Source organism: Bradyrhizobium sp. USDA 3315, assembly GCF_054056795.1.
In genome coordinates this window covers 3631797-3862482 of sequence record NZ_JBSRYP010000001.1, presented here as the reverse complement: position 1 = coordinate 3862482, position 230686 = coordinate 3631797, and the positions used below count along the sequence as shown (strand labels likewise).

General features: G+C 65.4%; 205 protein-coding genes and 3 pseudogenes (2 of these 208 only partly in view). 97 read left to right on the top strand and 111 right to left on the bottom strand.

Going from position 1 to position 230686, the window contains the following annotated elements:
* The 6 genes from ACVIYL_RS17740 to ACVIYL_RS17715 form a co-directional block, all read right to left on the bottom strand.
* Nucleotides 1-1461: the 5' portion of a GMC family oxidoreductase gene (locus ACVIYL_RS17740; RefSeq protein WP_253607150.1), read on the bottom strand. 183 nt of this gene lie to the left of the window's left edge; the window shows 1461 of its 1644 coding nt (coding positions 1-1461); it begins with the start codon at nt 1459-1461; the stop codon falls past the left edge of the window.
* 28 nt (nt 1462-1489) lie between these two features.
* The gene (locus ACVIYL_RS17735) at nt 1490-2083 is read right to left on the bottom strand and encodes a GNAT family N-acetyltransferase (protein ID WP_456779299.1); all 594 of its coding nucleotides are present in this window, start codon (nt 2081-2083) and stop codon (nt 1490-1492) included.
* A 123-nt stretch (nt 2084-2206) separates the two neighbouring features.
* Nucleotides 2207-3133: an SMP-30/gluconolactonase/LRE family protein gene (locus ACVIYL_RS17730; RefSeq protein WP_038386070.1), complete on the bottom strand. Its 927-nt coding sequence runs from the start codon at nt 3131-3133 to the stop codon at nt 2207-2209.
* A 441-nt stretch (nt 3134-3574) separates the two neighbouring features.
* Entirely contained in the window at nt 3575-4462 is an 888-nt protein-coding gene (locus ACVIYL_RS17725) for a 4-(cytidine 5'-diphospho)-2-C-methyl-D-erythritol kinase (protein ID WP_456779298.1), read from the bottom strand.
* 321 nt (nt 4463-4783) lie between these two features.
* Nucleotides 4784-6568 (bottom strand): tetratricopeptide repeat protein, encoded by a 1785-nt coding sequence (locus ACVIYL_RS17720; RefSeq protein ID WP_225160009.1) that lies wholly within the window; start codon nt 6566-6568, stop codon nt 4784-4786.
* 434 nt (nt 6569-7002) lie between these two features.
* Nucleotides 7003-8661, bottom strand: coding sequence for an electron transfer flavoprotein-ubiquinone oxidoreductase (locus ACVIYL_RS17715; protein ID WP_253607147.1), 1659 nt, complete (start codon nt 8659-8661; stop codon nt 7003-7005).
* Between the two features lie 185 nt (nt 8662-8846).
* Between ACVIYL_RS17715 and ACVIYL_RS17710 the strand changes: the two genes are divergently transcribed.
* Nucleotides 8847-9683: a uracil-DNA glycosylase gene (locus ACVIYL_RS17710; protein WP_456779297.1), complete on the top strand. Its 837-nt coding sequence runs from the start codon at nt 8847-8849 to the stop codon at nt 9681-9683.
* A 141-nt stretch (nt 9684-9824) separates the two neighbouring features.
* Here ACVIYL_RS17710 and ACVIYL_RS17705 read toward each other — a convergent pair whose 3' ends face one another.
* From ACVIYL_RS17705 to ACVIYL_RS17690, 4 genes are all read right to left on the bottom strand, one after another.
* A complete protein-coding gene (locus tag ACVIYL_RS17705; RefSeq protein WP_456779296.1) occupies nt 9825-11333 on the bottom strand; it encodes a glycosyltransferase family 39 protein in 1509 nt (502 codons plus the stop codon).
* A 321-nt stretch (nt 11334-11654) separates the two neighbouring features.
* Entirely contained in the window at nt 11655-12431 is a 777-nt protein-coding gene (locus ACVIYL_RS17700; protein ID WP_456779295.1) for a ribonuclease HII, read from the bottom strand.
* A 93-nt stretch (nt 12432-12524) separates the two neighbouring features.
* Nucleotides 12525-12971: a VOC family protein gene (locus ACVIYL_RS17695; protein ID WP_456779294.1), complete on the bottom strand. Its 447-nt coding sequence runs from the start codon at nt 12969-12971 to the stop codon at nt 12525-12527.
* Nucleotides 12972-13092: 121 nt separating this feature from the next.
* A complete protein-coding gene (locus ACVIYL_RS17690; RefSeq protein WP_456779293.1) occupies nt 13093-14259 on the bottom strand; it encodes a PA0069 family radical SAM protein in 1167 nt (388 codons plus the stop codon).
* Nucleotides 14260-14423: 164 nt separating this feature from the next.
* Here ACVIYL_RS17690 and ACVIYL_RS17685 point away from each other — a divergent pair, with 164 nt between their 5' ends.
* Nucleotides 14424-14993, top strand: a complete 570-nt coding sequence (locus ACVIYL_RS17685; RefSeq protein ID WP_092087357.1) for a glycosyltransferase — start codon at nt 14424-14426, stop codon at nt 14991-14993.
* A gap of 45 nt (nt 14994-15038) precedes the next feature.
* Complete coding sequence (locus ACVIYL_RS17680; RefSeq protein WP_456779292.1) at nt 15039-15980, top strand: bifunctional helix-turn-helix transcriptional regulator/GNAT family N-acetyltransferase; 942 nt, start codon at nt 15039-15041, stop codon at nt 15978-15980.
* 200 nt (nt 15981-16180) lie between these two features.
* On the opposite strand, the gene moaB is transcribed toward ACVIYL_RS17680, so the two are convergent.
* Both moaB and ypfJ read right to left on the bottom strand, forming a co-directional pair.
* Nucleotides 16181-16744: a molybdenum cofactor biosynthesis protein B gene (gene moaB, locus ACVIYL_RS17675; RefSeq protein ID WP_028342967.1), complete on the bottom strand. Its 564-nt coding sequence runs from the start codon at nt 16742-16744 to the stop codon at nt 16181-16183.
* Between the two features lie 173 nt (nt 16745-16917).
* Nucleotides 16918-17856 carry a KPN_02809 family neutral zinc metallopeptidase gene (ypfJ, locus tag ACVIYL_RS17670; RefSeq protein WP_028334795.1) on the bottom strand — a complete coding sequence of 313 codons (939 nt, stop codon included), beginning with the start codon at nt 17854-17856 and terminating at the stop codon, nt 16918-16920.
* A 382-nt stretch (nt 17857-18238) separates the two neighbouring features.
* Here ypfJ and ACVIYL_RS17665 point away from each other — a divergent pair, with 382 nt between their 5' ends.
* The 3 genes from ACVIYL_RS17665 (at nt 18239) to ACVIYL_RS17655 (ending at nt 20709) form a co-directional block, all read left to right on the top strand.
* Nucleotides 18239-19372 carry a site-specific DNA-methyltransferase gene (locus ACVIYL_RS17665; protein WP_057016998.1) on the top strand — a complete coding sequence of 378 codons (1134 nt, stop codon included), beginning with the start codon at nt 18239-18241 and terminating at the stop codon, nt 19370-19372.
* 187 nt (nt 19373-19559) lie between these two features.
* The gene (locus ACVIYL_RS17660; protein ID WP_253607140.1) at nt 19560-19886 is read left to right on the top strand and encodes a hypothetical protein; all 327 of its coding nucleotides are present in this window, start codon (nt 19560-19562) and stop codon (nt 19884-19886) included.
* A gap of 136 nt (nt 19887-20022) precedes the next feature.
* The gene (locus ACVIYL_RS17655; RefSeq protein WP_028334792.1) at nt 20023-20709 is read left to right on the top strand and encodes a glutathione S-transferase family protein; all 687 of its coding nucleotides are present in this window, start codon (nt 20023-20025) and stop codon (nt 20707-20709) included.
* Between the two features lie 78 nt (nt 20710-20787).
* On the opposite strand, the gene ACVIYL_RS17650 is transcribed toward ACVIYL_RS17655, so the two are convergent.
* Nucleotides 20788-21210 (bottom strand): nuclear transport factor 2 family protein, encoded by a 423-nt coding sequence (locus ACVIYL_RS17650; RefSeq protein WP_057016996.1) that lies wholly within the window; start codon nt 21208-21210, stop codon nt 20788-20790.
* Nucleotides 21211-21361: 151 nt separating this feature from the next.
* Between ACVIYL_RS17650 and ACVIYL_RS17645 the strand changes: the two genes are divergently transcribed.
* Complete coding sequence (locus tag ACVIYL_RS17645; RefSeq protein WP_253607137.1) at nt 21362-22276, top strand: LysR family transcriptional regulator; 915 nt, start codon at nt 21362-21364, stop codon at nt 22274-22276.
* Nucleotides 22277-22441: 165 nt separating this feature from the next.
* Here the strand turns inward: ACVIYL_RS17645 and ACVIYL_RS17640 are convergent, their stop codons facing one another.
* Complete coding sequence (locus tag ACVIYL_RS17640; protein WP_456779291.1) at nt 22442-23059, bottom strand: glutathione S-transferase family protein; 618 nt, start codon at nt 23057-23059, stop codon at nt 22442-22444.
* A gap of 170 nt (nt 23060-23229) precedes the next feature.
* Between ACVIYL_RS17640 and ACVIYL_RS17635 the strand changes: the two genes are divergently transcribed.
* Nucleotides 23230-24495 (top strand): flavin-dependent oxidoreductase, encoded by a 1266-nt coding sequence (locus tag ACVIYL_RS17635; RefSeq protein ID WP_456779290.1) that lies wholly within the window; start codon nt 23230-23232, stop codon nt 24493-24495.
* Between the two features lie 150 nt (nt 24496-24645).
* Here ACVIYL_RS17635 and ACVIYL_RS17630 read toward each other — a convergent pair whose 3' ends face one another.
* Both ACVIYL_RS17630 and mutY read right to left on the bottom strand, forming a co-directional pair.
* Nucleotides 24646-25065 carry a PaaI family thioesterase gene (locus ACVIYL_RS17630; RefSeq protein ID WP_456779289.1) on the bottom strand — a complete coding sequence of 140 codons (420 nt, stop codon included), beginning with the start codon at nt 25063-25065 and terminating at the stop codon, nt 24646-24648.
* A 147-nt stretch (nt 25066-25212) separates the two neighbouring features.
* Nucleotides 25213-26304: an A/G-specific adenine glycosylase gene (gene mutY, locus ACVIYL_RS17625; RefSeq protein ID WP_310882501.1), complete on the bottom strand. Its 1092-nt coding sequence runs from the start codon at nt 26302-26304 to the stop codon at nt 25213-25215.
* 142 nt (nt 26305-26446) lie between these two features.
* Here mutY and ACVIYL_RS17620 point away from each other — a divergent pair, with 142 nt between their 5' ends.
* The 4 genes from ACVIYL_RS17620 (at nt 26447) to ACVIYL_RS17605 (ending at nt 32622) form a co-directional block, all read left to right on the top strand.
* Nucleotides 26447-26926, top strand: a complete 480-nt coding sequence (locus ACVIYL_RS17620; protein WP_028334785.1) for a DUF721 domain-containing protein — start codon at nt 26447-26449, stop codon at nt 26924-26926.
* A 122-nt stretch (nt 26927-27048) separates the two neighbouring features.
* Entirely contained in the window at nt 27049-27705 is a 657-nt protein-coding gene (locus ACVIYL_RS17615) for a DsbA family protein (RefSeq protein ID WP_028338651.1), read from the top strand.
* Nucleotides 27706-28039: 334 nt separating this feature from the next.
* Complete coding sequence (smc, locus tag ACVIYL_RS17610) at nt 28040-31504, top strand: chromosome segregation protein SMC (protein ID WP_456779288.1); 3465 nt, start codon at nt 28040-28042, stop codon at nt 31502-31504.
* A gap of 152 nt (nt 31505-31656) precedes the next feature.
* Entirely contained in the window at nt 31657-32622 is a 966-nt protein-coding gene (locus ACVIYL_RS17605; protein ID WP_456779287.1) for a small ribosomal subunit Rsm22 family protein, read from the top strand.
* Here the strand turns inward: ACVIYL_RS17605 and ACVIYL_RS17600 are convergent.
* Nucleotides 32619-33635, bottom strand: a pseudogene (locus ACVIYL_RS17600) (IS30 family transposase). The gene ACVIYL_RS17605 and the pseudogene ACVIYL_RS17600 sit on opposite strands and share 4 nt — an antisense overlap.
* 265 nt (nt 33636-33900) lie before the next feature.
* On the opposite strand from ACVIYL_RS17600, the gene ACVIYL_RS17595 reads away from it, so the two are divergent.
* From ACVIYL_RS17595 to ACVIYL_RS17580, 4 genes are all read left to right on the top strand, one after another.
* Nucleotides 33901-34461, top strand: coding sequence for a LemA family protein (locus ACVIYL_RS17595; protein WP_016839704.1), 561 nt, complete (start codon nt 33901-33903; stop codon nt 34459-34461).
* A 167-nt stretch (nt 34462-34628) separates the two neighbouring features.
* Complete coding sequence (locus ACVIYL_RS17590; RefSeq protein WP_456779286.1) at nt 34629-35855, top strand: M48 family metalloprotease; 1227 nt, start codon at nt 34629-34631, stop codon at nt 35853-35855.
* Nucleotides 35856-36080: 225 nt separating this feature from the next.
* Nucleotides 36081-36824: a P-loop NTPase family protein gene (locus ACVIYL_RS17585; protein ID WP_016839706.1), complete on the top strand. Its 744-nt coding sequence runs from the start codon at nt 36081-36083 to the stop codon at nt 36822-36824.
* A 60-nt stretch (nt 36825-36884) separates the two neighbouring features.
* Entirely contained in the window at nt 36885-37553 is a 669-nt protein-coding gene (locus tag ACVIYL_RS17580; protein ID WP_076830282.1) for a P-loop NTPase family protein, read from the top strand.
* Nucleotides 37554-37710: 157 nt separating this feature from the next.
* Here the strand turns inward: ACVIYL_RS17580 and ACVIYL_RS17575 are convergent, their stop codons facing one another.
* Both ACVIYL_RS17575 and ACVIYL_RS17570 read right to left on the bottom strand, forming a co-directional pair.
* Complete coding sequence (locus tag ACVIYL_RS17575; RefSeq protein ID WP_018273383.1) at nt 37711-38250, bottom strand: adenine phosphoribosyltransferase; 540 nt, start codon at nt 38248-38250, stop codon at nt 37711-37713.
* Between the two features lie 115 nt (nt 38251-38365).
* Nucleotides 38366-40531 carry an anthranilate synthase component I gene (locus tag ACVIYL_RS17570; RefSeq protein ID WP_456779285.1) on the bottom strand — a complete coding sequence of 722 codons (2166 nt, stop codon included), beginning with the start codon at nt 40529-40531 and terminating at the stop codon, nt 38366-38368.
* 356 nt (nt 40532-40887) lie between these two features.
* Between ACVIYL_RS17570 and ACVIYL_RS17565 the strand changes: the two genes are divergently transcribed.
* On the top strand, nt 40888-41883 hold the full coding sequence (locus ACVIYL_RS17565) for a VOC family protein (RefSeq protein WP_456779284.1): 996 nt from the start codon (nt 40888-40890) through the stop codon (nt 41881-41883).
* 167 nt (nt 41884-42050) lie between these two features.
* On the opposite strand, the gene ACVIYL_RS17560 is transcribed toward ACVIYL_RS17565, so the two are convergent.
* From ACVIYL_RS17560 to petA, 3 genes are all read right to left on the bottom strand, one after another.
* The gene (locus ACVIYL_RS17560) at nt 42051-42725 is read right to left on the bottom strand and encodes a dienelactone hydrolase family protein (protein WP_057017022.1); all 675 of its coding nucleotides are present in this window, start codon (nt 42723-42725) and stop codon (nt 42051-42053) included.
* Between the two features lie 184 nt (nt 42726-42909).
* Nucleotides 42910-44982: a cytochrome c1 gene (locus ACVIYL_RS17555; protein WP_026193258.1), complete on the bottom strand. Its 2073-nt coding sequence runs from the start codon at nt 44980-44982 to the stop codon at nt 42910-42912.
* 72 nt (nt 44983-45054) lie between these two features.
* Nucleotides 45055-45585 (bottom strand): ubiquinol-cytochrome c reductase iron-sulfur subunit, encoded by a 531-nt coding sequence (gene petA / locus ACVIYL_RS17550; protein WP_016839713.1) that lies wholly within the window; start codon nt 45583-45585, stop codon nt 45055-45057.
* A 277-nt stretch (nt 45586-45862) separates the two neighbouring features.
* Between petA and ACVIYL_RS17545 the strand changes: the two genes are divergently transcribed.
* From ACVIYL_RS17545 to ACVIYL_RS17520, 6 genes are all read left to right on the top strand, one after another.
* Nucleotides 45863-46348 carry a tRNA (cytidine(34)-2'-O)-methyltransferase gene (locus tag ACVIYL_RS17545; RefSeq protein WP_456779283.1) on the top strand — a complete coding sequence of 162 codons (486 nt, stop codon included), beginning with the start codon at nt 45863-45865 and terminating at the stop codon, nt 46346-46348.
* Nucleotides 46349-46358: 10 nt separating this feature from the next.
* Nucleotides 46359-46991, top strand: a complete 633-nt coding sequence (gene queE / locus ACVIYL_RS17540) for a 7-carboxy-7-deazaguanine synthase (protein WP_456779282.1) — start codon at nt 46359-46361, stop codon at nt 46989-46991.
* Nucleotides 46992-47018: 27 nt separating this feature from the next.
* Nucleotides 47019-47384: a 6-pyruvoyl trahydropterin synthase family protein gene (locus ACVIYL_RS17535; protein ID WP_092126881.1), complete on the top strand. Its 366-nt coding sequence runs from the start codon at nt 47019-47021 to the stop codon at nt 47382-47384.
* 2 nt (nt 47385-47386) lie between these two features.
* Nucleotides 47387-48283, top strand: a complete 897-nt coding sequence (hemF, locus tag ACVIYL_RS17530) for an oxygen-dependent coproporphyrinogen oxidase (protein ID WP_176937031.1) — start codon at nt 47387-47389, stop codon at nt 48281-48283.
* Nucleotides 48274-49014: an HAD family hydrolase gene (locus tag ACVIYL_RS17525; RefSeq protein WP_456779281.1), complete on the top strand. Its 741-nt coding sequence runs from the start codon at nt 48274-48276 to the stop codon at nt 49012-49014. The genes hemF and ACVIYL_RS17525 overlap by 10 nt, the downstream gene beginning before the upstream one ends.
* Nucleotides 49015-49155: 141 nt before the next feature.
* Entirely contained in the window at nt 49156-49404 is a 249-nt protein-coding gene (locus ACVIYL_RS17520) for a DUF2158 domain-containing protein (RefSeq protein WP_456779280.1), read from the top strand.
* A gap of 155 nt (nt 49405-49559) precedes the next feature.
* Here the strand turns inward: ACVIYL_RS17520 and ACVIYL_RS17515 are convergent, their stop codons facing one another.
* Genes ACVIYL_RS17515 through ACVIYL_RS17500 form a run of 4 tightly spaced genes read right to left on the bottom strand, consistent with a single transcriptional unit; the run spans nt 49560 to nt 52382 of the window.
* On the bottom strand, nt 49560-50816 hold the full coding sequence (locus ACVIYL_RS17515) for a CCA tRNA nucleotidyltransferase (RefSeq protein ID WP_456779279.1): 1257 nt from the start codon (nt 50814-50816) through the stop codon (nt 49560-49562).
* Entirely contained in the window at nt 50813-51076 is a 264-nt protein-coding gene (locus ACVIYL_RS17510) for a DUF6111 family protein (RefSeq protein WP_028333189.1), read from the bottom strand. The genes ACVIYL_RS17515 and ACVIYL_RS17510 overlap by 4 nt, the downstream gene beginning before the upstream one ends.
* Nucleotides 51073-51708 (bottom strand): CoA pyrophosphatase, encoded by a 636-nt coding sequence (locus ACVIYL_RS17505; RefSeq protein ID WP_456781848.1) that lies wholly within the window; start codon nt 51706-51708, stop codon nt 51073-51075. Before ACVIYL_RS17505 ends, ACVIYL_RS17510 begins: the two co-directional genes overlap by 4 nt.
* Nucleotides 51709-51740: 32 nt before the next feature.
* Nucleotides 51741-52382, bottom strand: a complete 642-nt coding sequence (locus ACVIYL_RS17500; RefSeq protein ID WP_092085829.1) for a DUF1285 domain-containing protein — start codon at nt 52380-52382, stop codon at nt 51741-51743.
* A 241-nt stretch (nt 52383-52623) separates the two neighbouring features.
* Between ACVIYL_RS17500 and ACVIYL_RS17495 the strand changes: the two genes are divergently transcribed.
* From ACVIYL_RS17495 to ACVIYL_RS17470, 6 genes are all read left to right on the top strand, one after another.
* The gene (locus ACVIYL_RS17495) at nt 52624-53628 is read left to right on the top strand and encodes an AAA family ATPase (protein WP_038386028.1); all 1005 of its coding nucleotides are present in this window, start codon (nt 52624-52626) and stop codon (nt 53626-53628) included.
* Nucleotides 53628-54569 (top strand): DUF58 domain-containing protein, encoded by a 942-nt coding sequence (locus tag ACVIYL_RS17490; protein ID WP_456779278.1) that lies wholly within the window; start codon nt 53628-53630, stop codon nt 54567-54569. Before ACVIYL_RS17495 ends, ACVIYL_RS17490 begins: the two co-directional genes overlap by 1 nt.
* Entirely contained in the window at nt 54569-57379 is a 2811-nt protein-coding gene (locus ACVIYL_RS17485) for a DUF4159 domain-containing protein (protein WP_456781847.1), read from the top strand. Before ACVIYL_RS17490 ends, ACVIYL_RS17485 begins: the two co-directional genes overlap by 1 nt.
* A gap of 120 nt (nt 57380-57499) precedes the next feature.
* Complete coding sequence (locus ACVIYL_RS17480) at nt 57500-59563, top strand: hypothetical protein (RefSeq protein ID WP_456779277.1); 2064 nt, start codon at nt 57500-57502, stop codon at nt 59561-59563.
* A gap of 164 nt (nt 59564-59727) precedes the next feature.
* Entirely contained in the window at nt 59728-60150 is a 423-nt protein-coding gene (locus ACVIYL_RS17475; protein WP_456779276.1) for a DUF2946 family protein, read from the top strand.
* A gap of 111 nt (nt 60151-60261) precedes the next feature.
* Nucleotides 60262-62628, top strand: a complete 2367-nt coding sequence (locus ACVIYL_RS17470; protein WP_456779275.1) for a TonB-dependent receptor — start codon at nt 60262-60264, stop codon at nt 62626-62628.
* Nucleotides 62629-62686: 58 nt separating this feature from the next.
* On the opposite strand, the gene ACVIYL_RS17465 is transcribed toward ACVIYL_RS17470, so the two are convergent.
* The 3 genes from ACVIYL_RS17465 to ACVIYL_RS17455 form a co-directional block, all read right to left on the bottom strand.
* Nucleotides 62687-63004, bottom strand: a complete 318-nt coding sequence (locus ACVIYL_RS17465; protein ID WP_225158578.1) for an EthD family reductase — start codon at nt 63002-63004, stop codon at nt 62687-62689.
* Nucleotides 63005-63116: 112 nt separating this feature from the next.
* The gene (locus tag ACVIYL_RS17460) at nt 63117-63629 is read right to left on the bottom strand and encodes a GNAT family N-acetyltransferase (protein ID WP_038386020.1); all 513 of its coding nucleotides are present in this window, start codon (nt 63627-63629) and stop codon (nt 63117-63119) included.
* Nucleotides 63630-63668: 39 nt separating this feature from the next.
* Nucleotides 63669-64157, bottom strand: coding sequence for an NUDIX domain-containing protein (locus ACVIYL_RS17455; RefSeq protein WP_456779274.1), 489 nt, complete (start codon nt 64155-64157; stop codon nt 63669-63671).
* Between the two features lie 147 nt (nt 64158-64304).
* Between ACVIYL_RS17455 and ACVIYL_RS17450 the strand changes: the two genes are divergently transcribed.
* Nucleotides 64305-65192 (top strand): metallophosphoesterase family protein, encoded by an 888-nt coding sequence (locus tag ACVIYL_RS17450; protein ID WP_076830260.1) that lies wholly within the window; start codon nt 64305-64307, stop codon nt 65190-65192.
* Here the strand turns inward: ACVIYL_RS17450 and ACVIYL_RS17445 are convergent.
* The 3 genes from ACVIYL_RS17445 to ACVIYL_RS17435 form a co-directional block, all read right to left on the bottom strand.
* Nucleotides 65189-65935: a glycine-rich domain-containing protein gene (locus ACVIYL_RS17445; protein WP_253607121.1), complete on the bottom strand. Its 747-nt coding sequence runs from the start codon at nt 65933-65935 to the stop codon at nt 65189-65191. The genes ACVIYL_RS17450 and ACVIYL_RS17445 overlap by 4 nt on opposite strands.
* A gap of 21 nt (nt 65936-65956) precedes the next feature.
* Entirely contained in the window at nt 65957-66529 is a 573-nt protein-coding gene (locus tag ACVIYL_RS17440) for a hypothetical protein (RefSeq protein ID WP_456779273.1), read from the bottom strand.
* Nucleotides 66530-66839: 310 nt separating this feature from the next.
* Nucleotides 66840-67049: a DUF4170 domain-containing protein gene (locus tag ACVIYL_RS17435; protein ID WP_016839740.1), complete on the bottom strand. Its 210-nt coding sequence runs from the start codon at nt 67047-67049 to the stop codon at nt 66840-66842.
* Between the two features lie 423 nt (nt 67050-67472).
* Between ACVIYL_RS17435 and ACVIYL_RS17430 the strand changes: the two genes are divergently transcribed.
* Nucleotides 67473-68915 carry a helix-turn-helix domain-containing protein gene (locus ACVIYL_RS17430; RefSeq protein WP_028333203.1) on the top strand — a complete coding sequence of 481 codons (1443 nt, stop codon included), beginning with the start codon at nt 67473-67475 and terminating at the stop codon, nt 68913-68915.
* Between the two features lie 18 nt (nt 68916-68933).
* On the opposite strand, the gene ACVIYL_RS17425 is transcribed toward ACVIYL_RS17430, so the two are convergent.
* Nucleotides 68934-69086, bottom strand: coding sequence for a hypothetical protein (locus ACVIYL_RS17425; RefSeq protein WP_283068693.1), 153 nt, complete (start codon nt 69084-69086; stop codon nt 68934-68936).
* 273 nt (nt 69087-69359) lie between these two features.
* Here ACVIYL_RS17425 and ACVIYL_RS17420 point away from each other — a divergent pair, with 273 nt between their 5' ends.
* Together ACVIYL_RS17420 and ACVIYL_RS17415 are read left to right on the top strand one after the other, a co-directional pair.
* On the top strand, nt 69360-70184 hold the full coding sequence (locus tag ACVIYL_RS17420) for a Spy/CpxP family protein refolding chaperone (protein ID WP_456779272.1): 825 nt from the start codon (nt 69360-69362) through the stop codon (nt 70182-70184).
* Between the two features lie 77 nt (nt 70185-70261).
* Nucleotides 70262-70636: a Spy/CpxP family protein refolding chaperone gene (locus ACVIYL_RS17415; RefSeq protein ID WP_456779271.1), complete on the top strand. Its 375-nt coding sequence runs from the start codon at nt 70262-70264 to the stop codon at nt 70634-70636.
* A 314-nt stretch (nt 70637-70950) separates the two neighbouring features.
* Here ACVIYL_RS17415 and ACVIYL_RS17410 read toward each other — a convergent pair whose 3' ends face one another.
* Complete coding sequence (locus ACVIYL_RS17410) at nt 70951-72318, bottom strand: IS1182 family transposase (RefSeq protein WP_310883540.1); 1368 nt, start codon at nt 72316-72318, stop codon at nt 70951-70953.
* 440 nt (nt 72319-72758) lie between these two features.
* On the bottom strand, nt 72759-73094 hold the full coding sequence (locus ACVIYL_RS17405) for a GYD domain-containing protein (RefSeq protein WP_028333204.1): 336 nt from the start codon (nt 73092-73094) through the stop codon (nt 72759-72761).
* 395 nt (nt 73095-73489) lie between these two features.
* Here ACVIYL_RS17405 and ACVIYL_RS17400 point away from each other — a divergent pair, with 395 nt between their 5' ends.
* The gene (locus ACVIYL_RS17400; protein ID WP_456779270.1) at nt 73490-74440 is read left to right on the top strand and encodes an aldo/keto reductase; all 951 of its coding nucleotides are present in this window, start codon (nt 73490-73492) and stop codon (nt 74438-74440) included.
* A gap of 195 nt (nt 74441-74635) precedes the next feature.
* On the opposite strand, the gene htpX is transcribed toward ACVIYL_RS17400, so the two are convergent.
* Nucleotides 74636-75565, bottom strand: a complete 930-nt coding sequence (gene htpX / locus ACVIYL_RS17395; protein WP_028333206.1) for a zinc metalloprotease HtpX — start codon at nt 75563-75565, stop codon at nt 74636-74638.
* A gap of 216 nt (nt 75566-75781) precedes the next feature.
* Entirely contained in the window at nt 75782-77434 is a 1653-nt protein-coding gene (locus ACVIYL_RS17390) for an ATP-binding protein (protein WP_456779269.1), read from the bottom strand.
* Between the two features lie 185 nt (nt 77435-77619).
* Here ACVIYL_RS17390 and ACVIYL_RS17385 point away from each other — a divergent pair, with 185 nt between their 5' ends.
* From ACVIYL_RS17385 to ACVIYL_RS17370, 4 genes are all read left to right on the top strand, one after another.
* Nucleotides 77620-78966: a lytic murein transglycosylase gene (locus ACVIYL_RS17385; RefSeq protein ID WP_229189531.1), complete on the top strand. Its 1347-nt coding sequence runs from the start codon at nt 77620-77622 to the stop codon at nt 78964-78966.
* Nucleotides 78967-79314: 348 nt separating this feature from the next.
* Nucleotides 79315-79818, top strand: a complete 504-nt coding sequence (locus ACVIYL_RS17380; protein ID WP_092085859.1) for a DUF1993 domain-containing protein — start codon at nt 79315-79317, stop codon at nt 79816-79818.
* 100 nt (nt 79819-79918) lie between these two features.
* Nucleotides 79919-80779: an SDR family NAD(P)-dependent oxidoreductase gene (locus ACVIYL_RS17375; protein ID WP_456779268.1), complete on the top strand. Its 861-nt coding sequence runs from the start codon at nt 79919-79921 to the stop codon at nt 80777-80779.
* 85 nt (nt 80780-80864) lie between these two features.
* Nucleotides 80865-81968: an alkene reductase gene (locus ACVIYL_RS17370; RefSeq protein ID WP_456779267.1), complete on the top strand. Its 1104-nt coding sequence runs from the start codon at nt 80865-80867 to the stop codon at nt 81966-81968.
* A gap of 209 nt (nt 81969-82177) precedes the next feature.
* Here the strand turns inward: ACVIYL_RS17370 and ACVIYL_RS17365 are convergent, their stop codons facing one another.
* The 9 genes from ACVIYL_RS17365 to ACVIYL_RS17325 form a co-directional block, all read right to left on the bottom strand.
* Complete coding sequence (locus ACVIYL_RS17365) at nt 82178-83920, bottom strand: ABC transporter substrate-binding protein (protein ID WP_016846243.1); 1743 nt, start codon at nt 83918-83920, stop codon at nt 82178-82180.
* A gap of 115 nt (nt 83921-84035) precedes the next feature.
* On the bottom strand, nt 84036-84362 hold the full coding sequence (locus ACVIYL_RS17360) for a DUF2160 domain-containing protein (RefSeq protein WP_304496918.1): 327 nt from the start codon (nt 84360-84362) through the stop codon (nt 84036-84038).
* Between the two features lie 9 nt (nt 84363-84371).
* On the bottom strand, nt 84372-85178 hold the full coding sequence (locus ACVIYL_RS17355; protein WP_028333212.1) for a carbohydrate ABC transporter permease: 807 nt from the start codon (nt 85176-85178) through the stop codon (nt 84372-84374).
* Complete coding sequence (locus ACVIYL_RS17350; protein ID WP_028338609.1) at nt 85178-86080, bottom strand: carbohydrate ABC transporter permease; 903 nt, start codon at nt 86078-86080, stop codon at nt 85178-85180. The genes ACVIYL_RS17355 and ACVIYL_RS17350 overlap by 1 nt, the downstream gene beginning before the upstream one ends.
* Nucleotides 86080-87165 (bottom strand): ABC transporter ATP-binding protein, encoded by a 1086-nt coding sequence (locus ACVIYL_RS17345; RefSeq protein ID WP_456779266.1) that lies wholly within the window; start codon nt 87163-87165, stop codon nt 86080-86082. The genes ACVIYL_RS17350 and ACVIYL_RS17345 overlap by 1 nt, the downstream gene beginning before the upstream one ends.
* A gap of 12 nt (nt 87166-87177) precedes the next feature.
* Entirely contained in the window at nt 87178-88317 is a 1140-nt protein-coding gene (locus ACVIYL_RS17340; protein ID WP_456779265.1) for an ABC transporter ATP-binding protein, read from the bottom strand.
* Complete coding sequence (gene glpD, locus ACVIYL_RS17335) at nt 88314-89858, bottom strand: glycerol-3-phosphate dehydrogenase (protein WP_456779264.1); 1545 nt, start codon at nt 89856-89858, stop codon at nt 88314-88316. The genes ACVIYL_RS17340 and glpD overlap by 4 nt, the downstream gene beginning before the upstream one ends.
* Nucleotides 89859-90324: 466 nt before the next feature.
* Entirely contained in the window at nt 90325-91122 is a 798-nt protein-coding gene (locus ACVIYL_RS17330) for a hypothetical protein (RefSeq protein WP_456779263.1), read from the bottom strand.
* A 75-nt stretch (nt 91123-91197) separates the two neighbouring features.
* Nucleotides 91198-92037, bottom strand: a complete 840-nt coding sequence (locus ACVIYL_RS17325) for a DeoR/GlpR family DNA-binding transcription regulator (protein WP_057016956.1) — start codon at nt 92035-92037, stop codon at nt 91198-91200.
* Nucleotides 92038-92066: 29 nt separating this feature from the next.
* On the opposite strand from ACVIYL_RS17325, the gene ACVIYL_RS17320 reads away from it, so the two are divergent.
* Nucleotides 92067-92198 (top strand): hypothetical protein, encoded by a 132-nt coding sequence (locus tag ACVIYL_RS17320; RefSeq protein ID WP_256521284.1) that lies wholly within the window; start codon nt 92067-92069, stop codon nt 92196-92198.
* On the opposite strand, the gene ACVIYL_RS17315 is transcribed toward ACVIYL_RS17320, so the two are convergent.
* The 13 genes and pseudogenes from ACVIYL_RS17315 to ACVIYL_RS17255 form a co-directional block, all read right to left on the bottom strand.
* Nucleotides 92174-92368, bottom strand: coding sequence for a hypothetical protein (locus tag ACVIYL_RS17315; RefSeq protein WP_456779262.1), 195 nt, complete (start codon nt 92366-92368; stop codon nt 92174-92176). The genes ACVIYL_RS17320 and ACVIYL_RS17315 overlap by 25 nt on opposite strands.
* A 176-nt stretch (nt 92369-92544) precedes the next feature.
* A pseudogene (locus ACVIYL_RS17310) lies at nt 92545-92977 on the bottom strand (acyl-CoA thioesterase).
* Between the two features lie 26 nt (nt 92978-93003).
* Entirely contained in the window at nt 93004-95100 is a 2097-nt protein-coding gene (locus tag ACVIYL_RS17305) for a 3-hydroxyacyl-CoA dehydrogenase NAD-binding domain-containing protein (RefSeq protein WP_456779261.1), read from the bottom strand.
* A gap of 2 nt (nt 95101-95102) precedes the next feature.
* Nucleotides 95103-96386: an acetyl-CoA C-acetyltransferase gene (locus ACVIYL_RS17300; RefSeq protein ID WP_057016952.1), complete on the bottom strand. Its 1284-nt coding sequence runs from the start codon at nt 96384-96386 to the stop codon at nt 95103-95105.
* Nucleotides 96386-98653: an acyl-CoA dehydrogenase gene (locus ACVIYL_RS17295; RefSeq protein WP_456779260.1), complete on the bottom strand. Its 2268-nt coding sequence runs from the start codon at nt 98651-98653 to the stop codon at nt 96386-96388. Before ACVIYL_RS17295 ends, ACVIYL_RS17300 begins: the two co-directional genes overlap by 1 nt.
* A gap of 210 nt (nt 98654-98863) precedes the next feature.
* Nucleotides 98864-100105, bottom strand: a complete 1242-nt coding sequence (locus ACVIYL_RS17290; protein WP_456779259.1) for an SMP-30/gluconolactonase/LRE family protein — start codon at nt 100103-100105, stop codon at nt 98864-98866.
* A 354-nt stretch (nt 100106-100459) separates the two neighbouring features.
* Nucleotides 100460-101083, bottom strand: a complete 624-nt coding sequence (locus ACVIYL_RS17285; protein ID WP_456779258.1) for a flavin reductase family protein — start codon at nt 101081-101083, stop codon at nt 100460-100462.
* A 151-nt stretch (nt 101084-101234) separates the two neighbouring features.
* Nucleotides 101235-101843: a TetR/AcrR family transcriptional regulator gene (locus tag ACVIYL_RS17280; RefSeq protein WP_253625559.1), complete on the bottom strand. Its 609-nt coding sequence runs from the start codon at nt 101841-101843 to the stop codon at nt 101235-101237.
* Between the two features lie 21 nt (nt 101844-101864).
* On the bottom strand, nt 101865-105002 hold the full coding sequence (locus ACVIYL_RS17275; protein WP_456779257.1) for an efflux RND transporter permease subunit: 3138 nt from the start codon (nt 105000-105002) through the stop codon (nt 101865-101867).
* 55 nt (nt 105003-105057) lie between these two features.
* The gene (locus tag ACVIYL_RS17270; RefSeq protein ID WP_456779256.1) at nt 105058-106164 is read right to left on the bottom strand and encodes an efflux RND transporter periplasmic adaptor subunit; all 1107 of its coding nucleotides are present in this window, start codon (nt 106162-106164) and stop codon (nt 105058-105060) included.
* 233 nt (nt 106165-106397) lie between these two features.
* Entirely contained in the window at nt 106398-107723 is a 1326-nt protein-coding gene (locus tag ACVIYL_RS17265; RefSeq protein WP_028333230.1) for an MFS transporter, read from the bottom strand.
* Between the two features lie 358 nt (nt 107724-108081).
* Nucleotides 108082-109245 (bottom strand): winged helix-turn-helix domain-containing protein, encoded by a 1164-nt coding sequence (locus ACVIYL_RS17260; protein ID WP_456779255.1) that lies wholly within the window; start codon nt 109243-109245, stop codon nt 108082-108084.
* A 78-nt stretch (nt 109246-109323) separates the two neighbouring features.
* Entirely contained in the window at nt 109324-109566 is a 243-nt protein-coding gene (locus tag ACVIYL_RS17255) for a hypothetical protein (protein WP_456779254.1), read from the bottom strand.
* A 157-nt stretch (nt 109567-109723) separates the two neighbouring features.
* On the opposite strand from ACVIYL_RS17255, the gene ACVIYL_RS17250 reads away from it, so the two are divergent.
* Nucleotides 109724-110356, top strand: coding sequence for an OmpA family protein (locus ACVIYL_RS17250; RefSeq protein WP_456779253.1), 633 nt, complete (start codon nt 109724-109726; stop codon nt 110354-110356).
* 62 nt (nt 110357-110418) lie between these two features.
* Here ACVIYL_RS17250 and ACVIYL_RS17245 read toward each other — a convergent pair.
* The 4 genes and pseudogenes from ACVIYL_RS17245 to ACVIYL_RS17230 form a co-directional block, all read right to left on the bottom strand.
* A pseudogene (locus tag ACVIYL_RS17245) lies at nt 110419-111724 on the bottom strand (phospholipid carrier-dependent glycosyltransferase).
* A gap of 287 nt (nt 111725-112011) precedes the next feature.
* On the bottom strand, nt 112012-112500 hold the full coding sequence (locus ACVIYL_RS17240; protein WP_057016943.1) for a VOC family protein: 489 nt from the start codon (nt 112498-112500) through the stop codon (nt 112012-112014).
* Between the two features lie 29 nt (nt 112501-112529).
* Complete coding sequence (locus tag ACVIYL_RS17235; RefSeq protein WP_225158606.1) at nt 112530-112967, bottom strand: VOC family protein; 438 nt, start codon at nt 112965-112967, stop codon at nt 112530-112532.
* A gap of 105 nt (nt 112968-113072) precedes the next feature.
* Nucleotides 113073-114089, bottom strand: a complete 1017-nt coding sequence (locus tag ACVIYL_RS17230) for an alpha/beta hydrolase (protein ID WP_456779252.1) — start codon at nt 114087-114089, stop codon at nt 113073-113075.
* Nucleotides 114090-114305: 216 nt separating this feature from the next.
* Here ACVIYL_RS17230 and ACVIYL_RS17225 point away from each other — a divergent pair, with 216 nt between their 5' ends.
* On the top strand, nt 114306-115832 hold the full coding sequence (locus ACVIYL_RS17225; RefSeq protein ID WP_456779251.1) for an amidohydrolase family protein: 1527 nt from the start codon (nt 114306-114308) through the stop codon (nt 115830-115832).
* A gap of 137 nt (nt 115833-115969) precedes the next feature.
* Here the strand turns inward: ACVIYL_RS17225 and ACVIYL_RS17220 are convergent, their stop codons facing one another.
* Together ACVIYL_RS17220 and ACVIYL_RS17215 are read right to left on the bottom strand one after the other, a co-directional pair.
* Entirely contained in the window at nt 115970-116707 is a 738-nt protein-coding gene (locus ACVIYL_RS17220) for an enoyl-CoA hydratase/isomerase family protein (protein WP_253589281.1), read from the bottom strand.
* Between the two features lie 150 nt (nt 116708-116857).
* Entirely contained in the window at nt 116858-117376 is a 519-nt protein-coding gene (locus ACVIYL_RS17215; protein ID WP_028338582.1) for a cupin domain-containing protein, read from the bottom strand.
* A gap of 146 nt (nt 117377-117522) precedes the next feature.
* On the opposite strand from ACVIYL_RS17215, the gene ACVIYL_RS17210 reads away from it, so the two are divergent.
* The gene (locus ACVIYL_RS17210) at nt 117523-117726 is read left to right on the top strand and encodes a CsbD family protein (protein ID WP_456779250.1); all 204 of its coding nucleotides are present in this window, start codon (nt 117523-117525) and stop codon (nt 117724-117726) included.
* A gap of 57 nt (nt 117727-117783) precedes the next feature.
* Here the strand turns inward: ACVIYL_RS17210 and ACVIYL_RS17205 are convergent, their stop codons facing one another.
* The 3 genes from ACVIYL_RS17205 to ggt form a co-directional block, all read right to left on the bottom strand.
* On the bottom strand, nt 117784-118773 hold the full coding sequence (locus ACVIYL_RS17205) for a D-2-hydroxyacid dehydrogenase family protein (RefSeq protein ID WP_456779249.1): 990 nt from the start codon (nt 118771-118773) through the stop codon (nt 117784-117786).
* A gap of 46 nt (nt 118774-118819) precedes the next feature.
* Nucleotides 118820-119278: an FKBP-type peptidyl-prolyl cis-trans isomerase gene (locus ACVIYL_RS17200; RefSeq protein WP_092085911.1), complete on the bottom strand. Its 459-nt coding sequence runs from the start codon at nt 119276-119278 to the stop codon at nt 118820-118822.
* Nucleotides 119279-119541: 263 nt separating this feature from the next.
* Nucleotides 119542-121128, bottom strand: coding sequence for a gamma-glutamyltransferase (gene ggt, locus ACVIYL_RS17195; RefSeq protein ID WP_076826098.1), 1587 nt, complete (start codon nt 121126-121128; stop codon nt 119542-119544).
* Nucleotides 121129-121309: 181 nt separating this feature from the next.
* Between ggt and trhO the strand changes: the two genes are divergently transcribed.
* The gene (gene trhO / locus ACVIYL_RS17190; RefSeq protein ID WP_456779248.1) at nt 121310-122101 is read left to right on the top strand and encodes an oxygen-dependent tRNA uridine(34) hydroxylase TrhO; all 792 of its coding nucleotides are present in this window, start codon (nt 121310-121312) and stop codon (nt 122099-122101) included.
* On the top strand, nt 122094-122309 hold the full coding sequence (locus tag ACVIYL_RS17185) for a SlyX family protein (protein WP_076826095.1): 216 nt from the start codon (nt 122094-122096) through the stop codon (nt 122307-122309). The genes trhO and ACVIYL_RS17185 overlap by 8 nt, the downstream gene beginning before the upstream one ends.
* A gap of 29 nt (nt 122310-122338) precedes the next feature.
* Here the strand turns inward: ACVIYL_RS17185 and ACVIYL_RS17180 are convergent, their stop codons facing one another.
* Nucleotides 122339-123226: a LysR family transcriptional regulator gene (locus tag ACVIYL_RS17180; RefSeq protein ID WP_229189553.1), complete on the bottom strand. Its 888-nt coding sequence runs from the start codon at nt 123224-123226 to the stop codon at nt 122339-122341.
* 381 nt (nt 123227-123607) lie between these two features.
* Between ACVIYL_RS17180 and ACVIYL_RS17175 the strand changes: the two genes are divergently transcribed.
* The 3 genes from ACVIYL_RS17175 to ACVIYL_RS17165 all read left to right on the top strand — a co-directional run bounded on the left by ACVIYL_RS17175 (nt 123608) and on the right by ACVIYL_RS17165 (nt 126133).
* Nucleotides 123608-124021 (top strand): TadE/TadG family type IV pilus assembly protein, encoded by a 414-nt coding sequence (locus tag ACVIYL_RS17175; RefSeq protein WP_057016934.1) that lies wholly within the window; start codon nt 123608-123610, stop codon nt 124019-124021.
* A 1-nt stretch (nt 124022) separates the two neighbouring features.
* Nucleotides 124023-125693 carry a pilus assembly protein TadG-related protein gene (locus ACVIYL_RS17170; RefSeq protein WP_456779247.1) on the top strand — a complete coding sequence of 557 codons (1671 nt, stop codon included), beginning with the start codon at nt 124023-124025 and terminating at the stop codon, nt 125691-125693.
* 152 nt (nt 125694-125845) lie between these two features.
* On the top strand, nt 125846-126133 hold the full coding sequence (locus tag ACVIYL_RS17165; RefSeq protein WP_456779246.1) for a PilZ domain-containing protein: 288 nt from the start codon (nt 125846-125848) through the stop codon (nt 126131-126133).
* Nucleotides 126134-126257: 124 nt separating this feature from the next.
* Here ACVIYL_RS17165 and ACVIYL_RS17160 read toward each other — a convergent pair whose 3' ends face one another.
* Nucleotides 126258-126443: a hypothetical protein gene (locus tag ACVIYL_RS17160; protein WP_028333252.1), complete on the bottom strand. Its 186-nt coding sequence runs from the start codon at nt 126441-126443 to the stop codon at nt 126258-126260.
* 121 nt (nt 126444-126564) lie between these two features.
* On the opposite strand from ACVIYL_RS17160, the gene hemE reads away from it, so the two are divergent.
* On the top strand, nt 126565-127611 hold the full coding sequence (hemE, locus tag ACVIYL_RS17155; protein WP_456779245.1) for a uroporphyrinogen decarboxylase: 1047 nt from the start codon (nt 126565-126567) through the stop codon (nt 127609-127611).
* A gap of 153 nt (nt 127612-127764) precedes the next feature.
* Here the strand turns inward: hemE and ACVIYL_RS17150 are convergent, their stop codons facing one another.
* From ACVIYL_RS17150 to ACVIYL_RS17140, 3 genes are read right to left on the bottom strand one after another with little or no spacing between them, the layout of a single operon-like run.
* On the bottom strand, nt 127765-129378 hold the full coding sequence (locus ACVIYL_RS17150) for a GMC family oxidoreductase (protein ID WP_456779244.1): 1614 nt from the start codon (nt 129376-129378) through the stop codon (nt 127765-127767).
* 59 nt (nt 129379-129437) lie between these two features.
* The gene (mhpA, locus tag ACVIYL_RS17145; protein ID WP_456779243.1) at nt 129438-131027 is read right to left on the bottom strand and encodes a bifunctional 3-(3-hydroxy-phenyl)propionate/3-hydroxycinnamic acid hydroxylase MhpA; all 1590 of its coding nucleotides are present in this window, start codon (nt 131025-131027) and stop codon (nt 129438-129440) included.
* 1 nt (nt 131028) lies between these two features.
* Nucleotides 131029-132024 carry a VOC family protein gene (locus ACVIYL_RS17140; RefSeq protein ID WP_456779242.1) on the bottom strand — a complete coding sequence of 332 codons (996 nt, stop codon included), beginning with the start codon at nt 132022-132024 and terminating at the stop codon, nt 131029-131031.
* A gap of 266 nt (nt 132025-132290) precedes the next feature.
* Between ACVIYL_RS17140 and ACVIYL_RS17135 the strand changes: the two genes are divergently transcribed.
* Entirely contained in the window at nt 132291-134252 is a 1962-nt protein-coding gene (locus tag ACVIYL_RS17135) for a putative bifunctional diguanylate cyclase/phosphodiesterase (RefSeq protein WP_456779241.1), read from the top strand.
* A gap of 15 nt (nt 134253-134267) precedes the next feature.
* On the opposite strand, the gene ACVIYL_RS17130 is transcribed toward ACVIYL_RS17135, so the two are convergent.
* The 7 genes from ACVIYL_RS17130 to ACVIYL_RS17100 form a co-directional block, all read right to left on the bottom strand.
* Nucleotides 134268-135260 (bottom strand): PDR/VanB family oxidoreductase, encoded by a 993-nt coding sequence (locus ACVIYL_RS17130; RefSeq protein WP_456779240.1) that lies wholly within the window; start codon nt 135258-135260, stop codon nt 134268-134270.
* Between the two features lie 12 nt (nt 135261-135272).
* Nucleotides 135273-136025 (bottom strand): GntR family transcriptional regulator, encoded by a 753-nt coding sequence (locus tag ACVIYL_RS17125; RefSeq protein ID WP_253589268.1) that lies wholly within the window; start codon nt 136023-136025, stop codon nt 135273-135275.
* Between the two features lie 15 nt (nt 136026-136040).
* Nucleotides 136041-137090 (bottom strand): aromatic ring-hydroxylating dioxygenase subunit alpha, encoded by a 1050-nt coding sequence (locus ACVIYL_RS17120; protein WP_456779239.1) that lies wholly within the window; start codon nt 137088-137090, stop codon nt 136041-136043.
* A gap of 285 nt (nt 137091-137375) precedes the next feature.
* Nucleotides 137376-138365 (bottom strand): DUF2778 domain-containing protein, encoded by a 990-nt coding sequence (locus ACVIYL_RS17115; protein WP_225158626.1) that lies wholly within the window; start codon nt 138363-138365, stop codon nt 137376-137378.
* A gap of 261 nt (nt 138366-138626) precedes the next feature.
* On the bottom strand, nt 138627-140993 hold the full coding sequence (locus tag ACVIYL_RS17110) for a putative bifunctional diguanylate cyclase/phosphodiesterase (RefSeq protein WP_456779238.1): 2367 nt from the start codon (nt 140991-140993) through the stop codon (nt 138627-138629).
* 146 nt (nt 140994-141139) lie between these two features.
* A complete protein-coding gene (locus ACVIYL_RS17105; protein WP_456779237.1) occupies nt 141140-141550 on the bottom strand; it encodes a DOPA 4,5-dioxygenase family protein in 411 nt (136 codons plus the stop codon).
* A gap of 23 nt (nt 141551-141573) precedes the next feature.
* Nucleotides 141574-142194, bottom strand: a complete 621-nt coding sequence (locus ACVIYL_RS17100; RefSeq protein WP_456779236.1) for a class I SAM-dependent methyltransferase — start codon at nt 142192-142194, stop codon at nt 141574-141576.
* Between the two features lie 183 nt (nt 142195-142377).
* Between ACVIYL_RS17100 and ACVIYL_RS17095 the strand changes: the two genes are divergently transcribed.
* Nucleotides 142378-143082, top strand: a complete 705-nt coding sequence (locus tag ACVIYL_RS17095; RefSeq protein WP_456779235.1) for a hypothetical protein — start codon at nt 142378-142380, stop codon at nt 143080-143082.
* A 21-nt stretch (nt 143083-143103) separates the two neighbouring features.
* Here the strand turns inward: ACVIYL_RS17095 and ACVIYL_RS17090 are convergent, their stop codons facing one another.
* Nucleotides 143104-143754 (bottom strand): PilZ domain-containing protein, encoded by a 651-nt coding sequence (locus ACVIYL_RS17090; RefSeq protein WP_456779234.1) that lies wholly within the window; start codon nt 143752-143754, stop codon nt 143104-143106.
* A gap of 379 nt (nt 143755-144133) precedes the next feature.
* Here ACVIYL_RS17090 and ACVIYL_RS17085 point away from each other — a divergent pair, with 379 nt between their 5' ends.
* Complete coding sequence (locus ACVIYL_RS17085) at nt 144134-144946, top strand: enoyl-CoA hydratase (protein ID WP_456779233.1); 813 nt, start codon at nt 144134-144136, stop codon at nt 144944-144946.
* 284 nt (nt 144947-145230) lie between these two features.
* On the opposite strand, the gene ACVIYL_RS17080 is transcribed toward ACVIYL_RS17085, so the two are convergent.
* The 8 genes from ACVIYL_RS17080 to ACVIYL_RS17045 form a co-directional block, all read right to left on the bottom strand.
* The gene (locus tag ACVIYL_RS17080) at nt 145231-146013 is read right to left on the bottom strand and encodes an SDR family NAD(P)-dependent oxidoreductase (RefSeq protein WP_028333266.1); all 783 of its coding nucleotides are present in this window, start codon (nt 146011-146013) and stop codon (nt 145231-145233) included.
* Between the two features lie 85 nt (nt 146014-146098).
* Nucleotides 146099-147016, bottom strand: a complete 918-nt coding sequence (locus ACVIYL_RS17075; RefSeq protein ID WP_456781846.1) for a DUF1932 domain-containing protein — start codon at nt 147014-147016, stop codon at nt 146099-146101.
* Nucleotides 147017-147021: 5 nt separating this feature from the next.
* Nucleotides 147022-147891, bottom strand: a complete 870-nt coding sequence (locus ACVIYL_RS17070; RefSeq protein WP_456779232.1) for a hypothetical protein — start codon at nt 147889-147891, stop codon at nt 147022-147024.
* 19 nt (nt 147892-147910) lie between these two features.
* Nucleotides 147911-148639: a TetR/AcrR family transcriptional regulator gene (locus tag ACVIYL_RS17065; RefSeq protein ID WP_456779231.1), complete on the bottom strand. Its 729-nt coding sequence runs from the start codon at nt 148637-148639 to the stop codon at nt 147911-147913.
* Nucleotides 148640-148698: 59 nt separating this feature from the next.
* Nucleotides 148699-149577 carry an SMP-30/gluconolactonase/LRE family protein gene (locus ACVIYL_RS17060; RefSeq protein ID WP_229193362.1) on the bottom strand — a complete coding sequence of 293 codons (879 nt, stop codon included), beginning with the start codon at nt 149575-149577 and terminating at the stop codon, nt 148699-148701.
* 35 nt (nt 149578-149612) lie between these two features.
* Nucleotides 149613-150683 carry an aldose epimerase family protein gene (locus ACVIYL_RS17055; RefSeq protein WP_456779230.1) on the bottom strand — a complete coding sequence of 357 codons (1071 nt, stop codon included), beginning with the start codon at nt 150681-150683 and terminating at the stop codon, nt 149613-149615.
* Nucleotides 150684-150685: 2 nt separating this feature from the next.
* Complete coding sequence (locus tag ACVIYL_RS17050) at nt 150686-151615, bottom strand: Gfo/Idh/MocA family protein (RefSeq protein ID WP_456779229.1); 930 nt, start codon at nt 151613-151615, stop codon at nt 150686-150688.
* A gap of 237 nt (nt 151616-151852) precedes the next feature.
* Nucleotides 151853-152878: a histone deacetylase family protein gene (locus ACVIYL_RS17045; protein ID WP_456779228.1), complete on the bottom strand. Its 1026-nt coding sequence runs from the start codon at nt 152876-152878 to the stop codon at nt 151853-151855.
* A 178-nt stretch (nt 152879-153056) separates the two neighbouring features.
* Here ACVIYL_RS17045 and ACVIYL_RS17040 point away from each other — a divergent pair, with 178 nt between their 5' ends.
* Nucleotides 153057-153668 carry a TetR/AcrR family transcriptional regulator gene (locus ACVIYL_RS17040; RefSeq protein ID WP_253607069.1) on the top strand — a complete coding sequence of 204 codons (612 nt, stop codon included), beginning with the start codon at nt 153057-153059 and terminating at the stop codon, nt 153666-153668.
* A 3-nt stretch (nt 153669-153671) separates the two neighbouring features.
* Here ACVIYL_RS17040 and ACVIYL_RS17035 read toward each other — a convergent pair whose 3' ends face one another.
* Together ACVIYL_RS17035 and ACVIYL_RS17030 are read right to left on the bottom strand one after the other, a co-directional pair.
* Nucleotides 153672-154622, bottom strand: a complete 951-nt coding sequence (locus ACVIYL_RS17035) for a fatty acid desaturase (RefSeq protein WP_310882721.1) — start codon at nt 154620-154622, stop codon at nt 153672-153674.
* Between the two features lie 14 nt (nt 154623-154636).
* Nucleotides 154637-155668, bottom strand: coding sequence for an alpha/beta fold hydrolase (locus tag ACVIYL_RS17030; protein ID WP_456781845.1), 1032 nt, complete (start codon nt 155666-155668; stop codon nt 154637-154639).
* 214 nt (nt 155669-155882) lie between these two features.
* Here ACVIYL_RS17030 and ACVIYL_RS17025 point away from each other — a divergent pair, with 214 nt between their 5' ends.
* The 8 genes from ACVIYL_RS17025 to ACVIYL_RS16990 all read left to right on the top strand — a co-directional run bounded on the left by ACVIYL_RS17025 (nt 155883) and on the right by ACVIYL_RS16990 (nt 165675).
* Nucleotides 155883-157220: an MFS transporter gene (locus ACVIYL_RS17025; protein ID WP_456779227.1), complete on the top strand. Its 1338-nt coding sequence runs from the start codon at nt 155883-155885 to the stop codon at nt 157218-157220.
* 332 nt (nt 157221-157552) lie between these two features.
* Nucleotides 157553-158458 (top strand): LysR substrate-binding domain-containing protein, encoded by a 906-nt coding sequence (locus ACVIYL_RS17020; protein WP_456781844.1) that lies wholly within the window; start codon nt 157553-157555, stop codon nt 158456-158458.
* Nucleotides 158459-158584: 126 nt separating this feature from the next.
* Nucleotides 158585-159526 carry a 5-dehydro-4-deoxyglucarate dehydratase gene (kdgD, locus tag ACVIYL_RS17015; RefSeq protein ID WP_456779226.1) on the top strand — a complete coding sequence of 314 codons (942 nt, stop codon included), beginning with the start codon at nt 158585-158587 and terminating at the stop codon, nt 159524-159526.
* Between the two features lie 43 nt (nt 159527-159569).
* Nucleotides 159570-160925: a glucarate dehydratase gene (gene gudD, locus ACVIYL_RS17010; protein ID WP_456779225.1), complete on the top strand. Its 1356-nt coding sequence runs from the start codon at nt 159570-159572 to the stop codon at nt 160923-160925.
* A 17-nt stretch (nt 160926-160942) separates the two neighbouring features.
* On the top strand, nt 160943-162391 hold the full coding sequence (locus ACVIYL_RS17005; protein ID WP_229192817.1) for an aldehyde dehydrogenase family protein: 1449 nt from the start codon (nt 160943-160945) through the stop codon (nt 162389-162391).
* A 250-nt stretch (nt 162392-162641) separates the two neighbouring features.
* Complete coding sequence (locus ACVIYL_RS17000; protein ID WP_057015126.1) at nt 162642-163805, top strand: IS4 family transposase; 1164 nt, start codon at nt 162642-162644, stop codon at nt 163803-163805.
* 61 nt (nt 163806-163866) lie between these two features.
* Nucleotides 163867-165408 (top strand): galactarate dehydratase, encoded by a 1542-nt coding sequence (gene garD, locus ACVIYL_RS16995; RefSeq protein WP_456779224.1) that lies wholly within the window; start codon nt 163867-163869, stop codon nt 165406-165408.
* Between the two features lie 93 nt (nt 165409-165501).
* Nucleotides 165502-165675, top strand: coding sequence for a hypothetical protein (locus ACVIYL_RS16990; RefSeq protein ID WP_456779223.1), 174 nt, complete (start codon nt 165502-165504; stop codon nt 165673-165675).
* Nucleotides 165676-165686: 11 nt separating this feature from the next.
* Here the strand turns inward: ACVIYL_RS16990 and ACVIYL_RS16985 are convergent, their stop codons facing one another.
* Nucleotides 165687-167192 carry a CYTH and CHAD domain-containing protein gene (locus ACVIYL_RS16985; RefSeq protein ID WP_456779222.1) on the bottom strand — a complete coding sequence of 502 codons (1506 nt, stop codon included), beginning with the start codon at nt 167190-167192 and terminating at the stop codon, nt 165687-165689.
* 92 nt (nt 167193-167284) lie between these two features.
* On the bottom strand, nt 167285-167542 hold the full coding sequence (locus ACVIYL_RS16980) for a hypothetical protein (protein ID WP_057016905.1): 258 nt from the start codon (nt 167540-167542) through the stop codon (nt 167285-167287).
* Nucleotides 167543-167760: 218 nt separating this feature from the next.
* Here ACVIYL_RS16980 and ACVIYL_RS16975 point away from each other — a divergent pair, with 218 nt between their 5' ends.
* A complete protein-coding gene (locus tag ACVIYL_RS16975) occupies nt 167761-167937 on the top strand; it encodes a hypothetical protein (protein WP_168857282.1) in 177 nt (58 codons plus the stop codon).
* Between the two features lie 48 nt (nt 167938-167985).
* On the opposite strand, the gene ACVIYL_RS16970 is transcribed toward ACVIYL_RS16975, so the two are convergent.
* Genes ACVIYL_RS16970 through leuC form a run of 6 tightly spaced genes read right to left on the bottom strand, consistent with a single transcriptional unit; the run spans nt 167986 to nt 173933 of the window.
* The gene (locus ACVIYL_RS16970) at nt 167986-168858 is read right to left on the bottom strand and encodes an ABC transporter permease (RefSeq protein WP_057016904.1); all 873 of its coding nucleotides are present in this window, start codon (nt 168856-168858) and stop codon (nt 167986-167988) included.
* Complete coding sequence (locus tag ACVIYL_RS16965; protein ID WP_456779221.1) at nt 168855-169688, bottom strand: ABC transporter ATP-binding protein; 834 nt, start codon at nt 169686-169688, stop codon at nt 168855-168857. The genes ACVIYL_RS16970 and ACVIYL_RS16965 overlap by 4 nt, the downstream gene beginning before the upstream one ends.
* On the bottom strand, nt 169685-170746 hold the full coding sequence (locus tag ACVIYL_RS16960; RefSeq protein WP_057016902.1) for an ABC transporter substrate-binding protein: 1062 nt from the start codon (nt 170744-170746) through the stop codon (nt 169685-169687). Before ACVIYL_RS16960 ends, ACVIYL_RS16965 begins: the two co-directional genes overlap by 4 nt.
* Nucleotides 170746-171879: a 3-isopropylmalate dehydrogenase gene (gene leuB, locus ACVIYL_RS16955; protein ID WP_456781843.1), complete on the bottom strand. Its 1134-nt coding sequence runs from the start codon at nt 171877-171879 to the stop codon at nt 170746-170748. Before leuB ends, ACVIYL_RS16960 begins: the two co-directional genes overlap by 1 nt.
* The gene (gene leuD, locus ACVIYL_RS16950; protein ID WP_057016901.1) at nt 171876-172526 is read right to left on the bottom strand and encodes a 3-isopropylmalate dehydratase small subunit; all 651 of its coding nucleotides are present in this window, start codon (nt 172524-172526) and stop codon (nt 171876-171878) included. Before leuD ends, leuB begins: the two co-directional genes overlap by 4 nt.
* A 3-nt stretch (nt 172527-172529) precedes the next feature.
* A complete protein-coding gene (gene leuC / locus ACVIYL_RS16945; protein ID WP_456779220.1) occupies nt 172530-173933 on the bottom strand; it encodes a 3-isopropylmalate dehydratase large subunit in 1404 nt (467 codons plus the stop codon).
* A gap of 145 nt (nt 173934-174078) precedes the next feature.
* Here leuC and ACVIYL_RS16940 point away from each other — a divergent pair, with 145 nt between their 5' ends.
* Nucleotides 174079-174867: an IclR family transcriptional regulator gene (locus ACVIYL_RS16940; RefSeq protein ID WP_456779219.1), complete on the top strand. Its 789-nt coding sequence runs from the start codon at nt 174079-174081 to the stop codon at nt 174865-174867.
* Between the two features lie 200 nt (nt 174868-175067).
* Entirely contained in the window at nt 175068-176231 is a 1164-nt protein-coding gene (locus ACVIYL_RS16935) for an IS4 family transposase (protein ID WP_456777639.1), read from the top strand.
* Nucleotides 176232-176404: 173 nt separating this feature from the next.
* On the opposite strand, the gene ald is transcribed toward ACVIYL_RS16935, so the two are convergent.
* Nucleotides 176405-177520: an alanine dehydrogenase gene (gene ald, locus ACVIYL_RS16930; RefSeq protein WP_456779218.1), complete on the bottom strand. Its 1116-nt coding sequence runs from the start codon at nt 177518-177520 to the stop codon at nt 176405-176407.
* 126 nt (nt 177521-177646) lie between these two features.
* Between ald and ACVIYL_RS16925 the strand changes: the two genes are divergently transcribed.
* From ACVIYL_RS16925 to ACVIYL_RS16910, 4 genes are all read left to right on the top strand, one after another.
* On the top strand, nt 177647-178135 hold the full coding sequence (locus ACVIYL_RS16925) for an Lrp/AsnC family transcriptional regulator (RefSeq protein WP_057017008.1): 489 nt from the start codon (nt 177647-177649) through the stop codon (nt 178133-178135).
* A 193-nt stretch (nt 178136-178328) separates the two neighbouring features.
* Nucleotides 178329-179267 (top strand): hypothetical protein, encoded by a 939-nt coding sequence (locus tag ACVIYL_RS16920; RefSeq protein WP_456781842.1) that lies wholly within the window; start codon nt 178329-178331, stop codon nt 179265-179267.
* An 86-nt stretch (nt 179268-179353) separates the two neighbouring features.
* Complete coding sequence (locus ACVIYL_RS16915) at nt 179354-180064, top strand: type 1 glutamine amidotransferase (RefSeq protein WP_456779217.1); 711 nt, start codon at nt 179354-179356, stop codon at nt 180062-180064.
* A gap of 271 nt (nt 180065-180335) precedes the next feature.
* Nucleotides 180336-181499, top strand: a complete 1164-nt coding sequence (locus tag ACVIYL_RS16910) for an IS4 family transposase (protein WP_456777639.1) — start codon at nt 180336-180338, stop codon at nt 181497-181499.
* 77 nt (nt 181500-181576) lie between these two features.
* Here the strand turns inward: ACVIYL_RS16910 and ACVIYL_RS16905 are convergent, their stop codons facing one another.
* Complete coding sequence (locus tag ACVIYL_RS16905) at nt 181577-182455, bottom strand: NmrA/HSCARG family protein (RefSeq protein ID WP_456779216.1); 879 nt, start codon at nt 182453-182455, stop codon at nt 181577-181579.
* A gap of 117 nt (nt 182456-182572) precedes the next feature.
* Between ACVIYL_RS16905 and ACVIYL_RS16900 the strand changes: the two genes are divergently transcribed.
* Entirely contained in the window at nt 182573-183469 is an 897-nt protein-coding gene (locus tag ACVIYL_RS16900) for a LysR family transcriptional regulator (RefSeq protein WP_456779215.1), read from the top strand.
* A gap of 22 nt (nt 183470-183491) precedes the next feature.
* On the opposite strand, the gene ACVIYL_RS16895 is transcribed toward ACVIYL_RS16900, so the two are convergent.
* Together ACVIYL_RS16895 and ACVIYL_RS16890 are read right to left on the bottom strand one after the other, a co-directional pair.
* A complete protein-coding gene (locus ACVIYL_RS16895; RefSeq protein WP_310882750.1) occupies nt 183492-183842 on the bottom strand; it encodes a hypothetical protein in 351 nt (116 codons plus the stop codon).
* Between the two features lie 189 nt (nt 183843-184031).
* Nucleotides 184032-184967: a LysR substrate-binding domain-containing protein gene (locus ACVIYL_RS16890; RefSeq protein WP_456779214.1), complete on the bottom strand. Its 936-nt coding sequence runs from the start codon at nt 184965-184967 to the stop codon at nt 184032-184034.
* A 186-nt stretch (nt 184968-185153) separates the two neighbouring features.
* On the opposite strand from ACVIYL_RS16890, the gene ACVIYL_RS16885 reads away from it, so the two are divergent.
* The 6 genes from ACVIYL_RS16885 to ACVIYL_RS16860 all read left to right on the top strand — a co-directional run bounded on the left by ACVIYL_RS16885 (nt 185154) and on the right by ACVIYL_RS16860 (nt 193608).
* Nucleotides 185154-186140 (top strand): NAD(P)-dependent oxidoreductase, encoded by a 987-nt coding sequence (locus ACVIYL_RS16885; protein ID WP_456779213.1) that lies wholly within the window; start codon nt 185154-185156, stop codon nt 186138-186140.
* A gap of 51 nt (nt 186141-186191) precedes the next feature.
* Nucleotides 186192-187523: an MFS transporter gene (locus tag ACVIYL_RS16880; protein ID WP_456779212.1), complete on the top strand. Its 1332-nt coding sequence runs from the start codon at nt 186192-186194 to the stop codon at nt 187521-187523.
* A gap of 29 nt (nt 187524-187552) precedes the next feature.
* Nucleotides 187553-188881 (top strand): MFS transporter, encoded by a 1329-nt coding sequence (locus ACVIYL_RS16875; RefSeq protein WP_456779211.1) that lies wholly within the window; start codon nt 187553-187555, stop codon nt 188879-188881.
* A 22-nt stretch (nt 188882-188903) separates the two neighbouring features.
* Nucleotides 188904-189929, top strand: a complete 1026-nt coding sequence (locus ACVIYL_RS16870; protein WP_016847664.1) for an amidohydrolase family protein — start codon at nt 188904-188906, stop codon at nt 189927-189929.
* A 191-nt stretch (nt 189930-190120) separates the two neighbouring features.
* Nucleotides 190121-190795, top strand: a complete 675-nt coding sequence (locus ACVIYL_RS16865; RefSeq protein ID WP_456779210.1) for an RraA family protein — start codon at nt 190121-190123, stop codon at nt 190793-190795.
* A gap of 254 nt (nt 190796-191049) precedes the next feature.
* Nucleotides 191050-193608, top strand: coding sequence for a TonB-dependent receptor (locus ACVIYL_RS16860; RefSeq protein WP_456779209.1), 2559 nt, complete (start codon nt 191050-191052; stop codon nt 193606-193608).
* Nucleotides 193609-193727: 119 nt separating this feature from the next.
* On the opposite strand, the gene ACVIYL_RS16855 is transcribed toward ACVIYL_RS16860, so the two are convergent.
* From ACVIYL_RS16855 to ACVIYL_RS16845, 3 genes are all read right to left on the bottom strand, one after another.
* Entirely contained in the window at nt 193728-194501 is a 774-nt protein-coding gene (locus ACVIYL_RS16855; protein ID WP_253607047.1) for an SDR family NAD(P)-dependent oxidoreductase, read from the bottom strand.
* Between the two features lie 197 nt (nt 194502-194698).
* Nucleotides 194699-195322, bottom strand: a complete 624-nt coding sequence (locus ACVIYL_RS16850) for a hypothetical protein (protein WP_456779208.1) — start codon at nt 195320-195322, stop codon at nt 194699-194701.
* Nucleotides 195323-195385: 63 nt separating this feature from the next.
* Nucleotides 195386-196294 (bottom strand): LysR family transcriptional regulator, encoded by a 909-nt coding sequence (locus tag ACVIYL_RS16845; RefSeq protein ID WP_456779207.1) that lies wholly within the window; start codon nt 196292-196294, stop codon nt 195386-195388.
* Nucleotides 196295-196429: 135 nt separating this feature from the next.
* On the opposite strand from ACVIYL_RS16845, the gene ACVIYL_RS16840 reads away from it, so the two are divergent.
* Nucleotides 196430-197203, top strand: coding sequence for an SDR family oxidoreductase (locus ACVIYL_RS16840; protein WP_456779206.1), 774 nt, complete (start codon nt 196430-196432; stop codon nt 197201-197203).
* A gap of 19 nt (nt 197204-197222) precedes the next feature.
* Here the strand turns inward: ACVIYL_RS16840 and ACVIYL_RS16835 are convergent, their stop codons facing one another.
* Together ACVIYL_RS16835 and ACVIYL_RS16830 are read right to left on the bottom strand one after the other, a co-directional pair.
* The gene (locus ACVIYL_RS16835) at nt 197223-201572 is read right to left on the bottom strand and encodes a translocation/assembly module TamB domain-containing protein (RefSeq protein ID WP_456779205.1); all 4350 of its coding nucleotides are present in this window, start codon (nt 201570-201572) and stop codon (nt 197223-197225) included.
* Nucleotides 201572-203593, bottom strand: a complete 2022-nt coding sequence (locus ACVIYL_RS16830; protein ID WP_456779204.1) for an autotransporter assembly complex protein TamA — start codon at nt 203591-203593, stop codon at nt 201572-201574. The genes ACVIYL_RS16835 and ACVIYL_RS16830 overlap by 1 nt, the downstream gene beginning before the upstream one ends.
* Before the next feature lie 770 nt (nt 203594-204363).
* Here ACVIYL_RS16830 and ACVIYL_RS16825 point away from each other — a divergent pair.
* The 21 genes from ACVIYL_RS16825 to ACVIYL_RS16725 all read left to right on the top strand — a co-directional run bounded on the left by ACVIYL_RS16825 (nt 204364) and on the right by ACVIYL_RS16725 (nt 226693).
* The gene (locus tag ACVIYL_RS16825; protein ID WP_456779203.1) at nt 204364-204552 is read left to right on the top strand and encodes a hypothetical protein; all 189 of its coding nucleotides are present in this window, start codon (nt 204364-204366) and stop codon (nt 204550-204552) included.
* A 124-nt stretch (nt 204553-204676) separates the two neighbouring features.
* Nucleotides 204677-205927, top strand: a complete 1251-nt coding sequence (locus ACVIYL_RS16820) for an ABC transporter substrate-binding protein (RefSeq protein WP_092081339.1) — start codon at nt 204677-204679, stop codon at nt 205925-205927.
* 136 nt (nt 205928-206063) lie between these two features.
* The gene (locus tag ACVIYL_RS16815) at nt 206064-206882 is read left to right on the top strand and encodes a helix-turn-helix transcriptional regulator (protein WP_016847806.1); all 819 of its coding nucleotides are present in this window, start codon (nt 206064-206066) and stop codon (nt 206880-206882) included.
* Nucleotides 206883-207002: 120 nt separating this feature from the next.
* Nucleotides 207003-208013, top strand: coding sequence for a branched-chain amino acid ABC transporter permease (locus tag ACVIYL_RS16810; RefSeq protein WP_050387450.1), 1011 nt, complete (start codon nt 207003-207005; stop codon nt 208011-208013).
* 3 nt (nt 208014-208016) lie between these two features.
* The gene (locus tag ACVIYL_RS16805) at nt 208017-209102 is read left to right on the top strand and encodes a branched-chain amino acid ABC transporter permease (protein ID WP_456779202.1); all 1086 of its coding nucleotides are present in this window, start codon (nt 208017-208019) and stop codon (nt 209100-209102) included.
* Nucleotides 209095-209877: an ABC transporter ATP-binding protein gene (locus ACVIYL_RS16800; RefSeq protein ID WP_016847809.1), complete on the top strand. Its 783-nt coding sequence runs from the start codon at nt 209095-209097 to the stop codon at nt 209875-209877. The genes ACVIYL_RS16805 and ACVIYL_RS16800 overlap by 8 nt, the downstream gene beginning before the upstream one ends.
* On the top strand, nt 209870-212080 hold the full coding sequence (locus ACVIYL_RS16795; RefSeq protein WP_456779201.1) for a Tm-1-like ATP-binding domain-containing protein: 2211 nt from the start codon (nt 209870-209872) through the stop codon (nt 212078-212080). Before ACVIYL_RS16800 ends, ACVIYL_RS16795 begins: the two co-directional genes overlap by 8 nt.
* A gap of 3 nt (nt 212081-212083) precedes the next feature.
* Complete coding sequence (locus tag ACVIYL_RS16790; protein WP_141343038.1) at nt 212084-212917, top strand: phosphoenolpyruvate hydrolase family protein; 834 nt, start codon at nt 212084-212086, stop codon at nt 212915-212917.
* Between the two features lie 24 nt (nt 212918-212941).
* Entirely contained in the window at nt 212942-215836 is a 2895-nt protein-coding gene (locus ACVIYL_RS16785) for a flotillin family protein (protein ID WP_225158678.1), read from the top strand.
* Between the two features lie 9 nt (nt 215837-215845).
* Nucleotides 215846-216283 (top strand): SRPBCC family protein, encoded by a 438-nt coding sequence (locus ACVIYL_RS16780; protein WP_016847814.1) that lies wholly within the window; start codon nt 215846-215848, stop codon nt 216281-216283.
* Between the two features lie 3 nt (nt 216284-216286).
* Nucleotides 216287-216730 (top strand): SRPBCC family protein, encoded by a 444-nt coding sequence (locus ACVIYL_RS16775; RefSeq protein WP_050387585.1) that lies wholly within the window; start codon nt 216287-216289, stop codon nt 216728-216730.
* A gap of 15 nt (nt 216731-216745) precedes the next feature.
* Nucleotides 216746-217564, top strand: a complete 819-nt coding sequence (locus ACVIYL_RS16770; protein ID WP_456779200.1) for an FAD binding domain-containing protein — start codon at nt 216746-216748, stop codon at nt 217562-217564.
* A gap of 6 nt (nt 217565-217570) precedes the next feature.
* Nucleotides 217571-218050 carry a (2Fe-2S)-binding protein gene (locus ACVIYL_RS16765; protein WP_028333320.1) on the top strand — a complete coding sequence of 160 codons (480 nt, stop codon included), beginning with the start codon at nt 217571-217573 and terminating at the stop codon, nt 218048-218050.
* 12 nt (nt 218051-218062) lie between these two features.
* Nucleotides 218063-219655, top strand: coding sequence for a xanthine dehydrogenase family protein molybdopterin-binding subunit (locus ACVIYL_RS16760; protein ID WP_456779199.1), 1593 nt, complete (start codon nt 218063-218065; stop codon nt 219653-219655).
* Between the two features lie 2 nt (nt 219656-219657).
* Nucleotides 219658-220680, top strand: coding sequence for a xanthine dehydrogenase family protein molybdopterin-binding subunit (locus tag ACVIYL_RS16755; protein WP_028333322.1), 1023 nt, complete (start codon nt 219658-219660; stop codon nt 220678-220680).
* Nucleotides 220681-220689: 9 nt separating this feature from the next.
* Entirely contained in the window at nt 220690-221571 is an 882-nt protein-coding gene (locus tag ACVIYL_RS16750; RefSeq protein WP_028338483.1) for an AAA family ATPase, read from the top strand.
* Nucleotides 221568-222686: a vWA domain-containing protein gene (locus ACVIYL_RS16745; RefSeq protein WP_253607024.1), complete on the top strand. Its 1119-nt coding sequence runs from the start codon at nt 221568-221570 to the stop codon at nt 222684-222686. Before ACVIYL_RS16750 ends, ACVIYL_RS16745 begins: the two co-directional genes overlap by 4 nt.
* Nucleotides 222683-223573: an amidohydrolase family protein gene (locus ACVIYL_RS16740; RefSeq protein WP_456779198.1), complete on the top strand. Its 891-nt coding sequence runs from the start codon at nt 222683-222685 to the stop codon at nt 223571-223573. The genes ACVIYL_RS16745 and ACVIYL_RS16740 overlap by 4 nt, the downstream gene beginning before the upstream one ends.
* A 51-nt stretch (nt 223574-223624) precedes the next feature.
* Nucleotides 223625-224473 (top strand): MBL fold metallo-hydrolase, encoded by an 849-nt coding sequence (locus ACVIYL_RS16735; RefSeq protein WP_026193286.1) that lies wholly within the window; start codon nt 223625-223627, stop codon nt 224471-224473.
* Between the two features lie 12 nt (nt 224474-224485).
* A complete protein-coding gene (locus ACVIYL_RS16730) occupies nt 224486-226057 on the top strand; it encodes an isochorismatase family protein (protein ID WP_456779197.1) in 1572 nt (523 codons plus the stop codon).
* Between the two features lie 9 nt (nt 226058-226066).
* A complete protein-coding gene (locus tag ACVIYL_RS16725; RefSeq protein WP_456779196.1) occupies nt 226067-226693 on the top strand; it encodes an FMN-dependent NADH-azoreductase in 627 nt (208 codons plus the stop codon).
* 122 nt (nt 226694-226815) lie between these two features.
* Here the strand turns inward: ACVIYL_RS16725 and ACVIYL_RS16720 are convergent, their stop codons facing one another.
* The 3 genes from ACVIYL_RS16720 to ACVIYL_RS16710 all read right to left on the bottom strand — a co-directional run bounded on the left by ACVIYL_RS16720 (nt 226816) and on the right by ACVIYL_RS16710 (nt 229531).
* The gene (locus tag ACVIYL_RS16720) at nt 226816-228189 is read right to left on the bottom strand and encodes a sensor histidine kinase (protein ID WP_253607021.1); all 1374 of its coding nucleotides are present in this window, start codon (nt 228187-228189) and stop codon (nt 226816-226818) included.
* The gene (locus ACVIYL_RS16715) at nt 228176-228868 is read right to left on the bottom strand and encodes a response regulator transcription factor (protein ID WP_028333329.1); all 693 of its coding nucleotides are present in this window, start codon (nt 228866-228868) and stop codon (nt 228176-228178) included. The genes ACVIYL_RS16720 and ACVIYL_RS16715 overlap by 14 nt, the downstream gene beginning before the upstream one ends.
* 150 nt (nt 228869-229018) lie before the next feature.
* On the bottom strand, nt 229019-229531 hold the full coding sequence (locus ACVIYL_RS16710) for a hypothetical protein (protein WP_283068511.1): 513 nt from the start codon (nt 229529-229531) through the stop codon (nt 229019-229021).
* Between the two features lie 433 nt (nt 229532-229964).
* On the opposite strand from ACVIYL_RS16710, the gene ACVIYL_RS16705 reads away from it, so the two are divergent.
* A protein-coding gene (locus ACVIYL_RS16705) for a catalase (protein WP_456779195.1) crosses the window boundary here: on the top strand, nt 229965-230686 show its start. It continues 742 nt past the right edge of the window; the window shows 722 of its 1464 coding nt (coding positions 1-722); it begins with the start codon at nt 229965-229967; its stop codon lies beyond the right edge, outside the window.

The window sequence follows — 230686 nt, the reverse complement described above, 5'->3', positions numbered from 1 at the left end:
CGCCCACGGCGCGTCCGCCGGTCCCATCCGGCAGGTGCAGCCGGGATGGAAGGTGGTGGTGCCGCGCTGGGTCGCGGCCGCGAGCAGCTCGTCGTCGCTCGTGACCTTCGGGCCCGGAAAGTCCTCATAGGCGTAATACGGACTGAGCGGCTCGGAGGCGAGCAGCCGGCGCGCCAGCTTCATGCCGGCAACGACGACGCGGCGGTCGATCTCCTCGGCGAGGTAGTTGGTCTGGATGATCGGCGGCGCGAACGGATCGGCGGAGCGGATCCGGACATAGCCGCGGCTCTCCGGCCGCTGCTGCCATGACGCCACCGTCATGCCGGGCTCGTCCTCGAGCTGGCCCTGCACGCCTTCCTTGTAGCTCGCCGGCGTGAAGGTGAGCTGCAGATCGGAGCTCTCGGTGGTCTCGCCGGAATGCCAGAAGCAGTAGACCATGGTCGGCGACAGCGACAGCAGGCCGCGCCGCGTCGTCGCCCATTTGATCGCCTCGCCCCACAGGCTGAAGCCGCGGCGAAGCTCGTTGATGGTCCTGATGTTCTTGACCCGCGCCACCGAGCGCGGCGCGTAGTGATCTTGCAGGCCTTCACCGACGCCGGGGAGCGCGTGGCGCACCTCGATGCCGTGCGCCTGCAGCAGCTCGGGCGCGCCGACGCCGGAGAGCTGCAACAGCTGCGGCGAGTTGTAGGCGCCGCCGGAGAGGATGATCTCCTTGGTGGCGCGGATCTCCAGGGGATCGCCGTGCTTGCCGCCGCGGTTGTAGCGCACGCCGACCGCGCGCTTGCCCTCGAAGATGATGCCGGTGACATGCGCATGCGTGCGCACATCGACATTGGGCCGCCGCCGCGCCGGATGCAGGAACGCGGTCGCGGCGCTGACCCGGCGGCCGTTTAGGATGGTGCGCTGGCAGTACGACACGCCCTCCTGGATCTGGCCGTTGTAATCGGGATTGCGCGGAATGCCGAGGCTGACCGCGCCCGCCATGAAGGCCTCGCAGAGTGGATCCTGCCAGTCCATGGTGGTGACGGTGAGGTTGCCGTCGCGGCCGCGATAGGTGTCGTCGCCCTCGCCGATCCGCCTCTCCATGCGCCGGAAATAGGGCAGCACGTCAGGATAGCCCCAGCCGCGATTGCCGAGCTGCGCCCAGGTGTCGAAATCCTGGCGCTGGCCGCGATTATAAATGTGGCCGTTGATCGAGGACGAGCCGCCGAGCGTCTTGCCGCGCGGCGCATAGATGCTGCGCCCGCCGGTGTAGGGACCCACCTCCTGCTGATAGGCCCAGTTCACGCTCTTCATATGGAAGGTCTTGATGAAGCCGGCCGGCAGATGGATGTAGGGATGCCAGTCGCTCGGCCCCGCCTCGAGCACGCACACCTTGGTACCTGCGTCTTCACTCAAGCGGTTGGTCAGCACGCTCCCGGCGGAGCCTGCGCCGATGATCACATAATCGAACGTTTCCATCGTCTCGTTTCTGGCGCCGACTATCGTGTCAGCGCGGCTTTTCGTTGAGTTGATAGGTCAGATGCGCCTTCACCGTCGGCCATTCGCTGGCGATGATGCTGTAAACCACGGTGTCGCGCAACGTGCCGTTGGGCGCGATCTGATGGCTGCGCAGAATGCCGTCCTGCTTCGCACCCAGACGCTCGATGCCACGCCGGCTCTGGTGATTGAAGAAATGCGTGCGGAACTCGACCGCGATGCAATCAAGCTTCTCGAAGGCATGGGTCAGCAGTAGCAGTTTGCACTGCGTATTGACCGCGCTGCGCTGCACACGCTTGGCGTACCAGGTCGAGCCGATCTCAACGCGACGGTTCGACGTGTCGACGTTCATGTAGGTCGTCATGCCGGAAATCTTGCCGTCGGCGTCGAACACCGTGAACGGCAGCATCGATCCGGCCTTTTGCAGGCCGAGCCGGCGGTCGATCTCCTTGACCATGTTCTCCGGCTGCGGGATGGCGGTGTACCAGAGCTTTGACAGCTCGCCGTCCTTCACCGCCTCGACCAGCCCGTCGCGATGATCGTATGACAACGGCTCCAGCCGCGCATGCGCACCGCGAAGGGTGACCGGTTCAAGCCAGGGCATTCGAGATCTCTCCATCTTTGTCATTCCGGGGCGATGCGCAGCATCGAACCGGAATCTCGAGATTCCGGGTCTGGTGCTTCGCACCATCCCGGAATGACGATTGCGCTTCGCGAACCGCAATCGTCATCTATTCAGAAAATTCAGCGGCAATCCCGGCCGCGGCCAGTCCATCGCGATCAGCTCGCCCTTGCCCGACAGCGTGATGTAAGCGGTCTTCAGCTCGGGGCCGCCGAAGGCGATGTTGGTGGTGACGCGGTCGCCGGTCGGCACCTGCTCGACCACGGTGCCGTCGGGCGCGATCACCGAGATGCAGCCCGAGACCAGCGTCGCGACGCAGACATTGCCGTTCGCTTCCACGGCGAGCGAGTCGAACATCTGGTAGCCGCCGAGGCCGGCGATCGGCTTGCCGCGCTCGCCGCGATAGATCACGTCGCGCGGCTTGACGGTGCCGGGCTCTGAAACTTCATACGCCCACAGCCGCGCGGTCGGCGTCTCCGCGATGTAGACGGTCTTCTCGTCCGGCGACAGGCCGATGCCGTTGGCCGGCAGGATGCCGTGCACCGCCTCGACGATCTCGTTCATGCCGGGCTTCAGATAGTAGAACGCGCCGACATCCATGTCGCGGGCACGGCGCTTGCCGAGGTCCGAGAACCACAGGCCGCCTTGCCTGTCGAACACCAGATCGTTCGGCCCGCGCAGTTCGTGCTCGCCGCATTTCGTCACCACGGTCTCGACCTTGCCGGATTGCAGATCGACGCGCTGGATCGAGCCGCCGAGATAATCCTCCGGCTGCGGCCCCGGCATGATCATGTTGCGGGTCGGAATCCAGGAGAAGCCACCATTGTTGCAGATGTACATCTTGCCGTCCGGGCCGAGCGCCGCGCCGTTCGGGCCGCCCGGCACCTTGGCGACGATCTCCTTGCGCCCGTCGGGATAGACCCGCGTCAGCCGCTGGCCGCGGATTTCGACCAGCACGACCGAACCGTCGGGCATGACGACCGGACCTTCGGGAAACTCCAGATCGGTGGCGAGAACTCGGATATTGGCCATGGCATCCTCCCGGCTCTTTGGCTGCAGGCGGATTCCGAACGGCCCCGCACGCGCAACGTTGTTGTTTCATCCTGTTATGGCAAACGGGGTTTGGCTTGCCAAGCAATGGCCCCGCAAGGCTGCCCGGCGTTGGGGTGGGATGGGCGCGCCGCGAATGCCCCTGTCGTCCCTGCCTAGTGCGCAATTGCGCACTAGGCAGGGACGACACCGAGTAGGTGGCACGGTCAGTGAGTCAAACTTCCGCGTTCTCGCTACACTGTCCGAGCTTCGCGCTTCGGATAAAGCGAATTATTTCGCGCGCGAGGATTGACAGGTTTTGCTGAGTTGCCCGTCGGGTTGTTTTGTCGCACCCCTCTCCGTCGTCATTCCCCGGTGCGCAATTGCGCACCTGAGGGCGCGCCTCTCGGCGCGAGCCTCGGAATCACGGAGAATGGGCGCGCGCTAGCTCAGCGTGCCCGCATGCACCCACCAGCCGGGATGCCTGGCGCGGAGCCGTTCGCCGGCGGCATAGGCATCGGCGTCGGTTCCGAACACGGCAAAGCAGGTCGCGCCCGAGCCCGACATGCGCACCAGACGAACGTCCCGGGTCTCACGCAGCGCGGACAGCACGTCGCTGATGACGGGCTCAATACGCGCCGCGGGGGCTTCGAGATCGTTGGTGCCGCGCTCCAGCGCCGCGATCCAATCGTCGATCACGCGGCCGGCTTCCGGCCATGACGGCGCCTGCATCACGACGTCGGTGGCGCCGATCAGGAGCTCGCCGTTGCGCAGACCGAGCGCATTGAAGACGTCCCTGGTCGCAACCGGCACGCGCGGATTGACCAGCACGCACGGCATTTTCGGCAGGTCGAGCGGCAGCAGGCCTTCGCCGACGCCGGTCATGTCGCAGGCGCGCGAGGCGACGCACACCGGCACGTCGGCACCGGTCTGCAGCGCGACCTCCATGATCCTGCTATCGTCGAGCGAGAGCTCGTTGAGCCGCGCCAACAGCCGCAGCGCCGCCGCGGCGTCCGCCGAGCCGCCGCCGATGCCGGCCGCAACCGGCAGCACCTTCTCTAGCGTGAAGTGGCCGACCTCGAGGTCCGCGACGCGCTCGCCGAGCAGCCGCGCGGCCTTCAGCACCAGATTGTCAGAGGTGTCGCCGCAGGCATCGGCCAGCGGCCCCGCCATCGAAAGCGACAGCTCGGGTCCCGGCTCGAGCATCAGGCGATCGGCGCAATCGGCAAACGCGACGACGCTCTCCAAGTCGTGAAACCCGTCGACGCGCCGCCCGACAACCTTCAGCGTCAGGTTGACCTTGGCACGCCCTTCTTCAATCAGCGCCGGCACGGCGATAAACCCCTAAAAAACAAACATCGTGATGCGATTAGCGTAAATCGCCGTACGATCCTATCCCTTTGTTTGGATGGAAATTCCGCCATGACTCGTCATGCCCGGGCATAGCCGTCTGAAGGACGGCGTCGCTTCCGCTCGCCTATGACCCGGGCATCTATCAACCAAGAACGAATTTCTCGAAGGGATGGATGGCCGGGTCAAGCCCGGCCATGACGGGCAAACGTCAATGCCCGGGACATCTTGCGCGAAGACGCGCTTCGCGCTTTTGCCCGGGCATCACGGTACTTTATGAAGATGCAGCGCGACGACCGCCGCTCAACCACCCTTGCCGTCGTCGTCCTTCTTCTTCTCCGCGGCGGCGGCGTTGGAGGTGTCGTCCGGCAGGCCGTTGTCGATCTTGGCCTGGATCTTCGGCAGCTCTTCCGGCTCGGGCTTGAGGTCGCGGGCATGGGCCCACTGGAACTTGGCTTCCAGGGTGCGGCCGACGCGCCAGTAGGCGTCGCCGAGATGGTCGTTGATGGTCGGATCTTCCGGCTTCAGATCGATCGCCCGCTCGAGGTTCTTCACCGCCTCCTCGTAATTGCCGATCCGGTAATAGGCCCAGCCGAGCGAGTCGACGATGTAGCCGTCGTCAGGGCGCTGATCGACGGCACGCTTGATCATCTTCATGCCTTCGTCGAGGTTGATGCCCTGGTCGATCCAGGAATAACCGAGATAGTTCAGCACATGCGGCTGCTCGGGCTGCAGCTCGAGCGCCTTGCGCATGTCGGCCTCGGCCTTGTTCCACTGCTTGGAGCGCTCCTCGCAGATGCCGCGATAGTAATAGGTGACCCAGGCGTTCTTGTCGCCGCCGGCGGGCAGTGCGTCGATCGCCTGCGAATAGGTGGTGGCGCAGTCGGCGAACTTCTTGCGGCCGCGCTCGATATTGCCGAGCGCCAGGATCGCCTCGATGTCCTTCGGCTGATCCGATGTGACTTCCTTGAGGATCTTGATCGCCTCGTCGCTGCGGTCGGCGGCGTCGAGATTGGTCGCGAGCTGGATCTGCGCGTTGCGCTTCAGCGGCGAGGACGCCGGCATCCGCTCATAGACCTTGATCGCCATCTGCGGCTTCTTCACCGATTCATAGAGATCGGCGAGCGACAGCAGCGCCAGCGGATGGTTGGGCTGCAGATAGAGCGCGAGTTGCAGATAGACCAGCGCGAGGTCCTCGCCGCCGCGGCGGGTCAGCGTCGCGCCGATGCCGTACAGCGCCTCGGCCGCGCCGGCCTGCGGTGACTCGACCAGCGGCGGCAGCTTCTTGCCGGCCTTGGTCTCCTTGATGCCTTCCAGCACCAGCGGGTGACGCGGCAGCTTCTTGTCGAAGGCTTCGTACATCGCGGTCGCGGCGGCCGCATCCTTGTTGCGCGAGGTCCAGCGCGCATATTCGTCGACCGTGCGCAGCATCGAATCGTCGAGCTTGTAGACGCGCTCGAAGCGGGCGCCGGCGTCCTTCTCCTTGCCGGACAGCTCGTAGATCATGCCGGCATGGAGGTCCTTGAAGATCGGGTACCACTCGGGGCCGGTCAGCTTGTCGATCGAGGCGACCGCGGCCTTGCTGTCGCCGGCGCCATAGGCGGCCCAGGCCGACAGCAGCGTCGCGACGAGATCGGTGATCGGGCCGCGCACCGACTGGTTGATGTTGGACTGCGCGGCGGCATATTTCTTCAGCTTGAGATCGCGCACGCCGACGACCAGGCGCGCAACGCGGTTGGCCTTGTCCTGGGTGAGGATGCGGTCGGCGAGCTTGACCGCCTCCTCGATATCGCCGTCGGCGAGCGAGGAGATGAAGGCGCGGTCGAGCAGCTCGGAATTCTTCGGGTCGGTGCGCAGCGCCGAGCGGTAGAACGTCGCGGCCGAGGTCGCATCGCGCTCGACGCTGGCGTGGCGGGCGGCGAGATAGCTGCCGGCGGTGGTCAGCGACTTCAGGTCGTTCTTGGACGGGAATTGCGCGGTATTGTCGGTCGGATGGTCCGGCGTTTGCGCTGCAAGCTGCGCAGGCACGGCAAGCGCCGCGGCAGCGAGAACGGCAATCGTCAGGCGGTGGAATCGGGTGGACAGCATCACGGTCGCCTTGCTCCAGGGATTTACGCCAAGATGGATTTTATGGCCAAGATCTTGCGATCAGTCTCAAAATGCAAACCCAAGCGGCGGCATCACGGCGGGGGACAATGCCGCTTTTGGCGCTCATCCGCAAGGATCGCCCAAAGGCAACCCATGACGAATCAATTGGCAGATTAGGCCTTTAGGCCCGCCGATCCAGCCAGCCCCCGCAAGACGCTTCCACTATGGCGGTATCGTGACCGGGCCGGGCATATTCGCGCGCGGACGCAAAAAGGCGCGAGATAAGGGCGCCACGGCACCCCTTTTCGCGCCTTCTGTTGTAACCGGGGGTGCAATCCGGCCGCTCCACGCGCGGAGAGGCCAAGCGGAGGTTGCGGCAACTCGCGCAGCCGCCTCACGCAAATGTGGTCGGCCGCCTTGAGCTCACCCTGGCCTTACATCGCCTCGTAGTTCGGACCGCCGCCGCCCTCCGGCGGAACCCAGGTGATGTTGCCGTTGGGGTCCTTCACGTCGCAGGTTTTGCAGTGGACGCAGTTCTGGGCGTTGATCTGAAAGCGCGGACCCGTCGATTCCTCGACCCATTCATAAACGCCGGCCGGGCAATAGCGGTTGGAAGGACCGGCGAACACGTCGTGTTCCGAGGTCTTCTGCAGATTGAGATCGGCGACCTTGAGATGGACCGGCTGGTCCTCCTCATGGTTGGTGTTGGACAGGAACACCGACGACAGCTTGTCGAACGAGATCTTGCCGTCCGGCTTCGGATAGGCGATCGGCTGGTGCTGCTTGGACGGATCGAGCGTCTTGCGGTCCGGCTTGGCGTGCGACTGGGTGCCGAACAGCGAGAAGCCGAGCGTGTTGCACCACATGTCGAAGCCGGAGAGCGCCATGCCGAGCAGGTTGCCGAACTTCGACAGCAACGGCTTGGCATTGCGGACTTTGAACAGGTCCTTGCCGATCGCCGACGAGCGCCAGGCGTTCTCGTATTCGACGAGCTCGTCATTGGCGCGGCCGGCGCCGAGCGCGGCCGCGACATGCTCGGCGGCGAGCATGCCGGAGCCCATCGCATTGTGGACGCCCTTGATGCGCGGCACGTTGACGAAGCCCGCCGCGCAGCCGATCAGCGCGCCGCCCGGGAACGAGAGCCGCGGCACCGACTGGTAGCCGCCCTCGGTGATGGCGCGCGCGCCATAGGCGAGCCGCTTGCCGCCCTCGAACAGCTCGCGGACATCGGGATGGGTCTTGAAGCGCTGGAATTCGTCGAACGGCGACAAATACGGATCGTTGTAGTTCAGATGCACCACGAAGCCGACCGCGACGCGGTTGTCGTCGTAGTGATAGAGGAACGAGCCGCCGCCGGTCTTGTCGTTCAGCGGCCAGCCGAGCGTGTGCTGAACCCGACCCTTCTTGTGCTTCGCCGGGTCGATCTGCCAGACCTCCTTGAGGCCGATGCCGAACTTCGGCGGCTCGGAGTTGGCATCGAGATTGAACTTCGCGATCAGCTGCTTGGACAGCGAGCCGCGTGCGCCTTCGGCGAACAGCGTGTACTTGCCGAGCAGCTCCATGCCGCGGGTGTAGGAATCCTTGTGGCTACCGTCCCTGGCGATGCCCATGTCGCCGGTGGCGATGCCGCGCACCGCGCCCTTGTCGTCATAAAGCACTTCGGCCGCGGCAAAGCCCGGATAGATCTCGACGCCGAGCGCTTCCGCCTTCGGTGCCAGCCAGCGGCAGACATTGCCGAGCGAGCCGATGTAGCAGTGATGATTGTTCATCAGCGGCGGCATGATGAAGTTCGGCAGGCGGAACCAGCCTTGCGACGTCGTCCAGTAGAAGCGGTCGTCCTTGACCTGCGTCTTCAGAGGACAGTCGGCATCCTCGCGCCAGTCGGGCACGAGCTTGTCGAGCCCGGCCGGATCGATCACCGCACCCGAGAGGATGTGCGCGCCGACCTCGGAGCCCTTCTCCACCACGACGATCGAGAGCTCCGGATTGAGCTGCTTCAGCCGGATCGCTGCCGACAGGCCCGACGGGCCGGCGCCGACGATGACGACGTCGAATTCCATAGACTCGCGCGGAGGAAGGTCTTCAGCACTCATGATCTTTGATCTCAGCCCATTGAGAACGCTTCTAAGCTTTTCACGGGTCGTTGTTTCCGATTTTTGGCGGAAGGACAACCATGGAATTGCGCTTCCATGGGTTTGCACGGCCCGGGTACCGCAAGAGAATGATCTTTTCCGAAAACCGCCCTCCACTTTTCTGGTCGATGCTCTAGATTGCGCCGATGATGGTCCTGCCGCCCGAGCCCACCCCTACACTGCAGCAATTGCTGGCCTTTTACCTCGAGGCCGGGGTCGATTGCGCGCTCGGCGATGCGCCGATCAACCGGCTCGAGGAGCCGGAGCCGGAGCCAGTTCCCGCCCCAGCCGCACCGCGTCCATCAGTTGCGCTCAATCCGCTGCGTCCGCCGCCGATGCTGTCAGTTCCGCGCAGCGAAATCACCGTGGCGCCGGATGCCGCGATCGCCTCCGCGCGCGAGGCTGCGCGGACTGCGCCGACGCTTGAAGCCCTGCGCACGCTGATGGAGAATTTCGACGGCTGCGCGCTCAAGCACACCGCGACCAGGCTGGTGTTCGCCGACGGTAACCCGCAGGCGCGCGTGATGTTCGTCGGCGAGGCACCGGGCCGCGACGAGGACATCGAGGGCCTGCCGTTCGTCGGCCGCTCCGGCAAGCTGCTCGACCGCATGATCGCGGCGATCGGGCTCGACCGCAGCAAAGCCTATATCGCCAACGTGATCCCGTGGCGGCCGCCCGGCAACCGCACGCCGACGCCGCAGGAGACGCAGGTGTGCCTGCCCTTCATTCAGCGCCATATCGAACTCGTGAATCCCGACGTGCTGGTGACGCTCGGCAATCCCTCGACGCAGGCGCTGCTCAGCACCCGCGAGGGCATCATGCGCACGCGCGGCAAATGGATCGACTACGACACCGGCACCCGCACGATCCGCGCCGTCGCCACCTTCCATCCGGCCTATCTGCTGCGCTCGCCGTCGTACAAGCGGCTGTCGTGGCAGGATCTGCGCGCGATCGCGAAGGTGCTGCAGGTGGCGAGCGCGTAGCTTCGTAGCCCGGATGGAGCCAACGGGTCGCGCGGACGCGCGCCCGATGACAGGCTCCGCGCAATCCGGGTGGATCAGGTAGCGTGAAAGAGCGGCCCCGGATTTCGCTCCACTTCATCCGGGCTACGGCTCCACGTCAAATCACGTCCCCTTCGGCCGCACGATCGCCCAGCCGATCCGCAGCACCGGCTGCCGTCCGTTGACCAGCCGGTCGAACGAACGCGGCACTTCCGGCACGAGGCCGGGGAAGCGCTGCGCGATGTCGGGCGGCGGCGTGCCGGCGGTGTCCTGTGCGCGCCACACCACGACGCCGCCGGTCTCGTTGAATTTTGCGACCGACAGCCACGGCGTCCGCTGCGGCGTGGCGTCGAGCAAAAGATGCGGGCGGCGGCGGTTCATCGCGATCAGGCTGGCAAGTTCGGGATCGCCGGCCACCGCGCGCAGGCGCTGGTTGGTGCGGCGCTCATAGCTGTCATCGAAGAAGCGGCCCATCGCGGCTGCCGGCAACGAGGTAGACGCCTCCGTGGTGCTGGTCCAGGGCAGGAACAGGGCCGCCGCCAGCGCCAGCGCGGCCGGCGCCGCGACCGCCAGGGCCCAGACCGAACGCAGCAGCCGCTGCCGCCTGAGCGGGATCAGGCCGCCGGTCGCGACCACGACGGCGAGCCCGGACATCAGCAGCACCACGCCGGCGCCGCCGAAGGCGCGATCGAGATTGAACAGCCCGGAGACGAAGCTGCTGGCGATCGCCGGCGCGAACGCGAAGAAATACACGAATTGCCGCGCCAGCTGACTGACGGGCGGACGATAGATAATCGGAGCATCCTCCGTATCGCGGGCGAACCAGCGCGAATTGAGGATCGCCAGCAGCGCGATCGCGGCGGTCGCCACGATCAGCCCGCCGAGCACCACGCCCCAGCGCAGCGCGTGCGCCCTGAGATCGGCGAATGCCGGCAGGACCGGCAGCGCCAGCACGTTGGCGCGGAGCAGCCAGATCAGGTAGGGCAGCGCCAGCACGATGATGACCAGCAGCGCGTAGATCGGATCGACCGACTTGAGCATGCGCCGCCCGCGCTCGGTTGCGAGCGCAAAGCCTGTCACGAGCAGGATCATGCCGATCGCCGCCGGCGTCGTCAGCAGCAGGAGCCCGCAATCGATCGACCAGGCGAACCAGGCGTTGCGCCGGTTCTGCCCGATCAGTTGCCAGGAATGCAGCAGCAGCAGCGCCCAGAGCGGGCGCGCCAGGATCAGCGGGCCGAACTCGACGCTTGGCGAGGAGAACACCACCACCGTCATCGACAGCAGCACCGCCAGCACGCCCTGCGGGCCGCCGACGATGGCGCGCGCCAGGACGTAGAAGGCGATGAAGGTGACGATTTCGCAGACCTGCGCCAGGAGATAGACGCCGAACACGTGATTGCCGACGGCGCGGAAGGCGATGTCGGCGAGCCAGAACGCGAGCGGCGGCCCCATGTCGGTGCCGACCTGATATTCGCGGCCGAAGGCGAGGATGGTGGCGAGGTTGCCGGGCGGACTGCCGTAGAAGATGGCCGGCAGGAACAGCCAGATCGCGGCCTGCGCCAGCACCACGATCCAGACCACGAGGCGCGGCCGGGCGCGGATCAGTTCGACAACCAGGGAGGTAAACCGCATGAAACGCCTGAAATGCCCCAGCCACCCGTATCAAGCGGCGCCATCTGATCCCGAGCGTTTTTGATAAACGGCGGCGGCGGTGGAGGCAACCGGGCTGGATGTGTCCACGGTGCAAAGTCAAACATCGCTGTCATGCCCCGCGAAGGCGGGCATCCAGTACGCCGCGGCGGCCAAGCTTGAGCACAACGGTCTCTGGAATACTGGATCGCCCGGTCCCGTCTTCGCCAAGGCTTCGACGAGGCCACGGCCCCCTGGCGCGCCGAAGCTTTCGCGGAGGCGGCGAGCCGGGCGATGACACCGAGAGTGCGGCGCCGCCGCGCTTTACGCCGCTTCGGATGCCGCGGCTTCGCTTTCGGCGTCCACCGTGAACAGGTCGGGCTCCGCCGGGACCGGGAAATGCTTCAGCCGCGCCGCGACGACGGGAGCGAAGAAGCTGCGGTGATGGCTGCTGGGGCCGAGCCGATCGAGCGCCTCGAGGTGCTCGGGGACGGCATAGCCCTTGTGCTGCTCGAAGCCGTAGCCGGGGCAATCCAGCGCCAGCGCGCACATCAGGCGGTCGCGCGTCACCTTGGCGATGATCGAGGCCGCCGCGATCGAGGCCACGATGCCGTCGCCGCCGATCACGGCGTCGCAGTCGCAGGGCGTGGCGAGCTTGTCGCGGCCGTCGACGAAGACATGCTTCGGCATTTCCGGCAGCGCATGCACGGCGCGCGCCAGCGCCCACAGCGAGGCGCGCAGGATGTTGTCGCGGTCGATCCGCGACCGTGACGCCACCGCGACCGAGAACGCTGCTGTCGCGCAGATTTCCTCGAACAGTTCCTCGCGGCGCTCGACGGTCAGCCGCTTCGAATCATCGAGGCCCTTGGGTATCCGATTTGGGTCCAGCACCACGGCGGCGGCGACCACCGGACCCGCCAGCGGCCCGCGCCCGGCCTCGTCGCAGCCGGCGACCGGCCAGACGCCGCGCTTGATCAGCGCGCGCTCGCGCCGAAAGCTCGGCCGCGTCACCACGATGACGCGCTTGTCCGGCTTGGCCGGCTCGCCCGGCTTCTTCTTCGACGCGGTCTTTGACGTGCTATTGGACTTGTCCCGAATCATGCGGGGATCGTGATCAAGCCCGGCCCGCGGCGCAACCGGGAACCTGGCGCCCTTCCCCGTTATTCAATCCGCCACCTCATCGGGATCGGCGCTCTAATCGGGAATTGACACCCGGCGGTCGTCGCGAACCTCAAAGCCCGGCGCGCGCACCACTTCCCAGGCGTGGCCGTCGGGATCGCCGAAATAGCCGCAATAGCCGCCATAGCTGGTGGGCTGCGCGGGCTTCAGCAGCCTGGCGCCTTTCGACAGCGCGAACGCCATCACACGATCGACCTCGGCGTCGTCGTTGCAGTTCCAGGCGATCGCGACGCCGCGGAACGCTGACGGCCGTGGCTGATCCGGCAGCCCGGCATCGGCGGCGAGCAGATGCCATGGGAACAGGCCGAGCACGGTGCCGCCGGTCTCGAAGAATGCGACCTCCTCGCCGGTCGCGCGCATCTTCCTGGTGAACCCAAGCGATTCATAAAAGCCGATGCTGGCGCGCATGTCGCTCACGCCCAACGTGAGGACGGTGAAGCGTGCGGTCGGGGCGTTACTCATGTTTGCACTCACTGTTTGACGTCTTCGTAGCCCGGATGGAGCGAAGCGCAATCCGGGAAAGCTTCAGCCGCTAACACGGGACCCCGGATTTCGCTGGGCTCCATCCGGGCTACGCCCTCGCCTAGAATAGACTGAGTTGCTGCCCGTTGCGCTTCGGCTTGGCGAAGTGATCGGTGGTCAGCTTGGTCCGCCTCTTGTTGAGGCCGAGCTTTTCGCAGGCGATCTCGAAGCGGCGGCCGATCATCCAGGCCATCGGGCCGGTGCCCTTCATCCTGGTGCCCCATTGCGAGTCGTAGTCGCGGCCGCCGCGCATGTCGCGGATCAGCGTGAAGACGTGACGGTAGCGGTCGGGATAGTTCGCCATCAACCATTCGCGGAACAGATCGCGCACCTCGAGCGGCAGGCGCAGCAGCACGTAGCTCGCCTCCCTGGCGCCGGCATGTGCGGCGGCATCGAGGATGCGCTCGATCTCGGAGTCGTTCAGCGCCGGGATCACGGGCGCGACCATCACCGTGGTCGGGATGCCGGCGTCGGCGAGCCGCTTGATCGCCTCGAGCCGCTTCGGCGGGGTCGAGGCGCGCGGCTCCATGGTGCGGGCAAGCTTCGGGTCGAGCGTCGTCACCGAGAGCGCGACCTTGGCGAGATTGCGCTTGGCCATCCGCGCCAGGATGTCGATGTCGCGGGTGACCAGTGCCGACTTGGTGACGATACCGACCGGATGGCCGGCGCGCTCCAGCACCTCGAGGATGGCGCGCATGATCTTCCGGTCGCGCTCGATCGGCTGATAAGGATCGGTGTTGGTGCCGATCGCGATCATCCGCGCCTCGTAGTCCGGCGCCGCCAGCTCCTTCTCGAGCAGCGCGGGTGCGTCCGGCTTGGCGAACAGCTTCGATTCGAAGTCCAGCCCCGGCGACAGGCCGAGATAGGCGTGGGTCGGCCGCGCGAAGCAATAGACGCAGCCATGCTCACAGCCGCGATACGGATTGATCGAACGGTCGAAGCCGATGTCGGGCGAGTCGTTGCGGGTGATCACCTTGCGCGAGGTATCGAGCGCCACGCTGGTCGCAAATGGCGGCAGGTCCTCAAGGCTCTGCCAGCCGTCGTCGAAGGCAACCCGCGCCTCGGCCTCGTAGCGGCCGCTGGCGTTGGACTGCGCGCCGCGACCGCGCCGCCGCTCGCGCTCGATTGCGACCGCAAGCTCGGGAAAAGGGGAAGGTGCACCCGCCGGGTTATCGGAGGGCGCCGTTACCGGCGGGTGCTTGAGGGCATGAGAGGATGCTCGGCTCATGCTTTGAAGCTAACACAGCACGAGAACAAATCAAGAACATGAACGGAGAAATTCCACAAAACCTTGCTACAAAATTCTGCAGGCGAACAGGCTGCTTTGAATATGACAAGGTGATAACACGGCCGGAGTTTCTCCACCGTTTGAGCCATCGAAGCCTCAAAATCATGCTGAGCGTGATCATTCCAACCGACGGCGTCGAGCGCACCGCGGTCGCAACATTGGCGGCGCTGGTGCCGGGCGCGGCCGCCGGCGTCATCCGCGAAGTGCTGCTGGTCGACCGCGGCAACAGCGATGTGATGGAGCGCGTCGCCGACGTCGCCGGCTGCCGCTTCCTGCGCTTCGAGGGCACGCGCGCCGCCGCGCTTGCGGCAGGCGCGCGGCAGGCGCGGTCGCCCTGGCTGATGTTCCTGCATCCGGGCGCGGTGCTCGATGCCGGCTGGATCGAGGAAACCACCCAGTTCATCCAGATGGTGGCGGCGAGCGGCAAGGACCGCGCCGGCATCTTCCGCTACGCCCGCGCACCCTACACCGATCCGGGCCTGCGCGACGGCCTCAAATTCGTTGCCCGGATGATCACCGGGCCCTCGGCCGAACAAGGCCTTTTGATCGCGCGCGAGCATTACGAGCGGATCGGCGGCTACCGGCCCGACGCCCGCCGCTCCGAGGCGCGCCTGCTGCGCCGGCTCGGCCGTTCCTCCCGCACCATGCTGCGGAGCCGGATCATGGTGGCCTGAACAAAGCGCTTGCGGATTATTTGATTCCGTCAAATAATATATTTGATGAAATCAAATTCCTATGACACCACGCTCGAGAACCAGGTCGCCGCGGTCCGCGGCTTCAGCCGGTTCTATACCCGCAAGCTCGGCATCATCGAGCCGAAGCTGCTGCACTCGACATTCACGCTGCAGGAAGCGCGGATCATCTACGAGCTCGCGCACCGCGAAAATTGCACCGCAACCGACCTGGTGCGCGATCTCGACCTCGATGCCGGCTTCGTCAGCCGCACGCTGGCGGCGCTGCAGCGCCGCCAGATCGTGACGCGGAAGCCATCGAAGGCCGACAAACGCGTCAACGAGGTGGCCCTCACCGCCAAGGGCCGTACCGCAGCCGCCGATCTCGACCGCCGCTCGCGTAGCGAGGTCGGGGCACTATTGAAGCAGATGGACAGCGACCGTCGCGCCGCGGTGGTGCGCGCCATGGGCACGATCGAGCAATCGCTGGAGCCGCCGGCCGAGAAACCGGTCGGCTTCCTGCTGCGCAGCCATCGCGTCGGCGACATGGGCTGGATCGTCTCGCGGCAAGGACAAGCCTATGCGGAGGAATATGGCTGGGACATCAGCTACGAGGCGTTGGTGGCCGATATCTGCGCGCAGTTTTTGCGATCGTTCGATCCGGCCCGCGAGCATTGCTGGATCGCGGAGGTCGACGGCGAGCCGGTCGGCTCGGTCTTCCTGGTCGACGGCGGCGACGGGGTCGCCAAGCTGCGCCTGCTGCTTGTGGAAGAAAAGGCGCGCGGGCTCGGCGTCGGCCGCGCCCTGGTGGAGCAATGCATCCGCGCCGCGCGCGAGAAGGGCTACACGAAGATGACGCTGTGGACCCAGAGCATCCTGTTCGCCGCGCGCGGCATCTACGCCCGCGCCGGCTTCCAGCGGGTCAAGGAAGAGAAGCATCACAGTTTTGGCGTCGACCTGGTCGGCGAGACCTGGGAGCTGGAGTTGTGAAGCCGCAGCGCCGAGACGTCTGGACTGCGTAGCCCGGATAGAGCGAAGCGCAATCCGGGAGCGGTGCTGCCGCGGAAGAGACTGCCCCGGATTTCGCTTCGCTCCATCCGGGCCACGGAAGCTCACCCTTGAGATTCGGGTTCGTGGTTCACACGCCCTCAGATGCGCAATTGCGCGTCGGGATGACAAAAAAGCAGCGGCTAAGCGCTCGCGCCTTTCGCCTTTGGCCGGCGCAGATGTTCATCCAGCCGCGGCATGATCTCGACGAAATTGCAGGGGCGCGTGCGGTAGTCGAGCTGCGCGGCCAAAATGCCGTCCCAGCCATCGCGGCAGGCGCCGGGCGAGCCCGGCAGGCAGAAGATGAAGGTCGCGCCCGCAACGCCGGCGGTGGCGCGGCTCTGGATCGTCGACGCCCCGATCTTGGCGTGGCTCAGCATGTGGAAGGCGATCGAAAAGCCGTCCATCCGCTTCTCGAACAACGGCTCGACCGCCTCCGGCGTCACGTCGCGGCCGGTAAAGCCGGTGCCGCCGGTGGTGATGACGGCATCGACGGCAGGATCGGCGATCCAGCGCCGGATCACGGCTCTGATCGCCTCGACATCGTCGGTGACGATCTCGCGCGCCGCGAGCTTGTGGCCGGCCGCGGTGAGACGATCGGCGAGCGTGGTGCCCGACTTGTCATCCGCCAGCGAGCGGGTGTCGGAAATCGTCAGCACCGCAATGTTGAGCGGGATGAATGATTTGGATTCGTCGAGTGAGGACATTTACACCTCTTTCCATCCCGCTGACGTGCTCGCCTTACGGTGCACTTGCACCGGTGAGCGAGCCTCGAAGGATGGGCCACGGGCTCCGCAATCCTTCGAGGCCCGCCAAGAGGCGAACATATCCCGAGTGAGCGCATTCGCGCTCATCCGGGGATGACGCTACCGGCACACGGCTACAAGCTACCGCCGAACGTGTTGCAGGCCTGCACTGTGCCCTGCTGGTAGCCCCTCATGAACCACTCCTTGCGCTGCGCCGCGGAGCCGTGGGTGAATGAATCAGGCACCACCCTGCCCGTCGCCTGCCGCTGCAGCGTGTCGTCGCCGATCGCGTTCGCGGTGGTCAGCGCGGCATCGATGTCGCCGGCCTCGAGGAAGCCCGGCCGCTTCTTCTCCTCGCGGTTGACCCAGACGCCGGAAAGGCAATCGGCCTGCAGCTCGACCTTGACCTGCAGCGCGTTGGCCTCGGCCTTGCTGCCGGCCTGCTGCTGCAGCCGGTTCACGCGCGGAATGATGCCGAGCAGGTTCTGGATGTGATGGCCAGCCTCATGCGCGATGATATAGGCCGCGGTGAACTTGCAGGCGTTGCCAGAGCAGCCGCGGAAGCGCGTCTCGACCTCGCGGAAGAAGCCGGTGTCGAGGAAGATGGTCTTGTCCGGCGGACAGTAGAACGGTCCCATCGCCGACTGCGCCATGCCGCAGCGGCCGCCATTGGTGGCATTGCGGAACAGCACGATCTTCGGACCGGTGTAGGTCTGCCCGCTGGCCTTGAAGATCTCGCTCCAGCGATCGTCGATCTCGCCCAGGATGCCGGCGATCATGCTGCCCATCTCGTCGGTCGGCGCGCCGCGCTTGGCCTGCCCGCCCGACGACTGCCGGTCGGTCTGGTAGGTCGGCGCCTGGCCGCCGCCGGTGAGAATCTCGGCGCCGCCGATCAGGATGCGCGGGTCGATGCCGAAGGCGTAGCCGAGGAGGCCGAGGACGATGATGGTGCCGATGCCGAGGCCGCCACCACCCATCGGAATGCCGAAGCCGCCACCGCCCCCTCCGCCCATCCCGCCTTCATCGCGACGGTCTTCGATGTCGTCGCTGCGGCGGAAATCATCATAGCGCATGGTGGTTTCCCTTCATTCCAGTCGGCGACCCAACGCGGGACACTCCAACTTAAAATTTCCATTCTGTTAATCAATATCCTGCCCGGCAATAATTGCCTAGTCCGGAAGAGGCGCATCCCTTGCGGTGCAAACGGCTGAGAATGAGGGCGAATCTACCGCGCGAATCGTGCCGGTTTGATGATCCGCAAATTTTTCTGCCGAACGCGCTGATGTTGCAGCACAACGCCGACGGCACTGCGCCATGCCGCGCAAAAGATGCTGCAATCTTTTGCATGAAGATTTCCAATTAAGTCGATTTTTACTTTGCCGGGTCAATGTGACGCCAGTCGGTTGTTTAGTCCCGCGTCGCCGACAGCGTCGCCTGAGTCAGAGTTCTTGAGTCATGGTAGTGTCGCGTCGCGGGGCGTCTGCAAGGGCGCCCCGCACTAAATTTGAGAGTGCCCCATCGAGCCACATCGTCATTGGCGATTGCGTGGCCGAATTGTCGAAGCTTCAGGCCGGCTCGGTCGACCTGGTCTTCGCGGATCCTCCCTACAATCTGCAGCTCAAGGGCGACCTCAAGCGCCCCGATGAGTCGCATGTCGATGCCGTCAACGACGACTGGGACAAGTTCTCGTCGTTCGCTGCCTATGACGATTTCACTCGCGCCTGGCTGCTGGCCTGCCGCCGCGTGATGAAGCCGTCGGCAACGCTGTGGGTGATCGGCTCCTATCACAACATCTTCCGCGTCGGCGCGATCATGCAGGACCTCGGCTTCTGGCTCCTGAACGACATCGTGTGGCGCAAGTCCAATCCGATGCCGAACTTCCGCGGCCGCCGCTTCACCAATGCGCACGAGACCATGATCTGGGCCGCGCGCGACGAGAAGGCCAAGGGCTACACCTTCAATTACGAAGCGCTGAAGGCGTCCAATGAGGACGTGCAGGCACGCTCCGACTGGCTGATCCCGCTGTGCACCGGCGAGGAGCGCCTCAAGGACGGCGACGGCAAGAAGGTGCATCCGACGCAGAAGCCCGAGCAGCTGCTCGCCCGCGTGTTGCTGTCGTCCTCGAAGCCCGGCGATCTCGTGATCGATCCGTTCAACGGCACCGGCACCACCGGCGCCGTCGCCAAGCGCCTCGGCCGCAGCTATATCGGCTTCGAGCGCGACAAGGCCTATGCCGCCGCCGCCGAGGCGCGCATCGCCGCGATCGAGCCGCTGCCGGAAGCAACGCTGGCGCCGTTCATGACCGCGCGCGAGGCACCGCGGGTGGCGTTCTCCGAACTGATCGAACGCGGCATGATCGTGCCGGGCGCCAGGCTGGTCGACGCCAAGAAGCGCCACGGCGCCCTGGTGCGCGCCGACGGCGCCATCATGCTCGGCGACAAGGTCGGCTCGATCCACCGCATCGGCGCGGTCGCGCAGGGCTCCGGCGCCTGCAACGGCTGGACCTTCTGGCACGTCGAGACCAAGAGCGGCCTGCGGCTGATCGACGAGCTGCGCGCCGAGATCCGCTCCGAGATGGCGGCGGGCTGAGGCAAGCCGACTAATCTTCCTCGTCATTCCGGGCTCGCCGCTTCCCGGCGCCCTCAGATGCGCAATTGCGCACCGGGGAATGACACGTTGGGAAAGATGACGCCGTCTTGAATGCGGCCCGCCTTGTTGCGCCGCGACGGCGGGACTAGATTCGGTCTCACCACTTGCCGCTTCGACTGGTCGCCCGATGCGCAGACAATCCGAGACCTTGCTGCTGGTGCCGCTGCTGCCGGTCTTCCTGCTCGGCATGTTTCCAATGCTGCTGATCGGCCTGCTGGGATTCTTCGGCCTGATCATCTTCGGCATCCTGCTCGTCTGCGTCGGGCTGACGCTCGCCCTCGAGGCGCATGGCGAGTTCAATGAAGAGATCATCGTCCATGGCTACGCGCGGGGATCGGAACGCGCGACGCAGGTCTCCCATTTGCGTGCTGCGACCCGCTCCGCCGCCGCGCTGGACGTCGCGGGCATCGCGCTGGTCGTCGCGGGTATCCTGGGCTTCTTCTGGGCCGGCTGACCAGCGCGCCACGCGACCCTGATTCACAAACTCGTCGCTTGCGCAGCGCAGCGAAATTTGCGCATGAGGGGATCGTCTGCGGCCTTCCCCGCCGCGTCGCGATCTCGCCGGCTACAAGAACCAAGGGAGTCCCTTCATGATCAAATTCTATTTCAATGGTGCGCCGAACCCGAACAAGGTCGCGCTGTTCCTGGAAGAGTCCGGCCTGCCGTTCGAGGCGATCCCGGTCGATACCCGCAAGGGCGAGCAGTTCGCGCCGGAATTCCTCAAGGTCAACCCGAACGGCAAGGTGCCGGCGATCGACGATGACGGCGTGCTGGTGTTCGATTCGAACGCGATCCTGCTCTACCTCGCCGAGGAGCACGGCAAGTTCCTGCCCGCCAATACGCCGGCCAATCGCGCCGCGACGCTGTCCTGGCTGATGTTCATCGCGACCGGCCTCGGCCCCTATTCCGGCCAGGCCGTGCACTTCAAGCACTTCGCGCCGAAGGATCTCGACTACGCCAACAACCGCTACCAGTACGAGGCGCACCGCCATTACAAGATCCTCGACGATCACCTGGCGAAACAACGCTACATGGTCGGCGACAGCTACACGATCGTCGACATGGCGTTCTGGGGCTGGGCGCGGATGGCGGCGTTCATCCTCGGCGAGGAAGGCTACGCCAAATATCCGAACGTCAAGCGGCTGGTCGACGAGATCTCGGCGCGGCCGGCGGCGGCGCGCGCGATCGCGCTGAAGGACAAGCACACCTTCAAGGCCGAGATGGACGACGCGGCGCGCGACATCATGTTCGGCCACCTCAAGTCCAAGGTGGCGTAAGCCAATCCACACGACGGCAAGACGACGGCGCCCGGATGGGCGCCGTCTTCGTTTGTGCCGTCCGTTAGCGGCGGACCGCTACGCCGGAAACGCGCCGAGCGCCTTCTCGGTCAGGACCGAGTCGCAATATTCCCGCACCTCCTTGATCCGACCACCGTCGAAACGGAACACCAGGCAATAGTCGTTGTCGTAGCGCTGACCTTGCTTGGTGAGGTTGTCGCCCTTGGCCTCGATCACGACGATGTCGCCGTCGGCGATGATGCGATGGGCGACGGTGCGGCCGCGCTCGACCAGTTTCGAGCGGACATGGCCGTGCAGATCGTTGATGATCGACTGCTTGCCGGTGAAGGTACGCGACCAGGAATATTGCCCGGTCACGGTCCAGATCGCGTCGTCGGCAAGCGTTGCCATGAACAGCGAGTTCTCGCGCACCGCAGGATCGGGACTGCCTGCGATCACGAACATCTCCTGCACCAGTTTCTTGTTGTCGGCTGCGCTCATGGCGCGTCTCCTTGCGATTGATAGACCCTGATTTCAGGCGTTTCCTCACGCGATGCGGTCTTCGGCTCTCGTGAAAAACGCCTTGCCCGCAATCCTGCGGCGCCTGCGCGCATTCTTCCAATCGATAGGTAGTATGATATATATTCACTCGATGAATTTGAATTCGCTTGACCTCAATCTGCTGGTCGCGCTCGACGCCCTGCTGCGCGAAGCCAATGTCAGCCGCGCGGCGATGCGGCTCAATCTGTCGCAACCGGCGACCAGCCACGCGCTGCAGCGGCTGCGCGACCTGATCGGCGATCCGCTTTTGGTGCGCACCGGCGCGCGGATGGAGCTGACGCCGCGGGCGCAGGCGTTGCGCTCGCCGCTGGCCCATGCGCTCGACCAGGTGCGCGCGCTGTTCGTCTCCGACGATTTCGACGCCGCGCGCAGCGACCGGCACTTTCGCCTGATGATGCCCGACCTCGCGGTCGAGCTCCTGATGCCGCCGCTGATGGAGAAGGTGACGCAGATCGCGCCGAACGTCACCATCGACGTGGTGCCGTGGCGGGGACCTGCGATCTTCACGCCCGAATTCGCCCGCACCATCGATCTCGTGATCTCGATCGGCGACTCCTTCAAGGGCTTTCACCGCCAGCGGCTCTACACCGACAGCGATGCACTCGCGGTGCGGCGCGGCCACCTCGCCGGCGCGAAGCTCAAGAAGCGCGAGGCGTTCCTCGCCGCCCGCCATGTCGCCGTGATCATCCGCGGCCAGAACGAGGACCTGATCGACACCTGGCTGCGCGCCAAGGGCATCGAGCGGCGGATCGCGCTGGTGGTGCCGGGTTATATCGAGGCGCTGCACGTCACCGCGCGCACCGACCTCGTCGCGTTCGTGCCGCGCCGGCTGATCTCGGCGCTGTCGAGGCAATTGTCGCTGATGACGGTGACGCCGCCGCTCGATCCAGGGATCGACGAGCAGCACATGTTCTATCCGACACGGGCGCAGATGGATCCGGGCTCGCTCTGGCTGCGCAAGCTGATGCTGGAGACCGGACGCGAGTTGGAGACGGGGAAGGTGTAGCCCAGCTCTCTCCACACGTCGTCCCGGCGAAGGCCGGGACCCATAACCACAGGGTTGCGTTGTGAGAGTGAGCTGCGGCCCCGGCGTCGCGTAACAACGATCGTTGGTGGTTATGGGTCCCGGGTCGCGCTGCGCTTGCCCGGGACGACACCGAATTTTTGGGCCTTACGCCCTCTGCTCCGCCAGCACCTTCTGCACCGCCGGGCGGCCCTCCATCGCCGCGCGATGCGCCTTCACCTTGGGCAGCGTTGCGATGTCGACGCCGTCGCCGTCGAGCCACAGGGTCAGCGTGTAGAGATAGGCATCGCCGACGGTGTAGTTCTCGCCCATCACCCACGGGCCCTTCAGCATGTCGCGCTCGATCAGGTTGAAGCAGGCGCCCATGGTCTTCGGCACCATCGCCTTCATGTCGGCGAACGACGTCTCCTGCGTCGCCCAGCGCGGACCGCGCATCTTGTGGGCGTGGCAGATATGCACCGTCGAGCACAGATAGGAGTTGAAGGCCTGCAGCCTGGCGAATTCGAAGACGTCGTCGGGCGCGAGCTTCGCCTGCGGAAAGCTCTGCGCGATATAGGCCAGCATCGCCGGCGTCTCGGTCAGCACGCCGCGATCGGTCACCAAAGTGGGCACGCGGCCTTTCGGATTGATCTTCAGGTATTCCGGGCTGTTCTGCTGGTTGGTCTTGAAGTCGATCTTCTCGGTCGTGTAGGGCGCGCCGGCCTCGGCCAGCGCGATGTGGGACGCGAGCGCGCAGGTGCCGGGGGCAAAATAGAGCTTGAGCATGTTGCTGTCCTCTCCGAGCCTTGTCGGTTCGTTGCGAACGCGGCTCTGGTTCTTGTTCTGACGGCGCGGAGGTTAGCGGCAGCCCCCTTGGCCGTCCACCCCGCGCGCCGCAGACCTTGCCCGCGGCGGTGCCGTCGTGCGATGACCATGGCCAATTGAGGGGATTTTTTATGACTGTGCTCATTGCAGGTGGCGGAATTGGCGGGCTGACGCTGGCGCTCAGCCTGCACCAGATCGGCGTGCCGGCCCGCGTCTTCGAGAGCGTGCCCGAGCTGCGGCCGCTCGGCGTCGGCATCAACGTGCTGCCGCATGCGGTGCGCGAACTGATCGAGCTCGGCCTGCACGATGTGCTCGACGCTTCTGCGGTGCGCACCCGCGAGCTCGCCTATTTCTCAAAGCACGGCAAGCCGATCTGGAGCGAGCCGCGCGGGCTCGAGGCCGGCTATAAATGGCCACAATTCTCGATCCATCGCGGCCGGCTGCAACAGCTGCTGCTCGATGCCGCGACCGAACGGCTGGGGGCTGCGAACATTCTCACCAGCCATCACCTCACCGGCTGGATCGAGACCGCCGACGGCGTCCGCGCCGATTTCATCGATCGCGCCACCGGCAAGCCCGCCGGCAGCTATGACGGCGTGGTGCTGATCGCCGCCGACGGCATCCATTCGGCGGTGCGCGAGAAGCTCTATCCGCAGGAGGGGCCGCCAATCTGGAACGGCCGCATCCTGTGGCGCGGCATCACCCGCGGCGATGCCTTCCTGACCGGCCGCACCATGATCATGGCCGGCCACGAGATCCTGAAATTCGTCTGCTACCCGATCTCGAAGGAGGCCGGCCCCGACGGCAAGTTCGACATCAACTGGGTCGCCGAGCGACACATGCCGCCGACCTATCAATGGCGCCGCGAGGACTACAACCGGACCGCCAAGCTCGACGAGTTCCTGCCTTGGTTCGAGAGCTGGAATTTCGACTGGCTCGATGTCCCCGGCCTGATCCGGAACTGCCCGCATGCCTACGAATATCCACTGGTCGATCGCGATCCGATCCCGCAATGGACCTTCGGCCGCGTCACGCTGATGGGCGACGCCGCGCATCCGATGTATCCGATCGGCTCCAACGGCGCCTCGCAGGCGATCCTGGATGCGCGCGTGCTGACGCGCGAGATTTTGGCGCATGGCCCGACGCAGGCGGCGCTCGCGGCCTATGAGGCCGAGCGGCGGCCCGCGACCACGGACCTCGTGATGCTGAACCGCCGCAACGGCCCGGAGCAGGTGATGCAGCTGGTCGAGGAGCGCGCGCCTGACGGCTTCAAGGTCGTCACCGACGTGCTGTCGCAGCAGGAGCTGGAAGACATCGCCGCCAACTACAAGCGCGTCGCCGGTTTCCAGGTCGAGGGACTGAACGCCAAGCCGCCGATCGTGCAGCGGACGGGTTGAGTTGTAGCGCGGCGCACAATCTATCACCGTCACCCTGAGGAGCCGCGAAGCGGCGTCTCGAAGGGTGCACGACCCCGGCCGGCCGTGCATGCTTCGAGGCTCGCTCCGCTCGCACCTCAGCATGACGGATTTGCCAATGCGGGCGCGGCTTCACCGCAGCGCGCGCGCCGCCTCCACCAGGCGGATACTGCTGCTCGCGGTCGCGAGCAGTGTGCCGTCGGCGGCGCTCAGCTTTCCCTCGACGAAGGCGATGGTCTTACCGAGTTGCGTCACCGTCGCCTCGCCGGTGATCGGTCCGGGCTTTGCCGGCGCCAGGAAATTCACGGTCATCGTGATGGTCGTGGTGAAGAGCCGCCCCTCGGTCATCACGAACACCGCCGGCCCCATCGTGTCGTCGAGCATCGCCGAGAGCATGCCGCCCTGGATGAAGCCGGCCGGATTGCAAAACTCCTGCTTGCCGTCGAACACGATCCTGATCCAGCCCTCCTGCGGACGGGCGTCGACCACGCGCCACCCCAGTAGCTTTGCGACGGGCGGCATCGTAATGCGGTCGAGTGCGGTTGCGATCATGGCGGCCTCCGGTTTCCGGAGGTGATAGCGAAGCCCTGCTGCCAGCATGGTGTCAGCAGGTCAGAGCATGATCCGGAAAACTGAGAACCGGTTTTCCGAAACGATCATGCTCAAAAAAATGTGCCGATGATGTGATTCATCGCATCGTCAGAGATCGAGCCCATGCGCGACAACCTTGCGCATCACGTTCGGAAGCGCCTCGCCGTCCAGTGTCGCCACCGGCACCCAGCGCATGCCATCCGGCGCGCGGCTCCGCGGCGGAACGCTGGCGGTGTAGACGACGAGCTCGAGCGGAAAATGCGTGAACACGTGGCTGACGACGCCCGCCTTGCGGTGCCAGCGCGTGACGCCCTTGAGGTCCGGCGCCTGCGCCAGTGCCGCCGCGTCCTCCTGCCCGGCCAGCCATTGCGACCCCGGCACCTCGGTCATGCCGCCGAGCAGGCCTTTTTCCGGGCGCGAGCGCACCAGGAGCTCGCCGCCGCGTGTCACCACGAAGGCCGCGCCGCGGCGCAAGATGCCGCTCTTCTTCGGTGCCTTGCGCGGGAACGTTTCCTGGTCGCCGCGCGTGCGCGCCGCGCAGTCGTCATTCAGCGGACACAATGCGCAGGCCGGCTTCTTCGGCGTGCAGATCGTCGCGCCCAAATCCATCAGCGCCTGAGCACTGTCGCCGGCGCGGGACGGGCCGAGCAATGTCGCCGCCATCTCCTTGATCAGCGGCTTGGCCTGCGGCAGCGCCTCCTCGATGGCGTAGAGCCGACTGACCACGCGCTCGATGTTGCCGTCCACCGGCATGGTGCGGCGGTCGAAGGCGATGGCGGCGATCGCGGCCGCGGTGTACGGCCCGATGCCGGGCAGCGCGCGCAGGCCCTCCTCGGTGTCCGGAAACACCCCGCCGTGGTCGCCCATCACCGCGACCGCGCAGGCGTGCAAATTGCGCGCCCGCGAATAATAGCCGAGCCCGGCCCACATCCTCAGGACGTCGTCGAGCGAGGCACGCCCAAGCGCGGTCACGTCGGGCCAGCGCGACACGAATTTCTCGAAATAGGGCCCGACCGCCCGTACCGTGGTCTGCTGCAGCATGATCTCCGACAGCCAGACGCGATACGGATCGGCCCGCTCCCCCGCCACCGCGCGCCACGGCAGCGTCCGGCGATGCCGGTCATACCAGGCGAGCAGACGCGCCGGGCGGTCGGCCTGCTGATCGGTCGATTTGATTTTGGCGGCAGCGCGAGAACTCATGAACGCATCTTAAGCCACATCTCGCCATGTCATGCCCGGGCTTGACCCGGGCATCCACGTCTTTCTTCGCCCGGCACGGAAAACGCCGCCACAATGATGAACACGGTTTCAGCCACATCACCACCACTGCTATAACCCTCCCATGTCCAGACCCGGCCCGATCAGCGCCAAGCCCCTGTCGATCCTGCTCAGCGACGTCTTCACCGACGCCTATGCCAAGCAGGGCTTTGCCGCGCGCGAATTGGTGACGCGCTGGACCGAGATCGCGGGCGAGCGAATTGCCGCCTATTGCGAGCCGCTGAAGATGCAGTGGCCGCGGCCGGTGGAGGGACAGCCGCAGGAGCCGGCGACGCTGGTGCTGCGGGTCGAAGGGCCGATGGCGCTGGAGATCCAGCACTCCTCCGACGTCATCCTGGAACGGGTGAACCGCTTCTTCGGCTGGCATGCGGTCGGCCGCCTGACCATCCGACAGGCGCCGCTCTCGCGCCGCAGCCGCCCGGTACGGCCGCGCCCGCCGGACGCCAAAACCGTGGCCCGGGAGGCGGCCAACCTTGCGGCCGTCGAGGACGACGATCTGCGCGCGGCGCTGGCCCGTTTGGGTGCCTCGATCAAGCGAAATTGACGCTTTTCGGCAGGCCCGCCGCAAGACCGCGGCATTGCCACAATGGCCGTTTCAAGCTAGCGAAGGCTTCTTTTTCGGGACCCCTTCATTGTGGCGTGAATGCGCCAATCCGGGAGCTGACCTTGATCATCACGCGCCGCGCCTTCACCACCGCTCTCTCGCTGACCGGGCTTGCCGCCCTCGCCGGCCTGTCGCCGCTGCGCCTGATCACCGACGCGTTCGCGCAGACCGCCGCCGAGGTCGCCAAGCCGCAGTCGCTGCCGGACATGGGGCTCGGCCCGCAGGACGCCAAGGTGACGATCGTCGAATACGCCTCGATGACCTGCCCGCACTGCGCCAATTTCAACGAGACCGTGTTCCCGAAGATCAAGTCGACCTACATCGACCCCGGCAAGGTCCGCTACGTGTTCCGCGAATTCCCGCTCGACATCAAGGCCGCCGCCGGCTCGATGCTGGCGCGCTGTATCGCCAAGGACGACGCGCCGAAGTATTTTGCCGTGATCGACCTGTTGTTCCGCCAGCAGAACGACTGGGTGGTGAAGAACACCACCGAGACACTGACCCGGATCGGCAAGCAGGCCGGCCTCACCCAGCAGCAGGTCGAGGACTGCCTGAAGGATCAGAAGCTGCTCGACAAGATCGCGGCCGACCAGAAATACGCCAACGAGGTGCTGAAGGTGAACTCGACGCCGACCTTCTTCGTCAACGGCGAGATGCTGAAGGGCGAGACCTCGTTCGAGGAATTCAGCAAGCACATCGATCCGCTGCTGAAGAGCTGATCGGGAGCCCGCGAACCTGACGTCTTCGTGCCTCGCTTTCGAGTCGAGGCACGATAATTGTGGATGATTTGCGATCACGGCACGCGCCCGTCGCATCATTTGGTTGTTGAAAACCTGATTCGCGCGATGCGAATCATCGAGGACATGCAAGGGCCATAAAACCCTGCAAATCCCTTGGGAAAAGCTTGCTCAAGCGGTTGCCCTGACGCGCTCGCATCGCCATTGTCGCCGCTCATGAGAGCTGCACGCAGCAACTCACCCACACACCGACATTGCCTTCCATGGTATTGTCACGGCAGGGAGATTCGCGCCCGGCCAAACGAGATTTGTGTACATGAAGCTCACGCGCCTCCGCCTGCACGGTTTCAAGTCGTTCGTTGAACCCACCGATTTCATGATCGAGCCGGGCCTGACCGGCGTCGTCGGACCGAATGGCTGCGGCAAATCCAATCTCGTCGAAGCGCTGCGCTGGGCGATGGGCGAGACCTCGCACAAGTCGCTGCGCGCCGCCGACATGGACGCGGTGATCTTCGCCGGTTCCGGCAACCGTCCGGCACGCAATCACGCCGAAGTCGTGATGACGATCGACAATTCCGATCGCTCGGCGCCGGCCGCGGTGAACGACAGCCAGCTCTTGGAAATCTCCCGCCGCATCGAGCGCGAAGCCGGCTCAGTCTACCGCATCAACGGCCGCGATGTCCGTGCAAGAGATGTGCAGATCCTGTTCGCCGACGCCGCCACCGGCGCGCGGTCGCCGGCGCTGGTCCACCAGGGCAAGATCGGCGAGATCATCCAGGCCAAGCCCGAGCAGCGCCGCCGCGTGCTGGAAGACGCCGCCGGCGTGGCCGGCCTGCATGCCCGCCGCCACGAGGCGGAACTGCGGCTGAAGGCGGCCGAAACCAACCTCACCCGCGTCGAGGACGTGATCGGCCAGCTCACAGGCCAGATGGAAGGCCTGAAGAAGCAGGCGCGCCAGGCGATCCGCTACCGTGAGGTCGCGGCCAAGGTGCGCAAGTCCGAAGCCATGCTGTTCCATCTGCGCTGGATCGAGGCCAATGCCGACGTCAACGACGCCGCGCAGACCCATGATATCTCCGTGCGCGAGATGGCCGAGCGCACCCGCGAGCAGGCCGAATCCGCCCGCATCCAGGCGATCCGCGCCGCCGAATTGCCGGCGCTGCGCGATGCCGAAGCGCGCGCCGCCGCCGGCCTGCAGCGCCTGACCAACACGCGCGAGATGCTCGACCGCGAGGAGCAGCGCGCCAAGGAGCGCGTCGGCGAGCTCGATCGCCGTCTCACCCAATTCGCCCAGGACATCGCGCGCGAGCAGCAGCAGACCTCCGATGCCGACATCGCGCTGCAGCGGCTCGACACCGAAGACGCAGAGCTGAAGGAAGAGATCAAGTCGCGCGTCGAGAAGCGCTCCGGCGTCGACGAGCGCGTCGCTGAGGCCGAGGAGATCCTGGCCGCGACCGAGCGCCAGTTCTCCGAGCTGACCACGCAGCTCGCCGATCTCACCGCCAAGCGCAATCAGCTCGAAGCCGGCGTGCGTACGCATCGCGAGCGGCTGGCCCGGCTCGATCAGGAGATCGCCAACGTCCAGGCCGAGGAAACCAAGCTCGCGCAGGAGACCGGCAATCTCGGCGACATCGACGCGCTCGCCGCCGCCATGGAGATGGCGCAGCAGACGCTTGCCGAGTCCGAGGCCGCCGTGCAGACCAGCGAGGCGCATCACGCCGCCGCGCGGCAGACGCTGGAAGCCTCGCGCAATCCGCTCACCGAAGCCGAGAAGCGCGTGCAGCGGCTCGAGACCGAAGCCCGCACCATCTCCAAGCTCGTCACCAGCGAGACCAAGAATCTGTGGCCGCCGATCATCGACGGCATCACCGTCGCCAAGGGCTATGAGAAGGCAATCGGCGCGGTGCTCGGCGACGACCTCGATGCGCCGGTGGATTCGTCGGCGCCGATGCGCTGGACCAATATCGGCGTGGCCGGCGAAGATCCGGCGCTGCCTGATGGCGTCGAGCGGCTGGCCGACCATGTCCAGGCGCCGCCGGAACTGGCGCGCCGCCTGGCCCAGATCGGCGTCGTGGCCAAGGAACGCGGCGCGGCGCTGGTGTCGCAGCTGAAGACCGGCCAGCGGCTGGTGTCGCTCGAAGGCGACGTCTGGCGCTGGGACGGCTTCGTCGCCGACGCGCATGCCCCGACCGGCGCCGCCCGCCGTCTTGCCGAGCGCGCCCGTCTTGTCGACATCGAGCACGAGCTGGAACAGGCCCGCATCGATGCCGCCACCAAGCGCCAGGCGCTGGAGACGGCTGAAGAGGAACTGCGCTCGGCGTCCGCCGCCGAGGGTGCCTCGCGCGAAGCCGTCCGCGCCGCCCGCCGCGAGGCCGACGCCGCGCGCGAACGTCATGCCGCCACCGAGCGCGAGATCAACCGCCACGCCGCGCGCAAATCGGCGCTGACCGAGGCGCATAGCCGCGTCGCCGCCGACCGCGCCGAGGCCGAAGCCGCGCATGAGAGCGCGGCTGCCGCGCTCGCCGAACTGCCGCCGGGTGTCGAGACCGAGGCCCAGCTCGCCGCGGTTCGCGCCGAGATCGACAACCAGCGCCGGGCCGCGGCGCAAGTCCGCGCCGAGGCGCAGGCGCTAGCCCGCGAGGCCGAGCTCGCCGACCGCCGCGTGCAGGCGATCGTTGCCGAGCGCAATGAGTGGCAGAACCGCAAGACCAGCGCCGCCTCGCAGGTCGAGACCGTCGAGGCGCGCATCGCCGAGGTGTCGGCCGAGCGCGAGGAACTCGCCAATGCGCCCGAAGTTTTCGCCGAGAAGCGCAGCGCGCTGATCACGGAGATCGAGCACGCCGAAGGCGATCGCCGCATCGCCGCCGACGCGCTGGCGACCGCGGAAGCCGCGATGGCGGAAACCGATCGCCTCGCCAAGGCCTCGCTCGAAGCGCTGTCCTCATCCCGCGAAGCTACCGCGCGCGCCGAGGAGCGTATGGAAGGCACCCGCCGCCGCCTCGCCGACATCGAGCGCGAGATCCACGACATGCTCGAGGTCGAGCCCAGCGCGGTCGTCGGCATGGCCGAGATCGAACCCGGCCAGGAGCTGCCGCCGGTCACGCAGGTCGAGGAAGAGCTCGAAAAGCTGCGCCGCGACCGCGAGCGGCTCGGCGCCGTCAATTTGCGTGCCGAGGAAGAGCTCAAGGAAGTCGAGACCCAGCACACCGCGCTGACCACCGAACGCGACGATCTGGTCGAAGCGATCAAGCGGCTGCGCCAGGGCATCCAGAGCCTCAACCGCGAGGCGCGCGAGCGCCTGCTGACCTCGTTCGAGACCGTTAACAACCACTTCAAGCGGCTGTTCACCGAGCTGTTCGGCGGCGGCGAAGCCGCGCTGCATCTGATCGAGAGCGACGATCCGCTCGAGGCCGGCCTCGAGATCATCGCCAAGCCGCCCGGCAAGAAGCCGCAGACGCTCTCGCTGCTCTCGGGCGGTGAGCAGGCGCTGACGGCGCTCGCGCTGATCTTCGCGGTGTTTCTGACCAACCCGTCGCCGATCTGCGTGCTGGACGAGGTCGACGCGCCGCTCGACGACCACAACGTCGAACGGTTCTGCACCCTGCTGAACGAGATGACCGGCTCGACCGAGACACGCTTCATCATCATCACGCACAATCCGATCACGATGGCGCGGATGAACCGGCTGTTCGGTGTCACCATGGCCGAGCGCGGCGTGTCGCAGCTGGTGTCGGTCGACCTGCAGGGCGCGGTGGACATCCTCGACCAGAACGTGGCTTAGGCGTAGCACCTGCGCGTCGACGTCATTTTCGTGATACCCGCGCCTCCGCATCGTCATTGCGAGGAGCGATAGCGACGAAGCAATCCATACCTCAGCACGCGGCGCTATGGATTGCTTCGCTCCGCTCGCAATGACGTGGGATAGTCCGTCACATGACCTCACCCGATCTCCCCGCCGAACTGCGCGCCGCCCTTAACGCCCGCCTCGAAGGCCTGTCGCGCAGCGACGCCGCCGGCCGCGCGGCGGTGATCTCGCAGACCTATCGCGAGGGCGGCGGCTCCTCGACGATCAGGACCGAGACCGATGCGCTGGCCTATGCGCTGGCGCGGATGCCGGCGACCTATGCCGCCGTCGCAGCGAGCCTCAACGCCCTGACGGAGATCAGGCCGGACTTCGCGCCGGCGCGCCTGCTCGATGTCGGTGCCGGTCCGGGGACCGCGACCTGGGCCGCCGCGGAAGCGTTCACGTCGCTGCGGGACTTCACCCTACTTGATGCCAACGGCGCGTTGCGGACGCTCGCCGAGGAGCTGTTTCACGGCAGCATTCGCCTGCACGACGCCAGCTATCAACTCGGCGAGGCGCGCGCCCTGCTCGACAAGGCCGAGCCCGCCGACCTCGTCGTCGCCAGCTACATGATCGGCGAACTCGGCGATGCCGAGCGCGGGGCGCTGGCCGATGCGCTGTGGTCGAAAACCAGCGACACGCTGCTGGTCGTCGAGCCCGGTACGCCCGCCGGCTATGCGCGGATCATCGCATTGCGCGCACGCCTGATCGCCGCCGGCGCTCACGTCGTGGCACCCTGCCCGCATGACGGTGGCTGTCCGCTGGTCGCGCCCGACTGGTGCCACTTCTCGCAGCGCCTGCAACGCTCGCGCGCGCACAAGCAGGTCAAGGGCGCGGAGCTACCCTTCGAGGACGAGCGCTTCGCCTATGTCGCGCTGAGCCGCGCGCGCGTTGAGAACAGGCCATCGCGCGTGCTGGCGCAGCCGGACGTCGGCAAGGTCGAGATCGCGGCGAAACTGTGCACGCCCGAGGGCGTATCGGTTGCGCGGATCCCGCGCCGTGCCAAAACCGATTACGCCCGCGCCCGGCGCTGGCGCTGGGGCGATGCGGTCTAGTTACGTCGTCCCGGCGAAAGCCGGGAGGTGGATTCACATTCGAAGTGCAACACTTGAGCAAAGGACTCGGCAGGCGTGCGGTAGTCAAGGCATTTGCGCGGGGTGTTGTTGTAGGCGGCGATGAACTGGCGGAATCTGGCGGTCGAGAGGGTTAGAGGATCCGTCTTGCGGGGAATAAAGCGGCGCATCCTGCCGATGGCGTTCTCGATGCCACCCTTCTGCCAGGGGGCATGGGGATCGCAGAAGAAGGTCGCGATCGAGAGGCGGTGCAGCGCCAGGTGACCGGCGAACTCGGTGCCGTTGTCGAAGGTAACGCTCTGGCGCAGCTCTTGTGGAAGGGGCGCGAAGAAGCCCACGAGATGGCGGGCGACACCGCGCGCGACCTTGCTGGCAAGGCGGATGCCGAGCAGCAGCCGCGAGGTGCGCTCGTGCACGGTCAGCACGGCCTGACCGTATTTCGAGAACATCATCAGGTCGGCCTCCCAGTGTCCGGGCACGCTGCGGTCGGCCACTTCGAGCGGCCGATTTGCCAAGGATACACGGCCTTCGATGAAGCTTGCGGGGCTGCCGCCCCGCTTGCCGCGGCAGCCGCGCTTGCTCTTGGCGCGCGGCAGATAGCGCCGCCAGTTGAAGTCCGTGGTGCGCCTGAGTTGGCCATAGATGAAGCGCTAGATGGTCTCGTGGGAGATCACCTTGCGCCCGTGCTCGCGGGCCAGCCGGCCAGCGACCTGCTCGGGCGACCAGCCGCGGCGAAGGCGTTGCAACACCGCGCGGCGCAGGCCGGGCTCCCGTTCGAGGCGTCCGCCCGTCCAGCGCCGCGCTCGCATCTGGTGCTGGGCATAGCTCGGCTTGTAGCCGACCTGGCTCCCCCGATTGCGCCTCAGTTCCCGAGAGATCGTTGATGGCGAGCGATCCAGAGCTGCCGCGATTTGCCGGACCGAGCTGCCATTGGCCGATAGGCAGGCAATCTCGCATCGGTCGTCCAGAGAGAGCTGCTTGTAAGTCCGCCCCATGGCAACACCTCCTCAAGGAAGTGTTGCACTTCGTTTGTGAACTCAGGGGACCCATAACCACCGAGGTTTGTTGCGAGTGAAGCCGTCGCCGCTTACGCCCCTTCCGCGGGCCGCGGCGTATGGGTCCCGGCCTTCGCCGGGACGATATTGAACTAATTTGCGGCCATCACCGACTAACGCTTGCCCACCTTTCCGCGGCGGGCTGCCCTGCGCCCCGATCTTGGGCTACGGTGCCGCCGTCTCGTCCATCAGGAGCTGCCCCGTCATGTCGACCAGCTGGATCGTTATCGGCGTCATCGTGCTTCTCGTGCTGTTTGCATTCGGCGCCTACAACCGCCTCGTGGCGCTCAGCCAGCGGGTCGGACAGGCCTTTGCCGACATCGACGTGCAGCTCAAGCAGCGTCACGACCTGATCCCAAACCTGGTCGAGACCGTGAAGGGCTATGCTGCGCATGAGCGCGGCACGCTCGACGACGTCATCAAGGCGCGCAATTCGGCGATGTCGGCGCAGGGTCCGGCCCAGGTCTCGGCGGCGGAAAACCAGCTCTCCGGCGCGCTCGGCCGGCTGATCGCGCTGTCGGAGGCCTATCCGGACCTCAAGGCCAACGCCAATTTCCAGCAGCTCGCCTCCGAGCTCTCCGATCTCGAGAACAAGATCGCCGCCAGCCGCCGCTTCTTCAACAATGCGGTCCAGGAATACAACACCGGCATCCAGCAGATGCCGGCCGCGCTGTTCGCCGGCATGTTCGGCTTCACCCGCAAGGATTTCTTCGACCTCGGCGCCAGCCGCACGGAAGTCGAGGCGGCGCCCAGCGTGAAGTTCTGATTACTTCCTTCGAGATGACGCCCCTTCGGTCATTCCGGGGCGATGCAACGCATCGAACCCGGAATCTCATCTCACTCACTAATCTCGAGATTCCACAAAGCGCAATTGCGCATTGGGGTTCGCGCGTGCCGCGCGCCCCGGAATGACGGTGAGAGCGGACGCGCACCATGGCCGCCTATGGTCTCTACACGCATGTCGCATCGAACAAGTTTCGTTCGATGCTGCTGCTTGCCGGCCTGTTCCTGCTGATCTACGTGCTGGTCTATGCCGGCGCGCTGGTCGCGGAGGTGATGATCGATAGCGGCCGCACCGTCGACTATTACCTGACGCGGGCCTTGCGCGACCTGGTCTCGGCCTTGCCGTGGGCGACGATCGCGGCAGCGGCCTGGATCGTGATCGCCTATTTCTTCCACCAGAAGATGATCGATGCCGTCACCGGCGGCGAGAGCGTGACGCGGCAGCAAGAGCCGCGGCTCTACAATCTCTTGGAAAATCTCTGCATCTCGCGCGGCATCCCGATGCCGAGGCTGAAGGTGATAGACAGCCCGGCGCTGAATGCGTTCGCGACCGGACTGAACCGGAGCCAATACGCCATCACCGTCACCACCGGCCTGTTGAAGGCGCTGAACGATAAGGAGATCGAGGCCGTGCTCGGCCACGAGCTCACCCATATCAAGAACGGCGACGTGCAGCTGATGGTGATCGCCGTGATCATCGCCGGCGTGGTCGGCTTCTTCGGCGAGCTGTTCTTCCGCCTGTTCACGAACCTGTCGTGGAACTCGAGCGGCGGCGGTGGCGGCTGGTCGTCATCCTCACGATCGTCGTCATCCTCCTCGGACCGCGACAGCAAGGGCTCCGGTGGCGGCGCGATCATCGTGATCATCATCGCGGTCGCGCTGATCGTGCTGGCCTGGCTGCTGTCGCAAGTGGTCAAGCTCGCGCTGTCGCGCTCGCGCGAATTCCTCGCCGATGCCGGATCGGTGGAGCTGACCAAGAACCCCGACGCGATGATCTCTGCACTGCGCAAGATCGAGAACCGCGGCGAGCTGCCGGACGCCACCTCGGCGGTGATGGAACTCTGCGTCGACAATCCGCGCGAGGGGTTTGCCGACCTGTTTGCCACCCATCCCTCGGTCAAGTCCCGGGTCGATGCCCTGGTGAAATACGCCGGCGGCCACGATCCCGGACCGCTGGCGCTGCCGGACGAGACGGAGCCGCAGGATGAGCCGTCCGCGGCGGGCGACCAGCCTCCGCCGGCGACCCATGGCCCATGGGGCGATACGCCGACGGCACAGCCGGACAATCCGCCGCCGCTGCCGGACACAACTCCGAGGCAGGGACCGTTTGGTCCGCTTCAAGGTCCGCTCCAGGGCCCTTGGGGCCCGCGCCGCTGACCGCTGTAGCGGTTTGATTTGACCATGATTGTCTCGGAAAACCGCTGCGCATTTTTCCGGATCATGGCCCTAGCTTACTCAGTCCATTAAGGAAATTCCCACCAAACCGATCGTGGACGCCTTAAGGAATTGAATTCTCCCTCGTTTCTGCCATGTTCGCGCCCAAAGCAGTGTGGGGACTTGCCGATCGCCATCGCGATCGGGAGCGCGCTTTAAGGGACTTCCATGGCAAAGCCGGTTGTGATCGTGGTGGGCGCCGACAAGGGCGGGGTCGGCAAGACCACCGTCTCGCGGACGCTCCTGGACTATTTCAGTGCCAATAACGTGCAGACCCGGGCGTTCGACACCGAATCGCCGCGCGGCACGCTGAAGCGCTTCCATCCTGACATCACCGAGATCGTCGACATGACGACGACCGCGGACCAGATGAAGATCTTCGACACGCTGAACTCGGGGCCCTCGGTTACCGTGATCGACGTCCGCGCCGGCCTGTTGTCGCCCGCGCTGGCCTCGCTGCGCGATATCGGCTTCCTCGACGCGGCGCGTTCCGGCCAGATCACCTTCGCCGTGTTCCATATCCTCGGCCCGTCGATCGCTTCGCTGGACGAGATCGCCGAAACCGCCAACTTCATGAGCGGCGCGAAATATTTCCTGGTGAAGAACTTCATCAACGACACCCAGTTCTTCCAGTGGGACCAGGCGACCTACAATTCCTACTTCCACCGCATCAAGGATGCCGTGGACCTGACCATCCCGAAGCTCAACGAAATGGCCTATGAGCAGGTCGAGGTCTCCTCGGTTCCGTTCCTGAAATTCGTCGCCAACAAGGGCATCAACGACGACGCCGCCAACTACTCCTTCGTGCTGCGCGGCTATGTCCGGCACTGGCTCGCCAATGTCTGGAGCGAGTACGACCGGATCAAGCTGACCGACCTGGTCGGCGCCAAGTCGGCCAAAGGCGAAAAATAGTCGGACCTTCGATCTTGATGGGGCTGGATTAGGCGAAAATTTGGCCTGATATAGCGGGCGATGTCATCGACGCCCGTTTACATCATCTGCTCGCCCCGCCCGCAGGTCGGCAAGACGCTGATCGCGCGGCTGCTCGGCGAATTCCTGCTGCTCAAGAACGGCGACGTGGTCTGCTACGACATCAATCTGAAGGAGCCGTCGCTGCTCGACTACCTGCCGCGGATCACCGAAACGGCAGATGTGATCGACACCTACGGCAAGATGCAGCTGATGGACCGCGTCATCGTCAATGACGGCATCGGCAAGGTGATCGACCTCGGCTACCACGCCTTCGACGAATTCTTCAAAATGTGCGACGAGATCGGGCTGATGAAGGAGGCGCTGCGCCGCCGCGTCTCACCCGTGATCCTGTACGTCGCCGATACCGACCGCGCCTCGGTGCGCGGCTACCAGACGCTGCTCGGCACGATCCCGCCGAATGCGCTGATCGTCATCGACAACGAGTTCGTGGTGCGCGGCGAGCTGCCGCCGGTCATGACCGCCAGCCGGGTGCTGCGCTTCCGCGCGCTGCCGGTGTTCCTGAAGACCTATATCGACCGGCTGAACTTCTCCTTCACCGGCTATCTGCGCCAGGAAAGGGATTCATCGACCGAGCTGCATCAATGGATCCGGCGGAATTACACGACGTTCCGCGATCTCGAATTGAGCATGCTGCTGCAGCGGGGATGACTCTGCTCCCTCGCCCCGCTCTTGCGGGGAGAGGGTCGGGGTGAGGGGCTGGTTCCGCAAATTCGACCGAGATTGGAGTGCGCGGAGAGTCCCCTCACCCGGATCGCATCTTCGATGCGATCCGGCCTCTCCCCGCACGCGGGGCGAGGCTAAGAGATCAATGCCCCTCGAACGCCATCAGCGTGCGCACCGGAACGTCCATCGCGCGCAGCTTGGCCGCGCCGCCGAGGTCAGGCAGGTCGACGATGAAGCAGGCGGCGACCACATTGGCGCCGATCTGGCGCAGCAGCTTCACCGCGCCCTCCGCGGTGCCGCCGGTCGCGATCAGATCGTCGACCAGGATCACGCGCTCGCCGGGCTGCACGGCGTCGGCATGCATCTCCATCTCGTCGATGCCGTATTCAAGCGAATAGGCAATCCGCACCGTGGTGTGCGGCAGCTTGCCCTTCTTGCGGATCGGCACGAAGCCGGCGGAGAGCTGATGCGCCACCGCGCCGCCGAGGATGAAGCCGCGGGCCTCGATGCCGGCGACCTTGTCGACCTTCGCCCCCGCCCAGGGATGCACCAGCTCATCGACCGCGCGGCGGAAGGCGCGAGCATCCGCCAGCAGCGTCGTGATGTCGCGAAACAGGATGCCCTTCTTCGGGTAGTCCGGGATGGTGCGAACGGTCGCCTTGATGTCGTGGTCGAAGGTCATTGGTCTCGCTCTGAGGGTCATTCCGGGGCGATGCGAAGCATCGAACCTGGAATCTCGAGATTCCGGGTCTGGTGCTAACGCACCATCCCGGAATGACGATGGTTAAACTTAGCCTTCACTTGCTACTCACATTAAGCCGGAATGCATTCTCGACAATGCGCAGGCCGACCTCGTTGCTGAGCGACATCAGCGATTCCGGATGGAATTGCACGCCGCCGACCGGCAGGGTCTTGTGCTCGATCACCATCGCGACACCGTCTTCGGTGGTCGCGGTCACCGCCAGCACCTCGGGCACGCTGTCGCGCTCGACATAGAGCGAGTGGTAGCGGCCGATCACGATCTCATTGGGCAGGTTCTGCATCAGCCGGCCACCACGCACCTGGACGCGCGAGGGACGGCCATGCGCGGGCTGGCCGAGCTGGCCAAGCTGGCCGCCGAAATACTCGCCGATCGCCTGCACGCCGAGGCAGACGCCGAAGATCGGCAGATGCTTCTCCAGCGCGGTGTCGATGGTCTTCGCGATGCCGAAATCCTCCGGGCGCCCCGGCCCGGGCGACAGCACCAGGAGGTCCCAGCCCTTCTTCTTGAGCATGTCCTGGGCATGGATATGCCTGACCACGGTGACGTTGGCACCGACCTGGCGGAAGTAATCGGCCAGCATGTGCACGAAGCTGTCGTCGTGATCGATCAAGAGCACGTTCTTGCCGGAGCCGGTGGCGTCGGGCGCGAAATCCGACAGTGGCTTCGGCGGATCGCCGCGCAGCGCCTGGAACAGCGCCGCCGCCTTGACCTGGCACTCACGATCCTCGGCGGCGGGATCTGAATCGAACAGGCAGGTCGCGCCGACGCGCACCTCGGCGAGACCGTCCTTCATGCGGATGGTGCGGATGGTGAGCCCGGTGTTGATGCTGCCGTCGAAATTGACGCAGCCGATCGCGCCGGCATACCAGCGCCGCGGCGACCGCTCGTGATCCTCGACGAACTGCATCGCCCACAGTTTCGGCGCGCCGGTCACGGTCACGGCCCAGGCGTGGGTCAGGAAGGCGTCGAGCGAATCGAAGCCCGGCCGCAGCATGCCTTCGACGTGGTCGACGGTGTGGAACAGCTTTGAGTAGGTCTCGATCTGACGCCGCGCCAGCACCTTGATGGTGCCGGGCACGCAGACGCGCGCCTTGTCGTTGCGGTCGACGTCGGTGCACATGTTGAGCTCGAACTCGTCCTTCTCCGAGTTCAACAGCTTTCGGATCTGCTCGGCATCGCCGATCGAATCCGAACCTCGCGCGATGGTGCCCGAGATCGGGCAGGTCTCGACCCGGCGGCCATCGGAACGGACGAACATCTCCGGCGACGCCGAGACCAGGAATTCGCCGGCGCCGAGATTCATCAGCGCGCCGTAGGGCGACGGGTTGATGCGGCAGAGCCGCTGGAACACTTCCGCCGGCGAGCGCTCGCAGGGCTCGGCAAACAGCTGCCCGGGCACCGCCTCGAACAGATCGCCGCGGGCAAACGCCGCGCGCGCGACCTCGACGGTCGCCTGGTACTCGCCCGGGGCGTGATCGGCAAAGCCCTGCCGGCCGTTCCTGGCGTAGAGGCTCGGCGCGGTCTCCTGCGACAGGCCGGCGGTGGATTTGCCCTTCCACGCGAACTCGTAAGTGAGCGCCACGCCGCGGCCGGTGGCGCGGTCATAGGCCAAGAGGCGGTCCGGCACGTAGAGCACGATGTCGCGCTGGTCGGCCTCGCGGGCGCGCTTCTGCACGAGGTCCTCGATCTGGAACACGAGGTCGTAGGCGAAGGCGCCGAACAGGCCGAGCAGCGGATCGGCATTGGAGGTGAACGCCGCCACCATGTCGCGCACCAGCGACATCACGCTGGCGCGGCGGGTGCGCTGGTCTTCCTCGACCGGCGCGGCGCCGCGGATGATGTGGCCGGCGAGCCGCGTTGCGCTCCGCTCTGAGATCACGACGCAGGGCTCGCGCAGCACGTCGCCGAGGAAGGCGATCAGGACCTCACCGCGCGGGTTCAGCGCCTGCAACGAGAAGTTCGTACCTGACGTCTCCAGCACCAGCGGCGGATCGGCAAAGCCGAGGTCAAAGCTCTCGTAGCGGCCCGGTACCGTCGTGCCCGAGGACAGCACCACGCCGCGGCGGCGGTCCAGTAGCGCGATCAAATCGTCGAGGCGGTTGGCGCCGCCGGTGAACTGCTCGACCACGCGCGCGACCGCAAGGCCGCCATTGGTCAGATATTCGCTTCGAGCCGGCAGGGAGAAGACTGTCCTGTTCATGTGATCCTCTTACGAGACTTGCCGAGAGAGCGCCACACAGGACAAACGAAGGGCAAATAAACTAACCATCGGTCGCACTGCGATGGCGACCTTCGACGTTTGTGAAAAAAGAAAACGCACCGGCCACCTATGAGAAGGTGGGCCACCAACGACGGGATGGGCTGGCAACGGTGCTCATGCCCGTTACTCACCACCCGGCGCGGGCCGTGTCAAGGGATGGCCCGGCAGCCCTGCCCCAAGGCGGGACGCCCCCTGGACGGCATTTTCGGGGTTTGAAGGGGCAAGAAACCGCGTAGCATTTGCCGAAATGGCGGCCGGCCGGCCGCCCAAAAAACAGACAGATAGCGGAGGCGCAGATGGCGATTTTGGGTCTCGGATATGCCGGCTTCGGCTCCGACGCGCTTGACGACTGGCGGCAGTTCGGCACTGGCCTCGTCGGGCTGCAGGCGGTCGAGCGCGGCAACTCGTTGCTCGCGTTCCGGATGGACGACCGCAAGCAGCGCATCGTGATCGACCGCGCCCAGGGCGAAGGCACCCGGTTCTTCGGCTGGGAGGTGGCTGACCGTGCGGCCCTCGACGCGCTGGCGGCACGGCTGGAGCGCGCCGGCGTCGCGGTGACATCAGAGCCGCAGGCGCTCGTAGATAGCAGGCGGGTGCGCGGTTTGATCTCGTTTCGGGATCCCGCCGGCAACCGCCTCGAGGCGTTTCATGGCGCCGAGATTGACGACACGCCGTTCAGGCCGGGCCGCTCGATCTCCGGCTTCCGCACCGGGCCGCTCGGCCTCGGCCACGCCGTGCTGACCGTCGAGAACATCGCCCCGGTGATGAGCTTCTATGTCGACGTGCTCGGCTTCGGCCTCAGCGACTACATCGAAAAACCGTTCCGCGCCTATTTCTTCCACGTCAATGCCCGCCACCACTCGCTGGCGCTGATCGAGACCGGCACGAACGGCATGCATCATCTGATGGTCGAGCTGTTCTCGCTCGACGATGTCGGCCAAGCCTATGACGTCGCGCAGCAGGAAGACCGCGTCAACGTCACGCTCGGCCGCCACACCAACGACCTGATGACGTCGTTCTACGCGAGGTCGCCGTCCGCCTTCATGGTCGAGTGCGGCTGGGGCGGCCGCGAGATCGATCCGGCGAACTGGACGCCGTTCGAGATGCATGACGGCCCGAGCCTGTGGGGCCACGAGCGGGTCTGGCTGTCGCCGGGGGACCGCGCCGTCGCGCGCGAGATGCGGATGCGCGCCGCCGCCGAGGGCAAGCGCGCACCGGTGCAGGTGATGGAAGGCAATTTCAGGCTGATGTCGGGGACCTGCCCGTGGTGGGACGGGGTGAAGGAAAGTTAAGTCTCGCCGTCGTCCCTGCCTAGTGCGCAATTGCGCACGGGAGCAGGGACCCATAACCACAGGGCGTAGTTATTTGGCGAGATGACTGCCAGCGTGCCCATTGCAAAAGCCACGGCGTATGGGTCCCGGCCTTCGCCGGGACGACGCCGGTGGTTTTGGCAATCGCCTTACCCCAGGTGCTTCTTGAAGAAGTCCGTGGCGCGGCCCCAGGCGAGTTCGGCGGCCTCGCGGTCGTGCACCGACTGGCGCTGCTCGTTGACGAAGGCGTGCTCGGCGTCATAGCGGAACAGCTCGAGCGATTTGCCGGCGGCCTTCATCGCCTTCTCGAAATTGCTGACGAGCTCCGGCGTGCACCAATCGTCCTTGTTGGCGAAATGCGCCTGCAGCGGAATCCTGACATCGGCGGGCTTGGCGGCCTGCTCCGGCGGGATGCCGTAGAACACGACGCCCGCGGTCAATTCCGGCACGTGCACCGAGCCGATGATGGTCACCGCGCCGCCAAGGCAGAAGCCGGTCAGGCCGACCTTGGCGCCGTTCTTGGCGAGATACTGCGCAGCACCACGCACCGTCTGCGTGGTGGCGTCCATGAAGTCGAGCGAGTTCATCTCTTTGCCCGCGGCATCGGTGTCGTGATACGGCACCACCTTGCCCTTGTAGAGATCGGGCGCCAGCGCATCGAAGCCAGCCACCGCGAAGCGGTCGCACAGGCCCTTGATCTGGTCCGACAGGCCCCACCATTCCTGGATCACGACGACGCCGGGTGCGTTGCCGCGCGCCGCATTGGCGAGATAGCCCGACGCATCCTTGCCGTCCGGACGCTTGAAGCTGATGCTGGTACCCATGAGTTCCTCCGCAATGTTTGCCGGCTGATTGGCCGGCATCTTGTCCGCACTCGGCGGCCGACGCAATTGACGACACTGTCATTCCGGGTTCGATGCTACCGCGTCACCCCGGAATGACGGAGAGATTGCAAACAAAAAAGCCCCCGAAGGGGGCTTTCTCAAACTCGCTATACCGTACCCGAGATCAGTGGGCGTTGGCCCAGACCTTGCGCTTGGTGAAGTACATCAGGAAGGCGAAGACGACCAGGAAGAAGAACACCTGCATGCCGATCCGCTTGCGCTCCTCCATGTGCGGCTCGGCCGCCCACATCAGGAACGTGGTGACGTCATGCGCGTACTGCTTGACCGTCGCCGGCGAACCGTCGTCGAAGGTCACCTGACCATCGGACAGCGGCTTCGGCATCTTGATGGCGTGGCCGGGGAAGTACTTGTTGTAGTACGAGCCCTCCGGGATCGTGACGCCCGCCGGAGCCTTGTCCTCGAAGCCCTGCAGGATGGCGTCGACGTAGTCGGGTCCCTGCTCCTGGTACTGGGTGAAGAAGTCGATCGCGAACTGCGGGAAGCCGCGCTTGTAGGACCGCGCCTTGGTGATCAGCGAGAGGTCGGGCGGCGCCGCGCCGCCATTGGCCGCGCGCGCGGCCTGCTCGTTCGGGAACGGCGACGGGAAGTAATCCGCCGGGCGGCCCGGACGCTCGAACATCTCGCCCTGGTCGTTCGGACCGTCCTTGATCTTGTACTCGGACGCGAAGGCCGCCGCCTGCGCCGGCGAATAGCCGGGACCGCCGGGATCGGCGAGGTTGCGGAACGCGACATAGGACAGGCCGTGACAGGCGGCACAGACTTCCTTGTAGACCTTCAAGCCGCGCTGCAGCGAGCCACGGTCATAGGTGCCGAAAGGACCGGAGAACGACCACTTCTGGGCCGGCGGCGCGTTGCCACCCTCCTCGGCCTTGGCGTTCTGGGTGCCGCCGACGAGCAGGCTGCCGGCCACGACCATCGCGAGCATCACAGAGGCCGCGGTCGCGGCCCTGCCCTTGCTCTTCGCCAGCACGTCGTCGGCGATCGAGTTCGGCACCGGACGCGGCGTCTCGATGCGGGCGAGCAGCGGCAGCACAATCAGGAAGTAGGCGAAGTAGCAGACCGTCAGGATGCGGCCGGCGATCACATAGATGCCTTCCGGCGGCTGCGAGCCGAGGTAACCGAGCAGGATGCAGACCACCACGAAGATCCAGAAGAACTGCTTGGCCAGCGGGCGATACTTCGACGAACGGGTCCGTGCGCTGTCGAGCCAGGGCAGGAAGCACAGGATGATGATCGCCGAGAACATCGCCACGACGCCGGCGAGCTTGTTCGGGATCGAACGCAGGATCGCATAGAACGGCAGGTAGTACCATTCAGGCACGATGTGCGCCGGCGTCACGCCCGGGTTCGCCGGGATGTAGTTGTCGGCGTCGCCGAGATAGTTCGGCATGTAGAAGATGAACCAGGCGAAGAAGATTAGGAAGCAGGACACGCCGAACATGTCCTTGATCGTCGCATACGGCGTGAACGCAACGGTGTCCTTCTCGGTCTTGGCCTCGACGCCGGCCGGGTTGTTCTGACCCGCGACGTGCAGCGCCCAGACGTGCAGCACGACCACGCCGGCGATCACGAACGGGAGCAGATAGTGCAGCGAGAAGAAGCGGTTCAGTGTCGGGTTGCCGACCGAATAGCCGCCCCACAGCAGGGTCACGATGCTCTCGCCGAAATAGGGCACGGCCGAGAACAGATTGGTGATGACGGTGGCGCCCCAGAAGCTCATCTGGCCCCACGGCAGCACGTATCCCATGAAGCCCGTCGCCATCATCAGGAGGTAGATGATGACGCCGAGGATCCACAGCACCTCGCGCGGCTCCTTGTACGACCCGTAATAGAGGCCGCGGAACATATGGATGTAGACGGCGAAGAAGAACATCGACGCGCCGCAGGCATGCATGTTGCGCAGCAGCCAGCCGTAATTGACGTCGCGGACGATCAGCTCGACCGACTTGAAGGCGAGGTCGGCGTGCGGCGTGTAGTGCATCGCCAGGATCACGCCGGTCAGGATCTGCAGGGCCAGCATCATCGAAAGGATGGCGCCGAAGGTCCACCAGTAGTTCAGGTTGCGCGGCGTCGGATAGGCCACGAACGAGGAGTGGATCAGGCCGAAGATCGGAAGGCGCCGTTCGATCCACTTCAAGGCGGGGTTGCTCGGTTGGAAATCAGATGGTCCGCTCATTGATGCGATCCTGAAGAAGAAAAACGACGCGATGGGTCCAAGTGGAAGCTGAAATCCCGGAGGGGCCGGGACTTAGCCGATCTGGATTTTGGTGTCGGAAAGGAAGGCGTAAGGCGGCACCGCCAGGTTGGCGGGCGCCGGCCCCTGGCGGATACGACCGGAGGAGTCGTACTGCGAGCCGTGGCAGGGGCAGAAGAAGCCGTCGTAATTGCCTTCATGTGCGATCGGGATGCAGCCGAGATGGGTGCAGATGCCGATCACAACCAGCCACTGGTCGTGGCCGGCCTTGACGCGGGCCGAGTCGGGCTGCGGGTCGGGCAGGCTCGAGAGCGCCACGCTCTGGGCCTCCTGGATCTGCTTCTTGGTGCGATGGCTGATGTAGATCGGCTTGCCGCGCCAGAAGACCTTGATGTCCTGGCCCTCGGCGATCGGCGTCAGATCGACCTCGATCGGCGCGCCGGCCGCGATCGTCGCGGCATCCGGGTTCATCTGCGCAACAAGCGGCCAGACGGTGGCGGCTGCGCCGACCGCGGCGGCAGCTCCGGTTGCAACAAAGAGAAAATCACGGCGTGTCGGATGGTCCGCCGAAGACGCTGTCGTCACGATTCCTAGCCCTTTCTTTTCTGCAGCCGGTGGAACCGCCCTGGAGACGCAGGACGCGCCCCAAGAAAGGCTGCCGGCGCCCGCGGCCCCCGCGGCGGCAGAAAACCGCTATTCCCCACCCCAAATGGCGGAACAGCAGTCCAGAATCGTTCTATTGGCACCCTTGCCGGACGAGCGCAAGCCCGCTATCGGCTCGCACACGTGCAATGCACGAAATCCGCGCCGAGCGATGTTTTATTGAGACAATTTCATCCGGATTTCACAGGCCGCCCGCACCATGCAGATCGCGCTGTTCCAGCCCGACATTCCCCAGAATACAGGGACGATTCTGCGCCTCTGCGCCTGCCTGGACGTGGCAGCCCATATCATCGAACCGGCGGGCTTCGACACCTCGGACCGGAATTTCCGCCGGGCGGGTATGGACTATCTCGACCATGTGCGGTTGAAGCGTCACGACTCATGGTCGAAATTCGAGGAATGGCGGGCCGAGGCCGGATGCCGGCTGGTGCTGTTCACGACAAGGGCGGCGAAATCCTATCTTGATTTCGCCTATACGGCCTCCGATGTCCTGCTGTTCGGGCGCGAGACGGCAGGGGTGACCGATGCGGTGGTGGCCGCCGCAGATGCGCGGCTGGTGATTCCGATCCGGCCGACCATGCGTTCGCTCAATGTGGCCGTCACGGCGGCCATGGCCGTCGGCGAGGCGCTGCGGCAGACCGGTTCAGGAAGCGCCGGTTCGGGAATTGCCGGTTCGGCAACTTAAGGGATTTTTGGTGAGCTACGCGGTCAAGGAGATCTTTCTCACCCTGCAGGGCGAAGGCGCCCATGCGGGCCGCGCTTCCGTGTTCTGCCGCTTCGCCGGCTGCAACCTCTGGAGCGGCCGCGAGCAGGACCGCGCCGGCGCTGTCTGCAAGTTCTGCGACACCGATTTCGTCGGCACCGACGGCACGCTGGGCGGCCGTTATGCGACCGCGGAAGAGCTTGGCGGCACCATTGCCGCGCAATGGACAGGAGGCGAGGCCGACCGCTACGTCGTCCTGACTGGGGGCGAACCGCTGCTGCAGGTCGACGCGGCCTTGATCGATGCCCTGCACGGCCACGGCTTTGCGATCGCGATCGAGACCAACGGCACCATCGTCCCGCCCGACGGGCTCGACTGGATCTGCGTCAGTCCCAAGGCTGCAGCCGAGCTCGTGGTGCGCAAGGGGCACGAGCTCAAACTGGTCTATCCGCAGGTGGAGAACACACCGGAGGATTTCGCAGGCCTCGCCTTCGAGCGCTTCTCGCTGCAGCCGATGGACGGCCCCGACGTGATCGAGAATACCGAGCGGGCGATCGCCTATTGCCTGAAGCACCCGCAATGGCGCCTTAGCGTGCAGACGCACAAGACGCTCGGGATTAGATGAACTAACAGAATCGGATTGTTGAACGAGATGTGGGAATTGACGAAAGCGTTTCGGTTCGAGGCTGCGCACGCGCTGTCCGGAACGACCTTTGGCACCGCCAGCGAGGAGATTCACGGCCACTCCTTTCGCGCCGAAGTCACCGTGCGCGGCACGCCCGATCCGAAAACCGGGATGGTAGTCGATCTCGGCCTGCTCGAACGCGCCATGGCCGAGGTGCAGAAGACGCTCGACCACAAGTTCCTGAACAAGATCGAGGCGATCGGCGTGCCGACGCTGGAGAATCTGTCGCGCTTCATCTGGGAGCGGTTGCAACACGCAGGCAAGCTGACCCGCGTCAGCGTCCATCGCGACAGCTGCAACGAGAGCTGCACATACTTCGGCCCGCAAGGTTAGTCATGCTGCCAACAGACCCCGCCATCATCGAGGACCGCAAGGCGCGTGCGCGCGGCTGGTTCGAGGCGCTGCGCAACGACATCTGCGCGGCCTTCGAGAAGCTCGAGGACGACGCCCCGTCCACGCTTTATCCCGGCGCCGCCGGCCGGTTCGCGCGGACCCCCTGGGACCGCACCGACCACACCGGCAAGCCGGGCGGCGGCGGCGTGATGTCGATCATGAAGGGCCGGCTGTTCGAGAAGGTCGGCGTGCACTGCTCGACCGTGCACGGCGAGTTCGCCCCCGAATTCCGCGCGCAGATTCCAGGTGCCGCCGACGATCCACGATTTTGGGCGTCGGGCATTTCGCTGATCGCGCATCTGCGCAATCCGAATGTGCCCGCCGTGCACATGAACACCCGCTTCGTCGTCACCACCAAGGCGTGGTTCGGCGGCGGCGCCGACCTGACGCCGGTGCTGAACCGCCGACGCACCCAGGAGGACCCCGATACGGTCGCCTTCCATGCCGCGATGAAAGAAGCGTGCAGCGGGCCGAACGGCGTTGCCGACTACGACAAGTACAAGAAATGGTGCGACGAGTATTTCTATCTGCCGCACCGCAAGGAAGCCCGCGGCATCGGCGGCATCTTCTATGACTGGCACGACAGCGGCGACTGGGAAGCCGATCTCGCCTTCACCCAGGACGTCGGGCGCAGCTTCCTGAAGATCTATCCCGACCTGGTGCGGCGCAATTTCGCGGCCGCCTGGAGCGCGGAGGATCGTGACGAGCAGTTGGTCCGCCGCGGACGCTATGTCGAGTTCAACCTGCTCTATGACCGCGGCACGATCTTCGGCCTGAAGACCGGCGGCAATGTGGATTCGATCCTGTCGTCGCTGCCGCCGGAGGTGAAATGGCCGTGATGAACCTGCCGCGCGCGATGCTGATCGACATGGATGACACCATCCTGTCGGCCTATGGACGCCCCGAGATCGCCTGGAACACGATCACCACGGAGTTCGCCGCGGAGCTGGCGCCCCTGCCCCCGGATCAGGTCGCGACGGCGCTGTTGGCGTACGCGAGGCAATTCTGGTCGACCGCCGAGCCGATCTGGCGGATCAAGCTCGGCGAGGCGCGGCGGCTCACCGTGAAGGGCGGCTTCGCGGCGCTTGCGGCGGCCGGTCACCGCGCGCTGCCCGACGTTCTCGCCGACCGCATCGCCGATCGCTTCACTGCCTACCGCGAGGAGGAGATGTTCGTCTTCCCCGGCGCGCATGAAGCGATCGATGCGTTGAAGGCGCTTGGCATCAAGCTCGCGCTGGTCACCAACGGCGCCGCCGACATGCAGCGCGCCAAGGTCGAGCGCTTCGCGCTCGGCCATCGTTTCGATCACATCCAGATCGAGGGCGAGCACGGCTTCGGCAAGCCGGAGGAGCGCGCCTACCTGCACGCGATGGAAGCGCTCGGCGTCACCGCACTGGACACCTGGATGATCGGCGACAATCTCGAGTGGGAAGTCGTGGCGCCGCAGCGGCTTGGCATCTATGCGATCTGGATGGACGTGCACGGTGTCGGGCTGCCGCCGGGATCGACCATCAAGCCCGACCGCATCATCCGCTCGCTGAGCGAACTGGTTCCTGCCGCGCGCAAATAGCGCATCGCGGCCGTTTTCCACGTCAATTCCATTGAAGCTGGCGCCGGCCGTGATTTGGCTGTCATCACCGGTCGCTAGCCTGCCGCCCGCGTCATCCAGCGCGGAGGGAAAATCATGGAACTGAAACCAGGCGATGTTGTCATGCTGAAGTCCGGCGGCCATCCGATCACGGTCGTCGAAATCGACGAGGACAAGGTCGCGTGCCTGTGGATGGGTACGGACGGCGATCTGTTTCGCAAAACCTTGCCGCTTGTCGCACTCGAATCGACCGAGCTCGATCCGGAGGACGATGAAGAGGAAGACGACGAAGACGAGGACGACGCGGAAGAAGAGGACGACGAGGACGAAGACGACGACGGCGACCGCAAGAAGAAGCGCAAGGCGGCGTGAGATCCGTTGGCGCGATGCTGACTGGCAGATGCCGGCAGCATCGCCTCCATGCGACGTTCGACCGATCGTCGTTCAGCCGATCGTCACCGTGCCGCCGCTGATCACGGCGGCATCGAGACGTCGGCGAGAAAACTCAGAGAAAACTCAAAGAGAATTCAAAGCCGATGGTCGCGGGTGAAACGGGCCGCGGTCTGGTCGGCGATATCGGACAGTATCTTCGGCTCCAGCGGAAAGTCCGCGGCCAACCAGGCATCCTCCGCGAGGGTCAGGACATGTCCGAGCGCCGGTCCCTCGGCAATGCCGCGCGCGATGAAATCCGATGCCCGCAACGGAAAGTGCGGCGCGCGCCAGCGCTCTGGCAGCGTGGCGAGCTCGCGCCACTGATCGACATCGCGGCCCGCGCCGGTTCGCGCCCAGGCCAATAGCACCCGGTCGCGATACGGCTCCTCGTCGAGCCGGTACAGCCTGCGCCTGGCATGCGCCTCGTCCATGCCGGGCAGGCGCCACCAGCGATGGCCCATCGAATCGAGCGCCTTGGCCTCGGCGTTGGAGAGCCGCAGCCGGCTGGCGATACGCCGCGCGTCCTCGGTCACGGCGACCGTCAGCGCGGCGAGCCTTCGCATCGCGCTCGGCGCGAGCTTCATCAGCCGCTCGATCTCGATCATCGCCGCAAGCGGGCCGGTATAGGCGACGCCGCCGAACAGCGGCTGCAGCAAGCCACCGTCACCCATCGCGACCACTGCACTTGCGGCGCCGTTCGCGACCACGAGCTTGAGCATCTCCATGCGGATCCGCTCGGCCGACAGGCCGGCCAATCCGGCGCGCCCGCCGATGCAGGCGAGATAGCCGGCGCGATCGACCTCGCCCGCGCCATAGGCGGCATGGAAACGGAAGAAGCGCAGGATGCGCAGATAGTCCTCGGCAATCCGCTGCGCGGGATCGCCGATGAAGCGCACGCGCCTCGCCTCGATGTCGGCGAGGCCGCCGACGTGATCGTGCACGACGCCCGAAGCGTCGACCGACAGGCCGTTGATGGTGAAGTCGCGCCGCTCGGCGTCACGCACCCAGTCGCGCCCGAACGCCACCCTGGCCTTGCGGCCATAGGTCTCGGTATCCTCGCGCAGCGTCGTCACCTCGAAGGGCTGGCTGTCGACGACCAGGGTCACCGTGCCGTGCTCGATACCGGTCGGCACGCTCTTGATGCCCGCCCGCTTGGCGCGGCGGATCACCTCCTCAGGCAGCGCCGTGGTGGCAATGTCGATGTCGGCGAGCGGAATCCGCATCAAGGCGTTGCGCACGGCCCCACCGATCACTCGGGCTTCCTCGCCGTCGGCGTTGAGCAGGCCGAGCACGCGCGCCGCAGGCCCGGAAGCGAGCCATGGCGCGTCGGACAACAGGCGCACCTCGCTCATTTCTCAACTCCCGGCACCAGCTTGCCGTTTTCGATATGGGCTGGAACGTAGGTCGAATTCGGCGGCGCGCCAGTCAACTCGGCCAACAGCACGAAGCTCACGATGACCATCACCAGCGCCACCAGCGTCAGCTTTGCGATCATGTCGAGCGGCCATGACGCCGGCAGCGTCACGCCGGACCGCGTCGCGATGAGGAAGATGGCATAGACCGCGAACGGGACCAGAAAGATTCCGATCTCGGTCAATACCGTGCGGATCATGACAGATAGATCCGCTCATACAGCACGCGCAGAATGCCCGCGGTCGCGCCCCAGATGTAGCGCTCGGCGAACGGCATCGCGTAATAGGACCGGTCCATGCCGCGGAATTCCTTGGTGTGGATCTGATGATTCTCGGGATTCATCAGGAAGGCGAGCGGCACCTCGAACGCATCGACCACCTCCGCCTCGTTGATCGCAAGCGTGAATCCCGGCTTCACCTTCGCGACCGTCGGCAGAATGCGGAAGCCGAACGCGGTGCCATAAAGGTCGAGATAGCCGACCGGGTCGATGAATTCCCGCTTCAGCCCGACTTCCTCGCAGGCCTCGCGCAGCGCGGCATCGAGCGGCGAAGCGTCGGTGGCGTCGATCTTGCCGCCGGGAAACGAGATCTGGCCGGCATGGCTCGACAGATTGGGCGAGCGCTGCGTCAACAGCACGGTCGGCTCGGAATGATCGACCACCGGGATCAGCACCGCGGCCGGCCGCACCGGCTGCTCCTGCGCCACGATCTCGAGCATGCGGTCGTTGCCGGAATCTCCGGTGCGCGGAATGATATGCGGATCGACCAGGCCCGGCGGCACATCGAAAGTGAGCCGCGTGCGGGCCCGCGCGAAGAATTCCGTCGAGCTGATCGTCGCCGGCTCCACCTTCAGCAACGGCTCGTTCAAAGTGCGTCCCTCACCTGACTGGCATCGGCCATCGCGAAGAACTCGCCGCCGGACTCGATGCCGAACATCTCCTGACCATCGACCATCCGCTGCTCGCCCATGTCAACCAGATCGTAATAGAGCGCGCGGGTGACCTTGGCCCACAAATCGGCGCGGACGTGCAGATAGGGCGTCAATCCGCCGTCCTCGGCCGCCTCGAATCTGAGGCCGTGGCCTTTCTCGCAATCGACCCAATCGTCGACATTGGTGCGGAACCTGAGCAGGCGGCCGCGCGCGTCTTCCCCGGCCTGCATTTCCACGGCAAGGAACGGCGCGTCATCGACGCGGATGCCGACCTTCTCCACCGGTGTCACGAGAAAGTGCTTGCCGTCCTCGCGCTTCAGGATCGTGGAGAACAGCCGCACCAGCGCGGGGCGGCCGATCGGCGTTCCCATGTAGAACCAGGTGCCGTCAGGCGCGATTCGCATGTCGAGATCGCCGCAGAATGGCGGATTCCACAGGTGAACCGGCGGCAGGCCCTTGCGTCCGGCCGGACCCGATGTCGCAGCTTGATTGGCGGCCGTGGTGAGCCCTTCGAGACCCTTGCTCCCGAGGCCCGTAGTTTCCCTGCCGGAATCGCTCTGCCCTTGCTTCGCCATTGTTTGCCTTAAGGTTTCCTACCTTCAATCTGGCACGTTTGGTGCACATATCCTGAGATGTGATCGGGATGTCATTCTCGCCACATCGTGATGCCGTTCATACCCTGAAACACCGATAAGGTGGGGATAGTTTAATTCAACGAATACATGGCCTTCGCTCAGGTTTAGCATGAGGGCCGAGATGACGACAGATGATGACGACGCGCCGATGTGCGCGCATCGTCAAAAAGGAGCGGATCGAATGGCTGGTGCAGACAGCGTCGAGAAACTGGAGGATGTGATCGTCCGTTCGGCCGAGCAGGTCGCGGGCCAGATCAAGGCCGCCAAGGAAGCGGTCTCCACCGTCATCTTCGGCCAGGAGCAGGTGATCGAAAACACCCTGGTGACGATTCTGTCGGGCGGCCACGCGCTGTTGATCGGCGTGCCCGGCCTCGCCAAGACCAAGCTGGTCGAGACCCTCGGCGTCACGCTCGGCCTCGATGCCAAGCGCATTCAGTTCACCCCCGACCTGATGCCGTCGGACATTCTCGGCGCCGAAGTGCTCGACGAGAGCTCGGCGGGCAAGCGTTCGTTCCGCTTCATCGCAGGTCCCGTGTTCGCGCAGTTGCTGATGGCCGACGAGATCAACCGCGCCAGCCCGCGCACCCAGTCGGCGCTGCTGCAAGCCATGCAGGAGCAGCACATCACCATTGCCGGCGCGCGGCATGATTTGCCAAAGCCGTTCCACGTGCTCGCGACGCAGAACCCGCTCGAGCAGGAAGGCACCTATCCGCTGCCCGAGGCGCAGCTCGACCGCTTCCTGATGGAAATCGACGTCGACTATCCCGATCGCGACGCCGAGCGGCGCATCCTGTTCGAAACCACCGGCGCCGAAGAGGCCGCGGCCAAGCCGTCGATGGACGCGGAGACGCTGCTCACCGCGCAACGCCTGGTGCGCCGCCTGCCGGTCGGTGATTCCGTGGTCGAGGCGATCCTGACGCTGGTCCGCGCCGCGCGTCCCGGCACCGAGGGCGGCGAGGCCGGCAAGCTGATCGCATGGGGCCCGGGTCCGCGCGCCAGCCAGGCCTTGATGCTCGCGGTGCGTGCCCGTGCATTGCTCGACGGGAGACTCGCGCCGTCGATCGACGATGTGCTCGATCTCGCAGAGCCCGTGCTCAAGCACCGCATGGCGCTGACGTTCTCGGCGCGCGCCGAGGGCCGCACCATTCCCGACGTGATCAAGCAACTGAAGACCCGGATCGGTTGATGGCCGCAGACAACAGGCACCAGAACGAGGAGATCCTTGCGGTTCGACGTGCCGATGGCGAAAGCCGAACGCTCGCCGCATCGCTGCCGCGTCTGGTGCTTGAGGCCCGCCGTGTCGCTGCCAACGTCATCCATGGCCTGCACGGCCGCCGCCGCGCCGGCTCGGGCGAGAATTTCTGGCAATACCGCCGCTTCGTCTCCGGCGAGCCGTCGCAGCGCGTCGATTGGCGCCGCTCGGCGCGCGACGACCATCTCTATGTCCGCGAGCAGGAGTGGGAAGCCGCGCACACGGTGTGGATCTGGCCCGACCGCTCGCCGTCGATGGCCTTTGCCTCGCGCGAGGCGCGCGACAGCAAGCTGGAGCGCGGACTGATCGTAGCCTTCGCGCTCGCCGAGCTGCTCGTTGCGGGCGGAGAACGCGTCGGCATTCCCGGCCTGCTGAACCCGACCGCAAGCCTCAACGTGATCGACAAGATGGCGGAAGCGATGTTGCACGACGAGACGACGCGCGCGAGCCTGCCGCCGTCCTTCGTGCCATCGTCGCTGGCCGAAGTCGTCGTGTTGTCGGATTTCTGGTCGCCGATCACGGAGATCACGGCGATGCTGGCCGGGCTTTCCTCCTCCGGCGCGCACGGCACCCTGATCCAGGTCGTCGATCCCGCCGAAGAGACCTTCCCCTATTCCGGCCGGGTCGAATTCGTCGAGCCGGAGATCGGCAGCGTCATCACCGCGGGCCGCGCCGAGAGCTGGGCGAGCGATTATGTCGCCCGGGTCGCGCTGCATCGCGACCAGATCCGCGGCGAGACCAATCGGCTCGACTGGCTGTTCTCGACCCACACCACCAGCCGCTCCGAGGCCGAGCTGCTGCTGTTCCTGCATGCCGGCATGATGGTGAGCAAGGGCGGTGGCCGCTCAATAGTCAAGGCGGGACGCAGCGCATGATCGCAGGCCTCCCCCTCTCCTTCGCCGAACCGCTGCTGCTGCTGGGGCTGGTCAGCCTGCCGGCGCTGTGGTGGCTGTTGCGCGTGATGCCGCCGCGGCCGCGCCGGATCGAATTCCCGCCGACGCGGCTGTTGTTCGACATCGCGCCCAAGGAGGAGACGCCGTCGCGCACGCCGTGGTGGCTGACGCTGCTGCGGCTCGCCGCCGCCGCGCTCGTCATCTTCGCCGCTGCCGGCCCGATCTGGAATCCGCAGACCGGCGTTGCCGCCGGTAAATTGCCGCTGGTGATCCTGCTCGACGACGGCTGGAGCGCGGCCTCGAGCTGGGACGCGCGGATCAGGGCCGCCGACGAACTGATCGCCAACGCCGACAGCGACCGCCGTGGCGTCGCGCTGGTGCCGCTGTCCGAGCCCGCGCGCGACATCACGCTGATGCCGGCCGGCGCCGCGCGCGTCGCGCTGCGCCAGCTCGCGCCGAAGCCCTACTCGGTCGATCGGGTTGAAACTCTCGGCGCGCTTGGACGTTTCCTCAAGTCGACCGGCGACTGCGACATCGCCTGGCTGTCCGACGGCGTCGACACCGGACGCGGCAGCGAATTCACCGAGGGGCTCGGCAAGGTGATCGAAAGCCGCAATCTGACGATCTATGCGGGCGGAGCGCAGTCGGCGCAGGCGCTGGTCGCGGCCGAGAACGCCGCCGCCAAGATGACGGTGAAGGTGCTGCGCACCGAGAGCGGCATCGCGGCGGGAACGGTGCGCGCGGTCGACGCCAAGGGCTCGCCGATCGGCGAGGCGCGCTACACATTCGGACCGCAGGATCGCGAGACCGAAGCCGCCTTCGATCTTCCGGTCGAGTTGCGCAACGACATCGCACGGCTCGAAATTTCCGGCGAGCATTCGGCCGGCGCCGTGCAGCTGCTCGACCGGCGCTGGCGCCGCCGCGCCATCGGCGTGGTCTCGGGTGCGAGTAACGACACCGCGCAGCCGCTGTTGGCGTCGACCTTCTATCTCTCCCGCGCGCTATCGCCATTTGCCGATGTCAGGCTCGGCGATCGCGGCGCGCCACAGCAGGTGATCGGGCAATTCCTCGACCAGCGGTTGCCGATGATCGTGATGGCCGACGTCGGCACGCTGTCGCCGGAGATCCGCGACCGGCTCAATGCCTGGATCGAGCAAGGCGGCGTGCTGGTGCGCTTCGCAGGTCCGCGCCTCGCCCAGGCCGATGACGACCTCGTTCCCGTCAAGCTCCGCCGCGGCGGACGCACGCTCGGCGGCAGCCTGACCTGGGAGAAGCCGCAGCACATGGCCTCGTTCGCCGCCGATGGCCCGTTCTCGGGCCTCACCGTGCCGAAGGACATCACCGTCAACCGCCAGGTGCTGGCCGAGCCCGACGCCGTGCTCTCGACCAAGAGCTGGGCCTCGCTGGAGGACGGCACGCCGCTGGTCACCGGCGAGCGTCGCGGCAAGGGCGTGGTCAGCCTGTTCCATGTCGGCGCCGACATGCGCTGGTCGGATCTGCCGATGTCCGGCACCTTCGTCGAGATGCTGCGCCGGCTGATCGACATGTCCGGCTATACCTCGAAGCCCGGCCCGGGCGTCGCCAGCGATCCCAATGCCGAGACGGTTGCGCCGCTGCGCACGCTCGACGGCTTCGGCGTCTTCGGCCCGCCGCCCTCGAGCGCCAAGCCGATGTCGGCGGACTATCGCGATCGCGGCACGGCCGACCATCCGCCCGGCTTCTACGGCACTGCCGAGAGCCCGATCGCGGTCAACACGCTCGCCTCCGCCGATCGCATCGCGCCGCTCGACACCTCGGCCCTGCGCGCGACGCGTGCGAGCTACACCAACGCCGAGCCGCGCGATTTGAGAGGCATCATGCTGTCGACGGCGCTGGCGCTGTTCCTGCTCGATGCGATCGTGGTGGCCATGCTCGGCGGCGGCCTTGCCGCGCTGATCCGGCGGCGCGCGGCACCGGCCGCGCTCGCGTTGGCCTTCATCCTTGCGACCACGATGGTGCCCTCGCCGAGCCGCGCGCAGAACGCCAGCAGCGACGACTTCGCCATCAAGGCGGTGTCGCAGACGCGGCTGGCCTACGTCGTGACCGGCAATGCCGATGTCGATTCCATCGTCAAGGCGGGGATGTCCGGACTGACGCTGTTCCTCGGACAGCGCACCGCGCTGGAAGCCGGCGATCCCGTCGGCATCGATCCCGCGCGCGACGAGCTGGCTTTCTTCCCCCTGATCTACTGGCCGATCGTGCCGGGCGCGCCGAAGCCGCCGCAGGACGCCATCAACAAGATCGACGCCTACATGAAGCAGGGCGGCACCGTCATCTTCGATACCCGTGACGCCGTCGAAGCGCCGCCGGGGGACAACGGCTCATCGCAAACGCCCGGCATGCAGACGCTGCGCGAATTGCTGTCGACCCTCGACGTACCCGAGCTCGAACCGGTGCCGCGCGAGCACGTGCTGACCAAGACGTTCTATCTGCTGCGCGACTTCCCCGGCCGCTTCAACTCCGGCCAGACCTGGGTCGAGGCGCTGCCGCGCGAGGACGACGACGAGGCTGCGCAGCGCCCGGCGCGCGGCGGCGACGGCGTCTCGCCGATCATCATCACGTCGAACGACCTCGCCGGCGCCTGGGCGATCCGCCCCGACGGCCAGCCGATGCTGCCGCTAACGCCGGGCGAGCCGCGCCAGCGCGAATTCGCCTTCCGCGCCGGCGTCAACATCGTGATGTACACGCTGACCGGCAACTACAAGGCCGACCAGGTGCACGCGCCTGCCTTGATCGAGCGGCTGGGACAATAGAGATGCAAGTGCTTCAGCTGCCAACACCGTCATTCCGGGATGGTCCGAAGGACCAGACCCGGAATCTCGAGATTCCGGGTTCGATGCTTTCGCATCGCCCCGGAATGACGGAGTGACGTCATGAACTACGGTATCGCGTTCACACCGCTGGTTCCTTCGCTCGTGCTGTGGCTTGCGCTCGGCGCGATCGTCGTCATTGCCGTATTGCTGCTGGTGTCGCGCGCGCGGGGCGCCGCGGTACGGGTCGCGGCGCTGGCGCTGATCCTGCTGGCACTGGCCAATCCCTCCTTCACCCGCGAGGACCGCGAGCCGCTGTCCTCGGTCGCTGCCGTCGTGGTCGACAAGAGCCCGAGCCAGAATTTCGGCACGCGCAACCAGGAGACCGACAAGGCGCGGCAGGCGCTGGTCGACAGCCTGAAGCAGATCAAGGGCCTCGAGGTCCGCGTCGTCGAGGCCGGTCAGGCCGATGGCGAGACCGATGGCACAAAACTGTTCGGCGCGCTGACGTCGGCGCTGTCGGACGTTCCGGTCGAGCGCGTCGCCGGCGCCTTCATGATCACCGATGGCCGCGTGCACGACATTCCCGCCAACGCCCAGGCGCTCGGCTTCCAGGCGCCGGTGCATGCGCTGATCACCGGCCGCAAGGACGAGCGCGACCGCCGCATCGCGATCACCGCCGCGCCGCGCTTCGGCATCGTCGGCCAGACCCAGACCATCACCTTTCGGCTCGACGACCAGGGCGTCACCGGCGAGCGCGCCAAGGTCACGATCCGCCGCGACGGCGAAGTGATCAACGAGCGCACGCTGACCAGCGGCCAGACCTCGAGCGTCGACATCGACATCAAGCACGCCGGGCCCAACATCGTCGAGATCGAGGCCTCGCCGCTCGAGAACGAGCTGACGCCGGTCAACAACCGCGCCGTGGTCGCGATCGACGGCGTGCGCGACAAGCTGCGCGTGCTGCTGGTGTCCGGCGAGCCGCATTCCGGCGAACGCACCTGGCGCAACCTCCTGAAGTCCGACCCCAGCGTCGATCTCGTTCACTTCACCATTCTGCGTCCGCCGGAGAAGCAGGACGGCACGCCGATCAACGAGCTGTCGCTGATCGCATTTCCGACCCGCGAGCTGTTCCAGCAGAAGATCAACGAATTCCAGCTGATCATCTTCGACCGCTACGCCCGCCAGGGCGTGCTGCCGATCGCCTATTTCGACAACATCGCGCGCTATGTCCGCGCCGGCGGCGCGGTGCTGGTCTCCGCCGGCCCCGACTACGCCTCGACCACCAGCATCTGGCGCACGCCGCTGGACTCCGTGCTGCCGGCCGAACCGGTCGGCGTGACCGAGAAGCCGTTCTACGCGCATCTGAGCGATGCCGGTAAGCGCCATCCGGTGACGCGCGGGCTGGAAGGCTCGAATGCCGAGCCGCCGCATTGGAGCCGGTTCTTCCGCACCGTCGATACCCGCAACGCGATCAATCCGCCGGTCATGACCGGAGCCGACGGCAAGCCGCTGCTGCTGCTGTCGCGCTTCGGCGAAGGCCGCGTCGCGCTGCTGCTCTCGGACCACATCTGGCTGTGGGCGCGCGGCTACGAGGGCGGCGGCCCGCATCTCGATTTGTTGCGGCGGGTGTCGCACTGGCTGATGAAGCAGCCCGACCTCGACGAAGAGGCGCTGCGCATGCAGGTGCAGGGCAAGGATCTCATGGTGGTGCGCCAGACCATGGCCGACACCGTCTCGCCGGTCACCGTGACGTCGCCGAGCGGCACCACGCATGAACTGACGCTCACCGCCGGCGATCCCGGCGAGTGGCGCGCGACGCTGCCCGCCAACGAGCTCGGCCTGTGGCAGGCCACCGACGGCACGCTGAAGGCGCTGATCAATGTCGGCCCGACCAACCCGAAGGAATTCTCGGAGGTCACCTCGACCACCGACATGCTGAAGCCGCTGGCGCAGGCGACCGGCGGCGATGCACGGCGCATCGTCGACGGTTCGAGCCTCGATATGCCGCGCGTCGTGCCGGTGCGCTCCTCCTCGATCTTCCGCGGCGACGGCTGGCTCGGCGTCAAGATGCGCGACGCCAGCGTCGTCAAGGGTGTCGGCGTGCTGCCGATGTTCGGCGGCCTGGTCGGCCTGCTGCTGTTGCTCGGCGCATTCGCGGCAACATGGCTGCGCGAGGGACGCTGAGCCCGGCCGGGCTCACGTCTGCGTTGCATCAAGCACACACAGGCAATGCATCGACACGGTTTGTCTGAACGCCGGTTGACATCGCGGACGCCATCCGATGTTATAATGTAACATCGGGGCGCTGGGGTGTTGACGCGCTCCCGATTGGGCGGGCGTCATCAGACATGCAGTGGTTCCGGCGACACATCAAGACTGGCTCGCGGCTGGCGCTGTTCGCGCTCGCCGTCCAGTTCATGCTGTCGTTCGGGCATTTCCATCCGATCGCGGCTGCGCAAGCGGCGCCCGCAGTCCAGACCGGGCTGTCGCTGGTCGATCTCGCCTATATCGGGACCTCGGCGACGCCGGACCTCGCGGTCCAGGTGACCGGGACGACCCAGCCCGCCAATCACGACAACGAGCGGCATCCGGCCGACAATTGCGCGATCTGCGCCGTCATCTCGCTCGCGAGCAGCATGCTGTTCACGGCGCCGCCGGTGCTTTTGCTGCCGGAAGCCATCGAGCTTCTGTTCCGCACTACCAATGCCGAATTCGCCCATCTGAAATCGGCGCCGGCGGCCTTCCACTCCCGCGCACCTCCCCTGTCCTGACATCGACTGATTGCTGCACGCCCTGAGCGGACGGCCGCGCCACATTCGCGACCTGCGCCGATGGGGCAAATCGGAATCGATCCGTCATTTCGACGGGCCTGGATCGGGACAATGACACTTCAGAAGAAACGAGCACTCCACATCGGGAGCGTGAGCTGGCTATTGCTGGGCGCGATGAGCCACAATGCCCTGGCCGACGACACGCCGACGCAACTCCCTGACATCACCGTGACGGCACCGAGCCCGATCCAACGGCACCGGACGGCGCCAACGCGCACGCCGAGCCATATTGTCCGGGCCGCGCCGGGCCGCAATCGCGAACGCGCCGCGGCCGCGCAACCGGCGCCTGCGGCGCCCGCACCGGCACCGCAGCAAGGCGTGCTGCCCGTGGTGACCGATCAGTTCGCCACCGTCACCGTGATACCCAACGAGGAACTGCGGCGCTCCGGCAGCGCCACGCTTGGCGACCTCCTGTTTTCCAAACCCGGCATCACCGGTTCGAGCTTCGCGCCCGGCGCGTCGAGCCGGCCGATCATCCGCGGCCTCGACGTCAATCGCGTCGGTATCGTCGAAAACGGTCTCGGCGGCGGCGGCGTGTCGGATCTCGGCGAGGATCATTTCGTCCCGATCGATCCACTCTCGACCAACCAGATCGAAGTGGTGCGCGGCCCGGCCGCGCTGCGCTACGGCTCGACCTCGATCGGCGGCGTCGTCAGCGCCACCAACAACCGGATTCCCGATGCGATGCCGACCTGCGCGGCGGCGCCGTTCCAGAGCTACGGATTGCCGGTAAAGGCGCCGCTGGCCGACGCTGGCGCGCCGGGTTGCCTCAATGTCGAGACCCGCACCTCGGTGAGCTCGGTCAACCGCGGCGTCGAGGGCGGCATGCTGCTGGACGCCGGCGGCAACAATGTCGCCGTGCATGCCGACGTCTATGGCCGCACCACCAGCGACTACAGCATCCCGAGCTATCCCTATTTATTTGTGCCCGGCCAGCCATTCAACGGCCGCCAGCCGAACTCCGCGACGCAGTCGGACGGCGCGTCGGTCGGCGCCTCCTATTTCTTCCAGGGCGGCTATATCGGCGCGGCGATCACCCAGAACGACTCGCTCTACCACATCCCCGGCACCGACGGCGCCGATCACCAGACCCGGATCGACGCGCACCAGACCAAGATCGCCGTCAAGGGCGAGTATCGGCCCGATACTGCTGCGATCGACGCGGTGCGGTTCTGGGTCGGCGCGACCGACTATCGCCACAACGAGCTCGGCCTCGCCGATCCGACCGACCCGTTCAGCGACGGCGTGCGGCAGACCTTCACCAACAAGGAGCAGGAAGCCCGCGTCGAGGTCCAGATGATGCCGTTCAACGCGCGCTTCGCCACGGTGACGACGGCGTTCGGCGTGCAGGCCGGGCATCAGGAGCTGACCGCGCCGAGCCCGGACGATCCGGGCTCGCTGTTCAACGGGCTGTGGAGTCCGAACAACAACAACCGCGTCGCGGGTTACGTGTTCAACGAATTCAAATTCACGGATTCGACCAAGGCGCAAATCGCCGGCCGCATCGAGCATGTCGACCTGCACGGATCGATGCCGAATTTCCCGGCGGACTATCTGCCTGACGGCGTACCGCAGAGCTCGATCGCACGCAATCCGTCCTACACGCCGGTCAGCGGCAGCATCGGGCTGCTGCAGAACCTGCCCGGCGATCTCGTCGGCAGCATCACCGCGCAATATGTCGAACGCGCGCCGAAGCCTGCGGAGCTGTTCTCGCGCGGCGCGCATGATGCGACCGCGACATTCGACATCGGCAATCCGAACCTGACCATCGAGACCGCGAAATCGGTCGAGATCGGCCTGCGCAAGGCGACCGGACCGTTCCGCTTCGAGGCCACCGCCTATTACACCCGCTTCAGCAACTTCATCTATCGCCGCCTGACCGGGGTGATGTGCGGCGACGATTTCGACTCCTGCGGCAATGGCGATCCCAACAATGAGGCGCGGCAGGCGGTTTATTCGCAGCGCGACGCGATCTTCCGCGGCGCCGAATTCCAGAGCCAGTTCGACATCGGCCCGCTCAACGGCGGCATCTGGGGCATCGAGAACCAGTTCGACGTGGTGCGCGCCACCTTCACCGACGGCAGCAACGTGCCGCGGATTCCACCGGTGCGGCTTGGCGGCGGCTTCTATTGGCGCGACAGCAACTGGCTGACCCGCATCAATCTGGTGCACGCCTTCGCGCAGAACGACATCGCTGTCATCGGAGAGACCCCGACCGCGGGCTACAATCTCCTCAACGCGGAGATCACCTACAACACCAAGCTGAATTCGTCATGGATCGGCGCGCGCGAGATGACGCTTGGTCTGGCCGGCAACAACCTGCTCAACCAGAACATCCGCAACTCCGTTTCCTATACCAAGGACGAGGTGCTTATGCCGGGCCTCGGCGTGCGGGCGTTCGCCAATCTGAAGTTCTGAGCCAAGCGTATCCCTCTGCCGCCAGCGGCAGAGGGATCAAACTCTAACGCTTGTGTCGTCAGTGGCCGACGACGACTTCGCTGATCTGGATCACCGGCTGCTGGTCGGTGTAATTCGGGATGTCGCCCATGATCTCCTGGGCGTGCTTGCCCATGCCGGCCGCGAAGGCCTCAACCGAGTCGCAGAAGATGTGGCACATTCCGACATAGGTTGCAGGTTGCCCCGGCGCGCCCCCGGCGAGACCCTTGTCGACGGTGTAGTATTTGCACGCGTCGCCGAGGCGCGCCTTCACCAGCGGCATGTGCTTGTCGCGATAATAGTCGTGATCAAAGCGTGCGCCTGGATTGTTCGGATACATCACACTGACTTTGATCATGGCGCGCACTCTCCCTGTTGATATGACATGCGCCGGTCTTGTCCCGGCGCTTGCCTCAACTGTGCTTCAGTTTCCGATGGTGCGCAACCGTTCCGGCACCGCTCGCGCGGAGTCAGATCGCCTTGCTCCAGTCCGGCTGGATCGGCCCGGACACGCCCTCGGCCGCGCCGTCGACCAGTTCCATGACAAGCAGGCGACTGTAATCGACCGGGCCGGGCATGGTCATTCGTCCCTTCGGGACCGGCTTGAAGCCGACCCGTGCGTAGTATGGCTCGTCGCCGACCAGCACGATCAGCCGATGGCCCTTGGCGCGGGCGTCGTTGATCGCACGCTCGAGCAGCGCACGGCCGACGCCGCGGCTGCGGAACGGCGGCTCGACCGTCAACGGCCCAAGCATCAGGGCCGGCGTATCGCCGATCGTGACCGGCAGCTGGCGCACCGAGCCGACCAGCAGCGTGCCGATCCGCGCCGTGAAGGAGACATCGAGCAAATGATCGACATGCTCGCGCAGCCGGTAGGCGCTGAGCACGAAGCGGCCGGGCCCGAAGGTGCGCTCGTGCAGACGCTCGATCGCCTGGGCGTCTTTCGGGGTCTCGGGCAGGATGGTCAGGGACAATTCGGTCATTGTGGGGCGCGGGATAGCATCTGGCGCGGGCGCGGTCCATCACCGCCATGTCGCCGTCGGCGGCTGGCCCTCGAGCACCTCCGCGATCCGCAGCCGCGTGCCCGGGGTGGTCTCGTCGGGCAGATCAGCCGGATCGAAGAAGCCGCAGGCCACGATCTCGCGATTCGGCTCCGGCAGGCGGTCCTGCCGGTAGTTCCTGACGACGTAGACCGCGACATGATCGCGCGGCGAGACGTGGCTGTTGTGGAAGATGCCGTGCAGCACCGGCTCGCCCTTGAGCTCGATCCGCCCCTCCTCCTCCAATTCGCGCCGCAGCGACTCGATAAAACTTTCGCCGACCTCGACCCCGCCGCCGGGCAGATACCAGCCATGGACGTAGCTGTGCTTGACCAGGAACACCCTGTTGTCGGCATCGAGCACGACGGCACGGACCCCGAGCGTCATGCTGCGGACCAGCCGCCAGTAGAAATGAAACACCCATCTGATCTGCGGCTCGTAGCGCTTGCGTAAATCGAGCAGGACCGTCACTGAACCCTCGACATCATGGTGTTTGATCCGTGCTTTGATCCTTGCGCGCCTGCGCGGCTCTTGCCAATACAGGGCAGGACGTTCGGGATAGCACGACATGACCGGCTGCCGGCCACTTTTCGCGGACAATCCGAAGGGAATCGCATGATGGCGGCGTTCCGCCTCGCGCATCTGTCGGACCCGCATCTGCCGCCGCTGCCGGCGGCGCGGCTGCGCGATCTCGCCGGCAAGCGCGCCTTCGGCTATCTGAACTGGACGCGCAACCGTCACAAATATCACCGCCGCGACGTGCTCGACGCGCTGGTGTCGGACATGCAGGCGCAGCAGCCGGACCACATTGCCGTGACCGGCGACCTGGTCAATCTGGCACTGGATGCCGAGTTCAATCCGGCCCGGCAATGGCTGGAGGGGGTAGGTTCGCCTGCCGACGTCACCGTGGTCCCCGGCAACCACGACGCCTATGTGCGCGCGACCCGGCATCGCTTCGTCAGTCACTTCGGCGACTATCTGCGCGGCGACGCCGACGGCGCGGCAACGCATTTTCCGTTCGTGCGCCGCCGCGGGCCGCTGGCGCTGATCGGCGTCTCCTCGGCGGTGCCGACCCCGCCGCTGATGGCGACCGGCTGGCTCGGCCATCCCCAGCTCGATGCGCTCGATGCGATTCTCGCGCAGCTGTCGCGGGAGGACGCCTTCCGCGTCCTCCTGGTGCATCACCCGCTGCACTCCGACGGCCGCGCCAAGCGGCTGACCGATTCGCATCAGCTGCTGGCGCTGCTCAGGCGCCACGGCGTCGAGCTGGTGCTGCATGGCCACGACCACATCCATTCGACGATGTGGTTCGACGGCCCGGAGCGGAAGATCCCGGCGATCGGCGTGCCGTCGGCATCGGCGCTGGCGCGCAAGCACTATCCGGCGGCGGCCTACAATTTGTTCACGATCGAGCGTGACGGCAATGCGTGGCGCTGCGAGCAGACCGTGCGCGGGCTCGGCGAGCACGCCGGCATTCGCGAATTGAAGCAAGCACGACTTTCCTAATCGCCGCCCCCGCCGCCGCCACACCCACCGCCGCAGCCGCCTCCGCTGTCGCCGCCGCCACCACCGCCGTCACCGCCATCGCCGCCGCCACTCCCGTCGCTGCCGGCATCGCCGAAGCCGGCTGACGATCCGTCGATCGAGGAGTCGGAGAAATCGCCGCCGCAATAGGGACTGCTGCCGCCGATGCCGCTGCGGCGCAGCGCCTCGCAGTCGGTGTGATAGATGAAACCGTTCGCGATGCTCAGCTTGGCGTCGAGCGCGAACAGCAGCGGCAGCCGAGTCGGCCTGACCGGATCGATGTTCTCGTATTTGCAGCAGTACCACCAGACCCGCCGCAGCCCCTCATTGCTCCTGCGCCGTTCCTTCACCAGGACGACCGCGGGGGTGTGATGCAGGAAGCTGCCGAAGGCGCGGCGGCAGAACGCGTCGTATTCGCGGGTGTAGAGAATGAATTCGTGCCAGAGGTCGTCGGCCGCCTGCGACGGCATCGAGACGTAGCGCTTGCCGCTCATCAGATAGGCGAGGAAGAACTGCCGCAGGCCGCGCGAGACCAGCGCACTGTCCTTGCGGGTGAAGCCGGGGTGACGCTTCTCGAGCCGCGCCAACAGGCCCGCCGGCCAGTGAAAGGTGCGGATGTATTCGGCGCGCCGCAATGTCTGCCACTTGCCGAACAGCACCGCGCTGCCGACCACCGCGGCTGCCGCCAGGACGCCGAAAAATGCCGAGGCGGGTGTTATGACCACGATGCCCCGCCCCTTGAGCGGCTAGAAGTTTTGCAAGCTCGCATACAGCGCGAGACCGAACAGCGCGAGCGCGCCCATGACGAAGCCGAACACGAACATGCCGATCCCGCCGCGGCGCCTCGGCGCCACCGGCACGGGGGGCGGCGCCGGCGTCTCGGCAACCGGAAGCGGCGTTGCCACCATCGCATGCTCGCGCTCGATCAGGCGGCGCGCGACATAATCGGTGACGGCATCGACGATCGCGGCCACGTCGTGCGATTCGGCGAGCACGATGCGGCCGAACCTCGTGTCCTGCACGAAGCGGTAGATCCGCTTGTCGCGCCCCATCAGCACATGCGCGACGACGTCGATCCACAGCCGCGGCGTCTCGCCCTGGCTGATGCCGCGGTCGAACAGATCGACCTTGTCCGGCACCTGCGCGAACAGCGGATCGAGCGCATCGTTGAGGATTTCGAGCCGCGCGACCTCGGCATCGCGCAACTCGACGACGACGCCGGTGCGATCGGCCGCCTCGATCCGCGCCCGCCGCAGCGCCTCTCGCAACGTCGGCCGCATCTCGCGCGCCTCGCTGCCGGTGTTCTGCGGATCGGACATGCCTTACGGTCTCGTGGTGACGGGTTTCCTGTGCATTAACCTATCAGCAACCAAGATGTCCGCAAAGGGCGTTGGTTCCCAAGCACTTAGGCCGCCACTTATCCCCAGATCAACGGCCTGACGCTGTCCCAAAAGCGGTCGACCCCACCCGGATGAACCGGATGGGGCCGCCGTCCTTGGACGTTTTCTTAGCTGCGTTGGGATGCAACTGCGTATCGCGATGTCATCTCTTGTTGAGCATGATCTCCGCGCAAACGCTTGCGTTTGTTGCGAGGGAAAACCGGTTCCCACTTTTCCGGATCATGCTCGCTCAGGCCGAAACCCGCGACGGCTCCTCGACGATGGAGAAGCGCACGCCGGCCTTGTGGCGGCTCTCTTCCGAGACTTCCTTCCAGCACTCTTCGGCTTCCTTGCGGGTCTTGAACGGACCGCGGACCTGGGCCGAGCCTTCGACGAGCTTGTGGAAGTTCATCGACCCGAACTCGCCGCCGATCACCCAGAAATTGCTGCCCTTGCTCATCGTCAGTCTCCTTCAAAAAATCGGGCTGCCTTTGCCCAGCCGCCTGCACCTTGATCCCCGCAACCTGCTCGCATCGACATTCTTGACAGAGCATTGCGAACTGCGTGTCAGGAGATAAACGCGAAAACACGAAGTTCGTACAGATGCCTTGTTTTTTATTGGTGATGTCATGTAACATCTGAACTTGTAATAAATGTCGATTTGTAAATTTTGTCACGAAATAGGTCAGGAAGCCTGCCATGCCCGGTTTTTCTTCTCCCTCTCCCCGTCCTTACGGGGAGAGGGTTGGGGTGAGGGGCTGTTTCCGCAGCGAGACTCGCGGAGAGTCCCCCTCACCCGGATCGCATCTGGCGATGCGATCCGGCCTTTCCGCGCGCGCGGGGCGAGGCGGTCAGAATTTGCTGCGGCAATCGAGACCAACCCGTGCCCGGTGAATCCGGAAAGAAGCTGTTCGTCGGTCCGCGCTTCCGGCGGATCCGCCAGCAATTGGGGCTGTCGCAGACCCAGATCGCCGAGGGGCTCGGCATCTCGCCCTCCTACATCAACCTGATCGAGCGCAACCAGCGCCCGGTGACGGCGCAGATCCTGCTGCGGCTGGCCGAGACCTACGACCTCGACTTGCGCGACCTCGCCACCGCCGACGAGGATCGCTTCTTCGCGGAACTCAACGAGATCTTCTCCGATCCCCTGTTCCGGCAGATCGACCTGCCGAAGCAGGAACTGCGCGACCTCGCCGAACTCTGCCCCGGCGTGACGCATGCGCTGCAGCGGCTCTACGCCGCCTACACCGAAGCGCGCCGCGGCGAGACGCTGGTGGCGGCGCAGATGGCCGACCGCGAAGGCTCGCAATTCGACGCCAATCCGATCGAGCGGGTGCGTGACCTGATCGAGGCCAACCGCAACTATTTTCCGGAGCTCGAGACCGCCGCGGAGAATTTGCGCGACGAGCTCAACGTGCCGACCGAAGGCCTGTTCACGGCGCTGACCACGCGCCTCCGCGAAAAACATTCGATTCTGACCCGCGTGATGCCGGTCGACGTGATGCGCGAGACGCTGCGCCGTTTCGATCGGCATCGCCGGCAGCTCTTGATCTCCGAACTCGTCGACAGCTCCGGCCGCAGCTTCCAGCTTGCGCTGCAGATCGGCTTTGTCGAGTGCGGCGCCGCGATCGACGCCATCGTCAGCCGCGCCGGTCCGCTCGACGATACCGCGCGCCGGCTCTACCGCATCACGCTCGCCAATTACTTCGCAGCCGCCGCGATGATGCCCTATCAGGCGTTTCATTCCGCCGCCGAAGCCTTGAGCTACGACGTCCACGTGCTGGCGCAGCGCTTCAACGCCGGCTTCGAGCAGGTCTGCCACCGCCTCACCACGCTGCAGCGGCCGAACGCGCGCGGCGTGCCGTTCTTCCTGCTCCGCGTCGACAATGCCGGCAACGTGTCGAAGCGGTTTTCCTCGGGCACCTTCCCGTTCTCCAAGTTCGGCGGCACCTGCCCGCTCTGGAACGTGCACTCGACCTTCGACATGCCGGATCGCCTGCTCAGCCAGGTGATCGAATTGCCGGACGGCACGCGCTACTTCTCGATCGCGCAGATGGTGCGCCGGCCGGTGGCGCCCTACCCGCAGCCGCAGCCGCGCTTTGCGATCGGGCTCGGCTGCGAGATCCGTCATGCGGCAAAACTCGTCTATGCCACCGGCATGGATCTGGAAAAGGTCGAGGGCACCCCGATTGGCGTCAACTGCCGGCTTTGCGAGCGCGAGAATTGCAGCCAGCGCGCCGAGCCGCCGATCACGCGCACCCTGATCCTGGACGAGACGACGCGGCGCGTGTCCTCGTTCGCGTTCTCGAATGCGCGGGAGTTGTGAGAAGGATCAATCCACCGATCAATCCACCGCGGCAAAGGCCTTGCACCAGCCGTCCTTGCTGATCGCACCTTCGACCACCTTGCAGCCATCGGGTGCGACGAACAGCGTGCACATCTCCTGCACGAGGCGCTGGTCCGGCGCGGCGCCTGGCCGCCGAAAACGGAGGAGCATTCGACCGAGGACGACGTGCGCTAAAGCATGATCCGGAAAAGTGCGAAGCGGCTTTCCCTCGCGACAACGCGTTTGCGCGAATCACACACCAAACTAAAGCGCGATGACGATTCGACCCAGCGCGTGTACTCGACGCGACTAATCCGTTGACGTCGTGACCTGACCGCAGGTTCACCCAATGAAAACGGCGGGAGGAACTTTCGGTTCCGCTGCGAGTCATATTTGTGACGCGATGTGGCCTGGACCGCCAAGGGAGAGACCGAGGGAGAGATCATGTCAAAGTCCCGCCTTGGAATGGCTGCGGCCGGCGTTGCAATTGGCGTTCTGGGAGCGCTGCCGAGCGCGGCCGAGGCGGGTTTCCGCCTGCGCGTTGGCGGCCCCGTGAGTGTCGCGCGCTTCGCGATGGCCGGCGTGCTGTCGGTCGCGGGTCTCCGCCACGCACGCATGGCGGCGCGCCACAGCCGCGTCCGCATGGCTGCTCTAAGACCGCAAGATCTTCGCCCCGCCGCCGAGTCGATCGGCCCGAGTGAGCGCGCGCAGCTCACTGCCGTCGCCGCGCTGGCCGGCTGGCAGGGCGGCCGAGCTGCGCAAGGCTGGTGGCAGCACTCCGACGGTTCATACGGCTGGGTCGGTCCGCTCTTCTGGCCGTTTGCCTATAGCGATCTCTATGACTACGCGCTTCTCAATGATGGCAGCGGCTTCTGGGCCTATGGCTACGGCGATCTCTACGCCGCGATCTTCTCGCCTTACGCTGCGAGCGATCTCTCAGCGTTTGCGGCCGAGCGCCCCGCCGGGAGGCGGCATCGCAAAGCGCCCTCGGTGCAGGAATTCTGTAGCGGCGACACCGCCGAGACGACCGGCCTTCCCCTCGAGCGGATCGGCCTGGCGGTCGCGGCGAACGAGGCGCAGCGCGCAGCCTTCGACGAGCTCGCGAGCGCCTGGATTTCCGCCGGCAACACCATCCGCGCTTCCTGTCCAGCACAGACCGCAACCACCGCGCTGGAGCGATTCGCGGCCATGCAGAGCCGCGTCAACGCGATGCTGAGCGCAGTTGCGACCGTTATGCCGCCATTTCAAAAATCTTCTACGATCTCCTAAGCGATGAACAGAAGGCCCAGCTCAACTCGCCCGAACGCGACCGCCGCGCTAACGCTGCGGCCGCGAAGCTGAAGGAGATGCAGGACGCCGCCTGCCAGGCGAGCCGTGAACCGCAAGACGAGCAACAGGCCGAAAAGCAATACCGCCAGCTCGTCGCCCAGCAATGGCCCCTCGACGACATCGTCGCCAGCCTGAAACTGAACGATACGCAACGCGCAGCGCTCGAAGTGGTGCAGGATACCACGATGGGCACCATGGAAGCCTTAAACCCATGCCCGCCAAAGGACGCGCTCACCCCGCCGGCCCGCCTTAAGGCCGCAAAGGCGCGGTTGGAAGCGATGAGAGAGGCGATCATCAGCGTGAACGACGCGGTCGACGATTTCCGTTGGAACCTGAGTGACGAGCAGAAGACGCAGTTCGAGGGGCTCGGTCTGAAGAAGCGGGGGGTGTGATTTTTCCATCCCCAAGCGGCGCTGGTCGGCCAAGGCGATACTTCGCATCCCCTGTCGCATTTGCTAGTCGTCCGCTAAGAAGGGCTGGACATGCGAGCATGCGTTATAGGGGCGGGCTCTAAGTAGTTCGGTCGCGCGACCGAGACGCCGTTCAACATGAACTTTGAGGCCCGCACGTAGTCAACTGAACTTCTTTGGATGTTGTTTATTGGCCGATTTTGTTGCAAAAGTCGGCTGCTCGCGATGGATTGTTCGGCCATCTCGCCAAGGACGACCGGCTTTGGTTTGCCGGCCCTGACGCTCTCTACGCAACTCTACGCGGTGTACACCGTGTGTGCCGGTGGCGGCCGCGCGACCAGGCTCGCGAGCCGCCGTAGGTTCTGAGCGATGGCGGCCAGAACAAACTCATCCTGGGCGCCTCGTGGGCCACGCAGTCGCAGTCGGCCGAGCCTCAGGATGCGCTTCAGGTGTGCGAACCGCATCTCAATCTTCTTTCGCTCACGTCGCGACTGTTCAAAGGCCTCGGTGCCAGCGAAGGAGCGTGCAACGTCTCGGGCGCGCTCATGGACGTCGCGCGGGATCTTGCGTGAGGGCTCCTTTGGGCAGCACTGCGGTTTGAGCGGGCAAACATCGCAGTCGAGCTTGCTTGCGCGGTACAAGAGCGTCTTGCCCTCGTGTGCTGTGCCGCTTGTCCCGAGCCGCTTTCCGCCTGGGCAGTGGTAGACGTCGCCGGCCGGATCATATCGAAAGTCGTTGCGCGAGAAGGTGCCATCCTCGCGCTTTGACTTGTCGATGACCGGAATGTGTGGCGCGATGTCCTTCTCTACCAGCCAGTTCAGCATCGGCGCCGATCCATAAGCGGTATCGGCCGCGAGCCGCTCCGGCTTGAGGCCAAAACGTTCCTCTGTTCGTTCGATCATTGTCTTTGCGGTACCGACTTCGGCTTGCCGAATGGCACGAGACGCCTCGACGTCCAAGATGACGCCGAACTTCATGTCGATGAGATAGTTGTCAGAGTAGGCGAAGAATGCCGCCCCTTTGTGTGCGCCGGTCCACTGCGCCGCGGGATCGGATGGCGAGACGAACTTCGGCACAACCTCCGTAGCGGCACCCCATGCCGTGTCTTCGAGAGTCGCCAGATACTCCTTCACGGCGCGGCTGGACCTCGCCGGATCGCGATCCCTGCGCCAATCCTGACCCGCGATCGAGCGCCGCTTGTTGGCGTCGGCCGCAATCAGGCTCGCATCAACTGCAAAGCCTTCACCACCAACCAGACCGGCCGCAATACACGCCTCGACGACCCGCTCAAACACATGGCGAAAAACATCTCCCTCGCGGAAACGCTCGTTGCGGGCACGCGAGAACGCTGAATGGTCGGGAATAGCATCTTCGATGCCAAGCCTGCAGAACCAGCGATAGGCGAGGTTCACCTGTACTTCGCGGCAGATCAATCGCTCCGAGCGGATCGCAAAGACATACCCCACCACCAGCATCCGGATCATCAGTTCAGGGTCGATCGACGGACGACCCATGGACGCATAATGGGACGCAAGCTCGCCGCGAAGCCACGACAGATCGAGAGCAGCATCGATCGTCCGCACCAAATGATCTTCGGGGACCGCATCGCCAAGACGAAACTCGTAGAACAGTTGACCTTGGTCACTCTTCAGACGGCCCATCATGGATCGACCTCGCCGAGAATCGCGTCAACACAACGGAATCATCGTTCGAGGCCTCACTCAACCGACTTTTGCAACAAAATCGGCCCAAGGCCGACATACGGCGATGTCGGCCTCAACGTCAGCTTCCGAGATCAAAGCGGACGCGAAGAATTCATGAGTACACGCCCTGATCTCATCGCGCCTTAGCGCGTACTGCGCTCGTCTTGCTGAAGCGGAGGCCGAGCGAGGCGGCGGACGTCATGCGACGGCACAACCGGCCGGGGCTGTGGCCGGCATGCACGTAGCCAGGACATCCGCCTGAGCTGGTGCCCATCCGTTGACGCCCCGGATCAGCGGCGCGCAACGGCCCTCGCCTCCGCGCGGGACGCCAGCAAGCGCCGCCGCGCGAGAGTGACACCGGCCATCAGATCAATCTGCGCCGTTTTGGATCGCTCGGTCTGCTAGCCACCGGGCGGCGTGTAAGCGGTCTTGAGCTTGGTCGCGTGCTGACGCACCACCTTGATCTCGTCCTGGGTAAAGAGCCGGACCAGCCGCACGTTCTGCATGGCGCCGGCCGCAACTACCACGCCGCTGATCGCGGGCGCGAAGCTCGGATCCGGCACGTCGAAGATCACCATCACGCCGGGGCCATCGGTCGCCGTGCTGTACATCGAAATCAGTTTCCCGCCGGCGGCCTCGATCAACTTCTTCGCGGCCTCGTATCGATTGGTCGTCGGGTTTTCCATGATGTTGTTCAGGGAACGCGGGGTGTATTCACCAGAGAAGCAGAAATGCATGGCAATCGCTCCGTTTGGTTGAAATGAAAAAAACATTCACCCAGGCGCGCGGCCCGGGCAGAGCATTTCGTACTGAAAAATGAGAAGAAATGGCCTGCCGATGGCCAGTCGCGCTGCCGCTCATTCTCCGGATTTCGGCGCAACCGGTGGCAGCTCGCCGCGCAATCTACATCAGACCCGCGGCAAATAAAATCGCGTTTCTGCTCTGCGACAGAATCTCTTCACTTAGTCGATGCAGCGTCGAGGGGCAGCGTGCCTGACCTGACCGACGAGCGGTCCCGATCCATCCGCGTCCGCCAACGCCTGCCAGGCGGTTGCGGCACAACGCCTTGCAAACAAGGGCGATCTGCCTCAGTGTCCGGCGCCCGCTATCAAGAACAAGCGAAAGAAAACTCATGAAGCATCGCGCGCTCGGCCGCTGCGGCCCCACTGTCCCTCCCCTGTGCTTCGGCTGCAATGTATTCGGCTGGACCGTGGACGAGACGTCGTCGTTTCGCCTGCTCGACACCGTGATCGATCAGGGGCTGACATTCCTGGATACGGCGGATGTCTATTCGCGCTGGGTGCCGGGCCACAGCGGCGGCGAATCCGAGACGATCATCGGCAAATGGATGAAGGCGCGCGGCAACCGCAACCGCGTCATTCTCGCCACCAAGGTCGGCATGGACATGGGAGGCGGCAATGTCGGGCTGAAGCCGGACTACATCGCGCGCGCCGTCGAGGATTCGCTGCGGCGGCTACAGACCGATTTCATCGATCTCTACCAGTCCCACAAGGACGATGAGACGACACCGCAGGAAGAGACGCTCGCGGCCTACGACAAGCTGATCAAGGCCGGCAAGGTCAGGGCCATCGGCGCCTCGAACTTCTCGGCGGAGCGGCTCCAGAGTGCGCTCGACATTGCCAAGGCGAACGGGTTGCCGCGCTATGAGAGCATGCAGCCCGAATACAGCCTCGCCGAGCGCTCGAGCTACGAAGGCGCGCTGCAACGCGTCTGCGAGGCGAACGACGTCGGCGTGATCACGTTCTTCTCGCTCGCCGCAGGATTTTTGACCGGCAAATATCGCTCGGAGAGCGACTTCGCCAAGAGCCCCCGCGGTGCACGCAGCATTCCAAAATACATGAACCCGCGCGGCATGCGCATCCTGGCCGGTCTTGACGAGGTCGCCGCGGAAACCCGCGCCGAGCCGGCCGCGGTCGCGCTCGCCTGGCTGATGGCAAAACCCTCCGTCACCGCGCCGATTGCCAGCGCTACCAGGCCCGAGCAGGTCGCAACGCTGGTCGCGGCGACCGAACTTGAGCTGAGCAAGGATCAGGTCGAACGGCTGGACGCCGCGAGCGCGTAGCAGCTGCCTTCACTTCACCTCGCCCCGCGTGCGGGGAGAGGTCGGAACGCATCGCTAGATGCGTTCCGGGTGAGGGGGAGCTTCCGCGAATGCAGCTATCGCCGTATTGCGGAGACAGCCCCTCACCCCAACCCTCTCCCCGTAAGAACGGGGCGAGGGAGCACACCGCCTTCGCGGCTATGGCTTGGTCTCACCCTATCCCCACGGGCCACGCTGGCCGGATCCGCCCCACGGGCTGCGCGGCGGATAGCTTCCACCGGCCGGACGCGGCGCGGTCTGGGTGCCGAGCTCGGCGGCGAGCTGCTGCAGCGCGGCGATGCGGTTCGCGGTCGAAGGGTGGGTCGCGAACAGGTTGTCGACGCCGTGGCCCGACAGCGGGTTGATGATGAACATGTGCGCGGTGGCCGGATTGCGCTCGGCCTCCATGTTCGGCACTTGATGCGCGGCGTTCTCGATCTTCGCGAGCGCGGAGGCAAGCCACATCGGCTGACCGACGATGCGCGCGCCATAATTATCGGCGGCGTATTCGCGGGTGCGGCTGATCGCCATCTGCACCAGCATGGCGCCGAGCGGCGCCAGGACCATCATCGCGATCGAGCCGACAATGCCGGGGCCGTTGTTGTTGCGGTTGCCGCCGAAGAACATACCGAACTGCGCCAGCATCGAGATCGCGCCGGCGATCGTCGCCGTGATCGTCATGGTGAGCGTGTCGTGATGCTTGATATGCGCAAGCTCATGCGCGATCACGCCGGCAAGCTCCTCGCGGCTGAGTTGCTGCATCAGGCCCGTGGTGACGGCGACCGCCGCGTTCTCCGGGTTGCGGCCGGTCGCGAACGCATTGGGCTGCGCCTCGTCCATCAGGAATACGCGCGGCATCGGGAGAGCGGCGCGCTGTGCGAGCTCGGCGACGAGATTGTAGAGTTCGGGCGCCGAGCCCGCATCGACCTGATGGGCGCCGTACATCGACAGCACCATGCGATCGGAATTCCAGTAGGTGAACAGATTTGTCGCAGCCGCGACCATCAGCGCGATCACGGCGCCGGTGCCGCCGCCGATCAGATAGCCGACTCCCATGAACAGGGCGGTGAGGCCGGCAAGCAGGAGCGCGGTGCGGAAATAATTCATCGTTGTTCCCTCACGGCGAGCGGAATGCTGCCACAACTGACGTCGCTGAGGTAGGGATTTTGCCGCTGAAGCCGCAAGGGGAACCAGTGCGTCGCAGCGACGCGGGTTAACAATCGGTTATCTGCCGCGGCGATCGGTAGCCCGCATGAGCGAAGCGATATGCGGGGTAAGACCGGTCCCGCATGTCGCTTCGCTCATGCGGGCTACGATCTCTCGCTACGCCGCCGGCTCTTGCGCGATCACCGCCCCCTCCTCGCGCAGCGCGACGCGCAACATGCGGGCGAGCTCGGCGCGGCTGTAGGGCTTTGCCAGGAACAGGATGCCCTGCTCGAGTTTGCCGTCCTGGTCGATGGCGTCATCGGTATAGCCCGACGTAAAGAGGACGCGCAGGCCCGGGCGGCGCTTCCGCGCCTCGGTGGCGAGGTCGCGTCCGTTCATCGCGCCCGGCATGATGACGTCGGTGAACAACAGATCGATCGGCGCGCCGCTTTCGAGCACGGCAAGGGCTTCGCGGCCATTGTTGGCCGACAGCGTGGTGTAGCCGGGGCTCTCGATCTGGGTCAGCACATAGGAGCGCACCAGCCTGTCGTCCTCGACGACGAGCACGATTTCCTGGGCGCCGCGCGCGTCCGGCTGCCGCCGCTCGGGCACCGCTGCCGCTGACACCGCCGCCGCGCGCGGCAGACAGAGCATCACCCTGATGCCGCTATCGACCTCGCTGTCGAGCACGACGTGGCCGTTGGATTGCTTGACGAAGCCGTAGACCATGCTGAGGCCGAGCCCGGTGCCCTTGCCGACGTCCTTGGTGGTGAAGAACGGCCCGAACACCTTGGCCAGATCGGCTTCCGCAATGCCCCGGCCGTTGTCGGTCAGCGCGATCGCGACATAGTCGCCGGCGGCAAGCCCGTCATGGCCATTCACGTCCGCTGGCTTGAGCTCGGCTGTGCGGGTCTCGATCGTCAGCCGGCCGCCCTTCGGCATCGCGTCGCGCGCGTTGAGCGCGAGGTTGATGATCGCCGTGACGAGCTGGTTGCCATCGACCAGTGCGCGCGGCAGATCGGGTGCGGAGCGAAAATCGATGTCGACATGGTCGCCGATGGTCGGCCGCAGCAGCTCGATGGTGTCGACCATCAACGCGTTGACGTCGACGTCGCTCGGCTGCAGCGGCTGCTTGCGCGCGAAGGCGAGCAGATGCCGCGTCAGCGATGCGCCGCGCTCGGCGGCGTCGCGGATCAGCGCGGTGATCTCCGTGAGCTGGCGGTTGTGAGTGACCGCCTCGGCCAGGATGTCGATCGTGCCGGTGATGACGGTGAGGATGTTGTTGAAGTCGTGCGCGATGCCGCCGGTGAGCTGGCCGACCGCTTCCATCTTCTGCGCCTGACGGATCTTGCTCTCATTGGCCTCGGCCTGGCGAAAGCGCTCGAGCAGGAATTCCGATCGCTGGCGCTGCCGTCCCTCCTCGGCGAGCGCGACATGGGCCTCGCGCAACTGCTCTTCGGTCGGGATCGCGAGGATCCGCGGGATCAGCGGCCAGAGCAGCACTGCGGTGAAGATCGAGGCGACAGCGGTCAGCGCCTTGAGCAGGCCCTCGAGACCGTAGATCGGCACCCACAGCGTGTAGATCGAGAACACATGGGTGAGGCCGCAGGCGAGGATGAACGTGGCGAACGGCCAGGCCATCCAGCCGAACTGGAAATCGCGCCGCTTGGAGACGAGGATCGCCAGCGCGAACGGGATCGAGAAATACGAAGCGGCAATGATCGCGTCTGAAATCACGTGGAGCCAGATCAGCTCCGGTTCCCACAACAGGCAGATGCCGTGCGGCGAAAACGTCGACGAATCCAAGAGACGCTCGAGAAAACTCCACATGGGTCCCTCCGGGCGTGATCGATCCGCCGACACCCCTGCCCGCGAATCACCGGCCGATCATAGCGGTGGCGGCTCAACCTACCTCAGCCCAATTGGTCTAACGGCGCTACCCCCGTTGTTGCCCGGTGTCGCCCTGGTGTATGCAGATTGGGCTTCAATTCCCCTTTTTCCAGCCGGTGACATCGATGCCAGCCTCTCCCCTCCGCGCCCCGATCATGATCGCAGCGATCGCGGGGGCGCTGGCGCTCTCCACCCTCGCCTCGGCGCAGCAGCCGTTGCCCAGCCCCTTAAATCCCGCGCCGGTCAGGCCGCGCCCGGCCGCCGTCGCCTCGCCGCGGGCTGCGTCCTGCCACAACGGGCAAAACTTCGATCGCTTCCTCGCCGAGCTGAAGCAGAAGGCGGTCGCCGCCGGCGTCTCGCAGCGCACGATCGCGGAGGCCGCGCCCTACCTGATCTACGACCAGGGTATCGTCAACCGCGACCGCGGCCAGCGCGTGTTCGGGCAGATCTTCACCCAGTTCGCCGGCCGCATGGCCGCGAACTATCGCATGCAGCAGGGCCAACAATACATCCGGACCTATGCCGCCGCGTTCGCGCGCGCCGAGAAGGAGTATGGCGTGCCGCCGGCGGTGATCGCCGCGTTCTGGGGACTGGAGAGCGATTTCGGCGTCCAGATGGGCAATTTGCCGACGCTGAAATCGCTGGTGTCGCTGGCCTATGATTGCCGCCGCTCCGAGATGTTCCAGGGCGAGACCATCGCCGCGCTGAAGATCATCGAGCGCGGCGACCTGACGCCCGACGAGATGATCGGCTCATGGGCCGGCGAGCTCGGTCAGACGCAATTCTTGCCGACGCATTATTTCAACTACGCGGTCGACTATGACGGCGACGGCCATCGCAATCTCCTGCAAAGCGGCCCCGACGTGATCGGCTCGACCGCGAACTACATCGCCACCGGATTGAAATGGCGGCGCGGCGAGCCGTGGCTGCAGGAGGTGCGCGTGCCGCAGGCGGCAAATTTCCCGTGGGACCAGGCCGACCTCACCATCAAGCTGCCGCGATCGAAATGGGTATCGCTTGGCGTCAGCTTGACCGACGGCAAGGCATTGCCGAATGACGAGATGCCGGCCTCGCTGCTGCTGCCGATGGGCCGGATGGGTCCGGCGTTCCTCGCCTATGCGAACTTCGCCGCCTACACCGAGTGGAACAACTCGCTGATCTATTCGACCACCGCCGGCTATCTCGCCGGCCGCATCGCGGGCGCACCGCCGATGCAGCGGCCGCACGGTCCGGTCGCGCAATTGCCGTTCAATGAGATCAAGGAGCTGCAGGGACTGCTCGCGCGCGCCGGCTACGACGTCGGCAAGATCGACGGCGTGCTCGGACAGGCAAGCCGCAGCGCGGTGAAGGCGATGCAGATGAAATACGGCCTGCCGGCGGATTCCTGGCCGACCGCGGAGCTCCTGGCGCGGATGCGCGGCGGGCCCCGCACCCAGCCGGCCGCCGATGCCGCGGCACCGGGGACGCGGTAGAGCAAACGCCCATTTTCCGTAGCCCGGATGCAGCGCAGCGAAATCCGGGACAAGCCCCGATGCGCCTCCCCGGATTGCGCTGCGCTCCATCCGGGCTACGCAGACTCTGGCGATCCGTCATCCTGAGCGAGCGGAGAGAGCCTCGAAGGATGAATCGGCCACACTGGGGCCGTGCATCCTTCGAGACGCGCTTCGCGCTCCTCAGGATGACGGGATCAAGAATGCCGCCCGCGGGAAATATTTGACCAAGTGTTACAGCTCCCCGCAGTTGTATTCTTCCCCTTGCCGCCCCACTTGCAGCATCGCCGTTCGGTAACATCCGGATTTCATCAGAACAGGGAGCATCACATGTCCTTTCATGACGCCGTCGTCCCCGCCTACCTGCAGATCCTCAACAGCCTCACCGGCGAGCTGACCAAGGCCGAGGCGCATTGCGAGGCCAAGAAGATCGCGCCCGAGGTGCTGCTGGGATCGCGGCTCTATCCCGACATGCTGCCGCTGACCAAGCAGGTGCAGCTGGTCTGCGATCACGCCGCACGCGGCTGTGCGCGGTTGACCCATAGCGAGGTGCCGTCGACGCCCGACACCGAGAAGAGCATCGGTGAACTGAAGCAGCGGCTCGCCAAGACCATCGACTATGTGAAGTCGTTCAAGCCGGAGCAGTTCAACGGCGCCGACGCCAGGGACGTCACCTTCCCGATCGGCCCCGATCGCACGATGACCCTGAAGGGTCAGCAATTCCTCAGCGCGTTCTCGTTCCCGAACTTCTATTTCCACGCCGTGACCGCGCACGACATCCTGCGCCACAACGGCGTCGAGATCGGCAAGCGCGATTTCCTCGGCGTCAGCTGACGCGCTTCGGCGATCCATATTCCCCGCGACGGGATTTTCGCTTCACGCCCTCGCCCGTGCTACTGCTCCCTGACAACAACAAGACGTCAGGGAGCACGCCATGTCGACCACAACCCACGCACCGAAAGCCATCGATCCGTCCGCTTCGCTGCATGCCGAAGCGCTCGGACTGGCGAAGAACCACGGCCGCCTCGCCGGGCGGCGCGTCATCGTGGTCGGCGCGGGACAGCGCACAACCGTGGATGAAGCCCCGCCGATCGGCAACGGCCGCGCCATGAGCGTGCTGTTCGCGCGCGAGGGCGCGTCGGTCGCCTGCCTCGACGTCAACAAGGACGCCGCCGACGACACCGTCGCGCAGATCACAGGCGAAGGCGGCAAGGCCTTCACCGACGTGGTCGATGTCGCCGACGTCGCGGCGATCGCGCCCGCGGTCGAACGCTGCGCGCAGCGGCTCGGCGGGCTCGACGGGCTGGCGCTCAATGTCGGCATCTCCTCCGGCCTGTCGCTGCTCAAGATGACGGCCGAAGCCTGGGACCGCGACTATGCCGTCAATGTGCGCAGCCACATGCTGTTCGCGCAGAAGGCGCTGGAGGTGATGGCGCCGGGCGGCGCGATCATCCTGATCTCCTCAATGGCGAGCCAGCGCGCCGGCGGCCGCAACCCGGCCTATGAATCCTCCAAGGCGGCGCAGATCGCGCTGGGGCGGGCGATCGCGCGGGCCGGCGAGGACAAGGGCATTCGCTGCAATGTGATCGCGCCCGGCTTCATGGACACGCCGATGGGGCGCGACGCCAGCCGCAGGCGATCGGACCGCGCCGTGACAGTGCCTTTCGGCCGCCAGGGCACCGGCTGGGAGGTCGCCTATACTGCGCTGTTCCTGATTTCGAATGAATCCTCCTACGTCAACGCGCACACCTTGTTCCTCGATGCCGGCCACATGGGCGGAATTGTGCGCGGCTAGTCTGCGGAGCGCGAATGCCTCGGGCATTGCGCTCGTCGCGGCGATGCACAATTGTCCTTCATCAGTCATTCTCTGGAACATTTACATGAGCCAATCGACCAAACTTCTCGAGCCCTACAAGCTCGGCGCGCTGACGCTGCCGAACCGCCTGGTGATGGCGCCACTGACGCGCAACCGCGCGGTGCCGCCCGGCATGGTGCCGAGCCCGCTCGCGGTGGACTATTACGGCCAGCGCGCCTCCGCCGGCCTTCTGATCACCGAGGCGAGCCAGGTCTCGCAGCAGGGCCAGGGCTATCAGGACACGCCCGGCATCTATTCGAAGGAACAGGTCGAGGGCTGGCGCAAGGTCACCGATCGCGTGCATGAGCGCGGCGGCCGCATCTTCATCCAGCTCTGGCATGTCGGCCGCATCTCGCATGTCGCACTGCAGCCGAACGGCGGCGCACCGGTGGCGCCGAGCGCGATCAAAGCCAAGACCAAGACCTTCGTGAACGGCACGTTTGCCGACGTGTCCGAGCCACGCGCGCTCGAATTGTCGGAAATTCCCGGGATCATCGAGGACTTCAAGCGAGGCACGGCGAATGCGCTGGCGGCCGGCTTCGACGGCGTCGAGATCCATGGCGCCAACGGCTATCTGCTCGACCAGTTCGCCCGCGACGGCACCAACAAGCGCACCGACGCTTATGGCGGCGGAATCGAGAACCGCGCCCAACTGATGCTGGACGTGTCCAAGGCGGTCGTCATCGAGGCCGGCGCCGATCGCACCGGCATCCGGATCTCGCCGGTGACGCCGGCCAACGACATCACCGACTCCAATCCGCAAGCGCTGTTCGACTACATCGTCGACCAGCTCAGTGCGCTGAAGCTGACCTATCTCCACGTCGTCGAGGGCGCGACCGGCGGCCCGCGCGATATCGCGCCGTTCGACTACGCCTCGCTGCGCAAGCGCTTCAAGCAGGCCTATGTCGCCAACAACGGCTACGACTTCGCGCTGGCGGAGAAGGTGCTGGAAGCCGGCGCGGCTGACCTGATCGCGTTCGGCAAGCCGTTCATCTCCAACCCCGATCTGGTCGAGCGGCTCAAGACCGGCGCGCCGCTCAACGAGTGGGACAAGGCGACCTTCTACGGCGGCGGCGCCAAGGGCTACACCGATTATCCGACGCTGAAGGCGACCGAGGCGGCGGAGTAGGGAGCGCTCCTCTCTCCACATCGTCATTCCGGGGCGATGCGAAGCATCGAACCCGGAATCTCGAGATTCCCCGGTGCGCAGTTGCGCACCTGAGGTCTGGTGCTTGCGCACCATCCCGGAATGACCTGGCAATCAGCAAAAAGGCCGGGATCGCTCCCGGCCTTTCGTCGTCTTCGGATGGCGTGGGCTGGTACGCCTTTGCTTGCGCCTTACTTCGCTTCGGCGCGCTTCGGCGGGTTGGCCGGCCACGACTTGATCAGCGTGTCGTAGTCGATCGTCTCGCCCTTCGGCTTCTCGTTCGCGAGCTTGCGCTGCGGAGCGATGGTGCCGTCCTTCTCGGCCTTCTTGTACCAGAACTCGGCGGATTCCTTCTTGTTCAGCTTCGGTCCGCAGGCACCCTGCACACCGGACTTCTCAAGACGCTCCATCACCGAGTCCTGGGCCGCGGCCAGCGCGTCCATCGCCTGCTGCGGCGTCTTGGTACCGGACGACGCATCGCCGATGTTCTGCCACCACAGCTGCGCGAGCTTCGGATAATCGGGCACGTTGTTGCCGGTCGGAGTCCACTGCACGCGCGCGGGCGAGCGGTAGAACTCGATCAGGCCGCCGAGCTTCGGCGCACGCTCGGTGAACGACTTGTCCCAGATATCGGACTCACGGATGAAGGTGAGACCGACATGGCTCTTCTTCAGCGACACCGACTTCGAGATGATGAACTGCAGATAGAGCCAGGCTGCCTTGCGGCGATCCGGCGGGGTCGACTTCAGGAGCGTCACGGAGCCGGCGTCCTGGTAGCCGAGCTTCATGCCTTCCTTCCAGTAAGCGCCGTGCGGTGACGGAGCCATACGCCACTTCGGCGTACCGTCCGCGTTCATCACGGCGATGCCCGGCTTCACCATATCGGCGGTGAAGGCGGTGTACCAGAACATCTGCTGGGCGATGTTGCCCTGCGCCGGCACCGGCCCTGCTTCCGAGAAGGTCATGCCCTGGGCCTGCGGCGGGGCATACTTCTTCAGCCAGTCGAGATATTTGGTGATCGAGTAGACCGCGGCCGGGCCGTTGGTGTCGCCACCACGCTCGACCGACGAGCCGACCGGGCGGCAGCCTTCCATGCGGATACCCCACTCGTCGACCGGCAGGCCGTTCGGGATACCCTTGTCGCCGTTGCCGGCCATCGACAGCCAGGCGTCGGTGAACCGCCAGCCGAGCGAGGGATCCTTCTTGCCATAGTCCATATGGCCGTAGATCTTGACGCCGTTGATCTCCTTGATGTCGTTGGTGAAGAACTCGGCGATGTCTTCATAGGCCGACCAGTTCACGGGCACGCCGAGCTCGTAGCCATACTTGGCCTTGAACTTGGCCTTGTACTCGGGGTTGGTGAACCAGTCGTAGCGGAACCAGTAGAGGTTCGCGAACTGCTGGTCGGGCAGCTGATACAGCTTGCCGTCCGGCGCCGTGGTGAACGACTTGCCGATGAAGTCGTCGACGTCGAGCATCGGGTCGGTGACATCCTTGCCCTCACCCTTCATGTAGTCCGACAGGATGATGGTCTGACCGTAACGGAAGTGGGTGCCGATCAGGTCGGAGTCGTTGATCCAGCCGTCATAGACGTTCTTGCCCGACTGCATCTGGGTCTGCAGCTTCTCGACGACGTCACCTTCCTGGATGATGTCGTGCTTGAGCTTGATGCCGGTCAGTTCGGAGAACGCCTTGGCCAGCGTCTGTGATTCATACTCGTGCGTCGTGATCGTTTCCGAGACGACGTTGATCTCCATGCCCTTGAAGGGTTCGGCGGCCTTGGCGAACCACTCAAGCTCCTTCTTCTGGTCTTCCTTCGACAGCGTCGAGGGCTGGAATTCCGCGATCCACTTCTGGATCACGGCATCGTCGGCGGCGCGGGCCGGCGTGGCGACCGCGAGCGAGGCCGCGATCAGCGCGGCGGCGCTGGTCATAGTCAAAAGACTATCCTTTGTCGTTCTCAAATGTCGCATTATGATTCCTCCGGTTGCAGCGACAAACAAAACCCCAGGCCCGGGTAGACCCCGGATCTGCTCTTCTTCGCTTTCGTCAGACGGTGCGAAAGATCGCCACGGCTGAAAGAAGCGAAATCAGCGTTGCGAGCCACAGGCTCGAAATTTCCACGCCCTCGCCGATCGGCAGGGTGAGGATCGGATCGGTGCCGACGAGGCCGATCCACACCAGGTGGATCACCGCCGCCAGTACCAGCGAAATGAACAAACGATCGCCGCGCGTGGTCGGGATACGCAGCACGCCGACCCGCTCGGCCTCGGGATAAACCGCCGCGAGCAAGGTCATCACGCCGAGCGTCGAGGCCAGCAGCACGAAGAAGATCGCGGTCGGCAGCGTCCAGGCCATCCATGCGATGGATTCCATGATCGCCTCCTAGACCCGGCCGAGCGCGAAGCCGCGCGCGATGTAGTTGCGGACGAACCAGATCACCAGCGCGCCCGGAATGATGGTGAGCACGCCGGCGGCGGCGAGCAGGCCCCAGTCCATGCCGGCCGCCGAGACCGTGCGCGTCATGATCGCCGCGATCGGCTTGGCCTGCACCGAGGTCAGCGTGCGCGCCAGCAGCAGCTCGACCCAGGAGAACATGAAGCAGAAGAAGGCGGCGACGCCGATGCCGCTCGCGATCAGCGGCACCAGGATCTTGATGAAGAAGCGCGGGAACGAATAGCCGTCGAGGAAGGCGGTCTCGTCGATCTCGCGCGGCACGCCGGAGACGAAGCCTTCGAGGATCCACACCGCCAGCGGCACGTTGAAGATGCAGTGCGCGAGCGCGACCGCCCACGGCGTATCGAACAGGCCGATCGCCGAATAGAGGTTGAAGAACGGCAGCGCGTAGACCGCCGCCGGCGCCATGCGGTTCGACAGCAGCCAGAAGAACAGATGCTTGTCGCCGAGGAAGCGGTAGCGCGAGAACGCGTAGGCCGCCGGCAACGCCACCGCGATCGAGATGATGGTGTTGAGCACGACGTATTCGAGCGAATTGATGTAGCCCGAATACCAGCTCTCGTCGGTGAAGATGCGCTTGTAGTGCTGCAGCGTCGGCGTGTGCGGCCACAGCGTCATCGTCGAGACGATCTCGGCGTTGGTCTTGAAGCTCATGTTGACGAGCCAGTAGATCGGCAACAGCAGGAAGATCAAAAACAGCGCCATGATCAGGCGGCGGCCGGGGATCGAATGCATCACGCCGCTCCTTCCTTGGCCGGACGCTCGGAGCCGGCATTGACCATCACGGTGTAGAATACCCAGCACACGATCAGGATGATCAGATTGTAGACCAGCGACAGCGCCGCGGCCTTGCCGAGGTCGAACTGGCCGAGCGCAATCTTGACGAGCTCGATCGAGACGAAGGTCGTCGAATTGCCGGGGCCGCCGCCGGTGACCACGAACGGCTCGGTGTAGATCATGAAACTGTCCATGAAGCGCAGCAGCACCGCGATCAGCAGCACGCGATTCATCTTCGGCAGCTGGATCGCCTTGAACACCGCCCAGCGCGAGGCACCGTCGATCTGCGCCGCCTGGTAATAGGCGTCGGGGATCGACTTCAGCCCGGCGTAGCAGAGCAGCGCGACGAGGCTGGTCCAGTGCCAGACGTCCATCACGATGACCGTGACCCAGGCGTCGACCTCATTGGACACGTAATTGTAGTTGAGGCCGAGGTGGTTCAGCACATAGCCGAGCAGGCCGATATCGGGCCGGCCGAAGATCTGCCAGATGGTGCCGACCACGTTCCACGGAATCAGCAGCGGCAAGGCGAGGATGACGAGGCAGGCCGCGACGCTCCAGCCTTCGCGCGGCATCGACAGCGCGACGATGATGCCGAGCGGCACCTCGATCGCGAGGATCACCGCAGAGAAGAACAGGTTGCGGCCGAGCGAGGCCAGGAAGCGCCCGCCGAGATCGGTCGATGGATCGAGCAGCTCCTTGAACCAGCCGACCCCGTTCCAGAAGAACTGGTTGTTGCCGAAGGTGTCCTGCATCGAATAGTTCACGACGGTCATCAGCGGCAGCACCGCCGAGAACGCCACCACCAGGAACACCGGCAGCACCAGGAACCAGGCTTTTTGGTTGATCGTCTTGTCCATCAGGCGACCCCCTCCACCAAATGGCTGTCGGTATAGACGTGGACGTGCGCGGGATTGAAGATCAGCCCGGCGGTGTCGCCGGAGACCGAGAAGCCCGGCGGCACGCGCGCGGCGAATTTGGTATCGCCGACCCGCACGCGGGCGAACTGGATGCGGCCGAGATCGTCGATCCGCTCGATGGTGGCCGACAGCAGCCCTGACGCCGGCGCCGCGACATCGACGAATTCCGGCCGCACGCCGATCTCGATCTTCTTGCCCGCAGGTAGCACACCATAGTTTCGATGCAGGCCGATGACATGGCCGTCGACCCGCGCCTCGTGACCACTGACTTCGGCGGGCACGATGTTCATGCCGGGCGAGCCGATGAAGTAGCCGACGAACGTATGCGCCGGCTTGTCGAACAATTCGGCCGGCGTGCCGCTCTGCACCACGCGGCCGTCATGCATCACGACGACGGTGTCGGCGAAGGTCAGCGCCTCGGTCTGGTCGTGGGTGACGTAGATCATCGTGAGGTCGAGCTCGCGATGCAGCGCCTTCAGCTTGGAGCGCAGCTGCCACTTCAGCTCGGGATCGATCACCGTTAGCGGTTCGTCGAACAGGACGGCCGCGACGTCGGAGCGCACCAGACCGCGGCCGAGCGAGATCTTCTGCTTGGCGTCGGCCGTGAGCCGTGTCGCCTTGCGTTTGAGATAGGGCGTGAGGTCGAGCAGATCGGCGATCTGCCTGACGCGCGCGTCGACCTCGGCCTTCGCGACGCCGCGATTCTTCAGCGGGAAGGCCAGGTTCTGGCCGACCGTCATGGTGTCGTAGATCACCGGGAACTGGAACACCTGCGCGATGTTGCGCTTCTGCGTCGACAGCGGCGTGATGTCACGGCCGTCGAACAGGATCTTTCCGCGCGACGGCGTCACGATGCCGGAGATCAGGTTGAGCAGCGTGGTCTTGCCGCAGCCGGACGGCCCGAGCAGCGCATAGGCGCCGCCCTGCCGCCAGGTCATGGTGACCGGCTTCAGCGCAAAGGACTCCTGCGGCGCGTCGTTGCCGCCGTAGGAGTGCGCGAGATCGACGAGGTCAATGCGGGCCATGAAGCATCTCCCTCACTTGCCGTTGCCGGCTGACGCGTTTGCAGCACGCGCACTGCGATGCACGTTGCCCGAAAACGCGGTCGCAGGCGACGCGACGAGGCGGTCGGCCGCGTCGAACACGAAGATGTTGTCTGGATCGAGCGCGGCGTCGAGCACCTGCCCGGGTTCATATTCGTGCACGCCGTGCAGCACCGCGACCCAGTTCGAGCCGTGGACATGGACGTGCACAAAGCTCTCCGACCCGGTGATCTCGGTCACCGTCACCGCGGCGGAAAATTTGTGGCGGCCGGCCGCGACTTTCCCGACCTCGAGCTGATGCGCGCGGAAGCCGGTCCGGTAGCGGCCGTCGGGCAGATTGGCATAGAGGCCGGCCGCGGGCGCCTGCTCGCCGCCGGCATAGATCACTTGCGCGCCCTTCTTCTCGATGCCGATGATGTTGAGCGGCGGATCGGAAAACACCTGCGCAACGCGCAGCGTGTCGGGATGGCGGTAGACCTTCGGCGTCGCGCCGGTTTGCAGCGCCTGGCCTTGCCACATGCACACCGTGTCGCCCCCGAGCAGCAGCGCTTCCGACGGTTCGGTGGTGGCATAGACGAAGATCGCGCCGGAGGCCTCGAAGATGCGCGGCAGCTCGGCGCGCAGCTCCTCGCGCAGCTTGTAGTCGAGATTGGCGAGCGGCTCGTCGAGCAGCACGAGGTCGGCGCCCTTGACCAGCGCCCGCGCGATCGCGGTGCGCTGCTGCTGGCCGCCGGAGAGTTGCAGCGGCGTGCGCTTCAGGAACGGCTCGAGCCGCAGCAGGCTGGCCGCTTCCGCCACCCGCCGCTCGATCTCGGCGCGCGGCTTGCCCTGCACGCGCAGCGGCGAGGCGATGTTCTCGTAGACGGTCAGCGAGGGATAGTTGATGAACTGCTGATAGACCATCGCGACCGAACGCTGCCGCACGTCGGCGCCGGTGACGTCCTTGCCGTCGACCAACACGCGGCCGGTGGTCGGCTTGTCGAGGCCGGCGAGCAGCCGCATGATCGAGGTCTTGCCCGACAACGTCGGCCCGAGCAGCACGCTGAGCGTGCCACGCTCCAGCGTCAGCGACACGTCGCGGATGGTCGGCATGCCATCCACGGTTCGCGTGACATTCTGCAGTGTGACGCTCATGCCCGTCCTCCCGCTTCGCGGAGGGGACGTTCACCGGACACGCGGTTGGCGAGCATCCACTCGTCGAGCGCGGCGATTTCACCCGCCGTCATCCGCAAGCCCAGCTTGGATCGTCGCCAGACGACATCGTCCGCAGTCCGAGCCCATTCGTTCGCCATCAGGTACCTGACTTCGCTTTCCGTCAAGGTGGCGCCGAAGGAGCGGCCAAGATCGGCCGTCGATGTTCCATTGCCCAAGACTTTGCTGGCGCGCGTGCCATAGGCATGCGCGAGACGATTGGCGTGCGATTGCGCGAGAAACGGATAGGTGCGGATCAATTCGGCGCTCAGCGCCGCGACCGCGGATACATCCATGTCGCCGCCGGGCAGCGGCGCCTTGCCGGTCCAGCCCTCCTGCGCCTTTGTGCCGCGGAGATAAGGCGACAGCCGCTCCAGCGCCTCTTCGGAGAGCCGGCGATAGGTCGTGATCTTGCCGCCATAGATCGACAGTAGCGGCGCACCGCCGGGCGTATCTAGCTCGAACACGTAGTCGCGGGTCGCGGCCTTGGCTTCGCTGGCGCCGTCGTCATAGAGCGGACGCACGCCGGAGTAATTCCAGACCACGTCCTCGGGCTTCACCGGCTTGGCGAGATACGCGCTGGCGGACGCGCAGAGATATTCGATCTCCTCCTGCGTCGCCTTCACCTTGGCCGGATCGCCGTCATAGTCGCGATCGGTGGTACCGATCAGCGAGAAGTCGTTCTGATAGGGAATGACGAAGATGATGCGGCCGTCGGCGTTCTGGAAGATGTAGGCACGGTCGTGGTCGTAGAGCTTGGGCACCACGATGTGCGAGCCCTGCACCAGGCGCACCTTGGCGCGCGCGTTGACGCCGGCGCCCGAGGCCAAGACCTGTTCGACCCAGGGACCGCCGGCATTGACCAGCACGCGTGACTGGATCGTGTCGCGGGCACCCGTGACGCTGTCCTCGACCGTGACGTGCCAGACGCCGTCGACTTGCCTGATCTCGACCGCGCGGGTGCGGGTGCGGATCTCGGCGCCGCGATCGGCGGCATCGCGCGCGGTCAGCGCAACCAGCCGGGCATCGTCGACGAAGCAGTCGGAATATTCAAAGCCCTTGGTGTAGCGGCCCGGGATCAGCGGCTTGCCGACCGCGTCGCGCGTCAGATCGACCGAGCGCGTCGCCGGCAGCAAATGCCGGCCGCCGATATGGTCGTAGAGGAAGAGGCCGAGCCGCAGCAGCCAGGCCGGACGCAGGCCGGCGTGGTGCGGCAAAACGAAACGTAGCGGCCGAATGATGTGGGGCGCGATCTGCCAGAGGATTTCGCGTTCGATCAGCGCCTCGCGCACCAAACGAAACTCGTAATATTCGAGATAGCGCAGACCGCCATGCACGAGCTTGGTCGACCAGGACGACGTCCCGCTAGCCAAGTCATTCATTTCACAGAGGAAAACAGAGTTACCCCGGCCCGCCGCATCGCGTGCGATGCCGCAGCCATTAACGCCGCCTCCAATGATGGCGAGGTCGTAAATCTGGTCCAAAGAACGCTTCCCCCGGCAACCGCCTTCGCTTTGACGGTTTTACTTTCGTATTGGAGTAAATCACAACCAAAAACGAAAGCAAAGTGAAAATGGGGAACTCGGGCTGGGGATTCTTTGGGCGGAGTGCCCGTGGTCAGGGCTTTTGGAGGGACGGGACGAGCGACGCTTGGCGTGACGCCAGGCAAGGCGGTGGCGGACGGTCAGGGACGCTGTGGCGATCGTCCGACGCGCAATTCCGGCAGAGCCTTTTCGGGATCGTAGGTACGGTGAACTTCACCGCCTACCCGCTTGGCGCAAGCTCGGCTGTCGCGCACAAAGTAGACGGCGAGCAAGAGCACACCGGTCGACGCGACGAATGTGTGACCGCTGGCGAACAGGACGTAGAAGACCAACGATGCGACGAAAAGGATCGCATACCATTTGAGCGCGAAGCGGAGATAGATTCGCCCGATCGAGCGAGCCCTGTTCATCGGATCGCCCGATTGCCTGGCAGCGACGCCGACAGCACGAGAAAGAAAAGCGGAAAGAACACGAAGATCGCGACATAGGCCCAGAGGTGTCCGCCGCCGAGCGCGACTTGCAGGGCGCTATATCCCGATGATTTTCGGTGCGCCAGGAGTGCCCAGAATGCAAAGCAGAACAGCGGCATCGTGAGATACTTCCACTGCTCTCGCCAGTCGCGCAGGATGGTCGCGAGATCGCCAAGCAATGCGATCAGGAACAGGGAAAACGTGACGGCGTAGAGCGCGACCAGCGGCAGGAAGAGGTGCTCGAACCTCACCCCCGCGATTGCTTCAGCCGACATCGGGATGCCATCCGCAAACAGGCTCCCGAACGGCGGGATTGCGAACAGCCGCATGTCAAAGCCCATCGCCTGGCCAAGCGAGAACAGGACGATCGCCACCAGGCCGATTACCGACTGCGCGAGGAAGCCCCCGCTCGCGATGCGCTGACACGGCGATCCCGAAAGGAAGATCCGCGACAGTCCGTAAAGCAGTTTCCTGCCACGGCCGTTCTGCTGTTCCAGTTCCGAAAGCCAGGCCTGGCGGCTCTCGCTGCCGAGGCGAAAGATGTCGGCACGGACGCTCTTCGATGGCGGCTGGGTCTCACCATCGAACGCACGCATGACCACAAGCGCAGAAACAGCGCCGGCCAGCGCCGTCGCGCACGCGGATGCGACGTTAAAGCCAAGGACAAACGAGACGACGCCGAACATCGCCGCCATGCCCAATGCCGTGACGATCTTGAATTGCGTGCTGACCAATGAACCGCTCCACCTCAGGCAGGCTACAACAGCGGCCGAAAGGCATCCGAAACAGGTTCGCTAAAACTTGAGAGATCAAGCGCCTTGCGCGCTGCGCAGCGCCGCGGGTGCCGCGTCGGCGGCGTTGTCGTCGAGATCGACTTGCGGCTTGTCCATCGCGACGACCACCTCGATACCGCGGCTGTGGCAGATATTGGCGAGGCCCGCAGGAAGCGGTGAATCGGTCACGAAGGTCTGGATCTGGCTCATATGGGCGATCCGCACCGGCGCGCTGCGGCGCAGCTTGGTCGAGTCCGAGACCAGCATCACGTTGCGCGCATTGGCGATGATCGCCTGCGCGACCTGCACCTCGCGATAGTCGAAGTCGAGCAGCGCGCCCTCCTCGTCGATGGCGGATGCGCCGATGATGGCGTAGTCGACCTTGAACTGGCCGATCAGCTGGGTCGCGGTGGAGCCGACCACGGCGCCGTCGGCGCGGCGCACCGTGCCGCCGGCCACCACCACCTCGATGCGCGGATGGCGGTAGAGCAGCATCGCGACGTTGAGGTTGTTGGTGATGACCAGCAGGTCCTCATGCGAGGTCAGCGCGCTCGCGACCTCTTCCGTGGTGGTGCCGATATTGATGAACAGCGAGCAGCCGTTCGGAATCCGTGCCGCCGCGGCCGCGCCGATCGCCTTCTTCTCCTCGGCGGCGACGAAGCGACGCGCCTCGTAAGCAAGGTTCTCGACGCCCGAGGCGATGATCGCGCCGCCATGGATGCGGGTCAGCGAGCGCTGGTCGCAGAGGTCGTTGAGGTCCTTGCGGATGGTCTGCGCCGACACCTCGAATCGCTTGGCGAGGTCTTCGACCATGACCCGGCCGAACGCGCGCGCGATGTTGAGGATTTCAGTCTGGCGATGGGAGAGTCCGGCCACGGCGGCCCCCTTGAAACGGCGAGTCGCCCATGGTGCGACCGTTCGGCACGGAGGTCAACGTGCAGTGCCGGGTCAGGGAAGGCCTGGGCGAAGGTGGACGCTTCGCCCGGGCCATGCGCAATGACGCGAAGGCGTTCTACGATGCCATCTGCATGGATTGACCGGCGAGCAGCCGGCGCGCCGCGCGCTCGGCCTCGCGCGCATTGCGGAAGATCTGGCCTTCAAGGCGGTCAAAAACGTGCGATGCAGCAAAGAACTGATAACCACGCGTATCGCGCACCACGATACCCGCCGTCTGCGAACTCACTTCGATCACGTAACTGTCGGACATTGTCAGCCTCGGTTTGACTTCGGCCCGACAACGGAGTCGCTGGCTGTTTGTTCCTCGATTATTTTGCGCGGCGAAGCGCCAAAAACTCCGGGTTTTTGCCATCAAACCACGCTCCGGACTCAGTTTCGACGCGTTTCCTTTCCCACCGAATCAGCGGCACTGGCGCGCGGAGGATGTCAGGTTTCGATCGTCGCGCCGTCGCGCTGAATCGGTTGCGGATGGCCCTGCTCGTCGATCGAGACATAGGTGAAATTGCCGTCGGTCACGAGGATCGACTGCTGCTCGCGGCGGCGCAGCACCCCAGGCCTCGAGATGCACCGTGATCGAGGTGCGGCCGATGCGCACCAGATTGGCGTGGACGGAGACGAGATCGCCGACATTGACCGCCTTGCGGAAGTTCATCGCGTCGATCGCGACGGTCACGGTGCGCGACTTCGCCACCTTGGAGGCGAACACGCCGCCACCGAGATCCATCTGGCTGAGCAGCCAGCCGCCGAAGATGTCGCCATTGGCATTGGTGTCGGCCGGCATCGCCAGCGTGCGGATGCAGAGATCGCCCTTCGGCTCGGCGTCGTTGCTCAGCGGCGCGTGAGCGTGGGCGTCGGTCACTTGCGAGCCGGTCACTTGCGAATCGCTCACTTGAATGCCTCCCAGCCGGGATCCGGCGCAAATCGTCCGCCGAACTTGCGCATCAAGGCCTGCATGGCCGACACCACATTGTCGACGCCGCGGCTGCGCGCATAGTTGAGCGGGCCGCCGCGGAACGGGGCATAGCCGGTGCCGAAGATCATCGCGCCGTCGACCATATCGGGATTGTCGACGATGCCTTCGCGCAAGGCGGCGACGCAGACATTCGAGATCGGCAGCACCAGGCGGTCGATCATCTCATCGGTGACCCGGGGACCGGTCTCCGGCAGCGGCGCCTTTTCCGCCTTGCCGTCCTTCCAGGTGTAGAAGCCCTTGCCGGTCTTGCGGCCGAGCTCGCCTTTGGCGACTTTTTCGCGCAACCACGCAGGCGTCGACGGCAGCGTGTCGCCGAACTTCGAGCGCAGCATGTCGCCGACATCGAGGCAGATATCGAGGCCGACCTGGTCGGCGAGTTCGATCGGCCCCATCGGCATGCCGAACTCGACGGCGGCCGCGTCGATCAGGCGCTGGTCGGTCTTCTCGTCCAGCATCATCATCGCTTCCAGCATGTAGGGCGTCAGCGCGCGATTGACGAGGAAGCCCGGCGAGCTCTTCACCGGCAGCGGCAGGCGGTCGATGGCGCCGACGAACGCGAGCGCCTCCTTGAGCATCGCCGCATCGGTGCCGTCATGGCTGACGACCTCGACGAGTTGCAGCCGCGACACCGGATTGAAGAAGTGCAGGCCGAGCAGCCGCTCCGGCCGTGCCAGCGTGGTGCGCAGATCCTGCAGCGGGATGCTCGACGTATTGGTGGCGAGGATCGCGCCGGGCTTCATCTTCGGCTCGAGAGAGGCATAGACCTTCTGCTTCAGCTCGAGCTTTTCCGGCACCGCCTCGATGATCAGATCGGCATTGCGGACGCCCTCGCCGTCCATGTCGGGGATCAGCCGGTCGAGCGCGTCGCGCTGGTCGATCCGCTTGCGCATGATCTTGCCGAACAACTCTGACGCTCGTTTCATGGCGCCCGCGATCGGCTCGGCCTTCATGTCGGCCAAGGTCACGAGCATGTCCTGGTTGGCGCACCACGCCGCGATATCGCCGCCCATCGCGCCGGCGCCGATGACATGGACGTGCGCAACCTTGTTGCCGCTGCCGGCGAGCTTCTTCATCTGCTCTCGCAGGAAGAACACACGGATCAGGTTCTGCGCGGTCGGCGTCACCATCAGATTGGCGAACGAGGCCTTCTCCGCATTCAGCATCGCCGTGCGGTTGCCGGCGTGCTTCTCCCACAGATCGATCAGCGCATAGGGCGCCGGGTAATGCTTGCGCGGCGCCGCCTTCTCGGCCTCGCTGCGCATCCGCGAGGCGAGGAAACCGCGCGCGGCGCCGAGATTAAGAAGCGAGTTGAGCACGCCGGGCTTGGCGCGCTTCAGCCGGCCGAACACCGCGTCCCTCACCGCGTTGCGGACATGGCGCTCCTGGGTGACGGCGTCGACCAGGCCGAGCGCCTTGGCGCGGCGCGCGTCGATCGTCTTGCCTGTCAGCATCAAGGTCATCGCCTGCATCGGGTTGACCAGCTCGGTGAAGCGCACGGTGCCGCCGAGACCGGGATGCAGGCCGAGCATCACCTCTGGGAAGCCGAACCGCGCGTCGTCGATCGCGATCCGCATCTGGCAGGCCAGCGCGACCTCGAGGCCGCCGCCAAGGCAGAAGCCATGGATGACGGCGACCGACGGCACGCGCAGCGCCTCGAGCCGGTCGATCACCGCATGGGCGCGGCCGATCGCGGTCTCCACCGCGCTGGAATCGCTGGCGCCGCGAAACTCATTGACATCGGCGCCGGCGATGAAGCCGCTTGGCTTGGCCGAGCGCACCACGAGACCCGTCGGCCGCTGGTTCTCCAGCGCCGCGACGATGGCATCGAGCTCCTCGAGTAGATCGGCGGACAGCGTGTTGGCGCTGGCGCCGGCGCGGTCGAACAGCAGCCAGGCGATACCGTCGTCATCGCGCGTCAGCTTGAAATTCTTGTAGGGACTGTCGGCGGCAGGCTTCGGCCCGAGTTCGAGCACGCGGCCGGAGAGAACGTCCATGATCCGTGAATCCATGATCACACCGTCTCTATCAACATCGCGCCGCCCTGCCCGCCACCGATGCATTCGGTGGCGACGCCGCGCCTGGTGCCGAGCCGCTTCATCGCATTGACCAGATGCAGCACGATGCGGTTGCCGCTGGTGCCGACCGGATGGCCGAGGCTGATCGCGCCGCCGTCGACGTTCAACTTCGCGCGGTCGATCTCGCCGGCCGCGCCATCGAGCCCAAGGATCTCGCGGCAGAATTTTTCGTCGTTCCATGCCGCGAGGCAGCCCAGCACCTGGGTGGCGAAGGCCTCGTTCAGCTCCCAGGTCTCGACATCCTGCAAGGTCAGGCTATTGCGCTTGAGCAGCGCGCTCGCCGAGAGCACCGGGCCGAGGCCCATGATCGAGGGATCAAGCGCCGACCATTGGCTGTCGAGGATGACGGCCTTCGGCGTCAGCCCGTGCTTGGCCACCGCCTTCTCCGACGCCAGGATCACCCAGGAGGCGCCGTCGGTGATCTGCGAGGAATTGCCGGCGGTGACCTGGCCCCACGGACGCTCGAACACCGGCTTCAGCTTTGCGAGCGTCTCGGGCGTCGAGTCCGGTCGGACGCCGTCGTCATGGTCGAAGAACTTGCCGTCGCGGGAGAACGCGGTCTCGACCTCGCCCTTGAGAAAGCCCTGCTGCTGCGCGTTGGCCAGCCGCTGATGGCTCTCGGCGGCATACGCATCAGACTGCGCGCGCGTAATGCCGAAGAGATGACCGACCTTCTCGGCGGTCTGCCCCATGTTGAGCTCGGTGATCGGGTCGGTCAGCCCGCGCTCGAGGCCGATGATCGGCTTGAAGTAACTCGGCTTCACCTTCAGCGCCGCGGCGATCTTGGCACCTAGCCCCTTGGCGCCGGCGAAGCCGGCAAACCAGCGCACGCCGGAATTGGGCCAGACCAGCGGCGCGTGGCTCAAGGCTTCGGCACCGCCGGCGAGGATCAGGTCGGAGATGCCCTCGCGGATGTAGCGGTAGCCGGTGTCGATCGACTGCATGCCGGAGCCGCAATTGATCTGCACCGTGAAGGCGACCATCTGCTCGCCCATGCCGAGCCTAAGCGCCGCAACGCGTGCCGGGTTCATCTCATCGGCGATCACGTTGACGCAGCCGAGGATCACCTGGTCGAAGGCGGTGGGCGCGAAAGGCTGCCGCGCCAGCAGCGGCCGGCCGCATTGCACGGCAAGATCGACCGGGGTGAACGGGCCGGGACCGGAGCGCGCCTTCAGGAACGGCGTCCGGCTGCCGTCGACAATAAAGACTGGTCGCGCCATCAGCTCGCCGCCCTCTGCTCACCAAGCTCCTGGAAGAACTGATGCACGTCGGCGGATTTCTTGTAAATCGGGGACAGCGCCTCCGGCGCAAAATCATCGACTTCGATGACTTTGGCGACGGCCTCGTGGGCAGCGGCAAGCTTCTCGCCGTCGGCCTCGGTGATGACGCCTTTCTTGACCGCCTCCTTCCAGTCATGCAGGCGCGCCGCGCGCAACTGCTTGGCGGCGTCCTCGGCCTCGGTGACGAGGCGGAAGGCCTTCTCCAGCCGCGCGATGCCGCCGTCATCCTCGACAAAGGCGAGGTCCGGCGTCAGCCGATCGCGCGCCGCCGACGGCGACAGCACGAGCTGCGCGCATTGCTGCACGACGCGATCGGACGGGCCGGTGACGCGCGCGCCGAACGGCTGGATCAGGAATTTCAGCAGCCACGCCACCGGGCGGTTCGGCAGATTGGCGAAGATTTCCGCAAAGCGGTTCTCGATGGTCTTGAAGCCGGATGCCATGCACCATTCGAGCGCGGGAAGATCCTCCTTCTGCCGGCCCTCGTCCTGCCAGCGCTTGAGCGCGGCGGAGAGCAAATACAGTTCGGACAGGATGTCGCCGAAGCGCGCGGAGAGCATCTCCTTGCGCTTCAGCGCGCCACCGAGGGTGAGCAGCGCCATGTCGGCGCACAGCGCGAACGCCGACGAATAGCGCGACAGCTGGCGATAGAACTCGGTCGCATCGCCGGCATCCGGCGCCGGTGCGAACATCCCAAAACTCCAGCTGCGGCCCCAGGCGCGGAACACGGTCGCGAAGCTGTGGCCGATATGTTTCCAGAACGCGGTGTCGAACGCGGTGAGGCCCTTGTCGCGATCGGGCTCGCCAAGCGCGTTCATCTCCTGCAACAGATAGGGATGCGCGCGGATCGCGCCCTGCCCGAACACGATCAGATTACGGGTCAGGATGTTGGCGCCCTCGACCGTGATGCCGACCGGCACCGAGCGGTAGAGCCCGCCGAGATAATTCTGCGGCCCGTCGATCACGGCTTTGCCGCCATGGATGTCCATGGCGTCGTCGATCGCGATCCGCATCCGCTCGGTGGCGTGCAACTTCATGATCCCGGAGATGACGGCGGGATGATGCCCCTCGTTCAGTGCGGCGCAGGTCAGCCGCCGTGCGGCGTCGAGCAGATAGGCCGTGCCGGCGATACGCGCGAGCGGCTCCTCGATGCCTTCGAATTTCGAGATCGAGATGCCGAACTGCTCGCGGACGCGGGCATAGGCGCCGGTGGTACGCGCGGCATAGGCAGCGCCGGCCGCCGACAGCGACGGCAGCGAGATGCCGCGGCCGGCGGCAAGCGCCGTCATCAGCATCTTCCAGCCCTGACCGAGCCGTGCCTCGCCGCCGATGATGTAGTCGAGCGGGATGAAGACGTCCTTGCCCCAGTTCGGGCCGTTCTGGAACACCTGCATCGCCGGCAGATGGCGGTGGCCGATCGACACGCCCGGCAGATGGGTCGGGATCAGCGCGACGGTGATGCCGAGCTCTTCCTCGCTGCCGACGAGGTGATCGGGATCATAGGCCTTGAAGGCAAGGCCGAGCAGCGTCGCGACCGGGCCGAGCGTGATGTAGCGCTTGTGCCAGTTGAGCCTCAAGCCGAGCACCTCACGGCCTTCGAAATTGCCCTTGCAGATGATGCCGGTGTCGATCATCGAGGCGGCGTCGGAGCCTGCCTCCGGGCTGGTCAGGCCGAAGCAGGGAATGTCCTGTCCGGAGGCGAGGCGCGGCAGCCATTTGTCCTGCTGCTCCTTGGTGCCGAAGCGCATCAAGAGCTCTCCGGGCCCGAGCGAGTTCGGCACCATCACGGTGACGGCCGCGGTCAGCGAGCGCGACGAGATCTTGCGCACCACCTCGGAATGCGCGTAGGGCGAGAAGCCGAGGCCGCCAAATTCCTTCGGGATGATCATGCCGAAGAATTTTTTGGCCTTGATGAAAGCCCAGACCTCGGGCGGCAGATCGCGCCATTCCCAGTTGATCTTCCACTCGTCGAGCATCCTGCAGAGCTCGTCGACCGGACCGTGCAGGAAGGCTTGCTCTTCCTCGGTCAATCTGGCCGGCGCGAACGCCAGCAATTTCGACCAGTCGGGGTTGCCGGTGAATAGATCGGCGTCCCACCAGACGTCGCCGGCTTCCAGCGCCTCGCGCTCGGTGTCCGACATCGTCGGCAGCACGCCACGCGCCCAGGAGAAGATCGGTTTTGTCATATAGTCGCGGCGGAAGCTCATGGCGGATCCCTCATGAAACGGCGGCGCGGATGGGTGATCTTATCGGAACGTGCCGTTCACCGGTGAACACTTCGCTTCGCAGATAAAGCGAAATTGACGCGGCCCAGGCGCCATTTTGTTAACGGCACGCCGCGGGTTCGGTTCCGAAAGCTGAGGTGCGACAATCAGGTAGCGGGGGATGGCGCAGACGCCATCCCCATGCAAGACGAGCTAGGCGGCCCCCGCTCCCTGGGTTGCGGTATAGACCGCGTAGAGCGACTGGCTTGCGGCCATGAACAGACGGTTGCGCTTGGGACCACCGAAGGTGATGTTGCCGCAGACCTCGGGCAGCCGGATGCGGCCGAGCAGCTTGCCTTCCGGCGACCACACCGTCACGCCGCTGTAACCGACCGCGCGACCGGCATTGCTCGAGCACCAGACATTGCCGTTGACGTCGCAGCGGATGCCGTCCGGTCCGCACTTCACGCCGTCGATCGTGAAATCGCTGAACCGCTTGCCGTTGGAAAGCTTGTTGTCGGCGCCGACATCGAACACGAAAACGTCGCCCTTGCCACCGGGGCCGCCATCGCCCGGTCCCTTGCCGGTCGAGACCACGTAGAGCTTCTTGTAGTCCGGCGAGAAGCAGAGGCCGTTCGGGTCCGGCACCTGGTCCTCGCTCACTACGAGATCGACGCGGCCGGACGGGTCGATGCGGTAGCAATTGGTCGGCAGTTCGCGCTTGGCCGGCACGAAGCCCGCCGGCTGGCCGATCCGGGGATTGAGCTTGCCGGCCGGATTGCCCGGGCCGCCCGCGGCATCAGGCTCGCCTTCATAGAGCTGGCTGCCATAGGGCGGATCGGTGAACCAGTAGCTGCCGTCCGGATGCGCGACGACGTCGTTCGGCGAGTTCAGCCGCTTGCCTTGATAGGAATCCGCGAGCACGGTCGCGGTGCCGTCATTCTCGTAGCGCGTCACGCGGCGGGTGAGATGTTCGCAGGACAGCTGGCGGCCCTGGAAGTCGAACGAATTGCCGTTCGAGTAGTTCGACGGCATGCGGAAGACGCTGACATGGCCGTCATCTTCCGACCAGCGCATCTGCCGGTTGTTGGGGATGTCGCTCCACAACAGATAGCGGCCCTGCGAGCTCCAGGCCGGGCCTTCCGCCCACAACAGGCCGGTATGCAGGCGCTTGATCGAGGTGTTGGGCTGGGCAAGGTCGTTGAAGGACGGATCGACCGCGATGATGTCGGGGTCCCAGAAATAGGTGGTCGGCGCACCGCGCGGACTGAAGTCGCGCGGCGGGCTGGTGATCGTCGTCGGCGGCCCGACCGGCGCGGGCGCGTTCTGGGCCAGCGCGCTGCCGATGCTAGCTACGGCAGCGGCGGAAACCGCCAGTCCCTGAACCAGCGTGCGCCGTGAAACATTCGGATCGCGTTGTTCTTCGTTCGGATCGCTCCGCTCGTGGCGTGTCATCGCATCCTCCCACTCTGTTGGCCGGCCGTTGATCCGGCCTGGCGAGTGGAGGTTAGACTGCTCTCGGAGAGGTTGCGAGTGACGGTTTTTCATCCCCGCGCGCGAAAATTTCACATTGTTGTGGTGCGGGCCATCGTTGCGGAGCGCACGAATCCGCAGCGGAGCAACGTCCCTTACCTCGCCCCGCTTGCGGGGAGAGGTCGAAATTCAAGCGCAGCTTGAATTTCGGGTGAGGGGGTACAGGTCTCACGACCATCACAACTGGTGGAAGCAGCCCCTCACCCTACCCTCTAAGAGCGAGCTTCGCTCGTCTCGACCCCGTGAAGAACGGGGAGAGGGAGGATAGAGCAGCACTCAATCCGGCCGGATCATCTCGAACATGTTTTCCGGCTTGATCTCGAAGTAGTCGCCGCGGCGGCCGGCGCGGACGATCGGGTGCGCGAGGCCGGTCTGGTAGACGCCGTCCTTGATGAAGGCCTTGTCGATGTGGACGGCGACGACCTCGCCGAGCGTCAGCCACGCCTCGGCCTTCTTGCCGTCGGCACCCTGGAGCTGGACGATCTGGCTCACCTTGCATTCGAACGACACCGGGCTTTCGGCGACCCGCGGCACGTTGACGAGCTTGCCGGCGACCTGCGTGAGGCCCGCGAGCCTGAACTCGTCGACATCGCGCGCGACATGCGCCGCCGTCGCATTCATGTGTCTGGCGAGATCCATCGTCGCCAGATTCCAGACGAACTCGCCGGTGTCCTGGATGTTGGCGACGCTATCCTTCCAGTTGGTGGAGGCGAAGCCGATGATCGGCGGCACGTAGCAGAACGCGTTGAAGAAGCTGTAGGGCGCGAGGTTGACGTTGCCGCCCTTGTCGCGCGAGGAGATCCAGCCGATCGGCCGCGGCGCCACGATGGCGTTGAACGGATCGTGCTTCAGGCCGTGGCCGTTCTTCGGCTCGTAGAAATGCAGGTCTTTGGCGGTCACGATTGCGTCCTCGTCATTCCGGGATGGTCCGTAAGGACCAGACCCGGAATCTCGAGATTCCACAATGCGCGATTGCGCATTGGGGTTCGATGCTTACGCATCGCCCCGGAATGACAAAGGAGTCAACTGACGAAAATGTCAGCCCTGGCGCTCAATTGGCGCGGCCGCGCGGCGACAGGCCGGCGATCACGAAATCGATCATCTGGTCGATGGTCGGGCCCGGCTTGGTGGCACATTGGGCGATCATCTGGGGATGGAAGAACCGCATCATCGCGGTGCAGGCGCACAGCGAGGCGAGCTGCAGGTCCGTGATCTCGAACTCCCCCGACGCGGCTCCTTGCGCGATCACCTCGCCGATAATGGAGGCGATACACTCCATATGGGCGACGCAGACGTCCCAGTCCTCCTGCATCGCGATCTCGACCATCTCGTGCATCTTGGAATCGCCGACATAGCGCTCGGTGTTCATGCGATTGATGGTCGTCATCATCTGGCGCAAGCGTGGCGCCGCCGGCCCTTCCGAGCGCGCGATGCGCCGGGCCTCGATCTCGACCTCGCCCATCAGGCCGCGGGCCACGCCCTCGTGGATCGACTTCTTCGAATCGAAGAAGCGGTACACGTTGGCGGGGCTCATCCGCAGCTCTTTGGCGATGTCGGCGACCGTCGTCTTCTGATACCCGATCTGCCGGAACAAGCGCTCCGCCACCACGAGAATCCGCTCGCGGGTGTCGGTTTCGCTATGTTCCGAGATCAGTGTCATGTTGGCCTGCTCAATCTTCAATTATTCGGCCGCCTCAGCAAGTGGAAATGCGCGTTGCGCATCGCCGGCATGCTGCGGCGCAGTATCGGTTTGCTCGGAGCCGCTTTCCTCGAGGGTCTTGCGGAACCAGAGGGCGTAAAGGCCCGGCAGATACAGCAAGGTCAGGAAAGTCGCAACAAACAAACCGCCCATGATGGTGATCGCCATCGGGCCCCAGAACGCCGAGCGCGACAGCGGGATCATGGCGAGGATGGCGGCCAGGGCCGTCAGCACCACCGGCCGGGCGCGCCGGACGGTGGCTTCGACGATCGCCTCGCGCCGGGTCAGGCCGGACGCCACGTCGCTCTCGATCTGGTCGACCAGGATCACGGCGTTGCGCATGATCATGCCGGCGAGCGCGATCAGGCCGAGCAGCGCCACGAAGCCGAACGGCTGGTTGGCGACGTTGAGCCCCAGCGAGGCGCCGACGATGCCGAGCGGCGCGGTCAGGAACACCAGGAACAGGCGCGAGAAGCTCTGCAGCTGGATCATCAGCAGCGTCAGCATCACCATCACCATCACGGGGAAGAGGATGAAGATCGACGCATTGCCCTTGGCGGATTCCTCGAACGCCCCGCCCGGCTCGATCCGGTAGGCCGGCTCGAGATGGGCCTGGATGTCCTTCAGCTTCGGCGAGATCTGGTTGGTGACGTCGGGCGCCTGCACGCCGTCGACGACGTCGGAGCGCACGGTGATCGCCATGTCGCGGTTGCGCCGCCACAGGATCGGCTCCTCATGCGCATATTCGATCTTGGCAATCTGCTGCAGCGGGACGGCGACGCCGTTGCGCGTGGTGATGGTGAGATCGCCGACGCGGCCGAGATCGAGCCGCTCGGACGGCACCGCGCGGGCGACCACGCCGACCTTCTCGATGCCGTCGCGGATCGTGGTGACCGGCGCTCCCGAGATCAGCATCGCCAGCGCCTGCGAGACGTCCTGCGGGGTCAGGCCGAGCGCACGCGCCCGATCCTGGTCGACGGCGAGCTTCAGATAGGGCGACTGCTCGTTCCAGTCGAGCTGGACGTCCTTGACGTTCTTGTTCTGGCGCATGACGTCGCGCACCTGGTAGGCGATGTCGCGCACCTTGGTGGCATCGGGGCCGATCACGCGGAACTGGACCGGGAAGCCGACCGGCGGACCGAAATTGAAGCGGTCGACCCGGACCCGTGCCTCGTTCAAAGCGCCGTCGGCGGCGGCCTGCTCGATCTTGGCCTTGACGCGCTCGCGCGCCTCGACGTTCTTGGCGAGGATCACGATCTCGGCAAAGGCCTCGTTCGGCAGCTGCGGGTTGAGGCCGAGCCAGAAGCGCGGCGAGCCCTGGCCGACATAGGCGGTGTAGGTCTGGATATCGTCATCGCCCTTCAGCAGCCCTTCGGCCTGCTTCACCGCCTTCTCGGTGACGTTGAAGGCGGTGCCCTCGGGCAGACGCAGCTGCAGGAACAGCTCGGGCCGCTCCGACAGCGGGAAGAACTGCTGCTGGACGTGGCCGAACGCAACGATGGAGGCAACGAAGACGCCGACGGTCGCCGCCACCACCTTGATGCGGTGATCGACGCACCACTGCACGACGCTGCGCAGGCCGCGATACATCCGCGTCTCGTAGATCGCGTGCGGATCGTGGTTCTGGTGCACCTTGATGTTGGGCAACAGCTTGACGCCGATATAGGGCGTGAAGATCACCGCGACGAACCAGGACGCGACCAGCGAGATCGCCACGATCCAGAAGATGCCGCCGGCATATTCGCCGACCGCCGAATTGGCAAAGCCGATGGGGAGGAAGCCAGCGGCCGTGACCAGCGTCCCCGTGAGCATCGGAAACGCGGTGGATTCCCAGGCAAAGGACGCCGCCTTCATGCGGTCCCAGCCCTGCTCCATCTTCACCACCATCATCTCGACCGCGATAATGGCGTCGTCGACCAGAAGGCCGAGCGCAATGATCAGCGCGCCGAGCGTGATACGGTGCAGGTCGAGCGACATTGCGTTCATCACGATGAAGACGATGCCGAGCACCAGCGGCACCGACAGCGCGACCACGATGCCGGTGCGCCAGCCGAGCGCGACAAAGGAGACGAGCAGCACGATCGCGAGCGCCTCGACGAAGGAGTGCACGAACTCGCCGACGGCGTGCTCGACCACCTTGGGCTGGTCGGCGATCTGCTGGACATCGACGCCCTGCGGCACCGCCTTCAGGAACTCGGCGGTCGCCTTCTGGACCTCCTTGCCGAGCTCGAGGATGTTGGCGCCCTTGGCGGTGACGACGCCGATGCCGAGCGCCGGCTTGCCTTCCTGACGCACCTTGAAGCTCGGCGGATCGACATAGCCGTGGCTGACGGTCGCGATATCGCCGAGCCGGAACACGCGGCCGTTGCTCTCGACCGGCGTCTCGGCAACCGCCTTGACGCCGTCAAGCGCGCCGGTGACGCGCAGCGGCACGCGCTGCGATGAGCTCTCGACGGTACCGGCCGGGGTGACGTTATTCTGCTTGGCGAGCGAGTCGAACAGCGCCTGCGGCGTGATGCCGAGCGTCGCCAGCTTGGCATGCGAGAACTCGACGAAAATACGCTCGTCCTGGGTGCCGTAGAGATCGATCTTGGTGACGCCCGGCACCTTCAGCAGGCGCTGGCGAAAACCCTCCGCGACCTTCTTGAGCTGCGCATAATTGGCGCCGTCGCCGGTCATCATATAGAGGATCGAATCGACGTCGGAGAATTCGTCGTTGACGACGGGACCGAGGATGCCGGAGGGCAGCTCGCCCTGCACATCGACCAGCTTCTTGCGCAACAGATAGAAGAGATAGGGCACGTCCTTCGGCGAGGTCGAATCCTTGAAGGAGACCTGCATCGCCGTGAAGCCCGGCTTGGAATAGGTCTGCACCTTGTCGAAGAACGGCAGCTCCTGCAGTTTCTTCTCGATCGGATCGGCGACCTGCATCTGCATTTCCTGCGAAGTCGCGCCCGGCCACATCACCGAGACGTTCACCACCTTGACGGTGAAGAACGGATCCTCGGCGCGGCCGAGCTTCTCGTAGGAGAAGAAGCCGGCGGCGGCGAGGATGATCATCAGGAACAGCACCAGCGTCGGATGGCTGACCGCCCAGGCTGAAAGGTTGAAGCGCTTCATCGAACTCTCCAAGTTCTAGACCAGTCCCAGAACCGTTTCCGCTGCTATGCGAGGGTTAGAACGACAGCGACGACACGACCCGCACCTTCTGGCTCGGATCGAGTTTCTGCACACCGAGGGCGACCACCTTGGCGCCATCGTCGACGCCGCCGGAGATGACGACGTTGTTGCTCTCATAGGCCTTCACGTTGACCGGCTTCAGCGCGATGTCGCCCTTGTCGTCGACGATGTAGAGCGAGGGATCGCCGCCCTGGCTGTACAGCGCCGACAGCGGCAACTTTGCCACCCGCTCGCTCGCCTTGTCGGCCAGCGTCAGCGTCGCGGTCATACCGAGCGAAACCGCCTCGTCGGCGTCCGGCAGCGAGAATTTTGCGAGATAGGTGCGGGTGGCGGGATCGGCCTGCGGTGCGACCTCGCGCAGCCTGGCGGCATAACTCTTCTTGGCATCCGACCACAGTGTCACCGTGGCTACGCCCGACCTGGCACGAGCAAGAAGCGTCTCTGGGATCGCGACGACAGCTTCCTTCTCGCCAAGTCGGGCGACACGGATCGAAGCCTGGCCCGCGGCAACCACCTGGCCGGGCTCGATCATGGTCGCTGTGACGACACCCCGGGTGTCGGCCACCAGCGTTGCATAAGAGAGGGAATTCTTGGTCAGCTCGACCGAGCGCTCGGCACGGTTCAGCCGGGCGCGGGCCTCGTCGCCGGCGGCCTTGGCGGAATCGAGCGCCGCATCGGTGGTCCAGCCCTTGGCCTTCAGATCCTTGGCGCGCTGCTCGGCGGCCGCGGCCTGCGCCAGCACGCCGGTGGCGGCGCGGAATTCCGCCTCGGCCTGCTCGGCCTGCAGCTTCAGGTCGACCTCGTCGAGGGTGGCCAAGGGCTGGTCGACGTCGACTGTCTGTCCGACCTCGACCAGCCGCTTGGCCACCTTGCCGGCGACCCGAAAGCCCATATCGGCTTCGATACGGGGCTTGATGGTGCCGACAAAGCTGCGCTCAGGGGTTTCAGCTTCATAATGGACGGTCGCCACCAGAACGGGGCGCCCCGGATCGGGGTTTTCAGCGGCCTTTTCATTGCAGCCGGTCAGCGCGAACACCGCAAAAGCCAATGATGCTCCCGTCAAGAGCCTGTAATAGCTCGAGAAAACGGAACGAACGAACATCTGAAATCTCCATCGGGCTGACGACTGATGAAGAGTATCGATTTATCACTGATAAATGTCAATATTCGTCAGTGATAACCAATTCGTGAGCGGGGTCGGATTTGGCGGGTGCAGAGATCGGAAAATGCGTAGCCCGGATGAAGCGGAGCGAAATCCGGGACCTCACCGGTGGCGGCTCCCCGGATTGCGCTGCGCTCCATCCGGGCTACGGGAGCACGTGATTTGAGGGCGAGCTACTTCGCGCCGGCGAACTCGGTCTTGGTCTCATGGCTACCGAGGAAAACCAGCAGGCCCGCGGCGAGCGGCAACAGCGACAGCACCAGCAGCCCGGTCGACGTGCTGCCGGTGGCTTCCTTGACCCAGCCGATCAGATAGGGCCCGCCGAAACCGGCGAGGTTGCCGATCGAGTTGATCAGCGCGATCGCGCCGGCGGCAGCGGTGCCGGAGAGCCAGGCGGTCGGCAGCGTCCAGAACACCGCGAAGGTGCAGAACACGCCGATCGCGGCGACCGTCAGCACCACCATCGTCATGACCGGATCGGTGATGTAGCTGGAGACCGCGAGCGCCAGCGCGGTCAGCAGCAGCGGCGCGCCGACATGGAACACGCGCTCGCGGGTGGCATCGGAACGGCGCGCCCACAGGATCATCGCGACGGTGCCGAATGCGTACGGGATCGCGGTGACGAAGCCGGTCTGCGCGTTGGTGAGGCCGAACGCCTTGACGATCTGCGGCAGCCAGAACTGCATGCCGTAGAGCGAGGCGACGAAACCGAAATAGATCGCGCTGAGCGCCAGCACCTTGGGCGAGGACAGCGCCTCGCCCAGCGTGAAATGCTTCGCCGCCTGCTTGGCCGCGACCTCGGCGTCGAGCTTCGCCTTGAGCCACGCCTTCTGCTCGGCCGAGAGCCACTCGGCCTTCTCCGGCCGGTCGGTCAGATAGAACCAGGTGACGATGCCGAGCAGCACCGAGGGAATGCCCTCGATGACGAACAGCCACTGCCAGCCCTTCAAGCCCATCACGCCGTCGAGGCCGAGCAACAGGCCGGAGATCGGCGCGCCGATCACGGTCGAAATCGGCACCGCGAGCGCGAAGGCGGCGAGGAAGCGCGCACGATACTCGGCCGGATACCAGTAGGTCAGATAGAGGATGATGCCGGGGAAGAAGCCGGCCTCGGCGACGCCGAGGAAGAAGCGCAGCGCGTAGAAGCTGTGCTCGTCATAGACCGCCGCCATCAACGCCGAGAGGATGCCCCAACTCACCATGATGCGGGCGATCCACTTGCTGGCGCCGAACCGCTCCAGCGCCAGATTGCTCGGCACCTCGAAGATGAAATAGCCGATGAAGAAGATGCCGGCGCCGAACGAGAACACCACCGGCGAGAACTTCAACTCGCTGTTCATGGTGAGCGCAGCGAAACCGAGATTGACGCGGTCGAGATAGGAGAAGAAGTAGGCCAGGATCAGGAACGGGATCAGCCGCCAGGAGATCGCGCGGATCGTCGACGTCTCGATCTCGCTGCGGGCGCCGCGATCCGGCGCGATGGTTGCTGTCTGGCTCATAAGCGTCCCCCGGGTGTTGCTTGCCGTGAGGATTATTGGCTGGCCCCACATTGAGCAATGGCAAAAACTCATAGCTCACAGCGCAAACGGGAAACCCAAGCGACAAACGGACGGCCAGCGGCGACAGTGCTGAAGCGCGATGCGGTTAGGTGGAATCGGGTCCCGCGGCGAACTTGCTGCACCTCTCCCCGCTTGCGGGGGAGGTCGGTTCGCATCGACAGATGCGAACCGGGTGGGGGCTCTCTCCGCGATACGACTCGTGGAGAGAGCCCCCACCCTAGCCCTCCCCCGCAAGCGGGAGAGGGAACGCAGATGCGATGCTGATGCTTACTCAACCCAATCTGATCATCGATGGAAGCTAGTCCGCGAGCTGGAAGCGCTCGAAGCGGTCGAGCTCTTCCTCGATGCGGCGCTTCAGCTCCTTGCGTGCCGCCTGCTTCTTGCCGTTGCCGACCCAGCTCCATTTCTGCATCAGGAGCTTCTTGTTCTGCCGGTCGGTCTTGAGGTCGAGGGCGGCGACGATGTCGTCGCCGACCAGCACCGGCAGCGCGAAATAGCCGAACAGGCGCTTCTCCTTCGGCACATAGGCCTCGAAACGGTGGCCATAGCCGAAGAACAGCTCGGTGCGCTTGCGCTGGATGATCAGCGGATCGAACGGCGAGAGGATGTGGACCAGGGTGGGATCACCCTCGCCGATCGCGTCCAGCACCTCGGGCCGTGCCCAATGCTCCTGCTTGCCGGCGCCTTCCAGCGCGACCCGGACCAGTTCCTTGCGGCGCAGGCGCGCCTCGATCAGGCTGCGTACCGCCTTCTTGCTCGGCGCATCGAGATGGCAGATCGAATCCAGGCTGACGATGCCCTGCGAGCGCAGCGCGCGGTCGAGCAGATAGGCGGTCCGGGCCGAGGCCGGGGCCGGCTTCGGCGGCTGGTCCCAGCCGAAGTGCCGGGTCATCAGGTCATAGGTCTTCAGCATGCCGGCGCGCTCGCTGATCGTGACCACGCCGCCGTAGAAGGCGAGCTGCAGCGCGCGCTTGGAGGGCTTGCGGCTCTGCCAGAGATGCTCCTTCTCGGTCAGCACGTCGTCATCGATGTCGCGGATCGTCAGCGGACCGGCACGAAGCAGCCGCAGCACCTTGCGCGTATCCGCCGGGGTCACCGACGAGAACCATTTGTGGCCCTCGCGCTTGTGCGCCTTCATCGCCGGCAGGAAAAAGCCGATGTCCTTGGACGGAATGTAGGACAGCGCGTGCGTCCAGTACTCGAACACGCTCTTGTCCCGGCTCTGCGCCTGCTTGAGGTCGGCGCGGCGGTAGTCCGGAATGCGGCTGAACAGGATATGGTGATGGCAGCGCTCGATCACGTTGATGGTGTCGATCTGCACATAGCCGAGATGATCGACGGCGGCCGCCACCGCTGACGCCCCCTCGCCGAACGGCACCTGGGTATCGAGCCGCTGCGCGCGCAGCCAGATATGGCGGGCGGCAGCATTGTTCAACGAAAGGGGTTCGGCGGCGCGGGACATTGCCCCAGCAATGTAGTGAGATTCGCGCAGCTGTGGAGAGCCGCGCGGCGGAAATCAGCTCCGCATCATTCGGAACGGCTACGTCGATCCGACGACCCGCCGCAACCACGGAACGTCCCCGATCGCCGCCGCGAGCGCGGCGCTTTCTCCATGGAAGATGCGGGACGAATGACCGCCGACCGGAAACCAGCCACGGCCATCTTCGACGTCCCGCCGATATTCCTCGAAGCCGATGCTGCCGTCCGGGCGAAGGAAGATATCGACGCAGCGCGAGGCAGCTTCGTCATTGATCGAGCGGAGGACACGTTTGACGTTGGCCATGATGTCCTCGCTTCCCGTCTGCCTGCCTGGCGCAAGGCGGGGCGGCACACCCAACCGTGACCCAGATCACATTCCGGGCTTTGAACCGGTCCTACTCTTCCAGCATCAAAACGACAGCAAGCCGGATTGGCTAGCCCGACATTTGAGGACGAAAACCATGACCCGCTCTTTTTCCTTGTCTTTTCTGACAATCGGCGCCGCGCTGTCGATGACGGCGGGCGTCGCACTGGCCGGCAGCGAGGCCGTTCCGGCCGCCCAGATTCTCAATGCGCTGAAGCCGAAGTCGGCCACCCGCGGCCTTTCCGCCGGCACGCAGGTCGACCTCGCGGCTTCCGCCAAGGAGGCAAGCTTCCTCAACACCGTCCGCAACCGGCAGACCCGTTCGTTGTCGCGCGTTGAACGCCAGGAGATCGCCGACATCGCGGCGAACAAGCCGAAGATCGATCTGGAGATCCACTTCGACTACAACTCGGCCGACATCAGCAAGGGCTCGACCCAGGCGGTGCAGGAGCTCGGCAAGGCACTGTCCGATGCCAGCATGAAGGGCTCGACCTTCGTCGTCGCCGGCCACACCGACGCGATCGGCGGCGAGGCCTATAACCAGGACCTGTCGGAGCGCCGCGCCGACACCATCAAGAAATTTCTGGTCGAACATTACGGCCTGAACGGCTCGGATCTCGTGACGGTCGGCTACGGAAAGACCCGGCCGAAGGACCCGAGCACGCCGATGGACCCGACCAATCGACGCGTGCAGGTCGTCAACATGGATACCAAGACCGCCTCGCAGTAATCTCCCGCAGCCTCGATCCGCCTGCCATGCCCGGCAGGCGGATCACTCTACTTCAAAGACCGTCATATCCAGCCCTGAAACAGCATCAGGCGGTTGAACGTCGCCATCGACGTCTCGATGACAGCGGCCGTGACCGGCAGCATCGCAACAAACCCTGCACATCCAACCGCAACGAACGCCCACAGCAGCCAGCGCGGCGCACCCTTGCGCGTCAAGGCGTAGACCAGCACGAAACTCGCGGTGGTCGCCGCGGGGAGATAGTAATAGATGAAACCGAGCGTGCGCGGCAGCAGCGCCCAGGCGAGATACGGGCCGGAGGTAGAACGCCAGCACGAGAAATGCATCACGGCCGCGCCCGACGATCCAGTCGCGCAGCGCAATGATCAGCGCGATCAATGCCGGCCACAGCACCAGCGGGTTGCCGAGGAGCACGATCGCGGCGAACCTGTCATCGCCGACCTTCTCGAACAGGTACCAGACCGGGCGCAGCAGGAACGGCCAGGACGGCCATGAGCTCATATAGGTGTGGCCCGCGATGGCGGCCGTGGTGTTGTCGGCAAAGATGCGACGCTGCGCCTCCATGATATCCGTGAACGAGAGGCCGTAGAGCGGCACGAAGGTCGCGAGATAGACGGCCGCCGGGATCAGCACGAAACAGACGATGAAGTGCGGAACACGAAAATCCGGCCACAGCTCCGGCTGATACCAATCCTCCGCATTTGCGTCGGCAAAGCGCGTGCGCCAGCCCTGCATCAGGCAGACCGCAGCGACGATCGCGATGCAGGTCGCGAGCACGAACAGCCCGCTCCATTTGCAGGCGCTGGCAAGCCCTGCGAACAGCCCCGCCAGCGCAAAGGCGGATTGCGGCTGCTGTTGCCTGAAGCCGTGGACGAAAGCCGCGATCGCGAACAGGCTGAAGGCGAGCGCGAAAATATCCAGCATCGCGATCCGCGACTGCACGAACAGCATCTGGTTGAAGAAGGCGAGCAGCACGGCAGCGATCGCGCGTTGCTGCGACGCGAACAGCGCAAGCCCGCCGAGATAGACGCCGACCAGTGCCAGCGCACCGAACAGCGCCGCGGGATAGCGCCATCCGAGCGGCCCATCGCCGAATGCGTTGATCGAGAGGGCGATGATCTCCTTGGCGAGCGGCGGATGCATCGGGTTGAGGATCGGGGCCTCGCGCACCGGCAGCAGCATCTGCCGCGCCGCCGGCACATAGTGCACCTCGTCGAAATAGAGCTTGTCCGGCGCGGTGATCCCGAGCAGCAGCACGATATGGGCGACGATGAAGACGATTGCCGCGACGATCGCCGCGCGCGCGGCGGGACTTCGCGGAACAGAAGGAGATTTGGATACGATGTTCAAAGGGCAAGCATGGTGCGAGGGGAACACAGCTTGCGACAAATATACGATATCAGCTGCATCCGCGATCCGTCGCCACGGTCATGTGACGGAACCATCGTGCCCATACTGTCATGCCCGCTTCATGCGGGGCATCGAGTACGCCGCGGCCTGTCGGCCGAGCACCGAAATCTCTGGAATGCTGGATCGCCCGGTCCGTCTACGCCAAGGCTTCGACGAGGCCACGAATCCCTGGCTCGCCGAAGCGTTAGCGAAGGCGGCGAGCCGGGCGATGCCAGCGAAGCCTTACCTCACGCCGCCGCCTCACCCTGATAGGCCCGGCGCAGGCCTTCGATATCGAGCTTGATCATCCCGAGCACGGCCTGCATCACGCGCGCGGCGCCGGCGGCGTCGGGCCCGCCGAGATATTGGCGGACCGCCGCCGGCACGATCTGCCAAGCGACGCCGTAGCGATCGCGCAGCCAGCCACACTGCTCGGCGGTGCCGCCGGCCGCGAGCAACGCGTCCCACAAGCGATCGACCTCGGCCTGGTCGACACAGTCGATCGCGAACGAGACCGCGTGGGTATGCTCCATCCTCATCCCGCCGTTCAGCGCCATGAAGCGCTGACCGGCGAGCGTGAATTCGACCAGCAGCACCGTGCCGGCCTTTCCGCCGGGGCTGTCGATGACATTCTTCTGGACGGTCTCGATCCGCGAACCGGGCAGCAGCGAGACGTACAAGTTCGCGGCCTCCTCGGCCTCGCCGTTGAACCACAGGCAGGGAGATACCTTCGACATGCTGAGCTCCTCGTGATGGCGGGATGCGATCAGGCGGTCGCCGCGGCGGACTGCGCCTTCATCGCCGCCTCGACGTCCATCCACATCACTTCCCAGATGTGACCATCGGGATCCTCGAAGCTGCGGCCGTACATGAAGCCGTAATCCTGCTGCGGCGACGGATCGGCGCTGCCGCCCGCGCCCTTCGCCTTGGCGACGTAGCCGTCGACCGCGTCGCGGCTGTCGGCGGACAGGCAGATCAGCACTTCGCTCGTGGTTTTGGTATCGGCAATTTTCTTCGGGGTGAATTCGCGGAACTTGTCGTGCGTCAGCAGCATGACGTGAATCGTGTCGGAGATCACCATGCAGGAGGCGGTGTGGTCGGAAAATTGCGCGTTCTTGGTCGCGCCGATCGCCTCATAGAAGGCGGTCGCGTGGGCGAGATTGCTGACCGGCAGGTTGACGAAGATCATTGTCGGCTTGGCCATGAAAGGCGCTCCTTTTCGCGGGGTTGCGCCCCGAGGACGAACTGCCTCGCCGCGTCCCGACATCGCCGTGCCGATTTTTCTTGCGGCGTCCTGCCGCAGGTGACGTCAGGTCACAATCGGCGTCGGCATGGTCAGGAATGCCCGCGTCACATGCCAGAACAGCTCCCGATTGGTGGCAAGCGCCACCGAATGGGCGGTGCCGGGCAGGATGATGAACTGCCGGTCGCCGTTCGGCAGCTTGTTGAAGAACTCCTCGAGGTCCGGAACCGCGGCGATGCCGTCATATTCGCCGCGGACCAGCAGCACCGGCGCCAGCACCTTCTCCGGATGCACGACCGGCAAATTGGCGGTCATGTCCAGATAGGTGCCGGTCGGGATCTGGTCGCCGAACTGCATCTCGACATCGGCCAGCAGCTCGACCACGGCGGGGTCCGACGTGCCGGGCCTGTCGCGGGTTGCGATTGAGCGGATCATGTCGCGGTCGCGCTTGCGCATGTTGTGGCTGCGATAATATGCGAGCTGCTCGGCGCGCTTTGCCAGCGTCGGCGAGCCCTCGCCCTTGTAGGTGAAGGCCGCGAACACCAGGCGGTCGATGCGCTCGGGTGCGGCCATTGCGAAAGCGCCGGCCCGCAACGCGCCGGAGGATTCGCCGACGAAGTGGTATCGCCCCTGCCCGGTCTCGCGCGCGATCACCTCGACCGCGGCGTTCAGATCCTCGACGCCGCTCGCGATATCCGCATTGCCCGAGGTGCGGCCGGACTTGCCGTAGTTCTCGTGGTCCATGGTCCAGCAATCGAAGCCGTAGCGGGCAAATGTGTTCAGCAGCGAATACTCGCCCTTGCCCGGCACCGTGAGGTCGAACACCCGTGATGTCACCGACGAGCCGTGGACGAAGAACACCACCGGCCGCGCCGGCTCGCCCGGCTTCGGCGCACCGATCCGCTTGCGGAACATCCACAACGGGATGTCACCCTTCTTCGCCCAGTATTCGTTGCTCCATATTTCTCCTTCGACAGGAACCGCGGTCGCGGCCTGTGCCGACGCTGCGCCGAGCACGCCGGCTGCCGTTGCAATGCCGATGCCTTTGATCATGCTGCGCCGCGAATGGTCAGATGACATCATGGTTCGCTCCCTTCCGGATTTCTTCGTCCGATCCGGTGCGATCGAGCATAGCAGCGCCCATGTCCGGTTGCGCGACGGGCGCATCTCGCGTCTGCCAATCCGATGCACGATTTTGTGAATGCGGTTTCCGGCCAACGGCGCGGACGACGGGCGGACTTGGTCCTAGTCTCCGCGGCGATCCGACCGGAAAAATCCGGCGAGAAGCGGGAGCGAAGAATGAGCAGCAATCTCACCGACGATGAACTTGCCGCCTTGATGCCCTCCGAACTGTGCCAGCACCAGACGCCGATCCCGACCCAGATCGTCTCCAGCGACGAATTCTATCCTGACCCGCAGAACGAACGTCAGCGCGAGGTCGAGGCGCGGCTGCTCGCGATGGCCGACGATCTCGGCGGCAAGCAGGGCCTCGATCGCCGGAGATTCTTCCAGACCGCGGCCGGCATGGCCGCCTCCTTCGTCGCGATGAACCAGGTCTACGGGGAGCTGTTCGCCGTGACGCCGGCGGAGGCCGCGACGCCCGCGATAGCGCAAGAGCGCGCCAACTCCCTGAAAGACCAGTTCATCATGGACATGCACACGCATTTCCTGCGCGACGACACCCGCATCATGGGCTTTGTGGAAATGCGCAAGGCGGTCGGCAAGGCCGGCTGGAACAAGGAGCTCAACGATCACGAGCAGACCATCGAGGATCTCAAGTTCGACAACTACAAGAAGGAGATGTTTCTCGATTCCGACACCAAGATCGCGCTGATCTCCTCGGCGCCGTCGGATATCGAGCAGGACTGGTTCCTGACCAACGAGCAGATGGCCGACGCGCGCAAGAAAATGAACGACGAGGCCGGCTCGCGGCGCGTGTTCTGCCACGCCATCTTCACGCCCGGGCAGCCCGGCTGGCTCGACAAGCTCGACGCCGCATTGGCGCTGAAGCCGGAGTCCTGCAAGGGCTACACGATCGGCGACAACACCCACAAGGAGATCAGCCGCTACCCCTGGCGGCTCGACGACGAGAAGGTCGCCTACAAGGGTTATGAGAAGATGGTGAAGGCGGGCATCAGGAATGTCTGCGTCCATAAGGGATTGTTTCCGCCCGGGATCGAGAAACAGTATCCGAATCTGCGCGGCTTCGCCGACGTGGCCGATGTAGGAAAGGCCGCCAAGGACTGGCCGCAGCTCAACTTCATCATCTACCACTCGGCCTATCGCCATGTCGGCGGCGATCCGAAGGTCGCGCTCGCCGAATTCGAGCGCACCGGCCGCATCGCCTGGACCTCGGATCTCGCCGACATCCCGGCGCAGTATGGCGTCAACAATGTCTATGGCGACGTCGGGCAATTGTTCGCGACCACGCTGGTCGCCGAGCCCAATGTCTGCGCCGCGCTGATGGGGACCTTGATCAAGGGGCTCGGCGCCGACCACGTCTGCTGGGGTACCGATGCGCTGTGGACCGGCGCGCCGCAATGGCAGATCGAGGGCCTGCGGCGGCTGGAGATCCCGGAGATGATGCAGAAGAGGTTCGGCTATGCACCGCTCGGCCCCGCCGACGGGCCGGTGAAGACGGCGATCTTCGGCGACAACAACGCCCGACTCTACAACATCCAGCCGAAGCGCGCGATGCTCGACCTCAAGAGCGACCGCTTTGCGATGATGAAGGCGCAGTACGAGAAGGCCGGCGTAGAGCCGTCGAACACGCGTTACGGCTATGTGGTGCCGAACGGTGTGATCGATCACCGGGTGTTTGCGTAAGTCTCACCCTCCGTCGTTCCGGGACGACGCGCAGCGTCGAGCCCGGAATCCATTTCGCAGCGATCGTTGCGGCTGGATGGATTCCGGGTTCTCGCTTCGCGAGCCCCGGAATGACGAAACTATAGCCGCCCCTCGCCCTATCTCCCCGTAAACCGCGGCTTGCGCTTTTCGCTGAACGCCCTGGCGCCTTCCTTGAGGTCGTCGCTGTCCTTGATGGCGTCGAGTTGCCGGCGCACCTCGGCGACCGTCTCCAGCGGCCCCTTCGGCATCGCGTCACGGGCGAGCTTCTTGAGCGCCTGCACCACCAGCGGCGCGTTGCCCGCGATCTTGGCCGCCAGCTCCTGCGCCGCCGCAAGGTGCTGCCCCGGTGGCGTGATGCGGTTGACAAAGCCGATCTGGTAGGCCCGCTCGGCCGACAGCTCCTCGCCGACGAGCAGGAACTCCATCGCGATCTTGTGCGGCATGCGGGCCAGCACCGAGGAGACACCGCCGCCGGTGGTGCCGATCTTGGCTTCCGGATAGACGAACCGCGTCGTCTCCGAGGCGACGCAGATGTCGGCCATCTGCACCAGAACGAAGCCGCCGCCCACCACCCAGCCCGACGTCGCCGCGATCACTGGCTTGTCGAGCTCGACACCGAGCCCGGGCACCGCCTGCCACATATTGGCGGGGAAATCCCGGACGTCGGCGCCGACGCAGAAGTACTTCTCCTCGGCCGAGGCCAGCACCGCGACGCGGTCATCGCTGTCGCGAAAGCGCCGCCAGGCTTGCTGCAACTCGTCGCACAGCGCGTTGTTGAGCGCGTTGTGCGAGGAGACGCGGTCCATCGTGATGGTCGCGACGTGGTCGGCGCTCTCGTAACGCACGAGCGTCATGCTGGCCTCCCTGAACAGAATGCCTTTACGATGGCACGGGGCTGAGCGAACACCGCCGTCATTGCGAGCGAAGCGAAGCAATCCATTTTGCCGCGCGTGGAGGCATGGATTGCTTCGTCGCTATCGCTCCTCGCAATGACGTGATGAGAGTCACTTCTTCTCGTCGGGATGGCGGTGCACCGGATCGACCCACAGCACGGTCTCCGGCTTCTCGATCGGCTCGATGTCGAGGTTGATCGCAACCGCCTCGCCGTCGGAGCGCACCAGCACGCATTCCAGCACCTCGTCGCGGCTGGCATTGATCTCCTGATGCGGCACGTAGGGCGGCACGAAGATGAAATCGCCGGGGCCGGCCTCGGCGGTGAACTGCAGCTTCTCGCCCCAGCGCATCCGCGCCTTGCCCTTCACGACATAGATGATGCTTTCGAGATGGCCGTGATGATGCGCGCCGGTCTTGGCGTCCGGCTTGATGCTGACGGTGCCCGCCCACAATTTCTGCGCGCCGACCCGGGCAAAATTGATCGCGGCCTTGCGGTCCATGCCGGCGGTCGACGGCACGTTCGGATCGAGCTGGTTGCCGGGAATCACGCGGACGCCGTCGTGCTTCCAGCGCTCGTCGTCGTGATGGTGATGGTCGTGGGAATGGGTGTGATCGTGGGAACCGCTCATCATTCTTGCTTTCGTTGGCCTGATTTCGTGCGTGGAACGCTAGCGAAAAGCAGCCGCGCAGGCGAGCGGAAAATCGGAACCTCGCCGAATCGGAACATCGCCATGTTCCGGCGCGTTACCTCAGCGTATTCCGAAGGAGTAATTTCATGGGTAGCACGACCGATAGGATCAAGGGCACGGCCAACGAGGCGATCGGCAGGTTCAAGCGGCGTCTTGGCAAGGTCACCAGCTCTCCGGCGATGCAGGGCAGAGGCGCGATCCTGGAAGCCAAGGGCAAGGGACAGAAGGCACTCGGCGGCATCAAGAGGATTGTCGGCAGGGTGACCTCAGCGGCTCACTGGCCTCGCTGAACGAGAGATGACACGGCCGCCCCATCGAGCCGGCCGTTCGAGCATGAACGACGCTGCTCAGCCGCGCGGGCGCGGATGTGCCAGAACATCCGGGTTCACGACATTGGTCGGCGTGCCGGCCGCGTAGGCCAATATCTGGTCGAAGATGTCGGTGAACTGGATTTCGTACTCGTCGCGCGAGACGTAGCCGAGATGCGGCGTGCAGACCACATTGTCCATGTTGAGCAGCGGGTCCGTCGTGTCGCGCAGCGGCTCCTTCTCGTAGACGTCGATCGCGGCCATGCCTGGCCGGCCGGCACGCAACGCATTGACCAGCGCGCCGGGCTCGATCAGCGGCGCGCGGCTGGTGTTGACGATCAGCGCGGTCTGTTTCATTTGCGCGAGGTCTTCCGCCGTGACGATGCCGCGTGTCGCTTCCACCAGCCGCATATGCAGCGACAGCACGTCGCAGCGGGCAAAGAAATCCGCCTTGCTGGCTGATGTCTCATAGCCGTCGGCACGCGCCTTCGCCATCGCCGGCTCGCGCGCCCAGACCAGCACGTTCATGCCGAACGCCTTGCCATAGCCCGCGACCACGGCGCCGATGCGGCCGTAGCCATAGATGCCGAGCGTCTTGCCGCGCAGCGTATGACCGACGCCGATCTGCCACTTGCCCGCTTTCAGCGCTGCCATCTGTTGCGGAATCGCGCGCATCGCCGCGAGGATCATGCCCCAGGTGAACTCGGCGGTGGCGTAGGACGGCGTATCGGCATGCTGGCTCGACGACACGATGATGCCGAGCCGCGTGCAGGTGTCGATGTCGATATGCGGATAGACGCTGCGCTGGCTGATCAGCTTCAGCTTCGGCAGACGTTCGAGCAGCGGGGTGCGGATCTGGGTGCGCTCGCGGATCAGGACCAGCGCGTCGGTATCGCGCAGTCGTTCGGCGAGTGCGTCGACGTCCTGGACGTGATCGTTCCAGATCTTGACGTCATGCCCGTCGAGCTTGCGGTAGCAATCGAGGGTGCGCAGCGTGTCGAAATAATCGTCGAGGATCGAGATCTTCATCGCTGCGCCCCTGTTGTTGTGGGCCGGTTACTTGACGCCCATCAGCTTATTTGACGCCAAGCAGTTCGACGTCGAACATCAGCGTGGCGTTCGGCGGGATCACGCCGCCGGCGCCGCGCGCGCCGTAGCCGAGGTTCGGCGGGATGATCAGGGTGCGCTTGCCGCCGACCTTCATGGTGGCGACGCCCTCGTCCCAGCCCTTGATCACGTGGCCCTGGCCGATCGGAAACTCGAACGGCTCGTTGCGATCGACCGAGGAGTCGAATTTCTTGCCCTTCTGGCCGTTCTCGTAGAGCCAGCCGGTATAGTGCATGACGCAGGTCTGGCCGGTCTTCGGCGAGGCGCCGGTGCCGACCGTGCTGTCGATGATCTGGAGGCCTGAAGCTGTGGTCATGGGCTTTCCTGCAGTTTGGGCCGTTGCCGTCCCGCTGACAACGGACGTGGAGACTGCCGCCGCAAGGCCGGCAAATGCAGTCTTGATGATCGTGCGTCGGGAAGATCGCATCTTGCACCTCTCGTGAAGGACGGCCGTCTCTAGCCCAGTGCGGGTCGAATCCCTAGCCATTTTTCAGTGACCGGCCATGCCGCCGTCGCGGTCCAGCGCAAAATCGCCGAGCAATGGCGACGACGCGCCCGCGATGAGATCACCGATCAGTTGCGCCGCCAGATATGAGTAGGTGATGCCGGTGACGGGCTTCCGCGGGGCAGGACTAGCACCATCCCCGCGACAACACCTTGTTTCCGCCGACCCCTGATCGCCCGCGACAATCAGTAGCCGAGCGCGCAGCCGTCCTTGCGCGGGTCGGAGCCGCCCGTCAGCGTCCCCTTGTCCCAATCGATCCAGATGCCCTGCCCGCCGCCGAGCGGCGCGACCACGCTGGTGGTCTTGTGACCGATCTTCTTCAGGCCTTCGACGATCTCCGCCGGCACAGAGTCCTCGAGCTGGTAGACGCCTTCGTAGTGCAGGCCGCGCGGCATATCGATGGCTTCCTGAATGTCGCAGCCATAGTCGAGCATGTTGGTCAGCACACGGGTCTGGCCGACCGGCTGGTACTGCCCGCCCATCACGCCGTACGGCATCAGCGCGCGGCCGTTCCTGGTGACCAGCGCCGGGATGATGGTGTGCAGCGGACGCTTGCCCGGTGCGATGCAATTCGGATGTCCGGGCTGGATGCGGAAGCCGCCGGCGCGGTTCTGCAGCAGGACGCCGGTCTTGTTGGAGACGATCGCCGAGCCGAACGAATGCGCGATCGAATTGATGAACGAGCAGACGTTGCGATCCTTGTCGACCACCGTGATGTAGACCGTCGACGGATTCATCGGCGGCGCGACGTTCGGCAGTTCGAGCAGCCGGTCCATCCGGATGTTCTTGATGTGCTCTTCGGCGAATTCCCTGGCGAGGATGCCGGCAACGTCGACATGCACGTGCTGGGGATCGCCGATATGCTGCTCGCGCATCATGTAGGCGATGCGTGCCGCCTCGGCCTCGAGATGGAAGCGCTCGATGCTGAGCGGCTTGAACTTGGTCAGGTCGAAGCGCGACAGGATGTTGAGCATGACCAGCATGGTGATGCCGGGGCCGTTCGGCGGGCACTGCCAGACGTCGTAGCCCTTGTACATCGTGCCGATCGGCGAGGTCGCCTCGGTCGAGTGCGCGGCGAAGTCCTCGAGCGTGTGCAGGCCGCCGATGCCGCGCAGCGTGTCGACCATGTCGGCGGCGATCTCGCCGCTATAGAAGGCGTCGCGGCCCTTTTGCGCGATCGCGCGCAGCGTCTTGCCGAGCTCGGGCTGGCGGATCACGTCGCCGGCAACCGCGGGCCTGCCGTGCGGCAACAGATAGCGCTCGGTGTTGGTGCCGTTCTTCAGCTTCTCGAAGCCGTTCTTCCAGTCGAAGGCGATGCGCGGCGCGACCACGTAGCCCTCTTCGGCGGCCTTGATCGCGGGCTGCAGCAGCCGGTCGAAGCCGAACTTGCCGTGGTCCTTCAGGATCACGTCCCAGGCATCGACCGCGCCGGGAATGCTGACCGCATGTGCCGAGGTCAGCGGCACCGAATGGATCTTGCGCTCGAGATACCAGTCGGCGGTCGCCGCCATCGGCGCCCGGCCGCTGCCGTTGTAGGCGGTGATCTTGCCTTCCCCCCTCGGCTGGATCAGCGCGAAGCAGTCGCCGCCGATGCCGGTCGATTGCGGCTCGATGACGCCGAGCAGCGCACAGGCTGCAACCGCCGCGTCGGCGGCCGTGCCGCCCTCGCGCATCACCTCGATGGCCGCGAGCGCCGCTTCCGGATGCGACGTCGCCACCATCGCGTTCTGGGCGTGGACCGTGGAACGGCCGGCGAAATGGAAATTCCTCATAACGGAGTGCTCGCTTGATCGTGATGGTCTGATGCGGCTGCGGCGGATGATGCCAAGGGAGTACAAAGTACATGGCACACTCATCCCCGGCTGAGCAATGCCTGGCATGCCAGGGGAATTATCCCGACAATGCATGGCTTTGCGGGTTTCGCCGGCCTGGCCGGCCTGATAAACCCCGGCGATGCCCTTCAAGGTCGCCGCCTTCTACCAGTTCGCCGCGCTGCCGGACTTCCGCGCGCTGCGCGAGCCGCTGCGCGCGTTCTGCGCCGGGCTCGATCTCAAGGGCAGCGTGCTGCTCGCGCATGAGGGCATCAACGGCACCATTGCCGGCACCGACCAAGGCATCGATGACTTCGTTGCGGAGCTCAGGCACGGAGCACTGTTCGGCGGCCGCCTCGACAATCTCGAGCTGAAGTTCTCCGAAGCGGCGCAGATGCCATTCCAGCGGCTCAAGGTGCGGCTGAAAAGGGAGATCGTCACGCTCGGCGACACCACGGTCGATCCGACGCGGCAGGTCGGCACCTATGTCGATGCCGCCGACTGGAACGAGCTGATCGCCGCGCCTGACATCATGGTGCTCGATACCCGCAACGCGTTCGAGGTCGCGATGGGCACGTTCGAAGGCGCGGTGGATCCGAGGATCGCGAGCTTTGGACAATTCAAGGAATTTGCGGCGCGGCACCTCGATCCGGCTAAGCACCGCAGGATTGCGATGTTCTGCACCGGCGGCATCCGCTGCGAGAAGGCCAGCGCCTATCTGCTCGCGCAAGGTTTTGCCGAGGTCTATCACCTCAAGGGCGGCATCCTGAAATATCTCGAGGAAACGCCGCAGCAGGACAGCCGCTGGCGCGGCGACTGTTTTGTGTTCGACGAGCGTGTCGCGCTCGGCCACGGCCTGCGCGAGCGCGCGGGAGCGCGTTCGAGCGACGCGGAGCGCGCGGCTGCCCCCTGCGAGGCTGCCGTCCATGAATGACACGGCCAAGCTGAGCGAGCGGATCGAGGCGCTGGAGGTTCGCCTGACCTATCAGGACGAAACCATCGAGACGCTGAACCAGACCATCACGGCACAATGGAAGCAGATCGACGCGCTGACGCGCCAGATCGCCGAGTTGCGCGACCGGCTTCAGGAGGCCGAACGCCAGGCGCCCGGCCCCGCCAACGAACGCCCACCGCACTATTGATCGGTGCCGCCGGACCGCGGCAGCACCGGCTACATGTTGCTCACCTGACGCATCGGCTTCGCGCCGCTGAAGAACAGGCTGGACAACCGCTGCACCATCGCCGTGGCGCGGCTGCCTTCGAGACCAGGGCGAACGCACAGCAGGCGCTTCTGCAACGGAAGCTCCGGAAGATAATAGTCCTTCGCCGAGATCAGCGAGGACGGGATCATCCGCTCGGGGCACGCCGTCAGGCCGTACCCGGCCCGGGCGGCTTCCAGTCGCAGCTGGTGGTTCGGGCTCCTGAACACGATCTTGTACGTGATGTTGTGCTTGGTGAGCGTCCGGATCATCCAGTCGTCACCTGGCCAGGCCAGGATCGGGATCGGGGCGCCCGGCCGCAGCACAAAATCGCGCGATCGCACCCACACCGACCGCTCCTCGGCTTCGGCGGCGATCGTCACCTCGTCTTCGTTCTCCTGCGAAGGGTTGCTGTAGACGAACGCGATGTCGATGTAGCCGTCGATCACCCCCCTGATGACGGCCGGTGACATGTCGGCGTGCAGCAGAACGTCGGCGAGTGCATCGGAGGGATGCAGCTTCAGGAATTCCTCCGCGAGCATCGTGCTGATTCCCAGCCGCAACGGCTGGGGTCCTTCATGATTGCCGCCGAGCCGAAGCAGTTGATCGTTGGCTTCGAGGATGCGCCTCGCCTGCTGCACGGCGACCTTGCCGAGCTCGGTGGTCGTGGTGCCGTTTGCGGTTCTGACGAAGAGTGCGCCACCAATCAGGCTTTGCAGGCGCTTGACCTGCGAACTGATCGCCGGCTGGCTGAGGCCGAGACGCTCCCCGGCTTTCGACAGGCTGCCTGTCTCCGCGATCGCAACGACGGTGCGAACGATTTCAGTAGGAATATTCAAATGCTGACGCGGTCTATGCATCGCGAGCCCTCCAGTCTCAGCACGGGACGCAATTCCAATCTCCACAGTATGTCATCAGGCTATACTAACATTTGGTTGCACTTTCGTTTAGCCACAATTACCCGCCAAGGCACTGATATTGCAGGCCATATGTATTGTTACGTGCATTGCTCCGCATATCACGGTATCCAACAACTACATCTCCACACGCTGCAGCACCTCAACCGCACCACACCCCGGGTTTTTGCGGGTATCGCATCAAATATTCTGATCGCCCCATAACGCTTCACTGACCCGATAAGTCTGAATTGCGGCCGCTGATTCGTGAAAGCGTTTTCATAGTTTTCCTTAATCAAAGCCTCGCAACGTGACGTCGTCGTTGGCGTTTCGAGGTGTGTTGCAATGACCAGTTTTTTTCGCTGCCGAAGCGGTGCGTCCGCCGTCGAATTCGCGCTGATGCTGCCGCTGTTTCTTGCCTTCATTTTCGGCATCATCGTCTTCGGCTCGTATCTCGCCATGGTGCATGGCGTTCAGCAACTCGCCGCCGAAGCGGCGCGGTCATCCATCGCGGGAATGACCGACACCGAACGCAACAGCCTCGCGACGAGCTACGTCACCGCCAACGCGTCGACCTATCCATTGCTCGTCCCCGGCAATCTCACGGTCAATGCCGCGCCGTCTCCATCGAATGCCAACGTCTACGTCGTGACGGTCAACTACAACGCGGCCGGCAACTTCATCTACAAGCTGCCCTTCGTCCCCGCCCCGGCGAGCACCATCGTCCGCTCCGCGGCGATTCAGTACGGGGGATTCTAGGATGAGAGGCGTCCTCATGCTGATGCGGCGCTTTGGCGCCGACGAACGAGGAAACTTCGCGATGATCAGCGCCGGCCTGATGACGCTCCTGATCGGGTGCGCCGGGCTCGCCATCGATCTCGGCACGATCTTCGCCGACCGGCGCAAGACGCAGAGCACCGCCGATCTCGCCGCGATCGTCGCCGCCGCCAACCTGAACAATCCGGTCAACGCCGCCACCGCGACGGTGACGCAGAACAAGTACCCGGCCAGTGCGCTGGTCAAGGTCGAGACAGGAACCTACACCGCAAACAGCGCCATCGCGCCGCAGGCCCGTTTCGTGACCCCGGCGGTCGGCACTCCCAACGCCGCGCGGGTCACGCTGAACACCCAGACCCCGCTCTACTTCGCGCGCTACCTCACCGGCGCGAGCAGCTTCACCATCAAGACGACCGCCACCGCGACATCGACCGAGATGGCCTCGTTCGCGATCGGGTCGAGGCTGCTGTCGGTCAACGGCGGCGCGCTCAATGCGCTGCTCGGCTCGATGCTCGGCACCACGCTGTCGCTTTCGGTGATGGACTACAATGCGCTGATCAGCGCGAAGATCGACGCACTGGACTTCCTGTCGGCACTGGCGACCCGGGTCAATCTGACCGGCGTCACCTATAGCGACCTGCTGAGCAGCAACATCAAGGTCGGCGACATCGTCGCGTCCGCGCTGACCACCCAGCAGATCACCAACGGCGCCAACGCGGCGACCACAGCGCTGTCGACGATCTCCCAGGCCGTCACCGGCTCCACCACCAAGATTTCGCCGGGCACGCTGGTCGACCTCGGTCCCTTCGCCAATCTCACGGTGGGGCAGAAACCCAAGGTGGGCGCCAGTGTTTCGGTGTTCGACCTGATTTCCACGGTGGCGCAGATCGCCAACGGCAACCATCAGATCGCGACCTCGATCAATCTCGGGCTGCCGGGCATTGCCAACGTCTCCGTGATCGCAACGATCGGCGAGCGACCGGTCGGCTCGAGCTGGATCGCGATCGGCACCCAGGGTGTGAGCGTTCACACCGCGCAGACCAGGATCCTGGCGACCATCAATGTTCTCGGCTCCGGCACCGTGTCTGCGATCAATCTCCCGGTCTATGTCGAGGTCGCCTCGGGCACCGCGACACTCAACGCGGTGTCCTGCGGCCACCCCAACATCAACACCTCGCAGGTCACGATCGGCGTGACGCCTGGGATCGTGGATGCATGGATCGGCAACGTCACGATCGCCGACATGACCAACTTCACGACCAAGCCCAATCCGCCGCCGGCGATACTGGTCAACCTTGGTCTCGCCACCGTCACCGGCCTCGCCCATGCCGGCATGGGCAACACCACGCCGACCAATGTCAATTTCAGTTACAGCGACATCCAGTCGGGCACCAAGAAGACGGTGACGACGACCAACTTCCTTTCATCGCTGACAGGAAGTCTGCTCGGCGACCTCTCGCTGACCATCAATCTCGGCCCGCTCGGGCTGCCGATCCCCGGATTGGGGGCGCTCGTCATGAGCATCCTGAACGGCGTGACGAGTTCAGTCGATCAGGTGCTGGCGTCGCTGCTCGCGACGCTCGGCATCGGGCTCGGTCAGGTCGATGTTTGGGTGCTGGGCATCCGCTGCGATGGCGCCGTGCTGGTGAACTAGAGCATGGTCCGGAAACGTGCGAAGCGGTTTTCCCTCGCGACAAACGCAAAGCGTTTGCGCGGAGATCATGCTCGAACAAGAAGCGAAAGCGCGACCATCGCGCTTGAGGGGACCGATCGCGACGGGCATCACATCGGGCGTAGGAGACTACGGTGAGCACAACGATAAGATACAAGACCGACAGCCAACGAACGATCCTGCTGAAGCGCGGGACGATCTTCTTCCGCAACACCAGTGTCGGATGTCTTGTGCTCAACCTCTCGACCGGCGGCGCGGGGCTCGCCGTGGAAAGCGACGTCGCAATCCCGCTCGCGTTCGACCTCGAGATCGAGAGCGAACCGATCCGGCGGCACTGCATTGTGGCCTGGCGTCTGGAGCGGCGGCTCGGCGTGACCTTCGAATCTGACCGGATGCAGCGCCCCGCAAGCGGCCCCGTCTAGATTATCCCGGCGATCACGGTGCGCGGACGGGCCCGGTCGCTCCGAGCCACCGCTCCGCGGCGAATAGTTCGCCGCATGTGGAGCTCATATGGCATCGTGGTTAGCAGCCGCTGGGATATACCAGCTAATTGTCCCGATTGCCGTCGTGCTTCGACGGCGCGGGCTGCGTGGCGCTGACCGGATCGGAGGCCGGGAAGGTATCCTCGAGCCCCTCCTTCAGCCGGGTGCGGGCCTTGCGGTCGGCAGCCTGCGCCTCGTGCGGCTTCTCGGCATGCTTGTCGTGCGGGGCAGGATCGAATTTGTCGGCCATGTCGTCCCTCCATTCGGGGGACAACGCGGCCGCGCAAAGGGGGGTTCCAGAACCGCCTTGGCCCATTGCGCTGCAGCGTGTATCAGGGGCGCAAATTTGACCGTGATCAGGAACTATCCGCGTGCCCCAGGATCCCACCAAGAAGCCGCTCATCGACGTGCTGTCGGGCCACCGCCAGGCCGTGCCGCCGCTCTGGATGATGCGGCAGGCCGGCCGCTATCTGCCGGAATATCGCGAGCTGCGCGCCAAGGCCGGCGGCTTCCTCGATCTCTGCTTCACGCCCGAATTCGCCGCCGAGGTCACGCTGCAGCCGATCCGCCGGTTCAACTTCGACGCCGCGATCATCTTCTCCGACATCCTGGTAATCCCCTACGCGCTCGGCCGCTCGGTGCGCTTCGAGGCCGGCGAAGGACCGCGGCTCGATCCGCTGGCAACGCCCGGCGAAATCGCGACGCTCTCGACCCATGCCAACTTCGACCAGCTCGAGCCGGTGTTTGAAGCGTTGCGCCGCGTTCGTCGCGAACTCGCCCCCGAGATTGCGCTGATCGGCTTCTGCGGCGCGCCGTGGACGGTCGCGACCTACATGGTGGCCGGACAGGGCACGCCGGACCAGGCACCCGCGCGGATGCTTGCCTACCGCCATCCGGATGCGTTCGCCAAGATCATCGACGTGCTGGTCGAGAACTCGATCCACTATCTCGTCGGCCAGTTGAAGGCCGGTGCCGACTGCCTGCAGATCTTCGACACTTGGGCCGGCGTGCTGCCGCCGCGCGAGTTCACCCGCTGGGCGATCGAGCCGACCCGGCGCATCGTGGCCGGGGTGCGCAAGCAGGTCCCCGATGCCAGGATCATCGGCTTCCCGCGCGGCGCGGCAGGCATGCTGCCGGCCTATGTCGAGCAAACCGGCGTCGATGCGGTCTCGATCGATTGGGCCACCGAGCCGTCGATGATCCGCGAGCGCGTGCAGAGCCGGGTCGCGGTGCAGGGCAATCTCGATCCGCTGGCCCTGATTGCCGGCGGCGCCGCGCTCGACCGCGCGGTGGACGATGTGCTGGAGAACTTCGGCAAGGGACGGATGATCTTCAATCTCGGCCACGGCATCCTCCCCGAGACGCCGATCGCCCATGTCGAGCAGATGGTCGCACGGGTGCGCGCGTATAAGGGCTGACGTCCAGTCGCCCACTCTATCACCGTCACCCTGAGGAGCGCGCTCTTGCGCGCGTCTCGAAGGGGCGACGGCCCGGAGCTTTCCGAGCCGTCAGACCGGGGCCGTGCATCCTTCGAGACGCGCTACGCGCTCCTCAGGATGACGGATGGCGTCCTACCTCGCATCCTCCAGGATCATGTCCGACGCTTTCTCCGCGATCATGATCGTCGGCGCATTGGTGTTGCCCGACATCAGGTCCGGCATGACGGACGCATCGACCACGCGCAGACCTTCGATGCCGCGCACCTTGAGCCGCTGGTCGACCACCGCGAGCGGATCGTTGCCCATCCGGCAGGTCGAGGTCGGATGATAGACCGTGCTGCCGGTGCGCCGGCAGAAATCGAGCAGGTCGTCGTCGCTGACCACCTTGGCGCCGGGATCGACCTCGCCCACTGAATAGGATTTCAGCGCCGGTGCCGCCAGGATCTTGCGCAGGATACGGATGCCGTCGATGAAGGCGCGGCGATCGGTCTCGGTCGCCAGATAGTTGATGCGGATTTCCGGCGGCACGCCCGGGTCCGCGCTCCTGATCTTCAGCGAACCGCGGCTCTCCGGACGCAGCTGGCAGACCGAGGCCGTGAAGCCCGAGAACGGATGCAGCTGCTCGCCCATCTTGTCGGTCGAGAACGGCAGGAAGTGGATCTGGATGTCGGGCGAGGCAAGCCGCGGGCTGGTCTTGAAGAACGCGCCCGAGGTGCCGGCGGCGATCGTCAGCGGCCCCTTGCGCAGCGCGGCGTAGCGGAGGCCCGCCATGACGCGGCGCACGGGATGATTGATGACGTCGTTCAGCGTGACGGTCTGCGCGCAGCGCGTGACGATGCGGACCTGCATGTGGTCCTGCAGGTCGTTGCCGACGCCGGGCGCATCGAGCACGATGTCGATGCCGTGCTGCTTCAACAGATCGGCAGGGCCGACGCCGGAGAGCTGCAACAATTGCGGCGAGTTGTACGCACCGCTCGATACCAGCACCTCCCTGCGCGCCTTGGCCTTGCGCAATTGCCCGTTCTGCTTGTAGGCGACGCCGCTCGCGCGCTTGCCGTCGAACAGGATGCGCTGCGCCAGCGCCGAGGTCTCGACATGAAGATTGCCGCGCGTCAACGCCGGCCGCAGATAGGACCGCGCCGTCGAGGCGCGCCGGCCGCGCCGCGTCGTGGTCTGGAAGAAGCCCGCGCCCTCCTGGGTCGCGCCGTTGAAATCCGGATTGGTGGGAATCCCGACCTCGGCTGCGGCATACACGAAGGCCTCCGACAGCGGATCATGATGCCGCCAATCCGACACCGGCAGCGGGCCGCCGGCGCCGTGATAGGTGTTGGAGCCACGCTGCTGATCTTCCGCCTTCCGGAAATAGGGCAGGACGTCGTCATAGCCCCAGCCGGCATTGCCGCGCTGGCGCCAGCGGTCATAGTCCTCATGCTGGCCGCGCACATAGAGCAGGCCGTTGATCGAGCTGGAGCCGCCGAGCACCTTGCCGCGCGGCTGGAACACCTGCCGCCCGTTCAGGCCCGGCTCGGGCTCGGTCTGGTACATCCAGTTGACGGATTTTTCCTTGAACAGCTTGCCGTAGCCGAGCGGCACATGGATCCAGATGTTGCTGTCCTTCGGGCCGGCCTCGAGCAGCAGCACCGAGTGCTTGCCGTCAGCGCTCAGGCGGTTGGCGAGCACGCAACCGGCCGAGCCGGCACCGACGATGACGTAATCATACTCCGCCGCATCGCTATTGTTGTTCACTGGTTTCCCCCGGAATTTCTTTCTTCCGGTGGTACAGACAAAGCGCAGCCTTGAAAAGACTAGTGCCCTGCGCTGAGGTTCTGGAGCAGTTGCCCGACAAGCATACTGAGCTCGCCGGCATTGCGCGCGGCGCCGAAGACGTAGCGGTCCGGCCGCACGATGACGGCTGCGGAGTCATGCTGCCGCATCCAGTCCGCGAACAAACTGTCGCGTTCGATCACGGTCAGCATTCCGTTGGTATCGCGACTTTCGCCTGATGTGGCGATGACGACGCGCTCGCCTGACAGACGCTGCCAGGCGGCAGCGGACGCATCCGACAGCCACACCATCCGCTCCGCCGCCGTCGTCACGATCGCGAATTCCAGCTGCAGCAGATCGTCGAGCCGGCACGTCCGCCCATCCGGCGCGCGGACATGCGGCTGCACGAACAGCCGCCCGGCAAGCGCAGCATCGCGCGCGATCAGGCCGGAGACGAGATCGGGGATGAATTTCTGCCTGATGGTTTCGGCCTTGCCGGCCTTCAGGTCGGCGCGCAGCCGCATGTCGCGTTCGACGGCGGCCACCGGATCGAGCTCGCCGATGATCTTGCCGAATTCCTTGGCGCTGGCGACCACGGCGCGGACATGCGGCTTGCGCTCGATCTCGTAACTGTCGAGCAGCGCATCGCCGGCGTCGCCGCGAAGAACCAGCCGCAACTTCCAGGCCAGGTTCACCGCATCGCGGATACCGGCGCACAGCCCTTGCCCGAGGAACGGCGGCGTCTGGTGTACGGCATCGCCCATCAGCAGCACGCGGCGGTCGCGCCAGCGCCGGCCGAGCAGCGCGTGAAAGCGATAGACCGCCGAGCGCCAGATCGTCAGGTCCGAGATATCGGTGAAACCCTTGAGCAGCTTCACGACGTTGTCGGGCGCGCCGGCCGCCTCGGGATCCTCGCCGGGCAGCAACTTGATCTCCCAGCGCCGCAAATTGCGCGGGCCCGGCACGAAGGTGCCGGGACGCGACGGCCAGCAATACTGAAAACTCCTGGCCGGCCGCCTGGCGGGATCGTTGGTCAGCGTGTCGACCACCATCCACCATTCATCGAAGGCGAGGTCGTCGAGGCCGATGCCGAGCTGCTTGCGGACGAAGCTGTTGGCGCCGTCGCAGCCGACCAGATAGCGCGCGCGGATCAGGAACTCCTCGCCGGACTCGCGGCGCGCCGTCAGCATCACCGCGCCATCGTCCTGCTGCAGCGCCACGCCCGTGGCCGCAAGGAAAATGTCGGCATGCGGATAGTCGGCGAGCTTGTCGCGCAGCGCCTGCTCGACGTCCGGCTGCACGAAGGTCACGTTCGGAATCCAGCCGAGCGGAAACGGCGGCGGCATCGGATCGAAGATCTTGATGATCTCGCCGTCGACGCCGAGGTAGTGCGAGCCGTTATGCGGGGCGATCGCCTGCTCCATGAAATCGCCGAGCCCGATCGCCTGCAGCACGCGCAGCGCCTCGTGGTCGAGCGTGATCGCGCGCGGCTTGTCGTAGATGTCGGCAATGCGCTCGACGATGGCGACCCTCAAGCCGGATTTCGCGAGTAGATTGGCGAAGATGGCACCGACCGGCCCGAGGCCGACGATGGCCGCGTCATGGATGGGATTATCGGCTGACAATGACATGCTACTTCGCGAGGTAGCTCTCGAGCGTCAGCGGCTTCGGCTTCATTTGCGGCTCGCGGATCGCGACACCATCGAACGGCGTCGCCTCCTCGAACCAGGCCTGCCGCGCCGGCAGTCCCGACGGGAACGCGATCGTGTGGTCGGACGGATCCCAGCCGACCGGCTCGTTCTCGATGTCCATGATCTGGTAGTGGGTGTTGAACAGCTCGACGCGATGCCCGTCGGGATCGCGCATGTAGACATACATCGCGTGTCCCGGCCCGTGACGCCCGGGGCCGCGTTCGACGGCCGCGCCATAGCCGAGCTCGCCGGCGACATCGCAGGCGTTGAGCAGATGATGAACCTCGGGTGCGAGGAACGCGAAATGATGCAGCCGCGGTCCGGCGCCGTTGAAGAACACGATGTCGTGCGGATTGCCCTTGCGCTGCAGGAATACGCCGCGCAGATCGAATGTGCCCACCGGCGCGATGTATTCGCTGAGCCGAAACCCTGCCGCGGTGTAGAACTCGCACGCCTTGCGCAGCTCCGGCGTCAGCACCTGGTAGTGATCGAGCCGCAGCGCCGAGCCACCGGCATGGCGGGTGAATTTGGTGATCATGCGCGGCTCGACCGGCATGGTCGCGCAGAACTCCAGCGGCGTGCCGGCCGGATCGGTCGCATGCAGGGTGCGGCCCTGATGCGGCACTTCGGCCCAGGCGGCCCGGCATCCCTGCGCTTCGAAGATGGCCTTGAGCCGGTCGAGGTCACCGTCCTGAAAGACCCGCAGGCCGAGCCGCGCGCAGGCGGCGCTCTCGCCTTTGCGCAACACAAGGCTGTGATGACAGGCCTCCTCGACGCCGCGGAAATAGAGTGCGCCGCCCTCCTCCGCGGTCAGGATCAGCCCGATCACCTTTTCGTAGAACTGCCGGCTCGCCGCGAGATCACGCACGGTCAGGACGACATGGCTGGCCCGCGTGATCCGGAACCCGGGATCGTGGTTCGTGGTCGGGAGGCTCATGCGCACCTTCTGGTTTTTGCCGTTCGCGGGAACCCGACTCATTGCGAAAAACCCGCGGGGGATCAAGCAGCGCGGCGCCAGGCCGGCTTTGCCGCTCCGTGACCTCGCGTCACGCATTTGTATCGATTTGTTAGCAATGCCCGCCGGTGGAACCGAAGGAGCGGCCCGCCGCGGCACGGTCCGTTCCAATAGTTCATAGTTTGTCAAAGGTTTGCAGAGAATTCTTCGCCACGGCGCCATGGCCAAACCGGGCAGGCAACGTAGTGATGTGTACCCATCTGAGATCATATTTCGCGACCCTGTTCGCGGGCGACCTCGCGGCCTTCGGTGCACCACCGGCGGATGAAGCGCTTGCCGGCCACATCCGCGCCGAACAGGTCTCGCTGGTGCTCGGCTATTCCTTCGGCATCTTGCTGGCCAACGCCTGCAACGCGCTGGTGCTCGCGATTGCGCTGTGGCAATCGCCGGACTGGGCCTTTGCGCTGGTGTGGGCGGCCGCCGTGGGCAGCGCGGCGCTGTTCTTCGGCCTGCAGGCGCGGGCATCGCGCCGCATCGCCAAGCCGCAATTCGTGTCGCGCCGAACCATGTACCGGCTAGTGCGCAATGCGCTGGCGCTCGGGACGGCCTGGGGCGTCGTCCCCGTCGCCTTCTTCGCGAACGCATCGAGCGGCGCCCAGCTCGTCATCACCTGCCTGTGCGCCGGAATGCTGGCCGGCGGCGCCTTCGCATTCTCCACCATCCCGATCGCCGCGATTGCGTTCACCGCGCCGATCTTCGTCGGCACCGCGATCTGCCTCGGCCGGGACGGCGATTTCGTCTACCTCCTGATGGCCGTGCTGGTGCTGGTCTACGGTTCGGTGCTGCTGCGCGGCGTGTTCGTCAACGCGTTCGAGTTCAGGCGCCGGATCATCGCCCAGCACGAGGCCGAACGGACGGTGAGGCAGGATCCGCTGACGCATCTGCCGAACCGCGTCGCCTTCAATGAAGCGCTCAACGGCGCACTGAACCGGCTGGCGCGGTCGGGCGAGGAATTCGCGGTGCTGCTGCTCGATCTCGATCGCTTCAAGGAGGTCAACGACAGGTTCGGCCATCCGGCAGGCGACGAGTTCCTGGTGCAGGTGGCCGCCCGGCTGCAGCGCTGCACGCGCGCGGCCGAACATGTCGCACGGATCGGCGGCGACGAGTTCGCGCTGATCATGTCGAATCTGACGCGGCCCGAGGACGCGCTGGCGATCGCCGAACGGTTCGTCGCGGCCTTTGCCGAGCCGTTCCCGATCGATGGGCTGGAGGTCAACCGGACGATCAGCATCGGCATCGTGCTGGCGCCGCGGGACGGCAGCACGTCCCACGACCTGCTCAAGCATGTCGACATCGCGCTTTACCGGGCGAAGAAATCCGCGCCCGGCACCATCTGCTTCTTCGAGGCCAGCGACGACCGGTCGGCGCGCGACCGCCGTGCCCTGCAGCGGGATCTCGAGCACGCGATCGAGGCGGACGAGCTGTTTCTGGTCTACCAGCCGTTTCTCGACATCCGCAAAGGCCGCGTCACCGGCTTCGAGGCCCTGCTGCGCTGGCAGCATCCGACGCGCGGCCTGATCCCGCCGACCGTCTTCATCCCGATCGCCGAGGAAAGCGGACTGATCCACCAGCTCGGCGAGTGGGTGATCCGCCGCGCCTGCACGATGCTGTCGCGCTGGCCGGACGACATCCGGATCGCAGTCAATTTCTCCGCGGTCCAGTTCCAGAACGTCGGCATCCTGCAGACGATCGTCGACGCGCTGGCCGAGGCGAACGTCGCGCCGAACCGTCTCGAGATCGAGATCACCGAGTCGATGCTGATCTCGAAATACGGATCGGCGCCCGCGATCCTGCACGCGCTGCTCGAGCTCGGCCTGACGGTCGCGCTCGACGATTTCGGCACCGGCTTCTCGTCGCTGACCTATTTGCGCAAGCTGCCGTTCAGCCGCATCAAGATCGATCAATCCTTCATCCGGGACATGCTGACCCAGCCGGATTGCGCCGCGATCGTCAAATCGGTGATCGGCCTCGCGCAGGAGCTTCGGATCGGCGTGGTGGCCGAAGGCGTCGAGACCGCGGATCAGCTCGAATATCTGCGCCAGACCAGTTGCGATGAGGTCCAGGGCTATCTGATCGGGCGGCCGATGTCAGGCAGCGAGATCTCCGCACTGCTCGATCGCAACCCACAGCACTCGGTGCACGCGGCGTAGCACCGCTCGGTTGGGTCAGGGCGCGTCCGACCGATGCAGGGTGTCGACCGTGATGGTGCCGCGGGCACGCGAGACGCAGGCGCAGATCTTGCGGCTCTCCCGCTTCTGATGGTCACTGAAGAAGACGTCGCGATGGTCGATCTCGCCGTCGACATCGACCACGTCGAGCGCGCAGACCCCGCATTCACCGCGCCGGCAGTCGCTCATCACCTCATGACCGGCTTCGTTGAGCACGTCCAGCATCGACCGGTCGCGCGGGATGACGAACTCGGTCCCCAGCTCAGTCCCCTCGCCCCTGAGCCGCACGCGGAACGGCTCGGTCGGCAGCAGCCCGCTCGATCCAAAGGTCTCGTAGCGCAAGTCGGAGAACGGGCGGCCGGATGCCTCCCAGGCGCGCCGCGCCGCGTCCAGCATCCGCATCGGGCCGCAGAACAGTGTCATCGTGTCCTGCGGCAGCGCCGCAAAGACGCCGTCGAGGTCGAGCCGCCTGCCTTCGTCGCCGGCATGGACGGTGAGGCGGTCGCCGAGCGCACGCTCAAGCATATCGAGATAGACCGCATCGCCGCGCGTGCGCACGGCATAGTGCAGCGTCACGCCGGCGTCGCGGCGGGCGAGCGCCTGTGCCGCACCGACGATCGGCGTGATGCCGATGCCGCCCGCGATCAGGCAGAACTGCCGCCGCGTCCAGTCGAGCTGCACCAGCGAGGTCGGCAGCGTGATGTTGAGCCGCACGCCCGGCGCGAGCGACCACAGGTAGCGCGAGCCGCCGCGGGAATCCGCTGCGCGCCGAACTGCGATCCGGTAGCCCTGCGGATCGACTTCGCCGACCAGCGAATAGGAGCGGGTCTGCGGCTGGCCTTCGATGGTGACGCCGACATCGATATGGCTGCCGACCGGATAGGGCGCACCCGTAAAGTTATCCGGCCGCAGCAGGAATTCACGGATGCCGGGCGTGAGGTCGCGCACGGCGAGCAGCGTGGCGGATGTCCAGGTCTCGATGAATCGCATGGCGTTCTCCGCTCAGCCGGCTGCCGAATTGATCAGCGCCAGCGCCGGCAGCAGATCGAGATGGCTGCGGTTGCGCAGCGCCAGCCGCAGATTGCGTGCCGCAAGCCTTGCGTGCTCGCGCATGATCGCCTCGGCGCGCGCGCCCTCGCGGTTCTCGATGGCGTCGACCACAATGCGATGGTGATCCTGCGCGATCAGCAGGATGTGGCGCGCCTCAGGCAACGCCGATTGCGCCATCACGAAGCCGCTCGGCGAGGCGAATGGCAGCGCCGAGGCGCGGTCGATCTGCCGGATCAGCGGCGGGCTGCGCGACAGCTCGGTGAGCAACGCGTGGAAGCGCGCGTTGAGCGCGACATAGGACGAAAAGGCTTCGACCGAAATCGGATCCTGCCGCACCAGGCCGTCGATCTCGTTGAGGCATTCCTTCAGCGGCTCGAGATCGCGCGACGAGACGCCGCGCTCGGCGGCGAAGCGCGCGGCCAGTCCCTCCAGCGTGCCGCGCAGCTCGATCGAATCGAGAATGTCGCGCTCGGAAAATGCCTTGACCATGAAGCCGCCGGAAGGGATCGCCTCCAGCAGGCCTTCCTCTTCCAGCCGCACCAGCGCCATCCGCACCGGCGTGCGCGACACCCCGGTGAACTCGACCGCCTGCAGCTCCGAGATCCGCTCGCCAGGCCGCAGGCCGCCGGAGAGAACGAGGTCGCGCAGCGCAAGCTGCGCCCGCACGGTCTGCGACACTGAACGATCGGTCTCGCGTTCCGCCATGGGCTCGCACCTCGCCTACTCGGCAGCCTGCAGCTGCTGCGCCGGATTTTCCTTCGCCACCATGCGGTCGATGACGCGCCGCGCCCACATTGCGCCGGCGTCGATGTTGAGATTGTAGAACACCCGGTCCGGATTCTCGTCCATCGCGCGCTGCTGCGCTTCCAGGATGATCTCATCCTCATGGAAGATGCCGGCGACACCGTCGCGGATTTCGCTAGTCAGCCGCTGCTCGGTGATGCGGTGATTGCGGACGAAGGCCCAGAAATAATGGCAGGTCTTCTCGGTCTCGGGCGTGATCGTGTTCAGCACATAGCCGTTGACGCCCTGCGAACGATCGCCCTCCGGCGCGCCCGAACCGGCCGGCGCGACGCCGACGTCGATGTTGACGGTGCACGGCGCTTCGAAGCGGATGATCTGCCAGCGATCGACCAGGCCCGGCTTCTGCAGCTGCCTGGCCCAGAACGGCGGCGCCTCGATGCCCTTCATCCAGCGCGTCACGGTGACCGTCTTCTCGCCATGGGTGACGTCGAACGGCGCCTCGGCGACCGCATCATTGCCGATGCTCGAGCCGTGCACGAAGGTCTCGTGCGTCAGGTCCATCAGATTGTCGACGACGAGGCGATAGTCGCATTTGACGTGAATGGTCTTGCCGTCGCCGGCCCAGGCCGGATCGTTGTTCCAGTGCATGTCGGGCACCAGCGCGGGATCGGCAAGCGCGGAATCCCCCATCCAGAGCCAGATGAAGCGGTGGCGCTCGACGACGGGATAGGCGCGCACGCAGGCCGACGGATTGATCGTCTCCTGCGAGGGCATGAAGGTGCAGCGGCCCTGCGCATTGTATTTCAGGCCATGATAGCCGCAGACCACGGCATCGCCATCGAGCCGGCCCTTGGAGAGCGGCACGAGGCGGTGCCAGCAGGCATCCTCCAGCGCCACCACCTCGCCGTCGCCCTTCCGGTACATCACGACATGCTTTCCGCAGATCGTCCGCGGCAACAGCGCGTGCTTGATCTCGGCATCCCAGCCGGCCGCGTACCACGCGTTCATTGGAAAGGGTTTTGGCACTGGTCCGCCTCTCAGCGTTTATGAATACGCTATGTATACATCGTATCCGCAAAATAGGCAAATATGAGGTATCAGGGTATTTATGTCCGATTTTCAGTATACATAATTGCACCGTGTCGGGAAGACAATCAAGCCGGCGCCGCCTCCAGGGAGAGCTGGCGACAACGTGGTGCAATTTTCCGAGACGATGGAAGAAGCAGCCAGGCCGCGCTGGAGGCGGTCAGCGGATCGAAGGTTGGACTCTGCAAGAGCCTGCGCAATTTGCCGGAGGCGCCGGCGCGCGGCCTACGAGTTCGACGCCGCGCGGGTCGAGGCCGACTGAACATCCTTGATGTTGATGACGACGGCGATGCGCTTGATCGTGCCGCTGCGGTAGGCCTGCAGGAACTTGTCGTAGTGCTTGACCGAGATGCAGCCGTTGGAGTCGCCATTCGGTCCGAGCATGTAGCTGTGGACCAAGAGGCCAACGCGCCCGAACGTGTCGCTGCCATCGACCGGGGTCATGCGCAGCGCGGGCACGCCGTGGAACAGCTTCTCGCGCGGCTTCATCTCATAGATGCCGGGCGGCGTCGCGCCTGCGTTGCGGGCATTCACGTGCGCCGGGTCGTCGAGCAGATTGCCGAGGCCTGAATGCGCCTCGAACTTGGTGCCGTCGGGCATGTACACGATGCGGCCGGTGATGTCGTAGACCGCCGTCGTGCTGTCATAACCGAGCTTGCCGAGGTCGGGGCTCGGACCGGACAACAATCCATCATTCGGATCGAGCGAGGCCAGCTGCATCTTGCCCGGCATCATGTCGGCAATCTTCTGCAGGAACGTCCGGTTGTCGCCCTGCTGCACCGGCGCCTGTGGCGGTGGCGGCTGATCGTTACGCGCAAGCAGATTGGCCTCGGCCGGCCGCGACCGCGGCATCGGCACGGTGGACGTCGTCGCTGTGGTCGTGGCGGCGACGGACGCCGTCGCCGACTGGCTGGTCGGCAGTTCGGTCTGCGTGTCGCGCAGCTGGCCGGACAGCGCGTCCTCGATCTGGCCGAACTCGGAATTGAAATCGCCGCGGCTCGAACGGAACCCGCGGCGCAGTGGATAATAGAGTGAGGCCGAATTGATCGTGGAGCGCGAGCCGAAGCGATCGTCGAAGTTCAGCGAGGCTGAGGTGTTGGCGAGCGCCGGACCGTGAAGCCAAGCGGTGGGGTCGATGCCGACCATCCAGGCGGCAAGGCCAGACGACAGGGCAAGCGCGCTCACGGCAAACGCCGTGCTGCCCACCAGAGACATGCCGCGGCTCGACTTACGCCGGGCAGGTTTCGTCGTTCGTTGACCCATCAATCCCCAAGTTCGGTGCTCTGGGGCCTGTTACCCGGCCCACCGGGATTCACCGATCACTCATCATATCAGGGAATTAGAGTAAGGCATAATCGAGACAAAGCGCACAACGAGAGGTTTTTTAAACGTTTTTCGGATGGAAAGTGCCAGAGAATCAGCCTTGGGCGGGCTGAATTGACCGAAAAGGTCCCGATTCGGGACGATTTCGGCAGCTCAGGCGATCTTTTCTTCCCAGAGGGTGAGCACCGGGACCGGCTTCCCGATGGCGTAACCCTGGGCGTAATCGACCCCGATCTGGCGCAGCTCGTCCAGGATCGCGAGGTTCTCGACGAACTCCGCGACCACCTGCTTCTGCATGATCTTCGCGGTCTTGGTGATCATCTCGACCATCGCCCGATCGACCTTGCTGTTCAGGATCTCCTTCACGAACGAACCGTCGATCTTGATGATGTCGACCGGCAGGTGCTTCAGATAGGCGATCGAGGACATGCCGGTGCCGAAATCGTCGAGCGAGAAGCTGCAGCCGATCTCGCGCAGCCGCGCGATGAACTTCTGCGCCTCGTCGAGGTTCGAGATTGCGCTGGTCTCGGTGATCTCGAAACACACCGATGCCGGCGAAACGTCAAGCTGCGCGAACAGCCCGGCGACGAAGTCGACGAAGTCGCTGTCGCCGATGGTGGCGCCGGACAGGTTGATCGCATAGCTCGCAATCTTGCGCGGCTGGTGCTTGCGCTCGGCGATGATCTCGAAGGCGCGGCGAACCACCCAGCGGTCGATCAGCGACATCAGCCCGTAGCGTTCGGCAGCGGGCAGGAAACTGCCGGGCGGCACCAGCGCGCCGCTCTCGTCGCGCAGGCGCAGCAAGAGCTCGCGCCGGTCGTTGCCCTTCAGCACGCCGTTCACCGGGCGGATCTCCTGCTCGTAGAGGCAGAAGCGCCCCTCATCCAGTCCCTTGCGAATGCGATTGACCCAGCTCATCTCGGCAACGCGCACGGCCATGCCGGTGTCGGACGGGCGGTGCTCCTGGACGCGATTGCGTCCCTTGTCCTTGGCAAGGAAACAGGCAACGTCGGCAAGCCGCAACGCGTCCTGCACGCCGGCGCTGTCGGCCAGCCCGACCAGGCCGATGCTCGCGCTGATCCGGAAGCTCGACCCCTCATAAATGAAGTTCGACTGCTCGATCACCGCCCTGACCCGCTCCGCAACGTCGGCAGCGACGTCGTGCGTCGCGGAGCCGTCGTCACGCAGCAGAATGCCGAACTCGTCGCCGCCAAGACGCGCGACGAGGCCGCTGCTGCCGACTTCGGTCGCCAGCAGCCTCGCCACCTGCTTCAGCAACCGGTCGCCCGCCATGTGGCCGCAGGTGTCGTTGACGATCTTGAACTGATCGAGATCGATCAGCATCAGGTCGGCGCCGATGGCCGGCGAGCCCGACATCGCCTTGGGCAGTTCGAACTCGAACTGCCGCCGGTTGGCAAGGCCGGTGAGCGCGTCATGTGAGGCAGCCCACGCCAATTCCTCGACCAGGCGCCGCTCGGCGGTCATGTCGTGAATGATCATGACGCGGCCGGCCGGTTCTCCGGCATGCACGATCGGGGTCTCGACCACCGAGACCGGCACGCTGGAATGGTCCGGCCGCACCAGGAGCTGCGGCCGGCTTTCGTCGTCGGCGTCGAACGATCCGCGCACCGGCTGTTCGGCAATGTTGAACAGCGACGCCAGCGGCCGTCCCGTCACCTCCTGCCCTGCCGCGATGAGCCGCTGCGCGGCGGCGTTCATGTAGTCGACCCGATCGTCCTGCGTCGTCACGATGACGGCATCGCCGATCGACGCCAGCGTGAGCTGGGCGCGCTCCTTCTCGACCGCGAGCGCGGTCTCGGCAAGCCAGCGCCGCCACAGCATCCGCCGCGTGTGGACCAGCACGATGCCGGCAAGGCAGGCCGCGATCACGAGGTTGACCAGCAGCAGCAGCGCGGAGACCTGACGCGACGCCTTGCCCAGATGATCGGAGAAATCGACGGCGAGCGTGCTCAGCGCCGCATCGACCGTACCGATCCGTTCGGCCCAATGCCTGATGGTCGCAGCCGACGGATCGTGCAGCGCGACGTCGCTCGCCGCCTCGTTCCGGATTTCAATCAGCTGATCGAGCAGCGCATCCGAATTGCGCCATGCCGTCACCGCGCCGGCCACGTGGTGCATCGTGCGGAAATATTTGAACAGCCAGATCAGGCCGCCGATGTCGTCATCATGATTACCTGCCCTGGCGAAGCCGGCCCTCGCCACGGCGTCATTGTTGCCCGGCGCTTCCAGCGCGCGCCGCGCCGTGCGATCGGCCAGCGGCACTGCGATCGCGGCATCGAACTTCTGCAGATAAAGCGGCGCACCGGTGCTGACATAGGTCTGCAGGTAGTGGATGGCGTCCTTCTGCCCCTTCGACCACATGCTTTCGCCGGCCACATAGGCCCTGACCGCGGACATCACCTGCAGGCTGCCCGCCGACAGGCCGCCCAGCAGCAACACGATGGCCAGCAGCGGTCCCACCACCCGCCACAACGACCAGCTTCGAAACGAAAAGAACATGCCCAATGCGCCCCGACCCTGAAATTTATCGGGTAGCCTAGGAATGGTGATTTAACCTCACGTTGCAAAACGCGATGAGTTTGAAACGACTTGGCAGCAGCACAATTGCGTCAAACTTTACGCACCCCGGCGACCGGCGATGACGCTCACGGGTGCAATGTCGGCGACGTGTTCGGCGCCGGCGCCTGCTCCATCTCGGCCTCTTCGGGCAGCTTGTCGGCATGGACGGCGAGCGGCGTGCCGATCCAGAGCGGATCGTCGCGGTGGTCGCGGCGCGGATTGGTGGTGTTGGGATGGACCAGGATGCTCAGGCTGCCGTGGTTCAGCATCAGCCACGGCACCAGGGTCGGAAACAGCTCGGCCGCAAACGCCACCTGATACATCGCCCGATCGTGCGGGCCGACCTTGACGTCGTGCCAGCGTCCGAGCGTGACCAGGAAGCGCTCGCCGATCCAGTTGCGCAGCCGTTCCGCCTCGCCCCGGCTGGCCGCGGGGTCGTAATAGACATGGGCGTGGTAGCTCGCGATCTCGCCGATCATCCGTGGCGCGTCCGTCATCTCACCTCTCCCTCCGCGGCCGGTCACTTGCGCCGCAACACACTGAACTGGAACGACTGCGTCGCGCCCCAGGGCGTGACGTGACGGTGCGCCTCATGCGCGATCAACTCGAATGCCGGACCAATGGTCCTGCTGAGCGTCGCGGGGTCATAGCGCTGCACCGGCAGGCCGCTGCACTTCTCCGGGCCGTCCAGCGCGAAGGTGCCGATCACGGCGTGCCCGCCTGCTTTGACGCCGCGATGCAGCCGGTCGAGATAAGCTGCGCGGTCTGGTTCCTCGACCAGGAAGTGAAACGCCGCGCGATCGTGCCAGATGTCGAAGGTCTGCTGCGGCTGCCAGACCGTTGCGTCACCTACGATCCAGTGCACCGCGTCACCTGCTGCGCCGATCCGCTCCCGCGCGTTCGCCAGTGCCGCTTCAGAGAGATCGAGCAGGGTCACATCATGAAAGCCGCTCGCCAGCAGCGCATCGACAAGTCGCGAAGCTCCGCTGCCGACGTCGACGATCGAGGCGTCGCGGCCGGGCGCAACCGATTCGATCAGGCGCAGCGATGGCTGCGGATCGGCCTGCGACCAGCTCACCTGCTGCTCTCCCTTGGTCAGATAGACAGTCTGCCAATGCGATTGCCGATCAGAAGCGGTCATGGCGATAGGTCCCGAAAGCGGCAACAACCTGCGTTGCGCCATTAACCATCAGCTAGGCGCGGCGGTCTCTCGCGTCAACCGGCAGCGGCGGGCACGCACGGCGGCGTAGCAGCAAATGCCGCATTTGCTTCGCCGCATTTTCCAACTAACCTGATGGCCGGGTTGAGATCAGGGCGTCCGGGGATGGCCAATTTCGGCTGGACACGCGGCAACAAGCCTGCACAAGCGGAGGACGCCGCCAGCGACTTGCGCGGCCTTACCGATCCATTGGCGTTTCTCGCCGCGCTCGACAAGGTGGTCCCGCGCTATCTCGATCTCGCCGACAATGGCGTGCTGGTCTATCCGGCCTGCAAACGCAAATCCGGCGATCTGCTCGGCGACATCAGCGCGATCTGGGAGCACACGCGGCTCGAGGCGATGCGCTATGTCCCGATGGTGCCGCGGCAGGACATCTCGCTGCTGGTCGATCCGGCCCGCCAGGCGGAGATGATCGATGCTTTCCTGCGCCAGCGCGCGCACGACAAGACCGTCGTCGATTTCACCGGCACTGCGATCGAAGACTACGGGATCGCGATCTACGCTGGCTTGAACTGGCTGAACCATTGCGGCGCCCTCGTGGGCGCCGATCCGCAAAAGTTCTCCGGCACATTGCGCAGCTTCCGCAGGGTCATGGTGGTCGCCCAACAGTGGTGGGCGATCGACGGCGCGGCCGAGCGCTGCCGGCAACTGCTGGAAGCGTGCGAACGACCGCCGCTGGTGTTCTTCCTGCTGTGGGCCGAATGCACCAATTTGGCGCGGGAGATCGCGATCGCTGCGGCCGGTCCGAATGCAACCGAGGACACTATCTCGCGGATGCGCGCGGCCGAAGATCCGGAACAGCTGACCTAGGGAGCCGGCGGATCCCGGCCGTCAGGCGACAGGGTCCGCGTCGGACACCAACTGCAATTCCTTGGATTTGCGCGAGATCAGGCGGGCCAGCTCACTCTGCTTGTAGGTCTCGACGAACTTGATGGCGAAGCCGTTCGGCAGATGCCGGACCACCCGCCCGACGCAGGCGCCGATCGCCAGCGGCATGCCGACCGGCGGCTGCGCCTCGGAGGAGACCGCCGCGCCGGACAGCGACATATCGATGATGAAGCAGCTCTGCATGGTGCCGTCCGCCAGCGTCAACATGGCATGCGGCGCGACGGGAACGAAACGCGGGTTGTTGCGCGCCTCGCGGATGCTCGGATCCTTTTGCTTCTTCTCGATCCAGCTCAGCTTGTCGGCGAACTTCTCACGCATGGCATGCGTCATCTCGAGCTCGAGCAGGAAGCTGCCGCTCATCGTGTCGGTCATGCAGCCCTCGAACTTGCCGAACTCCTCGAAATACGAAGTCAGCCGGTCGCCGACCTTGCCGACGACCGGCACGTCCACGATCATCCGGAACGGCGAGACGCGCGTGGTGCGGCAGGCGAAGGTGCGCAATTTACCCTGGGCATCGTACCAGTTCGGCAACGTGTAGCTGCCGTTGACGGTGATCTTGACCGCGCGTTGCTTGAGAAACTTTTCGACGGACACGACTGAACCTCGCCCGAGGCGATGTGAATGCACGGTGGTCGGGATTGACCGGCTTCACTGCCGGTCCGGTGGTGGGGAAGTCCGCTACCGACGCGATGGTAGCGGGGAGCTGCGGCACGCATCCCAGCGCGTGGCGGAATGGTCCTGGCGCGCAGGTCCGTACAGCCATACCGTCGAAAAACTAGGAAAAAGTTAAACCGGGACGGAGCGCCGGCGGCGCACTCTATGGCGCAACCGTTGCGCGGCGGTTTATTTTGCGAACCGTACAACTACCGGGAGAGTTGCTGCCCGGCAATGCAATCGCGCCGTGCTCCAAACCGCCTGCCTCGGCCGTCGGCCGGGTGCTAGCCTTGGCCGAAATCAGACCGGACCCCCTCATATGCCAAACCTGTCAAACAAATCGCTTGCCGACGGCAAGATCCTGCAAGACGTCGTCGACGGCGTCGGCGTCATCACCTTCAACAATCCCGGCAAGCGCAATGCGATGTCGCTGGAGATGTGGGAGGGGCTCGGCGAGGCGCTGACGTCCTTGCGCGACGATCCGGCCGTCCGCGTCGTGATCCTGGTCGGCGCCGGCGACAAGGCGTTCGTATCGGGCGCCGATATCAGCCAGTTCGAGAAGACCAGGCACAACGCCGAGGCCTCCGAGGAATATTCACGGCGCAGCGCCGCCCAGCGCGCCCTGCTCGCCGACTATCCGAAGCCGACCATCGCCTGCATCCGCGGCTTCTGCCTCGGCGGCGGCATGCAGGTCGCGATGCTGACCGATATCCGCATCTCCGGCGCCAGCGGCCAGTTCGGCATTCCCGCCGCCAAGCTCGGCATCGCCTATGGCTTTGACGGGCTGCGCCATCTGGTGTCGCTGGTCGGGCCGTCCTGGGCGCGGCTGATCATGTATACGGGCATGCGGATCGATTCCGCCGAGGCGCTGCGAATTGGCCTCGTCGATCGCGTGCTGCCGGACGCCGAGCTCTGGGACGCGACCATGGAGATCGCGCGCACCATTTCCGGCAATGCGCCGCTGGCGATCAAGGCCGCCAAGATCACCATCGCGCAGGTGCTGAAGGATCCCGCCGATCGCGACATGGCGGCGATCAAGCAGGTCGGCATCGAATGCATGGACAGTGCGGACTTCCGCGAAGGCCGCAGCGCTTTCATGGAGAAGCGCAAGCCGCAGTTCAAGGGCCGGTAGCGGCGTCCTCATCCTCACCGGTCATCGCCCGGTTCAACTGGGCGATCCAGTCCGCGGCGGCCCATCGGCTCAAGCACGACCGCCTCTGGAATACTGAATCACCCGCATGCGCATGCGCGGGTGATGACGCCGGATGGCGATCGCACGATTTCTGAATAATGGAATAATAGCCCCGATTTGCCCGACGCGTCAAGTCGCCTGGTCGAAGGCCGGCCGCCGGCCGGCTCCTTTGCATGGGGTTGTTTTCGATATTTTGGCAGTGTGCTCGCGATTGAACCTGCCCGCTACTTCTTCTCGCTGACCGGGACCGTGTAGTTCAGGATCAACCGCCCGCCGTCGGGATAGATGGTCTGGCCGGTGATGTAGGAGGCATCGTCGCTGGCAAGGAATGCCACGACGGAGGCGACCTCGCTCGGCTCGCCGCAGCGGCCGGCCGGCGTCCGCGACAGCACGCTGCGCCGCGCATCCTCCGACGAGAAGATCGCCGTTGCCACCATCTCGGTCAGGATCGTGCCGGGTCCGACCGCCACGACGCGAATGCCGTGCGGCGCCAGCGCCACGGCGGCGACCGAGGTGAGCTGCTTCATCGCGCCCTTGGACATCGCATAGGTCGCGAGCGAGGGGATCGCGAGCAGCGCGTTGACCGAGGACATGTTGACGACGACGCCGCCACCGCCCTGCGCGATCATCTGGCGCGCCGCAGCCTGGACGCCGAAGAACGCGCCCTTGAGGTTGATGCCCATCACGTCGTCGAATTCGGCCTCGCTGATGTCGAGGAAGTCGCGGTTGCGCGCGACGCCGGCATTGTTGACCATGACGTCGAGCCGGCCGAACTCCTTCACGGCGGTCGCGACAATGCGATCGACATCGGCGCGCTTGCTGACGTCGGCCTCGACGGCCCGCAACTGATCGATATGTCCGAGCTCCTGGGCGGTGTGGACAAGCCCTGCAGCGTCGACATCCGAGATGACGACCCTGGCGCCGTCGGACAGGAAGCGCGCCGCGCAGGCCTTGCCGATGCCGCGTGCCGCTCCGGTGATGGCGACGACCTTGCCGGAATTCTTCATGGGAGTGCCTCCAGAACAAACTGTTCATGGAGCAATAGCGCATTGCGCGTCGGCAGGGAACGCGGCGGATTCTCCGGACGAGACCTTACGACTTGATGCGCGCGAGAATCCGGTCGGCCTCGGTACGCCAGTCGGCGCTGCGGGCAAAGTCCGGCGTTCCCCTGGGTCCGAACACGCCCTCATCGGCAAGATCGGCGATCCAGCCCTGCCGCTCGGCGGTGCCGGAGGCAGACCACGGCGTCAGCCCGGCCTCGCGCACGGTCTCCGCCACCTCGCGCACCTCCTCGGCGCGCCGCCGGCCGTGCTCGATCACCCGCTGAAAGAAATAGGCGCCCTGCTTCTCCCAGTCGATCGACGGAAAGGTCTCCTTGAGCGAGGCGAGCACCGCATCCTCGACGCCATAGGCGCGCGCGGTGGTGAAGCTCTCGATCACCATGGCCTCCAGTCCCTTGATCATGATGCTGCGGCACATCTTGACCGCCGAGGAGACGCCAAGCTCGTCGCTTGCGACCTTCGCCGCGAAACCGAGCGCGACCAGCAGTGGCGCCAGCTCCCGCGCGCCTTGGCCGCCGAGCAGCAGCGGCACCTTGATCCGGTACGGCGGCAGCGAGGTCATCACCGCGCCCTCGACATAGCGGCCACCGGCGCTGTCGATGTACGCCGCCGCGCGCTGCTTGGCGCCGGGCGAGGCCGAGTTGAAATCGAGAAACCAGACCCCGCTCCGGATTGCAGGTGCGCAGGCCGCGGCCACCGGCACCGCCTGGCTCGCCGTCACCGCCGAGATGATGAAATCGGCCCGCGCCGCAAGAACGGCATGGGATTGCGCGAGCTCGACGCCGATCTCCGCCGCGTGTGCGCGCAGCGCCGCGCCCTGCCCGCGGTCGAGCTTGATGTCGTAGGCCGAAACCCTCACGCCCTGCTGGCGCAGATCCTCGGCAAGGATGCGACCGACCTCGCCATAGCCGAGCATGCCGACCTGCCATTGCCGCGGATCGCCGGAGATTGTCATCAGTTCAGGTCCCGTGTTGTGTCGTCGAACAGCTCGTCGACCGTGACGCGCCGGCGGATCAACGCCTGCTGCACGCAATAGTCGATCATCAATTCGAGCGGCTTGCGGTTCGCGGCAACGCCGAACGGCAGCAGGTCCGGCATGCTGGGCGGGCCGGCCGCTGCCTTGCCGCGCTTGAGCAGCTCGTACAGGCTCCGCACCACGTCCGGCCGCGACGCCGCAAGCCGCGATGTCACCACCACCAGATGATTGACCGGCACCACGCCGTGCCGCGCATACCACCGCGCCGCCTCTGCGGCCGGATCGGCGAATAGCGGCTTGAGCTCCGGATCGTCGGAGGTCTCGCCGAGCACGGCGTCGAGCTCGCCGTCCCTCAGCATCTGGATGATGGTCTTGTCCTTCGGCGCACGCTCGGTGCTGTCGACATATTCCGCAACATGTGGATCCTCGAACGTGACCCAGTTGATCCTGTCGAGGTTCACGCCATGGTCATTGGCAAGGATGCCGCGCATCCATGCCCCGGTCGTGGTCGTGAACGAGCGGATCCCGACCCGCTTGCCTTCGAGATCGGCGGGCACGAGCGTACCGCGGTCGGCGCGACAGAGCGCATGGCCGTGCTGGAAGCGGCCGACCATCGCCGCCGGCAGCAGCACCAGCGGCTTGCCGTGCGCCCTTGCCATCAGATAGGTCACGATCGCCATCTCGCAGACGTCGAAGGTCTGCTCGCGCACCATCGGCTTGAACGCGGCGTTGGTCGGCGTGAATTCGGTGAAGTCGAGATCGAACAGGTCGGAGCGAAGCTCACCGTTCTTCACTGCCTGGACGTGCGGATGATTGCCGAGCACGGCGCGTAGCCGAAGTTTCTCCATCGCGACAAGCTCCGGACGTTCAGGTCACCACTCGCCCCGGATTTGCACCCGGGATCTTGCGCGGCGCCCCTTCGTCGAGCGGCGCGGCCTGCAACGCGGCGACGGTGGCGCGCACCAGCTCCTCGATGGCGTGGCCGGCATCGGTGCCATCGGCGCTGCCGCGCGACAGGCGCGAGACGCGCTCCGGCGTCACCAGCGTGTAGTAGAGCGCGCCGAGCAGGAAGTGGCTGCGCCAGACCAGATCGGTACGCGGAATATGCGGCAGGCTTTCATGGATCGCATCGATGAAGGCATGACTGGTGTCGTCGAAGGTCTGCGCGATGATCTTGCGCACGACCTCATTGCCCTCGGCCGACATGATCGCGCGCAATCGCGTGAACCGCGTTCCGCCGCCGGCAAGATCGCTGCCGGAGGTAAAGGCCGGCAACACATAGGCGCGCACGATCGCCTCCAGCCGGTCCTGCAGATCGCGCACCCGCCGCGCCGCCGCCAACAGCTCGGAACGCCTGCGGTTCATCGGGCCGCAATGACGCCGATAGATTTCCAGCAGCAGGCCGTCCTTGGTCCTGAAATGATAGGTCACGCTGCCCGGATTGGCGCCGGCGGCGTGCGCGATGTCGCGCACCGAGACGGCGTTGAAGCCGTAGGTCGAGAACAATTCCTCGGCCGCGGCGAGGATCGCCTCGCGCATGTTCGGCTTGCGGGCGCTGGCGGCCTTCACGTCAGACCTGGCAGGTTTGCGGACCATATTTGTACTATCGTCCAAATAATCCGGTCGCGTCAACAACGCCGCGCGGCACCCATCCGTCAGGATAGTTTGACGTCAGGCTCGGCCCGACCGCGCGCGGCGGCCTCGAGCAGGAACGTCCTGCCATGCTCGGGATCGGCCGCACGCTGCGCCTCATCCATGTCCTGCCAGGCCGAGGTGACCAGCACGCGCGAGAAGTCGCGGCCGACGAATGCCGGGCAGCTCGATTGCCTCGCGGGTACGCGCAGCGAACGCAGATGCCGGCCGGCGGGATCGTAAACGTCGACGCGACCGCCACCCCAGCGCGCGTTCCAGATCAGGCCGTCGGCATCGACGATCGCGCCGTCGAGGCCGCCGCTGCCTTGATGCCTGATCAATTCGATGGGTTCACCGGTCGGCAGTCCTGTTGATGGATCGAGCGGCACGCGATGCAGCACGTTGGTTGCGGTATCGGCGAAATAGCCGATGTCGCCCGCGGGCGAAAAGCAGATCGCATTCGGGATGGTGATCCCGGGATAGAGTCGCACGATGCGGCCCCGGTGCAGCGCATAGATCGCGCCGGCACCCTGCTCGGCATGGCGCCCCATGGTGCCGAGCCAGAACGTGCCCGACGGATGCACACGCGCGTCGTTGGAGCGCGTCAGCGGATTGTCGGCCTCCAGCGCAGCGAACAGCTCCAGGCGGCCGTCTGCAACGTGCCGTACATAAAGTCCATCTTCGGCAAGGATCAGCTGCCGCTCGCCGTCGATCCGCGCCAATGCACTCGCCATTTTCGGCAATTCGTGGATGACGGTGCGGCCACCTGCAAATCGATGCTCGAACAGGCGGCGCTCGCGGATATCGAACCACCAGGCGGTGTCGGTCGCCGCATCATAGGTCGGGCCTTCGCCGAGATGGCAACGCTCCGCCGACAGCACCGATGTCGGTACCTCTTCCATCAGCGGCTCGGCGGCACGGTCGGTCATGGCGTCACTCACGCGGTTGAGAAGCGGTAGACGATGCTGCGCCGATAGAGCTGTCCTGGATCGAGCCGCGCCGACGGGAAGTCGGGCCGGTTCGGCGTATCCGGCCAGGCATGCGGCTCGAGACAGAGCGCGTCGGATTGCCGGTACACACGATCGCCCTTGCCGGCGGTCGAGCCGTCGAGGAAATTGCCGGAATAGAACTGCAGTCCCGGGTGATCGGTGAACAGCTCCATCACGCGGCCGCTGTGCGGCGCCTCGAGGCGCGCAGCAAGGCAAAGGCCCGCCCCCTTGGCCAGACAGAAATTGTGGTCATAGCCGCGCCCGAGCCGCAGCTGCTCGTCATTCATCCTGATCCGCGCGCCGATGGCCGTGGGCTTGCGGAAATCGAACGGCGTGCCGTCGACCGGCCGCGGCGGTTCGTGGAGCGGGATCGCCGTGGCATCCACCGCGAGGAAATGGTCGGAGACGATCGTCAGCCGGTGATCGAGGATCTGCATGCCCGAGCGCGCGCCCTCGAGATTGAAGAAACTATGATTGGTGAGATTGAGGCAGGTCGGCCGGTCGGTCGTCGCCTCGTAGGTGACCGAGAGCTCCATCGGACTGCGCACGCGATAGGTCACGCGCGCCGCGAGATTGCCCGGATAGCCCTCCTCGCCATGCGGGCTCTCGCGCTCCAGCACCAGCGTCGGCGCCGGATCATCCGATAGTTCGACGATCCGCCACAGCTTGCGATCAAAGCCCTGCACCCCGCCGTGCAGCGCGTTGGGACCGTTGTTGGCGTCGAGCTGCACGGTCTCGCCATCGAGCACGAAACGCGCGCCGGCGATCCGGTTGGCATAGCGCCCGATCGTCGCGCCGAAGAATTTGCGCTGTGCGAGATAGCCGTCGAGTTCGTCGTGGCCAAGCACGATGTCGTCGCAATGCCCGTTACGATCCGGCGCAAGCAGCGCCTGCAGCGTGGCGCCGAACGGAAGGATGGCGGCCTCAAAACCGTGTTCGCCGCGCAAGATCACGCGCTCGACCACGGTGCCGTCGTGCAATTTGCCGAAGGAAGCGCGACCAATGCTGGCTGATGTCATTGTCAGTCCTCGAACGCCTCGACGAGGCGCCGTCGCCCCAGCATGAAGCTATCGGCGACAAGCCGCAAGGGCGCGAGGTCGACATCGGATTTTCCTTCCGAGGTCAGCGCGACGAAGCGGCGGTACAGCGCGGGATATTCCTCGTCCGGCGCGTCGACCACCAGCCTGCCGCCATCGCGCAGCTGCCTTCCACCTTTCGACAGCGTCACAGGCCCGGCATCGGTCTCGCACAGGATGTCCCAGCTCGGCGATCCGGTCTGGCGGAAATCGAATTCGGCGTGGATCGGCAAGCCGCTCGCATCCGAGAGTTCGATCTCTGCCGCAATCGGCGCCTCCCGATTGGAGGGAAAGTCCAACGCCGCGCTCCTGACAAAGACCGCACGCGGCAGGATCTCGGTCAGGATCGACAGCGCGTTGATGCCGGAATCGAACACGCCGAAGCCACCCGCCTCGAAGATCCAGGTCTGGCCCGGGTGCCAGACGCGCGCGTCTTCCTTCCAGATGATGGTGACCTTGTTGATGGTGCGTCTCGCGAGCAATTGCCGCGCCGGGCCGACCGCGGCCGCATAGCGTGAATGCCATGCGGCAAACAATGTCCGGCCCGCCTCCTGCGCGGCCGCGATCAGCGGCGTGAGTTCGCTTAACGTCGCGCCCGGCGGCTTCTCCAGCAGCACATGCTTGCCCGACGCGAGCGCGGTGGCGGCCTGCGCGTGGCGCATCTGCGGTGGCGTACACAGCGCGACCGCGTCGATCTCCGGCCCGTCGCGCAACAACTCCTGCAAATCGCGGAAATGCGGCAGACCGGGCGGGGTCTTGACGGGATCAACCACCGCAACGAGAGCCACGCCTGACGTCTTCGCGATCGCAGGCACGTGCTGCCGGCACGCGATCTCGCCAAAGCCGACGATGGCGATGCGAAGCAGGTCACTCATGGCCGTCCTCGCGTTGCTGTCCACCCGGCCGGCTGAAGCCGCCAGGCAGAATCATAAGCCAGCGCCGAATACCAACGGCATGATGTGATTTTGGTTGCGGACACGCAAGTCCACGACGCTGTGTTGCGCGCCTCGCGGCCGGGGCATCGGCTTTGATCAATCAAGGCCGATGCTCCAAAATCCTGTTTTGACGGGCTTTCTTCGCGCGGACCGGTCACCGCCTCGCCCGAGACCGCGCTAGCGTGCGGCCTCAAACCCGCCGAACACCGCCGTCAGATTGGCGCCGAGGATGTCGGAGAGATAGCCGCCCTCCTGCACCAGCACCGTCGGCAGGCCGAAGCGGGCCAGGCCCTCGCCGATGCGGCGGAAGCCGTCGGTGGTGACGGCGAGGCCGGCAAGCGGGTCCTTCTCGGAGGCGTCGAGACCGAGCGCGACCACAAGCGCGGTCGGGGCGAAGGAGCGGATCGCCTTCTCCGCCACCGCGAGCGCCTTCATGTAGTCGTCGTCACCGGTGCCCTTGGCCAGGGGAATGTTGAGATTGGTGCCGAGGCCGCCTGCGGCGCCGCGCTCATGCGCATAGCCCCAGACGAAGGGGTAGAAGAACGACGGATCGGCGTGGATCGAGACGGTGAAGACATCCGGTCGCTCATAGAAGATGCCCTGCGTGCCGTTGCCGTGATGCACGTCAACGTCGAGGATCGCGACGCGCTCATGCTTCTGGCGCAGATGCTCGGCCGCAATCGCGCTGTTGTTGAGGAAGCAGAAGCCGCCGGCAAGGTCGCGATAGGCGTGGTGACCGGGCGGGCGGCACAGCGCGTAGACGGCATCCTCGCCGTCGAGCACCATCTGCGCGGCGGTGACCGCGACGTCGCTCGCGGCGCAAGCGCCAGCCCAGGTGCCGGGACCGATCGGAGCCGCGGTGTCCATCGTGTGCCAGCCGAGCTTGCCGACGATATGAGCAGGGTACGTGCCGGCATTGCGCACCGGGTGGATGTTCGCGATCATCTCCGGTCCGGCATTGCCGAGCGCCGACCATTCGTCCCAGGCGTCCGCGAGAAAGCTCAGATATTCCGGACTGTGCACGCGCGCCCGCGGCCCCTGCCCGAACCTGGTCGGCTCGATCAGCGTGTGCTTGCCGGCCTTCAGGCCCGCCAGCAGGCGGTCGGCGCGTTCGGGCTGTTCGGTGGTACGCTGGACCACACCGCGGACCAGGAAGAATTGCGGATCATGGCTGCGGTGCAGATCACTGTAGACGGCCTTCACGGGGACACTCCTGTTCGATCGGCTGAGCTGGACAGAGCGAGGGCAATGTGCCGCACGCAAGCTTTGGCTTGCGCGTTGTACACTATCAGCGTCGGCGACGATCTGAAACCGAGCGCGATTTCATGCTATGCCCGCATGCAGCGCAATGATTGAAAGACGCGGGACGCGAAGTCCGGCCATGGCCAGCGGCAAGACGGAAACAGAGGAAGCGGCAACGGGGCGGCGCGGGCGGCCGCGCTCCGCCGCGACAACGGCCGCGATCCTGGAAGGCGCCTATCAGCTGATGGCGACGACCGGCCTCGCCGCGACCACCATCGACGCGATCGCCAAACATTCCAACGTCTCGAAGATGACGATCTACAAATGGTGGCCGTCGCGCGAAGCGTTGCTGATCGATGCCTTCCTCGACCAGGCCTCGCGGGCCGTGCCGCTGCCCGAAACCGGCAGTCCGGTGGCCCGCATCCGCCGCCACGTCGCAACCTATGTCGAGGCGTTGCAGGGCGAGTTCGGCCGGGTGCAGCTCGCCGTGATCTCGGAATGTATCTCGAAGACCGGCACGGCGGAGCTGTTTTACGAGCGTTACCTTGGCCTGCGTCGCAGCAAGATGCTGGAGATCATCTCCGCCGGCCAGAAGGACGGCAGCATCGACGCACCGGGCGTCCCCGCCGATATCTATGATGCGATCTATGGCAGCCTGTTCTATCGCTACGTCTTCGGCATCAAGCCGTTGACGCCGGCCTACGCCCGCAATCTCGTCAATCTGGTGCTGCGGCCCCGCGCGGACGCTTGACTATCAAGCAGAGCGTTGGCGCTGACGGCGGAACCAGACCCAGGTCTCGCGCGTGACGGCCCGGTAACTGCTGCCGCGATACACGATGTGGCCATCGACGATGGCGTTCAGCTTCGGCAGCGCATGGAACGGCACCGTGGGATAGGCGTGGTGCTCGACATGGTAAGGCATGTTCCAGGCGAACCATTTCATGATCCTGCTGGTCATCGTTGTGCGCGTGTTCTCGAACGCGCTCCGCGTCCGCTCGCAACCGGTGTGCTCGGCATAGAGATAGGGGCGCAGGATGAGCTGACCGGCCAGGAGCGGCACGATCCACACCCACAGCAGGATCGCACTGTGCAGCGCGAACGAGGCCGCGAGCAACAGCAGATAGCCCGCGAGATAGAGCCTCGCCTCCAGCACGATCGAGGCGCGCTTGTGCTCCGGAATCCACGGCACGACCACCTTTCCGGTGAGTGCATGCCAAAACATCAGGCGGATGCGAACCAACACCTGCAGCAGTCCCGAATAGGCGATCGCCAGCTGGGTGTCCGACGCGGGCTTGGGGCCGACGATCAGCTCCGGGTCTTTCTCCGGATCCTGCGTGTAGCGATGATGATCCCAGTGAAACAGGCAGTAATACTGGTAGGGCAGTCCGATCATGAAGGCGGACAGATTGCCGACGACAAGATTGAGCACTGGACTGCGGAACGCCGTCTTGTGCGCGGTCTCATGCACCACCATGAACAGGAATGCGACGAAGTAGCCCTGCACGGCAATCAGCGGCAGCGCCCATGGCAGACCGTAGCGCGATGAGACCAGAGAGATCAGCGCGCCGACGATGACGATCATCCCGTAATGGCTTGCCGCGCGCACCGCGCCGGCAAGGTTCGACTTGGTCGACAAATCGCGCAAGGTCAGCGGGCTGACCGGCTTCAGGCGGGGTCCGGCGTCACTGGTCTCTGCGGTGCTCATGGTCGTCTCACCTGTCAGCGTTGCAGCAGCGCCGAGATTTCGGCGTTGATGAAGGCGCGGTCTTCGGCGTTGTTGGCGGGATTGCCGGCCCGGTGCCCGTGGATCGACGGAATCGCATGCAGCGCGGCCGAGCGCGCGTTGACCAGGCGGCCGAGTTCAGCCTCGTTGTCGCGCGGGTCGAAATAGCGATCGGTACGCCCCGGCATCAGCAGGACATGCGCCTTGATCGCGGCCAGCGCCCGGTCGAAGTCGCCGCCGAATTGATCGCAACGGCTGATATCGCCGGCCTGCCAGATCGCGATCTGCGCCATCAGATCATTCGCATCGCGCCGCGCGAAGGCACCGTCCCAGGATCCCGCGAGGTAGTCTTCCAGCGAGTTAAAGCCGGCCGCGCGCCAGACTTGCTCGCGATAGAACTCATGCGACATCGCCCAGCCGGCGTAGACGCGCCCCATCGCACGAAGGCCCGCCGCGGGCTTGCTGACGAAGCGGCCGTCCCGGTAGGCCGGGTCGGCGGTCAGCGCGGCCTTCACACCTTCGAGGAACACATGATTATACGGCGAGCACCGCGCGCTGCCGCAGACCACGGCCGCGCGCTCGACCATGTCGGGATACCGCGCGGCCCAGTGATAGGCCTGCATGCCGCCCATCGACCAGCCATAGACCAGCGCGAGCCTGGTCACGCCGAACCGCTCGACCAGCAGCCGCCGCTGGATCGCGACCGCGTCATGATAGGTGAAGGCAGGAAACGGCGCGCCGCCGAGCACCTCGACCGAATTCGACGGCGAGGAAGACAGGCCATTGCCGAACAGATTCGCGATGACGATGAAGTAGCGCTCGGGATCGAGCGCGCCGCCCGGCTGTACCAGCCATTCGATGTCGGTGTGCTGTGCGGCGAACGACGTCGGATAGAGGATGACGTTGTCCCGCGCCGCATTCAGCGTGCCATAGGTCTTGTAGGCGAGCCTCAGTTGCGGAAACACGGCACCGCCCTGCAGCGTCACATCACCTGCCTCGAACACCTCATAGTCGCGCGGCGTGGTCATCAGCATTCGACCTCGAGCAGCCGGGCGCAACGCTGCGCCCTTAATAACTGTACTATTGGTACACTAAATACGAAACCCTGGCAATAGCGGCAAAGGTGGAATGACACCGGGCCGATCCATTCAAAATCGGTATGGATCAATACCCGTTTCGGCTTGGACCCATTGTCGTCATCTCTCTAGGACAGACCCCGAGGAAATTTTCGAGGAGGCGCTAATGAGCGCAATTGTGTCCGCCGCAGACACGCGGCGATCCCGCGTCCGGCTCTTGATCGTGACGATGCTGTTTCTCGTCACCACCGTGAACTATGCCGATCGCGCCACGCTCTCGATCGCCGGCCCCGCCCTTTCCAAGGAACTGCATCTCGATCCGGTCGCGATGGGCTACGTGTTCTCGGCCTTCGGCTGGTCCTATGTGGTCGCGCAGGTGCCGTGCGGCTGGCTGCTCGACCGCTTCGGCTCCAAATGGGTCTATGCGATCAGCATCATCGTCTGGTCGATCTTCACCGCGATGCAGGGCCTGGTCGGATTCCTCTCCGCCGGCGCGGCCGTGGTCCTGCTGTTCGCCCTGCGCTTCCTGGTCGGCATCGCCGAGGCGCCGTCATTCCCCGCCAATGCCCGCATCGTCGCCTCCTGGTTCCCCGGCAATGAACGCGGCACCGCCTCGGCCTTTTTCAATTCGGGGCAGTATTTCGCCACCGTGATCTTCGCGCCGCTGATGGGCTGGATCGCCCATGAGTACGGCTGGCGCCATGTGTTCTACGTGATGGGTGCGCTCGGCATCGTCATGGGCATTGCCTGGATCAAGACCATCTACGAGCCGAAGGAGCACCCCGCGATCAACGAGGCCGAGTTCGACTACATCAAGCAGGGCGGCGCGCTGGTCGACATGGACGCGGCGAAGGCCGGCAAGACGCACGACAGCGGCCCCAGCTGGGACCACATCCGTCAGCTGCTCGCCAACCGCATGATGCTCGGCGTCTATATCGGCCAATACTGCATCAACACCCTGACCTATTTCTTCCTGACCTGGTTCCCGGTCTATCTGGTGAAGGAGCGCGGACTCTCGATCCTGCAGGCCGGCTTCGTCGCGACCTTGCCGGCGCTGTGCGGCTTCATCGGCGGCGTGCTCGGCGGCGTGATCTCGGACTATATCCTGCGCCGCACCGGCTCGCTGACCATGGCGCGCAAGATCCCGATCGTCGGCGGCATGCTGCTGTCGATGTCGATCATCGCCTGCAACTATGTCGACGGCCAGGCGCTGGTGGTCGGCTTCATGGCGCTCGCCTTCTTCGGCAAGGGCATCGGCGCGCTCGGCTGGGCGGTCGTCTCCGACACCTCGCCGAAGGAAGCCGGCGGCGTCTCCGGCGGCTTGTTCAACACCTTCGGTAACCTGTCCTCGATCACGACGCCGATCGTCATCGGCTACATCCTGGCCGCCACCGGCTCGTTCAACGGCGCGCTGGTGTTCGTCGGCGCCAACGCGCTGGTCGCGGCGATCGCCTATTTGTTCATCGTCGGCGAGATCAAGCGGGTGCAGCTGAAGGCGGCGTGAGGGCGCTTCACCTCTCCCCGCCCTTCCGCGGGGAGAGTTCGAAATTCGCACAGCGAATTTCGGGTGAGGGGCGAAGCAACACGTCTCGGCAGAGACAGTCCTTCCGACTCGTTCGGATCGCGCGTGCACATCGAGGCGGCCGTTGCGCAGAGAGAGCCCCTCACCCCAACCCTCTCCCCGTAAGAACGGGGAGAGGGAGCAGAAAGCCAAACGGCGGCTTCGGCCGCCGTCTTTGTCTGCTTTTTTGTCTGCTTTTTTGTCTTCTTGGCCAGTGGGAGGCATCGATGCTAGAACGCACAAATCCCCGACCGATCAATTCCGGGCTTGCATCGATGTTCGACCTGAGCCAGCTCCACTGCTTTGTCACGGTGGCCGAAGAATTGCACTTCGGCCGCGCCGCGGCGCGGCTCAACATGACGCAACCGCCGCTGAGCCGGCAGATCCAGGTGCTCGAGCACATCATCGACGCGCCGCTGCTGGAACGCACCAGCCGCTCGGTGCGGCTGACGCCGGCCGGACGCAGTTTCCTGCCCGAGGCGCGGCGCATCCTCAAGCTTGCGGAATCGGCCTCGCAGGTTGCCCGCCGCATCGCGCTCGGCAAGACCGGCTCGCTCAAGATCGGCTTCACCGCCGCGGCCGCCTACGGCTTCCTGCCCGACCTGATCGCGGCCTGCCGCTCGCGCCTGCCCGAGGTCGATTTTTCGCTGAAGGAGATGGTCTCCGGCGATCAGTTCGAGGCGCTCACCACCGGGCAGATCGATGCCGGCCTGCTGCGTCCGCCGATCGCGCGGCCGGAATTCGCCAGCCGCCGCGTCGTGGCCGAGCCGCTGCTCGCTGCGATCCCGAAGAAGCATCCGCTGGCCACGGCCGAGACCGTCAGCATCAAGGATTTCGACGACCAGCCCTTCGTGATGTATTCGCCCTATGAGGCGCGCTACTTCCACGATCTCCTGGTGTCGATGTTCACGCGCGCCGACGTGCTGCCGCGCTATGTGCAGCATCTCAGCCAGATCCATTCGATCCTCGCCATGGTGCGCGCCGGGCTCGGCGTCGCGATCGTGCCGGAAGCGGCCGCCAGCCTGAAGATCGCGGACGTCAAGCTGAAGCCGCTGAAACTGCGATCACCCGTGCCGGTCGAGCTGTTCATGGTGTGGCGGCGCGATCACGAGAACCAGTTGCTGCCTTCACTGATCGAGATCGCAACCGAAATTGCGGCGCCGCATCTGCGCGGCGATTGATGCAGAGTTAGCATCGCTCGATACCGCGTTTGGCTTGGACGCGCATCGAACCATTCCCTAGAAATTCTGCCATGGACGCGCGCTGCTCGCGCATCCCGTTCCCAGAAACATTCAAGGAGTGGCGCCATGAGCAAGATGACCCCTCAGGAGATGGCCGCGAGAATCGGTGGCGGCCTCCTGTCCTTTCCCGTGACCCCGTTCAACGCGGACTATTCGTTCGACGAGGCGACCTATCGCGCCAACATGGACTGGCTGTGCGGCTATGACGTTGCCGGCCTGTTCGCCGCCGGCGGCACCGGCGAGTTCTTCTCGCTGACGCCGAGTGAAGTTCCCCACGTCGTAAAGGTCGCGGTCGACGAGACCAAGGGCCGTGTTCCCGTGCTGGCCGGCACCGGCTACGGCACCGCGATCGCGCGCGAGATCGCGGTCGGCGCCGAGAAGGCCGGCGCCGACGGGCTGCTGCTGCTGCCGCCCTATCTCACGCATGCCGAGCAGGACGGCCTCGCCGCGCATGTCGAGGCGGTATGCGCGTCGGTCAAGATCGGCGTCATCGTCTACAACCGCGACAATGCGATCCTGCAACCCGATACGCTGGCGCGCCTCTGCGAGCGCTGCCCGAACCTCGTCGGCTACAAGGACGGCATCGGCGATATCGAGCTGATGACCCGGGTCTACACCCGGCTCGGCGATCGCCTGACCTATATCGGTGGCCTGCCGACCGCGGAGACCTTTGCCCTGCCCTATCTCGACATGGGCGTGACCACCTATTCGTCGGCGGTGTTCAACTTCGTGCCCGAATTCGCCACCAGTTTCTACGCCGCGGTGCGTCGGCGCGATCATCAGACCATCCATGCAGGCCTGAAGGATTTCATCCTGCCGCTGATCGCGATACGCAACCGCAAGAAGGGTTATGCGGTGTCGATCATCAAGGCCGGCATGAAGGTGATCGGCCGCTACTCCGGCCCGGTGCGGCCGCCGCTGACTGATCTCAACGAGCAGGAGATCGGCGAGCTCGCGGCGCTGGCGGCGAAGCTGCCGCAGGCCGCCGCGCAGCAGGCGGCGGAATAAGCCGAACGGCCAAGAAAACTGCAAAGGACGAAGGGAGGAGCAGATGATCCAGGACACGATCCGCACCGGCTTTGCCGGCGCACCTGTTGTCACGGCGATGGAGGTGATCCCGGTCGCCGGCCGCGACGGCATGCTCCTCAATCTGAGCGGCGCGCATGCGCCGTTCTTCACCCGCAACCTCGTTATCCTCACCGACAACTCCGGCCACACCGGCGTCGGCGAGGTGCCGGGCGGCGAGAAGATCAAGAAGACGCTCGAGGACGCAAGCGGCCTCGTCGTCGGCCAGACCATCGGCGCCTGCAACAACATCCTGGCCTCGATGCGCCAGGCCTTCGCCGATCGCGACGCCGGCGGCCGTGGCAAGCAGACCTTCGACCTCCGCGTCACCATCCATGCGGTCACCGCAGTGGAATCCGCGCTGCTCGACCTGCTCGGCCAGCATCTCAATCTCCCGGTCGCGGCGCTGCTTGGCGAAGGCCAGCAGCGCGCCAGCGTCGAGACGCTCGGCTATCTCTTCTTCGTCGGCGATCGCAGGAAGACCAGCCTGCCTTACGTCGAGGGCGAGACCGGCAAGCCCGACTGGTTCGATCTGCGCCATCAGGTTGCAATGACGCCGGATGCCATCGTGCGCCTCGCCGAAGCGACGCAGGCGCATTACGGCTTTGCCGATTTCAAGCTCAAGGGTGGCGTGCTCAGGGGCGAAGAGGAGATCGAGGCCGTCACCGCAATTGCAAAACGCTTCCCGAAGGCGCGCGTCACGCTCGACCCGAACGGCGCCTGGTCGCTCGACGAGGCGATCCGGCTGTGCAGCAACATGCATGGCGTGCTCGCCTATGCCGAGGATCCCTGCGGCGCCGAGGCCGGCTTCTCCGGCCGCGAGATCATGGCCGAGTTCCGCCGTGCCACCGGGCTGCCGACCGCGACCAACATGATCGCGACCGACTGGCGCCAGCTCTCGCACGCATTGCGGCTTGGTGCGGTCGACATTCCGCTCGCCGATCCGCATTTCTGGACCATGCAGGGCTCGGTGCGGGTGGCGCAGACCTGCCGCGACAACGGCCTGACCTGGGGCTCGCACTCCAACAACCATTTCGATATTTCGCTGGCGATGTTCACCCATGTCGGCGCCGCCGCGCCCGGCAAGGTGACGGCGATCGACACCCACTGGATCTGGCAGGACGGCCAGGCGTTGACGCGCCAGCCGCTGCAGATCAAGGGCGGCAAGATCGCGATCCCGGATCGGCCGGGCCTCGGCATCGAGCTCGATCGCGGTGCCATCGAGGCCGCGAACGCGCTATACAAACAGCATGGTCTCGGCGCCCGCGACGACGCGCTGGCCATGCAGTTCCTGATCCAGGGGTGGACCTTCGACGACAAGCGTCCCTGCCTCGTGCGCTAACAAGAAAGGTTGGAAACATGACCGCTCACCAGAAGAACTTCATCGCCGGCGAATGGGTCGACGGAACAGGCATCACGCGGGACATCAACCCCTCCAACACGACCGATGTCGTCGGCGAATACGCCAAGGCCGACAAGGCGCAGACCGAAAAGGCGATCGCCGCCGCGAAGGCCGCATTCCCGACCTGGGCGCGCTCGACGCCGCAGGAACGCTTCGACGCGCTGACCAGGATCTCGGTCGAAATCCTCGCCCGCAAGGAAGAGCTCGGCCGCCTGCTCGCCCGCGAGGAGGGCAAGACGCTGCCGGAAGGCATCGGCGAGGTGGCGCGCGCCGGACAAATCTTCGCATTCTTCGCCGGCGAAGCGCTGCGGCTGCTGGGCGAGAAAGGCGCATCGGTGCGCCCCGGCCTCGACGTTGAGATCACCCGCGAGCCCGTCGGCGTCGTCGGCATGATCACGCCGTGGAATTTCCCGATCGCAATCCCGGCGTGGAAGATCGCGCCGGCGCTTTGCTACGGCAACACGGTGGTGTTCAAGCCGGCCGAGCTGGTGCCGGGCTCCGCCCATGCACTGTCCGAGATCATCGCGCGTTCCGGCATTCCGGCGGGGGTCTTCAACCTCGTGGTCGGCTCGGGCTCGGTGGTCGGCCAGACTCTGCTCGATCATCCCGATGTCGCCGCGATCTCCTTCACCGGCTCGGTGCAGACCGGCCGCAAGATCGCTCAGGCCTGCGTGCTCTCCAACCCCATGAAGAAGTTCCAGCTCGAGATGGGCGGCAAGAACCCGCTGGTCGTGCTCGACGACGCCGACGTGAAGGTCGCGGTCGAGGTCGCGGTCAACGGCGCCTATTTCTCGACCGGCCAGCGCTGCACGGCGTCCTCGCGCCTGATTGTCACCGCGGGGATTCACGACCGCTTCGTCGCCGCGATGACCGAGCGCATGAAGGGGCTCTCGGTGGATGACGCGCTGAAGAGCGGCGTGCATGTCGGCCCGGTGGTCGACCAGAGCCAGCTCGACCAGGACCTCCGCTACATCAAGATCGGCCAGGATGAAGGCGCCCGCCTGCACTGGGGCGGCGAATTGTTGAACCGCGAGACGCCCGGCTTCTATCTGCAGCCGGCGCTGTTCACCGAGGCGACCAACCAGATGCGCATCGCCCGCGAGGAGATCTTTGGCCCGGTGGCCTGCGTGATCCGCGCCAAGGATTATGAAGAGGCGCTGGCGATCTCGAACGACACCGAGTTCGGCCTCGCCTCGGGCATCTGCACGTCAAGCCTGAAATACGCCTCGCACTACAAGCGCAACAGCGAAGCCGGCATGGTGATGGTCAACCTGCCGACCGCCGGCGTCGACTACCACGTCCCGTTCGGCGGCCGCAAAGGCTCGAGCTACGGCGCACGCGAACAGGGTGCCTATGCCCGCGAGTTCTACACCACGGTAAAGACGGCTTACACGTTCCCGGGTTGAGACAGTTTGAGACGCGATGCAGCCGCGTAAGTGCTGCGCCCCCCGCTTGCGGGGAAGGGTTGGGGTGGGGGCTCTCCCCGCGTGTCATGCCGTGGAGAGAGCCCCCACCCGGATCGCATCTTCGATGCGATCCGACCTCCCCCCGCAAGCGCAGGGGTGTCCGGGGAATGATTCACTGTGTCGCGGTGCATGCTCGGCAGGACCGAGGCAAATCGGTCTTTTCTGGTTGTCGAGACACAGAGGGCCGAGCATGCGATATCGCGGTAGCATTTTTGGAAGGCTGCTTGAACCGATCAATCGACGGCAGTTTCAGACGGTTGTGGATCGTCTGGACGGGGATGCCTACGACAAGTCGTTCAGGAGCTGGGATCATCTGGTGGCGCTGATCTATGCCCAGCTTAGCGGCAACAGCAGTCTGCGCGGGGTGGTGACTGGCTTCAACGCCAATTCGCAGCATCACTATCACTTGGGAACCGGCAAGCTGTCGCGCTCGACGTTGTCCGATGCCAATGCCCGCCGTCCGATCGGCATTTTCGCGCAAACCTTTGCGGCGCTGTCGGCGATGGCGCGTCGCCAGCTGCGGAGTGAAGGCATGGAGATGGTGCGTCTGATCGACGCCAGTCCGATCCCGCTCGGCAAGGTCTGCAGTTGGGCGACGTGGAACGGCCGCATCCGCGGCATGAAGCTGCATGTCGTCTACGACCCAAGGAGCGATGTCCCGACCTGCGTCGAGATGACGGCCGCGAACGTCAATGACATCGAGATCGGCCGACAGACCCCAATCCAGCCCGCCACCACCTATGTGTTTGACAAGGGCTATTGCCGTTTCGACTGGTGGCAGAAGATCAATGATAGCAAGGCTTTCTTCGTTACCCGGGCGAAGACGAGCATCCGTCTTCGCTCGCTCAGGCATCGCGCCATCCGCAAGCGTAACGGGGATGGCTTCGAAATCCTTGCCGATGACGAGGTGAAGCTCACCAGCAAGGGCGATTCGCGCCTTCCAATCCCGCTCCGCCGCATCAAGATCAGACGCGAGAAAGGCGGCAAGATCACACTCCTGACCAACGACCTTGCCCGTAGCGCCGTCGAGATCGCCGCCCTCTACAAGAGCCGATGGCAAATCGAGCTGCTGTTCCGCTGGATCAAGCAGCATCTCGATATTCGCAAGTTCCTCGGCGCCAACGACAACGCGATCCGCCTTCAGGTGCTCGCTGCGATGATTGCCTACCTGCTGCTGCGCATCGCCGCTCACACCAACTGCATCAAAATGCTCCCGCTCAGGTTCGCCGAACTCGTCGGCCAGCTCCTGCTCACGCGTCGATCCCTCGCTGCCATCGACAAACCTCCGCCCATCAACCCCAGCCGTCGGAAATCAACCATCTCACCTGACCAGATGGAGCTCCGCTATGCCTGAATTTCCCCGGACACCCCTGCCGCAAGCGGGAGAGGTGAAGTGAAGCCAGGAGGAATACGGCATGGACCAGTCGATCGGCGCGCAGGAGCAGCCCCGCTACATCAAGCTCAACGAGCACGACAACGTCGCGATCGTCGTGAATGATTTCGGCCTGCCCGCCGGCTCGCGCTTCGCCTCGGGTCTGACGCTGCGTGCTTTCGTGCCGCAGGGCCACAAGACCGCGCTCGAAGACATCGCCGAGGGCGCGCCGATCGTCCGCTATGGCGAGGTGATCGGCACGGCGCTGTCGCCGATCCTGGCCGGTGAGTGGGTCGACGAGGCACGCATCCGCATGCCCGAGGCGCCACCGCTCGATCAGCTCGAGATCGCGACCGCGGTGCCGCCGGTGCTGCCGCCGCTCGAGGGCTTCACCTTCGAGGGCTACCGCAATCCCGACGGCTCGGTCGGCACCAAGAACATCCTCGGCATCTCCTCCTCCGTGCAATGCGTCAAGGGCACGATGGAATATGCAGTGAAGCGCATCCGCGCCGAGCTCTTGCCGAAATATCCCAATGTCGACGACGTCGTGCCGTTGACGCACGCCTATGGCTGCGGCGTCGCGATCACGGCGCCCGACGCCGTGGTGCCGATCCGCACCCTGCAGAATCTCGCGCTCAATCCGAATTTCGGCGGCGAGATCCTCGTCGTCGGACTCGGCTGCGAGAAGCTCGCGCCGGAACGGCTGGTGCCGGAAGGCGTCGGCGATGCCATCGTGCGGATGCAGGACGAAGCCTTTGACGGCTTCGGCGCCATCGTCGACGCCATCATGACCCAGGCCGAGGCCAGGCTGACGGTGCTCAACGCCCGCAAGCGCGAGACCTGCCCGGCCGCCGATCTTGTGATCGGCCTGCAATGCGGCGGCAGCGACGCGTTCTCCGGCGTCACCGCGAACCCCGCGGTGGGCTTTGCCGCCGATCTTTTGGTTCGCGCCGGCGCGACCGTGATGTTCTCGGAAGTCACCGAGGTGCGCGACGCGATCCAGCTGCTGACCCGCCGCGCCGTCAACGAGGATGTCGGCCGCGCGCTGATCCGCGAGATGGCCTGGTATGACGCCTATCTTGCCCGCGGAGGCGCCGACCGCAGCGCCAACACCACGCCGGGCAACAAGAAGGGCGGCCTTGCCAACATCGTCGAGAAGTCGCTCGGCTCGATCGTCAAGTCGGGCTCCGGCCCGATCGCGGGCGTACTGTCGCCGGGCGAGAAAGCGCGGCAGAAGGGCATGCTGTTTGCGGCTACTCCTGCGAGCGACTTCATCTGCGGCACGCTGCAGCTCGCCTCCGGCATGACCTTGCAGGTGTTCACCACCGGCCGCGGCACGCCGTATGGCCTCGCCGCTGCGCCCGTCATCAAGGTCGCGACCCGCAGCGAGCTGGCACGGCGCTGGAAGGACCTGATCGATTTCGACGCCGGCTGCATCGCGACCGGCGAGAAGACCATCGAGGAAACCGGCTGGGACCTGTTCCGCCTGATCCTCGACGTCGCGAGCGGGCGCACCAAGCCATGGTCGGACCGCTGGGGCATCCACAACGATCTGACGCTGTTCAACCCGGCGCCGGTGACCTGAGCAACCGTGCCTCCTTAACCACCCGTTAGCCACGTCCTGATCGGCCGGGGAACGTCGCAATTCGATTCAAATTGTCTGGGCATGGAGGCACACATGACCCGGACCATCAATGATCTCAGAGATCAGGCCGACCGCGCCGAGCGGCTGGCACGCACCGGCATGGACTCGTTGACGGCCGAGCGCCTGCGTGCCTACGCGGAGGAATGTCGCAACCAGATCGCTGCGGCCGAGCGGGAGAGACAATCGGCGGCACCGCCAGCGACATAGACGTCCGGTCGTCAAAACGTTTTTAGGCCTCGCACTTCCTTGGCAGCGACCTTGATCAGCGGCTTGACCGCCTGTTCCTCTCGGCCAAGCACGACGCCTGACGCAAAGGCGCTGGCGCGCTCCTTCCGATGCGGGGCTTTCAGCGCCGCATCGACCGCCAGCTCGCGGTGCGCGACAAAATCGTTGAGCGAGCCGAGCGCATCCTGGACCCGCTTCAGATGCCTGGACAGCCGCGCGAGTTGCTTGCGCTCGGCCTTGCGCGGAAACAGGCTTTCGAAGAAGTCGATCGCGTATCTGAGCTTCTTGGCTCTGATACGCACCTTGTGCCGCTGCTGGGCCGACAGCTCGTCGAGACGCCGGCCATCCTTGCGCAGCTTCCTGATGCGGCGATGCAGCAGCGCGGCGGCGAATTCCTCGATCGGACCGCCTTCGTCCTCCGCGGCAATGGTCCGCTTTGCCTCGATCCATTGCAACGTGTCGATCAGCATGGAGCGATAGCGCCGCGAATTGACCGCGTGCCTCGCGCCGGCAAATGCACGATCGCGGCGGCCGGAAAACTCCTGCCGGATCGCTTTGCCGCCGCGCCGCAGCAGCGCGTCATGCGATGCTGGCTCGATATCTTCCTTGACGAACACATCAAGCTCGCGCGCCGGCGCGAGCGCGTTGGTGAGCCATTTCAGCTGCGTCTTGATGTCTTCCGTCGGGGCTACGGTGAGGATCTTCGAGAACAGCGAGATCGCGGCGCGCAGCCGCCGCAACCCGACCCGCATTTGGTGAATGCCTTCCGCCTCGCTCTCGCGGACGGCATCGGCATTCGACGAGAAATGACGAAGCGCGGCGCGCGCGATTACCCGAAACGCCGCGCCGGCGGTAAGTCCGGCGTCGAGCACGATGCTCCCGGCGGAGACGACGACATGCTCCTCGCCATCGGCAAGTTCATAGCCGTGTTCGGCTTTCGAACGCAGATCGAGCTCCGCCGCCGCCTTCCGCTCCAGCGCCCTGGCGACCCGGAACAGGTCGAGCGGGCGGCCGCTCTTGAGCTCGAGTTCGACCTCGTCGATTCGGCGCGAACGGTGCCCGGCCGTGGTGCAGCCGCGATCGATCGCGAGTTCGATCTCGCTGCGTTTGGTCCGCAGCGGCACGGTGATACGCCGCACCGACGTCTCGAACACCGGCTTCAGCTTGCGACCCAGCCTGCCAGACGCGAGGTCTTCGAGCGGCGTGCCTTCAGCCTTGTCGAGGTTGAGGTTTCCGTCCGCTAGGTCAGTCTCCCATTCGCCCCGTTCAAACTGCGGACCCGCTCCCGACTTGATAGTCTGAACATAGTTGCCGCCATCCCGCCACACGCGCAACGTCAGTCCGTGCCGCTTGAGCTTGTGCTTCGCGGTGTCGAAATAAGTCGAGACGAGATCGCTCTCGGATGGTGCACCGCTCTTGCTGCCGGCGACCAGCGGTTTCTTCAGTCCCTTGAGCTTGCGCGCGGGAACGTGGAATTTGAGCTCCGTCTCGGCCGCCATCGTCGCTCCATGCCTGGGGCACCAAGCAAACGTCCGCCGTGACGAGGTCAGCGACGGACGTTCATGCTCACACAAGATCGCCTGAGTTGGCGTCAATCGTCGTCGTTATGGATGACGGTCTTGCTGCGATTGCCGAATTCGTCCCGCTTCTTGATGACCGTGGTCCGGTCATGGCGCGGCTCACGCTCCCTGATCACCGTGGTGCGATCACGATCGCGATCGCGATATTCGGGTGCCCGACCAACCGTTACGCCTGCGCCGACGGGACCTGCGCGGACACCGATATCATCGGCGAACACAGGCGATGCGATCGCGGTCACCATGGCCGCGGTTAGCAGATACGTCCTCATGCCGTTTCTCCTCCTCCAGTTGCGACGTGAAGGAGGAACGTCGAGTGCGACGCACCGTTCCTGTATCGACCGTGCTGCAATTGCTCACGCTCAGTTGCGAAATATCGCGCCGGGAACTCGCTGAACAGGCATTCATCTGTGTGGCGAAATACCCATGTTCCACGCGTTGAATAGCCTGAATTGATGTCCCACGTCCTTAACTAATAGGAGGACGTTCCATGAAACAGTCACAGCACTTCCGCGACAATGCGGAGAACTGCGCGCAACTTGCCGAGCGTGCCGACGACGGGCCGACCTACAATCGCTTCAAGCGAATGGAAGCGGCTTGGCGCGCGCTGGCAAAGGAACAGGACTGGCTCGACGGCGAGACCTCGCCATCGGAAAATGCAGCCTAGATCCAGCCCGGCCGTGGCGGCAAATGCGACGTCGCCACGGCCCGCGGCCTACTCGGCGCTGCGCTGCCGCTGCCAGCGCAACAGATAGGCCTGCAGCCGCCAGATGATCGCCGACAGCACCACGCCGACCAGCATCAGCACCACGACCGCAACCATCATGCCCGAGGCCTCGCCGCGCGCCTCCGATTCGATGATGAGGCGACCGATGCCGCGCTCGGCGCCGATGAACTCGCCGACGATCACGCCGATCAGCGCGAAGGAGATCGCGGGCGTCAGCGAGGCGAACACCCAGGCCATGGTCGAGGGGATCACCACCGTCCTGGTGATCTGCCACTCGCTGGCGCCGAGCAGCCGCGCCGCGTTGGTGAAACCCTCGTCGATCGAGCGGGCGCCCTCGAATGTGTTGAAGAACACCAGGAACACGACGACGATCCACGACGTCACGATCTTCGACATGTCGCCGATCCCGAATGCCAGCACGATGATCGGCGCCAGCGCGATCCGCGGGATCGAATTCACCGCGGTGATGAAGGGCTGAAAGATCGCGCTCAGCCGATCGGATCGTCCCAGGATCAGTCCGGCGACGAAGCCGCTGACCACGCCGGTGACGAAGCCGAAGAAGGTATTCTTCAGGGTGATGGCGGTCGCGGCCCAGAGGTTGTTCTCGTTGCGCGCCAGGCACTTTCCGAAGTCGCCGTTGAACCAGCTGTTGAAGGCGCCGAGCTTCGAGGTCAGGCAGCTCTGGATCAGGAAGTTATCGAAGATCATCGACGGCTTCGAGATGAAGTAGGGATCGAGCAGGTCGGGCACCAGCCAGGGCAGTTTGGTGCGGAGGTCGTAGCCCCATTGCCAGACTGACAGCACGACAACGCAGATCAGGACCTGCCAGCCGACCGTGCCGAGCGTGCCGTACCGTTTCATGTGCTGCGGCCCTTGACGAATTCCTCGCCCAGCGAATGCCAGATGTGCTGGAACATCTCGGCATAATGCGGGGTCTCGCGCACCTTCACCGCATCGCGCGGGCGGTCGAAATCGACCTCGAACATGTCCTTGATCCGGCCCGGCCGCGCCGAGAACAGGATGATGCGGTCGGCCAATGTCAACGCCTCGCCGAGATCGTGGGTCACGAACAGCACGGTCTGCTGCTCGCGCTCCCAGATCCGAAGCAGCACCTCGTGCATGTCGATCTTGGTGTGGGTGTCGAGCGCGCCGAACGGCTCGTCCATCAGGAGAATCTGCGGCTCGACGATCAAAGTGCGCATCAACGCCGCGCGCTGGCGCATGCCGCCCGACAGCGCCGACGGATAAGCGTTCTCGAATCCCTTCAGGCCCGCCTGCGCGACGCATTCGGCGATGCGCTCCTTCCGTTCGTGAGCCGGCACGCCTGATAGCTCCAGCCCGTAGCCGATATTGTCGCCGACGGTCCGCCACGGAAACAGCGTGTCGCGCTGGAAGACGTAGCCGACATTGGGCGTCGCCTTGCCGGCGGCGACGCGCTTGCCGTCGATCAGGATCTCGCCGCCGGTCGGGCGGATCAGCGAGGCGATCATGTTGAGCACGGTGCTCTTGCCGGAGCCCGACGGCCCGAGCAGCGCGACGAACTCGCCGCGGCCGACGTCGAAGGTGACGTCGCGGACCGCCTCGATCGTGGTTTTGGCGAGCTGGAACGATTTGCTCAGGCCCTTGACCTCGACGCGGCGATCGGCCGAGGCGCGCGGCGACACGGTTGCGCTTGTCTCGAGCGCGCTCAACCCGGATAGGCCTTTCGCGCCGCTTCGATCAGGTTGGAGTTGACCACGTCGGCGATCTTGAGCGGCTTGATGCCGGTCATCTCGCGGAACCAGACCTTCTCGCCGCGCGCGAAGCTCGCGGCATCGATCGTGCCCTCGTAGTCCGCGACCTTCTGGATCGCCGTGATCTCGAGCAGATTGGCGTCGCGCGAGGTGCTGCCGACATAGGGCTCGATGGCGTCATAGACCTCGGTCGGCTTGTGGGTCTTGATCCACTGCGAGGCCCGCCACAGCGCGGTGACATAGGCCTGCATCTTGGCCGGGTCCTTGTCGATGGTGGCCTGCAGCGTGAAATGTGCCGTCACCGGCACCTTGCCGCCGATATGCTTGTTCCAGATCGCCTCATCGGTGCCGTCGAACAGCAATTCGCCCCAACCCTGCTGCTGCGCCTCGTTCAACAGCGACAGCGAGCTGACGAGGATATCGACCTGCTTCGACTTCAGCGATCCCAGCATGGTGTCGACATTGCCGGTGCCGATCCAGGTCACCTTGTCGTCGAGCCCCATGGTTTCCATGTAGTAGGACGACCAGACATGGTTGGTGCCGCCGAGCGAGGAGACCGAGACGATCGGCTTGCGGCCGTCGGGCCGCTTCCATTGCGTGAACGCCTCCAGCGAGTTGATGCCCTGGTCCTTCAGGTCCTTACGGATAATGAACATCACCGAGTTCGATCGCGTGTCGACCGGCAACAGCACGCGCGCGGCGCGGCCGTGATTGGTCAGCTGCATCGGATGGGTGACGTCGCCGATGCCGATATCGCCCTGCGACGAGGCGATGATCTCGCGGGTCTTCACGCCGCTGCCGCCCTGCACCAGCTTGCAATCGAGCCCGGCCTCCTTGAAGTAGCCTATACGGTCGGCGACGAACTGCGTCTGATAGACCGGCACCGCGACCGGATAGATCGCGCGACCCGTGGCCGCCTGCCCCCACGCACGCCCGGTCGCCAGCGCCGCGCCGCCGGCGGCGATGACCGTCAGCGCCGATCGCCTCGAAACATTGGGCATGGTGAGGCGCGCCATCACGCGTGCTCCTTCGCCGAGATCTTGTCGAGCGCGCCGAGCACCGCATCGCCCATCTGCACGGTCGACAGCTTTTTCGCCCCGGCCTCGGCGATATCGGCCGTGCGTGCGCCGGAGGCCAGCGCGGTCTGCACCGCCTTCTCGAGCAGGTCGGCGTCCTCCGGCCGGTTCAGCGTCAGGCGCAGCAGCATCGCGACACTCAGGATCGAACCGAGCGGATTGGCGATGTCCTTGCCCGCGATGTCGGGCGCGCTGCCATGCACCGGCTCATAGAGCGACTTGCGTCGGCCGAAGCGATCGACCGGGCCGAGCGAGGCCGACGGCAGCATGCCGAGCGAGCCCGAAGCCATCGCCGCGCAGTCCGAAAGGATGTCGCCGAAGATGTTGCCGGTCACCATCACGTCGAACTGCCGCGGCTCGCGCACGATCTGCATCGCGGCGTTATCGATATAGAGATGGTTCAGCTCGACATCGGAGAACTCCTCCTTGTGCAGCTTGATCACCTCCTCGCGCCAGACCACGCTGGTCTCCAGCACATTGGCCTTGTCGACCGAGCAGACCTTGTTGCGCCGGGTCCGCGCCAGTTCGAAGGCCGAGCGCGCCACGCGGCGGATCTGGTTCGTGGTGTATTGCTCGGTGTTGAAGCCGCGGCGCTGGCCGTCGGGCAGCGTCTCGATGCCGCGCGGCTCGCCGAAATAGATGCCGCTGGTCAGTTCGCGAATGATGACGAAGTCGACGCCGTCGAGCACCTCGGCCTTAAGCGGCGCGGAGGCCGACAGTGCCGGGCTCGCCACGATCGGTCGCAGATTGGCATAAAGATCGTATTTACTGCGCAGGCCCAGCAGACTGCCGGCCTTGCGTGCTGCGGCCGGCACTTCGGTGGTCTCCGGCCCGCCGGTCGCACCCCACAGGATCGCATCGGCCTCGTCCATCGCCTCGGCGGTGTCCTCGGGCAGCACCTTGCCGGTCGCCAGATACGGGATCAGGCCGTATTGCGCCTCGCGCAGCGTCATCGGCACATTACGCTTCGCCGCGAACCAGTCGAGCACGCGACGCGACTGCGCGGTGACCTCGGGGCCGATGCCCTCGCCGCCGACGACGGCGACCTTGACCATGTTGGATTGCGTGCTCATGCCGGTGTCCTTGAAGCGGGTGTCGTTGTCGAATGAATCCATGGCCGCGCCGCGCGGTCGGAGGCCTGGAAGGCGTGGATTTCGTCGTCGCGCTGCAGCGTCAGCGCCACCTCGTCGAGCCCCTTCAATAGCCCCTCGCGCCGCCGCGGATCGATCTCGAACGAATGCCGCGCGCCCGACGGCGAGACGACGGTCTGGGCCTCGAGGTCGATCGAGACCTTGCCCGCGCCCTGCGTCGCCTCGATGTCGGCGGCAAGCTGATCGACCACCGCCTTGTCGACGATGACGGGCAGGATTCCGTTCTGGAAGCAGTTGGCGAAGAAGATGTCGCCGAAGCCGGAGCCGATGATGGCGCGGATGCCGCGCTCCTGCAGCGACCACACCGCGCCCTCGCGCGAGGAGCCGCAGCCGAAATTCGGCCCGGTCACCAGAATCTCCGCCTCGCGGTACGGCTCGCGGTTCAGGATGAACTCCGGATTCTCCGAGCCGTCGGGCAGATAGCGCAGCGAGCCGAACGCCCATTTACCGAGCGTGCCGCGGATCGAATTGCCCACCAGCCGCTCGATGCGGATGATGACGTCGGTATCGATATTGCCGCGCATGATCGGCGCGGCGGTTGCGGTGAGCTTGTCGAACGGTTTTGGCATACTCTAGCGTCCCATCATCCTGACATCGGCGATCGCACCGGCAATGGCGGATGCTGCGGCACTCGCGGGGCTCGCCAGATGCGTCCGCGCGCGCGGCCCCTGCCGGCCGACGAAATTGCGGTTCGAGGTCGAGACCGAGCGCTGCCCGGGCGCCACCACCTCGCCATTGGCGGCAAGGCACATCGAGCAGCCCGGCTCGCGCCACTCGAAGCCGGCGTCGATGAAGATCTTGTCGAGCCCTTCGGCGACCGCCTCGCGCTTGACGTTCTCCGAGCCTGGTACCACCCAGGCGCGGACCCCGGCCGCGACCTTGCGGCCGCGCGCAACCTCGGCCGCGGCGCGCAGATCGCTGAGCCGGCTGTTGGTGCAGGAGCCGATGAACACCCAATCGACCGGCGTGCCCGCGATCGGCGCCCCGCCTTGCAGGCCCATATACTCGAGCGCAGTCTCGATCGCGGCGCGCCGCAAGGGATCGTCGACCGCCTTCGGGTCGGGAATCACGCCGTCGACGCCGACGACGTGCTCGGGGCTGATGCCCCAGGTCACCTGCGGGATGATCTTCTCGACATCGATCACGACCTCGCGGTCGAACACCGCGTCGGGATCGCTCGGCAGTTCGCGCCACGCTTTCACCGCGAGATCCCACATCTCGCCTTGCGGCGCATAGGGACGGCCGCGCAGGAATTCGAACGTCTTCTCGTCCGGTGCCACCATTCCCATCTTGGCGCCGAGCTCGATCGAGAGGTTGCAGATCGTGAGCCGGCCCTCGATCGGCAGCGCGCGGATCGCACTGCCGGCATATTCGACCGCATAGCCGGTACCGCCGGCGGCGCCGATATGGCCGATCAGCGCCAGGATCATGTCCTTGGCGGTGACGCCGAGCGGCAGCTTGCCCTCGAAGCGCGCCCGCAGCGTCTTCGGACGGCGCTGGATCAGCGCCTGCGTCGCCAGCACATGGGTGAGCTCGCTGGATCCGATGCCGAAGGCGAGCGCCCCCAAGCCGCCATGGGTGCAGGTGTGGCTGTCGCCGCAGACGATGGTCGCGCCCGGCAGGCTCAAGCCGAGTTCCGGACCGATGACGTGGACAATGCCCTGGCCGGGCTGATCGACATCGAACAGCGTGATGCCGCTCGCCGAGGTCTCGGCCCGCAGCGCGGCCAGCAATTCCATGCCGATCTTGCTGGTTCCGGCGCGGCCGGGCGCTGTCGACAGCGCATGATCCGGCGTTGCGAAGGTCAGTTCGGGATTGTGGACCTTGAGGCCCCGGCTCTTGAGATCGAGCAGGCCCCGCGAGCCGCCGAGATCGTGCAGCAGATGGCGGTCGATATGAAGGAGGTCTGTGTCTTCGCTGAGGCGAGCAATGACATGCTGGTCCCAGATCTTCTCGAGCAAACTTCGGCCGGGCATCCGCCTTCCCCTGCTCTGTGCGTTTCCATGCGGCTTGATCTTATTGGCGCCAATCTGGGCCAAAGTTGTCGTCAAGTGAAGCAGTTTTGCCCTAACATCACATATGTGATGGAGGTGCGGTACTTGACCCACCGAGGAGCCAGCCATGCCGAATCCGAATAAGACGGCCATCGTCAAATCGGCCATGCGGACGTTTGCAGTTCTGGAGTTCTTTCGGAAAACGAAGCGGGCTGCTTCCGTGACTGAAATATCGTCCGCGCTGGAGATGCCCCAATCGAGCACGTCCGTATTGCTTCGCTGTCTCGTTGAATTGAACTACCTGGAATACGAGCGAAAGACCCGGCTCTTCATCCCGAGCTACCGGGTCAATTTGCTGGGTGACTGGATCCGTCGTTCTCCGTTCCGTGATACCAAGCTCACCGATCTGATGGAGGAACTCTGGACCGCAACGGGCGGCGAAACCGTCATGCTTGGACAACAGGCCGGCGCGGCCGGGATGCAATATCTACACGTGGTCCCCGGCGGCTCTCAGCTTCAGTACACGGCACAAGCCGGTCAAATACGACCGATGGTGCGGACCGCGCTCGGACATGTGCTGCTGAGCCAAATGCCGAACACCAAAATTCGCGGCATTATCCGGCGCAACAATGCCGAGGAGCCGAGTCAGTCGGCGCGCGTTCGCGAATCCGCCTTTCTCGAAGAGGTCGAGCGCATTCGCCGCCGCGGCTTTTCCGAGACAGGCGGCCGCACGACGCCGGGCGCAAACACAATAGGCATGCTCGTTCCCCTGCCGAAGCGACGCGCTCCGCTCGCCATCGGCATTGGCGGCCCGATCGAACGTATCGCGGCAAAGCGCGCGCAGATCATTGATGTCATGCAGAGCCGGCTGAAAGAATTGACAGATGAAGCCGGGCCAAGATTCGTTGAGAAATGACCTCTTGGGACGCATAACGCGTCGTGCGGATGACGGAGCCGTAGCCCGGATGAAGCGAAGCATTCGGACTAAATATCTGTCTTCTCCTTCCCCCTGAAAGGCAGGGGTGTCCGGGGAATGATTCACTGTGTCGCGGTGCATGCTCGGCAGGACCGAGGCAAATCGGTCTTTTCTGGTTGTCGAGACACAGAGGGCCGAGCATGCGATATCGCGGTAGCATTTTTGGAAGGCTGCTTGAACCGATCAATCGACGGCAGTTTCAGACGGTTGTGGATCGTCTGGACGGGGATGCCTACGACAAGTCGTTCAGGAGCTGGGATCAGCTGGTGGCGCTGATCTATGCCCAGCTTAGCGGCAACAGCAGTCTGCGCGGGGTGGTGACTGGCTTCAACGCCAATTCGCAGCATCACTATCACTTGGGAACCGGCAAGCTGTCGCGCTCGACGTTGTCCGATGCCAATGCCCGCCGTCCGATCGGCATTTTCGCGCAAACCTTTGCGGCGCTGTCGGCGATGGCGCGTCGCCAGCTGCGGAGTGAAGGCATGGAGATGGTGCGTCTGATCGACGCCAGTCCGATCCCGCTCGGCAAGGTCTGCAGTTGGGCGACGTGGAACGGCCGCATCCGCGGCATGAAGCTGCATGTCGTCTACGACCCAAGGAGCGATGTCCCGACCTGCGTCGAGATGACGGCCGCGAACGTCAATGACATCGAGATCGGCCGACAGACCCCAATCCAGCCCGCCACCACCTATGTGTTTGACAAGGGCTATTGCCGTTTCGACTGGTGGCAGAAGATCAATGATAGCAAGGCTTTCTTCGTTACCCGGGCGAAGACGAGCATCCGTCTTCGCTCGCTCAGGCATCGCGCCATCCGCAAGCGTAACGGGGATGGCTTCGAAATCCTTGCCGATGACGAGGTGAAGCTCACCAGCAAGGGCGATTCGCGCCTTCCAATCCCGCTCCGCCGCATCAAGATCAGACGCGAGAAAGGCGGCAAGATCACACTCCTGACCAACGACCTTGCCCGTAGCGCCGTCGAGATCGCCGCCCTCTACAAGAGCCGATGGCAAATCGAGCTGCTGTTCCGCTGGATCAAGCAGCATCTCGATATTCGCAAGTTCCTCGGCGCCAACGACAACGCGATCCGCCTTCAGGTGCTCGCTGCGATGATTGCCTACCTGCTGCTGCGCATCGCCGCTCACACCAACTGCATCAAAATGCTCCCGCTCAGGTTCGCCGAACTCGTCGGCCAGCTCCTGCTCACGCGTCGATCCCTCGCTGCCATCGACAAACCTCCGCCCATCAACCCCAGCCGTCGGAAATCAACCATCTCACCTGACCAGATGGAGCTCCGCTATGCCTGAATTTCCCCGGACACCCCTGCCTGAAAGGGGGAAGGTCGGGATGGGGGTCAGCCGCAGGCGACGCTCTATGTGGAGAGAGTTGATCCCCACCCGCTTTGCTCTGGCGAGCAAAGCGACCTCCCCTTTTCAAGGGGAGGTTGGGACCCGCGCTGCAGTTAGATCTTTCGAATTTCCTACGACGCCAGCGCTTCTTCCGGCATCACGGCCGACAGATGCTGGCTTTCGGCCACGGCGCGGTTGGTGATGCGGCCGCGATGGACGTTGAGGCCGGCGCGCAGATGCGGATCCTCGACCAGCGCGCGCAGTCCCTTCGCGGCCAGCGCCAAGCCGAACGGTAGCGTGGCGTGGTTGAGCGCGTGGCTCGAGGTGACCGGCACCGCGCCCGGCATGTTGGCGACGCAATAATGCACGATGTCGTCAACGAGGTAAGTCGGCGCCTGATGCGTGGTCGGCTTCGAGGTCTCGAAGCAGCCGCCCTGGTCGATCGCGACGTCGACCAGCACCGCGCGGCGCTTCATGCCTGCAAGCTGCGCGCGCGACACCAGCTTGGGCGCGCTGGCGCCCGGCACCAGCACCGCGCCGATCACAACATCAGCCGCGAAGACCTCCTGCTCGATCGCTTCCAGCGTGGCGTAACGGGTGCGGACGCGGCCGAGGAAGAGATCGTCGAGCGCGCGGAGCCGCGGCAACGAGCGGTCGAGGATGGTGACGTCGCTGCCGAGCCCTGCCGCCATCCGCGCCGCATGGGTGCCGACCACGCCGCCGCCGATGATCGCAACCCGCGCCGGCGGAACGCCGGGCACGCCGCCGAGCAGCTTGCCCATGCCGTCGGCGGATTTGCGCAGCGCGGCGCCCGCGGCCTCGATCGCGAGCCGCCCGGCGACTTCGCTCATCGGCGCGAGCAGCGGCAGTCCGCCATGTGCGTCGGTCACCGTCTCATAGGCCACCGCCGTGCAGCCGGAGGCGATCAGACCCGCGGTCTGCGGCACGTCGGGCGCGAGATGCAGATAGGTGAAGAGGATCTGTCCCTCGCGCAGCCTGGTCCATTCGGACGGCTGCGGCTCCTTCACTTTCACGATCATCTCGGCGACGGAAAACACCTCTTCGGCGGTATCGGCGATCCGCGCGCCGGCCAGGGTGTAGACCTCGTCGCCGGCACCGATGCCGTCACCGGCGCCGCGCTGGACCACGACCTCGTGGCCGTGCGCCACATATTCCCGCACCGAGGCAGGCGTCAGCCCGACCCGATATTCCTCGACCTTGATTTCCTTGGGCACGCCGATGCGCATGGTCCGCTCCTTGAAGGATTCGTTTCCGCCGTCGTCAAGGCTATGCCCCGTCACATGGCGTTTCTCAGCGATTTCCGGCTTGCTCACAGCCAAATACGCCCATATCCTTCGCATTCAGCTCAGCTCTTGAAGGAAATCTGCGTGGACGGTCTCGATCGTATCGACCTCAGAATCCTCGCCGAGCTGGTCAGCGATGCCCGCGCCAGCCAGATCGAGCTTGCCGAGAAGGTCGGGTTGTCGCCGACCGCCTGCGCGCGACGCATCCGCCATCTCGAGGAGATCGGCGTGATCCGCGGCTATCGCGTCGACCTCGAACCATCAACGCTCGGCCTCGTGACCACCGTCGTCGTCACCATCACGCTGGAGAAGCAGAGCGAGGATTATCTCGCAGCCTTCGAGGCCGCGATCGCACGCTGTCCCGACGTCGTGTCCTGCCATCTGATGTCGGGCAGCGACGATTATCATCTGCAGGTGATCGCCCGCGACATCGCCGACTTCGAGCGCATCCACAAACAGCATCTGTCGCGGATGCCGGGCGTCGCCCGCATCCATTCCAGCTTCGCGATGCGCGAAGTGGTCCGCCGCACCATTCCCGAGACGGCGCTGCGCGGCTGACGGTCACGCACCACCACGCACTGTCACAATCGCGCACTGTCACAATCGGACACTGTCACAATCGGGCACTGTCACAATCGGATCTGCCCGGCTCGCTCCCACACGCAATTTTTAGTTCGTGATTCGCCGCCTTCTATGACAGAATTGCTACAGTTCAATATCAATTCGGTTACACGCGGAGCGGTGAATGAGCATGGAGTGGCGGGCACGGCCGGTTTCGCTGGCTTGGTCAAATCCAGTGGTCCGGTGGTGGGGTTTCCTGAGCCTCGTCAGCGCCGCCAACATCGCGATCTGGTTCGCGCTCTACCGCCAGTTCAATGAACAGGCCAATGGCAGCTTCAGCAACACCTCGGGCATCGGCCTGATGATGCTGCTATGCGCGGCCTATGTGTTCGGCTGTGCTTTCCGCTCGGTCCTGCCGCGCGCCGACGTGCAGCGCATCTGCCTGTTCGACACCTGGCTGTCGAGCGTCGTGGTCGGCCGCACCGTCGCCACCGTCGCCGAGGTTTGCTTCGCCGCGCAATGGGCGATCATTTTGCATCAGCTCGGCACCATGACCGGCGCCGAGACCACCGTGACCATCGCCTGGATCATCGTGCCGCTGATCGTGATCGCGGAATGCTTCTCCTGGTATGCGGTGCTGACCACCCATTATCTCTGCAACGCGATCGAGAACTCGATCTGGGCGCTGGTGTTCTTCCTGGTCGGCATTGCGCTGTGCCGGCTGCTGCCGGAGTTTCATGGCCCGGTGCGCTGGGCCTTCGTCGTCGCGATCGTCGGCATCGCCGGCTTCCTCGCCTTCCTGATGACCGTCGACGTCCCGATGTATCTGAATCGCTGGCGCGCCAACCTCGCCGCCGGCGGCACGCTGCTGCATCCGCTGGAAGGCCTGCGCGACGTCAGCCGGCGCTGGGTCGTGACCCATGACATCGCGGAATGGCGCGAGGAGATCGCCTGGATGTCGCTGTATTTCAGCATGGCGGTCTGGTCGAGCCTCGCGCTCTGCGTCGGCTACTCGCTCGAGGATCAGCTGCCGCGCTACCGCACCGAGCCCGTGATCGTCGCAACGACGCCGGCGCCGACAGCGCAGCACACCGCCACGATCGACGCGGCGGTACCGTCGCGGAATTGATCGGCAACCGCCCACGCGCAGCTTGTCGCCATTGGCGCTTTCGGAGTAAAGGCTGAGGCGTCCCCGCTCATCCGTCAGCGCGTTCCATGCCCCGCATCACCATCATCGAAACCGGGCTCGTCAACCCGCAAGCCCGCGAGCGCCACGGCAGCTATCCGCAGATGTTTCAGCGGATGGTGGCGACCGCCGATCCATCTGTTGGCTGCGACGTCGTCAGCCTCGCCAATGGCGAGACGCTGCCGGATCCGGTCGCATTGGATGCGATCCTGATCACGGGATCGGCCGCCGGCGTCTACGACGACGTCGCGTGGATCGCGCCGCTCGAAGCCTTCGTGCGCACGGCCCATGACAAGCGCATTCCGACTGTCGGCGTCTGCTTCGGCCATCAGCTGATCGCGCAGGCGCTCGGCGGCACGGTGCGCAAATCCGAGAAAGGCTGGGGCATCGGGCGCCATGTCTATCGGATCGCGCCGGACAACGGGCTGATCGACGGCGAGACGATCGCCGTCGCCTGCTCGCATCAGGACCAGGTGGTCGACCCGCCCGCCTCAGCGCGCACCATCCTGTCGTCCGGGTTCACGCCGCACGCCGCCCTGCTCTACGCCAACGGCACGACGCTGTCGGTGCAGCCGCATCCGGAATTCACCGCCGACTATGCCGACGCGCTGTGCGATCTGCATCGCGGCCGCGCGCCGGATGCCCTGATCGAAGCCGCCAAGACCTCGCTCACCGAACCGCTCGACCACGCCACGCTTGGCGGCGTGGTCACGCGCTTCCTCGTGCGCCGTAGCAACTAGACATCGTGTTCGCTTGGCGGCCGCAACGGAACTGCGCTCCCTCGCCCCGTTCTTACGGGGAGAGGGTTGGGGTGAGGGGCTGTCACCACGTCAACGGAGCCAGAAAAATTCGCGGAGGCTCCTCCTCACCCGCATCGCATCTTCGATGCGATGCGACCTCTCCCCGCACGCGCAGGGGTGTCCGGGGAATGATTCACTGTGTCGCGGTGCATGCTCGGCAGGACCGAGGCAAATCGGTCTTTTCTGGTTGTCGAGACACAGAGGGCCGAGCATGCGATATCGCGGTAGCATTTTTGGAAGGCTGCTTGAACCGATCAATCGACGGCAGTTTCAGACGGTTGTGGATCGTCTGGACGGGGATGCCTACGACAAGTCGTTCAGGAGCTGGGATCAGCTGGTGGCGCTGATCTATGCCCAGCTTAGCGGCAACAGCAGTCTGCGCGGGGTGGTGACTGGCTTCAACGCCAATTCGCAGCATCACTATCACTTGGGAACCGGCAAGCTGTCGCGCTCGACGTTGTCCGATGCCAATGCCCGCCGTCCGATCGGCATTTTCGCGCAAACCTTTGCGGCGCTGTCGGCGATGGCGCGTCGCCAGCTGCGGAGTGAAGGCATGGAGATGGTGCGTCTGATCGACGCCAGTCCGATCCCGCTCGGCAAGGTCTGCAGTTGGGCGACGTGGAACGGCCGCATCCGCGGCATGAAGCTGCATGTCGTCTACGACCCAAGGAGCGATGTCCCGACCTGCGTCGAGATGACGGCCGCGAACGTCAATGACATCGAGATCGGCCGACAGACCCCAATCCAGCCCGCCACCACCTATGTGTTTGACAAGGGCTATTGCCGTTTCGACTGGTGGCAGAAGATCAATGATAGCAAGGCTTTCTTCGTTACCCGGGCGAAGACGAGCATCCGTCTTCGCTCGCTCAGGCATCGCGCCATCCGCAAGCGTAACGGGGATGGCTTCGAAATCCTTGCCGATGACGAGGTGAAGCTCACCAGCAAGGGCGATTCGCGCCTTCCAATCCCGCTCCGCCGCATCAAGATCAGACGCGAGAAAGGCGGCAAGATCACACTCCTGACCAACGACCTTGCCCGTAGCGCCGTCGAGATCGCCGCCCTCTACAAGAGCCGATGGCAAATCGAGCTGCTGTTCCGCTGGATCAAGCAGCATCTCGATATTCGCAAGTTCCTCGGCGCCAACGACAACGCGATCCGCCTTCAGGTGCTCGCTGCGATGATTGCCTACCTGCTGCTGCGCATCGCCGCTCACACCAACTGCATCAAAATGCTCCCGCTCAGGTTCGCCGAACTCGTCGGCCAGCTCCTGCTCACGCGTCGATCCCTCGCTGCCATCGACAAACCTCCGCCCATCAACCCCAGCCGTCGGAAATCAACCATCTCACCTGACCAGATGGAGCTCCGCTATGCCTGAATTTCCCCGGACACCCCTGCCGCACGCGGGGAGAGGTGAAGGAAGCGCTTGCTTCGCTGTAAAGCCTTCATTCGCAGCTAGCCCTTGCGCCACTGCGCGGCGGCGTCGCGGGCGAAATCGCGATAGGCCCGCGGCGCGCGGCCGAGCAGCTTCGTCAGGCGTGCCAGCTCTTCGGCCGTCGCGACCGCGCCGTCGCTCTGGTACCGGCCAAACATGAGGTGCATGTCGAGCGCGAGCCATGCCGGCATCGCTGCCTTGAAACGCTGCTCCATCGCCGCGAGATCGTCGCCGCCATAGCTTATCGCGCGGCCAAGCTCATCGCGCCAGATCGCAGCCGCGCCCTCGCCGGTCACGACGTCGGGGCCGACCAGCGCGTAAGTCTCGCGGCCCAGCGGTGCGGACGCGCGCTCGCGGCGCAGCAGCTCGATCGCGGCCGCCTCGCCGATATCGCGGATGTCGACCATCGAAATGCCCTTCGCACCGATCGGCATGCCGTAGGCGCCGAAGTTCAGCAGCGGCTCCTTCAGCCGAAGATCGTTCTGGATGAAATAGGACGGACGCAGGATGGTCGCGGGAAGATCGAGCGCCTCGATCATCCGCTCGACCGTGTGCTTGCCGGCGAAATGCGGCACGTCCGCATAGGCCTCGCCCTTGAACACCGAGAGATAGACGATGCCCTTGACGCCGGCCTCGCGCGCGGCAGTCAACGTCAGCATCGCCTGCGTCAGTTCGTCGGCGGCGTTCGGAACCAGCAGGAAAAGCGTGCTGACGCCAACGAGCGCCGCACGGACCGAATCCACGTCGGCAAGATCGCCGCGAACCGCCGTCACGTGCTGCGGAAATTGCGCCTTGCCGGGCGAACGCGTCAGGGCCCGAACCTCGACGCCCTGACCGGCGAGATGATTGAGAACCTGGGTGCCGATGGTGCCCGTGCTGCCTGTCACCAGAATGGTCATGTCGAATAACTCCTTTGTTGCGGCAGATCGTCTGCCGCTGCGGAGAAGCTAGACGTTCCAATTTTCCTTTGGAGATGGCATTATCTGAACAGGCCGTTTCGAATATGGAACAGTTCGATGGACCTTCAGGCACTCGCCGATTTCAATCTGGTGGCCGCGCATGGCGGGCTCGGCCGCGCCAGCCGGGCTTCCGGACGGGCCAAGGCCACGCTGTCCCGCCGCGTCGCCGAACTGGAACAGAGTCTCGGCGTCCGCTTGATCGAGCGGGGTTCGCAGAGCCTGCGATTGACCGACGAGGGCCGCGCGCTGCACGAGCGCACCAGCGGTCCGCTGTCCGACATCGCCGAGGCCGGCGAAGCCGTGGTGCTCGGCGCGTCGACGCCGCGCGGCCGCTTGCGGGTCAGCGCGCCGGTCTTGCTCGCCCATGTCGCGTTCGGCCGGATCGGTGCGCGCTTTGCGCACGCCTATCCCGACGTCCAGCTCGAGATCGTCGCCGAGGATCGCCTGGTCGATCCGGTGGAAGACGGCTATGACCTTGTCATCCGCATCAACCCGTCACCGGATGAACGTCTCGTCGGCCGCCGCTTCCTGCATGACGAGCTGCTGGTCGTGGCGCATCCCGGTCGGCAACGACCGACGGCCTCCGCGCGCGATCCGGATGGCATCTCCGTCGATGCCGTTGTGATGTCGCAGACGCCGCCGGACACGGTCTGGCGCATCCGACATGAACACGATGAGCTGATGCTCAAGCCGCGGCCGATGCTGCGTCTCTCGTCGATGTTGATGATGCGCGATGCGGTGCTCGCAGGCGCCGGCGCGGCCCTGTTGCCGAAGCTGCTGGTCGATGACGACATTGCCGCGGGCCGGCTTGCCTATTGGGGAACGGATGCCAGACCTCCGGTCGAGATCTGGGCGCTGCAGAGCTCGCGACGGCTGGTCGGCGCAAAGGTTCGCGCGTTTCTCGACGTCGTCGAGCAGGCATTCCCGAACCGGGTGTTCGTCCCGCCGGCCTGAGTTGCAGCCCGGACGATGCGCCTCAGGTCATGCTGCCCGGCATGAAGCAGCGCACGCGCGGGTGGCCGTCGATATAGTGCTTCCACACCATGGTGCGCCCGATCTTGTTCGGCTCGGTGATCACGGCCTCGTTCGGCACGACAACCCATTCATTGTCGATGAGCACGCGATAATGGCCATGGTCCGACTCCCAGTCGGGATCGGCGACCACATAGCCGTCGGCATCCGAGCAGCATTGTCCATAGCCGCTGTGCAGGCTTTCAAACCAGGGTTTCAGCGGTGAATTGGCGTAGCGGCCATCGTCCCGCGCCAGGGTCGGCGGTGTCAGCCACATCGTCCCGAGCAGCAGTGCCGCACGCGTGATGGCGTGCATGTCGTCGTCTCCGTAAGCGTCGATCCAGCTGCGGGCGCGCGTCACAGACTGCTCGTCTGCGACGCTGCCGCCGCAGGCGAGAACACGACACATCCGCGCCCCAGCACCTGACATTGAACGATGCAAGAGCAAGGCCAGACGGGATGCCGGAAGACTACGGCCGACGAAAGTATAGGGCGTGCGGCACGATCAACGACCCGCTGCCGCAACCCCCTGAACGAGCGGCGGTGCGCTGCGCGACGCCGCCTGCAGCGCGCATTCGACGAACCGGCGCGGCAGCAGCGAAGCGTTGGAGCGCATCGCCACCAGCATGCGGCTCTCCGCATCCGGCGTGTCCAGCGGCTTCGCCACCACATTCATCACGCCGGCCTGCTGGTAGCAGGACGGCAGGATCGAAAGCCCAATCCCGGCCGCAACCAGGCTGAGCACGGTGCGCAGCTCATGCGCCTCCTGCACCACGCGCGGGGCAAAGCCCGCCCGCCGGCACAGCATCGCGGCCTGATCGCCGACACCGCAGCCGCTCTCGGCCATGCCGACGAATTCATGCTCGGCAAGGTCGGCCATCTCGAGCGCGCCCTTCGCGCCGGCCAGCGGATGATCCAGCGGCAAAAACACCATCAGCCGGTCGCGCCACACCACATGGACCTGCAGATCGGCCGCCGGCCTGAAATCGAGCGGCGGGCGCATGATCGCGACATCGAGCTCGGCGTCGGCAAGCGCGCGCAGCTGCGTTGCCGTCGACATGTGCCTGAGCTCGATCTTCACCCGCGGATAGCTGGCGCGAAAGCTGCGGAACAGCTCGGCGAACATGTCGAGCATCGGGACCGAGCCGGTGAAGCCGACCCGGATCAACCCGGCCTCGCCGCGCGCCGCACGACGCACCGTCTCCGACGCCAGATCGAGCTCGCTGACCGCACGCCGCGCATGTTCCAGCAGCAACTGCCCGGCCTGCGTCAGTTCCACCGCGCGCCGCGTGCGCGCCAACAGGCGCGTGCCGAGTTCTTCCTCCATCGCCTTGATCTGCGTGCTCAGCGGCGGCTGGCTGACATGCAAGCGTTTGGCGGCGCGGCTGAAGCTGAGCTCTTCGGCTACCGCGATGAAGTAACGAAGCTGCCTGTAATCCATCGCTTATTCCGATTCCCTATAAGTCGGGGGTCAACAAGGTATTTGACCTCACGGGGCCGTTTCCCGATCTTCGCGCGAAATCACCAGTCCTCCAAGGGAGAAGCGCGCGAAATGCGTCAGGTTCAGGCACGACGGCGCGGCGCTCGCAGCGGGTCAGCCATGCAATATCGCAGCGGACGATAGAAGATGACCGTTCCGTTTCGCGTTCTCGTCACCGGCGACAGCCTCGCGCCGGCTGCCGTCAATGTCCTCAGCGAGATCGGTGCAGATGTCGTGCTGATGCGCGATGCCGTCACTCCTGAACGTCTCACGCACGAGATGGCGCGGGCGCCGACGCAGGCGATCCTGATGCGCGGCAATCCGGTGTTCTCCGCCGCCACCATCGCCGGCAATCCGCACCTGCGCGTGATCGCAAAGCACGGCGCCGGCGTCGATAGCGTCGATATCGATGCCGCAACAGCCAAGCGCGTGCTGGTGATGGTCGCGGGCGACGCGAATGCGCCCGCGGTTGCCGAGCACACCATCGCGCTGATCCTCGCGCTCGGGCGCGACGTCGTCGGCCTGAACGCGCGAACCCATTCCGGTGCCTGGGACCGCGCCACCTATCGCGGCCGCGAAGTCCGCGGCCGCACGATCGGCCTGGTCGGCTTCGGCCGCATCGCCCGGCACGTCGCGCGCGCGGCGGCCGCGCTCGGCATGAGCGTCGTCGCGCTCGGCCGAACCAGAGGCCGTGTCGATCCGGCACTGGCGCGCGAAGCCGCCGATCTCGCCGAATTGCTCGCGGTTTCCGACATCGTCAGCCTGCACGCGCCGCTGACCGATGCGACGCGCGGCATGATCGATGCCGGGCGGCTCAACGCCATGAAGCCTGGCTCCCTCCTGATCAATACCGCGCGCGGCGCGCTGGTCGACGAGGACGCGCTGTGCGCGGCGCTGAGCAGCGGCCATCTCGCCGGTGCCGGCCTCGACACGCTGGCGGAGGAGCCGCCGGCGAAAGACAGGCCGATCCTGCAGGCGCCGAACCTGATCGTGACGCCGCATATCGCAGCCCAAACCGGTGCATCGATCACGCGGACCGGCGTCGAGGCCGCGCGCAACATCGTCGTGGTCCTCACGCAACGCGACATCGATCGCACCAATGTGGTGAACCCGGCGGCACTCGACACGCCTTAAATCTCGCAAAAACGGCCCAGCAAGAGGCCGCGATATCAAGAGGAAACGAACATGAATCTGGGGTGGCTGTCCAAGCTGTCCGCCGTCGAACGCAAGACCTTCTTCGCCGCCTTCGGCGGCCTTGCACTCGATTCGATGGACACCACGATCTACGCGCTGGTCACGCCGGCGCTGATCGCAACGCTGAGCCTGTCGCGGCCTGACGCCGGCATTCTGGCTTCCAGCTCGTTGATCGGCACCGCCCTGGGCGGCTGGGTCGCCGGAATTGCCGCGGACCGGTTCGGCCGGGTGCGCGTGCTGCAATTCACCATCCTCCTGGTCGCGGTCTCGACTTTTGCCGCCGCCTTTGCCGACGGCTTCTGGTATCTCTTGGTCGCGCGCGCCGTCCAGGGCATGGGCTATGGCGGCGAGGCCGCGGTCGGCGCCGTGCTGGTCGCCGAAGTGGTTTCGGCCGGCATGCGCGGCCGCGTCGCCGCCGCGATCCAGAGCGGATACGCCGTCGGCAATGCGCTGTCGGTGGCGCTGTTTCCCGTCATCTTCGGCTGGCTGTCGCAGGACATGGCCTGGCGCGTGTTCTTCGCGATTGGAATCCTCCCCGCGCTGCTGGTGTTCTTCGTCCGTCGCTTCGTGCCGGAATCCGCGATCTTCGTCGAGGAGCAGGCGCAGCGCGCCGCCTCGCCGACGCACAGCTTCTGGACCATCTTCACCGGCGAGCATCTGTTCAAGACGCTGGTCGCGACCTTCTTCACCACCGGCACGCTCGGCGCGGCTTATGTGATGATCACCTGGCTGCCGACCTATCTGCAAACCGGGCTGCATCTGCCGGTCACGCACACCGCCGGCTATCTCGCAGTCAACATCTTCGGATCGTTCGTCGGACCGATCGCCTTCGGCCTCATCGCCGACCGCATCGGCCGCCGCAAGGGTTTCATGCTGTTCCTGATCTGCCAGGCGCTGAACGTCGCGGCCTACACCCAGGCGCCGATCGGCCAGGGCATCACCGTCATCCTCGGATTCTTCCTCGGCGCGCTGCAGGCCGGCCTCGCCTCCGGCCTGATGCCGACCTTTGCCGAGCTGTTTCCGACCAGCATCCGCGCCAACGGCGCCGGCTTTGCGCTGAGCGCCGGGCGCGGCCTCGGCTCGATCGTGCCGGCGACCGTCGGCATTCTCTCGACGCGGATGCATCTCGGCGACGCAATGGCGATCTGCGCCATCTGCGGCTACACCGCCGCCTTCTGCGCGGCATTGCTGCTGCCCGAGCAGCAGGGCATCGACCTCAGAACGATGACAGCAGGCGCAGCTTCGGACGGCGCCGAACGGCTGCCTGCCGAACGCGAGGTGGAGCACCCCCACAACATCCGAAATGGCGTCGCGACCCAATGAACGCCATCACAATGAACGGGAGGATTGCAATGGCCGGAGCGTCCGTCACTGAGCTCGAACAACAGACCATCCGCCGCGTCTATTGGCGGCTGATCCCGATCCTGTTCGTGATGATGTTCTTCAACTATCTCGACCGTATCAATCTCGGCTATGCCGGGCTGACGATGAACAAGGACCTCGGCCTCAGCCCCGCGATCTTCGGCTTCGCGGCCAGCATCTTCTTCCTCGGCTACATGGTGCTCGAGGTGCCGAGCAATCTGATGCTGCACTGGCTCGGCGCCCGGATCTGGCTGGCGCGCATCCTGATCACCTGGGGCCTCGTCGCCGCGCTGACCGCCTTCGTCTGGAATCCGCTCAGCCTCTATGTGATGCGGTTCGGGCTCGGCGTCGCGGAAGCCGGCTTCATGCCCGGCGTGGTGCTTTACCTCACCTACTGGTTCCCGGCGCGCTATCGCGCCCGCGCGGTGGCGGGATACATCATCGCCGGCTCGTTCTCGGCGGTTTTGGGCGGGCCGATCTCAACCAGCATCATGACCTGGCTCGATGGCGCTGCCGGTCTTCACGGCTGGCAATGGATGTTCCTCGCCGAGGGCGTGCCGACCATTCTGCTCGGCCTGTTCACGCTCTATTATCTCACCGACCGCCCGGCCAAGGCGAGCTGGCTCACCAAGGAGCAGGCAGCCTGGCTGGAGGGCGAACTCGCCGCCGAGCGGGCCGAGATCGAGCAACAGGGGCAGCACAGGTTGATCGAATGCGTGCTCGATATCCGGGTCTGGCTGCTGGCGGCGCTGTTCGGCTGCGCACTGGTCGGGATCTACGGCCTCTTGCTGTGGCTGCCGCAGATCATCAAGGGCATGGGCGATCTCAGCAACATCCAGGTCGGCTTCCTCTCGGCGATCCCGCCGCTGCTCGGCGTCATTGGCACCATCGTGGTCAGCCGCAGCTCGGACAAGACCGGCGATCGCAAGTTTCATCTCGCAGCAGTTTACTTGCTCGCCGCGGTTGCGATGCTCGGCAGCGCCTATGTCGCGAGCCCGGTGCTGGCCTTCGTGTTCCTCTGCATCGTCGGCTTCAGCCTCAACGCCGGCAACCCGCTGTTCTGGAGCATCAATGCTTCGCTGCTGACCGGCGCGGCCGGCGCAGCCTCGATCGCGCTGGTCAACACGCTGGCGCAGTTCGGCGGCCTGATCGGGCCGTGGTGCATCGGCCTGATCAAGGACTCCACCGGAAGCTTCTCCTGGGCATTGGTCGGCATCGCCGGCTTCCTGCTCGTCGCCTCCGCCATCGCCGCCACCATGCGCGTCAAGCCGCGCGAGACGGAATTGACGGGCGCGATTCCGTCATCCGTCGCCCACTGACACCCCTACCAAGGAAGCAACCATGATCATCGATTGTCACGGCCATTACACCACCGAGCCGGCCAAGCTGCAGATCTTCCGCGACAAGCAGCTCGCCGGCCTCGCCGACAAGTCGCGCCGGCCGCTCACCACCAATCTCGGCATCACCGATGACGAAATCCGCTCTAGCGTCGAGGGCGCGCAGCTTCGCCTGCAGAAGGAGCGCGGCACCGACGTCACCATCTTCTCGCCGCGCGCCGCCGGCATGGCGCATCACGTCGGCAAGGAAGCGACCAGCCGCGAATGGACCACGATCTGCAACGACCTCGTGCACCGGGTCTGCACGCTGTTCCCGCAGAACTTCGTCCCCGTCTGCCAGCTGCCGCAGAGCCCGGGCGTCAAGCCCGCGAACTGCATCGAGGAGCTGGAGCGCTGCGTGACGCAGCTCGGCTTCGTCGGCTGCAATCTCAACCCCGATCCCGCCGGCGGCTATTGGTGCGATCCGCCGCTGACCGACGAATGGTGGTATCCGCTGTATGAGAAGATGGTCGAGCTCGACGTGCCGGCGATGGTCCATGTCTCCTCGTCCTGCAATCCCTGCTTCCACGGCACCGGCGCGCATTACCTCAACGGCGACACCACCGCCTTCATGCAGTTCCTGACCTCGGACCTGTTCAAGCGCTTCCCGACCCTGCGGTTCATCATCCCGCATGGCGGCGGCGCGGTGCCCTATCACTGGGGCCGCTACCGCGGCCTGGCGCAGGACATGAAGCTGCCGCCGCTGTCGGAGCATCTCTTGAAGAACGTGTTCTTCGACACCTGCGTCTATCACTTGCCCGGCATCGAGCTGTTGACCAGGGTGATTCCCGTCGAGAACATCCTGTTCGCGTCGGAAATGGTCGGCGCCGTGCGCGGCATCGATCCTGAAACCGGTCATCACTTCGACGACACCCGGCGCTATATCGACGCGCTGCCGCTGAGCGCGGCGGACAAGGCCAAGATCTTTGAAGGCAATGCCCGCCGCGTCTATCCTCGCCTCAACGCCCATCTCGACCGCCGCGCGCATTGAGCGAAGCGATCGATGTTTACGGCCCCGTCATTGCGAGGAGCGTCGGCGACGAAGCAATCCATCGCTCCGCATCTGCGGAAGCATGGATTGCTTCGCTTCGCTCGCAATGACGGTGATGGTCCTACAAGCAAGATATTTCCGTCGTCCCGATTGCAAACGTACAATCACGCCCAACACACCGGAGAAAACCGATGGCCATAGGATTTGCTATTCACAAGGCGAAGCGGAAAGTGTCGCCCGATCTCGTCGCGCGCTACCGCACCCTGCCGGTCGCCAATATCAGCGATTCGATGTCACGGATCGCGGGCACCAACCGGCTGCGGCCGATGCACGCGGGCGGCGGGCTCGGCGGCCCGGCGCTGACGGTCAAGACCCGGCCCGGCGACAATCTGATGGTCCACAAGGCGATCGACCTGGCCCAGCCCGGCGACGTCATCGTGGTCGATGCCGGCGGCGTGCTGGTCAACGCCATCATCGGCGAGATCATGTCGACGCTGGCCGAGAAGAAGGGCGTCGCGGGCTTCGTGATCGACGGTTCGATCCGCGATGCTGGCGCGATCCGCGCCGGATCATTCCCGGTGTTCGCCGCCGGCGTCGCCCATCGCGGCCCCTACAAGGATGGCCCAGGCGAGATCAATTGCGCCATCTCGATCGACGGCATGATCGTCGAGCCCGGCGACCTCATCGTGGCCGACGACGACGGCGTGCTCTGCGTGCCCTATGACGACGCCGAGGCCATCTGCAAGCTGACCGAGGCCAAGAAGGCCACCGAGGAAAAGGCCATCCAGCAGATCCTCGCCGGCACCAGCGACCGCCGCTGGGTCGACGAGGCCCTGCAGCGCCTCGGCTGCGAGTTCAAGGACTGAGACGATAGGCGGTCCCAAAAGGCGGCGATGCCCGCCTTTTGGGCACGAATTTGCGCCAAGTCGGCCGGAATCATCCCGCCCGTATCGTGTGCGTGTGCCCGTCCATCAAAATCGGGAATTTTTCCCGATTACAGTTGGAAAAGAATCCCGGTCCCCCGGGATTGATCTTGTTTGCCAAAGCAAGGGCGTTCCCGCAGTCTCCGAGCCAAGGTTCGTCGGGGATCAAGCCGAACCGCGGCTTGGGGGTGGGCGTCATGGCTGCTGCGTTGTTGCGTGCGGCAACACGGTTTTTGTCTTCTTCGGTCTATACGCGCTGCGCTGCGGCCGTGCTGGCTGTTATTGGCTCTGCACTGCCATCGACTGTCCTGCATGCTCAGACGGCCGATCCGGCCCCCACTGAACTGCCGCCCGTCAACGTGATTGCGCCCACACCTCTGGCCGGCACCCGCAGCGCAAGGCCGGCGGCACGGCCGGTGGTTCGGACCACGCGAACCGCGCGAACCCGAACCGGACCTGTTGCTCCGGCAGCGGGACCCGATGTCGGCACCGCTGCACCCGGCCCCTCCGATCGCGACTCCACCCTGATTGATCGCGACAAGGTCCCGTCCAACACCGCGGTGATGACGACGCAGGATTTCAGCCACAACTACTCGACCAACTTCCTCGATGCTGTGAACCGCAAGCTGCCCGGCGTCACGCTCGGCGACCAGACCGGCAATCCGTTCCAGCGCAATCTCGACTACCGCGGCTTCACCGCCTCGCCGGTCCAGGGCACGCCGCAGGGCATCGCGGTCTATCAGAACGGCGTGCGCATCAACGAATCCTGGGGCGACGTGGTCAACTGGGATTTCATCCCGGAAAAGGCCATCGACAGCGTCGCATTGTTTCCGAACAATCCGGTGTTCGGCCTCAACGCGATCGGCGGCGCGCTGAGCATCCAGATGAAGAACGGCTTCACCTATCAGGGCTCCGAGGCTGAACTGTTCGGCGGCTCTTACGGGCGCGTGCAGGGCAGCGTGCAGGCCGGCGGCCACAGGGACAACATCTCCGCCTACGCTGCGTTCGAATCCGCGTATGATCGCGGCTGGCGCGACTACGCCAATTCGTCGCACATCAACCGCATGTATGTGGACGTTGGCGCACGCAACGACGACACCGAATTTCACGTCAATTTCACCGGCGCCAGCAACCTGCTCGGCAACGTTGCGGCAACGCCGGTGCAGATGCTCAATCAGCGCTGGTCGAGCGTCTACACCTGGCCGCAGACGACGCTGCTTCAGCTCGCCTTCGTCAACGCCACGCTGAACCATAATTTCTCGGATACCTGGTCCTTCCAGGGCAATGCCTATTTCCGCGGCTTCCGGCAGACCCATGTCGACGGCAACGGCACCGACGTGCATGCCTGCGACGGGGAAGACAGTTTGTGCATCGGCGACGACCTGCCGATTTTCGGTCCGGCGGGAGGTCCCTCGGTTCCGAACACGCTGGGCAACGCCTTCCTTGGCGAAGTCGACCGCAACCGGGCCGCGACCAACAGCTTCGGCGGCACAGCCCAGCTGACCAACTCGGACAAGCTGTTCGGACACGACAACCACGTCGTGATGGGCGTCAGCGTCGACCACGGCAACACGAAATTCACGGCGACCAGCGAGCTCGGAACGATCGATCCGAACAACCTGTTCGTGACCGGCACCGGCATCTTCATCAACCAGCCCGATGCCGGTCTCGCCCCGGTCGACTTGCGCGCCACCAACACCTACACCGGCGTCTATCTCACCGATACCTTCGACGTGACGAACAGGTTCTCGGTCACTGCTGGAGGACGATTCAACTATGCCCAGATCGATCTGCAGGACCAGACCGGGACAAATGACCAGCTCAACAGCAGCAACCGATTCCAGCGCCTCAACCCGGTGATCGGCGGCACCTACAAGATCACCCCGAACCTCACCTTCTATGCCGGCTATTCAGAGGCCAACCGCGCGCCGACGCCGCTCGAGCTCGGCTGCTCCGATCCGGCCCGCCCCTGCGTCATCGATTCCTTCCTGGTGTCCGATCCGCCGCTCAAGCAGGTGGTGTCGCACACCATCGAGGCCGGCTTCCGCGGCACCTGGGGCAACGACGCCAGGACCGGCATGCTGAGCTGGGGCGTCGGCGCGTTCCACACTCTGTCCGACGACGACATCATCCGGGTGCAGAGCCCCATCGGCACAGGCAATTTCGGCTATTTCCAGAATGCGGGACAGACCCTGCGGCAGGGCATCGAAGCCAAGCTCGACTACCGCGTCAATCGCTGGAACGCCTATGCCAACTACACCTTCATCGACGCGACCTATCGAAGCGCAAACACGTTGCCGGCTCCCGACAACCCGAACGCCCTGACCGACCCGAACAACGATGACGTCCGGTTCATCAACGTCAAGCCGGGCGACCATATCCCGGGCATTCCGGCGCACCGCTTCAAGGCAGGTGTCGAGTACCTCGCCACCGACGCATGGAAGGTCGGCGCCGACATCAACGTGGTCGGCAGCCAGTGGTTGATCGGCGACGACACCAACCAGAGCCAGAAGGTCCCGGCCTACGCGGTCGTGAACCTGCACACCTCCTACAGGATCACGCCGGATATCGAGGTGTTCGGCCTGATCAACAACGTCTTCAACCAGCATTATTATCTCGGCGGCGCGTTCTACGAGACTGGCGGCTTTGCCAGCGCCGGAGCCGCGCCCAATTTGATGGCGCAGCTGACCGATCCGCGCACCTTCGTGCCCGGCATACCGCTCGCCGCCTATGCCGGCATCAGGGCGAAGTTCTAAAGCGCGATGAGATTAGGCTGAATCGTCATCGCGCTTTAGCTCTTTGTTTGAGCATGATCTTTTCGGAAAACCGCTTCGCACTTTTCCGGATCATGCTTTAGGGCAATTCCTGGAAGACGCTACGCCACCGTCCCGCCGTCGACCGGCATCGCGATACCGGTGACGAACGACGCCTTGTCCGACAGCAGGAACACCGCGACCTCCGCGATCTCCTCGGGACGCGCGGCGCGGCCCATCGGATTGCGGGTGACCGCGGCCTTGATCAGCTCCTCTGGATCGGCCTCGTTGTGGCCCGGCTGGTCCGGCCGGTTGACGAACACCCGCAGCATCGGCGTGTCGATCGCACCGGGGCAGATCGCGTTGACGCGGACGCCGTCCTTGGCGTGGCGCTTGGCGAGCGCGCGCGCCAGCCCGATCACGCCGGCCTTGGCCGCCGAATAGGTCGGACTCCACGGCGAGCCGACCAGGCCCGAGGTCGATGCGGTGAACAGGATGCTGCCCTGACGCCGCGCGGTCATCTGGCCGAGCGCCGCGTTGGTGGTGATCAGCTGCGAGCGCAGGTTGAGATCGACGCTGAGATCCCAGCCTTCCAGATCGTCGATCACGGACGGACCGGGAATGCCGAGGTGATTCCACACGCAGTCGAGCGCTCCAAATTCCTTCACGGTCGCCGTGACGATGTCGCGCGCAAAGCCGTCGTCGCGCAGATCGCCGGTCAGCGCCAGCGCGCGCCCGCCGCCCTTTTTGATCTCGTCGACCACCGCCTTCGCGCCAGCCTCGTTCTGGTCGACCACCGCGACCGCCGCGCCCTCGCGCGCGAGGATGCGTGCCCCGGCGCGGCCCGCGCCGGATGCCGCGGCGGTGACGAGTGCGATCTTGCCCTGCATGTCCATGTTTCGATCCTGACTGTGCCCGTGACTTCGAGCCTTCTTGGGTTCTGAAGTTTTGGTTGAATCAGGACCGCGGCGCTGCCGTCTTGCGCTGACGCGCTAAAGCATGATTCGGAAAAGTGCGAAGCGGTTTTCCGAAAAGATCATGCTCAAACAAAGAGCTAAAGCGCGATAACGATTCAGCCTAATCTCATCGCGCTTCAGCGCCCGCCGAACAGGACCGGAGACTGGCCGGGCAGCAGCTGCGAATGAATGTCGCTGTCCATCCGCTCCGCCCCTTGCTGGGTGAAGCTCGCGCCGAAGGACAGGCTGAGATTCGAAGTCGGCCGGAACTCGAGTCCCGCGCGCGCCGAATAGCCGGCGTTGACACCGGGATTGCCGCTGAACGGCGCCAGCGGCCCGCCGGCACCGGGCGGATTGTATTTCAGCGTGTCGAAGCCGGCGAAGAAGGTCACGGGCGTATTGCCGACGCCCCTGAAATTGTAGCCGAACTGCGCGCCCTGATATTCCAGCGAGCCGAACGCCGCCGATTGGCCGAGCGCGTTCCAGCCGACGCGACCGCCTTCGCTGCCGGCGAACCAGCCGTCGGGCCGGCCGTTCAGATACGAAAAATCGCCGCCTTGCGCGCCGGCGGCGTCAAAGCTCGGAAAGTTTCCGTAGGTATCCGCCTTCTGGCCGTCGGCGAGGCTGCCGCCGAAGCCGAACAGCGAGCCCGGCGTCCAGTAGCGCACCGGGCCGGCCTGGGCACTGGCCTGCTGCTGGCCGCCCAGGCACAGCGCCAACACTGCGATTGCGGGGCCGAGTTTGCTTACCAAAGTGGTCATCAGATTACCGTCACGAGCACCGAGATTATACGTCCCGACGACCGGGAACGCCAGCCTGCGCCCCTACTCCACCGCGAGCAGCTTCTGCTTCAGCAAATCCGTCAGCCAGTCGGCAAACACCTGCAGCCGCCGCGACAGATGCTGACGGTGCGGATAGAGCAAGGTCATCGGCATCGGCGCGGCGCGGTGCCGCGGCATCAGCTCGACGAGTTCTCCGGCATCGAGGTGCCGCTTCACGTCGTAGGCGGGAATCTGGATCAGGCCAAGGCCGGCGAGGCAGCAGGCGATATAGGCCTCGGCGCTGTTGACGGTGACGCGGCCGCGCATGGCGACCGTGCGCGTTGCGTCCTGCTCACACCACTCCCATTCCTCGATGCGGCCGGTGGAGGGCGAGGCGTAGTTGACCGCCCAATGCGCGCCGAGATCGTCGGGCGTTCGCGGCGTGCCGTGGCGCGCGAGATATCCGGGGCTTGCGACATTGATCAGCGTCAGATTGCCGAGCGGCCGCGCGATCAGACCGGAATCGCTGAGCGGGCCGACGCGCACGACGCAATCGGCGGAATCCTCGATCAGGTTGATAGCGCGATCGGTGACGCCGAGATCGATGTTGATCTGCGGATAACGATCAAGGAAAGCCGGCAACGCCGGCGCGATGATCAGGCGGCCGATCCGCCCGGGCACGTCGACCCTGAGCCTGCCGGACGGTTCGGCGGCGGCGTGGCGAAACAGGGTCTCGGCCTCCTCGACATCGGCAACGACGCGCAAGGCTCTTTCGTAGAAGGCCGCGCCGTCATGCGTGGGCGACACCTTTCGCGTCGTGCGATGCAGCAGCCGCGCGCCGACGCGCTGCTCCAGTTCCGCGACCGCTGACGAGACCGACGAGCGCGGCAGGCCCAGCGTATCGGCCGCCCGCGTAAAACTCGCGCACTCGACGACGCGGGCGAAGATGCGGAACAGGTCGATGCGGTCCAAGATCGTCCCCGATTGTTCGCCATTACCGACAAGTGAGATCAGAATGCACGGCTTTATCGGCAAATTCTAGACGATATCGTCCTCTCCAGAAAGCGGCCGCAGGGCGCGGCCGCGAGACCTGGAGAGGCAAACGCCATGACCGACCACAGCATCAAGGGCAAGACCGTCATCATCGCCGGCGGCGCCAAGAATCTCGGCAGCCTGATCGCGCGCGATCTCGCCGCCCACGGCGCGAAGGCAATCGCGATCCACTACAACAGCGCGGCCACCAAGGCCGATGCCGACGCGACGGTGGCGGCGCTGCAGGCCGCAGGCAGCAAGGCGGTCGCCTTCCAGGCCAACCTCACGACATCGGGCGCGATGGAAAAACTGTTCGCCGAGGCGGTCGCCGCGATCGGCCGCCCCGACATCGCGATCAACACCGTCGGCAAGGTGCTGAAGAAACCGATGGTCGAGATCTCGGAGGCCGAATATGACGCGATGAGCGCGGTCAACGCCAAGTCCGCGTTCTTCTTTCTCAAGGAGGCCGGCCGCCACGTCAACGACAACGGCAAGATCTGCACGCTGGTGACGTCGCTGCTCGGCGCCTACACGCCGTTCTACGCGGCCTATGCCGGGACCAAGGCGCCGGTCGAGCATTTCACCCGCGCAGCATCGAAGGAGTTCGGCGCGCGCGGCATCTCGGTCACCGCAATCGGACCCGGACCGATGGACACGCCGTTCTTCTATCCGGCCGAAGGCGCGGACGCGGTCGCCTATCACAAATCGGCGGCGGCGCTGTCGGGCTTCTCCAGGACCGGGCTCACCGACATCAAGGACATCGTGCCGTGGATCCGCCTGCTGGTGTCGGACGGCTGGTGGATGACTGGTCAGACCATCCTGGTGAACGGCGGCTACACCACGAAGTGAGGCGCGATCTCGGTCGCCTTTACCATTCGAATCGCGTGCCGACTCCGACGGATGTCGAGCCCTTCGCATCGACATCCGACTCGACGCGGATATGGCGCGTCACGTCGACATTGGCCGACACTCCTGACTGGCTGGCGCTCGCGCCCGTCCGCACGCCCACGCTTAGCCTGTCGCCGATCGCGCGCGAGGCACCGACCATCGGACCGCCCGCTCCGGCGCCCACATCCAGATTGTCGACCCCGAGCGAGCGGCGCATGCGGTCCACCGTTCCCTCGCCACCGCTTGCGAACTGAGCGGCGGCCCCGGCGAGCTGCACGGCCTGCGAGGTCGTCAGGCTGCCCGAAGCCTTCTGAAAGAGAATGCGCGACAGGATCTCGTCCTGCGGCAACTCGGGCTGCGAATGGAAGGCGAAGACCGGCGCGGCCGCCGGGCCCGAGATTCCGACCTGCGCGGTGATGTCAGAGGCCTGTATCTCTGCCGCGAAATCGAGCTCGGGCGCGAGATCGCCGTTGAACGAGAGATTGCCCTTGGTGAAGGTCAGCGTCTTTCCGAGCACCACCAGCTTGCCCTGATAGAGCGAGAAAGCCCCCTTCGGAACCGGCGCGTTGCTCGTGCCGCCGACATGAACGGAGCCGCCGAGTTCCGCGGTTACCCCGCGGCCATGGATGAAGACGTGGTTCGGCGCCGAAACTGTCACGTCGAGCGCGGCGTTGAAGAGCGCCGGACGCTTCTTGTTGCCTTTCGGCGTTTCGGCCTTGCGCGCAGCCGCGAGCCGTGCAGCGGCCTGCCCCGAGGCGTTCACATGGTTGATGCCGTCGATCGGCTTCAGCGTCGACGGCAGGCGATCCGGAATATCGACGTTGACGCGAGTCAAGTCGATGCGACCGACGATCCGCGGATCGCGCGCCAGGGCGCCCGTGACGTCGATAGCGAGATTGGCCTGCGCGGTCGCCAGCGCGCTGGAAGCAAGCGTCGCCTGCTGACCGCGAATCGAGATCGTGCCTGGAAAACCTGCATCCGGGGCGACCCGTACCTGACCAGAGCCGGACAACGTACCGCCGTTGGGCGTCACCGCGGTCAGGCGCTCCACGACGATGCGCTCTCCTTCGGCGGTGATTTTCGCCTCGACGGCATCGAGGCGCGTGCCGAGCATGCTGTCGCGGAAGGTACCCCCGCTCATGGTCGCGACACCGCCGATCTGGGGCCTGGTGCGCGTGCCGCTGACATGCGCATCGAGCGCGACGCTGCCGGATACGGTACGACCGGAAGCGGAAAGCGTGGCATTGGCGATGGCGGCATCGAGGCGGCCCTTCGCGGACAGCGCGATCGGACCTGTGGCGTCGAGCGGCACCGTGCCCGACGCCGTGATCGCGCCGGCTCTTCCCGCGGCAATTGTGGTGTTCAGGCTCGCGCGGCTGCCATCGAGTCGTCCGTCCGCGGCAACGTCGATCGGCGGCAGGCCGGCGCTTCTGGTCTGCGGCGCGGTGAGCTGCTTGACCGCGACCTTGTACTGGCCGATCGGCGCGCTCATGGAGCCCGCAATCGCGGCTGACGCGTCGAGGGTCCCGCTCAGGCCCAAACCAGGTATCGCGACATCGGCCTCGCCGAGCGGGATCGCGCTGGCCACGGCCTTGAGGTCGAGCACCTGGCCGGCTTTGCCGTCCACCGTGAAGCGGCCACGTCCAATCGCGAGCGCCAGATGCTCGATCAGCACCGTGCCATCGTCGAGCGTGAAGCCCGCGGGGCCCTGCAGCGCGATTCCCTTGGCACCACGGCGCGCGGTGAAGCGGTTGAGATCGAACCGCACCCGCTCCCTGGTGGTCAGTGCACCCGCGGCATCGAGATCGAATCCGGCAGCCTTGGCGGACAGGCCGATCGTGCTCGCATCGGCATTGCCCGAGGCCGCTAGCGTGACGTTGGAGACCGTCTGACCGCCGAACTCGGCACCATTGACCTGCGCATCAGCATTGAGCACCGGATGGCTGTAGAGATCGGCGCCATCGGCGCGCAGATCGAAACTGCGGATCGCCGCACCCGCGGCGAGGATTCCCGCGCCCTTGCCGGCAAGCCGGATCGACTGTTGGCCGCCATCGGCCGAAGCGGCAAGGTCGAGTGAGGCCGAACCGGCGAGCTCTGTAAGGGCAAGCGGCGAGAGATCGGCGAGCGCCCCGGCTGCGAAGCGAATCTGCCCGCTGGCGAATCTCTGGGCGTCGATCGTTGCTGCCCCCTTCAGGGATACCGATCCGATCGCGATGTCGATGGTCTTTGCGTGCCAACCGGCAGCGGCGGGAGCTGCGCGATCGTCGGGCTCCGACGATCGACGACTCACCTGAACAATCCCGCGCGCTGGCTTGCCGTCGACGGAGCCGTCGAGCTTGGCCTCGACGGCACAGACTCCGTTGATGTCGTTGACCGTCGCGGCGAGCGCCAGATGCGGAATCGGACGTCGCATGGCGGTGGCGCGATCCACCGAAGCCGCGAACGAAACCCCGGGATGCGCGAGCCCGCCGGTCAGGCCGACGTCGAGAGCTCCCGCACCGGTGAGGCGCGCATCGGCCGCCGAGAGATCCGGCAGGTCCACACGCGCCGACAGGTCGCTCGAGTCGCGCGTCACTGTTCCTTTGGCGCGAACCGCAACATGGGCTCCGTCGATCGACGCGCCGCGGACCGTGTAAGTGTCGCGGCCATCGCCAGAGATGTCGGCGGCGAGTGCGAGCCGCGCCCCCGCGAGCCCATCGAGCGCCGCAAGTCCCGTCGCAAGCTTCTCGCCGGCACCTGACATTCTGATATCGAAGCTGCCACGCTGTAAATCCGTGTCGAGATCGAGGCCGAACGCCACCGAACCCTTGAGCTTCAACCCGGCAAGGTCAGCAAAGGCGCCGAGGTCGGGCACGGTTCCGGTTGCCCGGCCATTCAGGCGATCGGCGCTGACATCGCCTGTATAGGTGGCCTGAACCGTTGATGTGCCGATCTCGAGACGCTCGATCCTGGCGCGGCCGCCCAGGTCGGTATCGCCATGGAGCACGAGCGACGCGGTGTTACCGATCGCGGCCGCCAAACTCGCGTCGCGTGGCGCAATGCCGGAAGCGCGCAGGTTCGCGTCAAGGATGATGCGCGTTGCTGGATCGCTGGCGTCGGCACGAGGAACGGCCGTGATCGAAGCATCAAGCGTCTCGACGTCTCCGTCCGGCAGATGAGCACCCGACAGCGCGAGCTTGACCGATGCTGTAGGAGCCTTGATTGGGCCGTTGACGCGGCTGTCGAAGACGAGGCTGCGGATCGAGCCTTGGTCAGTCTCGGTCACGTCGCCGTTGCTTGGCAAGGCGCGGATCGAAGCCGCGAAATCCACGACCTTGTCGGCTCCGAGCAGACCTTTCGCGTCGAGCCGCGCGAGACGGCTCGTCAGCGTCAGCCCGTTCAGGGCGACGCTGCCGTCGTCACCAAAATGCGTCGTACTGTCGAGATTGGTTTCGCCGGCGAAGACCGGCGCGGCGATCGCCGGCAACAACGGTTCGAGGTGGCTGATAAGGCGCGTTGCGAGCACTCGGGCCGCGCCGTTTCGGTCAAGCGTAATCGTGCCGGTCGCATCGATCGTCGGGCCGGCCTGCAACTTCAGGGCACCGCGAAAGCTGTCGAGCGTGCCCTTGCCGCCCAGTGCGAATGTGACGGGCGGCTCGCCCGGCAGATGGCCGAGCTTCGACATGAGTCCGTGGGCTGGCTCGTCGAGCGTGACGTTGAGGGTAAGCGCATTTCCCTGCGGAACGTAGGCGAGAGCGGCCTTGAAGTGGCCCGGAAAATCCTTGCGGGTGGCATCGAGATTGAAGACGAGCCCTTCCGAGGGCGAGCCGAGCTCGGTATTGCCGGTCGCCGCGACACTCAAAGCTTCACCCAGAATCGACTGTCCCAGCGTCAGGGCCCGCAGGTCGAAAGCCTTCACCTGCACCTTCACCGGAAGGTCAGGCAGGATCGGCTGATCGGACTCGGCGGCAGGCTGATCGGACGGAAGCGGCTTTCGCTTGATCTCAAGCGTGCCGATCTCGAGACGGTCGATTTCCAGCCGCCCCAGCAACAGTGCGCTGCGTCGCCAGACGAGGCGCGCCTTGTCGAGCGTCAGCCAGACCCCGTCCTTGTCGGTGATGCTAACGTCGCGGACCGTTGCATCCGAGGACAGCACACCATCGACGGCGCCGACATGGACCTGGGTCGCCGGCGTCGAGAGCGTCCGCGAGACAAGACTGGCCAGCACATCCTGCTGGTTCTCGCTGCTCCCGCCCACCATTCCGTAGAGAACGACACCAAGCACCGCGGCAGCGATGAGACCCAAGGCCGCGACGGCGGAACCGATAATGAACAGCCGTCGGATGCGCATCAGAAGGCTTGCCCAATGCTGACATAGATCGCGTAACGGCTGTCGCCGGGGCGAGGGTTCAGCGGTGTCGCAACGTCAAGGCGGATCGGGCCGACTGGCGTGAGATAGCGCAAGCCAAGTCCCGCGCCGTAGCCCACATAGTCGTCGAAGCCTGGCAGGGATGATCGGGAGGCGGTGCCAAAGTCGAAGAATGGCACGAGGCCGATGGTGGGCGTGATCCTGACCCGCACCTCGGCGGAGCCCTCGATCAGGCTGCGACCACCGGTGATTTGACCGAACATCATCGGCGAAATGGTGTTGAAGCCGTAACCGCGCACGGATCCGCCGCCGCCAGCGAAGAAGCGATGTGCGTCCGGAATCTGGTCGAGCGGCGCGCCCGCAAGCGAACCTGCGGCCAACCGCCCCGCCAGAACGTAGTCGGCCTGCTCGTCGAGCGCATAATAGGCCGAGCCCGCAACCCGCGCTTCGAACAGATCGATCGTGGAACCCATCAGCTTCGGATAGGCATTGACGGTCGCCGAGAGGCGCACACCGCGCGTGGGGTCGAGCGGATTGTCTGTCGTGTCGTAGCGGCCGGTCGCCGTGAAGCCGATCAATGTCGCATCGACCCGCCCCAGCACGTCCTGCGATTTCGATTGCTCGACCTGGAGACCGGCCTGCAGCGAAGCCGCCTCCGAAAAGCGATGGATCACGCCGAACGTGCCGCGCACCGTGTCGTCAGTGTAACCGCCGAGGTCGTTGTTGCCGACACGCTCGCGGAACGCAGTGGCCTCGATCAGTAGATCGTTGGCCGTACCGAACAAGCCCGGCTTGATGAAGGTGCCGGTAAACCGTGCGCCGAAATCCGAGCCGCTCAGATTATTGAAGCCGGAGAAGGACGTGCCGTCGATCCGTTGCAAAAGCGAGGCGGACGCTTCGAGCCTCAGGCGCTCGCCGCCGCCGAATATGTTCCGATCCTCGTAGTAGCCAGCAATGCCGGGACCATCGACGGTGGAATATTTCGCCGAGAGGCCCACCGCGTGCCTGGGCCTTTCCGTCAAATCGATGAAGACCGGCAGATTGCCATTGGCATCGAGCTTGTCCTCCTCGCGGACGCGAATTCCCCCGATGGCCGGGATCTTTGCGATCGAGGTTTTCGCCAAGGCAAGCCGCTCTGGCGAATAGGGCTCGCCTTCCCTCAGGTAGACGTGCGTGGCCACTACTCTCGGATCGACGTCTCCGCCCGAGATCGTCACGGCGCCGATGCCGGCCTTGGGGCCCGCTTCGACCCGCAGCCGAAGGTCCATCGCGGCGGCGCCATGATCGACGGTGGCCTTGACGTCGGCGACCTTCGCGAGCGGATGTCCGTTGCTGCGGAACCAGTCGACGAGCTTCACCTGCGCGGCGCGCAGGTCGGCAGAGATCGCGGGATCGCCGGACTTCAGTGCAAACGCGCGGCGCGGCAATCCCTGCGGCGCTTGGTCGCGCGGATAGTCTACATCAACGGCACGCAGCTTGAACAACGGACCAAGTCGCGCGATGACCTTGACGGGCACAACGGTCCGATTGCGAAAGCTGTCGGCCCGACGCGCCGCCGCGGCGAGCCCGATCTCGTCGAGGGAGATTGGAACTCCATCTATCGTCACATCGATCTGGGCGTTGTAGCGGCCAAGCCCCCAAAGGGCATCGAGCAGCGGATTGATATCTGCCTGCAGCCGGCGCGCGAGACCTTCCCCGTCCGGGGGCGGTTCCTGTCGAAGGCGATAGGTGCCGGCGGTATCGCGCAATGCCTGTTCGGCGTCGCTATCGTTCTTGCCCTCCGGCGTCTTGGCTTCGATCTCCAGCCGATAGGACAGCGTCGTGGCGCTGACCGGCGGCGGATCGTCGGAACCGAACAGGCCAAAGAAGTCGAGCGCGTGAGCCTGCTCGCACAGCGAGCAACCGACGACAGCGACGCACGCCGAACGCAGAACGCGCCGCGCTGCAGCGATGAAATACCTTCGCCTTGCCCGCCCCGGCAAAGGCGGCAGGCATCGTCGCACCACGATTTGCTTGATTGTTCCGCTCCGCCTGCCTGTTGACGCGACCCGAGTCTGTGCACCTCGGGTTCCGGCGATCCCCTGTCTCCGCATTCAACAGGCACCACACGCGAAGTTGATAGACTCATGATGGACAATGTTGGGCAAACGCAAGGGAACTTCGACGTTCGTCCCAATTATCGGAATCTCCGATGCGCGCCACCATCGGTTCCGGCGGCCACATCTTGCGAGCAATCCGCCACGCGCGTCGCGAGGGGCGCTTCGCAATCGTCACGGACGCGGTGTGAGATGCGGTGGACGCCGAGCGTGAAACTGACGAGAGCGCGCAAGGCGAATGGCGAAGTCGTGCAGGCTTGACGCTTAGTGGCAGGTGTCCCCCCGTGAGATGCGAAGCATCTTCGCGGCAGCGGCGACAACCAAGCCCGGGGGAGCGCGCGCGGAGAAAGCCGGATGTTTCCGATTACATCTGTGGTCTTACATCCCGCGCTTTCCATTTGCACGGGACCCATGGGGTGCGATCGGTATCCGGGTTTCCCTGCGCCTCTTCAAGAGCCAGGGCGGAACGAAGAGCAAAGCTCGGACAGATCATGTCGCGAGAACACAAAAGCATGACTTACCAGCCGCGCAACACATTCGGTGTCGTCCCGGCGAAGGCAGGGACCCATAACCACCGAGCGTGATTGTTGAACGACGTGGAACGACGAGTCCCGTTCACGACACCCGCCGCGGCGTATGGGTCCCGGCTTTCGCCGGGACGACGTGCGAAGAGAGCCATGGACGGCATTCTCTCCGGTGTCATGCCCGCACATGCGGGCATCCAGTGCGCCGTGACTCGCGGCTCAAGCAGGACCGTTCTGGAATACTGGTCACCAGCTTGCCCGCTGACGACACCGAACAAGCTCCGCGGCATTGCGCCGCGAGCCGCGCTGCGGCGCAACAATCAAAATGAGACTGCCCGTTAAGCCACCACGCGCCGACGACATCCGCGCCGCGCCCGCCTTCGGCTAGCTTTGCCGGCAACAACCGGACGCCATCAGCCTTCGCACGCCAGGTGGACGCCGGCGACAACACAGAGGGAGGAGCGCGATGTTGAAAGGCAGTTTGGGACTGATTGCGTTGAGCAGCCTGTTGCTTTCGGGCACAGCGTTCGCTCAGGAGAAGATCAAGGTCGGCGTCACCGCGACGCTCGAGGGCACCTACACGGTGCTCGGCGAAGACGGCATGCGCGGCTTCCAGACGGCGCTCAACGTGCTCGGCAAGAAGATCGGCGACAAGGAGCTTGAATTCGTCGTCGCCTCGACCGACGCGACGCCCGACTCCGCGGTGCGCGCGGTGCGCAAGCTGATCGAGCAGGACAAGGTGCAGATCCTGCTGTCGCCGCTGTCTGGCGACGAAGGCATCGCGGTCAAGAACTTCGCCAAGACCCATCCGGAGCTGACCTTCGTCAACGCCGCCTCCGGCGCGCAGGAGACGACCTATGTCGATCCGGCGCCGAACTTCTTCCGCTACAACATGGACGGCGCGCAGTGGCAGGTCGGCCTCGGCAAATACGCCTATGAGACCAAGGGCTATCGCAAGATCGCGACCGTCGGCGAGGACTACTCCTTCATCTACACCCAGGTATTTGGCCTGGTGCTCGAGTTCTGCGGCGCCGGCGGCCAGGTCACCAACCGGCAATGGGTGCCGCTCGGCACCAAGGACTTTGCCTCCGTGATCGCCGCGCTGCCTGATGACGTCGACGCGATCTATCTCGGCCTCGGCGGCGCCGACGCCGTCAACTTCCTCAACCAGTATCAGCAGGCCGGCGGCAAGGCGCATCTGATGGGCGGCTCGATCATGATCGACCAGACCATCCTGTCGTCGAAGGGCAACGCCAAGAACGCGCTGATCGGCACCATCGCCGCCAGCGGCCAGGCCGATACCTGGGAGGATCCGGGCTGGCAGAAATTCGTGAAGGCCTATCAGGATGCCTTCCCGCCGGCCAAACGCTTCCCGAGCCCGTCGCTGCTCGCGACCAACTATTACGGCTCGACGATGGCGCTGATCCTGGCGCTGCGCCAGGTCAATGGCGATCTCTCCAACAACCAGGCCAAGCTCAAGGACGCGCTGGCGAAGATCGAGATCGACGCGCCGAACGGCAAGATCAAGCTCGACGCCAACCGCCAGGCGATCGGCACCAATTTCGTCACCGAGGTGGTCGATGACGGCAAGGGCGCGCTGTTCAGCAAGGTCGTCAAGGTGATCCCGAACGTCAACCAGACGCTGGGCTACGATCCGGCGGTGTTCGCCAAGATCGGCCTGCCGAGCCGCACGGTCCCGGAGTGCAAGAAGTACTGACGTATTTGTTGCAGTGCAGGCACGGCGGCCATGACGAGGCGCGCGGTTGCATGATGTGCCCTGCTCGCCCTTGCTTTCCGCGGGCGGATGATGAACGCTTGTCGAAAAGACAAGAACATCCCGCGGGAGGGGAGGCATGAGCAGGGCGCTTGCCGTCTTCCACGGCCGGTTCGGTCGCGCGACGGTCTATCAGTTGAACCGTCCCTTCAACGTGCATGCGCACCGCGAGGGGCATCTGATCTTTCATGTCGGCGGAACGCCGGCGCAGATCGACGTCTCGGAGCAGCGGCTGCTGCTCAAGGACGACACCGTCGTCGCGGTCAACCCGTGGGAACCGCACAACTTTCTGCCGACCGACATGGATCACGGCGCGATCTTCTTCGTGCTCTATGTCAACGCCGAATGGTTCGCGCCGCAGCCCGCGACGGCACAGGGCCTGCGGTTCGGCCGCACCTTCTTTCCGCGCACCGAAGCGCTCGACCGGCTGATCCGCCGCACCGCAGCACTAGTGTGCGGCGCGCCGTCGCTGCGCAGCCTCGATTGCGAACTCCGGCAGCTGATCGACTCCTGCTACGAGGAGAGCTGGCAGGCCGCGCAGGACGCGCGCGCGGCGGCCGCGGTGACCGATTTCAGGGTGCGCAAATCGATCAAGCTGATGTCGGAAAGCCCCGGCGCCGAGATCGAGCTCGATGCGATCGCGCGCGAGGCCGGGCTGTCGCGGCCGCATTTCTACCGGCTGTTCCGCACCCAGACCGGCGTCACCCCTCACCTCTACATGAACACGCTGATCATGGAGCAGGCGCTCGATGCGCTGGTGGCGACCGAGACGCCGATCGCCGATATCGGCTTCGACCTCGGCTTCTCCTCGCAGAGCGGCTTCACCCGCTTCTTCGCCGCCAATGTCGGCATGGCCCCGACCGACTATCGCCGCGCCGCCAAGGTGTTGCGGCCGTGAAGGAGTTCCGGAGCGCACGATAAAAGATACTGTCGATCAAATCCTGAGCTTACGCCCTCGGTAGGATACTGGACACGCGGCCCGGCAGACGGTCGCGACCAGTGAGGGAACGCGACGGAGATGGCCAGGTTCATCGAACGCCATCCGGCCTGGGCGCTGATCGTGATCATCGCGGTCGCGGTGCTCGCGTGGCTGGTGTTCGCGATCTGGCCGCCGGGGCTGGAGGCCGCGATCGGCCGCAAGCGCGTGTTCCTCAACGCGGTGCTGAACGGCATCACGCTCGGCGGGCTCTACTTCCTGGTGGCCAGCGGCTTCACGCTGATCTTCGGCCTGATGCGCAACGTCAACCTTGCGCACGGCTCGCTCTATCTGTTCGGCGGCTATGTCGGCTACGCGATCAGCAGCTGGACCGGGTCGTGGCTCCTCAGCTTCATCATCGCCTTCATCGCGGTGGCGCTGGTCGGCGTGATCCTGCAGCTCGTCGTGTTCCGACGCATGGAGGGTCAGGACCTCAGGCAGACGATGGTGACGATCGGGCTGTCGATCGTGTTCGCCGATCTGATGCTCTGGGTGTTCGGCGGCGATTTCTACCAGATCCAGACCCCGAGCTGGCTGATCGGCCCGATCCAGCTGCCGCTGCTGACCGCGATCAAATCATCGGGCGAACCGGTCTATCTGCAATACCCGTTGGTGCGGCTGGTGATCTTCGCTGCGTCCGTCGTGATCGGAATCGCGATGTGGCTGGCGCTCAACCGTACGCGGATCGGCATGATCGTGCGTGCCGGCGTCGACGACCGCGACATCCTGGCCGCCACCGGCGTGCGGATCCAGCTGGTGTTCGTGCTGGTGTTCGCGCTTGGCGCGGGCCTTGCCGGCATCGCCGGCGTGGTCGGCGGCACCTTCCAGTCGCTGTCGCCGGGCGAAGATACGCGGTTCCTGCTCGCCTCGCTCGTCGTCGTGATCGTCGGCGGCATGGGCTCGATCCCGGGAGCGGCGCTCGGCGCCGTCATCATCGGCCTCGCCGAGCAGCTCGGCTCGGTCTACATCCCGACCTACGCCATCGTCGTCACCTTCCTGATCATGGTGCTGGTGCTGGCGCTGCGGCCGCAGGGCCTGCTCGCGAGGCGATGACAGATGTCGCTGCTCCAGAGCACCCAGTTCCGCCCCGATCCATCCGCCAACGCGGCCCGCCGAGCCTTCATCCGTGCCTGGCCGGAATTCCAGAACCCGGCGGCCTGGCTGGTCGCGCTGATCCTCGTGATCATGCCGCTGATCGCCAACGGTTTCTTCCTGATCGAGATCTTCGCCACCACGCTGATCCTCGGCATCATCGCGCTCAGCCTGATGTTCCTCGCCGGCTATGGCGACATGGTCAGCCTGATGCAGCTCACCATCGCGGGCTTCGCCGGCTACATGGTCGCGGTGTTCGGCATCAGCGGCAACGCCAATATCAGCCTCGGCTGGCCGTGGTGGCTGGCAACCCCGATGGCGCTGGCGCTGGCGACGCTGTTCGGCACGCTCGGCGGCGCGCTCGCGGTGCGCACCGAGGGCATCTACACCATCATGATTACGCTCGCGATCGGCGCCGCGTTCTACTACTTTACCAACCAGAATTGGGCGATCTTCAACGGCCACACCGGCATCAACACCGTCGCGACGCCGCAGTTCTGGGGCGTCGACTGGCGCGCCGATATCGCCTTCTATTATGTCACGCTCGGCGTCGCCGCGATCTGCTACTTCGCCGTCCAGTATGTCTCGCGGGCGCCGTTCGGCCTCGCGCTGCAGGGTGTCCGCGACAATTCCCGCCGCATGGCGGCGCTCGGCTTCAACCCCAATGCGCACCGCATCGCGGCCTACGCCTTCGCCGCCTTCATCGCCGCGCTCGGCGGCGTGCTGCAGGTCTGGAACTACCGGCAGATCTCGCCCGGCTCGGTCAGCGTCGGCGCCTGCATCGACGTCCTGATCATCGCCGTGGTGGGCGGCATCACGCGGCCGATCGGACCCTTCATCGGCGCGCTGATCTTCGTGCTACTGCGGACCTTCGCGCTCGACGTGCTGATCAAGTTCGGGCTCGACGGCAACCGCTTCCGGCTGCTGATCGGGCTCGGCTTCCTCGCCATCGTGTTCTGGTCGTCGGATGGCGTGATCGGCCTGTGGGAACGCTGGCGGCAGCGCAATGCATCCTCGACGCAACGTTCAGGCGGAGGCCGCCATGGATAGCGTCGCGCAGCGGCTGTCCGTGGTCGGCGCCGGCGCGGCGCTCGAGCTGCGCGGCGTGACCAGGCTGTTCGGCGCGCTGGCGGCGCTGACCGACGTCACCATCACGGTGCGACCCGGCGAAAGGCGCGCGGTGCTTGGCTCGAACGGCGCCGGCAAGACGACGCTGTTCAACTGCATCACCGGCGACTTTCCGCCTTCCTCCGGCACGATCCGCTTCTTCGGCGAGGATATCACCCAGTTCCCGCCCTATGAGCGGATCCGCCGGGGCTTACGCCGCACCTACCAGATCTCGGCGCTGTTCCCCGGCCTCACGGTGCAGGACAACGTCTACCTCGCCTGCCGCGGCGTCTCGCGCGGCCGGTTCTCGTTCCTGCGCCCGGGGCAGAACGATGCGCTGATGCACGCGACCGAAACGCTGGTACAGGCGGTTCACCTCAGCGGCGTGAAGGACCAGCGCGTCGCCGAACTCGCACATGGCCAGCAGCGGCAGCTCGAGATCGCGCTGGCGCTCGCCGGCGCGCCGCGCTTCATCCTGTTCGACGAGCCGGCAGCGGGGCTGTCGCCTACCGAGCGGCGCGAGCTGATCGAGATCCTGACCTCGCTGCCGGCGCATATCGGCTACATCATCATCGAGCACGACATGGACGTCGCGCTGCGCGTCGTCGAGAGCGTGACGATGATGCACAACGGCCGCATCTTCAAGGAAGGCCTGCCGCGCGAGATCGAATCCGATCCCGAGGTGCAGGAGCTCTATCTCGGAGGCGGCCATGAATGACCGCCGAGCAGTGCCCGCGCTCGAGGTGAAGGGCCTCGACGTCTATTACGGCCATTCGCATGCGCTGCAGGGCGTCGATCTCACGCTCGAGTCCGGCGTGTTCTCGGTGGTCGGCCGCAACGGCATGGGCAAGACCACGCTGTGCAAGGCCATCATGGGCCTCGTGCGCGCCAGCGGCGGCTCGATCCGGATCCGCGGCGAGGAGGTCACGCGGCTCAATCCGGCGCGGATCGCCCGGCTCGGCGTCGGCTATGTGCCGCAGGGCCGCCGCCTGTGGCGGTCGCTGGCCGTCGACGAGCACCTTGCGCTTGCCGGCGGCCTGCGGCGCGGCGCCTGGACCATCGAGCGAATCTACGACACCTTCCCGCGCCTCGCCGAGCGCAAGACCAACGGCGGCAACCAGCTGTCCGGCGGCGAGCAGCAGATGCTCGCGATCGCGCGTGCGCTGCTGACCAATCCGCATCTCTTGATCATGGACGAGCCGACCGAAGGCCTTGCGCCCGTGATCGTCGCCCAGGTCGAGGACATGCTGCTGCGGCTCGGCGATGAGGGGGACATCTCCGTGCTGGTCATCGAGCAGAACATCGGTGTGGCGACGGCGGTGTCGCGCAACGTCGCCATCATGGTCAATGGCCGGATCAACCGGATCATCGATTCCGCCCGCCTTGCAACCGACCGCGAGCTGCAGCAGCGGTTGCTCGGCGTCGGCACCCATGGCGCCGACGAGACCGACGCCGAGCCAGCACCGGCGAAGGCCGAAGCGGTCGGTGCCCCGCAGCCGGAACGCAAGGGGCCGACCCGCATCTACGTCTCCAATCCCGTGCTGCCGACCCGCTGGTCGCAGCCGGTGCCGATCGCCCGCATCGAGGCCGCCGCACGGACGCGGTCCACCGGGGTCACTCGGCTCGAGGAGGCAACCCGGCAGCGACGCGAACCGACGACCTCCCGAACGTCCGGGCCACCGGTCGTCCTCATCGTCGGCACGCTCGACACCAAGGGTGCCGAGCTGCGCTTCATCCGCGATATCATCGCCGGCAGCGGCCTGCGCACGCGACTGGTCGACGTCTCGACCAGCGGCAAAGCGGCGAGCTGCGATGTCACCGCGCAGGAGATCGCACTGAACCACGGCCGCGGCGGCTCCGGCGTGTTCGGCGCCGATCGCGGCGCCTCGGTGACGGCGATGGCGGAGGCGTTCGAGCGATGGCTGCGTCGCCAGGGCAATATCGCCGGGATCATCTCCGCCGGCGGCTCCGGCGGCGCGTCGCTGGTCGCGCCCGGCATGCGCGCGCTGCCGGTCGGGGTGCCGAAGCTGATCATCTCCTCGGTCGCGTCCGGCGACGTCGGTCCCTATGTCGGTCCCGCCGACATCACCATGATGTATTCGGTGGCCGACGTGCAGGGTCTCAACTCGATTTCGCGCACGGTGCTCGGCAACGGCGCTCATGCGCTGGTCGGCATGGTCAAGGCGCGGCTCGATGAGCAGGCCGGCAAGCAGCGCGATGCAGGCGCGAACCTTCCGGCGATCGGCATCACCATGTTCGGCGTCACCACGCCGGCCGTGCAGAAGATCGCGGCCGAGTTGCGTGAGGATTTCGAGTGCCTCGTCTTCCACGCCACCGGCGTCGGCGGCCGCTCGATGGAGAAGCTGGTCGAGTCCGGCCAACTCGCCGGCGTGATCGACCTCACCACGACCGAGGTCTGCGACCTCCTGATGGGCGGCGTGTTCCCGGCGACCGAGGATCGCTTCGGCGCCATCATCCGCAGCCGCGTGCCCTATGTCGGCTCGGTCGGCGCGCTTGACATGGTCAACTTCGGCGCACCCGACACGATCCCGGAGCGCTATCGGCAGCGCAAATTCCACATCCACAATCCGCAGGTCACCTTGATGCGGACCACGCCGGAAGAGAACGAGCGCATAGGCCGCTGGATCGGCGAACGGCTCAACCAGATGGACGGGCCGGTGCGCTTCTTCCTGGCCGAGGGCGGCGTCTCCGCGCTCGATGCACCCGGCCAGCCGTTCTGGGACCCGGAGGCCGATGCAGCGTTGTTCCGCGCGCTGGAGCGCACCGTGCGCCAGACCGGCAACCGGCAGATCATCCACATCAAGCGCAACATCAACGATCCCGAGTTCAGCGCCGCCATCGTCAGCGCGTTCCGCCCCTTGCTCGGACGCGCCGGTGGTCGGCGGAGAGTGGCGAGGTGACCCATGGCCAGGTTTGAACGCGCAGCGCTGTTGAAGAAGTTTCACGCCATGATCGCACGCGGCGAGCCGATCGTCGGCGGCGGCGCCGGCACCGGACTGTCGGCGAAATGCGAGGAGGCCGGCGGCGTCGACCTGATCGTGATCTACAATTCCGGCCGCTACCGCATGGCCGGCCGCGGCTCGCTCGCCGGCCTGATGCCCTATGGCGATGCCAACGCCATCGTCGTCGAGATGGCCGGCGAGGTGCTGCCGGTCGTGACCAGGACGCCGGTGCTCGCCGGCGTCAACGGCACCGATCCGTTCCGCGACATGGATGTGTTCCTCGACCAGCTCAAGGCGATCGGCTTTGCCGGCGTGCAGAACTTCCCGACCGTCGGCCTGATTGACGGCACCTTCCGCGCCAATCTCGAAGAGACCGGAATGTCCTATGCGCTCGAGATCGACATGATCGCGAAGGCGCATGAGAAGAACATGCTGACCACGCCCTATGTGTTCAGCGAGCAGGAGGCTGCCGCGATGGCGATCGCCGGCGCCGACATCATCGTCTGCCATATGGGCCTCACCACCGGCGGCACAATCGGCGCGCAGACCGCGCCAAAGCTCGCCGACTGCCCTGCCCGCATCGAGGCCTGGGCCGAGGCCGCGCTCAGCGTCAATTCGAACATCATCGTGCTCGCGCATGGCGGTCCGATCGCGGACCCCGCCGATGCCGATTTCATCATGAAGCAGACCCGCAACTGCCACGGCTTCTACGGCGCCTCCTCGATGGAACGCCTGCCGGTCGAGCGGGCGCTCACGGATCAGGTTCGCAAATTCAAGGCGATCGGCGCGCGCTAGCCGCCGTGACCAAGGGAGGAAGAGATGTCGGGGATGCTGGTCGGTGAATTGATCCTCTGGCTCATCGTCGCAATCGTCGCGATCGTCATCATCGTCTATGTCGTGAACTGGCTGTATCACCGCTCGTCGAAGGAGGTCTCCTTCGTCCGCACCGGTTTCCTCGGCGAGCGCGTGGTGATCAATGGCGGCGCCTTCGTGCTGCCCTTCATCCACGACTACACGCCGGTCAACATGAACGTGCTGCCGATGGGGATCGTGCGCTCCAGGCAGGACGCGGTGATCACCCGCGACCGCATGCGCGTCGACATCGAGGCCGATTTCTACGTCCGGGTTCAGCCGACCCGCGAAGCGGTCTCGATCGCTGCCGCCACGCTCGGCCGCCGCACCATGGAGCCCGAGCAGCTCCACACCCTGCTCTCCGGCAAATTCATCTCCGCGATCCGCTCAGTCGCCTCCGAGATGACGATGGAGCAGATGCACGAGCAGCGCGGCGACTATGTGGCGCGCGTCAAGGCCAATGCCGCCGAAGCACTGGCGCAGAATGGCCTCGAACTGGAGTCGGTCGCGATCACCGATCTCGATCAGACCGACCTCGAATATTTCAACCCCTCGAACCGCTTCGACGCCGAAGGCTTGACCCGCCTGATGGAGGACATCGAGGCCAAGCGCAAGCTGCGCAACGACATCGAGCAGGACTCGATGATCAAGATCCGCTCCCGCAATCTCGAGGCCGAGCGGCAGGCGCTGGAGATCGAGCGCGAAAGCGAGACCGCCCGCCTCGAGCAGGAACGCGACATCGAGATGCGCCGCGCCTTGCAGCGCACCGAAGTCGCCCGCGAGCGCGCGCTGCGTGAGACCGAGTCGGAGCAGGCCCAGATTGCGGCGCGCGAAGCCATCGAGAAAGCGCGCATCGCCAACGAGCAGGCGATCACCGAAGCACGCATCGCCTCGGAGCGCGAGACCCGGCACAAGGAGATCGAGCGGACGCGGGCGGTCGAAGAGAAGGAGCTGCTGGCGCGCGAGGAGATCGAGAAGGTCCGGATCGCCAACCAGCGCTCGGTCGACACCACCCGCATCGCCTCCGAGCGCGAGGTGCGCCAGCGCGAGATCGAGCGGATGCGCACGGTCGAGGAAGCCGAGATCGCCGCTCGCGAGGCGATCGAGAAGGCCCGGATCCAGCAGGACCGCGTCGTCACCGATGCCCGCATCGCCAATGAGGAGGAGACCCGGCGCCGCGAGATCGAGCGCACCCGCGCGGTCGACGAGGCCGAGATCGCCGCGCGCGAGGCCACCGAGAAGGCGCGCATCGCCCAGACCATGACGGTCAATGTCGAGCGCATCTCCTCGGACGAGCGCACCCGCGCGCTGGAAATCCAGCAGGTCCGCACCATCCAGGAAGCCGAGATTGAGGCGCAGAAGGCGGTCGAGGCCGCCCGCATCGCGCGCGAGAAGATGCTGGCCGCCGAGCGCATCGCCGCCGACCACACCACGCGCAAGCTCGAGATCGAGCGCAACCAGGCGGTCGAGATCGCCGGGATCAGTGCCCGCGAAGCCACCGAAGCGTCGCGGATCGCCCAGGAAGAGCACGTCCGGGCGCTTGAGATCGCCCGCACCCGCGCGATCGAGGAAGCCGATATCGCCTCCCGCGAGGCGATCGAGGCGGCGCGGATCTCGCAGGAGAAGTCGGTCGCCGCGCAGCGCATCCGCGCCGAGCGCGAAACCCGCGGGCTCGAGATCGCGCGCACCGAGGCGATCGAGGCCGCCGAGCTGAAGCGCCGTGACGCCATCGAACGGCAGCGCATCGATGTCGAGCTGACGCTGGAGAGTGAGCGGATCGCCTCCTCCAGGACCCGCGAAGTGCTCAACATCGACCAGAAGAAGGCGATCGAGCTCGCCGACGAGGAGCGCGTGATCGCGCTCGCCGCCAAGCGCTCCGAGCGGATCGATGCCGACCGGCAGGTCCGGCAGGCCGAAATTGTGGCGCGCAAGGACATCGACACCACCGACGTCTCCCGCGAGCAGGCGCTGGAGGCGGCCCGGATCGAGCGGCGCCGTGCGATCGAACAGCTCGAGGTCGCTCGCAACCAGTCGCTGCAGGAGGCCGAGATCGTCGCCCGCGAGGAGGTCGAACGCGCCCGCATCGCCTCCGACCGTGGCCTCGACGAGGCCCGCATCGGCCGCGAGCGCGAGCTGCGCAAGCTCGAGGTCAACCGCGAGAAGGATGTCGAGACCGCGCTGATGGAAAAGGCCATCGCGCTGCATCAGAAATCACTGGAAGAGTCCGCGGCACGAGCCGCGGCCGAGGATGCCCGGATCCACGCCACCGAAGCGGCCGAACGCGTCGTCACCGCGCGCGAAAGCGAGATCGCAAAGCGGCGCAAGACCGTCGAGGTGCTGCTCGCCGAAAAGCAGGCCGAGGAAACCAGGATCGCAGCCGGGGCCGAACGGGTCCGTGCCACGGTCGAGGCCGAGGCGCAGCGTCTGCTTAACGAGGCCGAGAACGTGCTGACCGATCAGGCGCGCTACTCGCTGTTCCGCCGCAAGCTGCTCGACCGCATCGAGGGCATCGTCCGCGAGAGCGTCAAGCCGATGGAGAAGATCGAGGGCATCCGCATCCTCCAGGTCGACGGCCTCAACGGCAATGGCCATGGCAACGGCACCGGCCGCAGCGCCACCGACGAGGTGATCGACTCGGCGCTGCGCTACCGCGTGCAGGCGCCGCTGATCGACTCGATCCTCTCGGATATCGGCGTCGAGGGCGGCAGCCTCGCCAAGATGCCCGGCCTGATCCGCGAAGCCCGCGACATGCAAGGCATCAAGGACTCCGCGCGCAAGAGCGGCGGCGAGGCCAAGCCGGCGGCGCCCGAGGGCGGCGGCGAGCCGGCGCGCCCTGAGCGCACGCCGCGCAAGAAGGACTGAGCTGACGCCATGGCACGGGTTTACGTCTCCACCGTCGTCAACGCCCGCAACGACCGGGTCTGGGCCCGCGTCCGCGATTTCAACGGGCTGCCGAACTGGCATCCCGCGATCGCCGAAAGCCGGATCGAGGGCGGCGAGCCCTCCGACAAGATCGGCTGCGTCAGGGATTTCCGGCTGCGCAACGGCGATCGCATCCGCGAGAAGCTGCTCGGCCTGTCCGACTACGACATGTTCTGCACCTATTCGATCCTGGAATCGCCGATGGGCGTCGAGAACTACGTCGCGACGCTGCGGCTCACGCCGGTCACCGACGGCGACCAGACCTTTCTGGAATGGACCGCCGAATTCGACTGCGCGCCGGAACGCGAGGCGGAGCTCGTCAACAATATCGGCGGCGGCGTGTTCCAGGGTGGCTTCGACGCGCTGAAACGGGCGTTCGGGGGATAGGCCGTGCCGCATATCGTCAAGAGCACGATCCTGGATGCGCCGACCGATGCGGTGTGGGCCGTGCTGCGCGATTTCAACGGTCATGACCGCTGGCATCCGGCGGTCGCAACCAGCGGCATCGAGCGCGCGCAGCCGTCCGACAAGATCGGCTGCGTCAGGCGCTTCAAGCTGAAGGACGGCGCCGAGCTGCGCGAGCAACTGCTGGCGCTGTCCGATCTTGAGCAATCGTTCAGCTACTGCCTGCTCGATACGCCGATCCCGATGTTCAACTACGTTGCGCATGTCCGCCTGCTGCCGGTCACCGACGGCGACCGCACCTTCTGGCACTGGGAGTCGCGCTTCACGACGCGGACCGAAGACAGCGAGCGCATCACGCAGATGGTTTCGGAAGACATCTACCAGGCCGGCTTCGACGCCATCCGCCGGCATTTGAAGGAGGCCGCGTAAGCGGAGAGCACCATCATGCCAGTCACGGTGAAGACCTTCACCAGCACCCATGACGCCGCGGCGGCGCTGTCCTCGGATCGCAGCGCCCGCTATCTCGGCGGCGGCACGCTGGTGATGCGGGCGCTGAACGAGGGCGACATCTCGATCTCGACCATCGTGCGCGCCAGCGACCATGCTATGACACGGATCGATGCCACCGGCTCGCGCATCACGCTGGGCGCCGGCGTCACCTTCGCCCGCATCCTGGCCGAACGCGACCTCGCCTTCCTGCACGCCCCGGCGCGCTCGATCGGCGGGCCGGCGGTGCGCAACATGGGTACCGTCGGCGGCAATCTGTTCGCGCCAGTGCCGTATGGCGACTTCACGGTCGCGATGCTCGCGCTTGATGCCACCGTGTCCGTCCAGGGCGGCCTCGGAGGGCGCGAGATCCCGATCGAGGAGTTCCTGCAATCGCGCGACCGGCAGGCCGGATCGCTGGTGCTGGCGATCTCCTTTGCCAGACCCGGCAGCACTGAGGCCCTCCGCTACCGCAAGATCGCGCGGATCAAGCCCAACGGCGGCGCGGTGATCACGCTCGCGGCGCACCTGCCCGTTAACGGCAGCCGCATCGTCGGCGCCCGCGTCGCGCTCGGCTCGATGGCGCCGACGCCGATCCGCGCCCGCGCCGCCGAGCGCGCGCTGGAAGGCCGCACGCTCGACGCCTCCACCATCAGCGCGGCTGCCACGGCAGCCGTTGAGGGAACGTCACCCGGCGACAATGCGCTCGCCAGCGCCTGGTATCGCCGCGAGATCGTCGGCGTGCATCTACGTCGTCTGTTGTCCGGTCAGGAATAAATCGTGATGGCCAAGACTGCCCTTCAATTCCAGCATAACGGCCGTGACGTCGCGATCTTCGTCGACGGCGGCACCAACCTTCTGGTCGCGCTCCGGGAACTGATCGGCGACATGACGCCGAAGTTCGGCTGCGGCCAGGGCGGCTGCGGCACCTGCAGCGTGCTGATCGACGGCGAGCTGCATCTCTCCTGCCTGACGCTCGCCGAAACGGTCGCCGGCCGCTCGGTCGAGACGCTCGACGGCATCAAGGACGGCCCCAATCTGCACCCGCTGCAGCGCGCGTTCGCCGACAATTTCGCCGCGCAGTGCGGCTACTGCACGCCGGGCATGCTGATGGCCGCGAAGGCGCTGCTCGACCGCAATCCGCAGCCGAGCCGCGCCGAAGTGGTCGAGGCGATCTCCGGCAATATCTGCCGCTGCACCGGCTACGAGCCGATCATCAACGCCGTGCTATCAGCCGCTTCCGGCGGCCGGGCGCGTGCGTAAGGGAACAGTGCCATGCTGGAACTGCGCAAGGATATCTTCGCCGACGAGCGCGACGACCATCTGAAGGAGATCGGCAAAGGCACGCAGCGCCAGGATATGCTCGGCCATGTCACCGGCACCTCGCCCTATTTCGATGACCACAAGCTGCAGGGCATGCTGCATCTGAAGGTGGTGCGCAGCGCGCATCCCCATGCAAGACTCCGCCGCATCGACACCTCGGAGGCCGAGCGGTCGCAGGGGGTCCGGCGCGTGATCCGCGCCTCCGACGTGCCGCGCAACCTGAACACGCTGCTCAGCCTGATCAATTTCGGCAAGGACGACGAGCCCTCGCTCGCGATCGACAAGGTGCGCTACAAGGGCGAACCCATCGTCGCGATCGTCGCCGACAGCCCGCGCGAGGCCTATGAGGCCATCGCAAAGGTCAAGATCGACTATGAGCCGCTGCCGGCGGTGTTCGATGTCGAGGACGCGCTGAAGGCGGGCGCGCCCGTGGTCAATGAGGTCTATCCCAAAAACACCTTCACCTATCACGAGACCTATGATCACCAGCAGCTGCGCTTCGGCGATGCCGACCGCGCGCTCGCGACGGCCGACCATGTGCTGGAACAGCGCTACCAGATGTCGCCGATCGAGCACGCGCCGACCGAAACCAACGGCTCGATCGCAGCTCCCGACACCAACGGCCGCTACATCGTCTACACCTCGACCCAGGCGCTGTTCTTCTCGGTCGACACCTGCGCGAAGATCCTCGACGTGCCGTCCAACACCTTCCACTTCATCGGCGGCACGGTCGGCGGCGGCTTCGGCGGCAAGGTCGATACGCTGACCGAACCGCTCTGCATCCTCGGCGCAATGCTGACCGGTCGCCCGGTGCGCTACGTGTTCGGGCGCGAGGAGGAGATGCAATACGGGCCGCCGCGTGGCGCCGAGCGGATCTACATCAAGGATGGCGTGATGCGCGACGGCCGCGTTGTCGCCCGCAAGGTGCGCGCCTATTTCGACAGCGGCGCCTATACGCGGCTGTCGAGCTATGCGGCGGTGAAATGCGCCGCCCATCTGCCCGGCCCCTACACGATCCCGAACGTTCATGGCGACGTCTACTGCGTCTTCACCAACCGGACGCCCGCGACCGCGATGCGCGGCTTTGGCGTCACCGCGATGGATTTCGCCATCGAATGCCAGATGGACAAGCTCGCCCATCTCGTCGGCATGGACCCGATGGAGTTCCGGATCCTCAATGCGTATCGCGACGGCGACATGAAGGCGCACCGCCGTGAGGCCAAGAACACCGCGCTGATCGAATGCGTGCAGGTCGCAGCGGAGAAGGCCAAGTGGCCGCTCCGCGAAGACTTCAAGCGGATGTCGTCGCGCAAGGATGGTGGCGGCGCGCGAGCCGCCGTGACGCCGACCCCGCGCGAGCCGCATGCACCGCCGGCCTCACCGTCCCAGCAGCGCACGACGTATGATCGCGCGCCGGCCGCGACCCGCGAGCCGCCGCCACCGCCGCCCTCTTCGCCGCCACCGTCACCTCCGCCGCCACGGCCGAGCGCGCCGTCGCATGGCGCCACCCGCTTCTCTTCCGTCTTCGGCACCAGGAGGCGCTGACCATGACCCGGCATCGTGGGCGCGGCATCGCGTCGGTCAATTATCCCATCGGCATGAACCTCGGCGGCGATCCCAGCCAGGCGCTGGTGCACTCCAACCCCAGCGGCAAGTTCACCGTGGCGCTGTCCTCGATCGATCTCGGCCAGGGCATGAAGTCGGTGACGCGGCAGATCTGCGCCGAGACGCTCGGCGTGCCGGTCGAGGACGTCTATGTCGACACCGCGGATTCCGACACCGGCCCGCACTGCATGGGCTCGTTCGCCTCGCGCGGCACGCATCGCGTCGGCAACGCCGTGATGGCGGCGGCGCGCGAGGCGCGCGGTGTGATGATGGAGGCGGCGGCCGAAGAGCTCGAAGTGAATGCCGCCGATCTCGAGACCGACGGCCGCGGCAACATCCACGTCAAGGGCGCGCCGCATCGCTCGATCTCCACCAAGGACGTCGCGATCGCCGCGCAGTTCAAGCAGGGCAAGACGATCTCCGGCCGAGGCATCTTCCTGGTGCCGCTGTCCGACGTCGACCCCGAGACCGGCGAGATGTCGCCTGCGACATGCTACGCGCATGCCTGCCTGGTTGCCGAGGTCGAGGTCGACGACGAGACCGGCGAGGTCGACATGGTCCGGATGGACTCCGCCTATGAACTCGGCCGCGCGCTCAATCCACGGCTGGTCGAGCAGCAGCTGGTCGGCGGCGCCTGGATGGGCGTCAGCCACGCGCTTTACGAGACGCCGGAGCCCTATTATCCGGAGCCGGTGCACGGTCCGCGCGATTTCGTCGAATATCTGATGCCGGGTCCGGGCGACATCTGCCCGCACGACATCGCAGTGCTGGAGCGCCCGGCGCCCGACGGCCCGTTCGGCGCCAAGGGACCGGGCGAGATGTGCGCCAATCCGGTGCTTCCTGCGGTCGCGAATGCGATCTTCAACGCGGTTGGGGTGCGGATCGACGATCTGCCGATCACGCCGGAGAAGGTGCTCCGCGCGATCAAGGCGCAAGGCGGCGCGCGGCCGCAGCCGCGGCGCTGAGGTTTCTCCATGCCGGTCCGCAGCAACATCGTCGGCATCGACAGCCCCGAGGCGCTGGAGAAGGCGCTACGCGCGGCCTATTACCTCGCCGACGACGGCATCGCGACCGCCTCCTATCTCTCGCTTGCGCTGGGCAAGCCACTGTTACTCGAGGGCGCGCCGGGTGTCGGCAAGACCGAAGCTGCAAAAGCGATCGCCGCCGTGCTCGGCCGCAGGCTGATCCGCCTGCAATGCTACGAAGGCATCGACGCCGCCGCTGCCCTCTACGAGTGGAACTATCCGCGCCAGATGCTGGCGATCCGGCAGGCCGGCGAGGAGAGCATCGACATCTATGGCGACGCCTTCCTGATCGAGCGTCCGATGCTGGCCGCGCTGCGCGCGCCCGATGCGACGGTGCTGCTGATCGACGAAATCGACCGCGCCGATCAGGAGTTCGAGGCCTTCCTGCTCGAATTCCTCTCCGACTTCCAGATCTCGATCCCCGAGCGCGGCACGGTGCGCGCTGCCGAGCATCCCGTCGTGGTGCTGACCTCGAACCGGACGCGCGATCTGCACGAGGCACTGCGGCGGCGCTGCGTCTATCACTGGATCGATTATCCAAATGCCGAGCGCGAGGCGCGCATCGTGATGATGCGCGCCTCCAGCGTCGCCGAGGCCACCGCCCGCGCGGTGGTCGCCGCCGTCGGCCGGCTGCGCCGCGAGCCGCTGAGCAAGGCGCCCGGGATCGCCGAGGCGGTCGACTGGGCGGAGGCCGCGACCCTGCTCAACAAGGGCGGCGCGCGCTGGCCGGACGCGTTCAAGCGCTCGATCGGCGTCGCGTTAAAGGACGAGGAGGATCTGCATTTCATTTCACCGCGGCTCGATGCGATCATCGCGGAGGCGGCCGCGTGAACGACGACCTGCAACTGCCGCGCGCCGCGCGGATATTTGTCTCGTTCGTCGCGCTGCTGCGCGCCAACGGCTTTTCGGTTGCGCCGGAGCAGACGACGAGCTTCCTCGCGGCAATCGAGCTGCTCGGTCCGCGCAGCCTGGAGCACATCCGCCAGGCCGGGCTCGCGACGCTGGCGCCGCCGCCGGAGCGCCGCGCGACCTATGATCGGCTGTTCGACATCCATTTTCGCGGCGCCGAGGCGATCGAGCAGGCCGAGGGCGAGGATGAGGAGACCGTTCGCCTGCAGGAGGAAGGCCGCGGCGAGGACGAGCCACCGCTCGCCGACGAGGCCAATGAGTCCGGCCTCGCCGCGGCGCGCGCCGAGGCATTGGTCGAGCGCCGCTTTGCCCAGACCACAACCAGCGATCCGCTGCGCAAACTGTCGCGCGAGGCGGCACGGCGGCTGCCGCGACGGCGCGGCCACCGGCGTCGCCGTGCACGCATTGGCCCGTTCGCCGATCTGCGCCGCACGCTGCGCGACAGCGTGCGCAATGACGGCGAGGTGCTGCGGCTCGGGCGGATGCGCCGCCGCCAGCGCCCGCGCAGGATCCTGTTCCTGATCGACGTCTCCGGCTCGATGAAGGCGCGCACCGAGGAGAACATGAAGCTCGCGCATGTGCTGGTGCAGGCGGCGGGCAATGTCGAGGTCTTCACCTTCGGCACAAGACTGACCCGCGTCACGCCGGCGCTGCGGTTGAAGCGGCGCGAGCAGGCGCTGAACGCGGCGTCCTTCCTGGTCAGCGACTGGGACGGCGGCACGAGGATCGGCGATGCGCTGCAGGCGTTCCTCGCCGTGCCCCGGTTCGGCGGATATGCCCGCGGCGCCGCGGTCGTGATCGTCTCCGACGGCCTGGAACGCGGCGATCCGGCTGCGCTGCGCGATGCCGTGGCAAAACTGTCGCGGCGGGCCTGGCGCCTCAGCTGGCTGACGCCGCTCGCAACCTCGCCCGACTTCACGCCGCAAACCGAGGCGCTGATCGCGATCCAGCGCTTTGTCGACGATCTCGTGGACGGCGGATCCAGCGCGGCTGTCGTCGCGCATCTGCTGTCGCTTGGAACAAGGAGAGCCGCGTGACTGGCGTTGTCGACGGACATCATCACATCTGGCGGCAGGCCGATCTCGCCTGGCTGTCCGGCCCGATGCAGCCGCGTATCTTCGGCCCCTATGAGCCGATCCGCCGCGACTATCCGATCGAGGAATATCTCGACGACCTCAAGGGCACCGGCGTCACCCGCTCGGTCTATGTCCAGACCAACTGGCCGAACGGCCAATTCGAGGACGAGGCCGCCTGGGTGCAGCAGACCGCGGACCAGCACGGCTGGCCGCACGCCCTCGTCGCCTATGCCGATTTCTCCGTCGCCGACGTCCGGCCGCAACTCGATCGGTTGAAGCGCTATCCGCTGGTGCGCGGCGTGCGCATGCAGCTGCACTGGCACGAGAATCCGCTCTATCGCTTCGCCGCCCGTGCCGATCTCTGCACCGACCCCGTGATCCGGCGCAATGTCGGCCACCTCGCCGACTATGGCTGGAGTTTTGACCTGCAGGTGTTCGCGCCGCAGATGGCCGATACGGCCGGCCTTGCGGAGGCCTGCCCTGACGTGACCTTCATCCTGCAGCATGCCGGCATGCTGGAGGATCTGTCGCCGCAGGGCCGCGCCGCCTGGCGCACCGGGATGACGCGGCTCGCGCGATGCCCGAACGTGGTGTCGAAATTGTCCGGGCTCGGCACCTTCATCCATCGCAACGATGCCGCGCATATCGCCGGCGTGGTGACCGATACCGTCGCGATCTTCGGCGCCGACCGCTGCCTGTTCGGCTCGAACTTTCCGATCGAGAAGCTGTGGACCAGCTATCACGATCTCGTCGCCGCTTTCAAGGCGGCAGCCGAACGGCTGAGCCCCGAACAGCGCGATGCGATCTTCAGCACGACGGCGGCGCGGGTCTATCGGCTACAGCCATAGCCGCACCGCGGGGTCGAACATAACAACGAACACGAATTGGGAGGGAGACAGATGCCGCTAGAGATCAAGATTCTGGACTATGGCGATATCGAGCTGGAATCGAGCTTCCTCGTGCTCGGGCACAATTGCGGCCGCACCCGCCGCGTGCTGACGCTCGGCTTCCTGATCCTCGGCGGCCCCTATCCCGTGCTGGTCGACACCGGCTATCGCTCCAACCAGATCATGGAGACGCTCGGCATGCGCGGGCTCCAGTTTCACGAGAACATGATCGAGAACCAGCTCGCCCGCCACGGCGTGCGGATGGGCGACGTCCGTTTCGTCTGTCACACCCATCTGCACATCGACCATGCCGGCAAGGACGATCTGTTCCCGATGAACACGACCGTCGTGCTGAACCGCAAGGAGCTGGAATACTCCGTCTCCGGCCTGATGCACCCTCAGTATCCGGCGCCGGACATCAAGCACCTGATCGACCGCCTGCACACCAAGAGCGCGCTGCGCTTTCTCGACCTCGAAATCACCGGCCCGGTCGAGCTGATGCCGGGCGTCTATTGCGACGCCGCCAACGCCCACACCGAAGGCTCGATGAACATCCATGTCCACACCGCCGACGGCATCGCGACGATCTGCGGCGATGTGATCTACGATTTCAACGACCAGATCGTGAATCCCTTTAACGAGATCCACGACGCCGAGCCGCGCACCACCGGCAACCACGGCACCAGCAAGCGCGCCGAGAAGGCCGCGATCAAGAAGCTGCTCTCGAGCTCGCGCTATCTGCTGCCGGTGCACGATCGCCCGGCCAAGATCGAGGGCGGCATGGTGGTCGGCCGCCTGCATGACCAGGTACCCGGGCCTGTCGTGCAGAGCCTGCCGCAGCGCAACTGGTTCCCGGCGTAGAGGATCGAGGCGATGACGCATGTCACGCTGCGCGGCGAGTTCGAAGACCTGATCGATCCGTACGCGCCGGTCGGCCAGGTCGGGACCGGCTTCGATTTCACGGAGGGACCGATCTGGCATCCGGCCGATCATTTCCTGCTGTTCTCCGACATGCCGAGCGATGTGCGCCGGCGCTGGGATGCGCGGCGCGGCGTCGTCGAGGTCAAGCGGCCGTCGAACAAATGCAACGGCATGACCTATGACGCGGACCTCAATCTGATCGTCTGCGAGCACGCGACGTCTTCGCTGATCCGCGAGCGGCCCGACGGGCGGCGCGAGGTGTTGGCTTCGCATTACGAGAACCAGGAGCTCAACAGTCCGAACGACGTCTGTGTGCATTCCTCCGGTGCGATCTATTTCTCCGATCCCTGGTACGGCCGGATGCCGGTCTATGGCGTCGAACGGCCGCGCCAGCTCGGCTTCCAGGGCGTCTACCGCGTGCCGCCCGGCGGCGGCGCGCCGAAACTGCTGGTCGACCGCTATTTGTTCGAGCAGCCGAACGGGCTGTGCTTCTCGCCCGACGAGCGCATCCTCTATGTCAACGACACCGTGCAGGCGCTGATCCGCGCCTTCGACGTCACGGCGGACGGCTCGCTCGGCGATCCGCGCGTGTTCGCCTCCGGCATCCGCTCCGAGCTCGAGGCCGGTCTGCCCGACGGCATGAAATGCGACCAGCGCGGCAATGTCTGGGTCACCGCGCCCGGCGGCGTCTGGGTCTATTCGCCCGCCGGCGACCTGCTCGGCAAGGTCCGCCTGCCCGAGCTCGTCGCCAACCTCGCCTGGGGCGGCGCCGACTTCCGCACGCTCTATCTGACCGCGACCCATTCGGTCTATGCGATCCCAACCAAGGTCGGCCCGCGCCACGAGCCCTATATGAGCGGCAAGCGCGGCGGCGCCGGCGCCGCCTCGTCAACGCCTGCGCCGAATCTCGCCGCCGGCGAGATGCAGCTCGATCCGCAACGCTGCGCGATGATCATCCAGGACATGCAGAATGACGTCATCATGGACGGCGGCGCGTTCGCCGAGTCCGGTGCGCCCGCCCACGCCCGCCAGCAGCATGTCGTCGAGAATGTGCGCCGCGTGGCCGAGGCTGCGCGAGCGCGCGGCGTCGCCATCATCCATGTCTGGTTCGTCGTCGAGCCGGGCGCGCCCGGCGTCACCTTGAACGCGCCGCTGTTCGAGGGGTTGGTCGACAGCAAGGCGATGGTGCGCGGCAGCTGGGGCGCGGCACCAGTCTCGGGACTCGAGCCGCGCCCGGGCGACTTCGTGGTCGAGAAGATGCGGATGAGCGCCTGGGAAGGCACCCGGCTCGAGACCATCCTGAAGGCAACCGGCCGCGACATGATTATCAATACCGGAGCCTGGACCAACATGTCGGTCGAGCACACCGCGCGCACCGGCGCCGACAAAGGCTATTTCATGATCGTGCCGGAGGATTGCTGCTCGACCATGAATGCCGACTGGCACAACGCCGCGATCAATTTCGCGCTCCAGAACGTCTCCGTCGTGACCAACGCCGACACCGTGATCAAGGCACTCGGCTAGGGAGGCGCGGTGCCGAAGCTCCTGCACCTTAACTGCTCACCGCGCCCCGATTCGGAATCGGCGGCCGGCGCGCGTGCCTTTCTCGATCGCTTCCGTCAGGCGCGGCCGGACTGGGAGATCGACTCGATGAACCTCTGGCGCGAACCGCTGCCGGAATTCGAGGGTTATCTGCTCGAGGCCAAATACGCCCGGATCGGCGGCAAGAGCTTCACCAGTTCGCAGCACGACGCCTTCGCAATCGCCGAGCGCCTCGCGCTGCGGCTGTCGCTGGCCGATCGCGTGCTGATCTCGACGCCGATGTGGAATTTCGGCATTCCCTACAAGTTTAAGCAATGGCTCGACGTCATCATCCAGCCCGGGCTGGCCTTCCGCTTCGATCCGGCGCAGGGCTATCTGCCGCTGTTCAACGACCGCCCGACGGTCGTGATCCTGGCAAGCGGCAGCGACTTCGTCACCGGCATGAACCGCGGCCGCATCGACATGGCAACGCCCTATCTGCGCGAGGCGCTGCGCTTCATCGGCATCAGCGACGTGCGTTTCGTGCCGATCGGCCCGACCACCGGGCCCACCGAACCGATCCGCGCCGCCCGCGAGGCGGCGCACCGGCGGCTAGTGGAGATGGCGGGGAGGTTTTGAAAGAGACTCCACTCCGTCGTGGTCCCTGCGAAAGCAGGGACCACATCGAATGTATGGCTTGGCCGGCGGGTCATACGCTTTCATTCTCGCGAAACGATTTTGTGGGTCACTCCGCGCTAGCCCTACGTTTCCGCGGCGGGAAAGACCAGCCTGCACAACAATCCCGGCGCATTGTCGCGCAATTCGATCCGTGCGCCGTGCAGGCTCGCGACCGCCGCGACCAGGCTGAGGCCGAGGCCGTTGCCCGGCGTGTAGCGGCTCTGCTCGAGCCGGTAGAACCGCTTGAAGACGCGGTCGTGCTGCTCGGCGGGTATGCCGGGGCCGTCATCGGCGATCGAAATCACCGCGCCTCGCTCATCGTTGTCGCAGATCACCGTCACCCGCCCACCCGGGCGGCCATGCTTGATGGCGTTGTCGACGAGATTGGCAATCGCATCGAACAGCAGGTCACGGTCCCCGGTAACCAGCACCGCCTGATCGCCGACAAGGTCGAGCCGGGTGGTAACCTCCTCAGCCGCGGCATCGTAGAGCTCGACCACCTCGGCGGCGATCTCGACGAGATTGACGGTGCGAAACGCACCCTTGCGGGCTCGCGTCTCGATCTCAGAAATCCGCGTGATCGACGCGAACATCCCGAGCACCGCGTCGAGATCGGCGATAGTGTCGCCGATCAGCGCAGCATCCCCCTCGCCGCTCCGCGGGGCGTGATAGGCCTTCTCGAGCCGGCCGCGCATCCGGGTCAGCGGCGTGCGCAGGTCGTGGGCGATATTTTCGCTGACCTGCTTGACGTCTCCCATCAGGGTCTGGATCCGGTCCAGCATCAGATTGAGATTCTCGGCGACGCGATCCCATTCGTCATGGCTGCCGCGAAGCGGGATGCGCTGGTCGAGGCCGGAGAGCATGATAGCGCGACTGGTCGCATTGATCGACTCGATCCGGCCGACGGTTCGCCGCGTGACGCCGATGCTGGCAGCAGCCGCAAGCCCGATGATCAGCACGACGACGGCAATGCCGGCGGCCCTGATCTGCGCCATGAAGCCGTCGAGATCGCTGATGTCATGGCCGACCAGCAGCCGATCGCCGTTTGACAGGGTTTCCGTCACGCCTCGCAGCAGGGAGGGGCCCGAGGAAAGCTGTGGCAGGGAGGCACGAAATTCAGCCCATCCCTTCTCGGCAGCGCCCGCCGGCCACTGTCTGAGATTTCCCGCCAGCACGGTCGATCCGGGACCGACCAACAAATACACATGATCGGCAAAGCCCTTGTCCGCGACGCGTTGCGCGATCAACGCGGTCAGTCCATCGCGGCCGGACCGCGCATAGGCATCATCGAGGCTCGCCTGCTCGGTCATGATCGCGCGGTCGGATCTGTCGCGCACATAGGACAACGTCGACCAGTAGACATAGGCGAAGATCGCGGAGACGATCAGGCCGAAGACACCGATGGCGATCAACGCCAGGCGGAACGTCGACGACTTGAGGGTCTTAGCCAGGAGCACGGAGGCAGTACCCGATGCCGCGGATCGTGTGGATCAGCGGATAGGCTTGCTGGTCGTCGACCTTGCGGCGCAAACGTCCGACATAGACGTCGATGATGTTGGTCGAGGGATCGAAGTGCAGGTCCCACACATGCCGCAGCAGCATGGCGCGCGACACCACGCGGCCCTCGTTGCGCGCCAGGTATTCGAGCAGCTGGAATTCCTTCGGCAGCAGCGGAATCCTGCGGCCGCGGCGGCTCGCCGTCCGCGAAATCAGATCGATCGCGAGATCGCCGACCCGCAGGATGGTCTCCTTTGCAACGGTCTCGCTGCGGCGGCCAAGCGCCTCCAGCCGCGCCAGCAGTTCGACAAAGGAGAACGGTTTGACAAGATAGTCGTCGCCCCCGGCGCGCAAGCCACGCACCCGGTCGTCGATTTCGCCGAGCGCGCTGATGATCAGGAACGGCACTGCGATGCCGCCGTCGCGCATCTGACGCATCACCGTGATGCCGTCGATGTCGGGCAGCATGCGATCGATGGTGATCACGGCATAGTCGCGCGCCGCACCCTGGCTCAGCGCCTCGCGGCCGTTCGCCGCCAGATCCACATCATAGCCGCTGGTGGTGAGCTCCTCGACGAGCTGATCCGCGGTTTCCGGATCGTCCTCGACGACGAGAATGCGGCGGTGAGCACCGGTCATATTCCTGAACTCTCCGAGGTGTGTCGAACTCTCCGAGTTCTCAAACTCTCCGAGCGGCCGCCCCGCGACGATCGCCGCCAGACTATCCCATTCCGGGGCAGGATGGAACGTCTGGCGACGACCGCGACAACGGTGCGGTTGGTTGGGCTATCACCAATAGTCCCCGCACACATTGACCCATTGCAGACCGTAAGCCGTCCATACCCTGCGGTAGCAGCCGTAGTCATAGCCGGCGTAGAGATAGGGCGCGCCGAAGAATGCGAAGCGATGGAAGCGGTGGTGGCGGAAGAAGCCGCCATGATGGAAGAAGCGCGAACCGCGGAATCCGGCGCCGGCAAACCGCGGGCCGATTGCCGGTGCACCGACGAAGCGGGGACCACCAACGTGCCCGCCCGCGAAATGCCCGCCGCCGCCCATGGCGGCGAACGCCGCGCCACCGCCACGCATTCCGCCGCCGAAACCACCGCCATGCATGCCGCCGCCAAAGCCGCCACCGTGCATGCCACCACCCATGGCACCCATGGCACCACCGTGGCCGCCACCGAAGCCACCTCCGCCATGTCCGCCACCACCACCGCCGCCTCTGGCGAGGGCAGCGGGTGCAAGCGCAACGCTGACAGCGAGCGTCGCTGCCGTGAGACACGTGAGAAGCCTGTTCTTCATGAAACCCTCCCTGATTGGTACCGCGGCGAACTCGTATCGCCGCACGCGAGCATGATCAGAAGACGCAAGCCGATGCCCGACTTCAACTGACAAATGCGCCAGATTCTGACACCGGATTTAGAATTCGCGTGCCGGCATACCGAGCGGCAGTTGCCCGGACCGGCGGCCACGATTGCGTTGGCCGGGATCGACGGACATTTGGCTGGAATCGGCGGATAGCGCTCGTTGAATCGATCGGCCGCGGTTCTTAATCCTGCAGCTGTCGGAGAACAACGACGGCGTCGAGGGATCGCAGACCCGCTTCACAATTTGTCGATCACCGGGCTCTCCCTTCCTCGCCGGCCGTCATCCATCCGCGATGCAATCGCCTTTCGCCTGGCCTCCCTGCGGGCGCCGGGACGGCGAAGTGCTGACCTTCAGCAAGGAGCTTTCGATGAGCGACGAGACCAAAAGACCGTATCTGACCCACGCCTCCGGCGCCCCCGTCGCCGATAATGTGAACATCCTGACGGCGGGGCCGCGCGGACCCGCATTGCTGCAGGATGTCTGGCTGATCGAGAAGCTGGCGCATTTTCACCGCGAGGTGATCCCGGAGCGGCGGATGCATGCCAAGGGCGCCGGCGCGCACGGCACCTTCACCGTCACCCACGACATCACGCGCTACACCAAGGCCAGCATCTTCTCGGAGATCGGCAAGCAGACGCCGATGTTCGCGCGGTTCTCGACGGTCGCCGGCGAGCGCGGCGCGGCGGACGCCGAGCGCGACATTCGCGGCTTCGCGCTGAAATTCTACACCGATGAAGGCAATTGGGACGTGGTCGGCAACAACACGCCGGTGTTCTTCTTCCGCGACCCCTTGCGCTTCATCGACCTCAACCACGCCATCAAGCGGCATCCGCGCACGGGGGTGCGCGACCCCGACATGAACTGGGATTTCTGGACGCTGCTGCCGGAAGCGCTGCACCAGGTCACCATCGTCATGAGCGAGCGCGGCATCCCGAAAAGCTTCCGTCACCAGCACGGCTTCGGCAGCCACACCTACAGCATGATCAATGCCGACAATGAGCGCGTCTGGGTGAAATTCCATTTCCGCACCCGGCAGGGCGTCCAGAACCTGACCGACGCCGAGGCCGAGGCGCTGGTCGGCAAGGACCG

Bases quoted from the DNA above. Each gene is read 5' to 3' on its own strand.
- ACVIYL_RS17415 (WP_456779271.1), top strand. From the start codon at position 70,262: ATGCAGGACGCCGCCTGCCAGGCGAGCCGTGAACCGCAAGACGAGCAA.
- ACVIYL_RS16970 (WP_057016904.1), bottom strand. From the start codon at position 168,858: ATGAAACGGTACGGCACGCTCGGCACGGTCGGCTGGCAGGTCCTGATC.
- ACVIYL_RS17590 (WP_456779286.1), top strand. From the start codon at position 34,629: ATGGCCGCCTATGGTCTCTACACGCATGTCGCATCGAACAAGTTTCGT.
- ACVIYL_RS16770 (WP_456779200.1), top strand. From the start codon at position 216,746: ATGCCAGTCACGGTGAAGACCTTCACCAGCACCCATGACGCCGCGGCG.
- ACVIYL_RS16915 (WP_456779217.1), top strand. From the start codon at position 179,354: ATGCCCCGCATCACCATCATCGAAACCGGGCTCGTCAACCCGCAAGCC.
- ACVIYL_RS17050 (WP_456779229.1), bottom strand. From the start codon at position 151,615: ATGAGTGACCTGCTTCGCATCGCCATCGTCGGCTTTGGCGAGATCGCG.
- ACVIYL_RS17380 (WP_092085859.1), top strand. From the start codon at position 79,315: ATGTCCTTTCATGACGCCGTCGTCCCCGCCTACCTGCAGATCCTCAAC.
- ACVIYL_RS17420 (WP_456779272.1), top strand. From the start codon at position 69,360: ATGTCAAAGTCCCGCCTTGGAATGGCTGCGGCCGGCGTTGCAATTGGC.
- ACVIYL_RS16935 (WP_456777639.1), top strand. From the start codon at position 175,068: ATGCGATATCGCGGTAGCATTTTTGGAAGGCTGCTTGAACCGATCAAT.
- ACVIYL_RS17225 (WP_456779251.1), top strand. From the start codon at position 114,306: ATGAGCAGCAATCTCACCGACGATGAACTTGCCGCCTTGATGCCCTCC.
- ACVIYL_RS17300 (WP_057016952.1), bottom strand. From the start codon at position 96,386: ATGGCGCGACCAGTCTTTATTGTCGACGGCAGCCGGACGCCGTTCCTG.
- ACVIYL_RS17025 (WP_456779227.1), top strand. From the start codon at position 155,883: ATGAGCGCAATTGTGTCCGCCGCAGACACGCGGCGATCCCGCGTCCGG.
- ACVIYL_RS17545 (WP_456779283.1), top strand. From the start codon at position 45,863: ATGCAGATCGCGCTGTTCCAGCCCGACATTCCCCAGAATACAGGGACG.
- ACVIYL_RS17260 (WP_456779255.1), bottom strand. From the start codon at position 109,245: ATGTCCCGCGCCGCCGAACCCCTTTCGTTGAACAATGCTGCCGCCCGC.
- ACVIYL_RS16835 (WP_456779205.1), bottom strand. From the start codon at position 201,572: ATGCGCATCCGACGGCTGTTCATTATCGGTTCCGCCGTCGCGGCCTTG.
- ACVIYL_RS17215 (WP_028338582.1), bottom strand. From the start codon at position 117,376: ATGAGCGGTTCCCACGATCACACCCATTCCCACGACCATCACCATCAC.
- ACVIYL_RS16855 (WP_253607047.1), bottom strand. From the start codon at position 194,501: ATGGACATGCAGGGCAAGATCGCACTCGTCACCGCCGCGGCATCCGGC.
- gudD (WP_456779225.1), top strand. From the start codon at position 159,570: ATGATCCAGGACACGATCCGCACCGGCTTTGCCGGCGCACCTGTTGTC.
- ACVIYL_RS17390 (WP_456779269.1), bottom strand. From the start codon at position 77,434: ATGTGGAGTTTTCTCGAGCGTCTCTTGGATTCGTCGACGTTTTCGCCG.
- ACVIYL_RS17320 (WP_256521284.1), top strand. From the start codon at position 92,067: ATGGTGCGACCGTTCGGCACGGAGGTCAACGTGCAGTGCCGGGTCAGG.
- ACVIYL_RS17340 (WP_456779265.1), bottom strand. From the start codon at position 88,317: ATGAGCGTCACACTGCAGAATGTCACGCGAACCGTGGATGGCATGCCG.
- ACVIYL_RS17000 (WP_057015126.1), top strand. From the start codon at position 162,642: ATGCGATATCGCGGTAGCATTTTTGGAAGGCTGCTTGAACCGATCAAT.
- ACVIYL_RS17635 (WP_456779290.1), top strand. From the start codon at position 23,230: ATGACTGTGCTCATTGCAGGTGGCGGAATTGGCGGGCTGACGCTGGCG.
- ACVIYL_RS17170 (WP_456779247.1), top strand. From the start codon at position 124,023: ATGAGAGGCGTCCTCATGCTGATGCGGCGCTTTGGCGCCGACGAACGA.
- ACVIYL_RS17105 (WP_456779237.1), bottom strand. From the start codon at position 141,550: ATGACGGACGCGCCACGGATGATCGGCGAGATCGCGAGCTACCACGCC.
- ACVIYL_RS16800 (WP_016847809.1), top strand. From the start codon at position 209,095: ATGGATAGCGTCGCGCAGCGGCTGTCCGTGGTCGGCGCCGGCGCGGCG.
- ACVIYL_RS17460 (WP_038386020.1), bottom strand. From the start codon at position 63,629: ATGACCGAATTGTCCCTGACCATCCTGCCCGAGACCCCGAAAGACGCC.
- ACVIYL_RS17370 (WP_456779267.1), top strand. From the start codon at position 80,865: ATGAGCCAATCGACCAAACTTCTCGAGCCCTACAAGCTCGGCGCGCTG.
- ACVIYL_RS16885 (WP_456779213.1), top strand. From the start codon at position 185,154: ATGACCGTTCCGTTTCGCGTTCTCGTCACCGGCGACAGCCTCGCGCCG.
- moaB (WP_028342967.1), bottom strand. From the start codon at position 16,744: ATGTCCTCACTCGACGAATCCAAATCATTCATCCCGCTCAACATTGCG.
- trhO (WP_456779248.1), top strand. From the start codon at position 121,310: ATGCCCTTCAAGGTCGCCGCCTTCTACCAGTTCGCCGCGCTGCCGGAC.
- ACVIYL_RS17235 (WP_225158606.1), bottom strand. From the start codon at position 112,967: ATGGCCAAGCCGACAATGATCTTCGTCAACCTGCCGGTCAGCAATCTC.
- ACVIYL_RS16815 (WP_016847806.1), top strand. From the start codon at position 206,064: ATGAGCAGGGCGCTTGCCGTCTTCCACGGCCGGTTCGGTCGCGCGACG.
- ACVIYL_RS16920 (WP_456781842.1), top strand. From the start codon at position 178,329: ATGGAGTGGCGGGCACGGCCGGTTTCGCTGGCTTGGTCAAATCCAGTG.
- ACVIYL_RS16890 (WP_456779214.1), bottom strand. From the start codon at position 184,967: ATGGATTACAGGCAGCTTCGTTACTTCATCGCGGTAGCCGAAGAGCTC.
- ACVIYL_RS16735 (WP_026193286.1), top strand. From the start codon at position 223,625: ATGCCGCTAGAGATCAAGATTCTGGACTATGGCGATATCGAGCTGGAA.
- ACVIYL_RS16880 (WP_456779212.1), top strand. From the start codon at position 186,192: ATGAATCTGGGGTGGCTGTCCAAGCTGTCCGCCGTCGAACGCAAGACC.
- ACVIYL_RS17510 (WP_028333189.1), bottom strand. From the start codon at position 51,076: ATGATCCGCACGGTATTGACCGAGATCGGAATCTTTCTGGTCCCGTTC.
- ACVIYL_RS17290 (WP_456779259.1), bottom strand. From the start codon at position 100,105: ATGACACGCCACGAGCGGAGCGATCCGAACGAAGAACAACGCGATCCG.
- ACVIYL_RS17345 (WP_456779266.1), bottom strand. From the start codon at position 87,165: ATGGCCCGCATTGACCTCGTCGATCTCGCGCACTCCTACGGCGGCAAC.
- ACVIYL_RS17305 (WP_456779261.1), bottom strand. From the start codon at position 95,100: ATGGATTCACGGATCATGGACGTTCTCTCCGGCCGCGTGCTCGAACTC.
- ACVIYL_RS16860 (WP_456779209.1), top strand. From the start codon at position 191,050: ATGGCTGCTGCGTTGTTGCGTGCGGCAACACGGTTTTTGTCTTCTTCG.
- ACVIYL_RS16985 (WP_456779222.1), bottom strand. From the start codon at position 167,192: ATGGCGGCCGAGACGGAGCTCAAATTCCACGTTCCCGCGCGCAAGCTC.
- ACVIYL_RS17570 (WP_456779285.1), bottom strand. From the start codon at position 40,531: ATGAACAGGACAGTCTTCTCCCTGCCGGCTCGAAGCGAATATCTGACC.
- ACVIYL_RS17265 (WP_028333230.1), bottom strand. From the start codon at position 107,723: ATGAGCCAGACAGCAACCATCGCGCCGGATCGCGGCGCCCGCAGCGAG.
- ACVIYL_RS16755 (WP_028333322.1), top strand. From the start codon at position 219,658: ATGACCCGGCATCGTGGGCGCGGCATCGCGTCGGTCAATTATCCCATC.
- ACVIYL_RS16780 (WP_016847814.1), top strand. From the start codon at position 215,846: ATGGCACGGGTTTACGTCTCCACCGTCGTCAACGCCCGCAACGACCGG.
- ACVIYL_RS17035 (WP_310882721.1), bottom strand. From the start codon at position 154,622: ATGAGCACCGCAGAGACCAGTGACGCCGGACCCCGCCTGAAGCCGGTC.
- ACVIYL_RS17115 (WP_225158626.1), bottom strand. From the start codon at position 138,365: ATGTCTCTGGTGGGCAGCACGGCGTTTGCCGTGAGCGCGCTTGCCCTG.
- ACVIYL_RS17735 (WP_456779299.1), bottom strand. From the start codon at position 2,083: ATGCCCTGGCTTGAACCGGTCACCCTTCGCGGTGCGCATGCGCGGCTG.
- ACVIYL_RS17710 (WP_456779297.1), top strand. From the start codon at position 8,847: ATGATGGTCCTGCCGCCCGAGCCCACCCCTACACTGCAGCAATTGCTG.
- ACVIYL_RS16870 (WP_016847664.1), top strand. From the start codon at position 188,904: ATGATCATCGATTGTCACGGCCATTACACCACCGAGCCGGCCAAGCTG.
- ACVIYL_RS17500 (WP_092085829.1), bottom strand. From the start codon at position 52,382: ATGGCGAAGCAAGGGCAGAGCGATTCCGGCAGGGAAACTACGGGCCTC.
- ACVIYL_RS17560 (WP_057017022.1), bottom strand. From the start codon at position 42,725: ATGGGTACCAGCATCAGCTTCAAGCGTCCGGACGGCAAGGATGCGTCG.
- ACVIYL_RS17200 (WP_092085911.1), bottom strand. From the start codon at position 119,278: ATGCGATCTTCCCGACGCACGATCATCAAGACTGCATTTGCCGGCCTT.
- mutY (WP_310882501.1), bottom strand. From the start codon at position 26,304: ATGAGTTCTCGCGCTGCCGCCAAAATCAAATCGACCGATCAGCAGGCC.
- ACVIYL_RS17375 (WP_456779268.1), top strand. From the start codon at position 79,919: ATGTCGACCACAACCCACGCACCGAAAGCCATCGATCCGTCCGCTTCG.
- ACVIYL_RS17250 (WP_456779253.1), top strand. From the start codon at position 109,724: ATGACCCGCTCTTTTTCCTTGTCTTTTCTGACAATCGGCGCCGCGCTG.
- ACVIYL_RS17160 (WP_028333252.1), bottom strand. From the start codon at position 126,443: ATGGCCGACAAATTCGATCCTGCCCCGCACGACAAGCATGCCGAGAAG.
- ACVIYL_RS17690 (WP_456779293.1), bottom strand. From the start codon at position 14,259: ATGAGCCGAGCATCCTCTCATGCCCTCAAGCACCCGCCGGTAACGGCG.
- ACVIYL_RS17640 (WP_456779291.1), bottom strand. From the start codon at position 23,059: ATGCTCAAGCTCTATTTTGCCCCCGGCACCTGCGCGCTCGCGTCCCAC.
- ACVIYL_RS17130 (WP_456779240.1), bottom strand. From the start codon at position 135,260: ATGCGATTCATCGAGACCTGGACATCCGCCACGCTGCTCGCCGTGCGC.
- ACVIYL_RS16765 (WP_028333320.1), top strand. From the start codon at position 217,571: ATGGCCAAGACTGCCCTTCAATTCCAGCATAACGGCCGTGACGTCGCG.
- ACVIYL_RS17700 (WP_456779295.1), bottom strand. From the start codon at position 12,431: ATGATTCGGGACAAGTCCAATAGCACGTCAAAGACCGCGTCGAAGAAG.
- ACVIYL_RS17730 (WP_038386070.1), bottom strand. From the start codon at position 3,133: ATGGCCAATATCCGAGTTCTCGCCACCGATCTGGAGTTTCCCGAAGGT.
- ACVIYL_RS17605 (WP_456779287.1), top strand. From the start codon at position 31,657: ATGACCTCACCCGATCTCCCCGCCGAACTGCGCGCCGCCCTTAACGCC.
- hemF (WP_176937031.1), top strand. From the start codon at position 47,387: ATGCTGCCAACAGACCCCGCCATCATCGAGGACCGCAAGGCGCGTGCG.
- ACVIYL_RS17080 (WP_028333266.1), bottom strand. From the start codon at position 146,013: ATGAAGAATTCCGGCAAGGTCGTCGCCATCACCGGAGCGGCACGCGGC.
- ACVIYL_RS16715 (WP_028333329.1), bottom strand. From the start codon at position 228,868: ATGACCGGTGCTCACCGCCGCATTCTCGTCGTCGAGGACGATCCGGAA.
- ACVIYL_RS16875 (WP_456779211.1), top strand. From the start codon at position 187,553: ATGGCCGGAGCGTCCGTCACTGAGCTCGAACAACAGACCATCCGCCGC.
- ACVIYL_RS16975 (WP_168857282.1), top strand. From the start codon at position 167,761: ATGAAACAGTCACAGCACTTCCGCGACAATGCGGAGAACTGCGCGCAA.
- ACVIYL_RS17630 (WP_456779289.1), bottom strand. From the start codon at position 25,065: ATGATCGCAACCGCACTCGACCGCATTACGATGCCGCCCGTCGCAAAG.
- mhpA (WP_456779243.1), bottom strand. From the start codon at position 131,027: ATGTCATTGTCAGCCGATAATCCCATCCATGACGCGGCCATCGTCGGC.
- ACVIYL_RS17425 (WP_283068693.1), bottom strand. From the start codon at position 69,086: ATGCTCCTCCGTTTTCGGCGGCCAGGCGCCGCGCCGGACCAGCGCCTC.
- ACVIYL_RS17565 (WP_456779284.1), top strand. From the start codon at position 40,888: ATGGCGATTTTGGGTCTCGGATATGCCGGCTTCGGCTCCGACGCGCTT.
- ACVIYL_RS17350 (WP_028338609.1), bottom strand. From the start codon at position 86,080: ATGGACAAGACGATCAACCAAAAAGCCTGGTTCCTGGTGCTGCCGGTG.
- ACVIYL_RS17230 (WP_456779252.1), bottom strand. From the start codon at position 114,089: ATGATGTCATCTGACCATTCGCGGCGCAGCATGATCAAAGGCATCGGC.
- garD (WP_456779224.1), top strand. From the start codon at position 163,867: ATGGACCAGTCGATCGGCGCGCAGGAGCAGCCCCGCTACATCAAGCTC.
- ACVIYL_RS17665 (WP_057016998.1), top strand. From the start codon at position 18,239: ATGGTAGTGTCGCGTCGCGGGGCGTCTGCAAGGGCGCCCCGCACTAAA.
- ACVIYL_RS16785 (WP_225158678.1), top strand. From the start codon at position 212,942: ATGTCGGGGATGCTGGTCGGTGAATTGATCCTCTGGCTCATCGTCGCA.
- ACVIYL_RS16980 (WP_057016905.1), bottom strand. From the start codon at position 167,542: ATGAGGACGTATCTGCTAACCGCGGCCATGGTGACCGCGATCGCATCG.
- ACVIYL_RS16865 (WP_456779210.1), top strand. From the start codon at position 190,121: ATGGCCATAGGATTTGCTATTCACAAGGCGAAGCGGAAAGTGTCGCCC.
- smc (WP_456779288.1), top strand. From the start codon at position 28,040: ATGAAGCTCACGCGCCTCCGCCTGCACGGTTTCAAGTCGTTCGTTGAA.
- ACVIYL_RS17650 (WP_057016996.1), bottom strand. From the start codon at position 21,210: ATGAGCGCAGCCGACAACAAGAAACTGGTGCAGGAGATGTTCGTGATC.
- ACVIYL_RS17580 (WP_076830282.1), top strand. From the start codon at position 36,885: ATGTCATCGACGCCCGTTTACATCATCTGCTCGCCCCGCCCGCAGGTC.
- ACVIYL_RS16820 (WP_092081339.1), top strand. From the start codon at position 204,677: ATGTTGAAAGGCAGTTTGGGACTGATTGCGTTGAGCAGCCTGTTGCTT.
- leuD (WP_057016901.1), bottom strand. From the start codon at position 172,526: ATGCCAAAACCGTTCGACAAGCTCACCGCAACCGCCGCGCCGATCATG.
- ACVIYL_RS17480 (WP_456779277.1), top strand. From the start codon at position 57,500: ATGAACTACGGTATCGCGTTCACACCGCTGGTTCCTTCGCTCGTGCTG.
- ACVIYL_RS16895 (WP_310882750.1), bottom strand. From the start codon at position 183,842: ATGCACGCCATCACGCGTGCGGCACTGCTGCTCGGGACGATGTGGCTG.
- ACVIYL_RS17070 (WP_456779232.1), bottom strand. From the start codon at position 147,891: ATGGAGAAACTTCGGCTACGCGCCGTGCTCGGCAATCATCCGCACGTC.
- ACVIYL_RS17515 (WP_456779279.1), bottom strand. From the start codon at position 50,816: ATGAGCGAGGTGCGCCTGTTGTCCGACGCGCCATGGCTCGCTTCCGGG.
- ACVIYL_RS17255 (WP_456779254.1), bottom strand. From the start codon at position 109,566: ATGGCCAACGTCAAACGTGTCCTCCGCTCGATCAATGACGAAGCTGCC.
- ACVIYL_RS17020 (WP_456781844.1), top strand. From the start codon at position 157,553: ATGTTCGACCTGAGCCAGCTCCACTGCTTTGTCACGGTGGCCGAAGAA.
- ACVIYL_RS17240 (WP_057016943.1), bottom strand. From the start codon at position 112,500: ATGTCGAAGGTATCTCCCTGCCTGTGGTTCAACGGCGAGGCCGAGGAG.
- ACVIYL_RS16825 (WP_456779203.1), top strand. From the start codon at position 204,364: ATGGACGGCATTCTCTCCGGTGTCATGCCCGCACATGCGGGCATCCAG.
- ACVIYL_RS17095 (WP_456779235.1), top strand. From the start codon at position 142,378: ATGGCCAATTTCGGCTGGACACGCGGCAACAAGCCTGCACAAGCGGAG.
- ACVIYL_RS17065 (WP_456779231.1), bottom strand. From the start codon at position 148,639: ATGGTCCGCAAACCTGCCAGGTCTGACGTGAAGGCCGCCAGCGCCCGC.
- leuB (WP_456781843.1), bottom strand. From the start codon at position 171,879: ATGAGCACGCAATCCAACATGGTCAAGGTCGCCGTCGTCGGCGGCGAG.
- ACVIYL_RS17270 (WP_456779256.1), bottom strand. From the start codon at position 106,164: ATGTTCGTTCGTTCCGTTTTCTCGAGCTATTACAGGCTCTTGACGGGA.
- ACVIYL_RS17475 (WP_456779276.1), top strand. From the start codon at position 59,728: ATGCAGTGGTTCCGGCGACACATCAAGACTGGCTCGCGGCTGGCGCTG.
- ACVIYL_RS17040 (WP_253607069.1), top strand. From the start codon at position 153,057: ATGGCCAGCGGCAAGACGGAAACAGAGGAAGCGGCAACGGGGCGGCGC.
- ACVIYL_RS16750 (WP_028338483.1), top strand. From the start codon at position 220,690: ATGCCGGTCCGCAGCAACATCGTCGGCATCGACAGCCCCGAGGCGCTG.
- ACVIYL_RS16795 (WP_456779201.1), top strand. From the start codon at position 209,870: ATGAATGACCGCCGAGCAGTGCCCGCGCTCGAGGTGAAGGGCCTCGAC.
- ACVIYL_RS17660 (WP_253607140.1), top strand. From the start codon at position 19,560: ATGCGCAGACAATCCGAGACCTTGCTGCTGGTGCCGCTGCTGCCGGTC.
- htpX (WP_028333206.1), bottom strand. From the start codon at position 75,565: ATGAATTATTTCCGCACCGCGCTCCTGCTTGCCGGCCTCACCGCCCTG.
- ACVIYL_RS17365 (WP_016846243.1), bottom strand. From the start codon at position 83,920: ATGACCAGCGCCGCCGCGCTGATCGCGGCCTCGCTCGCGGTCGCCACG.
- ACVIYL_RS17490 (WP_456779278.1), top strand. From the start codon at position 53,628: ATGGCCGCAGACAACAGGCACCAGAACGAGGAGATCCTTGCGGTTCGA.
- ACVIYL_RS16810 (WP_050387450.1), top strand. From the start codon at position 207,003: ATGGCCAGGTTCATCGAACGCCATCCGGCCTGGGCGCTGATCGTGATC.
- ACVIYL_RS17100 (WP_456779236.1), bottom strand. From the start codon at position 142,194: ATGACCGCTTCTGATCGGCAATCGCATTGGCAGACTGTCTATCTGACC.
- ACVIYL_RS17465 (WP_225158578.1), bottom strand. From the start codon at position 63,004: ATGATCAAAGTCAGTGTGATGTATCCGAACAATCCAGGCGCACGCTTT.
- ACVIYL_RS17275 (WP_456779257.1), bottom strand. From the start codon at position 105,002: ATGAAGCGCTTCAACCTTTCAGCCTGGGCGGTCAGCCATCCGACGCTG.
- ACVIYL_RS16840 (WP_456779206.1), top strand. From the start codon at position 196,430: ATGACCGACCACAGCATCAAGGGCAAGACCGTCATCATCGCCGGCGGC.
- ACVIYL_RS17535 (WP_092126881.1), top strand. From the start codon at position 47,019: ATGTGGGAATTGACGAAAGCGTTTCGGTTCGAGGCTGCGCACGCGCTG.
- ACVIYL_RS17055 (WP_456779230.1), bottom strand. From the start codon at position 150,683: ATGACATCAGCCAGCATTGGTCGCGCTTCCTTCGGCAAATTGCACGAC.
- ACVIYL_RS17575 (WP_018273383.1), bottom strand. From the start codon at position 38,250: ATGACCTTCGACCACGACATCAAGGCGACCGTTCGCACCATCCCGGAC.
- ACVIYL_RS17360 (WP_304496918.1), bottom strand. From the start codon at position 84,362: ATGGAATCCATCGCATGGATGGCCTGGACGCTGCCGACCGCGATCTTC.
- ACVIYL_RS17470 (WP_456779275.1), top strand. From the start codon at position 60,262: ATGACACTTCAGAAGAAACGAGCACTCCACATCGGGAGCGTGAGCTGG.
- ACVIYL_RS17295 (WP_456779260.1), bottom strand. From the start codon at position 98,653: ATGAGCTTCCGCCGCGACTATATGACAAAACCGATCTTCTCCTGGGCG.
- ACVIYL_RS16905 (WP_456779216.1), bottom strand. From the start codon at position 182,455: ATGACCATTCTGGTGACAGGCAGCACGGGCACCATCGGCACCCAGGTT.
- ACVIYL_RS17060 (WP_229193362.1), bottom strand. From the start codon at position 149,577: ATGGAAGAGGTACCGACATCGGTGCTGTCGGCGGAGCGTTGCCATCTC.
- ACVIYL_RS17110 (WP_456779238.1), bottom strand. From the start codon at position 140,993: ATGTTCTTTTCGTTTCGAAGCTGGTCGTTGTGGCGGGTGGTGGGACCG.
- ACVIYL_RS17355 (WP_028333212.1), bottom strand. From the start codon at position 85,178: ATGCATTCGATCCCCGGCCGCCGCCTGATCATGGCGCTGTTTTTGATC.
- ACVIYL_RS17410 (WP_310883540.1), bottom strand. From the start codon at position 72,318: ATGATGGGCCGTCTGAAGAGTGACCAAGGTCAACTGTTCTACGAGTTT.
- ACVIYL_RS16940 (WP_456779219.1), top strand. From the start codon at position 174,079: ATGCCGAATCCGAATAAGACGGCCATCGTCAAATCGGCCATGCGGACG.
- ACVIYL_RS17085 (WP_456779233.1), top strand. From the start codon at position 144,134: ATGCCAAACCTGTCAAACAAATCGCTTGCCGACGGCAAGATCCTGCAA.
- ACVIYL_RS17435 (WP_016839740.1), bottom strand. From the start codon at position 67,049: ATGAGCAAGGGCAGCAATTTCTGGGTGATCGGCGGCGAGTTCGGGTCG.
- ACVIYL_RS16850 (WP_456779208.1), bottom strand. From the start codon at position 195,322: ATGACCACTTTGGTAAGCAAACTCGGCCCCGCAATCGCAGTGTTGGCG.
- ACVIYL_RS17385 (WP_229189531.1), top strand. From the start codon at position 77,620: ATGCCAGCCTCTCCCCTCCGCGCCCCGATCATGATCGCAGCGATCGCG.
- ACVIYL_RS17450 (WP_076830260.1), top strand. From the start codon at position 64,305: ATGGCGGCGTTCCGCCTCGCGCATCTGTCGGACCCGCATCTGCCGCCG.
- ACVIYL_RS17645 (WP_253607137.1), top strand. From the start codon at position 21,362: ATGAATTTGAATTCGCTTGACCTCAATCTGCTGGTCGCGCTCGACGCC.
- ACVIYL_RS17315 (WP_456779262.1), bottom strand. From the start codon at position 92,368: ATGTCCGACAGTTACGTGATCGAAGTGAGTTCGCAGACGGCGGGTATC.
- ACVIYL_RS17030 (WP_456781845.1), bottom strand. From the start codon at position 155,668: ATGACCACGCCGCGCGACTATGAGGTGTTCGAGGCAGGTGATGTGACG.
- ACVIYL_RS17585 (WP_016839706.1), top strand. From the start codon at position 36,081: ATGGCAAAGCCGGTTGTGATCGTGGTGGGCGCCGACAAGGGCGGGGTC.
- ACVIYL_RS16760 (WP_456779199.1), top strand. From the start codon at position 218,063: ATGCTGGAACTGCGCAAGGATATCTTCGCCGACGAGCGCGACGACCAT.
- ACVIYL_RS16900 (WP_456779215.1), top strand. From the start codon at position 182,573: ATGGACCTTCAGGCACTCGCCGATTTCAATCTGGTGGCCGCGCATGGC.
- ACVIYL_RS17440 (WP_456779273.1), bottom strand. From the start codon at position 66,529: ATGTCCGATCCGCAGAACACCGGCAGCGAGGCGCGCGAGATGCGGCCG.
- ald (WP_456779218.1), bottom strand. From the start codon at position 177,520: ATGCGCATCGGCGTGCCCAAGGAAATCAAGGTCGAGGAATATCGGGTC.
- ACVIYL_RS16990 (WP_456779223.1), top strand. From the start codon at position 165,502: ATGACCCGGACCATCAATGATCTCAGAGATCAGGCCGACCGCGCCGAG.
- ACVIYL_RS17405 (WP_028333204.1), bottom strand. From the start codon at position 73,094: ATGCATTTCTGCTTCTCTGGTGAATACACCCCGCGTTCCCTGAACAAC.
- ACVIYL_RS17520 (WP_456779280.1), top strand. From the start codon at position 49,156: ATGCTGAAGTCCGGCGGCCATCCGATCACGGTCGTCGAAATCGACGAG.
- ACVIYL_RS17135 (WP_456779241.1), top strand. From the start codon at position 132,291: ATGTGTACCCATCTGAGATCATATTTCGCGACCCTGTTCGCGGGCGAC.
- ACVIYL_RS17185 (WP_076826095.1), top strand. From the start codon at position 122,094: ATGAATGACACGGCCAAGCTGAGCGAGCGGATCGAGGCGCTGGAGGTT.
- ACVIYL_RS17495 (WP_038386028.1), top strand. From the start codon at position 52,624: ATGGCTGGTGCAGACAGCGTCGAGAAACTGGAGGATGTGATCGTCCGT.
- leuC (WP_456779220.1), bottom strand. From the start codon at position 173,933: ATGCCCGGCCGAAGTTTGCTCGAGAAGATCTGGGACCAGCATGTCATT.
- ACVIYL_RS17175 (WP_057016934.1), top strand. From the start codon at position 123,608: ATGACCAGTTTTTTTCGCTGCCGAAGCGGTGCGTCCGCCGTCGAATTC.
- ACVIYL_RS16730 (WP_456779197.1), top strand. From the start codon at position 224,486: ATGACGCATGTCACGCTGCGCGGCGAGTTCGAAGACCTGATCGATCCG.
- ACVIYL_RS16790 (WP_141343038.1), top strand. From the start codon at position 212,084: ATGGCCAGGTTTGAACGCGCAGCGCTGTTGAAGAAGTTTCACGCCATG.
- ACVIYL_RS16710 (WP_283068511.1), bottom strand. From the start codon at position 229,531: ATGAAGAACAGGCTTCTCACGTGTCTCACGGCAGCGACGCTCGCTGTC.
- ACVIYL_RS17685 (WP_092087357.1), top strand. From the start codon at position 14,424: ATGCTGAGCGTGATCATTCCAACCGACGGCGTCGAGCGCACCGCGGTC.
- ACVIYL_RS17140 (WP_456779242.1), bottom strand. From the start codon at position 132,024: ATGAGCCTCCCGACCACGAACCACGATCCCGGGTTCCGGATCACGCGG.
- ACVIYL_RS17205 (WP_456779249.1), bottom strand. From the start codon at position 118,773: ATGAAGATCTCGATCCTCGACGATTATTTCGACACGCTGCGCACCCTC.
- ACVIYL_RS16805 (WP_456779202.1), top strand. From the start codon at position 208,017: ATGTCGCTGCTCCAGAGCACCCAGTTCCGCCCCGATCCATCCGCCAAC.
- ACVIYL_RS17595 (WP_016839704.1), top strand. From the start codon at position 33,901: ATGTCGACCAGCTGGATCGTTATCGGCGTCATCGTGCTTCTCGTGCTG.
- ACVIYL_RS17705 (WP_456779296.1), bottom strand. From the start codon at position 11,333: ATGCGGTTTACCTCCCTGGTTGTCGAACTGATCCGCGCCCGGCCGCGC.
- ypfJ (WP_028334795.1), bottom strand. From the start codon at position 17,856: ATGCGCTATGATGATTTCCGCCGCAGCGACGACATCGAAGACCGTCGC.
- ACVIYL_RS17210 (WP_456779250.1), top strand. From the start codon at position 117,523: ATGGGTAGCACGACCGATAGGATCAAGGGCACGGCCAACGAGGCGATC.
- ACVIYL_RS17695 (WP_456779294.1), bottom strand. From the start codon at position 12,971: ATGAGTAACGCCCCGACCGCACGCTTCACCGTCCTCACGTTGGGCGTG.
- ggt (WP_076826098.1), bottom strand. From the start codon at position 121,128: ATGAGGAATTTCCATTTCGCCGGCCGTTCCACGGTCCACGCCCAGAAC.
- ACVIYL_RS16960 (WP_057016902.1), bottom strand. From the start codon at position 170,746: ATGGCGCGCCTCACCATGCCCAATGTTTCGAGGCGATCGGCGCTGACG.
- ACVIYL_RS17125 (WP_253589268.1), bottom strand. From the start codon at position 136,025: ATGGCGGAACGCGAGACCGATCGTTCAGTGTCGCAGACCGTGCGGGCG.
- ACVIYL_RS16910 (WP_456777639.1), top strand. From the start codon at position 180,336: ATGCGATATCGCGGTAGCATTTTTGGAAGGCTGCTTGAACCGATCAAT.
- ACVIYL_RS17525 (WP_456779281.1), top strand. From the start codon at position 48,274: ATGGCCGTGATGAACCTGCCGCGCGCGATGCTGATCGACATGGATGAC.
- kdgD (WP_456779226.1), top strand. From the start codon at position 158,585: ATGAGCAAGATGACCCCTCAGGAGATGGCCGCGAGAATCGGTGGCGGC.
- ACVIYL_RS17005 (WP_229192817.1), top strand. From the start codon at position 160,943: ATGACCGCTCACCAGAAGAACTTCATCGCCGGCGAATGGGTCGACGGA.
- ACVIYL_RS17720 (WP_225160009.1), bottom strand. From the start codon at position 6,568: ATGCTGTCCACCCGATTCCACCGCCTGACGATTGCCGTTCTCGCTGCC.
- ACVIYL_RS17555 (WP_026193258.1), bottom strand. From the start codon at position 44,982: ATGAGCGGACCATCTGATTTCCAACCGAGCAACCCCGCCTTGAAGTGG.
- ACVIYL_RS17680 (WP_456779292.1), top strand. From the start codon at position 15,039: ATGAAATCAAATTCCTATGACACCACGCTCGAGAACCAGGTCGCCGCG.
- ACVIYL_RS17655 (WP_028334792.1), top strand. From the start codon at position 20,023: ATGATCAAATTCTATTTCAATGGTGCGCCGAACCCGAACAAGGTCGCG.
- ACVIYL_RS17280 (WP_253625559.1), bottom strand. From the start codon at position 101,843: ATGACACTGATCTCGGAACATAGCGAAACCGACACCCGCGAGCGGATT.
- ACVIYL_RS17180 (WP_229189553.1), bottom strand. From the start codon at position 123,226: ATGCATAGACCGCGTCAGCATTTGAATATTCCTACTGAAATCGTTCGC.
- ACVIYL_RS17400 (WP_456779270.1), top strand. From the start codon at position 73,490: ATGAAGCATCGCGCGCTCGGCCGCTGCGGCCCCACTGTCCCTCCCCTG.
- ACVIYL_RS17220 (WP_253589281.1), bottom strand. From the start codon at position 116,707: ATGACGCTCGTGCGTTACGAGAGCGCCGACCACGTCGCGACCATCACG.
- ACVIYL_RS17715 (WP_253607147.1), bottom strand. From the start codon at position 8,661: ATGAGTGCTGAAGACCTTCCTCCGCGCGAGTCTATGGAATTCGACGTC.
- ACVIYL_RS17620 (WP_028334785.1), top strand. From the start codon at position 26,447: ATGTCCAGACCCGGCCCGATCAGCGCCAAGCCCCTGTCGATCCTGCTC.